Annotated in this window: 226 protein-coding genes and 3 tRNA genes (1 of these 229 running past the window's edge); 104 read left to right on the forward strand and 125 right to left on the reverse strand. The window is 62.3% G+C overall.

Annotation, left to right across the window (positions count from 1 at the left end; genetic code table 11):
* On the reverse strand, positions 1-135 hold a 135-nt coding region (locus tag V8J82_RS18145), incomplete at its 3' end, for a transposase (protein WP_339977918.1).
* A gap of 657 nt (positions 136-792) precedes the next feature.
* On the opposite strand from V8J82_RS18145, the gene V8J82_RS18150 reads away from it, so the two are divergent.
* Positions 793-1,041 carry a thermonuclease family protein gene (locus V8J82_RS18150; RefSeq protein WP_339977355.1) on the forward strand — a complete coding sequence of 83 codons (249 nt, stop codon included), beginning with the start codon at positions 793-795 and terminating at the stop codon, positions 1,039-1,041.
* A 182-nt stretch (positions 1,042-1,223) separates the two neighbouring features.
* Here V8J82_RS18150 and V8J82_RS18155 read toward each other — a convergent pair whose 3' ends face one another.
* Together V8J82_RS18155 and V8J82_RS18160 are read right to left on the reverse strand one after the other, a co-directional pair.
* Positions 1,224-1,901, reverse strand: a complete 678-nt coding sequence (locus tag V8J82_RS18155) for a hypothetical protein (protein WP_339977357.1) — start codon at positions 1,899-1,901, stop codon at positions 1,224-1,226.
* Positions 1,861-2,853, reverse strand: a complete 993-nt coding sequence (locus V8J82_RS18160) for a caspase family protein (RefSeq protein ID WP_339977359.1) — start codon at positions 2,851-2,853, stop codon at positions 1,861-1,863. Before V8J82_RS18160 ends, V8J82_RS18155 begins: the two co-directional genes overlap by 41 nt.
* 1,088 nt (positions 2,854-3,941) lie before the next feature.
* Here V8J82_RS18160 and V8J82_RS18165 point away from each other — a divergent pair.
* Positions 3,942-4,127, forward strand: coding sequence for a hypothetical protein (locus V8J82_RS18165; RefSeq protein WP_339977361.1), 186 nt, complete (start codon positions 3,942-3,944; stop codon positions 4,125-4,127).
* 129 nt (positions 4,128-4,256) lie between these two features.
* Here the strand turns inward: V8J82_RS18165 and V8J82_RS18170 are convergent.
* A tRNA-Thr gene (locus tag V8J82_RS18170) sits at positions 4,257-4,332 on the reverse strand.
* Between the two features lie 55 nt (positions 4,333-4,387).
* Here V8J82_RS18170 and V8J82_RS18175 point away from each other — a divergent pair.
* Positions 4,388-5,368: a hypothetical protein gene (locus tag V8J82_RS18175; protein ID WP_339977362.1), complete on the forward strand. Its 981-nt coding sequence runs from the start codon at positions 4,388-4,390 to the stop codon at positions 5,366-5,368.
* A gap of 73 nt (positions 5,369-5,441) precedes the next feature.
* On the opposite strand, the gene V8J82_RS18180 is transcribed toward V8J82_RS18175, so the two are convergent.
* Positions 5,442-5,705 carry a DUF2312 domain-containing protein gene (locus V8J82_RS18180; RefSeq protein ID WP_339977364.1) on the reverse strand — a complete coding sequence of 88 codons (264 nt, stop codon included), beginning with the start codon at positions 5,703-5,705 and terminating at the stop codon, positions 5,442-5,444.
* 158 nt (positions 5,706-5,863) lie between these two features.
* Here V8J82_RS18180 and V8J82_RS18185 point away from each other — a divergent pair, with 158 nt between their 5' ends.
* Both V8J82_RS18185 and ggt read left to right on the forward strand, forming a co-directional pair.
* The gene (locus V8J82_RS18185; protein ID WP_339977366.1) at positions 5,864-6,079 is read left to right on the forward strand and encodes a hypothetical protein; all 216 of its coding nucleotides are present in this window, start codon (positions 5,864-5,866) and stop codon (positions 6,077-6,079) included.
* A gap of 76 nt (positions 6,080-6,155) precedes the next feature.
* Positions 6,156-7,946, forward strand: a complete 1,791-nt coding sequence (gene ggt / locus V8J82_RS18190; protein WP_339977368.1) for a gamma-glutamyltransferase — start codon at positions 6,156-6,158, stop codon at positions 7,944-7,946.
* A gap of 318 nt (positions 7,947-8,264) precedes the next feature.
* On the opposite strand, the gene V8J82_RS18195 is transcribed toward ggt, so the two are convergent.
* Both V8J82_RS18195 and V8J82_RS18200 read right to left on the reverse strand, forming a co-directional pair.
* Positions 8,265-8,789 carry an ester cyclase gene (locus tag V8J82_RS18195; RefSeq protein ID WP_339977370.1) on the reverse strand — a complete coding sequence of 175 codons (525 nt, stop codon included), beginning with the start codon at positions 8,787-8,789 and terminating at the stop codon, positions 8,265-8,267.
* 217 nt (positions 8,790-9,006) lie between these two features.
* A complete protein-coding gene (locus tag V8J82_RS18200; RefSeq protein ID WP_339977372.1) occupies positions 9,007-10,056 on the reverse strand; it encodes an ABC transporter ATP-binding protein in 1,050 nt (349 codons plus the stop codon).
* 96 nt (positions 10,057-10,152) lie between these two features.
* On the opposite strand from V8J82_RS18200, the gene V8J82_RS18205 reads away from it, so the two are divergent.
* From V8J82_RS18205 to V8J82_RS18220, 4 genes are all read left to right on the forward strand, one after another.
* Positions 10,153-11,160 (forward strand): ester cyclase, encoded by a 1,008-nt coding sequence (locus tag V8J82_RS18205; RefSeq protein ID WP_339977374.1) that lies wholly within the window; start codon positions 10,153-10,155, stop codon positions 11,158-11,160.
* A gap of 76 nt (positions 11,161-11,236) precedes the next feature.
* Positions 11,237-11,671, forward strand: coding sequence for a protein tyrosine phosphatase family protein (locus V8J82_RS18210; RefSeq protein ID WP_339977376.1), 435 nt, complete (start codon positions 11,237-11,239; stop codon positions 11,669-11,671).
* On the forward strand, positions 11,668-12,549 hold the full coding sequence (locus V8J82_RS18215) for a DMT family transporter (protein ID WP_339977378.1): 882 nt from the start codon (positions 11,668-11,670) through the stop codon (positions 12,547-12,549). Before V8J82_RS18210 ends, V8J82_RS18215 begins: the two co-directional genes overlap by 4 nt.
* Before the next feature lie 5 nt (positions 12,550-12,554).
* On the forward strand, positions 12,555-13,478 hold the full coding sequence (locus V8J82_RS18220) for a lysophospholipid acyltransferase family protein (protein ID WP_339977380.1): 924 nt from the start codon (positions 12,555-12,557) through the stop codon (positions 13,476-13,478).
* Between the two features lie 5 nt (positions 13,479-13,483).
* On the opposite strand, the gene V8J82_RS18225 is transcribed toward V8J82_RS18220, so the two are convergent.
* Both V8J82_RS18225 and V8J82_RS18230 read right to left on the reverse strand, forming a co-directional pair.
* Positions 13,484-14,260 (reverse strand): DUF1223 domain-containing protein, encoded by a 777-nt coding sequence (locus V8J82_RS18225; RefSeq protein WP_339977382.1) that lies wholly within the window; start codon positions 14,258-14,260, stop codon positions 13,484-13,486.
* Positions 14,261-14,309: 49 nt separating this feature from the next.
* Entirely contained in the window at positions 14,310-14,759 is a 450-nt protein-coding gene (locus tag V8J82_RS18230) for a methyltransferase family protein (RefSeq protein WP_339977384.1), read from the reverse strand.
* A 77-nt stretch (positions 14,760-14,836) separates the two neighbouring features.
* Between V8J82_RS18230 and V8J82_RS18235 the strand changes: the two genes are divergently transcribed.
* The gene (locus V8J82_RS18235) at positions 14,837-15,448 is read left to right on the forward strand and encodes a tyrosine-protein phosphatase (RefSeq protein ID WP_339977386.1); all 612 of its coding nucleotides are present in this window, start codon (positions 14,837-14,839) and stop codon (positions 15,446-15,448) included.
* A 41-nt stretch (positions 15,449-15,489) separates the two neighbouring features.
* Here the strand turns inward: V8J82_RS18235 and acnA are convergent, their stop codons facing one another.
* The gene (gene acnA, locus V8J82_RS18240) at positions 15,490-18,189 is read right to left on the reverse strand and encodes an aconitate hydratase AcnA (protein ID WP_339977388.1); all 2,700 of its coding nucleotides are present in this window, start codon (positions 18,187-18,189) and stop codon (positions 15,490-15,492) included.
* 239 nt (positions 18,190-18,428) lie between these two features.
* Between acnA and ccmA the strand changes: the two genes are divergently transcribed.
* From ccmA to V8J82_RS18265, 5 genes are read left to right on the forward strand one after another with little or no spacing between them, the layout of a single operon-like run.
* Positions 18,429-19,067, forward strand: coding sequence for a heme ABC exporter ATP-binding protein CcmA (gene ccmA / locus V8J82_RS18245; RefSeq protein ID WP_339977920.1), 639 nt, complete (start codon positions 18,429-18,431; stop codon positions 19,065-19,067).
* Positions 19,064-19,720: a heme exporter protein CcmB gene (gene ccmB / locus V8J82_RS18250; protein ID WP_339977390.1), complete on the forward strand. Its 657-nt coding sequence runs from the start codon at positions 19,064-19,066 to the stop codon at positions 19,718-19,720. The genes ccmA and ccmB overlap by 4 nt, the downstream gene beginning before the upstream one ends.
* A gap of 57 nt (positions 19,721-19,777) precedes the next feature.
* A complete protein-coding gene (locus V8J82_RS18255) occupies positions 19,778-20,509 on the forward strand; it encodes a heme ABC transporter permease (RefSeq protein ID WP_339977392.1) in 732 nt (243 codons plus the stop codon).
* The gene (gene ccmD, locus V8J82_RS18260) at positions 20,509-20,670 is read left to right on the forward strand and encodes a heme exporter protein CcmD (RefSeq protein ID WP_439650085.1); all 162 of its coding nucleotides are present in this window, start codon (positions 20,509-20,511) and stop codon (positions 20,668-20,670) included. The genes V8J82_RS18255 and ccmD overlap by 1 nt, the downstream gene beginning before the upstream one ends.
* A complete protein-coding gene (locus V8J82_RS18265) occupies positions 20,667-21,266 on the forward strand; it encodes a DsbE family thiol:disulfide interchange protein (protein ID WP_339977394.1) in 600 nt (199 codons plus the stop codon). Before ccmD ends, V8J82_RS18265 begins: the two co-directional genes overlap by 4 nt.
* Before the next feature lie 663 nt (positions 21,267-21,929).
* Here the strand turns inward: V8J82_RS18265 and V8J82_RS18270 are convergent.
* The 3 genes from V8J82_RS18270 to V8J82_RS18280 form a co-directional block, all read right to left on the reverse strand.
* On the reverse strand, positions 21,930-22,427 hold the full coding sequence (locus V8J82_RS18270) for a MarR family winged helix-turn-helix transcriptional regulator (RefSeq protein ID WP_339977396.1): 498 nt from the start codon (positions 22,425-22,427) through the stop codon (positions 21,930-21,932).
* 85 nt (positions 22,428-22,512) lie between these two features.
* Positions 22,513-22,791 carry a succinate dehydrogenase assembly factor 2 gene (locus V8J82_RS18275; protein ID WP_339977397.1) on the reverse strand — a complete coding sequence of 93 codons (279 nt, stop codon included), beginning with the start codon at positions 22,789-22,791 and terminating at the stop codon, positions 22,513-22,515.
* The gene (locus V8J82_RS18280) at positions 22,788-23,186 is read right to left on the reverse strand and encodes a helix-turn-helix domain-containing protein (RefSeq protein WP_339977399.1); all 399 of its coding nucleotides are present in this window, start codon (positions 23,184-23,186) and stop codon (positions 22,788-22,790) included. Before V8J82_RS18280 ends, V8J82_RS18275 begins: the two co-directional genes overlap by 4 nt.
* 111 nt (positions 23,187-23,297) lie before the next feature.
* Between V8J82_RS18280 and V8J82_RS18285 the strand changes: the two genes are divergently transcribed.
* Positions 23,298-24,500: a pyridoxal phosphate-dependent aminotransferase gene (locus V8J82_RS18285; protein WP_339977400.1), complete on the forward strand. Its 1,203-nt coding sequence runs from the start codon at positions 23,298-23,300 to the stop codon at positions 24,498-24,500.
* 174 nt (positions 24,501-24,674) lie between these two features.
* Positions 24,675-25,445 (forward strand): carbohydrate ABC transporter permease, encoded by a 771-nt coding sequence (locus V8J82_RS18290; RefSeq protein ID WP_339977401.1) that lies wholly within the window; start codon positions 24,675-24,677, stop codon positions 25,443-25,445.
* Here the strand turns inward: V8J82_RS18290 and V8J82_RS18295 are convergent.
* Positions 25,442-26,335: a LysR family transcriptional regulator gene (locus tag V8J82_RS18295; protein WP_339977402.1), complete on the reverse strand. Its 894-nt coding sequence runs from the start codon at positions 26,333-26,335 to the stop codon at positions 25,442-25,444. The genes V8J82_RS18290 and V8J82_RS18295 overlap by 4 nt on opposite strands.
* A 90-nt stretch (positions 26,336-26,425) precedes the next feature.
* Here V8J82_RS18295 and V8J82_RS18300 point away from each other — a divergent pair, with 90 nt between their 5' ends.
* Together V8J82_RS18300 and V8J82_RS18305 are read left to right on the forward strand one after the other, a co-directional pair.
* The gene (locus V8J82_RS18300) at positions 26,426-27,058 is read left to right on the forward strand and encodes a class I SAM-dependent DNA methyltransferase (protein WP_339977403.1); all 633 of its coding nucleotides are present in this window, start codon (positions 26,426-26,428) and stop codon (positions 27,056-27,058) included.
* Between the two features lie 54 nt (positions 27,059-27,112).
* Positions 27,113-27,520 (forward strand): hypothetical protein, encoded by a 408-nt coding sequence (locus V8J82_RS18305; RefSeq protein ID WP_339977404.1) that lies wholly within the window; start codon positions 27,113-27,115, stop codon positions 27,518-27,520.
* A 30-nt stretch (positions 27,521-27,550) separates the two neighbouring features.
* Here the strand turns inward: V8J82_RS18305 and V8J82_RS18310 are convergent, their stop codons facing one another.
* Positions 27,551-28,870 (reverse strand): hypothetical protein, encoded by a 1,320-nt coding sequence (locus V8J82_RS18310; protein WP_339977405.1) that lies wholly within the window; start codon positions 28,868-28,870, stop codon positions 27,551-27,553.
* Positions 28,871-28,939: 69 nt separating this feature from the next.
* Entirely contained in the window at positions 28,940-29,350 is a 411-nt protein-coding gene (locus tag V8J82_RS18315) for a DUF6314 family protein (RefSeq protein ID WP_339977406.1), read from the reverse strand.
* 133 nt (positions 29,351-29,483) lie between these two features.
* Here V8J82_RS18315 and purB point away from each other — a divergent pair, with 133 nt between their 5' ends.
* The 5 genes from purB (at position 29,484) to V8J82_RS18340 (ending at position 35,578) form a co-directional block, all read left to right on the forward strand.
* On the forward strand, positions 29,484-30,791 hold the full coding sequence (purB, locus tag V8J82_RS18320) for an adenylosuccinate lyase (RefSeq protein ID WP_339977407.1): 1,308 nt from the start codon (positions 29,484-29,486) through the stop codon (positions 30,789-30,791).
* Between the two features lie 114 nt (positions 30,792-30,905).
* Positions 30,906-31,997, forward strand: coding sequence for a FliG C-terminal domain-containing protein (locus V8J82_RS18325; RefSeq protein ID WP_339977408.1), 1,092 nt, complete (start codon positions 30,906-30,908; stop codon positions 31,995-31,997).
* A 65-nt stretch (positions 31,998-32,062) separates the two neighbouring features.
* Positions 32,063-33,088 (forward strand): ligase-associated DNA damage response exonuclease, encoded by a 1,026-nt coding sequence (locus tag V8J82_RS18330; protein ID WP_339977409.1) that lies wholly within the window; start codon positions 32,063-32,065, stop codon positions 33,086-33,088.
* Positions 33,081-33,983 carry an alpha/beta hydrolase fold domain-containing protein gene (locus tag V8J82_RS18335; protein ID WP_339977410.1) on the forward strand — a complete coding sequence of 301 codons (903 nt, stop codon included), beginning with the start codon at positions 33,081-33,083 and terminating at the stop codon, positions 33,981-33,983. Before V8J82_RS18330 ends, V8J82_RS18335 begins: the two co-directional genes overlap by 8 nt.
* Positions 33,980-35,578 (forward strand): ATP-dependent DNA ligase, encoded by a 1,599-nt coding sequence (locus V8J82_RS18340; protein ID WP_339977411.1) that lies wholly within the window; start codon positions 33,980-33,982, stop codon positions 35,576-35,578. Before V8J82_RS18335 ends, V8J82_RS18340 begins: the two co-directional genes overlap by 4 nt.
* Before the next feature lie 219 nt (positions 35,579-35,797).
* Here V8J82_RS18340 and V8J82_RS18345 read toward each other — a convergent pair whose 3' ends face one another.
* From V8J82_RS18345 to V8J82_RS18355, 3 genes are all read right to left on the reverse strand, one after another.
* Positions 35,798-36,577, reverse strand: coding sequence for a gamma-glutamyl-gamma-aminobutyrate hydrolase family protein (locus V8J82_RS18345; protein ID WP_339977412.1), 780 nt, complete (start codon positions 36,575-36,577; stop codon positions 35,798-35,800).
* A 275-nt stretch (positions 36,578-36,852) separates the two neighbouring features.
* On the reverse strand, positions 36,853-37,239 hold the full coding sequence (locus V8J82_RS18350) for a RidA family protein (protein WP_339977413.1): 387 nt from the start codon (positions 37,237-37,239) through the stop codon (positions 36,853-36,855).
* Positions 37,236-37,655, reverse strand: coding sequence for a GlcG/HbpS family heme-binding protein (locus V8J82_RS18355; RefSeq protein WP_339977414.1), 420 nt, complete (start codon positions 37,653-37,655; stop codon positions 37,236-37,238). The genes V8J82_RS18350 and V8J82_RS18355 overlap by 4 nt, the downstream gene beginning before the upstream one ends.
* A gap of 111 nt (positions 37,656-37,766) precedes the next feature.
* Between V8J82_RS18355 and V8J82_RS18360 the strand changes: the two genes are divergently transcribed.
* The 8 genes from V8J82_RS18360 (at position 37,767) to V8J82_RS18395 (ending at position 45,213) form a co-directional block, all read left to right on the forward strand.
* Entirely contained in the window at positions 37,767-38,342 is a 576-nt protein-coding gene (locus V8J82_RS18360; RefSeq protein WP_339977415.1) for a cytochrome b/b6 domain-containing protein, read from the forward strand.
* A 90-nt stretch (positions 38,343-38,432) separates the two neighbouring features.
* Positions 38,433-39,557, forward strand: a complete 1,125-nt coding sequence (locus V8J82_RS18365; protein WP_339977416.1) for a TFIIB-type zinc finger domain-containing protein — start codon at positions 38,433-38,435, stop codon at positions 39,555-39,557.
* Positions 39,558-39,750: 193 nt separating this feature from the next.
* Positions 39,751-40,677 (forward strand): carbohydrate kinase family protein, encoded by a 927-nt coding sequence (locus tag V8J82_RS18370; RefSeq protein ID WP_339977417.1) that lies wholly within the window; start codon positions 39,751-39,753, stop codon positions 40,675-40,677.
* Positions 40,674-41,126: a D-aminoacyl-tRNA deacylase gene (gene dtd / locus V8J82_RS18375; protein WP_339977418.1), complete on the forward strand. Its 453-nt coding sequence runs from the start codon at positions 40,674-40,676 to the stop codon at positions 41,124-41,126. Before V8J82_RS18370 ends, dtd begins: the two co-directional genes overlap by 4 nt.
* A gap of 101 nt (positions 41,127-41,227) precedes the next feature.
* Positions 41,228-42,655 (forward strand): circularly permuted type 2 ATP-grasp protein, encoded by a 1,428-nt coding sequence (locus V8J82_RS18380; protein WP_339977419.1) that lies wholly within the window; start codon positions 41,228-41,230, stop codon positions 42,653-42,655.
* 5 nt (positions 42,656-42,660) lie between these two features.
* Positions 42,661-43,602 (forward strand): alpha-E domain-containing protein, encoded by a 942-nt coding sequence (locus tag V8J82_RS18385; protein WP_339977420.1) that lies wholly within the window; start codon positions 42,661-42,663, stop codon positions 43,600-43,602.
* Positions 43,603-43,611: 9 nt separating this feature from the next.
* Positions 43,612-44,415 (forward strand): transglutaminase family protein, encoded by an 804-nt coding sequence (locus tag V8J82_RS18390; protein WP_339977421.1) that lies wholly within the window; start codon positions 43,612-43,614, stop codon positions 44,413-44,415.
* A gap of 57 nt (positions 44,416-44,472) precedes the next feature.
* Positions 44,473-45,213, forward strand: coding sequence for a proteasome-type protease (locus tag V8J82_RS18395; protein ID WP_339977422.1), 741 nt, complete (start codon positions 44,473-44,475; stop codon positions 45,211-45,213).
* A 132-nt stretch (positions 45,214-45,345) separates the two neighbouring features.
* Here the strand turns inward: V8J82_RS18395 and V8J82_RS18400 are convergent, their stop codons facing one another.
* Entirely contained in the window at positions 45,346-46,497 is a 1,152-nt protein-coding gene (locus V8J82_RS18400) for an FAD-dependent monooxygenase (RefSeq protein ID WP_339977423.1), read from the reverse strand.
* A 69-nt stretch (positions 46,498-46,566) separates the two neighbouring features.
* Entirely contained in the window at positions 46,567-47,022 is a 456-nt protein-coding gene (dksA, locus tag V8J82_RS18405; protein WP_339977424.1) for an RNA polymerase-binding protein DksA, read from the reverse strand.
* A gap of 137 nt (positions 47,023-47,159) precedes the next feature.
* Between dksA and V8J82_RS18410 the strand changes: the two genes are divergently transcribed.
* The 5 genes from V8J82_RS18410 to V8J82_RS18430 all read left to right on the forward strand — a co-directional run bounded on the left by V8J82_RS18410 (position 47,160) and on the right by V8J82_RS18430 (position 51,366).
* Positions 47,160-47,999: an AAA family ATPase gene (locus V8J82_RS18410; protein ID WP_339977425.1), complete on the forward strand. Its 840-nt coding sequence runs from the start codon at positions 47,160-47,162 to the stop codon at positions 47,997-47,999.
* 104 nt (positions 48,000-48,103) lie between these two features.
* Positions 48,104-48,559: a GNAT family N-acetyltransferase gene (locus V8J82_RS18415; protein WP_339977426.1), complete on the forward strand. Its 456-nt coding sequence runs from the start codon at positions 48,104-48,106 to the stop codon at positions 48,557-48,559.
* A gap of 1 nt (position 48,560) precedes the next feature.
* Positions 48,561-49,925 carry a DUF2927 domain-containing protein gene (locus V8J82_RS18420; RefSeq protein ID WP_339977427.1) on the forward strand — a complete coding sequence of 455 codons (1,365 nt, stop codon included), beginning with the start codon at positions 48,561-48,563 and terminating at the stop codon, positions 49,923-49,925.
* 13 nt (positions 49,926-49,938) lie between these two features.
* Entirely contained in the window at positions 49,939-50,103 is a 165-nt protein-coding gene (locus tag V8J82_RS18425) for a hypothetical protein (RefSeq protein WP_339977428.1), read from the forward strand.
* A 78-nt stretch (positions 50,104-50,181) separates the two neighbouring features.
* Positions 50,182-51,366: a vWA domain-containing protein gene (locus tag V8J82_RS18430; protein ID WP_339977429.1), complete on the forward strand. Its 1,185-nt coding sequence runs from the start codon at positions 50,182-50,184 to the stop codon at positions 51,364-51,366.
* 6 nt (positions 51,367-51,372) lie between these two features.
* Here V8J82_RS18430 and V8J82_RS18435 read toward each other — a convergent pair whose 3' ends face one another.
* Positions 51,373-52,143, reverse strand: coding sequence for a VPLPA-CTERM sorting domain-containing protein (locus tag V8J82_RS18435; protein WP_339977430.1), 771 nt, complete (start codon positions 52,141-52,143; stop codon positions 51,373-51,375).
* Positions 52,144-52,443: 300 nt separating this feature from the next.
* Here V8J82_RS18435 and V8J82_RS18440 point away from each other — a divergent pair, with 300 nt between their 5' ends.
* A complete protein-coding gene (locus V8J82_RS18440; protein WP_339977431.1) occupies positions 52,444-53,133 on the forward strand; it encodes a M48 family metallopeptidase in 690 nt (229 codons plus the stop codon).
* On the opposite strand, the gene V8J82_RS18445 is transcribed toward V8J82_RS18440, so the two are convergent.
* The 8 genes from V8J82_RS18445 to V8J82_RS18480 form a co-directional block, all read right to left on the reverse strand.
* A complete protein-coding gene (locus tag V8J82_RS18445; RefSeq protein WP_339977432.1) occupies positions 53,130-53,663 on the reverse strand; it encodes an RSP_2648 family PIN domain-containing protein in 534 nt (177 codons plus the stop codon). The genes V8J82_RS18440 and V8J82_RS18445 overlap by 4 nt on opposite strands.
* A complete protein-coding gene (locus V8J82_RS18450; RefSeq protein ID WP_339977433.1) occupies positions 53,660-54,856 on the reverse strand; it encodes an RSP_2647 family RNA methyltransferase in 1,197 nt (398 codons plus the stop codon). The genes V8J82_RS18445 and V8J82_RS18450 overlap by 4 nt, the downstream gene beginning before the upstream one ends.
* A 45-nt stretch (positions 54,857-54,901) precedes the next feature.
* Positions 54,902-55,666, reverse strand: coding sequence for an HpcH/HpaI aldolase family protein (locus V8J82_RS18455; RefSeq protein WP_339977434.1), 765 nt, complete (start codon positions 55,664-55,666; stop codon positions 54,902-54,904).
* Positions 55,667-55,732: 66 nt separating this feature from the next.
* On the reverse strand, positions 55,733-56,866 hold the full coding sequence (locus V8J82_RS18460; RefSeq protein WP_339977435.1) for a FliM/FliN family flagellar motor switch protein: 1,134 nt from the start codon (positions 56,864-56,866) through the stop codon (positions 55,733-55,735).
* Positions 56,867-56,931: 65 nt separating this feature from the next.
* On the reverse strand, positions 56,932-59,613 hold the full coding sequence (locus tag V8J82_RS18465; protein WP_339977436.1) for an ATP-binding protein: 2,682 nt from the start codon (positions 59,611-59,613) through the stop codon (positions 56,932-56,934).
* Positions 59,613-59,894, reverse strand: a complete 282-nt coding sequence (locus V8J82_RS18470) for a hypothetical protein (RefSeq protein ID WP_339977437.1) — start codon at positions 59,892-59,894, stop codon at positions 59,613-59,615. The genes V8J82_RS18465 and V8J82_RS18470 overlap by 1 nt, the downstream gene beginning before the upstream one ends.
* A gap of 6 nt (positions 59,895-59,900) precedes the next feature.
* Positions 59,901-60,308, reverse strand: coding sequence for a response regulator transcription factor (locus V8J82_RS18475; protein WP_339977438.1), 408 nt, complete (start codon positions 60,306-60,308; stop codon positions 59,901-59,903).
* Between the two features lie 126 nt (positions 60,309-60,434).
* The gene (locus V8J82_RS18480) at positions 60,435-61,721 is read right to left on the reverse strand and encodes a helix-turn-helix domain-containing protein (protein ID WP_339977439.1); all 1,287 of its coding nucleotides are present in this window, start codon (positions 61,719-61,721) and stop codon (positions 60,435-60,437) included.
* A gap of 183 nt (positions 61,722-61,904) precedes the next feature.
* On the opposite strand from V8J82_RS18480, the gene V8J82_RS18485 reads away from it, so the two are divergent.
* Positions 61,905-62,375 carry a hypothetical protein gene (locus tag V8J82_RS18485; protein ID WP_339977440.1) on the forward strand — a complete coding sequence of 157 codons (471 nt, stop codon included), beginning with the start codon at positions 61,905-61,907 and terminating at the stop codon, positions 62,373-62,375.
* 86 nt (positions 62,376-62,461) lie between these two features.
* Here the strand turns inward: V8J82_RS18485 and V8J82_RS18490 are convergent, their stop codons facing one another.
* From V8J82_RS18490 to aptA, 15 genes are all read right to left on the reverse strand, one after another.
* A complete protein-coding gene (locus V8J82_RS18490; RefSeq protein WP_339977441.1) occupies positions 62,462-63,124 on the reverse strand; it encodes a hypothetical protein in 663 nt (220 codons plus the stop codon).
* A 276-nt stretch (positions 63,125-63,400) separates the two neighbouring features.
* A complete protein-coding gene (locus tag V8J82_RS18495; protein WP_339977442.1) occupies positions 63,401-64,396 on the reverse strand; it encodes an ABC transporter substrate-binding protein in 996 nt (331 codons plus the stop codon).
* Positions 64,397-64,471: 75 nt separating this feature from the next.
* Positions 64,472-65,392 (reverse strand): ABC transporter permease, encoded by a 921-nt coding sequence (locus V8J82_RS18500; protein ID WP_339977443.1) that lies wholly within the window; start codon positions 65,390-65,392, stop codon positions 64,472-64,474.
* A 103-nt stretch (positions 65,393-65,495) separates the two neighbouring features.
* Positions 65,496-66,398 carry an ABC transporter permease gene (locus V8J82_RS18505; RefSeq protein WP_339977924.1) on the reverse strand — a complete coding sequence of 301 codons (903 nt, stop codon included), beginning with the start codon at positions 66,396-66,398 and terminating at the stop codon, positions 65,496-65,498.
* Positions 66,399-66,445: 47 nt separating this feature from the next.
* Positions 66,446-66,922, reverse strand: a complete 477-nt coding sequence (locus V8J82_RS18510) for a GNAT family N-acetyltransferase (protein ID WP_339977444.1) — start codon at positions 66,920-66,922, stop codon at positions 66,446-66,448.
* A 75-nt stretch (positions 66,923-66,997) separates the two neighbouring features.
* Entirely contained in the window at positions 66,998-67,777 is a 780-nt protein-coding gene (locus V8J82_RS18515) for an ABC transporter ATP-binding protein (RefSeq protein WP_339977445.1), read from the reverse strand.
* Position 67,778: 1 nt separating this feature from the next.
* Positions 67,779-68,261, reverse strand: a complete 483-nt coding sequence (locus V8J82_RS18520) for a hypothetical protein (RefSeq protein WP_339977446.1) — start codon at positions 68,259-68,261, stop codon at positions 67,779-67,781.
* A gap of 87 nt (positions 68,262-68,348) precedes the next feature.
* The gene (locus tag V8J82_RS18525) at positions 68,349-68,831 is read right to left on the reverse strand and encodes a DUF4760 domain-containing protein (protein WP_339977447.1); all 483 of its coding nucleotides are present in this window, start codon (positions 68,829-68,831) and stop codon (positions 68,349-68,351) included.
* Between the two features lie 249 nt (positions 68,832-69,080).
* Positions 69,081-69,494 (reverse strand): hypothetical protein, encoded by a 414-nt coding sequence (locus V8J82_RS18530; protein ID WP_339977448.1) that lies wholly within the window; start codon positions 69,492-69,494, stop codon positions 69,081-69,083.
* A gap of 65 nt (positions 69,495-69,559) precedes the next feature.
* On the reverse strand, positions 69,560-71,023 hold the full coding sequence (hydA, locus tag V8J82_RS18535) for a dihydropyrimidinase (RefSeq protein ID WP_339977449.1): 1,464 nt from the start codon (positions 71,021-71,023) through the stop codon (positions 69,560-69,562).
* A gap of 232 nt (positions 71,024-71,255) precedes the next feature.
* Entirely contained in the window at positions 71,256-71,510 is a 255-nt protein-coding gene (locus V8J82_RS18540; RefSeq protein ID WP_339977450.1) for a hypothetical protein, read from the reverse strand.
* A 175-nt stretch (positions 71,511-71,685) separates the two neighbouring features.
* Positions 71,686-72,936, reverse strand: coding sequence for a Zn-dependent hydrolase (locus V8J82_RS18545; protein WP_339977451.1), 1,251 nt, complete (start codon positions 72,934-72,936; stop codon positions 71,686-71,688).
* Between the two features lie 9 nt (positions 72,937-72,945).
* Complete coding sequence (locus tag V8J82_RS18550) at positions 72,946-73,227, reverse strand: cupin domain-containing protein (protein WP_439650086.1); 282 nt, start codon at positions 73,225-73,227, stop codon at positions 72,946-72,948.
* On the reverse strand, positions 73,227-73,613 hold the full coding sequence (locus V8J82_RS18555; protein ID WP_339977452.1) for an ACT domain-containing protein: 387 nt from the start codon (positions 73,611-73,613) through the stop codon (positions 73,227-73,229). Before V8J82_RS18555 ends, V8J82_RS18550 begins: the two co-directional genes overlap by 1 nt.
* Positions 73,614-74,945 (reverse strand): omega-aminotransferase AptA, encoded by a 1,332-nt coding sequence (aptA, locus tag V8J82_RS18560; protein WP_339977928.1) that lies wholly within the window; start codon positions 74,943-74,945, stop codon positions 73,614-73,616.
* A gap of 225 nt (positions 74,946-75,170) precedes the next feature.
* On the opposite strand from aptA, the gene V8J82_RS18565 reads away from it, so the two are divergent.
* Entirely contained in the window at positions 75,171-75,803 is a 633-nt protein-coding gene (locus tag V8J82_RS18565; RefSeq protein ID WP_339977453.1) for a TetR family transcriptional regulator C-terminal domain-containing protein, read from the forward strand.
* 110 nt (positions 75,804-75,913) lie between these two features.
* Here V8J82_RS18565 and V8J82_RS18570 read toward each other — a convergent pair whose 3' ends face one another.
* The 3 genes from V8J82_RS18570 to V8J82_RS18580 form a co-directional block, all read right to left on the reverse strand.
* Positions 75,914-77,326, reverse strand: coding sequence for a hypothetical protein (locus V8J82_RS18570; protein WP_339977454.1), 1,413 nt, complete (start codon positions 77,324-77,326; stop codon positions 75,914-75,916).
* Between the two features lie 320 nt (positions 77,327-77,646).
* Positions 77,647-78,948, reverse strand: a complete 1,302-nt coding sequence (gene preA, locus V8J82_RS18575) for an NAD-dependent dihydropyrimidine dehydrogenase subunit PreA (RefSeq protein WP_339977455.1) — start codon at positions 78,946-78,948, stop codon at positions 77,647-77,649.
* A gap of 162 nt (positions 78,949-79,110) precedes the next feature.
* The gene (locus tag V8J82_RS18580; RefSeq protein WP_339977456.1) at positions 79,111-80,445 is read right to left on the reverse strand and encodes an NAD(P)-dependent oxidoreductase; all 1,335 of its coding nucleotides are present in this window, start codon (positions 80,443-80,445) and stop codon (positions 79,111-79,113) included.
* A gap of 267 nt (positions 80,446-80,712) precedes the next feature.
* On the opposite strand from V8J82_RS18580, the gene accB reads away from it, so the two are divergent.
* From accB to aat, 3 genes are all read left to right on the forward strand, one after another.
* Positions 80,713-81,213, forward strand: coding sequence for an acetyl-CoA carboxylase biotin carboxyl carrier protein (gene accB / locus V8J82_RS18585; RefSeq protein WP_339977457.1), 501 nt, complete (start codon positions 80,713-80,715; stop codon positions 81,211-81,213).
* Between the two features lie 15 nt (positions 81,214-81,228).
* A complete protein-coding gene (gene accC, locus V8J82_RS18590; RefSeq protein WP_339977458.1) occupies positions 81,229-82,575 on the forward strand; it encodes an acetyl-CoA carboxylase biotin carboxylase subunit in 1,347 nt (448 codons plus the stop codon).
* 133 nt (positions 82,576-82,708) lie between these two features.
* Positions 82,709-83,347: a leucyl/phenylalanyl-tRNA--protein transferase gene (gene aat, locus V8J82_RS18595; RefSeq protein WP_339977459.1), complete on the forward strand. Its 639-nt coding sequence runs from the start codon at positions 82,709-82,711 to the stop codon at positions 83,345-83,347.
* 32 nt (positions 83,348-83,379) lie between these two features.
* On the opposite strand, the gene V8J82_RS18600 is transcribed toward aat, so the two are convergent.
* The 3 genes from V8J82_RS18600 to V8J82_RS18610 are packed head-to-tail and all read right to left on the reverse strand — an operon-like array spanning position 83,380 to position 84,838.
* Complete coding sequence (locus V8J82_RS18600; RefSeq protein WP_339977460.1) at positions 83,380-83,970, reverse strand: DUF2155 domain-containing protein; 591 nt, start codon at positions 83,968-83,970, stop codon at positions 83,380-83,382.
* Entirely contained in the window at positions 83,967-84,419 is a 453-nt protein-coding gene (gene mlaD, locus V8J82_RS18605; RefSeq protein WP_339977461.1) for an outer membrane lipid asymmetry maintenance protein MlaD, read from the reverse strand. Before mlaD ends, V8J82_RS18600 begins: the two co-directional genes overlap by 4 nt.
* A gap of 41 nt (positions 84,420-84,460) precedes the next feature.
* Complete coding sequence (locus tag V8J82_RS18610) at positions 84,461-84,838, reverse strand: NADH:ubiquinone oxidoreductase subunit NDUFA12 (RefSeq protein WP_339977462.1); 378 nt, start codon at positions 84,836-84,838, stop codon at positions 84,461-84,463.
* A gap of 239 nt (positions 84,839-85,077) precedes the next feature.
* On the opposite strand from V8J82_RS18610, the gene V8J82_RS18615 reads away from it, so the two are divergent.
* Positions 85,078-86,370, forward strand: coding sequence for an O-acetylhomoserine aminocarboxypropyltransferase/cysteine synthase family protein (locus V8J82_RS18615; RefSeq protein ID WP_339977463.1), 1,293 nt, complete (start codon positions 85,078-85,080; stop codon positions 86,368-86,370).
* Positions 86,371-86,556: 186 nt separating this feature from the next.
* Positions 86,557-89,724: a hypothetical protein gene (locus V8J82_RS18620; RefSeq protein WP_339977464.1), complete on the forward strand. Its 3,168-nt coding sequence runs from the start codon at positions 86,557-86,559 to the stop codon at positions 89,722-89,724.
* A 252-nt stretch (positions 89,725-89,976) separates the two neighbouring features.
* On the opposite strand, the gene mgtE is transcribed toward V8J82_RS18620, so the two are convergent.
* Positions 89,977-91,377, reverse strand: a complete 1,401-nt coding sequence (mgtE, locus tag V8J82_RS18625; protein WP_339977465.1) for a magnesium transporter — start codon at positions 91,375-91,377, stop codon at positions 89,977-89,979.
* An 87-nt stretch (positions 91,378-91,464) separates the two neighbouring features.
* On the opposite strand from mgtE, the gene guaD reads away from it, so the two are divergent.
* Positions 91,465-92,751: a guanine deaminase gene (guaD, locus tag V8J82_RS18630; protein ID WP_339977467.1), complete on the forward strand. Its 1,287-nt coding sequence runs from the start codon at positions 91,465-91,467 to the stop codon at positions 92,749-92,751.
* Here the strand turns inward: guaD and V8J82_RS18635 are convergent.
* The 3 genes from V8J82_RS18635 to folP form a co-directional block, all read right to left on the reverse strand.
* Positions 92,738-93,127: a PaaI family thioesterase gene (locus V8J82_RS18635; protein ID WP_339977469.1), complete on the reverse strand. Its 390-nt coding sequence runs from the start codon at positions 93,125-93,127 to the stop codon at positions 92,738-92,740. The two genes, guaD and V8J82_RS18635, sit on opposite strands and share 14 nt — an antisense overlap.
* Positions 93,128-93,192: 65 nt before the next feature.
* A complete protein-coding gene (glmM, locus tag V8J82_RS18640; protein ID WP_339977471.1) occupies positions 93,193-94,536 on the reverse strand; it encodes a phosphoglucosamine mutase in 1,344 nt (447 codons plus the stop codon).
* Between the two features lie 57 nt (positions 94,537-94,593).
* Positions 94,594-95,610, reverse strand: a complete 1,017-nt coding sequence (folP, locus tag V8J82_RS18645; RefSeq protein WP_339977473.1) for a dihydropteroate synthase — start codon at positions 95,608-95,610, stop codon at positions 94,594-94,596.
* A 109-nt stretch (positions 95,611-95,719) separates the two neighbouring features.
* Between folP and V8J82_RS18650 the strand changes: the two genes are divergently transcribed.
* On the forward strand, positions 95,720-96,163 hold the full coding sequence (locus V8J82_RS18650; protein ID WP_339977475.1) for a GNAT family N-acetyltransferase: 444 nt from the start codon (positions 95,720-95,722) through the stop codon (positions 96,161-96,163).
* Here V8J82_RS18650 and V8J82_RS18655 read toward each other — a convergent pair.
* From V8J82_RS18655 to V8J82_RS18680, 6 genes are all read right to left on the reverse strand, one after another.
* A complete protein-coding gene (locus V8J82_RS18655; protein ID WP_339977478.1) occupies positions 96,156-97,076 on the reverse strand; it encodes a dihydroneopterin aldolase in 921 nt (306 codons plus the stop codon). The two genes, V8J82_RS18650 and V8J82_RS18655, sit on opposite strands and share 8 nt — an antisense overlap.
* Before the next feature lie 66 nt (positions 97,077-97,142).
* Positions 97,143-97,844 carry a cell wall hydrolase gene (locus tag V8J82_RS18660; RefSeq protein ID WP_339977480.1) on the reverse strand — a complete coding sequence of 234 codons (702 nt, stop codon included), beginning with the start codon at positions 97,842-97,844 and terminating at the stop codon, positions 97,143-97,145.
* 163 nt (positions 97,845-98,007) lie between these two features.
* Positions 98,008-100,572 carry a putative PEP-binding protein gene (locus V8J82_RS18665; RefSeq protein WP_439650087.1) on the reverse strand — a complete coding sequence of 855 codons (2,565 nt, stop codon included), beginning with the start codon at positions 100,570-100,572 and terminating at the stop codon, positions 98,008-98,010.
* Positions 100,573-100,695: 123 nt separating this feature from the next.
* Positions 100,696-102,915 carry a glycine--tRNA ligase subunit beta gene (glyS, locus tag V8J82_RS18670; RefSeq protein ID WP_339977484.1) on the reverse strand — a complete coding sequence of 740 codons (2,220 nt, stop codon included), beginning with the start codon at positions 102,913-102,915 and terminating at the stop codon, positions 100,696-100,698.
* Between the two features lie 13 nt (positions 102,916-102,928).
* Positions 102,929-103,393: a DUF6446 family protein gene (locus tag V8J82_RS18675; RefSeq protein WP_339977486.1), complete on the reverse strand. Its 465-nt coding sequence runs from the start codon at positions 103,391-103,393 to the stop codon at positions 102,929-102,931.
* Positions 103,390-104,313: a glycine--tRNA ligase subunit alpha gene (locus V8J82_RS18680; RefSeq protein WP_339977488.1), complete on the reverse strand. Its 924-nt coding sequence runs from the start codon at positions 104,311-104,313 to the stop codon at positions 103,390-103,392. Before V8J82_RS18680 ends, V8J82_RS18675 begins: the two co-directional genes overlap by 4 nt.
* Positions 104,314-104,552: 239 nt before the next feature.
* On the opposite strand from V8J82_RS18680, the gene V8J82_RS18685 reads away from it, so the two are divergent.
* From V8J82_RS18685 to V8J82_RS18745, 13 genes are all read left to right on the forward strand, one after another.
* The gene (locus V8J82_RS18685) at positions 104,553-106,355 is read left to right on the forward strand and encodes a trypsin-like peptidase domain-containing protein (protein ID WP_339977490.1); all 1,803 of its coding nucleotides are present in this window, start codon (positions 104,553-104,555) and stop codon (positions 106,353-106,355) included.
* A 149-nt stretch (positions 106,356-106,504) separates the two neighbouring features.
* Positions 106,505-107,491 carry a cobaltochelatase subunit CobS gene (gene cobS, locus V8J82_RS18690; protein WP_339977492.1) on the forward strand — a complete coding sequence of 329 codons (987 nt, stop codon included), beginning with the start codon at positions 106,505-106,507 and terminating at the stop codon, positions 107,489-107,491.
* Positions 107,492-107,514: 23 nt separating this feature from the next.
* Positions 107,515-108,159, forward strand: coding sequence for a hypothetical protein (locus tag V8J82_RS18695; RefSeq protein ID WP_339977494.1), 645 nt, complete (start codon positions 107,515-107,517; stop codon positions 108,157-108,159).
* Between the two features lie 94 nt (positions 108,160-108,253).
* Positions 108,254-108,643 (forward strand): hypothetical protein, encoded by a 390-nt coding sequence (locus V8J82_RS18700; protein WP_339977496.1) that lies wholly within the window; start codon positions 108,254-108,256, stop codon positions 108,641-108,643.
* Between the two features lie 70 nt (positions 108,644-108,713).
* Complete coding sequence (locus V8J82_RS18705; protein WP_339977498.1) at positions 108,714-109,148, forward strand: hypothetical protein; 435 nt, start codon at positions 108,714-108,716, stop codon at positions 109,146-109,148.
* Positions 109,149-109,268: 120 nt separating this feature from the next.
* A complete protein-coding gene (locus V8J82_RS18710) occupies positions 109,269-109,451 on the forward strand; it encodes a hypothetical protein (protein WP_339977500.1) in 183 nt (60 codons plus the stop codon).
* Between the two features lie 58 nt (positions 109,452-109,509).
* On the forward strand, positions 109,510-110,457 hold the full coding sequence (locus tag V8J82_RS18715; RefSeq protein WP_339977502.1) for a threonine/serine dehydratase: 948 nt from the start codon (positions 109,510-109,512) through the stop codon (positions 110,455-110,457).
* A gap of 90 nt (positions 110,458-110,547) precedes the next feature.
* Positions 110,548-111,141 (forward strand): hypothetical protein, encoded by a 594-nt coding sequence (locus V8J82_RS18720; protein ID WP_339977504.1) that lies wholly within the window; start codon positions 110,548-110,550, stop codon positions 111,139-111,141.
* A gap of 118 nt (positions 111,142-111,259) precedes the next feature.
* Positions 111,260-111,673: a hypothetical protein gene (locus V8J82_RS18725; RefSeq protein WP_339977506.1), complete on the forward strand. Its 414-nt coding sequence runs from the start codon at positions 111,260-111,262 to the stop codon at positions 111,671-111,673.
* Between the two features lie 89 nt (positions 111,674-111,762).
* Positions 111,763-113,643 carry a cobaltochelatase subunit CobT gene (cobT, locus tag V8J82_RS18730; protein ID WP_339977508.1) on the forward strand — a complete coding sequence of 627 codons (1,881 nt, stop codon included), beginning with the start codon at positions 111,763-111,765 and terminating at the stop codon, positions 113,641-113,643.
* Positions 113,644-113,955: 312 nt separating this feature from the next.
* Positions 113,956-115,083, forward strand: a complete 1,128-nt coding sequence (locus V8J82_RS18735) for an endonuclease/exonuclease/phosphatase family protein (RefSeq protein ID WP_339977510.1) — start codon at positions 113,956-113,958, stop codon at positions 115,081-115,083.
* Positions 115,084-115,159: 76 nt separating this feature from the next.
* Positions 115,160-116,956 carry an aminopeptidase P family protein gene (locus tag V8J82_RS18740; protein WP_339977512.1) on the forward strand — a complete coding sequence of 599 codons (1,797 nt, stop codon included), beginning with the start codon at positions 115,160-115,162 and terminating at the stop codon, positions 116,954-116,956.
* A gap of 98 nt (positions 116,957-117,054) precedes the next feature.
* Entirely contained in the window at positions 117,055-117,396 is a 342-nt protein-coding gene (locus V8J82_RS18745) for a DUF427 domain-containing protein (RefSeq protein ID WP_339977514.1), read from the forward strand.
* A 3-nt stretch (positions 117,397-117,399) separates the two neighbouring features.
* Here the strand turns inward: V8J82_RS18745 and V8J82_RS18750 are convergent, their stop codons facing one another.
* From V8J82_RS18750 to V8J82_RS18830, 17 genes are all read right to left on the reverse strand, one after another.
* Positions 117,400-118,470, reverse strand: a complete 1,071-nt coding sequence (locus V8J82_RS18750) for a hypothetical protein (RefSeq protein ID WP_339977516.1) — start codon at positions 118,468-118,470, stop codon at positions 117,400-117,402.
* A gap of 60 nt (positions 118,471-118,530) precedes the next feature.
* Positions 118,531-120,168, reverse strand: coding sequence for a chloride channel protein (locus tag V8J82_RS18755; protein ID WP_339977930.1), 1,638 nt, complete (start codon positions 120,166-120,168; stop codon positions 118,531-118,533).
* Positions 120,169-120,372: 204 nt separating this feature from the next.
* Positions 120,373-122,025 carry a DNA repair protein RecN gene (gene recN / locus V8J82_RS18760; RefSeq protein WP_339977518.1) on the reverse strand — a complete coding sequence of 551 codons (1,653 nt, stop codon included), beginning with the start codon at positions 122,023-122,025 and terminating at the stop codon, positions 120,373-120,375.
* 44 nt (positions 122,026-122,069) lie between these two features.
* Entirely contained in the window at positions 122,070-122,957 is an 888-nt protein-coding gene (locus V8J82_RS18765) for an outer membrane protein assembly factor BamD (RefSeq protein WP_339977520.1), read from the reverse strand.
* Positions 122,958-123,094: 137 nt separating this feature from the next.
* Positions 123,095-124,012 carry a UDP-3-O-acyl-N-acetylglucosamine deacetylase gene (gene lpxC / locus V8J82_RS18770; RefSeq protein ID WP_339977522.1) on the reverse strand — a complete coding sequence of 306 codons (918 nt, stop codon included), beginning with the start codon at positions 124,010-124,012 and terminating at the stop codon, positions 123,095-123,097.
* Between the two features lie 295 nt (positions 124,013-124,307).
* The gene (gene ftsZ / locus V8J82_RS18775) at positions 124,308-125,915 is read right to left on the reverse strand and encodes a cell division protein FtsZ (protein ID WP_339977524.1); all 1,608 of its coding nucleotides are present in this window, start codon (positions 125,913-125,915) and stop codon (positions 124,308-124,310) included.
* 193 nt (positions 125,916-126,108) lie between these two features.
* The gene (gene ftsA / locus V8J82_RS18780; RefSeq protein WP_339977526.1) at positions 126,109-127,437 is read right to left on the reverse strand and encodes a cell division protein FtsA; all 1,329 of its coding nucleotides are present in this window, start codon (positions 127,435-127,437) and stop codon (positions 126,109-126,111) included.
* On the reverse strand, positions 127,434-128,336 hold the full coding sequence (locus tag V8J82_RS18785; RefSeq protein WP_339977529.1) for a cell division protein FtsQ/DivIB: 903 nt from the start codon (positions 128,334-128,336) through the stop codon (positions 127,434-127,436). The genes ftsA and V8J82_RS18785 overlap by 4 nt, the downstream gene beginning before the upstream one ends.
* On the reverse strand, positions 128,324-129,247 hold the full coding sequence (locus tag V8J82_RS18790) for a D-alanine--D-alanine ligase (protein WP_339977531.1): 924 nt from the start codon (positions 129,245-129,247) through the stop codon (positions 128,324-128,326). Before V8J82_RS18790 ends, V8J82_RS18785 begins: the two co-directional genes overlap by 13 nt.
* 77 nt (positions 129,248-129,324) lie before the next feature.
* Entirely contained in the window at positions 129,325-130,254 is a 930-nt protein-coding gene (murB, locus tag V8J82_RS18795) for a UDP-N-acetylmuramate dehydrogenase (protein ID WP_339977533.1), read from the reverse strand.
* Positions 130,238-130,405 carry a hypothetical protein gene (locus tag V8J82_RS18800; protein ID WP_339977535.1) on the reverse strand — a complete coding sequence of 56 codons (168 nt, stop codon included), beginning with the start codon at positions 130,403-130,405 and terminating at the stop codon, positions 130,238-130,240. The genes murB and V8J82_RS18800 overlap by 17 nt, the downstream gene beginning before the upstream one ends.
* Positions 130,406-130,407: 2 nt before the next feature.
* Complete coding sequence (locus V8J82_RS18805; RefSeq protein ID WP_339977537.1) at positions 130,408-130,677, reverse strand: hypothetical protein; 270 nt, start codon at positions 130,675-130,677, stop codon at positions 130,408-130,410.
* Positions 130,677-130,946: a DUF2484 family protein gene (locus V8J82_RS18810; RefSeq protein WP_339977539.1), complete on the reverse strand. Its 270-nt coding sequence runs from the start codon at positions 130,944-130,946 to the stop codon at positions 130,677-130,679. Before V8J82_RS18810 ends, V8J82_RS18805 begins: the two co-directional genes overlap by 1 nt.
* A complete protein-coding gene (locus tag V8J82_RS18815) occupies positions 130,943-131,185 on the reverse strand; it encodes a DUF2484 family protein (RefSeq protein ID WP_339977541.1) in 243 nt (80 codons plus the stop codon). Before V8J82_RS18815 ends, V8J82_RS18810 begins: the two co-directional genes overlap by 4 nt.
* Complete coding sequence (gene murC / locus V8J82_RS18820) at positions 131,182-132,609, reverse strand: UDP-N-acetylmuramate--L-alanine ligase (RefSeq protein WP_339977543.1); 1,428 nt, start codon at positions 132,607-132,609, stop codon at positions 131,182-131,184. The genes V8J82_RS18815 and murC overlap by 4 nt, the downstream gene beginning before the upstream one ends.
* A 1-nt stretch (position 132,610) precedes the next feature.
* On the reverse strand, positions 132,611-133,720 hold the full coding sequence (locus V8J82_RS18825; RefSeq protein ID WP_339977545.1) for a UDP-N-acetylglucosamine--N-acetylmuramyl-(pentapeptide) pyrophosphoryl-undecaprenol N-acetylglucosamine transferase: 1,110 nt from the start codon (positions 133,718-133,720) through the stop codon (positions 132,611-132,613).
* A gap of 1 nt (position 133,721) precedes the next feature.
* Positions 133,722-134,888, reverse strand: coding sequence for a peptidoglycan glycosyltransferase FtsW (locus V8J82_RS18830; protein WP_339977547.1), 1,167 nt, complete (start codon positions 134,886-134,888; stop codon positions 133,722-133,724).
* Positions 134,889-135,129: 241 nt separating this feature from the next.
* On the opposite strand from V8J82_RS18830, the gene V8J82_RS18835 reads away from it, so the two are divergent.
* Positions 135,130-136,329, forward strand: a complete 1,200-nt coding sequence (locus V8J82_RS18835; protein WP_339977549.1) for an MFS transporter — start codon at positions 135,130-135,132, stop codon at positions 136,327-136,329.
* A 134-nt stretch (positions 136,330-136,463) separates the two neighbouring features.
* Here the strand turns inward: V8J82_RS18835 and V8J82_RS18840 are convergent, their stop codons facing one another.
* The 11 genes from V8J82_RS18840 to V8J82_RS18890 form a co-directional block, all read right to left on the reverse strand.
* Positions 136,464-136,874, reverse strand: a complete 411-nt coding sequence (locus tag V8J82_RS18840; protein WP_339977551.1) for a VOC family protein — start codon at positions 136,872-136,874, stop codon at positions 136,464-136,466.
* 324 nt (positions 136,875-137,198) lie between these two features.
* Positions 137,199-138,596 carry a UDP-N-acetylmuramoyl-L-alanine--D-glutamate ligase gene (gene murD / locus V8J82_RS18845; RefSeq protein WP_339977932.1) on the reverse strand — a complete coding sequence of 466 codons (1,398 nt, stop codon included), beginning with the start codon at positions 138,594-138,596 and terminating at the stop codon, positions 137,199-137,201.
* A gap of 154 nt (positions 138,597-138,750) precedes the next feature.
* Entirely contained in the window at positions 138,751-139,836 is a 1,086-nt protein-coding gene (gene mraY / locus V8J82_RS18850; RefSeq protein ID WP_339977553.1) for a phospho-N-acetylmuramoyl-pentapeptide-transferase, read from the reverse strand.
* Between the two features lie 18 nt (positions 139,837-139,854).
* Positions 139,855-141,258 (reverse strand): UDP-N-acetylmuramoyl-tripeptide--D-alanyl-D-alanine ligase, encoded by a 1,404-nt coding sequence (locus V8J82_RS18855; RefSeq protein ID WP_339977555.1) that lies wholly within the window; start codon positions 141,256-141,258, stop codon positions 139,855-139,857.
* 73 nt (positions 141,259-141,331) lie between these two features.
* Entirely contained in the window at positions 141,332-142,807 is a 1,476-nt protein-coding gene (locus V8J82_RS18860) for a UDP-N-acetylmuramoyl-L-alanyl-D-glutamate--2,6-diaminopimelate ligase (RefSeq protein WP_339977557.1), read from the reverse strand.
* A 27-nt stretch (positions 142,808-142,834) separates the two neighbouring features.
* Entirely contained in the window at positions 142,835-144,616 is a 1,782-nt protein-coding gene (locus tag V8J82_RS18865; RefSeq protein ID WP_339977934.1) for a peptidoglycan D,D-transpeptidase FtsI family protein, read from the reverse strand.
* Between the two features lie 2 nt (positions 144,617-144,618).
* The gene (gene ftsL / locus V8J82_RS18870) at positions 144,619-144,978 is read right to left on the reverse strand and encodes a cell division protein FtsL (RefSeq protein WP_339977559.1); all 360 of its coding nucleotides are present in this window, start codon (positions 144,976-144,978) and stop codon (positions 144,619-144,621) included.
* Positions 144,979-144,981: 3 nt separating this feature from the next.
* Entirely contained in the window at positions 144,982-145,953 is a 972-nt protein-coding gene (gene rsmH / locus V8J82_RS18875) for a 16S rRNA (cytosine(1402)-N(4))-methyltransferase RsmH (RefSeq protein WP_339977561.1), read from the reverse strand.
* Entirely contained in the window at positions 145,950-146,426 is a 477-nt protein-coding gene (locus V8J82_RS18880; protein WP_339977563.1) for a cell division/cell wall cluster transcriptional repressor MraZ, read from the reverse strand. Before V8J82_RS18880 ends, rsmH begins: the two co-directional genes overlap by 4 nt.
* 671 nt (positions 146,427-147,097) lie before the next feature.
* Positions 147,098-148,192: an Mrp/NBP35 family ATP-binding protein gene (locus V8J82_RS18885; protein WP_339977565.1), complete on the reverse strand. Its 1,095-nt coding sequence runs from the start codon at positions 148,190-148,192 to the stop codon at positions 147,098-147,100.
* A gap of 33 nt (positions 148,193-148,225) precedes the next feature.
* Positions 148,226-149,446 (reverse strand): MFS transporter, encoded by a 1,221-nt coding sequence (locus tag V8J82_RS18890; protein ID WP_339977567.1) that lies wholly within the window; start codon positions 149,444-149,446, stop codon positions 148,226-148,228.
* Positions 149,447-149,649: 203 nt separating this feature from the next.
* On the opposite strand from V8J82_RS18890, the gene V8J82_RS18895 reads away from it, so the two are divergent.
* Positions 149,650-149,871, forward strand: coding sequence for a DUF1127 domain-containing protein (locus V8J82_RS18895; RefSeq protein ID WP_339977569.1), 222 nt, complete (start codon positions 149,650-149,652; stop codon positions 149,869-149,871).
* 311 nt (positions 149,872-150,182) lie between these two features.
* Here the strand turns inward: V8J82_RS18895 and V8J82_RS18900 are convergent, their stop codons facing one another.
* Complete coding sequence (locus tag V8J82_RS18900) at positions 150,183-150,635, reverse strand: Lrp/AsnC family transcriptional regulator (protein ID WP_339977571.1); 453 nt, start codon at positions 150,633-150,635, stop codon at positions 150,183-150,185.
* Between the two features lie 72 nt (positions 150,636-150,707).
* Between V8J82_RS18900 and V8J82_RS18905 the strand changes: the two genes are divergently transcribed.
* On the forward strand, positions 150,708-151,322 hold the full coding sequence (locus V8J82_RS18905) for a LysE family translocator (protein WP_339977573.1): 615 nt from the start codon (positions 150,708-150,710) through the stop codon (positions 151,320-151,322).
* Here V8J82_RS18905 and V8J82_RS18910 read toward each other — a convergent pair.
* From V8J82_RS18910 to V8J82_RS18920, 3 genes are all read right to left on the reverse strand, one after another.
* Complete coding sequence (locus V8J82_RS18910) at positions 151,319-151,900, reverse strand: hypothetical protein (RefSeq protein ID WP_339977575.1); 582 nt, start codon at positions 151,898-151,900, stop codon at positions 151,319-151,321. The genes V8J82_RS18905 and V8J82_RS18910 overlap by 4 nt on opposite strands.
* A 91-nt stretch (positions 151,901-151,991) precedes the next feature.
* A complete protein-coding gene (locus V8J82_RS18915; RefSeq protein WP_339977577.1) occupies positions 151,992-152,549 on the reverse strand; it encodes a hypothetical protein in 558 nt (185 codons plus the stop codon).
* A gap of 174 nt (positions 152,550-152,723) precedes the next feature.
* A complete protein-coding gene (locus V8J82_RS18920) occupies positions 152,724-155,180 on the reverse strand; it encodes an ATP-dependent helicase (protein WP_339977579.1) in 2,457 nt (818 codons plus the stop codon).
* A gap of 199 nt (positions 155,181-155,379) precedes the next feature.
* Here V8J82_RS18920 and V8J82_RS18925 point away from each other — a divergent pair, with 199 nt between their 5' ends.
* Positions 155,380-156,522 (forward strand): alpha-hydroxy acid oxidase, encoded by a 1,143-nt coding sequence (locus V8J82_RS18925; protein WP_339977581.1) that lies wholly within the window; start codon positions 155,380-155,382, stop codon positions 156,520-156,522.
* Here V8J82_RS18925 and V8J82_RS18930 read toward each other — a convergent pair.
* Positions 156,519-156,920 carry a hypothetical protein gene (locus tag V8J82_RS18930; RefSeq protein ID WP_339977583.1) on the reverse strand — a complete coding sequence of 134 codons (402 nt, stop codon included), beginning with the start codon at positions 156,918-156,920 and terminating at the stop codon, positions 156,519-156,521. The genes V8J82_RS18925 and V8J82_RS18930 overlap by 4 nt on opposite strands.
* A 166-nt stretch (positions 156,921-157,086) precedes the next feature.
* Here V8J82_RS18930 and V8J82_RS18935 point away from each other — a divergent pair, with 166 nt between their 5' ends.
* The 9 genes from V8J82_RS18935 (at position 157,087) to V8J82_RS18975 (ending at position 167,171) form a co-directional block, all read left to right on the forward strand.
* The gene (locus tag V8J82_RS18935) at positions 157,087-160,527 is read left to right on the forward strand and encodes a pyruvate carboxylase (protein WP_339977585.1); all 3,441 of its coding nucleotides are present in this window, start codon (positions 157,087-157,089) and stop codon (positions 160,525-160,527) included.
* 28 nt (positions 160,528-160,555) lie between these two features.
* Entirely contained in the window at positions 160,556-161,545 is a 990-nt protein-coding gene (locus V8J82_RS18940; protein WP_339977587.1) for a hypothetical protein, read from the forward strand.
* A complete protein-coding gene (locus V8J82_RS18945) occupies positions 161,542-162,195 on the forward strand; it encodes a DUF2314 domain-containing protein (RefSeq protein ID WP_339977589.1) in 654 nt (217 codons plus the stop codon). Before V8J82_RS18940 ends, V8J82_RS18945 begins: the two co-directional genes overlap by 4 nt.
* A 126-nt stretch (positions 162,196-162,321) precedes the next feature.
* Positions 162,322-163,140 (forward strand): metallophosphoesterase, encoded by an 819-nt coding sequence (locus V8J82_RS18950; protein WP_339977591.1) that lies wholly within the window; start codon positions 162,322-162,324, stop codon positions 163,138-163,140.
* Positions 163,141-163,238: 98 nt separating this feature from the next.
* Positions 163,239-163,313: transfer RNA gene (locus V8J82_RS18955), tRNA-Gly, on the forward strand.
* A gap of 173 nt (positions 163,314-163,486) precedes the next feature.
* Positions 163,487-165,061 (forward strand): ABC-F family ATP-binding cassette domain-containing protein, encoded by a 1,575-nt coding sequence (locus V8J82_RS18960; protein ID WP_339977593.1) that lies wholly within the window; start codon positions 163,487-163,489, stop codon positions 165,059-165,061.
* Between the two features lie 247 nt (positions 165,062-165,308).
* Positions 165,309-165,896 carry an imidazoleglycerol-phosphate dehydratase HisB gene (gene hisB / locus V8J82_RS18965; protein ID WP_339977595.1) on the forward strand — a complete coding sequence of 196 codons (588 nt, stop codon included), beginning with the start codon at positions 165,309-165,311 and terminating at the stop codon, positions 165,894-165,896.
* A 67-nt stretch (positions 165,897-165,963) separates the two neighbouring features.
* On the forward strand, positions 165,964-166,605 hold the full coding sequence (gene hisH, locus V8J82_RS18970; protein ID WP_339977597.1) for an imidazole glycerol phosphate synthase subunit HisH: 642 nt from the start codon (positions 165,964-165,966) through the stop codon (positions 166,603-166,605).
* A gap of 137 nt (positions 166,606-166,742) precedes the next feature.
* Positions 166,743-167,171: a hypothetical protein gene (locus tag V8J82_RS18975; protein ID WP_339977599.1), complete on the forward strand. Its 429-nt coding sequence runs from the start codon at positions 166,743-166,745 to the stop codon at positions 167,169-167,171.
* Between the two features lie 53 nt (positions 167,172-167,224).
* Here V8J82_RS18975 and V8J82_RS18980 read toward each other — a convergent pair whose 3' ends face one another.
* Positions 167,225-167,620, reverse strand: coding sequence for a DUF2147 domain-containing protein (locus tag V8J82_RS18980; RefSeq protein ID WP_339977601.1), 396 nt, complete (start codon positions 167,618-167,620; stop codon positions 167,225-167,227).
* Positions 167,621-167,765: 145 nt separating this feature from the next.
* On the opposite strand from V8J82_RS18980, the gene hisA reads away from it, so the two are divergent.
* Together hisA and V8J82_RS18990 are read left to right on the forward strand one after the other, a co-directional pair.
* Positions 167,766-168,482 carry a 1-(5-phosphoribosyl)-5-[(5-phosphoribosylamino)methylideneamino]imidazole-4-carboxamide isomerase gene (gene hisA / locus V8J82_RS18985; RefSeq protein ID WP_339977603.1) on the forward strand — a complete coding sequence of 239 codons (717 nt, stop codon included), beginning with the start codon at positions 167,766-167,768 and terminating at the stop codon, positions 168,480-168,482.
* Positions 168,479-168,850 carry a hypothetical protein gene (locus V8J82_RS18990; RefSeq protein WP_339977605.1) on the forward strand — a complete coding sequence of 124 codons (372 nt, stop codon included), beginning with the start codon at positions 168,479-168,481 and terminating at the stop codon, positions 168,848-168,850. The genes hisA and V8J82_RS18990 overlap by 4 nt, the downstream gene beginning before the upstream one ends.
* Before the next feature lie 70 nt (positions 168,851-168,920).
* On the opposite strand, the gene V8J82_RS18995 is transcribed toward V8J82_RS18990, so the two are convergent.
* Entirely contained in the window at positions 168,921-169,367 is a 447-nt protein-coding gene (locus V8J82_RS18995; protein ID WP_339977607.1) for a DUF302 domain-containing protein, read from the reverse strand.
* Positions 169,368-169,475: 108 nt separating this feature from the next.
* On the opposite strand from V8J82_RS18995, the gene hisF reads away from it, so the two are divergent.
* Genes hisF through ybiA form a run of 4 tightly spaced genes read left to right on the forward strand, consistent with a single transcriptional unit; the run spans position 169,476 to position 171,396 of the window.
* On the forward strand, positions 169,476-170,237 hold the full coding sequence (hisF, locus tag V8J82_RS19000) for an imidazole glycerol phosphate synthase subunit HisF (RefSeq protein WP_339977609.1): 762 nt from the start codon (positions 169,476-169,478) through the stop codon (positions 170,235-170,237).
* Positions 170,234-170,653, forward strand: coding sequence for a hypothetical protein (locus tag V8J82_RS19005; RefSeq protein ID WP_339977611.1), 420 nt, complete (start codon positions 170,234-170,236; stop codon positions 170,651-170,653). Before hisF ends, V8J82_RS19005 begins: the two co-directional genes overlap by 4 nt.
* Entirely contained in the window at positions 170,643-170,951 is a 309-nt protein-coding gene (locus V8J82_RS19010; protein ID WP_339977613.1) for a phosphoribosyl-ATP diphosphatase, read from the forward strand. The genes V8J82_RS19005 and V8J82_RS19010 overlap by 11 nt, the downstream gene beginning before the upstream one ends.
* The gene (gene ybiA, locus V8J82_RS19015; protein ID WP_339977615.1) at positions 170,944-171,396 is read left to right on the forward strand and encodes a riboflavin biosynthesis intermediates N-glycosidase; all 453 of its coding nucleotides are present in this window, start codon (positions 170,944-170,946) and stop codon (positions 171,394-171,396) included. Before V8J82_RS19010 ends, ybiA begins: the two co-directional genes overlap by 8 nt.
* Here ybiA and V8J82_RS19020 read toward each other — a convergent pair.
* The 5 genes from V8J82_RS19020 to rlmB form a co-directional block, all read right to left on the reverse strand.
* Entirely contained in the window at positions 171,338-172,261 is a 924-nt protein-coding gene (locus V8J82_RS19020) for a hypothetical protein (protein ID WP_339977617.1), read from the reverse strand. The genes ybiA and V8J82_RS19020 overlap by 59 nt on opposite strands.
* The gene (locus tag V8J82_RS19025) at positions 172,258-172,728 is read right to left on the reverse strand and encodes a CoA-binding protein (RefSeq protein WP_339977619.1); all 471 of its coding nucleotides are present in this window, start codon (positions 172,726-172,728) and stop codon (positions 172,258-172,260) included. Before V8J82_RS19025 ends, V8J82_RS19020 begins: the two co-directional genes overlap by 4 nt.
* Positions 172,729-172,883: 155 nt before the next feature.
* Entirely contained in the window at positions 172,884-173,348 is a 465-nt protein-coding gene (locus V8J82_RS19030; RefSeq protein ID WP_339977621.1) for a YHS domain-containing (seleno)protein, read from the reverse strand.
* 97 nt (positions 173,349-173,445) lie between these two features.
* On the reverse strand, positions 173,446-173,751 hold the full coding sequence (locus tag V8J82_RS19035; protein WP_339977623.1) for a hypothetical protein: 306 nt from the start codon (positions 173,749-173,751) through the stop codon (positions 173,446-173,448).
* 5 nt (positions 173,752-173,756) lie between these two features.
* The gene (rlmB, locus tag V8J82_RS19040; protein ID WP_339977625.1) at positions 173,757-174,542 is read right to left on the reverse strand and encodes a 23S rRNA (guanosine(2251)-2'-O)-methyltransferase RlmB; all 786 of its coding nucleotides are present in this window, start codon (positions 174,540-174,542) and stop codon (positions 173,757-173,759) included.
* A gap of 77 nt (positions 174,543-174,619) precedes the next feature.
* Between rlmB and V8J82_RS19045 the strand changes: the two genes are divergently transcribed.
* Entirely contained in the window at positions 174,620-174,967 is a 348-nt protein-coding gene (locus V8J82_RS19045; protein WP_339977627.1) for a VOC family protein, read from the forward strand.
* 79 nt (positions 174,968-175,046) lie between these two features.
* Positions 175,047-175,130 (forward strand) — tRNA-Tyr (locus V8J82_RS19050).
* 196 nt (positions 175,131-175,326) lie between these two features.
* On the opposite strand, the gene V8J82_RS19055 is transcribed toward V8J82_RS19050, so the two are convergent.
* Both V8J82_RS19055 and V8J82_RS19060 read right to left on the reverse strand, forming a co-directional pair.
* Positions 175,327-176,379, reverse strand: a complete 1,053-nt coding sequence (locus V8J82_RS19055; protein WP_339977629.1) for a leishmanolysin-related zinc metalloendopeptidase — start codon at positions 176,377-176,379, stop codon at positions 175,327-175,329.
* A 213-nt stretch (positions 176,380-176,592) separates the two neighbouring features.
* Entirely contained in the window at positions 176,593-177,195 is a 603-nt protein-coding gene (locus V8J82_RS19060; protein WP_339977631.1) for a TetR/AcrR family transcriptional regulator, read from the reverse strand.
* A 78-nt stretch (positions 177,196-177,273) separates the two neighbouring features.
* Here V8J82_RS19060 and V8J82_RS19065 point away from each other — a divergent pair, with 78 nt between their 5' ends.
* From V8J82_RS19065 to V8J82_RS19080, 4 genes are all read left to right on the forward strand, one after another.
* Positions 177,274-178,752, forward strand: coding sequence for a flavin monoamine oxidase family protein (locus V8J82_RS19065; protein WP_339977633.1), 1,479 nt, complete (start codon positions 177,274-177,276; stop codon positions 178,750-178,752).
* Between the two features lie 118 nt (positions 178,753-178,870).
* Complete coding sequence (locus tag V8J82_RS19070) at positions 178,871-179,674, forward strand: alpha/beta fold hydrolase (protein WP_339977635.1); 804 nt, start codon at positions 178,871-178,873, stop codon at positions 179,672-179,674.
* A gap of 272 nt (positions 179,675-179,946) precedes the next feature.
* Entirely contained in the window at positions 179,947-180,564 is a 618-nt protein-coding gene (locus V8J82_RS19075; protein ID WP_339977637.1) for a histidine phosphatase family protein, read from the forward strand.
* Entirely contained in the window at positions 180,561-180,944 is a 384-nt protein-coding gene (locus tag V8J82_RS19080) for a VOC family protein (protein ID WP_339977639.1), read from the forward strand. Before V8J82_RS19075 ends, V8J82_RS19080 begins: the two co-directional genes overlap by 4 nt.
* On the opposite strand, the gene V8J82_RS19085 is transcribed toward V8J82_RS19080, so the two are convergent.
* From V8J82_RS19085 to V8J82_RS19100, 4 genes are read right to left on the reverse strand one after another with little or no spacing between them, the layout of a single operon-like run.
* Positions 180,941-182,305: an amidase family protein gene (locus tag V8J82_RS19085; protein ID WP_339977641.1), complete on the reverse strand. Its 1,365-nt coding sequence runs from the start codon at positions 182,303-182,305 to the stop codon at positions 180,941-180,943. The two genes, V8J82_RS19080 and V8J82_RS19085, sit on opposite strands and share 4 nt — an antisense overlap.
* Positions 182,306-182,344: 39 nt before the next feature.
* Positions 182,345-183,274 (reverse strand): helix-turn-helix domain-containing protein, encoded by a 930-nt coding sequence (locus tag V8J82_RS19090; RefSeq protein WP_339977643.1) that lies wholly within the window; start codon positions 183,272-183,274, stop codon positions 182,345-182,347.
* On the reverse strand, positions 183,261-183,953 hold the full coding sequence (locus V8J82_RS19095; RefSeq protein WP_339977645.1) for a CatB-related O-acetyltransferase: 693 nt from the start codon (positions 183,951-183,953) through the stop codon (positions 183,261-183,263). The genes V8J82_RS19090 and V8J82_RS19095 overlap by 14 nt, the downstream gene beginning before the upstream one ends.
* Positions 183,943-184,464, reverse strand: a complete 522-nt coding sequence (locus tag V8J82_RS19100; protein ID WP_339977647.1) for a hypothetical protein — start codon at positions 184,462-184,464, stop codon at positions 183,943-183,945. Before V8J82_RS19100 ends, V8J82_RS19095 begins: the two co-directional genes overlap by 11 nt.
* A 221-nt stretch (positions 184,465-184,685) precedes the next feature.
* Between V8J82_RS19100 and V8J82_RS19105 the strand changes: the two genes are divergently transcribed.
* The 3 genes from V8J82_RS19105 to V8J82_RS19115 all read left to right on the forward strand — a co-directional run bounded on the left by V8J82_RS19105 (position 184,686) and on the right by V8J82_RS19115 (position 187,307).
* Positions 184,686-185,141, forward strand: coding sequence for an RbsD/FucU family protein (locus tag V8J82_RS19105; RefSeq protein WP_339977649.1), 456 nt, complete (start codon positions 184,686-184,688; stop codon positions 185,139-185,141).
* On the forward strand, positions 185,138-186,070 hold the full coding sequence (gene rbsK, locus V8J82_RS19110) for a ribokinase (protein ID WP_339977651.1): 933 nt from the start codon (positions 185,138-185,140) through the stop codon (positions 186,068-186,070). The genes V8J82_RS19105 and rbsK overlap by 4 nt, the downstream gene beginning before the upstream one ends.
* Before the next feature lie 232 nt (positions 186,071-186,302).
* The gene (locus V8J82_RS19115) at positions 186,303-187,307 is read left to right on the forward strand and encodes a GT-B fold glycosyltransferase domain-containing protein (RefSeq protein ID WP_339977653.1); all 1,005 of its coding nucleotides are present in this window, start codon (positions 186,303-186,305) and stop codon (positions 187,305-187,307) included.
* Between the two features lie 109 nt (positions 187,308-187,416).
* Here V8J82_RS19115 and clpX read toward each other — a convergent pair whose 3' ends face one another.
* Positions 187,417-188,682: an ATP-dependent Clp protease ATP-binding subunit ClpX gene (clpX, locus tag V8J82_RS19120; RefSeq protein WP_339977656.1), complete on the reverse strand. Its 1,266-nt coding sequence runs from the start codon at positions 188,680-188,682 to the stop codon at positions 187,417-187,419.
* A 148-nt stretch (positions 188,683-188,830) separates the two neighbouring features.
* Entirely contained in the window at positions 188,831-189,451 is a 621-nt protein-coding gene (locus tag V8J82_RS19125) for an ATP-dependent Clp protease proteolytic subunit (RefSeq protein WP_339977658.1), read from the reverse strand.
* 137 nt (positions 189,452-189,588) lie between these two features.
* Between V8J82_RS19125 and V8J82_RS19130 the strand changes: the two genes are divergently transcribed.
* Positions 189,589-190,779, forward strand: coding sequence for an FAD-binding domain-containing protein (locus tag V8J82_RS19130; protein WP_339977660.1), 1,191 nt, complete (start codon positions 189,589-189,591; stop codon positions 190,777-190,779).
* Between the two features lie 458 nt (positions 190,780-191,237).
* Here the strand turns inward: V8J82_RS19130 and V8J82_RS19135 are convergent, their stop codons facing one another.
* Genes V8J82_RS19135 through V8J82_RS19145 form a run of 3 tightly spaced genes read right to left on the reverse strand, consistent with a single transcriptional unit; the run spans position 191,238 to position 194,397 of the window.
* Complete coding sequence (locus V8J82_RS19135; protein WP_339977662.1) at positions 191,238-192,248, reverse strand: phosphotransferase family protein; 1,011 nt, start codon at positions 192,246-192,248, stop codon at positions 191,238-191,240.
* Positions 192,245-193,480 (reverse strand): acyl-CoA dehydrogenase family protein, encoded by a 1,236-nt coding sequence (locus V8J82_RS19140; RefSeq protein ID WP_339977664.1) that lies wholly within the window; start codon positions 193,478-193,480, stop codon positions 192,245-192,247. Before V8J82_RS19140 ends, V8J82_RS19135 begins: the two co-directional genes overlap by 4 nt.
* Positions 193,480-194,397: an NAD(P)H-dependent flavin oxidoreductase gene (locus V8J82_RS19145; protein ID WP_339977666.1), complete on the reverse strand. Its 918-nt coding sequence runs from the start codon at positions 194,395-194,397 to the stop codon at positions 193,480-193,482. The genes V8J82_RS19140 and V8J82_RS19145 overlap by 1 nt, the downstream gene beginning before the upstream one ends.
* Positions 194,398-194,582: 185 nt before the next feature.
* Here V8J82_RS19145 and V8J82_RS19150 point away from each other — a divergent pair, with 185 nt between their 5' ends.
* Both V8J82_RS19150 and V8J82_RS19155 read left to right on the forward strand, forming a co-directional pair.
* Complete coding sequence (locus V8J82_RS19150; protein WP_339977668.1) at positions 194,583-195,797, forward strand: acyl-CoA dehydrogenase; 1,215 nt, start codon at positions 194,583-194,585, stop codon at positions 195,795-195,797.
* 78 nt (positions 195,798-195,875) lie between these two features.
* Positions 195,876-196,262, forward strand: a complete 387-nt coding sequence (locus tag V8J82_RS19155) for a SpoIIAA family protein (RefSeq protein ID WP_339977670.1) — start codon at positions 195,876-195,878, stop codon at positions 196,260-196,262.
* Here V8J82_RS19155 and V8J82_RS19160 read toward each other — a convergent pair.
* Positions 196,259-196,612, reverse strand: coding sequence for a hypothetical protein (locus V8J82_RS19160; RefSeq protein ID WP_339977672.1), 354 nt, complete (start codon positions 196,610-196,612; stop codon positions 196,259-196,261). The two genes, V8J82_RS19155 and V8J82_RS19160, sit on opposite strands and share 4 nt — an antisense overlap.
* Before the next feature lie 145 nt (positions 196,613-196,757).
* On the opposite strand from V8J82_RS19160, the gene xth reads away from it, so the two are divergent.
* A complete protein-coding gene (gene xth / locus V8J82_RS19165) occupies positions 196,758-197,540 on the forward strand; it encodes an exodeoxyribonuclease III (RefSeq protein ID WP_339977674.1) in 783 nt (260 codons plus the stop codon).
* 60 nt (positions 197,541-197,600) lie between these two features.
* Here xth and V8J82_RS19170 read toward each other — a convergent pair whose 3' ends face one another.
* Positions 197,601-198,482 (reverse strand): MBL fold metallo-hydrolase, encoded by an 882-nt coding sequence (locus tag V8J82_RS19170; protein ID WP_339977936.1) that lies wholly within the window; start codon positions 198,480-198,482, stop codon positions 197,601-197,603.
* Between the two features lie 189 nt (positions 198,483-198,671).
* Here V8J82_RS19170 and V8J82_RS19175 point away from each other — a divergent pair, with 189 nt between their 5' ends.
* Both V8J82_RS19175 and V8J82_RS19180 read left to right on the forward strand, forming a co-directional pair.
* Positions 198,672-200,261, forward strand: a complete 1,590-nt coding sequence (locus V8J82_RS19175) for an ABC transporter substrate-binding protein (protein ID WP_339977676.1) — start codon at positions 198,672-198,674, stop codon at positions 200,259-200,261.
* Between the two features lie 197 nt (positions 200,262-200,458).
* Positions 200,459-200,893 carry a universal stress protein gene (locus V8J82_RS19180; RefSeq protein ID WP_339977678.1) on the forward strand — a complete coding sequence of 145 codons (435 nt, stop codon included), beginning with the start codon at positions 200,459-200,461 and terminating at the stop codon, positions 200,891-200,893.
* Positions 200,894-200,896: 3 nt separating this feature from the next.
* Here V8J82_RS19180 and V8J82_RS19185 read toward each other — a convergent pair whose 3' ends face one another.
* Positions 200,897-201,220, reverse strand: coding sequence for an NIPSNAP family protein (locus V8J82_RS19185; RefSeq protein ID WP_339977680.1), 324 nt, complete (start codon positions 201,218-201,220; stop codon positions 200,897-200,899).
* Positions 201,221-201,292: 72 nt separating this feature from the next.
* On the opposite strand from V8J82_RS19185, the gene V8J82_RS19190 reads away from it, so the two are divergent.
* Positions 201,293-201,967, forward strand: coding sequence for an ArsR/SmtB family transcription factor (locus V8J82_RS19190; RefSeq protein ID WP_339977682.1), 675 nt, complete (start codon positions 201,293-201,295; stop codon positions 201,965-201,967).
* A gap of 150 nt (positions 201,968-202,117) precedes the next feature.
* Entirely contained in the window at positions 202,118-203,671 is a 1,554-nt protein-coding gene (locus tag V8J82_RS19195) for an ABC transporter substrate-binding protein (RefSeq protein WP_339977684.1), read from the forward strand.
* A 230-nt stretch (positions 203,672-203,901) separates the two neighbouring features.
* Here V8J82_RS19195 and V8J82_RS19200 read toward each other — a convergent pair whose 3' ends face one another.
* The gene (locus V8J82_RS19200; RefSeq protein ID WP_339977686.1) at positions 203,902-204,381 is read right to left on the reverse strand and encodes a hypothetical protein; all 480 of its coding nucleotides are present in this window, start codon (positions 204,379-204,381) and stop codon (positions 203,902-203,904) included.
* Between the two features lie 196 nt (positions 204,382-204,577).
* Here V8J82_RS19200 and V8J82_RS19205 point away from each other — a divergent pair, with 196 nt between their 5' ends.
* From V8J82_RS19205 to V8J82_RS19215, 3 genes are all read left to right on the forward strand, one after another.
* A complete protein-coding gene (locus V8J82_RS19205; protein ID WP_339977688.1) occupies positions 204,578-205,594 on the forward strand; it encodes an ABC transporter permease in 1,017 nt (338 codons plus the stop codon).
* Positions 205,595-205,656: 62 nt separating this feature from the next.
* Positions 205,657-206,550: an ABC transporter permease gene (locus tag V8J82_RS19210; RefSeq protein WP_339977939.1), complete on the forward strand. Its 894-nt coding sequence runs from the start codon at positions 205,657-205,659 to the stop codon at positions 206,548-206,550.
* A 46-nt stretch (positions 206,551-206,596) separates the two neighbouring features.
* Entirely contained in the window at positions 206,597-208,300 is a 1,704-nt protein-coding gene (locus V8J82_RS19215; RefSeq protein ID WP_339977690.1) for an ABC transporter ATP-binding protein, read from the forward strand.
* 310 nt (positions 208,301-208,610) lie between these two features.
* Here the strand turns inward: V8J82_RS19215 and V8J82_RS19220 are convergent, their stop codons facing one another.
* The 8 genes from V8J82_RS19220 to V8J82_RS19255 form a co-directional block, all read right to left on the reverse strand.
* Positions 208,611-211,733: an alpha-mannosidase gene (locus V8J82_RS19220; protein WP_339977692.1), complete on the reverse strand. Its 3,123-nt coding sequence runs from the start codon at positions 211,731-211,733 to the stop codon at positions 208,611-208,613.
* A 2-nt stretch (positions 211,734-211,735) separates the two neighbouring features.
* The gene (locus V8J82_RS19225) at positions 211,736-213,454 is read right to left on the reverse strand and encodes an ABC transporter ATP-binding protein (protein ID WP_339977694.1); all 1,719 of its coding nucleotides are present in this window, start codon (positions 213,452-213,454) and stop codon (positions 211,736-211,738) included.
* A gap of 191 nt (positions 213,455-213,645) precedes the next feature.
* Positions 213,646-214,602, reverse strand: a complete 957-nt coding sequence (locus tag V8J82_RS19230; protein ID WP_339977696.1) for an ABC transporter permease — start codon at positions 214,600-214,602, stop codon at positions 213,646-213,648.
* 4 nt (positions 214,603-214,606) lie between these two features.
* Positions 214,607-215,614, reverse strand: coding sequence for an ABC transporter permease (locus tag V8J82_RS19235; RefSeq protein WP_339977698.1), 1,008 nt, complete (start codon positions 215,612-215,614; stop codon positions 214,607-214,609).
* 25 nt (positions 215,615-215,639) lie between these two features.
* A complete protein-coding gene (locus V8J82_RS19240; RefSeq protein WP_339977700.1) occupies positions 215,640-216,074 on the reverse strand; it encodes a hypothetical protein in 435 nt (144 codons plus the stop codon).
* 96 nt (positions 216,075-216,170) lie between these two features.
* Complete coding sequence (locus V8J82_RS19245) at positions 216,171-217,910, reverse strand: ABC transporter substrate-binding protein (RefSeq protein ID WP_339977702.1); 1,740 nt, start codon at positions 217,908-217,910, stop codon at positions 216,171-216,173.
* Between the two features lie 66 nt (positions 217,911-217,976).
* A complete protein-coding gene (locus V8J82_RS19250) occupies positions 217,977-218,654 on the reverse strand; it encodes an MBL fold metallo-hydrolase (RefSeq protein ID WP_339977704.1) in 678 nt (225 codons plus the stop codon).
* Positions 218,655-218,732: 78 nt separating this feature from the next.
* Positions 218,733-219,566, reverse strand: a complete 834-nt coding sequence (locus V8J82_RS19255; protein WP_339977706.1) for a phytanoyl-CoA dioxygenase family protein — start codon at positions 219,564-219,566, stop codon at positions 218,733-218,735.
* A 140-nt stretch (positions 219,567-219,706) separates the two neighbouring features.
* Between V8J82_RS19255 and V8J82_RS19260 the strand changes: the two genes are divergently transcribed.
* The gene (locus tag V8J82_RS19260) at positions 219,707-220,543 is read left to right on the forward strand and encodes a helix-turn-helix domain-containing protein (RefSeq protein WP_339977708.1); all 837 of its coding nucleotides are present in this window, start codon (positions 219,707-219,709) and stop codon (positions 220,541-220,543) included.
* Positions 220,544-220,600: 57 nt separating this feature from the next.
* Entirely contained in the window at positions 220,601-221,176 is a 576-nt protein-coding gene (locus V8J82_RS19265; RefSeq protein ID WP_339977710.1) for a peroxidase-related enzyme, read from the forward strand.
* Between the two features lie 6 nt (positions 221,177-221,182).
* Here V8J82_RS19265 and V8J82_RS19270 read toward each other — a convergent pair whose 3' ends face one another.
* Positions 221,183-222,565 carry a tetratricopeptide repeat protein gene (locus V8J82_RS19270; protein WP_339977713.1) on the reverse strand — a complete coding sequence of 461 codons (1,383 nt, stop codon included), beginning with the start codon at positions 222,563-222,565 and terminating at the stop codon, positions 221,183-221,185.
* A gap of 324 nt (positions 222,566-222,889) precedes the next feature.
* On the opposite strand from V8J82_RS19270, the gene V8J82_RS19275 reads away from it, so the two are divergent.
* The 3 genes in view from V8J82_RS19275 to V8J82_RS19285 are tightly spaced (each overlapping or abutting the next) and all read left to right on the forward strand, a layout consistent with a single transcriptional unit that may run on beyond the window.
* On the forward strand, positions 222,890-223,300 hold the full coding sequence (locus V8J82_RS19275; RefSeq protein WP_339977715.1) for a GtrA family protein: 411 nt from the start codon (positions 222,890-222,892) through the stop codon (positions 223,298-223,300).
* Positions 223,297-224,604 (forward strand): FAD-binding oxidoreductase, encoded by a 1,308-nt coding sequence (locus tag V8J82_RS19280; protein WP_339977717.1) that lies wholly within the window; start codon positions 223,297-223,299, stop codon positions 224,602-224,604. The genes V8J82_RS19275 and V8J82_RS19280 overlap by 4 nt, the downstream gene beginning before the upstream one ends.
* Positions 224,601-224,660 carry the 5' portion of an SDR family oxidoreductase gene (locus tag V8J82_RS19285; protein WP_339977719.1) on the forward strand. 675 nt of this gene lie beyond the right edge of the window, so only the first 60 of its 735 coding nucleotides appear in the window; its start codon is at positions 224,601-224,603; its stop codon lies off the right edge, out of view. Before V8J82_RS19280 ends, V8J82_RS19285 begins: the two co-directional genes overlap by 4 nt.

The raw sequence follows: 224,660 nt of genomic DNA on the forward strand, positions 1-224,660 counted from the left end.
TAACCCATTGCGATTGACGAAGATAATCCCGCTCAAGACACGCAGATCATCGACGCGGGGCTTGCCGTGGGCTTTCGGGAAGAAGGGCTCAAGTCGCGCCATCTGCGCATCCGTAAGCCAGAAAAGATCAGACATGTTCACCGCTCAGTTTTTCAGCTGTGAATCACGCCAATAAGTGAAAATCAATGGGTCCTGACCCTAGTGGCCCGACAAAACTACAGGAAAGGCAAAAGGGGGACTGGGTGTCACGTCCAGCTTCTCGAATACCTCCAAGCGACAGAGGCCTGGGCAACCCTTAAGCCCAGCCCCCTTGCGCTCTGCATCGTACTAAAGCGGCGATTCAACGGATCGAACAATGGAAACATCATTCTGAGCCATCGGGACGCGGCCAAGGGGCTCAACGTCCACCGCAACACAGTCGGCGCATGGTTCTGCGAACTTGAAAAGCGGGGGTTCATTTCAATGACCCAAGGCCCGCATCTTGGCCCTTCCGGTATCGGCCAATCCGCACTCTGGGCGCTACAAGAAATTCCTACTGTTGACCGCAGACCTGCGACACGAGGTTTCATGTCTTGGCCAAAAAACGCGAAGCCCAGCACAAAGACTTTGCCGCCCGGTCACAAAGGTTTTGACACTTCCGAGCATTGCGGAGGCTACAAAGCCGCCCCCGTCCTGAAAATTGTGACGCAAACCTGAAATTTCTTAATGCTTTCGATGCACAATAAACGGGACATATATACATGTAGCCATAGGCACATGCCTTTCGTCCAACGTCTTTCGGAGTAAGCGTCAATGAGAGCATTTTTCGGCTTCTGGTTTGCCGTTGCGTTGGCCAGCACTGCTCAGGCCGTCACGGCACAGGTGCATATACGAGATGGCGATACAATCGTGGTTGAGCGAACGCCCGTGCGGTTGAACGGGGTGGACGCGCCAGAACTCGGAACCGCTGCGGGTCGCGATGCCCGGCGATGGATGGTGAATTATCTGTCAGACCGGTCAGTCAGGCGCGACCTCAACGGAGAAAGAACACGCGACCGATGAGTCGGAGTCTGTTACGCAGATGGGGTCGATATTGGTGCCGCTCTCATTGCGGCTAGTCACGCACTTGATTGCCCCCACTTTTCCGGTGGTCGATATGCGCATGTGGAAACCCCTAGCGCTCGTTCGCGTTTAAGAAGGGCGGCTTACTGCTGGACCATCATTTTCGACAGAGGGATATCTGGTCATCGACACCCTTCCACAAGCTCTTCGGTCGAAGCTCTCCTGATTTCTGCGTCACCGATTGAGCCCCGAATGGACCCTTCGGCAAGGTCTGTAAACCCTTCATAACCGAAGGCAGGAAGCTCTTCATTGACCGGCACCATGACGAGTCTATGAAAATCGCTAAAGTAGACGATTATGCTTTGGTCACTCGCCATACCGGCAAAGAAATCTCGGTTCCGAAATTCCACGTCGAAGAACAAACTGTTCTCCTGCACCTCGCCGCTTCCAAGCACTAAGCCACCATCGCCGAATTCAAATAAGATGTCACGGTAGGGATGGTATTGACCACCAGAGAAGGAAGGCACATCGATTTCCCTGGGTACGAAAACCTGAACATACGAAGCCTGTTCAAGGTCTATCGCGCAATAGAAGGTCATAATGTTTCGCAGATCGGTTAGGACCGGTTGCCCGCTAACTGACTGGTTGATGACCAAGGCGTACCTCCGGAAGGGCATAAATCCCGGCGGGTCTCCCCGTCCATCTGTCGCAAACTGCAACCACTCTGGGGTAATTCCAATCGAGACCTCGTGAGTTTGTGCAGGCGCCACATCTACCAAACAGAATATGCAAAGTACTGAAAATATTGTCTTTTTCACGTTATTCCAATCCTTCAAGGCGAAGCCTAGCTGCATCTGCATGCCGCCCATTGGGGAAAATAATCAAGTACCTTCGCAAAGCCTGTGCGGTGAAACCAGATTGGACCACGAACTCCCACAACTGGCTCTCTTGTTCTGAAACGTCTTCCAAAGGCTCTCGCTCACCAAACGCTCCTAACGGGATGAACGAAAATGGGTGCATGAGCGAGGAAGCGTCCCAGGGAAGCTGATAACCGTCTGTCTCACGATAAACATCGCGCCGGACGCCCTGCATCATCACTTCTATTGGCATGCCTTGAAATGGGATACGAGCGGCGAGAGACTGTGAAAACGGGCTATTTGCACCGGAACCATCGAGAGCAGCTCTTCCTGGTGCCGCAGAAAAGACGATATAGTTGTCTGGGCCAGCAACAACCTCTGATAGACCATCGCTCAAAACAACACCGTCAAATGGCGATGTGCGACAAGCATCGAAAATGAAGATATAGCTGTCTGCTTCAATAACGTTGAAAGAATCAACTAAATTATTGATATTAAATGTATTTTCCCAGAGAGCCGTTTCTAACCTAGAAAGGTAGTCTTCTGCACCACCGCTTTGCAAAAGGGGCATAGAAAAATCGACTGGCAACAAGAAGTTCTCGCCTCTGTGCTGCACGCCATGACCTGCAAAAAAGAAGAGTAGTGCTTCAATTTCCGTCGATTGGCTTTCTTCGAAAACCCCGCGAAGAAAGGAAAGCAGTCGGTCTGTCGCCTCAAGCGATGTTGGATCGAGAACAATTTCTACCGTGAAGGCTGCTTCCTCCAGCGACCTAGCAACCGCTGTGACGTCGTTGATGGGGTTATGCAGTGGTTCGATAGCAAGGTAGTTTGATGCTCCAACAAGAATTGCATATCTCCCTCCGGCATTTGCGTCTGCGGCTGACAAGACAAACAGAAAGGAGAGGACTACCAAACGACTTGGAAGCAGTTTCAGCGTTCGTAGCATTGCATTCATTGGTTCACTTCCTCGCAGTAACCATCGAACTCAAGCCCGTTCTCCATTGAAGCTCGCCTGATTTGCTCCAAAGCCAATAAGCAGTCGGCCCTAGTCTCTAGAGGCATTTCGGGGCCGGTCTGCAGGCGAAGCACGGTTTGGCAGGTCGCGTCCCAACTAGCGCAATCAGGTGTCTGCAAGTGTGCGATAATTTCCCAAGCATTCGCCGATGGCGTCGAAGGCAAAACGCTTGCTAAAGCAATCAGAGGCCATTTTTGCATAGCGACCGCGACTTGATACCAGACATATGCAACAGTCATAGGGCAATCGTTCTTCGAGGGTCCACGCCAATCTTGCTGTTTAGCGGTCCTAGAGAGCGCGGGTCCAAAATGACGCACCACGAATTTGCAAACGCGAAAGAACGGTTGCTACACAATCGCTGGGTTTGGTCGATTTTTCACAATGCAACCGGCACAAATGAGTCCATGCGGTCCTGCCGCTAGCCAACAAACTTCGGGTTGCCAATCGTGGGTCCACTACGGAGGGGGGCTTCAATAGAGCCTGCAACTGATTGCTGCCGCTCATCACTTAAGATGCGAATTGAACCGAAGATGAGCAGGTTTTCCAAGCGATTTCGCAAAAAAAAGGAACGGAGCAATGGGCGGATACGGATCGGGTCGAACAGGACACAAGTGAAAGGCGGAGCATTGCCGCTCCCTGGACGCATATCGAATGAAGCGTGAGGGTTGTTTGCGCCCTTGTAGAATGGGGTCTTGGGTCTGGAAGCAAGACGGCGAGGAAGTGGCTCGGATCGGATACGAAACAGGCGATGGAGAACTCACTCTCCGATACCGCATTAGGTCTTGGCACTCGGATTGGGAAGACGTGCGCGAACCAGCCCATTGATACACCTACCCGCGCGTCTCGGTGGGTATCGAACCTACTTCAAGTGTCCCGGGGTTGTGAGTGGCAGGGTCTGCGGACGAAGGGTGGCGAAACTATTTTTGGCAGGGCGCTACTTTCTATGCAGGCACTGCAACAGCATTGCCTATTCAACCCAATCAATGCCGTGTCATGACCGCGCACTTCACCGCGCAAACAAACTTCGTATGAGCCTTGGCGGAGAGCCTGGCACAGCGAATTACATCGCACCAAAGCCCAAAGGAATGTGGCAGCGTACCTATGCCGCGCGTGTGGAAGAGATACTGCGATTGGAAGAGGAAGCCGATGCTCTGTTTTTCAAGCGGTTTTTAGGGCTACTCCGCGAAGAAGAACTCCGCGCCCTGCTAAACTAGAGCCATCTAGAGGCATTTTCGGTCGGAAGACTCAAAGCCTAGCGACAGCATGAGGGTGGGTATTAGGGTGGATGAAGCTCAGGCGCTTCGATAATTTTCTTTTTGTTTCAGATATTTAATTGAAAAAAATGGTGCCCCCACACGGACTCGAACCGCGGACCTACTGATTACAAATCAGTTGCTCTACCAGCTGAGCTATAGGGGCGCGGGCGCGGGGCGCCCTCGGCGGGGGATATAGCCTCCTGTCCGGGACATTGGCAATGTCGAAAAAGCACCTTCTTGTCGACAATCGGTTGGCGGGTTTGCACGCGGCCCGGCGCGGCGATATGGTCATGGGCGGCAATCAAACTGGTAGGCCCTTCATAATGCAGGTTGTTTTTCACTTGGGCGCCCCCTGCACGGATCAGGACCAGCTGATCCTGTCGCTGCTGAAAAACCGTGCGCGCCTGGCAAAAGACAATATCGCTGTCCCGCCGCCGGCCCGCTATCGATCCGTGATCCGTGACACGATGCGTGTGCTGAAGGGCGCTGAGGCCAATAGCGATGTCCAAGACAGCATGCTGGAGGCGATCATCGGCGACGCCCCCACCGATCGCCTGATCCTCTCCGACCCGCGTTTTGTTTGTATCAACCGACTGGTGATACAGGGCGCGTATCTCTGGCCGATGATCCGGCGCACCACCACGCAGCTGCGCAACCTCTTTCCCGAGGATCAGGCCGAATTCTTTATTGGAATGCGCGATCCCGCGACGCTCGTCCCTGCCCTCTTCCAAAGCTCTCGCTTCACGGATTTCGAGGAATTCACCGAAAACATGCAGGTTCCGGCTGTCAAATGGTCCGAGATGATCGGACGCCTGCGCAAGGCCCAACCCGACTGCCCGATCACGGTCTGGTGCAACGAAGATACCCCGCTTTTGTGGGGAGAGATCATGCGCGCCATGGCCGGTCTATCGGCCGATGCGTCACTCGATGGTGTCGATGACCTTGTGGGAACGATTATGGAGCCCAACGGGTTTCAGCGCATGGCCAAGTGGTTTGCCGAGAACCCGCAAACGACCGAGACGCAACGGCGTCGGGTCGTGGCGGCGTTTCTGGAACGTTATGCCCGTCCCGAAGACCTGGAAGAAACACTGAACCTGCCTGGCTGGTCCGAGGATCTGATCGAGTCGCTCTCGGACGCCTATGATCAGGACATGGCTGCACTGTCCCAGATCCCGGGCGTAAGGCTGCTGACACCGTAGCTCCGCCCTTCAACACCATAAATATAGTGGCACCGGACTGAACCGGGTCAACCACATGGGTCGGCGATCGCTGTCAGTGCATGCCGAGCGCTTCCTTGTACATCTCCAGCACCGCCTCCTCCTCGGCGATATCGTCCGGCTCGCGCTTGCGCAGCGCGATGACCTTGCGCATCACCTTGGTGTCGTAGCCACGCGATTTCGCTTCGGCCATGACCTCTTTCTGCTGATCGGCAAGGTCTTTTTTCTCAATTTCCAACCGCTCAAAGCGTTCGATGAATTGGCGGAGCTCATCGGCGGTGACGCGGTAGCTGTCGGGGCGGTCGGCAATGTCGTCCATGGGGGATCAGACCTCTTATGTCGGATGAATATCGCAATGTTGCGATGTCGATATCCGGGCCAAGCGCCGGTCGCAAGACCTCGATGCCCCGTTGCGCTTGCAGGGCGACGCGCTACAGTCGCGCCCGTGCAAAACCGGGCAGCAAAGGGATCGCACCGATGGATTGGCTTGTCATTGCCGGAACCGCCCTAACGGTCGTTGGCCTTGGTTTACTGGGCTATTGCATCTTTTCCGCGGTGCAGGTGAAACGCTCGGATCTGGATGACGAGACGATGCGCGCCAATCTGCAAAAGATCGTGGCGGTGAATATGGGCGCGCTGTTTTTGTCGGTGCTGGGCCTGATGATCGTGGTTGTGGGCGTGATGTTGGGGTGAGTGGCCTGAGGGCGCTTTACTTTGGGTCAGCTTAGGTCATTCTGCCGCTATCGACACATTCAGCCGGAGATCCCCCATGACACGCACGCTCGTTCCGTTGCTTTTGTGCAGCCTCGCCCTGCCCCCCGCCGCCTTCGCCCAACAAGCCGCCGACGCCGTGTCGCCCGAAGCCTCCTCTGCCGCGGGAACATCCGGGTTTTCGGACCGCGCGCAAGCGGCCCTGGCCGCGCGCGATGCGGGTGATCCGATTGAGGCGCAGGATTGGATGGTCGCCGCCGCAAACCCGCTGGCGGTCGAGGCTGGCGCCGATGTTCTGGCCGAAGGTGGCACGGCCGCCGATGCGATGGTTGCGGTACAAGCCGTGTTGGGCCTGGTCGAGCCGCAAAGCTCCGGCCTGGGCGGCGGCGCGTTTCTGGTCTGGTACGACGCGGAAAGCGGCGAATTGACCACGCTGGATGGCCGCGAAACCGCACCGCTTGAAGTGACGCCGACGCTGTTCCAGGATGAAACCGGTGAACCGCTGGCCTTTTTCGATGCCGTTGTCGGCGGCCTGTCCGTCGGCACCCCCGGCACGCCCGCCTTGATGGAAGAGGCCCATCGCCGTTGGGGCCAGGCCAATTGGGCCAGCCTGCTCGACCCCGCCATTTCGCTTGCTGATGACGGCTTCGCCGTGTCGGCCCGGATGGCAAGCTCGATCGCCGGAGACGCCGAGCGCCTGTCGACCTTCCAGGCCACGGCCGACTACTTCCTACCTGGCGGCGAACCCTTGGCCGAAGGGACATTGTTGCAAAACAGCGCCTATGCCGACACCCTGCGCGCGATGCAGGCCCAGGGTGCCGATGCGATCTATGAAGGGCCAATCGCCGAGGGGATCGTGGCCACCGTCCGCGGTGCAGAAGGCAATCCGGGGCTCTTGAGCCTGCGCGATCTGGAGGTCTATGAAGTGATCGAGCGGCCCGCCGTTTGTGCCGATTATCTCGTCTACGATGTCTGCGGCATGGGCCCGCCATCCTCTGGCGCGCTGACCGTGGGCCAGATCCTGGGGATCGCGGGCAACCACGATATCAGCGACCCGGCCAATCCCGACACCTGGCGCGTGATCGGGGACGCCTCGCGCCTCGCCTTCGCCGATCGCGGTCGCTACATGGCCGACAGTGACTACGTGCCAATGCCGACCGAGGGGCTGGTGGATGCCGATTATCTGGCGGACCGGGCCACGTTGCTCGATACCGATGCCGCCCTAGAAGAGGTCGCCCCCGGCACCCCAACATGGGACCACGCGCAGCTTTGGGCCGACGATCAAAGTATCGAATTCCCCTCGACCTCCCATATCTCGATCGTGGACGGCTACGGCAATGTGCTGAGCATGACGACCACGATCGAAAACGGGTTCGGCTCACGATTAATGGCCCCGGGCGGGTTCCTGTTGAACAACGAACTCACAGATTTCAGCTTTCGCACCCATGACGATGGCGTACCGATTGCAAATCGGATCGAGCCGGGTAAACGGCCACGCTCGTCGATGTCACCCACCATCGTGATGCAAGACGGAGAGCCCGTCCTCGCCATCGGCTCGCCTGGCGGCAGCCGGATCATCGGCTATGTCGCGCAAACCATCATCGCGCATCTGGATTGGGGCATGGATATCCAAGATGCCATCTCAATGCCGCACGCTGTGAACCGGTTCGGGACCTATGACCTGGAAGAGGGCACCGATGCGGAGAACCTGGCCGAGGCGTTGACCGAGATGGGGTTCGAGGTCAATCTACGCGACCTGAATTCCGGGCTACACGCAATCGCCATCACACCCGATGGGCTCTTGGGCGGCGCAGATCCGCGCCGTGAGGGCATTGCGCTCGGGCAATAGCCCGATCGCCCCGCGCCTCCGCCTCGGACGACGCGCTGCGCGCGTCTTTGCCTCGCCGGACCCGGCGCCCTCGGCCCTGACGGGCCTCGGGCGCTGGCACTCTGACCAAACGCTTAATGCGCTTGTAATGGGTCAGGATAGATCAATACCAACACCGGATAATCTAGAAGACAATCAATTAGCGCACTTCCAATGGCCGAAAATACCCCGGGGGAGTCCGAAGGACGGGGGCGGCGCCCCGCGCGCCAGCGCCACCGAGTGTAGGCCGCCATGCGGCCAAATGAGATAAAAAGAACGCGCCGGAGGCGCACCTTTGGATCACGGCGCGGGTGCGGATTTCGCACCGGTATCGTAGGCTTCCCACCCCTCTCCGCCGAAGACGTCAACGCCCAGTTGCGCCAGAACATCAGGGAAATCCACCATCACATAATTGTCGACGATCTTGCCATCGACCACCTTCCAAAAATCCATATAGCGGATATTCACACGCTTGCCGGTCGGTGCAACGCCCATGAACGGACCCGAATGCGTCGCCTCTTGCCGTCCGAAGGCCGCCGCCCATTCCCCCATATAAAGCCGCGCCTCATCCACGCAGACCTTGTCGGAAAAGGCCGCCTGGAACGGCTTTTGCCAATTCTCCTGAAAGGCCCTCAGCCCCTCTTTCGTCCCGCAGCCGCGATTGCCCATCCAGCGGAAGCCTTCGGCAAAAAACTCACCGATATCGGCGATACGATGATCGTTGAGGCCATCCACCATCCCTTCGATCACCGTGCGTGTGGCCTCGGTTTTCGACAGATCCGTATCGCGTGTCAGAATGGCCTGTTCAGGGCGGCTGCCTTTCATCTCCATGTCCTCTTAACTGGTTCGACACAGCAGCTTTGGCTGCGCCGGAGGGTTGCGAAAGTGTGTGTGCATGTACCGCACATGCATGAAAGACACATGTGGCACAGAACAAAATCGAAGGTCAGCTATCGCATGGTAAAGGTGTGCGGACAGGTTCACTTCGCCTGTCACCAACAAGGCGCGACAGGCACAAGATCTGCTGGCCGTCGCCTACCGCTCAGCTGATCCGCTGCCCCGTCGTCGCGTCAAACAGATGCGTGATATCATCGGGCAGCGCGATGCCCACGGGCGCCCCGATCTCGGCCCGGTAATCCTTGGCGGCCTTCACCGCGACAAGCGCGCCACCGGCCCGTACCGTCACCATCGTCGCATCACCCAAAAGCTCCATCGAATAGACCGGGGCGTTGATCGCGCCCTGCCCCGCCTCGGCCACCTGCGCGTCTTCGGCGCGGAAGCCCAGCGTCACCTTGCCCGAGGCGCCCGACAGACCCGTTACCTCGACGTTTTCCCCCCGGAACGTGCCGTCGGTCAGATCACCCTCCATCAGGTTCATCGCAGGGGAGCCGATGAAGCCCGCCACAAAGGTATTGGCCGGATTGTCGTAAATATCCGTCGGCGTGCCGACCTGCTGCACGACGCCCGCTTTCATCACCACAACGCGGTCGGCCAGCGTCATCGCCTCGATCTGGTCATGGGTCACGTAGATCGTCGTCACCTTCAGCTCGTGGCTGAGGTTCTTGATCTGCGCGCGCGTGCTGACCCGCAGTTTCGCATCCAGGTTGGACAAGGGCTCATCCATCAAAAACACCTGCGGCTCGCGTACGATGGCCCGCGCCAGGGCCACCCGTTGCCGCTGCCCGCCCGACAGCGCGGCGGGCTTGCGATCCAGAAACTGGGTCAGCTCCACCATCTCCGCGGCCCGCCGAACACGGTCTTTGTGCTCGCTCTCCGGCACTTTGCGGACCTTGAGGGGGAAGCGGATATTCTCCCACACCGACATGTTCGGGTAGAGGCCGTAGCTCTGGAACACCATCGCCACGTCGCGGTCCTTGGGATCAAGCTGCGTGACCTCACGGTCGCCGATCCAGATCTCCCCGCCCGACGGATCCTCCAGCCCGGCAATCATCCGCATTGTCGTGGTTTTGCCGCAGCCCGACGGCCCCAAAAGCACCAGGAATTCTTCGTCGGCAATGTCGAGGTGAAAGTCATCTACACCAACGAAATTACCCCAGCTTTTGGTGACGTGATTTAACCGGATCTGCGCCATGGTTCGAACCCCTCCGTGCCGTTCCTGCCATCTAGACAGCCGGGTTCCAAAGGCGCAAGTGTTTTGCATAGGATTGCAAAAACAAGGGGCAAGGCTGTGCAGGACTTGGGCATCGAAAAGCGTCGGGTTTGGGATCATCTGACGGATCTGGCTGCCGGCGGCGATGTGGCGGCTGCCTTCGCCCCAGACGCCCTGGCGCAGATCGCACATCCCTATGGTCGATGCGCTGGCCCCGCCGAAATAGCGCCGCTTTACACAGATATCCGCGCCGCCCTGCCCGATGCCAATTGGCGTGCCGAGATCTTCATCGCGGGCGAAAATCACTCCGATCCGCGCGTGCAAGTGACGCGATACAGCCCACTGGTCGCCTCGCTCGGCCATTGGCAGGGCACCTTCGCCGCGCCGCTCTGGGGTATTCCGCCCACCTTCGGCGCGGTGCATCTGCGCGTTTGCGAGGTCCATCACCTGAACGCAGCCGGCCAGATCGCCCAATCCTGGATCCTGCCGGACATCTTGGATCTGGCGCACCAGGCAGGGGTGTTTCCGCTGCCCCCGATGCTGGGCGCGCCTGGGCTGTGGCCAGGTCCATCGGGTGGCGGCGTTCGGCTGGACATCACGGATGCCGAGCGCGGCCGCGACAGCCTCAACCGCGTCTTGGACATGCACCACGCGTTGCACGCCTTTGACGGGGTGCGGATCGAGTCGATGCCGATGCACCATTGGGCGCCAGGGTTTATGTATTATGCCGCCGCGGGGATCGGGACGAGCCGTGGGTTGGATGGGTTTCGCGCCCACCATCAGATCCCCTTCCTGCGCGCCTTCCCGGATCGCCGCGGCGCAGGCCATTTTGTGCGCATCGGCGACGGCGACTTTGCCCTGACCGGGGGCCGCGTCACCGCCAGCCATCTGGGCGAATATCTTGGCATGGCCCCGACCGGGCGGCAGGTTGCCATCGATGTGATGGATTTCTACCGCTTTGACGCAAACGGTCTGATCGCGGAAAACTGGCTGCCTTTTGATATCGTTGGGCTCGCAAACCAGATGGGCGTCGATCTGCTGGCCCGCATCGCCCATTTGGCGGGGGCTCCGCGCCGCGCATTATAGCAGTGCACATGCCCTTCCCCTCGCCGCCTCTTTGGGGCAGGTTGCGCGTGACACACGACCATCCGGAGCCCACCCCATGGACCTACGCCCCATCATTGATGGTTATTCCGTCACGCCGCAAATCGAACCCTCCGACGTCAAAGCGCTGGCGGAAATGGGGGTGAAAACGCTGATCTGCAACCGCCCCGACATCGAAAACCCGCCCGCCTTCCAAGCCGCACAGATCCAGGCCGAGGCCGAGGCATTGGGCATCGCTTTTGTGTTCAACCCGTTCCAGGGCCATACGATGACCCAAGACCATGTCGACGAACAGGCCGATGCAATTGCTGCATCGGACGGACCCGTCGTGGCCTATTGCGCATCGGGCAACCGGTCGACCGTCGTCTGGGCCTTCGGTGCCGCGGGTCAGGTGCCGATCGATGAGATCATCGCGACGGCCAATTCCTACGGCTACCAATTCGACGCCCTCCGCCCGGCGCTTGAAGCCGCCGCTGCCCGCGCCACAGGGTGAGCCGCCTCTCCCCGACGGCCCAGGGCATCGTGCTGATGATCAGCGCGATCTTTCTGTTTTCCACGATGGATGCGCTGGCCAAGGCGTTAATGGACCGGTTCGAGGTGCTGCAAGTCGTCTGGGCGCGCTATGCCGGGCAAATGCTGGTCGTGGCGATCCTTCTGACGCCGCGCTTACCGCAATTGATCCGCACGCAGCATCTGGGGTTACAATTGCTGCGCTCGGCCTTTCTGTTTGCCGCCACCTGGTGCTTTTTCACCTCGCTGTCCTTCATGGAAATCGCAAGCGCCACCGCGGTGATGAACATCCACCCGGTGCTGCTGACGCTTGGGGCGGCCCTGATCCTGCGCGAGGCGTTGGGGCCGCGGCGGATCATCGGCATCGCGCTGGCCCTAACCGGCGCCTTGATCGTGATCCGCCCCGGCGCGGATATCTTCAGCGCCTCGGCGCTGCTGCCGCTGATCGCAGGGGCCTGCTATGCGTCCTATGCGCTGACCACGCGGTTTTTGGGCCGGGATGAGCCGATCCTGACCTCATTTCTCTATACAGCCCTGATCGGCACTTTTGCGGCCTCGACCCTGACGGTGCCCGTCTGGCAGGCGCCCGGCGCCTGGGATTGGGCCATATTCGCGGCGTTGGGATGTGTGGCCGCAGCGGGGCAATTCTGCTTGATCCGCGCCCTGACCGTGGCCGAGGCCGGTGCAGTTGCGCCTTTCGGTTATACCGGCGTGATCTTTTCCACGCTGTGGGGTCTGATCGCCTTTTCCGAGGTGCCGGACCGCTGGACCTTGCTGGGTGCGCTTGTGATCATCGGGGCCGGTGTCTATGTCTGGCATCGCGAAACGCGCAGCCGCGCGGTCCACCCCGCCCGGAGCTGACCTGGATGAAACCGCCAACCCGCCGGAAATCTGACTGGCTACTCGATCGCCTCTGGCGTGGGGTCCTCTGGTGCGCGATGCGTCTGCCCTATCGCGTGCGCCTGGCGGTGATGGGATGGCTGTTTCGCGCGATTGTTGGGCCCGCAACGGGCCGCAAGGCACAGGCCCTGACCAACCTCAAAATGATCTTTCCCGATATGCCGGACGCCGAGCGCAAACGCATTGCCAGCGCGGTGTTGGACAATGTCGGGCGGATGGTGATCGAGAGCTACACAAACGACACGCTTATGGAGCGTGCTGAAGCCTGGGAACCCTCGGGCGCCGGATGGCCCGCTGTCCAAGCCGCCCAGGCCGAGGGCCGCCCGATCCTGTTCATCACCGGTCATTTCGGCAATTCCCAAGCCGCCCGCGCGCTTCTGATGCGGCGCGGCTACCGGATCGGGGCGCTGTATCGCCCACTCAGCAACGATTTCCTCAATGACCACTACGTCGCCACGCTTGCGGATATGGGCGGCGCCTTTGCGCGGGACCGACGCGGCCTGGCAGGTTTCATGAAACACCTGCGCTCGGGCGCCCAAGGGGCGATCCTGATCGACCAATATGTCTATGACGGGCAGATCATCGACTTTATGGGCCACCCCGCCCCCACATCGGTCGCGGCGGCGGAAATGGCGTTGAAATACAACGCATTGGCTGTCCCGGTCTATTCCACACGGCTGGATAACGGGCTCGATTTTCGGATCGAGTTCGAAGACCCGATCCCCCATACCGATGCGCTCAGCATGACAAAAGCGTTTAACGACAGCCTGTCAAAACGCGTCTTCGACGCACCCGAGCAATGGTTCTGGGTGCACAATCGCTGGAAACCCGAACGCGCGGAAGAGGCCGCGGCGATGGCCGCGCGCCTGGCCGAAGGGCCCGGACGCTAAGCGGATTATTCCAGCCGCTCAGCCCCCAGAATGGCGCCATAATCCCGACTTTGCACGATCACCACATGGGGCGCTTCGGCGGCGGGCATCACCTGGGCTTGCCACGGCGCATCGCCGCCCCATTCGGCGACTACCTGCCATGACGTGACGATATTGTAATACATCGTCGTCAGGCCCGCATTCTCCCCCCGCGTGATGTCAACCTCTTCGGCTGGCGAATAGGCCACGAGCTGTACCACCATCTGTGGTGCGGTCCCGTCCCCCCGCCAGAGCGCCGTTACCCGCCAACCGCCGCCCTGGGGCTCGGCGCTGACCTCAACCGGATCCGGCTGGGCCGTATGCGCGGCGATCAGATCGGCCACCTCCATCGGACGGTAGCCCACGACATGGTCCACCCCGCCCACCACCATTTGAGGCGTGTAAACCACGCTCGACCCCGCCGCATGGCCATATCCATGCTGACGCGCGGTGAAAGCGGGCTGAGCAAAGGTATCGGACCAGCCGATATAATCCCAATAATCCACATGCAGAGCCAAGGGGATGACATCGCTGCGCTCAGACAACTGACCCAGCAGTTCATCGGCCGGTGGGCAGGCCGCACATCCTTGCGAGGTAAACAGCTCGATAACCACGGGTTGATCCGCCGCAGCCGAAGATGCGGTGACTGCCGCTCCGAAGGCGGCACAGAGAGCAAAGCGATGCAGCATAAAGCGTAAGTCCGTCAGTCGAGGTTCGGGGATCGTCTGGGTTGAGAGGTAATTCAATCCACGAACGCTGGCCAATCAAGCCTTTGCGAGACGATGTGACAATGCCATTTTGCAAAACAAACCATCACACCCACCGACCTGTGGCCGATAAGTATGCGTCGGCCTCCGCTCCGAAGGCCTGGATCAAGGCCCGTTCCTCGGGTTTGGCAAAGCGCTCTGTCAGAACCCAGACCAGGGCGGGCAGCGTGACAATCGCAGACACCGCGCCAAGCCATATGACTTGGGCCGCCAAAATACCGATAAATGCCAGATAGATCGGATTGCGGCTGATCCGATAGGGTCCTTCGACAATCAGCGTGCCCGGAACGTGATGCGGCTCGATCGTGGTGCGCTTGCGCCAAAACCACCAGGCCGACCAACCGATCAGCGCAATGGCGGCGCACGCCAGAACGATGCCCGCCAGACGCAGGGCGCTGCTCTCGACCGAGGCCAAGGGCAAAAATCGCGCCAACAGCCAGGCAAGCGCCATGAATGCCAACAGCCATAAGGGCGGTAGATCCGGAAACCCCTTCATGGGACAAGCATGGGCGCGCGCCGCGGGACAGGCAAGCCCTGCTGGACGCCTTTGCCCCCCCGTGTTACCGCCGCCCTATGGATGCCCGGCCCAGCACAGCGCCCCTTCCCTTCACGCCGCGGCAACGCCTGCGGTTCTATTGGTTGCGCGATCACGGGTTCTTGCGCGCGATCTGGCGCAATTTCTACCGGTTGGATGACGAGGTCTGGCGTCACAATCACCCCTCGCCCGCCCGGCTGGCCAAATTGAAGGCCATGGGGGCGGCGTCGGTCCTGTCCCTGCGCGGCGAAGGTGCGCCGGTCAGTGTGTTAGAGGCCGGCGCCTGCCACGCGCTGAATCTGCCGTTTCGCGGTATCGGGTTGAGCGCCCTAACCTTGCCGGAGCCTCAGGCGTTGCTTGAACTGCTTGACGCGTTGCGCACCATGCCCAAGCCGGTTGTGGTGCATTGCAAATCCGGGTCCGACCGAACCGGCCTGGCCGCGACGCTCTATCTGCATGTGATCAAGGGCGTGCCGCTGGATCAAGCGCGGCGGCAACTGGCCTTGCGCTACATTCACAACAGATGGGGTGGCGCCGGGATCGTCCATGCCTTGCTTGACGCCTATGCCGCCGCCCATGCGGATACCGGGATCGAGTTTGAGGATTGGGTGCAGACGGCCTACGACCCCGCCGCCTTGTCCAAAAAATAAACGAGGCCCCGAAGGGCCCCGCGAAGTGCATGGTGTTGGGCTTATTCCGCCGCGACCGGCGCTTTGGCCAGGTTGCGCAGCACGTAATGCAGCACGCCGCCGTTTTCGATATATTCGATCTCAACGCCCGTATCGATCCGGCATTTCAGCGTGATCTCTTTCACCGACCCATCGCCCATGGTGATTGTCGCGGGCACCTCGGCCAACGGTGTCACATTGTCCAGCCCGTGAATCGACACCGTCTCATCCCCTTGCAATCCAAGGCTTTTTCGGGTGTTGCCAGCTGTAAACTCGAACGGGATCACCCCCATGCCGACAAGGTTCGACCGATGGATCCGCTCAAACGATTCCGCGATTACTGCCTTCACGCCCAGCAGATTGGTGCCCTTGGCCGCCCAGTCGCGGCTGGAGCCCGCGCCATATTGCTCACCCCCAAACACAACCAGCGGCGTGCCTTCGGCCTGATAGGCCATCGCGGCATCGTAGATCGACATCTGCGATCCATCCGGGCCCTTGGTATAGCCCCCCTCAACCCCATCCAGCATCTCGTTCTTGATGCGGATATTGGCGAAAGTGCCGCGCATCATGACCTCGTGGTTTCCGCGCCGGGACCCGTAGGAGTTGAATTCCCGCACCGGTACTTGCCGTTCGACCAGATACTGACCCGCGGGCGTGGTTTCCTTGAACGACCCGGCGGGGGAGATGTGGTCGGTGGTGATCATGTCGCCCAAAATCGCCAGCACTTTCGCGCCTTCGATATTCTCGATGGCCTTGGTCTCCATAGTCATGTCTTGGAAATAGGGCGGGTTCTGGATGTAGGTCGAGGTTGCGGGCCAATCGTAGGTTTCCTGCTGTGGCACCTCCACGCCCTGCCATTTCTCGTCCCCGGTAAAGACCTCGGCATATTTCTCCTGGAAGGCCTCACGGGTAACGGTCTGTTCGACCAATTCCGCGATTTCCTGCTGCGAGGGCCAGATATCCTTCAGGTAGACATCTTTGCCGTCGGGCGTCTGCGCGATGGGATCGGAGGCCAGGTTGATATCCATCGTGCCCGCCAGCGCATAGGCCACGACCAGCGGCGGTGAGGCGAGGTAGTTCGCGCGCACATCCGGGCTGATCCGCCCTTCGAAGTTGCGGTTGCCCGACAGGACCGAGGTGGCCACCAGATCGCCTTCGGCAATCGCCTCGCTCAATTCTTTCTGGATCGGGCCGGAATTGCCGATGCAGGTCGTGCAGCCGTAGCCCACCAGGTTGAAGCCAATCGCATCGAGGTCTTTCTGCAGATCCGCGGCCTCAAGGTAGGCAGAAACCACCTGCGATCCCGGCGCGAGCGATGTCTTCACCCACGGCTTGCGGTTCAGGCCCAACTCGTGCGCCTTACGCGCCACCAGACCCGCGCCGATCATCACATAAGGGTTCGATGTGTTGGTGCATGACGTGATCGAGGCGATCACAACATCCCCCGAAGACAGGGTGTAATCCTCGCCCGCAACGGCAACTTCCTTGTCCATCGGGCGCTTGAACGTTTCGGCCATTTCACGTGTGAAGGCCTCTTTTGCGTCGGTCAGTGCGACATAATCCTGCGGACGCTTGGGGCCCGAAATCGCCGGAACGATGGTGCCCATATCCAGGTGCAGCGTGTCGGTATAGATCGGCGCGTAATCGTCGCCCCGCCAGAACCCGTTTTCCTTCGCGTAAGCTTCGACCAACGCGATCCGGTCCTCATCGCGGCCCGTCGTGCGCAGGTAGCGCAGGGTCTCACCGTCAATCGGGAAGAAGCCGCAGGTCGCGCCATATTCCGGCGCCATATTGGCGATGGTCGCCCGGTCGGCCAGCGGCAGCGTGTCGAGGCCCGCGCCGTAGAATTCGACGAATTTGCCGACAACGCCGCGCGCACGCAGCATCTCGACCACTTTCAGCACCAGATCGGTGCCGGTGGTGCCTTCGACCATCTGACCCGTCAGTTCAAAGCCCACAACCTCGGGGATCAGCATGGAGATGGGCTGGCCCAGCATCGCGGCCTCGGCTTCGATCCCGCCAACGCCCCAGCCCAGAACGGCGGCGCCATTGACCATGGTGGTGTGGCTGTCGGTGCCAACGAGTGTATCGGGATAAGCGACCTCGGCGCCGGTTTGGTCCGTGTCGGTCCAAACGGTCTGCGCCAGATATTCCAGGTTCACCTGGTGGCAGATGCCGGTGCCGGGTGGCACCACGCGGAAATTGTTGAACGCGGTCTGGCCCCATTTCAGGAAGGTATAGCGCTCCATATTGCGCTCATATTCGCGGTCCACATTCATCTGGAAGGCGCGCGGATTGCCAAACTCGTCGATCATGACCGAGTGGTCGATCACAAGATCCACGGGGTTCAGCGGGTTGATTTTCTGCGGATCCCCGCCCAGCGCCTTGATCCCGTCACGCATGGCGGCCAGGTCCACAACCGCGGGAACACCGGTGAAATCCTGCATAAGAACGCGGGCGGGGCGATAGGCGATCTCACGCGGGTTCTTGCCGCCCTGTTCGGCCCATGCGCTGAACGCCTTGATGTCATCGGTGCTGACGGTCTTGCCGTCTTCGAACCGCAGCATGTTTTCCAGCACCACCTTCAACGCCGCGGGCAATTTGGAGAAATCGCCGAGCCCCGCCTCTTCGGCGGCGGCAATCGAGTAATACGCGACCGACTGGCCGCCCACGGTCAGGGTCTTGCGGGTTTTCGAGGAATCGTGGCCAACGGTAATGGGCATATTGTGTGCCTCCTATCCGGTTTGAAAGCTGCGAATGACGTTATTGATATTCCACTTGGCACCCAATCTGCCTCGTTTCAAGCGCGCAAAAGGTCTCTGCGGCACTTTTTGTATGCCATCGTATACTTTCAGGTAATCAGGCCGGGTGAATGCCGATTTTGGCGACATTGACGGCGCGGGAACGCGTTTCCGAGCAACCACTCTTCCCCCCCTTGGCCAAACCAGCTACCGCTTGCGCCATGATGCTGGAGGTCACCAACCTGTCCTGTGCGCGCGGTGCGGCGCAAGTCCTGGCGGGCGTGTCGTTTACCGTCGGGGCCGGTGAGGCGTTGATCCTGCGCGGGCCAAATGGTGCGGGCAAGACAACGCTGCTCCGCACGCTGGCGGGCCTGACACCGCCCTTGTCCGGCGCGATCACCTTGGGCGACGGCGCCATCGCCTATGCGGGCCATGCCGACGGGCTGAAATCGCAACTGACCGCACGCGAGAACCTGGCCTTCTGGGCGGGGATTTTCGGCATGTCCGATCTGGAGGCCGCGATCACCGCCTTTGACCTCACACCGCTGGTCGACCGGCGCGCGGGCGATCTGTCGGCAGGGCAAAAACGGCGCTTGTCCTTGGCGCGGTTGCTGGTAACCGGACGCCCGATTTGGTGCCTGGATGAACCCACCGTGTCGCTTGATACCGAGAACACCGCGCGCTTTGCCGCCGCCGTGGCGGCGCATCTGGAGACAGGCGGCGCAGCGATCATTGCGACCCATATCGATCTTGGTCTGCCCCAGGCGCACACATTCGATATTGCGCCTTTCATGGCCAAAGGCGCTGCGCCCGACGATCCGTTTGCCGGGGCCGATCCGTTTGCGGAGCCTATCGCATGATCGGCCTGTTCCTACGCGACCTGGCCTTGGCAATTCGCGCGGGCGGCGGATTTGGACTGTCCTTGGCCTTCTTCCTTGTCTTCACGGCGCTTGTGCCCCTTGGCATCGGGCCGGATACCGGTCGGCTGAGCGACATCGCCGCGGGAATTCTCTGGCTTGGTGCGCTCCTGGCCTGCCTGTTGTCGCTTGACCGGATCTTTCAACTGGATTGGGAGGACGGAACGCTGGACCTCTTGGCGACCTCCCCCCTCCCCCTCGAAGGCCTCGCGGCCACCAAGGCGCTGGCCCATTGGGTCACCACCGGCCTGCCCTTGGTGGCCCTCGCCCCCGTGCTGGGCCTGGTCCTGAACCTGCCAGGCGCGGCGTTTCCCTGGTTGGTGGGCTCGCTGCTGGTCGGGACACCGGCGCTATCGGCCATCGGCACATTTGGCGCGGCCTTGACCGTGGGGATCAAACGCGGCGGTCTGTTGCTGAGCCTGCTGGTCCTTCCGCTCTATGTGCCGACGCTGATCCTGGGCGCGCTCAGCGCCACGCGCGGCGCACAGGGATTGGACGCGGCCACGCCGCTGATGCTGACGGCAGGCATCACCTTGGGCAGCATCGCGCTTTTGCCATTTGCCGCCGCTGCGGCGCTCCGCGTCAATCTGCGCTAGTCACGCGCCAGAACGCCCCATTGTGGCCAGCGCGATCCGCCCATATCTTCCGCCGCGATGAGCTCGATTTGGGAATATGCGAACCCGCGCCGTTTCATGGCGACGTCCGCGGCGATCTTGCCGTGGGTAACCGCCATTGCGGCCATCTGTATGGTGACAGGGCTGGTCTGGGGGTTCTTTTTCACCCCCGATGATTTCCGCATGGGCTCGACCGTCAAGATCTTCTATGTCCACGTGCCCTCCGCCATCATGGCGGTGAATGCCTGGATCATGATGCTGGTCGCCTCGCTGATCTGGGTGATCCGGCGCCATCACGTCTCTGCCCTGGCCGCGAAGGCCGCGGCGCCGGTCGGCATGGTCTTCACGATGATCGCCCTGTTCACCGGCGCGGTTTGGGGGCAACCGATGTGGGGGACGTGGTGGGAATGGGATCCGCGGCTGACCGCGTTCCTGATCCTGTTCCTGTTCTATCTGGGCTATATCGCCCTGTGGGAGGCGATCGAGAACCCCGATCAAGCGGCCGATCTGACCTCGGTTCTGTGCCTTGTCGGATCGGTTTTCGCCGTGATCTCGCGTTACGCGTTGAACTTCTGGAATCAGGGTCTGCATCAGGGCGCGTCTCTGTCGTTGGACGCTGAGCAAAACGTGGCCGATGTGTTCTGGTATCCGGCCCTGATGGCCCTGGCGGGCTTTGGGTTTCTTTTTCTGGCGCTGGTCCTCTACCGCACGCGGACGGAAATCCGCGCCCGGCGGATCAAAGCGCTTGTCGCACAGGAGCGGTTTGCCTGATGCCCGATCTGGGACAATATGTTGTTGAGGTCCTGTCGGCCTATGGTGTCGCGCTGCTGCTCTTGGCGGCCCTGGTGATCGCCTCGGTCTGGCGGGCGCGCCGCGTGGCGCAGCAATTGACCGAGGTCGAGGCGCGCCGATCCGGGAAAGGTACGCCATGAAGGTGAATTGGATCATGGTCCTGCCGCTTGTTCTGACGGCGGGGTTTTTCTCGATCGCGGGATGGCAATTGGCCAACAACAGCGATGCGCTCGGCGCGGGCGTCGATACCGCGGCGATCCGTTCCGCTCAGCAGGGGCAGCCTGCCCCGGATCTGGCTTTGGACCCGCTGGACGGCACAGAGCTTTTGACCCGCGACGCCCTGGTTGGCGAAGATCTGGCTATCGTCAATTTCTTCGCCTCTTGGTGTCCGCCTTGCCGGGCCGAGCACCCGACCCTGACCGCCTTGGCCGAGGCGGGCATCCCGCTGTACGGCGTCAATTATCGGGATCGTGATCCCCAGGCGCTGGCCTTCCTGGAGGAGCTCGGCAATCCCTATGATCTGATCGGCACCGACCCCACGGCACGCAACGGGATCGATTGGGGTGTGGTTGCGATGCCCGAAACATTCTTTGTGAATGCGGAAGGCATCATCGTCCTGCACTTTCGCGGCCCGGTGATCCGACGCTCGCTGGAAAATCAGATCCGTCCCGCCCTGGAGGCAGCCGGTTACACACTGCCCGATTTGTCAGAACAACCCGAGACCGCTGGTTACTGATGGGGATCGGCTGACCCGGAGACAGCATAGCTCCGCCAGAAGGTCCGGTCCGTGGCGCGCATCGCCTTTGACGCGCCTGCACGCTTGCCGTTATGACGGTCATTTAGAATTGAAATTGTCATCGCCGTGAGATGCCCTGACGACGCGGTCACAGGCGGAGTAGCCGCGCCAAGCCTTGCCTTGTCCGGTCCGGTCTGCCGCCCGTACGCCAGGCGATGATCAACCGGCCTTCACCCAACATCGCGCATCCGATGCGGCGCGAGACGATTGTTTTGTGGGGCGGCCCGGCGAATACGCGCACTTGCCATATCAAGAATTTACCTGTTGGTCGGGCAGATCGTGTCAAAACGATCACTAACATCCCAGGGTTGCAGCTGGGACCAATGCCAACACATGGAGCCCCGCGGAAGGCGCGCGCCAAAGCCTCTCCAGACCCGTTCAAGCGTGCCCAGCTTGGGCAATGGCATTGCCGTATGACATATTGAAAGGACACAGATTGCGCCGGACGCGTAGGCAGGAACTTGGTCGCGGAGACTAGAAAACGCCCGCTTGCGTTGTCCGCGCAAGCGAGCGTCTTGTCAGGTGCCTCTCTCCGCGACACCGTCGCCTCTGGCCGCCCCCAATGCCCTGGCCCCGATGGGCATAGCGGCGCCCAGACTGCTCTTAGTAGATGTAGCGGATCTGATCGGACCAGTAGCGTTCAATGCGCTTGAGCGAGTGGTTCATCCGATCGACGCCGTCACAATCCAGCACACCCTGTTTTTCCAAACCGGCCGCATGGCGATTGAACAGCTCTTCAACGGTATCGCGGACATGGCGGCCCTTATCCGTTAGGCGAACCCGAACCGACCGGCGATCAATCTCACAGCGTTGGTGGTGCATATAGCCCATCTCAACCAGCTTCTTGAGGTTATAGCTGACATTCGAGCCCTGATAATATCCGCGCGACTTCAACTCGCCTGCGGTCACCTCATTGTCGCCAATGTTGAACAGCAACAGCGCCTGGACCGCGTTGATGTCCAAGATGCCCAGACGTTCAAATTCGTCTTTGATCACGTCCAGGAGGAGACGATGCAAACGCTCCACCATGGCGAGGGAATCTAAGTAGCTTACCAGGAACCCGGTCTGAGCCGGGTTGGTAAGGGGCGTATGCAAACTCATAATTTCGGCTCCGCAAACTCTGCTTTGATCAGAGATTCGCTGAAAAACGGAAAAATTCCGTTAAACCCACCGAAAGCCTATAAAATCAGGCGCCTCGCCCCAGGGTCGGCTGCATATCCTCGGCGATTTGAGTCAACATTGGGCGTAAGTCTTCCGGTGTGTCTTGCTGGCCCGACACCCATTGAAACAGGTCATGATCCGCCTCGGCCAAGACCGTCTCGAACGCATCCAGCGTGTCGGGATCGGCGCCTTCCAAGAACCGGTCCGCCCAACCGCCCAAGATCAAATCCATCTCTTTGATCCCACGATGCCAGGCCCGCATCCGCAGCCGCTTGATCCGAATCTCACGTGTCTCGGGGCTCATGCGCTCAACGCGATCCGCAATCGCTTTTCCAAACGCGCCATGCGCTCCGTCAATTCCGCATGATCCAATCGGATCTGCCGCAAATCGGTCAGGATCACGCGCAGATCATCGTCCATGATCGAAGCCTCTTCTGGGCTTTCCACGCCCTCGCCCTGGCCCGACAGCAGCCACATCATCGACACGCCCAATATACCCGCCAGCTTGCCCAGCTTGTTGGCCCGCGGCTCGGATTGGTCATTCTCCCACCCACGCACAGTCTTGACCTTCACACCCAAGCGCTTGGCCAATTCCGCCTGACCCAGCCCTGCCGCCTCGCGCGCGCCAGTGACCCGATCGCCGAATGTGGTGGTGTCTGCGTCAAACCAAGTGGTGCTAAGCAGCGACGCTTCGCCCATGTGATGGCCCCCTCTGATAGGTTGAATGCGTGCGGTGTGCACCTTATGGGTTCTTTACCACGAAATAGATAGCGCGATTTCTGCAACGACCCGCCAAAAGGACGCGACACGATGCCTTTCCTTTCCGACACGCTCGCCCGAGTAAAGCCCTCGCCCACCATTGCCGTCTCGAACCTGGCGGCGGAGTTGAAGCGACAAGGGAAGGACGTGATCGGCCTGGGCGCGGGGGAGCCCGATTTCGACACGCCCGACAATATCAAAGAGGCCGCCAAAGCCGCCATGGATGCGGGCAAAACGAAATATACCGGCGTCGATGGTATCCCGGAATTGAAAGAGGCGATCTGCGCCAAATTCAAGCGCGACAATGGTCTGGATTACGCGCCCGCCCAGGTCTCGGTCGGGACCGGCGGCAAGCAGATCCTCTACAACGCGCTGATGGCGACGCTGAATGCGGGTGATGAGGTGATCATCCCCGCGCCCTATTGGGTGTCTTACCCCGATATGGTTCTGCTGGCGGGCGGTGAGCCGGTCTTTGTCGAAGGCCCCAGCCAGACCGGCTACAAGATCACACCTGAACAGTTGGAAGAGGCAATCACGCCCAAGACCAAGTGGTTCATCTTCAACTCGCCGTCGAACCCGACCGGCGCGGGCTACACCGCCGAGGAACTGAAGGGCCTGACGGACGTGTTGATGAAGCATCCGCATGTCTGGGTGATGACCGACGATATGTACGAGCATCTGGTCTATGACGATTATGAATTCGCAACGCCCGCTCAGGTTGAACCGGGCCTCTATGACCGGACGCTGACCTGCAACGGCGTCTCCAAGGCCTATGCCATGACCGGCTGGCGGATCGGCTATGCGGCGGGCCCGGAAGAGCTGATCAAGGCCATGCGCAAGGTGCAGTCGCAAAGCACCTCCAACCCCTGCTCCATCTCGCAATGGGCGGCGGTTGAGGCGCTGAACGGGACGCAGGATTTCCTCGCGCCCAACAACGAGATTTTCGTGCGCCGCCGCGATCTGGTGGTGAAGATGCTCAACGAGGCCGAGGGCATTACCTGCCCGACCCCCGAAGGCGCGTTCTACGTCTATCCCTCGATCCATGGCTGCATCGGCAAGACATCCCCCGGCGGCGCGAAACTGGACACCGATGAGGCCTTCGCAACGGCCCTGCTGGAGGAGAAAGGCGTGGCCGTTGTGTTTGGCGGTGCCTTCGGCCTATCGCCCGCCTTTCGGGTCAGCTACGCGACATCGGACGAAAACCTGACCGAGGCCTGCACACGGATCCAGGATTTCTGCGCGTCATTGAGCTGATCCCTCAGCATGGCCTCGGTCAGCGGGGCCATGCGACGCCTGCAAATCGACATGAACCTCGCGGCACGAATATCTGATTTTAAGAAAATATTCATCTTCTGGAGGTGATCGCACCTGCGATCCGCCCTGCCGCCATGTCTTGTGGCTTTCCAAACAGCGCGTTAGGCCGTGATCATGCCCAAGGCGCGCCTTTTCGACCATGTGATCCTGACCCTCGGCTGCGTCTTCATGCTGGGTCCGCTTGCCCTGTTGCTGTGGCGCGCGGGTGTTCCGCAAGGCGTTGCAGGCGCCGCTTTGATCGATGCCGCCTCGCAGCCGAACACGCCCAGCCTGTCCCATATGCTCGGCACGTCTTTCATTATCGCGCTTGGCGTTGCGTCGGTGAAAACCCTGGTCTCGGTGCTGGCGGCCTATGCGCTGGTCTTCTTTCGCCTGCCCTTTGCATCGATGATCTTCGCCGCAGTGCTGTTGCCGTTATTTCTACCGATCGAAAGCCGCATCTTGCCCACATTTCTTGTGGTGGATGCGCTGGGGCTGTTGAACACCTATACCGGGCTGATCCTGCCTGTCACAGCGACGGGCCTGGGCACATTGATCCTGCGTGCACAATTGTTGCAAATCCCACTCGAAGTGGTGGAGGCCGCGCGGCTGGACGGCGCGGGTCCGGGCCGCGTACTGATCGATTTCATCCTTCCCCTCAGCGTGCCGATCCTGGCGGCGCTATTCGCGTTTTTCTTCGTGCTGGGCTGGAACCAATATCTATGGCCGCTGATTGCCAGCCCATCGGTGCCGGACCGAGCCAGCGTGGTGAGCGGGATCGCATTGCTGCAAATCGGCTCGCCTGCCTCTCTGGCGTTGGCGACCGTCGCGATGTTGCCCCCGTTGATGGTCTTTGCAATCGCGCAGCGGTGGATCGTCAAAGGCCTGGCGCCGATGCGCAGCTAGGGCGCCAATTCCGTCCGCAGAATGTCCCAGACCAACCTGATCCGCCGTGAGGTCCGGACATCGCGATGAGTGACCAGCCACATATCCACCGGCAAGGTGGGTTCATCTTCCAGGATGCGCCGCAGACCCCGCCGATCCTCTGCCATATCTTCGGACATCAGGCCGACGCCAAGCCCCGCCTCGACCATGGCCCAAGCGGCACAGATCGCGCCGGAATAGAACTGGATCGTGCCGGCAGAGATCTGAAGACCGCGCCGCGCCAGCTCATCGGCCATGGCCTGGGGCGCGGCAAAGCCGATCATCGGCAAATCCTTGGCCTCGGCCAAGCGGCGCGGACAGCCATGTTTCGCGATAAACGCGTCAGAGGCGTAGAACCGCGCCACTCCGCTGCGGATCTGGCGACCGATCAATTCGGGTTCGGTCGGCTCGACATGGCGGATCGCGATATCCGCCTCGCGCCGCAGCAGGTCCGAGATGTCGTTGGTCACGATCAGCTCGATCTCGATCTCCGGCGCCTTGTCCCGGATCTTGCGCAGGATGTCGGGCATGATGTGGATCGCCATCATATCCGAGACGCTGATGGCCACACGCCCCGCCACGCTATCGTTTTGCCCCGCCGCCACGACAGAGATGCGCGCCGCGGCGCTGCCCATCTCTTGCACCGCTTCAAGAATAGCCGCGCCCGACGGTGTCAGGACAAGGCCCCGCCCGGCCCGTTCAAACAGCGACACACCCAACCCCTGTTCCAGCGCCGAGACCTGGCGCCCCACCGTCGGCTGCGTGGTGCCCAAGGCGCGCGCGGCGCCCGATAGGCTGCCCTCCTCGACCGTCGCCAGAAAGGCGCGCACCTGGTTCCAATCAAAATCTATCTCAGACCAATTCATTGCCATGCGTGAATGCATATCAGATATAAAAATCCATGCAATTTTGTTTGGCGCACATCGGAGATAGACAGATCCTGGATATGAAAGGATAGGATCATGCACGCGATGACAGATGAGGCCCGGTTCTGGGACAAAACCGCCCGCAAATACGCCCAAAGCGCGATCCGCGACCCCGCCGCCTATGAAGCGACGCTGGACCGGGTGCGGAGCTATCTGCGCAGCGATCAAAACGTGCTTGAAATCGGCTGCGGCACTGCATCGACCGCGCTTCTGCTGGCGCCACATGTGGCGCATATCACGGCCAGCGACGTCTCACCCGAGATGATCGAGATTGGACGCGAAAAGATCTGGGATCAGTCAGTCCGAAACGTCACACCCGTGGCGGGTCAAATCGGGGCGCCGGGGTTGGACGGTCGCTATGATGTCATCCTTGCCTTCAATCTGCTCCATCTGCTCACGGATCTGGACACGACCCTGGCGCAGGTCCATGCGCAATTGCACCCGGGCGGATTGTTCATCAGCAAATCGCCGTGCCTGGGCGACAAGAAGCGGTGGCTGAAGCCGGTCATCACACTGATGCAATGGTTGGGCAAAGCCCCCTATGTGACGTTCTTCAGCCGCGCCACCCTGCGCGCGCAGATCGAAGCGGCGGGCTTTGAGATCATCGAGACGGCGGATTTGCCGCCCACCATGCCGTCGCATTTCATCGTCGCGCGCCGCCCTGCTTGACGCAGAGGGCGATAGCCGAAATGCTCGCTGAGCGAACAGAATGGCGGCGCAGGCATGACGGATCTTCCCGAGTTTTACTTTCGCATCCGCGACAATGGCGCCGCGATGTTTCGCGTCTCGACCGAGAACCGGCAAAAGCGGATCGAGATGCACGAGATCGCCGTCATCAATATCCGCAATGGCAATATCCGACCCCATGGCAACCATGTTCTGAGCCGCAACGAACAAGACGCCATCGACACCTGGGTCGCGGAGCGGCGCGTGACCTTGGCCGCGCGTGATATCGACGACATTCACCGCAGCGTGGAGCATCTGAACAAGACCGCCCATTGGGCGCAAAGCCGCGCATCGGACGCCGATCTTGAGGCGGTCACCGACCGGTTATTGATGGCGATGCACGATCTCCGCAGCGTGTTGGTGCGCAAGAAAGCAGATCGGATCGGGCGCGCTTCAAAAGATTAACTTCTGCGCGCAACCGATTGAAATGTAAGTCTATCCCGGAATCGTCAGCCGATACGCACTCTGTCCCGATTGGGGGCGGATCATCTCCCGGCAATTGCCGGGGCCGTCGGTGGCCATCCAGACATGGCCGGTATCGGTGGTGAAGGCCCCACTTTCACCCGGATTCAGCGCCCCCAAATCGATGGGCGTGCCGTCAGCATCGAACCACAGCAAGGCGCGAAAGCCATCGGTCGCGTTGGTAAAGGTCAGCGTCACGACCTCACCGGTATCGCGTGAGGCGGCGCGCAGTTGATTTTCGCAGGACAGGAACCCCGGCTCCGGATTGTCTGGCGTGATGGGGCGCGACCCGCTTTCGGGGGTCAGATCACCTATATTGGCGCAATCGGCCAGAAAGGGGGCCAATATGTTCGGGCCATTGCCGGTCAGGGTAAGGCCGACATCGCTCCCGACCCGCTGCACCTGCACCAGGGGGTCGGTGGCCAAAGCCAGCCAGGCCGGATCGGACACTTCCAGCACCATTTCGATCCCCGACACGCCAAACTCCGCTTGGCTGCCCACTACAACGCCCGGTATTTCGACCACTTGCCCAGTTCCCGAGGTTACCCGCAGGGTCGCATTTTGATCATCAGACAGGCCCTGAATATCGGCACTCATTTGCAGGGTCACCAGCGGTCCTTGCGCGCCTATGACACATCTGCCAAACGCCAAGACATCATCGGTTTCGGGCACGCCGTAGACCACGTTGAGAACAGTGGCAAAGGGATCGCCTTCGGCAATGTCGGTGATACGCTGCCAATCATGGCCCGAAATCCCGGGGCCAACATCGGCCACCAGCGCCGGTGTTTCGCCTTGCGGCGCGTCCGTCAGGAAACCCGCGCAGGTGTCGATGAAATCCTGCACCACGCCTTGATTGGGCCGCAGATCCACAAGCGTCGGCGGTATGCCAAAGGGCTCTCTCAGACCAATTGACAGATCCGGCGCGCTGGCCAGCTGCGACATCAGGATCGCGCCCAGTTCAAAGCGCATCTCCACGCCGCCAAAGCCCTCTTCCGACACCAAAACATCGCCGCTTTCCACGGCGGACCCAATCTCGGTTTCCCACCGGACGGGCACCGGATCACGGTTCTGAAACGGGCCGGTGATGACCGAGAACAGCCCGTCCACAAACATCACATCGCCCCCGCCATAGGCACAGGACAGACCGATCACAACGTCATCTGATTGAGGCGTTCCAAAGCCAACAGCCGCGCTGCGCGTCTGCGGATCGACGGTCAGCGTCCATTGTCGATCTTGTTGCGCGGAGGCCGCGATGGGAAGGGCAAGGCAAAGGGGCAGGCATAAACGCAGCATGGCAATCAATCCGTCTCAAACAATGGGGCTGACGTTAGGGCAGATTGCGCGGCTTGGATATGATTTGTTTCAACCGTTTGGGGTGAAAATACTGGTGATCATACTGTCTTTGCGGGGGCCGGTCACGCACCAGCGCTGCTGCCAAGTGGGCCAGGCGGACAGGTCGTAACTGACATCGTAGGTGTCGGGATCGCAGAGATGGCGATCTTGCAGCCGTCCAGGTCCCAAACTGTGAAACGGGCGCCTATCCTCGAACAAGACAACCAGATCCTCGCCGTCCTGCCGCCACAGGTAGCGGCGTGTGGCCTGCATGGGCGGGGCCGCGCCATAGGTCAGGATCCCGCGTTCCTCCTGCACCAGCCCGTGCGCATCGGGCCGCCAAACGCAGCGGCCTTGAAATCGCCCCTGGATGCCGCCATAGGCATCCTCAATCCGTCGGTTCAATTCCCACGAACCTTCCAGGTCCGGCAAGCTGATCATGCGGCGAAACCGCCTGAACGGGCGATGCCGGGCGATATCCTCTGGAAAACCATCAAAAGAGCCACGCGCCTCACCTTGCCCCCCCTGCCTGCGCCGCTTATCAGACAGCCATCCGCGCAAGAAAGGCAAGCCCATGATCCCCCGCTATTCCCGCCCCGAGATGGTCGCCATCTGGGAACCCGCCACCAAGTTCCGCATCTGGTATGAGATCGAGGCCCATGCCTGCGACGCCCAGGCCGATCTGGGGGTGATCCCGCGCGAGAATGCGGAGGCCGTGTGGAAGGCAAAGGACGTCGAATTCGACGTCGCCCGCATCGATGAGATCGAGGCCGTCACCAAGCACGATGTCATCGCCTTTCTGACGCATCTGGCCGAACATGTGGGCAGTGATGAGGCGCGATTTGTGCATCAGGGCATGACTTCTTCGGATGTGCTGGACACCACGTTCAACATCCAACTGGTGCGCGCCGCCGATATCCTGCTGGCGGATATGGATAAGCTGCTCGCCGCGCTGAAATCCCGTGCGATGGAGCACAAGATGACGATCCGCATCGGGCGGTCCCATGGCATCCATGCCGAGCCGGTGACGATGGGCCTGACCTTCGCGCGGTTCTATGCAGAGATGGAGCGCAACCGGAACCGGCTGGAAAAGGCGCGCTTCGAAATTGCAACAGGCGCGATCTCCGGCGCCGTGGGCACGTTTGCCAATATCGACCCGGCGGTGGAGGCCCATGTTTGCGAGAAACTGGGATTGCGTCCTGAGCCGATCAGCACCCAGGTGATCCCCCGTGATCGCCACGCAATGTTCTTTGCCACTCTTGGGGTCGTCGCAAGCTCGGTCGAGAACATCGCCACGGAAATCCGCCACATGCAGCGCACCGAGGTGCTGGAGGCGGAAGAGTTCTTCTCCAAGGGGCAAAAGGGCTCCAGCGCGATGCCGCATAAGCGCAACCCGGTTTTGACCGAGAACCTGACCGGTCTGGCGCGGATCGTGCGGATGGCGGTGGTGCCGGCGATGGAAAACGTGGCGCTCTGGCATGAGCGCGATATCTCGCATTCCAGTGTGGAACGGATGATCGGCCCTGATGCCACCGTGACGCTGGACTTCGCCCTGGCGCGCCTGACGGGCGTCATTGAAAAGCTGGTCATCTACCCCGATAACATGATCGCAAACATGAACAAATTCCGCGGCTTGGTGCATTCGCAGCGGGTTTTGCTGGCCCTGACCCAGGCCGGTGTCAGCCGAGAAGACGCCTACCGACTGGTGCAGCGCAACGCGATGAAGGTCTGGGAAGACGGCAAGGATTTCCGCGAGGAATTGCTAGCCGATGCGGAGGTGAAAGCCGCGCTCAGCGAGGCGGAGATCAACGAGAAGTTCGACCTTGGTTATCACACCAAACATGTCGAGACGATTTTCGCACGGGTGTTTGACGCAACCTGATCACAAACTCGAAAAAGAGCGGACCCAAAACGGCATCTGAGCCGTCAGGATCCAGCATTTGTTAACCCTCGGGCCCTATGGTCGCGACTGGGAAGCATTGCGTAGGGACTGAACATGGGTTTGCAGCCGGATTTCCAAGGCGCCGCGTCGATGGACGGATCGTCTATGACGATTGATGCTGAGGTTGGGACAGGTGCCGGTGCGGTCGACATCACGCCGCGCCGCCTGCGTCCGCAGCAAAAGGCCGCGGTGATCGTGCGCCTGCTGCTGGGGCGTGGCGTCTCTCCGGGTGTGGGCAAGCTCGACAGTCACCATCAGCGCAAGTTGGCCCATGCGATCGGGCAGATGCGCAATATCGACCGCGCGACCCTGATGGAGGTTGTGCGTGAATTTACCGCCGAAATCGACAACCTGGCGCTGAGCTTCCCTGAGGGCCTGGAACAGGCGCTGGCCTTGCTCGAACCGCATATCTCGAACGATTCAGTCGAGGCCTTGCGCTCGGAACTGACCGATAGCAGTGATCCCTGGGCGCTGGTGTCGCGTCAGCCGGAAGAGCGGTTGCGCCCGTTATTCGACACCGAAAGCGCCGAAGTCTGTGCCGTGCTGCTCTCCAAACTCAACGTCTCCACCGCAGCGAAACTGCTGTCCGACCTGCCCGAAGACCGGGCCGAGGTGCTGGCCCACACGGTCGCGCTGACCGAAACGATTACACCGGATCTTGTGCATCGGATCGGGGTGCACCTGTCCAACATTGTCTCCAACGTTCCCTCCAACGCGTTCAAGAAACCCGCCGCCGACCGGGTCGGCGCGATCCTCAACAGCTTTGGCAAGGATGCGCGCGAAAAGGTTCTGGAAGGCCTGGTCAGCCGCGACTCGGTCTTTGCCAGCGGCGTGAAACGCGCCATTTTCGCCTTTGGTCATATCCCGCAGCGGGTGCAACCGGGCGATGTGGGCCTGATCACACGCGACGTGCCGCAAGACGTGCTGATCCCCGCCCTCGCCGCCGGTATGGAGGCAGAGCCGCTTGCCGTCGAATTCCTGCTGGAAAACATGTCCAAACGCCTGGCAGAACAATTGCGCGATGAGGCCGAAAGCGGCGGCACTCCGACCGAAGAGGATGGGGCCGCCGCCATGGCCGCCGTTGTCGCTGCGATCCGCACACTCGAAGAACGTGGTGAGTTGAAGCTGATCGCACCGGATGATTGAGATGATTGATACGGGGACAGAGCGCAGGCCTCGCCCCAGGGGCCAAGCCCCTCTATATTCCGCTTATGGTTCTGGAATTTACCGAAGCGGGCATCTATTGCCCGGCAGCTGATGCCTATATCGACCCTTGGCGCCCGGTTCCACGGGCGCTGATCACCCATGGCCATGCCGATCATGCACGGCCCGGCCACGGCGCCTATCTGGCGACCGACGCGGCCGCACCCGTCATGCGCCATCGGCTGGGCGATATCCGCATCGAGACCACGCCCTATGGCAAAACCCACCAAATCGGCGATGCGGCGGTCAGTTTCCACCCGGCAGGCCATGTGCCGGGCTCGGCACAGATCCGGGTCGAGGTGGGCGGTGAGGTCTGGGTCGCGTCCGGTGATTACAAAACGATCGATGACGGCCTGTCGGAACCGTTTGAGCCGATCAAATGCCACACCTTCATCACCGAAAGCACCTTCGGGTTGCCGATCTATGATTGGCCGGACCAAGCCGATCTTGCCCGCGACCTGAATGCCTGGTGGACGACCTGTATCGCCGAGGGGAAACGCGCCGTCTTGGGGGTCTATGCCCTGGGCAAGGCGCAGCGCATCCTGCGCCTGCTTGATCCCGGCATCGGTCCGATCCTGACCCACGGCGCGGTTGAGGCCACAAATGATGTGCTGCGCGGTCAGGGGCTTACCCTGCCCGATACACTCCGCGTCGCCGATGGGATTGACGCAAAAAGCCACCCGAATGCGATTGTCCTGGCGCCGCCATCGGCCCTGGGTTCGGCCTGGATGAAACGCTTCGGCGCGGTCTCAACGGGTTTCGCCTCGGGATGGATGCGTTTGCGCGGCGTGCGGCGGCGGCGCGCGGCGGATCGCGGCTTTGTCGTCAGCGACCATGCCGATTGGAAAGGCCTGAATACCGCAATCGCGGAAACAGGGGCCGAGCGGGTCTTCGTCACCCACGGCTATACCACCCATTTCTCGCAATGGCTGTCCGAACAGGGCTACGATGCGGGTATCGTGGAAACGGAATTCGGCGGCGAAGACCTGGATGAGGCAGATCCCACCCCCGTCGAGAGTGTTGGCGATGAGTGAGACGGCCATCGTCACCCCCCCTCTTACCCTGCGCGACCGTATGGTGATCGGCACCGTGCGCGCACTCGGCAAACCCGCCCTTGCCCTGATCGGAGATGCGCGGGTGATCCGCGGTCTGACCAACCCGCCCGCGAAATGGCTGAAGTTTTGCCCCGCCGGCAGCAAGGTCACCGAAGACGAGGATGGTAGCCTCAGAGTGGCTCCGCCCGGTATCGGCCCGGATGCCCCTTGGCTGATCTACCTGCATGGTGGCGGATTTCTTGCGGGGAGCCCTTATACGCATCTGGGCCTTGCGGGCCATCTGGCCGGTTTCGCGGGTATGAACGCCTATATCCCCGCCTATGGACTTGCGCCTGAACGGCCCTTTCCGGCGGGGCGCGATGATCTTTACGCCAAGTACAAGACCCATGTGGACCGCTACGGCCCGCCCGCGGCGCTCTGCGGTGACAGCGCCGGTGGAAATCTGACATTGCTGGTGGCGCAACACGCCCGCGATAGCGGATGGCCCCTGCCCGGCGCGCTTGGCCTTTTGTCGCCGGTGGCGGATCTGTCCGAGGACATCGCCGAACGGATGCAGGGTGCGACGGATGAGATGCTGTTCCCGCAACATCGCCTCTACCAGATCCGCGATACCTATCTGCAGGGCCACGATCCGCGCGATCCGGGTGCCTCCCCGCTGCTCGGCGATGTGACCGGTCTGCCGCCCACTCTGATCCAGGCCTCCGCCGTGGAGGCTGCTGCCCCGGACGCCAAGGCGCTGGGGGAAAAGATGGACAACGCACAGGTGCAATTGTGGGATGGCCTGCCCCATGTCTGGCAGATTTTCGTAGGCCGTGCCCCTGTCGCCGACGCGGCCCTGCGCGCCATGGCCGCGTTTCTGGCGGATCCGTCATGAAGGATTTCGCCGACCTGTTCACCGCCCTGGATCAGACCACGAAGACCAGCGTGAAGACCGCCGCGCTCGCCGCCTATTTCACGACCGCCTCCGAACAGGACAAGATCTGGACCATCGCGCTGCTGTCCGGGCGGCGCCCGCGCCGGGCGATCACCACCACAAAGCTGCGCGAATGGGCGGCGGAGCATGCGGGCATTCCCCTTTGGCTGTTCGAGGCCTGCTATCCGGTCGTCGGCGATCTGTCGGAAACCATCGCGCTGGTTTTGCCGGAACCCAAGACGCGGATCGAACGGACCCTCAGCGAATGGATCGCCGCGTTGCGTGGCCTGGACAACGCGGAAGAGGCCGACCGCAAAGCCGCAATCCTGACCGCCTGGGATGGCTTGCCGCCCATCGAACGTTTCGTGTTCAACAAATTGCTGACCGGCGGTTGGCGTATGGGGGTCAGTCAAAAACTGATGACGCGGGCGCTGGCCAAGGCCACCGGAATTGATGAGGCGGAGTTGACCCACCGTCTGATGGGGGATTGGTCGCCCGACACGGTGTCATGGGATAGCCTGATCGAAGCGCCCGATCCGACCGCCGACCTCAGCCGCCCCTATCCGTTCTACCTGGCCTATCAATTGGACCAATTGCCCGAGGATCTGGGTGATGTGGCCGATTGGCTGGCCGAACGCAAATGGGACGGTATCCGCGGCCAATTGATCCTGCGCGGCGGGGCGCGATATCTGTGGTCGCGCGGCGAAGATCTGATGACAGACCGGTTTCCCGAATTGGCGATGCTGACCGATTTCCTGCCCCAAGGCACCGTGATCGACGGCGAAGTCCTCGCCTATGACAAAGCGGCTGAAACGCCGATGTCTTTTGCCAAGCTACAGCCGCGTATCGGGCGCAAGACGGTTCCTAAAAAGCTGTTGGCCGAGGCGCCCTGCATTCTGATGGGGTATGATCTGTTGGAATGGAATGGGGCGGATCTGCGCCAGACACCCCTGGCCGATCGTCGCGCGATCCTGGCCGAAGCCATCGATGCCACCCCACCCGAGGCGCCCATCCGCCTGTCGCCCCGCGTCGAGGCCGACACTTGGGAGGGTCTCGCCGAGGCACGCGCCATCAGTCGAGAGATCGGTGCCGAGGGCCTGATGCTCAAACGCCTCTCGGCGCCGTATCTGTCGGGCCGCAAGAAGGGCGATTGGTGGAAATGGAAGGTCGATCCACTGACCATCGACGCGGTGATGATCTACGCGCAGGCCGGCTCAGGTCGGCGGGCCACGCTCTACACAGATTTCACCTTTGCGGTCTGGAACGGCAATGAACTGGTGCCGTTCACAAAGGCCTATTCCGGCCTGACCGATGCCGAGTTTCGGGAGATCACCGCCTGGGTGCGCAAAAACACAACCGACCGGTTCGGTCCGGTGCGTGCAGTGACGCCGCACCATGTGTTTGAGATCGCCTTCGAAGGTATTCAGGCCAGCCCGCGCCATAAATCCGGGGTCGCCTTGCGATTTCCGCGCATGGCGCGCTGGCGCAAGGACAAGCCTTTGACCGAGGCGAACAGCCTTGATGACTTGAAAGACATGCTGGCCACCTACGGCTGAGACCTGTTCATGGATCAAGACGGTGAGCGGCCAATCATCATGGCCGTTTGCTTGTCGCGCTTGTCCGTTTGAAACGCCGTTCGAGCGCCGGGATGATCAAGCGTGTCGGGCCGCTTCGGATCAGGCGGAGCTGGACATGCCCGCGTCACAGCCACGGGAAACGCAATGCCCGAGGCCATGCGTTGAGTGGTTAAAACTCAGCCACGATCAAAAGGGATCTCAAGCGACTTCGCCGATCGGGATCGGGCGTTTGCCCGCCGCCCAAGCCGAGGCGGCCTCACCAAATGCCGCAAAGAGCGGCCGCGAGACCGGATCTTCCGCGGCACGGTATTCAGGGTGCCATTGGACCGACATCGTGAAACCGGGCGCATCGGCAACATAAATCGCCTCGGGTGTGCCGTCAGGCGCGTGGCCATCGATCACCACCCGTGGCCCTGCGGCCTTGATGCCTTGGCCATGCAGCGTGTTGGTCAACACTTCTGTCCCGCCCATCAAGCGGTGGAATGGGCCGCCTTCATTGAAGGTCACCGTGTGGCGCAGCGCAAATTTTTCGTCGATCGTACCATCCGGCGGCATACGGTGATTCATGCGCCCGGGCAGATCGCGAATCTCGGGAAACAACGTGCCGCCCATGGCCACGTTCACCTCTTGAAACCCACGGCAGACGCCAAAAATCGGTTGCCCACGATCTACACAGGCACGGATCAGCGGAAGCGTCAGCGCGTCACGATCCCGATCGATATCGCCATGGGCGTCGGTATAATCTTCGCCATATTCCTCGGGGTGCACATTCGGCCGTCCCCCGGTGAAAAGAAAGCCTGCACAGACCTCCAGCAAATCATTCACCGAAACATAGCGCGGATCTGAGGGCACAATCATCGGGACTGCGCCGCAGACCTCGGCCACCGCCTCGGAGTTCATAATCCCACCTGCATGAGTCTCGTACTCATTGTTAACCAGGTGGTAATTGCCAATAATGCCAATAACGGGACGTGCCATGCTTCTATCCTATCCGCTAAAACCTTATCTAAAGGTGAAGATCCAATAGGAAAAGTCATCGCTACGCGCAGGTCGCTCCGCATTCATGCACATGCCCAATAATTGGGCAAGACAAAGGACGACAGCGCGTCAAATCCCAGCTTTGTTGCGAATCCCAACGCTCAATCGGCGCGCACGGCAATGCCGGGGGCCGATGGCGACGTCCTGGCGGGCGGGCAAATGCCCAATCCGTCGGCCCAAGGCGATCCGCGACGCGGCGGTAAGGTCTCTAGATATCAGCCCTTTTGGGGCAAGCGCGCTGTGACCTCAATCTCGATTTTCATCCGGGGATCTTGCAGGCCAACCACCATCATCGTGGCCGCCGGTCGCGCCGCACCGAACCAAGCGCAGGTCACCGGCCAGCATTCGGGCCACTCCGCAGCATCCGGCAGCAGATAGCTCACCCGCACCACATCCGACATTGCCGCACCGGCCTCGGCCAACGCGGTCTCGATGTTGCGGAAGGTTTGCTCTGCCTGGGCTGCGATATCCTCTGCGATTTCCATGGTGGCGTAGTCAAATCCGGTTGTCCCCGACACGAAGACCCAGCCATCCTGCACCACCGCGCGGCTATAGCCGATATCTGCCTCAAACGAGGACCCGGAAGAGATCAGCCGCCTCATGCCTGGGCCGCAAACCCAGCCGCTTCGACACCTGCAACCGCAGCCACGGCGTCATTGTCCGAGGTATCGCCCGTCACACCCACCGCGCCGACAACCGCGCCATCCGCCATCACCAGCACCCCGCCGGGCACCGGGATCACCTTGCCGCCATAGGCCCCGTTCACCGCCGCCATGAAGTAGGCCTGCGTTTCGGCCCGTGCCATCTGGGCCGAGCCCGGCATGCCTAGCATCACCGCGCCATAAGCCTTGCCGCGTGCAATTTCGAACCGGCCCGGCGCAGCGCCGTCCTCACGTTCGAAGGCCAGCACATGGCCGCCAGCATCCAGCACCACAACCGACAGAGGCTTCAACTCCAGTTCCCGCCCCTTGCTTAAGGCTGTGGCGATCATCGTGCGGGCATTGTCGTGGGTGATCATGGCGCGGCTCCGTCCGTTTGCGTCGAGGTCACGGATCCATCCCGTGTTTTTGATCAAAGCGCAACAGGCCCACGCTTTGTCAGCGCGGGTCGAGCCGCTAGTATCGGCGTGATGGCCCCCGTGACACATTTCACCAAACCACACTTGCCCAGGCGGCTGCCCACATGGCGGAGCCGATTGAAATGGTTGCATTGGGGCATTGTACCGTTCTTCATCTGGTTCATGGTCGCCGACCCGGAGGTCTTGCGGCGCATGGGACCGGGTTGGTTTCAATTGCACTCGATTAACGGGCTTATCTTCGTGACGCTGGCGCTGATATGGACCGGCAGCCATCTGCGCCGCGGCCTTGCCTCCCGCCCGGGGCCGAAACTGCCGCCCTGGGCGCGGCGATTTCATCCGATCCTCCATAAGACCCTGATCTGGGGACTGTTTCTGGTGGCATTGACCGGGTTCGGGCTTGGCCTGACCTCTGCCGTTCTGTTGCGTGCCGGAGGTATTCTGCCCATCGCCCCCCCACTCAACCTGCCAGACGCCCATGCCATCGTCAGTTGGGTCCATATCTACCAATTCTACGCCTTGGCGCTGATCGTGCTGGTCCATGGCACGTTCCACCTGTGGCGGCACCTGGCTTTGCGCGACAATGCGTTGCGCATCATGGCCCCCAAGGCCCTACATCGCTTTCTCTAGCCACGGAGCGGTGGAATTCCCCGCTTGATCCCATCGGCCACACGCGGGATGACTGGACCCAACAGCCATCACATATGACACGTATCGCCCATGTCCGACACATTCGATGACCGCCCCGAGGCCGCCCGACCCGAGGATGAACATCGCTTCCCCTGTTCGAATTGCGGCTCGGACATGCGCTACGCACCACGCGACGGCAAAATGGTCTGCGACCATTGCGGCAACGAAGAACCGATCGATGTGGCCGAAGGGCCCTGGGGCGGCGGGCAGCAACTGGTCGAAAACGATTTCGAGGCGGCCTTGCGGGGCCAATTGCCCGCGATGGAGATGGAGGAGACGCGTGTCTCGGCCTGCCCCTCTTGCGGCGCGCAGGTCGAGTTCGACGCCAACGCCCATGCCCAGGAATGCCCGTTCTGCGCCACGCCCGTCGTCACCGATACCGGCACACATCGTCATATCAAACCCAAGGGTCTGATCCCATTTCAATTGACCGAGCGCGAGGCGCACAAGGCGATGGAAGGCTGGTTGGGCCGCCTGTGGTTCGCGCCCAACGGGCTGAAGGAATACGCCCGCCAGGGGCGCAGCTTGGACGGGATCTATGTGCCCTATTGGACCTATGATGCCGACACCGCCACCGCCTATCGCGGCCAGCGCGGCGACGCCTATTATGTGACGGTGAAGGGCCCGGACGGCAAATCCAAACGCGAGCGTCGCATCCGCTGGACCAATGTCTCGGGTCGTGTCGCGCGGTTCTTCGACGATATTCTGATCCTCGCCTCAAAAAGCCTGCCCAAGCGCTACACCGATGCGCTGGCCCCCTGGGATCTGGGCGCCTTGGCCGAATACAAGCCCGAATTTCTGTCGGGTTTCCGAGCCGAGGGTTATACGGTTGAACTGGACGAAGGCATGGATGAGGCCCGCCAGATCATCGATGCCCAAATCCGCCGCGACATCCGGCGGGATATCGGCGGGGATGCGCAAAAGATCGGCCGTGTGGACACACATGTTTCCGACGTCACGTTTAAACATATCCTGCTGCCGGTCTGGATCGCGGCCTATAAGTACAAGGGCAAATCCTTCCGCTTTGTCGTCAATGCGCAAACCGGCAAGGTTCAGGGCGAACGGCCCTGGAGCATCGGCAAGATTGCCCTGGCGGTGATCGCGGCGATCATCATCGGTGCCGCGGCATTCTATGTGTTTGAAGTGATGGGGTAGGACCAGATTGGCACGCCGGGTGATCCTCATCGCATTTGGCTTGGCCCTGGTGAGCATCTTTTCCGCCGCATTGATCTCGGGTCTTGAGACATTGGCCTATGTGCGGGCCAATCGCGGGCCTTAATTGCAATTGCGTTGTGGACCACTGCTTATGTGATCGCTAGCAATGCCGGGACATGAACGGAGATGCCCGATGATCCTATGTGCCGGTGAAGCCCTGATCGATATGTTGCCGCGCCAGACCGAAGGGGGTGAGGCCGCCTTTGCCCCCTATCCCGGCGGGTCGGTTCTGAACACCGCGGTGGCGTTGTCGCGCCTGGGCATACCGACGGAATTCTTCACTGGCCTCTCGAACGACCTGTTCGGCGAGCGGTTGACCGGCGTAATGGTCGCCAATGGCGTGAGCCACAACCTCTGCCCGCGCTCGGATCGTCCGACGACATTGGCCTTCGTGACCTTGAGCGACGGCCAGGCCTCCTACGCGTTCTACGACGAAAATACCGCCGGGCGAATGCTAAGCGTCGATGAATTGCCCAAGATCCCCGACGCGACACAGGCCTGTTTTTTCGGCGGGATCAGCCTGGCGGTGGAACCCTGCGCCAATGCCTTCGCAACGCTGGCGGCCCAAGCGTCCGAACGGGGCGTGGTCATGCTCGACCCGAACATTCGGCCCGGCTTCATCGCCGATGAGGCCCGCTTCCGCGCCCGGCTGGAGGGGATGCTGGCCCGAACCCATATCGTGAAGGTCTCCGACGAGGATTTGCGCTGGTTGATGGGCGATGATGCCATTCCGACCCTGGCCGAACGCCTGATGGCCAAGGGCCCGGCGCTGGTTCTGGTAACGCAAGGCGCGTCTGGCGTGACCGCATTTCACCCAAACGGCGAATTGCATGTGGTGGCGCACAAGGTGGCGGTGGTCGACACGGTCGGCGCGGGCGACACGTTCAATGCGGGTTTCCTGGCGGGCCTGTCCAAAGCCGGTGCGCTGGATGAGACCCTGATCGCCAAAGGTCTGTCGGAGGCAACGCTGCGCGAGGCGATGGAGCTGGGCGTGAAGGCCGCCGCCGTCACCGTCAGCCGCGCGGGCGCCAACCCGCCACGTCTGGACGAGCTTGTATGAGGGCGCTGATCCAGCGGGTCAGTCAGGCAGAGGTCACCGTTGACGGCGAACGGATCGGCCAATGCGGCGCGGGCCTGCTGATCCTGGTCTGCGCCATGCAGGGCGATACCGAGGCAGAGGCCGCACGTCTGGTGGCCAAAATCACCAAGTTGCGGATCTTCAAGGATGCGGCGGGCAAGATGAACCACTCGCTTCTGGATGTGGGCGGCAGCGCTCTGGTTGTCAGCCAATTCACCCTGGCCGCCGATACGTCCCGCGGCAACCGGCCGGGCTTTTCCAGCGCCGCCGCCCCCGCCGAGGGTGAGGCGCTGTATCTGCACGTCGCCTCGCTTCTGCGTGGCCAGGGCATCGCCACCGAAACCGGCAGGTTTGGCGCCGACATGGCGGTGGCTCTGGTCAATGATGGCCCGGTGACCATCTGGCTCGATACCCAATCGTCCAACGCCTAAAAAAGCGGCAGATCGCGTCTAGCGCCTTGTTTTCGCGCGCGTCCCATGGGGCCCTTTCGCTTCGTGTGCCATTTGTTAGGGTAGAGTTAGGGAGGACGTGCATGGCGGATACCACGGGGTGTTTCGACGAAATGACCGGTAAAGGCTCTGAGGCGCGCGCGCCTTACGCCGATTACAACGGTTGGTTCGACGGGGAAGATCTACGCGAATTGCGCAAAAAGTCCGCCGAGGCAGAGTCGTTTTTTCGACGAACAGGCATCACCTTCAATGTCTATGGCCAAGCCGAGGCCGACGAACGCCTGATCCCCTTCGATATCGTGCCGCGCATCATCTCAGCCCGCGAATGGGCACGTTTAACGAAGGGCATCGAACAGCGGGTGCGCGCGATCAATGCGTTTCTCTATGACATCTATCACCGGCAAGAGATCCTGCGCGCGGGCCGTATCCCGCGTGAACTGATCGACCGGAACGAGGCGTTCTTGCCGCAAATGATGGGCGTCGCCCCCCCTGGCGGCGTCTACACCCACATCGTCGGGACCGATCTGGTGCGCACCGGAGAAGACGAGTTCTTTGTGCTGGAGGACAACGCTCGCACCCCCAGCGGCGTCAGCTATATGCTCGAAAATCGCGAGACGATGCTGCAGATGTTCCCCGAATTGTTCAGCCGGATCAAAGTGAAGCCAGTGCAGAACTATCCCGCGGAGCTGCGCCGTTCGCTGGCCGCCTGCGCGCCCTCGGCCTGCACCGCAGATCCCACCGTCGCCGTGCTGACGCCGGGCATCCACAACTCCGCCTATTTCGAACATGCCTTTCTGGCCGATCAAATGGGCGTGGAACTGGTCGAAGGCCACGATCTGCGCGTCACAAATGGCCGGATCGCCATGCGCACGACCGAAGGCTACAAGCCCATCGATGTGCTCTATCGCCGGGTCGATGACGATTTCCTCGACCCGCTGAACTTCAATCCCGACAGCATGTTGGGCGTGCCGGGGATTATGGATATCTACCGCGCCGGGGGCATCACCATCGCCAATGCGCCGGGCACGGGCATTTCCGATGACAAGGCGATCTACAGCTATATGCCGGACATCGTCGAATTCTACACCGGCGAGAAGGCGATCCTGAAAAACGTTCCGACCTGGCGCTGTTCCGAGCCCGACAGCCTGGCCTACGTGCTGGATCATCTGGCCGAGCTGGTTGTCAAAGAGGTGCACGGCTCCGGCGGCTACGGCATGTTGGTAGGCCCCGCCGCCTCGAAAAAAGAGATTGCGGCCTTCCGCACCAAACTTGAGGCGAAACCGTCCAATTACATCGCACAGCCCACCCTGTCGCTCAGCACCTGCCCGATCCTGACCGCCAAGGGCCTGGCCCCGCGCCATGTGGATCTGCGGCCCTTCGTGTTGATGTCCTCCGACAAAATCACGCTCACGCCGGGTGGCCTGACCCGCGTGGCGCTGAAGGCGGGCAGCCTGGTGGTGAACTCGTCGCAAGGCGGCGGCACCAAGGACACTTGGGTGTTGGAGGAGTAACGACAATGCTGGGCAAAACCGCAGGCGGGCTGTTTTGGCTGTTCCGCTACCTCGAACGCTCGGAAAACACCGCGCGGCTGATTGAAACCGGATTTCGCATTGCATTGACGCGGCCTTCGGGCGCCGATGACGAATGGCAATCGGTTCTGCAAACCGCCGCCGTCGATCGGGCCTATGCCGCCCGGCATGGCGATGTCGAACAGGGCAAGGCGATTGACTTTCTGCTGCGCGACAAAACCAATCCCTCCTCGGTGCTGACCGCGATTTCTGAGGCGCGGCAGAATGCGCGCCTGACCCGCACGGCCATCACCCGCGAAGTCTGGGAGGCGATCAACGACGCCTATATGTCCCTGACCGAGACGCTGGCCCGCCCCGTTGCGGCCCGTCATCTGCCCGAGGTGCTGGCCACGATCCGTCAGCATTCCGCCTTGGTGCGCGGCGCGATGCACGGCACGATGTTACGCACCGATATCTTCGATTTCTGTCGCCTGGGCACGTTCCTGGAACGGGCCGACAACACGGCGCGCATCCTGGATGTGAAGTATTACGTTTTGCTGCCCTCGGCGGTGCAGATCGGATCGAATATGGACAATGTGCAATGGGAAACCATCCTGCGCTCCGTCGCCTCCCTACGCTCCTACCGCTGGCTCAACCAAGGTGAGGTGACACCGAAAAGTATCGCCGATTTTCTGATCTTCGACGGGCGGATGCCGCGATCCTTGCGCTTCACCACCAAGAAGATTTCGGCAAATCTGAGCTACCTGGAAGACAACTATGGCCAGCGCCACGACTGCCACGACCGGATGGACGTGATCACGGCTCGTTTGAGAAATATGGATATCGACCAGGTCTTCGACGAAGGCCTCCACGAATTTCTGACCGAGTTCATTACGGATCTCGCGCATTTGGGCGGCCAGATCGAACAGGATTACCGGTTCTTGGGCTAAGGGGGCACGATGAAACTGCAGATCTCGCACACGACGCGATACCGGTTCGAGGCGCCCGCGATCTACGGGCTGCAACAATTGCGCCTGACCCCGCAAACCGGCGCCGGACAATCGGTGGCACATTGGGACATGCAGGTCGAGGGCGGCACGGTCGAGACCGCGTTTCTGGACCATCACAAAAACCGCGTCACCCTGGTCTCGTTCAAAGCGGGTGCAACCGAGGTCCGTGTGACTTGTACGGGTCAGGTCGAGACCGAAGATCGCGCGGGCATCATCGGCAAGACCGGAGACACGGCGCCGCTTTGGTTCTTTGAGCGCAGCACGGATCTGACCAAAGCCGGATCGCGCGTGCGCAGCCTTGTCAAAGGTCTGAAAGATGAAGAACCCGAAGACATCGCACGGCTTCACGCCCTATCGTCACGGATCCTGGCGGCAGTGCCTTACGAGATTGGCGCAACCGAAGCCGACACGACCGCCGAGGATGCCATCGACCATGGCGCGGGCGTCTGTCAGGACCATGCCCATATCTTCCTCGCCGCGGTCCGGTATCTGGGCTACCCGGCACGCTATGTCTCGGGCTATCTGATGATGGATGACCGGCATCACCAGGATGCCTCCCATGCCTGGGCCGAAGTGCATATCAACGGCATGGGCTGGGTCGGCTTTGATGTCTCCAACCGGATCTCGCCCGATGATCGCTATGTACGGGTCGCCACGGGGTTGGACTACACCGAGGCCGCGCCGATTGCCGGTCTACATTACGGTGCGTCCGGCGAAGAGATGCAGGTCGACATCGAAGTGCAGCAACAGTAGGACAAGGTTAACCGAGCGGCGCTAGTTTAGAATGATCGACGGTTCTGGGGAGCAGACATGACCTATTGTGTGGGGATGCGGCTGGAGCGCGGCCTGGTGTTCATGTCGGACACACGGACCAATGCGGGCGTCGATAATATCAGCGTTTTCAAGAAGATGTTTCATTGGGAGGTGCCCGGGGAACGCGTCATCACGATGATGACGGCGGGTAATCTGGCGACGACGCAATCGGTGGTCAGCCTGATGAACGAACGCAGCCTGCCCGCGGATGAGCGTGGGATTCCCTCGATCATGGAAGCGCCCTCGATGTTTCAGATTGCCAAACATGTGGGCGAGACCCTGCGGGAGGTGATTGCCGACCATGAAGGGCAGAAGGGCCTGATCGCCGACAGCGCCTTTGGCGCGACCATCATCCTTGGCGGTCAGGTGCGTGGCGGACCGCCGCGCCTGTTCCTCATCTATCCCGAGGGCAATTTCGTCGAAGCCTGTGATGACACACCGTTTTTCCAGATCGGTGAAACGAAGTACGGCAAACCCATCCTCGTGCGCGCCTACGACCCGTCGATGCGGTTCGAAGAGGCGGTGAAGCTGTTGATGCTGAGCTTCGATTCGACATTGAAAGCGAATCTCAGCGTCGGCCTGCCCCTCGACATGCATCTCTACGAGACGGATTCGCTGAAGCTTGGGCAATGCCGCCGGATCGAGCCAGAGGATTCGTTCTTCGCCGAGATCTCGTCAGGCTGGGGGGAAAAGCTGCGCGAAGCCTTTGCCGCGCTGCCGGATTACACGCTGGACTGACGCTGCGCTCCGGGATTGCGCTCGCTGGCGCGGGTACCGGGGGCAAATCTTCTCACGAAAACTTGGGTGCGTCGCGGCGCGGTCATTGCGACAAGACGGCCCGCTGGATCAAGCACCGGCGCCAGTCGCTGCTCAGGCTATTCGGGTCACATCATGGTCGTAGAGCCAATTGAAGCGATTGGTCACGATATGGGGCGCGAATCTTCCGGCAAGACGCAACGCGCCATGGGCCGCAAACCGGTACGGGCCCGGGCTGAGATGGTAGTTCTTCGCGTTGTCATTGGCCGCCTCCACCGCGCGGGCGACTCGGGGGCGACGAAGCGCCTGGTAACGACTGAGCGCCTGGGGGATCTCGTCGGCATCGGCAAGACAGGCGGCCAGCGCCCAGGCATCTTCCAGCGCCATATTGGCCCCCTGCGCCAGGAACGGCAGCGTCGGATGGGCCGCGTCGCCCAACAGCGCCAATGGCCCGCGATGCCAATTCGATGCGACAGGATGGCGGAACAATCCCCACAGATTCGGCGCAGCGACGTGGTCGAGCAGGTCTCGGATCTCGGGGCAGAAATCCGCAAAGGCTTGACGCAGATGACGCGGTTCATCCCGATGCGACCACCCCTCGGCGGCCCAGGCATCCCGTTCTTCAACGGCGACGATATTGACCAACGCACCACCCCGCAGCGGATACCGCACCAAATGACGCCCCGGCCCCATGAACACATGGGCTTCGGGTGCCAGACCATCCCACGGAACGGTCGCGCGCCAGGCCACTTGGCCGGTAAAAAACGGCCGCGACTTTGGATTGAGCTGCGACCGCGCGGCCGAGGTCAACCCATCGGCCGCGATGCTCAAACCATGCGTCTCTTCGCTGCCATCGGCCAGGGTCAGGTGCACATGATCGCCGTCGATCTCGACCGCATCCACCTGCACGCCCAGTCGCAGCGTCACACCGGCCTCAAGGGCCGCATCGCGCAGTGCGTCAATCAGATCGGCCCGATGCACGAAATGAAACGGGCGCGTCAGCGGCATGGCAAACACCTCGGCCCCGCGGCGAAAATCGCGCAACCGCACCGCCTGCCCGCGCAGCGCCGTCAATCGGGGCACAACACCCAGCGCATCGAGCACGACCCAGCCATTCGGTGAGATCTGCAGACCCGCGCCCACTTCGGTGATCTCAGGCGCCTGTTCCAACACCGTGACCGAGGCGCCCCGCTTGGCACAGGCCAATGCCGCCGCCAAACCGCCGATCCCAGCGCCGAGAATCGTCACCTGTTGACCAATCAGCATCTCAGGCCCCTTTCGGACATGACAAAGGGCACCCAATCGGATGCCCTTCCTGATACGAAACCCAAAGGCTCAATCGTCGCGATGCACCTTTTCGCGCCGCTCGTGGCGTTCCTGCGCCTCCAGGCTCATCGTGGCGATCGGGCGCGCATCCAGACGTTTCAGCGAAATCGGCTCGCCCGTCACTTCACAATAGCCATATTCGCCCTCTTCGATCCGGCGCAGGGCGCTGTCGATCTTGGCGATCAGCTTGCGCTGACGGTCCCGGGTGCGCAACTCCAGCGCGCGGTCTGTTTCTTCGGATGCGCGGTCGGCAACATCGGGAATGTTGCGAGTGCCATCTTGCAACGTCGACACGGTCGACCGGCTTTCTTCCAGCAGGTCCTCTTTCCAGCCCAGTAGCTTACGGCGGAAATACTCAACCTGACGGTCATTCATAAAAGGCTCGTCCTCCGCGGGACGATAATCCTCCGGCAGAAAATTCTCAGCTTTCATACTGCTCCCCTCAATGGGGCTGGTGTCGTCCATGGTCGCTCGCCTTTGCCAGTCCATGCAGCCCCTCGCGGTCCGATTACACGCGGCGGGGCGGGTTGTCACCTAGATACTGTGTGAGGTAGCCAAATTGCAAACGCAACGACAGGCCGCATCGCGGAAAGGGTTAACGCATGAAATTCGACGGCACCGCCGATTATGTCGCAACCGAGGATCTGACCGTGGCGGTCAATGCCGCCGTTACGCTGGAGCGTCCGCTTCTGGTGAAGGGTGAGCCCGGCACCGGCAAGACGGAACTGGCCCGACAGGTGGCAGATGCGCTCGGCCTGCCGATCATCGAATGGCATGTGAAATCGACAACGCGGGCGCAGCAGGGGCTTTATGAATACGACGCCGTCAGCCGTCTGCGCGACAGCCAATTGGGCGAGGAACGCGTGCACGATGTGGCCAATTACATTCGCAAGGGAAAGCTCTGGCAAGCCTTTGAGAATGAGGGAAAATGCGTTCTTCTGATCGATGAGGTCGACAAGGCGGATATCGAGTTTCCCAACGATCTTCTACAGGAACTCGACCGGATGGAATTCTTTGTCTACGAGACGGGACAGACCGTGAAAGCCCCGCATCGGCCCATCGTGATCATCACCTCCAACAACGAAAAGGAACTGCCTGACGCGTTCCTGCGGCGCTGCTTTTTTCACTACATCCGGTTTCCCGACATGGAGGTGATGAAACGCATCGTCGAGGTTCACCATCCCGGCATCAAATCCGCGCTTTTGACCACCGCATTAACGCAATTTTATGAGATTCGGGATCAACAAGGTCTGAAGAAAAAGCCGTCGACATCGGAGGTGCTGGATTGGTTGAAACTGCTGTTGGCGGAGGATCTGCAACCCGAAGACCTGCGGCGTGATGGCGCCTCGGCCCTACCCAAGTTGCACGGGGCTTTGCTGAAAAATGAACAGGATGTGGCGCTGTTTGAACGGCTGGCCTTCATGGCGCGAAGGCAACGGTAGCCGCGCAAATCGCGAACGGCCCTAGGATCACGCCCGATTCCCGCCATAATCGCCGAGCATTGTGCACGCATAAGAAATAATCAAATGGCCGGGGCAGGTCCTTCGTGACGAACACTTTCGAAATTCGCCCTCTGGGGCGGCTGGATCGTGCCGGTTGGGGCGCGCTTTGGCGGGACTATCTGGCATTTTACGGCGCAGAGCGTCCACAAACGCTCTATGACACGACATTTGCGCGTTTTATTGACCCGGATCGGACCGATATGTGCGCCTGGATGGCTTGGGACGGAGACAACGCATTGGGATTGGTTCACACGATTGCTCATGCCCATGGCTGGCAAGACGCACCGGTGACCTATCTGCAAGATCTCTTCACGGCAAAGCCTGCCCGGGGCCGCGGCGTGGCGCGTGCGCTGATTGAAACCGTCTATGCCGATGCGGATGCCTCCGGGCGTCCCAGCGTCTATTGGCTGACCCAGACGGGCAACATAACAGCCCGGGCATTATATGATCGCATCGGCCAACCCACTGACTTCATGAAATATTCCCGGGGTTCGTTCTGACATGATTCTGCGTTTCCTCCCCGGCCTGGCGCTGACAATTGCCTTTGCGGCCTGCACGCCCACCAACGGAGATGTGGCCGAGCGATCGGAAAACATCCCCACCGCCTTGCCGGTGATGAATACGTTTGGCGCCCACAACACGCCGCGCCCGTCGCGCAGCAACACCGCCATCGCGGCCGACTTCCTGGATCTGACCTTTCAGATGGAATCGGGCCGTGTGATCGACCGGATGAGCCGCTTTGAAGGCCCGATCACGGTTGCGGTGACCCCCGGCGCGCCCGCACATCTTATCGCGGATCTCGATGGGCTGATCGCTCGGCTGCGGTCCGAGGCGGGCATCGACATCTCCCGCGTCAGTGGGGGCGCGGGCGGGTCGGCCTCGATCATCGTGGAAACCTTGCCGCGGGCGCGCATGCAGCGGGTTGTGCCGCAAGCCGCCTGTTTCGTCGTGCCCCGCGTGGCATCCTGGTCCGAGTTCCGGCGCAGTCGCGCGGGCCGAACGCTGGACTGGACAACGCTGAACAGCCGCGAACACGTGGCGGTGTTCATCCCCTCCGACGTGGCGCCACAAGAGGTCCGCGATTGCCTGCACGAAGAGATCGCGCAGGCGCTTGGTCCCTTGAACGACCTCTACCGCCTGCCGGACTCGGTGTTCAACGACGACAATTTCCACGCCGTGCTGACCGGCTTCGATATGCTGATCCTGCGCACCTATTATGACGATGCGCTGCAATCGGGCATGACGCGGGCCGAAGTCGCCAGCCGCCTGCCCGCCATCCTGGCACGCCTGAACCCGCGGGGGGGGCGTGGATCCGAGTTGTCGCGCTCGCACACGCCACGCGAATGGATCGCCGCCATCGAAACGGCCCTCGGGCCGGGCACAACCGATATCGAACGCATCGCCGCGGCGAACCAGGCCGTGCAATTCGCACAACGCAGCGGCTGGTCGGATTCGCGCCTCGCCTTCAGCTACTTCGCCCTGGGCCGGCTGACCCTGAGCCGTGAAGTCGAAACCTCGATCGCCGCCTTCCAATCGGCCTCGGCCATTTTTGACCGCGTGGCGCCGGGCGGCATTCAATCGGCCCATATCGATATGCAACTGGCCGCCTTTGCACTGGCCGCGGGCCGCAGCGAGGAATCCCTGCGCCTGACCGCGCGTGCCATGCCCATCGCGACCCAGGCGCAAAACGCCTCGCTGCTCTCGACACTCCTGATGATCCGCGCCGAAGCGATGGACAATCTGGGCCGCGCATCCGAGGCGCGCGCGGTGCGTCTCGACAGTCTGGCATGGGGCCGGTATGGCTTCGGCAGCGACCGCGTCGGCACCCGGTTGAGCGAGGTCGCCGCGCTTTCGCCCAGACGTTAAGACGAGGCAACAGATGCTGAACTTCATTGGCGCCGCCATCGCAGCGGTCCTCGGGGCTGGTTTAGCCTGGCGTCGCGGCGGCAACCGGTTGGACATGGCCCAATATGCCGCGGTCTTCGCGCTCATCGGCTTCGTGCTCGGCACGATCTTGATGTTCATTATCCCTGCCCCGACCTAGATCGGCCTCAGGCTATCGGCAGATGATCTGCCCGGAAAACCGGTTTCCAGTGGCCCGATTGCGCGATACCGTCGGCCCATGTTTCTGCCGTTTTTCCAAACCCTGCGCGCGGCCCGAATTCCGGTAAGCCTGCGCGAATATCTGGCCTTCCTCGAAGGTGTCTCCGTCGGTTTGGTGACCTATGATATCGACGGCTTCTACTACCTCGCCCGCGCGGCGATGGTGAAAGATGAACGCCACCTCGACCGGTTCGACCAAGCCTTCGCCCATAGCTTCGGCGGGTTGGAGGCGATTTCCGCAGACGATGTGCTAGAGGCCACGGAAATTCCGCGTGAATGGCTGGAAAAGCTGGCGGAAAAGCATCTCAGCGAAGAGGAGCGCTCCGAAATCGAAGCCCTGGGTGGTTTCGACAAGCTGATGGACACCCTGCGGGAGCGCTTGAAGGAACAGCAGGGCCGTCACCAGGGGGGCAACAAATGGATCGGTACGGCGGGCACATCGCCCTTCGGCGCTTATGGCTACAATCCCGAAGGCGTGCGGATCGGCCAGCACGAAAGCCGCCATCAACGCGCGGTGAAAGTCTGGGACAAGCGTGATTTCAAGAACTTAGACGGCGACGTTGAACTCGGCACACGCAACATCAAAGTGGCATTGAAACGTCTGCGCCAATGGGCCCGCGACGGCGCAGCCGAGGAACTCGACCTCGATGGCACAATCCGCGCCACGGCCGAACAAGGCTGGCTCGATGTCAAAACCCGGCCCGAGCGTCGGAACGCGGCGAAAGTCATTCTGTTTCTCGATGTCGGCGGCTCAATGGATGACCACGTGAAAGTCGTTGAAGAGCTGTTCAGCGCGGCGAAAGCCGAATTCAAGCATCTGGAATACTATTACTTTCACAATTGCCTGTATGAATCTGTCTGGCGAGACAACCGCCGCCGCTGGACGGAGCAGATCCCAACCTTCGAGATCATGAACACCTATGGGTCTGACTATAAATGTATCTTTGTCGGCGATGCGGCGATGTCACCCTACGAGGTCGCCTTCCCCGGCGGCGCCAATGAGCATTGGAATGAAGAAGCCGGGCAGGTGTGGCTGCAACGCGCCCGCAGCCAATGGCCCAACCATATGTGGATCAACCCGACGCCAGAGCGCCATTGGCGATACACGCAATCGACCCAGATGATCCAGGAGATTTTCGAAGGGCGTATGGTGCCGATGACCTTGGAGGGCATCGACCGTGGCATGCGAGAGCTGGGAAAGTAACTGAGATCAGATCTCGGCTTGGGCGCGGCGCGCGATACGCCGCGCGACGCCGAATGCGCCCAAACCACCGGCCAGCAGCAAGAAACCCGCCGGCAAGGGCACAGCCGTCGGCTGCAGGTTCGTGCTTGTGATGGCAGTACCAACATCATCGCCACCAGCGGGGGTATCGCTGAGTGTCAGCGTGGCGGCTGCGGGTGACGAACTGCTGCCCCGGCCAAATCCGGCAAGCAATGGTGCAAAACCTGCCCGTCTCTGCGCGGCCGCAACGGTCAGCGGTTGGGATCCGGCGACGACATCGGCCAGCTCAAGCGGCGCCTCAGCCGTTGGAAGTGGCCGAATATCGTCATTGAGATCACGCGACTCCACCGGCGTCGAAACGCGTGCCATAAACATTCGATCGAAATAGACATGCTGGACCGGCGAAATCGACGGGACCGGCGATGAATTCACCAGACCGACCGCACGGGCCGTCACGGCCTTGAACGCACCGAGCGACGACGCGAAGATCGATTTGTTGTCCACACTCAATTCAGACGTGACCGGGCGCTCCCGCGAAAAGACACGCTCTTCAGGGGTCAGCTCAATTGGCCGGAACAACGTTTCCAAAGAGGTCGGCGGTGTCGCCAATGCGCGCGCGACCAGTGTCCGCTGCACCTCGGATGGCGCGGCATCGACCAGGCCCCCTGCATGGGATGGTGAGACCGGCGTCGCCTGTGCGACTGCCGTCATCAGCGCCAGTCCGCTCACCGCGGCGAAAATGTTCTCTACAATGCGCATGTCGATAAAACTTTGTTAAAAGCAGTGCTGTTGCCCAGTAAAATCACGTCAGATGCAGGCAAATCAATGGCGGGTTTTCGCCACTCTTCCCCGCAAAATAGTCAGAAATCATTTAACTTATTGATATTTATGTGATTTTTCCATCACGAGACCTGTTCACTTATTGGAAACAATCCGTATTTTTGCGTATTTTTTGCCAAAGGACCGTCATATTTGCACCACAGATTGGTTAACGCCGCCTGAGTCGCATCTCCTGGGGCGCCGCTTGCCTCGAACCGTACGCCCCCCCATATCCAGGTCATGATCGCTCTGACCCCCATTTTGCTGGCCGTCGCATACGGGCTGCTGATGTATCTGTTCTCGGCTTGGCGCACGAAACGCGACCTCGATCAGCGCTCGACCGAACTGGCCGATGGACGCCTGCGCGCGTTGACCGACCGGTTCGCGGATGTGCTCGGTGTCGACCGCATTCGCGTGCATCTTTACGAGGTGGAGGCCGTCAACGGATTGGCCGCGCCGGATGGGCGCATTTTCATCACGCGGGGCTTTTACAACCGGTATCGGCAGGGCGACGTCACGGCCGAGGAATTGGGCAGTGTGATCGCGCACGAGCTGGGCCATGTGGCCCTGGGCCATACCCGGCGGCGCTTGATCGACTTTTCCGGCCAAAACGCCGTCCGGGTTGTGCTGGCCGGTGTGCTCGGGCGGCTTATTCCCGGGATTGGGCCGTTTATCGCCAACATGGTCGCCTCGCTTTTGGCGGCCCGGCTCAGCCGTCAGGATGAATACGAGGCGGATGCCTATGCTTCGGCCCTGATGATGTCAGCCGGGCTTGGCGTCGCTCCGCAAAAGACGATGTTTCAGAAGCTGGAAAATCTGGCGGGCCTGAAGGGTGGTGGACCTCCGGTTTGGTTGATGAGCCACCCCAAAACCGCGGATCGTATCGCCGCGATCGAAGCGCGCGAGGCGCGATGGGCCGATCACACCTAACCCAGCGCCTTGCCCAGCCGCGGCAGCCGCGCCCGCTTCAGCAACGCCCGTCGCGGCAGGTCGATCCCGAGCGTGGCCGCGCGGGTTTGCACATTCTGCACCACAGATTCCAAACGATCCGGCGCGTCCAGCCACCATTCCATGAGCTGCGCATCGGGATGCATCACCCGCACCCCCTGCCCCGACACTTCGCGCCGTGGAAAATCCTTGAGATTCAGTGTGACAATGCATTCCGCGTTACTGCTAACGGCACTGGCCAATACGTGGATATCGGCCGGATCGGGCAACCAAAGTGCCGCTTCATCGCCGGGTGGCATCAGGGCCTTGGGAAAGCGCCGGTTCGCCTCCGCAGCTTCATGGTCCGCCAAGGCGCCATCGGTTGGCCCGCCATTGCGCTCTGCCGCGCGGCGCCATTCCTCAAGCAGGCGCGCGGACCAAATTGGCTGGTACAGACCCTCGTGCGCACAGCCCAACAACACCTCGCGCAGCACCGTGGGATAGAGCACACAAGCGTCGAGCACCGCCTTCATAGCTGAAACGCCAGCGCCTTCAGATAGCCGGTCTCGCTCAGGCTGGGATGGACCGGATGATCAGGCCCCGCAAACCCGGTATAGATCAACCGCGGCTGCCGTCCGGCCCGGCCGATCCCGCGCAGGCACGCGGCGCGAAACTTTGTCAGATCCGCCGCATGCGAACAGGAACACAGCATCAGAACACCGTTTTCCGCCACCAGGCCCGCAGCCTTCAGCGCCACTCTCTCATAGGCCCGCAAACCCTTTTCCAATGCGGGTTTGGAGGGCGCAAAAGCGGGCGGATCGGCGACGACCAGGTCAAAGCGGGCCTCTTCGGCGGCCAGCGCATCCATCACGTCGAACGCATCGCCCGCACGCGTTGACAACCGCGCCTCGGCGCCCATGGCGGCGGCACCATCGACCGCAAGCGCCAACGCCGCGGCAGAGGCATCGACGGCCACGGTTTCGGCCGCGCCAGCCGCCAAAGCCGCCAGACCAAAGCCGCCGACATGGGAGAATACATCCAACACGCGCGCGCCCGACGCCAGCGATGCGGCAAAGGCATGGTTGGGCCGTTGGTCGAAGAACAGGCCGGTCTTCTGACCCGCCATCACGTCGGCCATATAGGTCGCGCCGTTCATCGGCACCGGGATCGGCGCATCGGGCGCTGTGCCGCGCAACACGACCATCTCTTCTGGCAGGTCTTCCGCCGCGCGGGCGCGCGACGTGCCGTTTTTGATCAAGGTGGTGCAACCCGTCACATCGGCCAGGATGCGTTCGAGATCGGCCAGACGCGCCTCCAGCCAAATCGCATTGGGCTGGATCACGCAGATATCGCCGAAGCGATCCACGATCAGGCCGGGCAAACCGTCCCCCTCGGCATGGATCAGGCGGTAGAACGGCGCCTCATAGATCCGGGCCCGCAGCAACGCCGCGCGGGCGATCTTGGCGTGCAACCAGTCTTGGTCGATCTGCGCATCGGGATTGCGGTCCAACAGGCGCAGGCCGATCCGCGCGCCTGTCGTCGCCACACCCAGACCCAGTGGCTCACGCTGCGCATCCTCAAGCACCGCCAAAGCCCCTGCGGGCACGGCCCGGGCGCGGCGATCCAGCACTAGGTCATCGGCCCATGCCCAAGGGTGGCCGTGGCGTATCCGGCGGGCATCGGCCTTGGGTTTCAGGCGCAATCTCGGCAAATCGGTCTGTGTCATGGGCCGCGTCTAGCGGGTTCCGCGACCAAGGCAAAGGCCATGACGTCAGTTGATTTCGCGGATACCGGCCACGGCGGCACGGGCCCCTTGCATCATCCAGGCATGCTCGGATGCGATGAAAAACGCGCCAAAGCCGTGGGGACGGAGCGCGGCGGCGCTTTCGGCATTCGGCACAAAGGTCATGTAGGCTTTGCCATGGGCCTGCGCCGCGGCGCCGACATTGGCCATGGCGGCCTTAAGCTCCGCATTGTTCTGATCGCGATGGCCATAGGCGACGGACAAATCGGCGGGGCCGAGGAACAGCGCATCGATCCCGTCCGTCGCGGCGATGGCCCCCGCGACCTCCACCGCTTCGGGATCTTCGATCTGCGCAATCACCAGGGTCTCGTCGCGGCTCTGGTCCAGAACATCGCCCATGCCGCGGGTTCCAAACCCGGCCCAGCGGGTCGATCCCGCATAGCCGCGCCCCCCATGCCCAAAGCGCGACGCGCGCGCGATCCGCGCGGCACTTTCGGCGTCCATCACATGGGGCACGACAATCCCGCAAGCCCCCAGATCCAGCGCTGCGCCGATATTCTCGGCGCTGCCCGATGACACCCGCACCAGAACCGGAAAATCCGCCGCCCGCGCGACGGACAGGCAGGCATTCAAGGCCCCTTTGTCGAACGGCGCATGTTCGGCATCCAGACAGACAAAATCGAGCCCGGCGCGGATCAGCACCTCAAGCACCTCAAACGCGGGCGTTTTCATGAAGGTCCCGGCCAGAGGCGCATTGCTCAGCACTTTGGCGCGGAAATCAGAGATCGACATGGGCGGAGGCTCCTGCATTGAACTGGCCGCGACCCTGCCGGGCGCAACCGCCAAATGCAACGCCTGCTAACCCATCGGCGCGTTGGGATCGAAATTCGCCAGCGGCAGATCCGGCAGACCGCCCTGCGCCGACATATCGGGTAGGCCCGCCCCGGCAGGCTCGGCCATCAGCGCTTTAGGATCACCGGCGCTCACATCCCCGCCCATCGCCCCGTTCGGATCAGCGCTGGAGGGCAGCATCGGCGCGGCGCCCGTCGACTGCGCGATCGCGGTCGGTGCGGCGCCCTGGCCCGCCCCAGGCGCCATACGCAGGGCCCGACGACCGCGCAACTGGCCCAGGCTGCCCCGTGCCAAGATCCGGTCGTCGGAATCTTCCAGCGTCACCATACCCAGATCCTCGGGATCGAAAGGCAGGACATGGCCGATATCCAGATCCTGGACCTCGCCCAGCGGCACAACCATGCGTGTCAAAACCGCATCCAAGGCCATGGGCGCCCCGCCCAAGGCCTTCAGAACCTTGTCGGGCCAATCCTGGGGCCGCGCCCTGGGCTTCGGTTTGTCCCGCTCACGGGCCCGCGCCGCCGCTTGCCGCGCCAGAACCGGATCGACCGGCAAAATCAGCCCGATCGATCCCGTGCGGCTTTCGCCCACGCTCACCTCGGCCTTCAGACAATGATAGCCCCGCGCCGGAAACAGCAGGTTCAACTGGCGCAGATCACCGATCTTGCTGCCATAGGTCATCCGCAGAGGCCAATCGCGCCCCGGCGCCTCCCCGGCCTCCTTGGCGAATGCCGCCAGGATCAGACCCAGAAAATCGCGGCACAGCGCCTCGTCAATGGCCGTCACGCGCCGCGGTGGCAGCGTGATATCTTCGACTTTGCCGGTGGTCTGCACCTCGATCAGCGCATCCAGCAACGTATGCTCCAACATCACCATGCCGCGTCGGCCACCATCATCCTCCAGCGCGGCAATCAGGCCATGTTCAGGCAATTCCGCCTCAACCTCACTCAGATCGATGTCTCGCTTGACCGCGACATCGCCCACTTTGGGCGTAAATCCTTCGAACGGCATCGCCGCGCGGCGAATCGTGCGCGCCATCGCTGTCTGCAAATGCGGCGACGGGTCGGGCCGACCGGGCCCACGGCCTTCATGGGCCGCGATGATGCGGGCCAAGACGGGGCGCTGAGCAGGTTCGGACATTACGGGACGGCCTTCTGGCTAATGAGAACAAAACGGGTATCCCACAAAGTCGGTTAAGAAAGTCCTTAGGCCGCACGCAAAGCTTGCGCTGGCAGCCGCACCCGAAACCGTGTTCCCGACGGGCCGGGCAAATAGCTCAACTGTCCGCCTAAACGTGCCATCACCTCGCGGCTGATCGCCAGGCCCAGACCCGCCCCCGACGCATCGCGCGCCGTATCCAAACGGGCGAATTTCTCGAAGATCAGCGATTCCTGTCGCGCCGGAATGCCCCGGCCGTTATCGGCGAAATCCACCTCGACCCCCTGCCCCGTCGATATGACCGAAATCTCAAGTTCGGGCGCGGCGGCATCGCAGTATTTCTGCGCGTTCGAGATCAGGTTGATGAAGACCTGCGCCAACCGGTCCGCATCGGTCCACAGCGCCACATTTTCATCGGCCAGGTTGCGGCGGATCGTGATCGCCGCCTCTGCCTCGGCCCCGGCCGCATAGATCGCCCGGTCCAACACATCCGAGAGGCTGACCCCGGCCATATTCAGCGTCACCCGGCCATTCTCCAGCACGCTCAGATCCAGCAGATCATCCAGTAGCCGCGTCAGACGCTGGCTTTCGTCATGGATGATGCGGCTGAACCGGGCGCGCGCGGCGTCATCTACCGGGTCCGATTGCATCAAAATCTCCGAGAATGACCGGATCGAGGTCATCGGCGTGCGCAATTCATGGCTGATCTGGCTTAGGAAATCGTCCTTCTGCACCGACAATTCGGTCAGTTTCGAATTCGCCTCCCGCAGGCGGCGGGCGGTTTCGGCCAGCTCTTCGGATTTCGCCTCAAGCTGGTTGGAATATTCCATGATCTGCGCGGCCTCATCGGCCACGGCCAGCAGATCGCGCACCCCGACACTGGCCGCTCCGGTGATCTGGACAACCATCGCATGGGCGGTTGCCGCGCCCACATACCCCGCCAATTCGCGCTCCAGATGGGCCAGGAAATCCGGTGTCGGTTCCGGCAGATCGCCGTCACGGCCCTGGGCGCGGGCCGCCACCTGAAACAACCGCCCCGCCCGACCGGTGCCCAGGATCCGCTGCGCCATGATCAACAGATCATCCGCCGTGCCCGCCGCCCCGCGCCAGCCCATCACAGCACGCGAATGGTCGAAGACATTCACAAATTGCGCGCCCTGCAAACGCTCCAGCGGGCTGGGGAAACTGAACAGAGAGCCCAGGATGAACAGGACCGTATTGAGCCCCAGGCTCAGCACCATCGCCGTCAGCAGCGGATCGGTCGCCGACAGGCCCAGCGGCGTATCGGGGCTGAGCCACGTGATCCCGAACGGCCCCTCCGAGAACACTGCCGGATTGATCCCGCCGGTCTCCGCCACATTCGGCAAGAGCAACAGCCAGGCCCAGATCAGGAACCCCGCCCCGATGCCCAAAGCGGCGCCCACCCGCGTGGCGCCGCGCCACAGAATGCCGCCCACCAGGGCGGGCAGGACCTGCGCCACCCCCAGAAACGAGATCAGCCCGATCGAGGCCAGCGCATCCGCCCCGCCAGACTGGCGATAGTAGAGCAGGCCCAGACACAGGATGCCCGCAATCGACAGGCGCCGCGCCATCAACGCCACGCGCCGCATATCGCCGGTCATCGGATCGTCATGGCGGGTCGCGCGTAGCCATAGCGGCATGATGATATGGTTCGACACCATCGTGCTCAGCGCCAGGGCCGCGATGATCACCATCGAGGTCGCCGCTGAAAACCCGCCCAAGAACACCAACAGCGCCAACCCGTCCTGCCCCTGGGACAGCGGCACGGTCAGCACGTAGAGATCCGGGTTCGATCCCGTGCCCGGCAGGCTCAGCCCCATCACCGCGATGGGCACGACGAACAGCGAAATGAGCAAAAGATACAGCGGAAACGCCCAGCCCGCCGTGGCCAGATGCCGCTCGTCGGAGTTTTCCACCACCAGCACCTGGAACATCCGCGGCAGGCACAGGATCGCCGCCCCCGCCAGCGCCGTCAGACCCAGCCACCGCGCGCCGTTCAGCGGCACCTGCGCCACCTCCGACGCTTCGATCCGCGCCACCATATCCGCCGGGCCGTCCGCCACGCCCCAGACCACATAGATCCCCACCGCCAGGATCGCCGCCAGCTTGACCACCGCCTCAAAGGCGATGGCCGAGACCAGGCCGGGATGACGCTCGTTCAAATCCAGGGACCGCGTGCCGAAGACAATGGTGAACAAGGCCAATCCGGCTGCGATCCAGATCGCGGTGCTTTCGGTGTCGGGGGCGCCCAAGGCACCGGGCCGCGCGAAGACCGAAAAGGACAAGGCCACCGATTGCAATTGCAGCGCGATATAGGGCGTCGTGCCGATCACCGCCAAGACCGTCACCAACACCGCCAGGCCACCCGATTTGCCGTAGCGGCTTGAGATCATGTCGGCGATCGAGGTCGTCCGTTGCGCCCGCCCGATCCGCACCATTTTGCGCAGCAACCAGAACCAGCCGATAAAAATCAGCGTCGGGCCCAGATAGATCGTCAGAAACTCCAAGCCCGACCGCGCCGCCGATCCCACTGCGCCGTAAAACGTCCAGGCCGTGGCGTAGATCGACAAAGACAGCGTGTAGGTGATCGGCGAGTTCAACCAGCGCGCCTCACCCTCGCGCGCACTTTTTTCGGCCAGAAACGCCACGGCAAACAGAAACAGAACATAGATAACGCAGACCGCAACAAGCCCGTCGAAGCTGAGCATCAGCTCTGATCCTCTGATGCCGCCGGGCCGTTGTCTGCGCTATCCTGGCCGCCGACCCGCCGCAAGGCGCGGCTGACCAGCGCCGTCAGGATGATCAGGCCGATCCACACCGCGAAATAATAGACCAGACCGCCCGCCAGGATGGGCGGCTCTGCCTCATCGCCGCGGATGAAGATCGGACCGAAAAGCAGGATCACCCCCAGAACCGGCAGCAAACGCGCCGCATCTTCCAACCGGTTGCGCCGATACGTGCGGCGTTCCAGAAACAGACGCCGAGCCATCGCCCCCTACGCCTCGCGTTGCGGGACAGTCGCCTCTGGCACCAGCCGCGCCACCACGTCCACCAGATCTGTGTTGGAAAACGGCTTGGTCAGGAACGCATCGGCCCCACTGGCCAGCGCCTCGTCGCGGTCTTTTGCCTGGCCCTTGGCGGTCAGCATCAGCACGGGAATATCCTTGGTCTCGGCCCGGCTGCGCAGATCGCGCAGAATATCCAACCCCGAGCGTCCGGGCAGCATGACGTCCAGGACCAGCATATCGGGCGACAAACGCAGAACCTCCTCCACTGCGTTGTCGCCCTTACCATGCCCGCGCACATCCCATCCGGCGCGGTTGAGTATGAAACTCAACGCTTCCAGGATGTTCGCCTCGTCTTCAACGATCAAGATGCGCTTGATCGGGCGTGGTGCGTTCATGCCAGTCCTCCCCCCGGGATCTGATCCCCGAGCCTGGTGAGAATACTTTGCAATATGCATAAGGATTAGGCAATGGTTTGATGTAGAACGCCTATTGCCCTCAGGTCAAGCAATCTGCGCGCGCCATTAGCCGCGCGTGATATGCGGGGTTGCCCGGCATTCGGGGCAATCGGGCCCGACATCCAGCGCTGGCTCGGCGCCCGCCTCGGCCCCCTGCACCAGCATCGTCGCCCGCATCGGCGGGGCCACGGTCAAGGGCGATCCCTCCTCCAAGACCAATTGCGCGACCGACCAACTCCGCAGCCGGGCGCGGCCAGTCACCTCCAACAGGCTGACATCCGGCTGGCCGGGCCGCGCAAAGGCGCGGTAGAGCGGCCAGCGTGGGCAGGCCACACCATAGCGCGGCAGCGTAAAGCCCGGGCTGCGGCGCCGGAACAGCAGCCCGCCGCTGGCATCGGCGATGGCCAGACCAAAGGGGGCCATACCCGCTGGCAAGGGGATCTGCGCCAACCGGCGCAGCACCAGCGCGACATCGCCGCCGCCAAACCCCAGCAGTGCCAGCGGGTCATAATTGGCGGCCTCTGCGGCCTCCGCAAAGGCGGCCAGCGGCAACCGTGCGGCATCGTTGGCATAGGCCGTCAGCCAGGCGCGGGCCAATTCTCGCGCCGCGTCGGTTTCCAGCCCGCCCGCAGCATCGATCACCCCCTCGATCGCGGCAGCGCCCTCGACCTCGATGGCCGGAAAATGATGATCGACGACGTCGAAAAACGCCTCCACCGCCTCGACCGCCAGCGCACTGGCCTCGCCAGAACGGCGGTCGGGCAATTCGAACTGGCCCAGCAAACCGGTGGCCTGGGCCGACAGACGCTCGGCCTCCTCATGCAGGTTGCGGTGGAACCGCGCCAGCCAGGCCGGGTCCAGATCCGCCTCACGCGCCAGGATATCGGCGGTGGACCGGATCGCCGCGACCGAGGACAACACGCCATGCATCGCCTCCGACAGATCGGTGTCATGGGCCAGCCGGTCCCGCAGCGCATCGATTTGTCCCTCCAGCCGGGCACAGCGTTGCTGTTGCGCCGCGATCAAGGACGTCCAGCCGGGGAACCGCGCGGCCAGCTCATCGATCCGCTCCATTTCGGGCGGCTGCGGCGCGGTTGATTGCGCCGCCGCGCGCACCAGATCGCCCAGCCCCGCCTCGACCCCTTCGGTCAGAACCGCGGGTTCCACCTCCAACGCGCGGGCCAGCGACAGCAACAGCGCGCCGCCGATCTTGCGGTGATTGTGCTCGATCAGGTTGAGGTAGGAGGGGGAGATCCCGACAATCTTCGCCAGCGCGCCTTGCGCCATCTGCCGGGCCAGCCGCCGTTCGCGAATGCGGCTGCCGGTCAGATCCACCCGAGTTTTTTCCGCCATGACGCCCCCCTGGATTTACAGAGTTTTCCATGGGCGCCAATGTCTTGCAAGCCCGCGCCCAGACGAGATTGTCGGATTTTAGGCATCTTGTGTTAGGGAATTAACACTTCGGGAATATATCATAGCGCATGCTACGTCCGGTTTTGGGGGCCAGACTTTTCTTGCGTTGTGAGGAGCGTGAAGATGGACCTTTCAATCCAACCTCCCGTCCGGCCGCCCATGGCCGATCCGGCAAATTCGCCCGCGGCGCAGGTGCCACGCGCCGCGATCAGCACCGAGCCGGAAACGGCGCGCCCGGTCGAGGCGCCCGAAACCCCTACCCTACCCGCGCCCATCAAGGGGCTTGGCATCGCGCCGCTGGAAACCAGCCGTGTCGGTGACAATGACGATGTGCCGCGCCCGCCGGAACCGCCGCTTGAAGACCAGCTTTCGCCCGCCGATCCGCGACGATTGGCGCAAGAGGCACGGGACGAAATCGAAGCCGACTTGATGCCCGATCAGACGATATCCGACCGGGATATGGATGCGCGCTCCTCACCCAGCGACACAAAACCTGGCTCGGAGGCTGCCCCAACACAGATGGCTGAGTTATCGCGTGCCCTGGAAACGCTCGAAAAAGGCCCGGCGAACCCCACGGTGGATTTGCGCCGTTAAACCCCGGCCTCAACCGAACGCAGCAAGGCCGGCGCCTTCGCAACCGTCACAAGAAAACGCCCGGAGACCAGCTCCGGGCGTTTTCTCTATTGCCGTTGGTCCAGCACGGGCGCCGCGCTGTCGCCCGCCGGCAGCGCCGCTTGCGCCCCCGCATAGCCGGTCGCAGCCTCCGCCGCGCTGACCGCCCCCTCACCCGGCGCAATGCGCGCGGCTTGCTCCGTCGCTGCCGCGCTCGCCTTGGCCAGCAGGTCGATCACCCTGTTTTGCTGGGTGGTCTCGCGCAGCGCTTCTGCCTGTGCCCGGGCCTCGGCTTCCGCCGCGTCGATGTCAGGCACAATTTCGGCCTCTTCGATCTCCGGGCCCCGTGCCGCGGCCAGACTCGACTCAAGCACACGCCCGTCCTGTCGCGCCGCCGCAGCGGCCGCAGCAGGCACATTCGGTTGCCCCGTCTCAGATGTGGCGCCCGCAGAGGCATTTGCCGTGTTTGCGCCCGAGCCGGACCCGTTTGAGGCCGATGCCCCCGACGGGCCGGACGCCGCCCCGGATGACGTGTCTGACGCGCCATTTCCGGAACCGCCCGTATTGGACGACCCGGCATTCGACGATCCGTTTCCGGAATTCGCACCCGATGAAGATGACGACGCCTCAGCGGGCGGCGGTCCTTTCTGCTCGGATTGCCCCGGATCGTTTGCCGGTTGTTGCGATGTGTTTTGGCCATACCCTGAAGGCAGGCCGCCGATATCCAGCATTGTGATTGCTCCAAATCAGAATGCCCCACCCGCGCGTCAGATGCCGCGAAAAGTGTTAACAGAGCGTCAAATCATACGGCGAAGCGCGGCGCATTCAGGGGGCTTGCCACAAAATCGCCAGACCCGGGCAGAGCACCCGCCGCAATCGTGAAGCAGCCTCACCTAATCCACCCCTCCCCGGGCCGCAACCCGGCGCGAAAAAGCCACGCGACGATCCCGCCACGTGGCTTGTCCCGTGGAACGGAGGGCGCTTACGCACCCCGCTCTGATGCTCTGCTACTCACCCAATGCCAGGTCGGTCACGGCATGGGTAAACGCACCCTCCGGCGCTTCCGAGATCACCGGGTCCGAGCCCCCGGCCAACAAGGTGTCGACCGTGCGTTGATAGGCGGCCTCGTCCAGGCGGCCATCCCCCCCTTCGACCAGCAGCGCAATTTCTCCCATCATCCGCAACTGATGCTCTTCGGTCTGGGCACCGGTCTCATCGTAATCCAGCACGATCATCGCCGCTTCATCGGGGTTCTCCGCCGCCCAGGCCCAGCCGCGCATCGACGCACGCACGAAGCGGGCCATCTTGTCCACGAAGTCCGGATCTTCCAGGTTCTCTTCCAGCGCCCAGATGCCGTCTTCCAGCGTCGCCACGCCCTGTTCCTCATAGCGGAACGTCACCAGCTCTTCCGGCGTCACACCCGCATCGATCACCTGCCAATACTCGTTATAGGTCATCGTCGACATGCAATCGGCCTGGCGCTGCAGCAGCGGATCCACATTGAACCCGGCCTGCAGAAGCGTGACACCATCCTCGCCGCCTTCCACGCCGATCCCCAGCTGGCTCATCCAGGACAGGAACGGATATTCATTGCCGAAGAACCAATGGGCCACCGTGTGACCGGCCAGATCGGCGGGCTCGGTGATGCCGGTATCGGCCCAGCAGGTCAGCATCAGGCCGGAGCGGACGAAGGGCTGCGCGATGTTCACCACCGGCAGGCCGCGTTCCCGCGCCGCCAGCGCCGAGGGCATCCAGTTCAGCATCACATCGGCGCCACCGCCCGCAAGCACCTGGGGCGGTGCGATGTCGGGGCCGCCGGGCAGGATGTTCACCGCCAGGCCTTCCTCATCGTAATAGCCGTTCTCAAGAGCCACGTAATAGCCGGCGAACTGGGCCTGCGTGACCCATTGCAATTGCAGGTTCACCTCGTCCGCATGGCCATCGGCCATCGCCATCCCGCCCGATGCCAGCAGCGCCGCACCCATCATGGTAAGCTGTTTCATTCGTTAACCCTCTCTGTCTTCCACATTTTTAATCTCGCAACGCCATGTTATCGCAGCGTTTGCGTCGTGTGGCGCCTAGCGCCGCTGTGAGGGATGCCAGAACGTCAATCGCCGCTCCAACATCGCCATCAATCCATAAAAGCCCGACCCCGCCAGGGCGGCGACCGTGATCTCGGCCCACACCATATCCATCGCCAGACGCCCCACCTCAATCTTGATGCGAAAGCCCATGCCGACCGTGGGAGAGCCAAAGAATTCAGCAACAATTGCCCCGATCAGCGCAAGGGTTGTGCAGATCTTCAACCCGTTGAACAGGAATGGCAATGCCGTGGGCAGCCGCAGCTTGATCAGGCTCTGCCAAGGGCTGGCCGCGTAAGTGTGCATCAGATCGCGCTGCATCGGATCGCTGGCCTTCAACCCCTGCACCGCATTGACCAGCATCGGAAAGAACACCATCGCCACGACCACCGCGATCTTCGATCCCGGCCCAAATCCGAACCACATCACGAAAATCGGCGCCGTGCCCACAATCGGCAGCGCCGCGATGAAATCGCCGACGGGCAGCAAACCGCGCTGCAAAAACGCCGACCGGTCGATGGCCAGGGCCACCAAGACGGCGATGCCGCAGCCCAACACATACCCCACCAAGGCGCCGCGCAGGATCGTCTGTACGAAATCCGCCCAAAGGATCTCGGTATTGGCCGCAAACGCAGCCCCGATGGCCGAGGGCGCGGGCAGGATGATCGGTGACACCTCGTAAAGTCGCACCGCCATTTCCCACAGGCCCAGAAGCGTCAGACCGAAGATCACTGGCACCGCGACGCGCGCCCAGGGCGCACCGGATCGGGACAGGACCGCATTGACACCCCAGGCCAAAAGCCAAACCGCGATCAACAGCGCCAAACGCTGATCGACGATCCAGGCCGCCGCCGTCAGCCCCGCCGCGATGAACGGCAAGCGATAGGAGGTGCTTTCCGCCGCTATGCGCATGGCCATACTCCCACCGCTGGCGCACCGCCCCAAGGCAATGCGCCCGGCCCCGCCACGGGCCCACATCCGTGCACGGACGTGGCCAGGGCCTTGCAAATCTCTGGCCCGCTCATCGATCCAACCCCATGCGCCGCAAGGTAACCCGCTCGATCAAGCCCAGCAGCGCCACCAGGCTCGCCGCACAGATCGCCGCCATAAACAAAGCCGACCAGATCTGGATCGTCTGGCCATAATAGCTGCCGGTCAGCAGCCGCGCGCCCAGGCCGAACCGCGCGCCGGTGGGCAGCTCCGCCACGATGGTGCCGACCAAAGCCGCCGCAATGGCCACTTTCAGCGAAGCGAACAGGAACGGGATGGAGGCGGGCAGACGCAATTTCACCAACACCTCGCGGGCCGAGGCCGAATAGGTCCGCATCAGATCCAGATCCATCGCCGAGGGCGAGCGCAACCCCTTCGCCATCCCGACGACCACGGGAAAGAAGGACAGATAGGCCGAGATCAGCGATTTCGGCACCAGACCCGACAGACCCAATGAGTTCAGCACCACAATCACCATCGGCGCGATGGCGAGGATCGGGATCGTTTGGCTGGCAATCGCCCAGGGCATCACGCTCAGATCCATCGCCCGATTATGCACGATCCCGATGGCCAGCAGCAGCCCCGCAAAACCACCGATGGCAAAGCCCAGCAAGGTCGGCGCCAGGGTCTGCCATGCATGGAAAAACAGGCTGCGTGGGTTGGCACGCAATTCACCGCGGCGCTCGCGGAACATCGGCTCGCCGGCGGTGGTGTTCCACAACTCGACGGCCACTTGATGCGGCGCCGGCAGACGCGGGCGCTCCTGCGCCATCGTGTCGGCAAAGACCTCCCCCGCCGACATCTCAAGGCCGCGCCGCTCCATCACATCCAGCGTCGCCGCGCGGTTCATCCCATAGGCCGCGGCGTACCAGATCCCCACGATCACGCCGACCACCAGCAAAACCGGCAAAACCGCCCCGCTGATCCGCCGCATCGCCAGACAAAAGGCGCAGGGCGGCTGTGCTTGGTCCAATGCGGCGCTCATGCGGCCTCCCACCGGAACAGGATATCCGGCAGCCCCTCTTCATTGTCGCCATCGCTGCGGCGGATCTCAGTGAAGCCTTCGCGGCGATAAAAGGCCTGCGCGGGGCGATTGGCCACAAAGGTCCACAGATCCAACCGATCCCGCCCCGCCTTGGCCAGGTCGAGGAACCGCTTGCCCAGCCCCCGACCGCGCGCCGAACGGGCCAGATACAAGGCGGTGATCAGGGCCGCGTCGCGGTCCAGCGCCATAAACCCCTCGGGCGGGTCGCCCGCCACGTAAAGATCCCGCTTGGCAAAGACCTCGTCGCGGTAATGCGCGCGCACGCTTTGGGGCGAATGGATGCGCGGCATCCAATCCCGGCTGTCGATCCAGTCGTTCAGGATATCCGCGCAGGCATCGGTGTCGGCAGACACGGCCCGTCTGATCGGCACCTCGGTCATTGCGCCTCCGCACAGAAGTTCGGTGTTCCGCATGGCGCCGTTCGCAAACTGTGTAGGTACAGAATAACGACAGATTCACGACAGGTTGCATGCACGCCCGAACCGCTCTCATTCGTCATAGGCATGCCCTTCTCTCAAACCCTCGCGCACCCGATGCGCCAGCGCCAGAAATTCCGGCGTATCGCGAATATCAAGCGGGCGTTCGCGCGGCAGATCACTTTCGATGACATCAGTGATCCGCCCCGGTCGCGGCGACATCACGACGATCTTCGTGCTCAGGTAAACCGCCTCGGGGATCGAATGCGTGACGAAGCCGATTGTCTTCTCCGTCCGCGCCCACAGCTTCAACAATTCCTCGTTCAACCGGTCCCGCACAATTTCATCAAGCGCGCCGAAGGGCTCGTCCATCAGAAGGATATCCGCATCGAAAGCCAACGCCCGCGCGATGGAGGCGCGCTGCTGCATGCCGCCGCTCAACTGCCAGGGATACTTCTTGCCGAACCCTTCCAAATCAACCAGTTGCAAGACGTTGTTCACGCGCTTGTCCTGCTCTGCGGCAGCGAACCCCATGATCTCCAACGGCAGCTTTATGTTCTTTTCGATCGTCCGCCATGGATAGAGGCCGGCTGCCTGGAACACATAGCCGTAAGCCCGCGCACGGCGCGCCTCGTCCGGGGTCATACCGTTCACGTTCACACGACCGCCCGTCGGCTGTTCCAGCGCCGCGATCACCCGCAGAAACGTGGTCTTCCCACAGCCTGACGGCCCGATGAACGAGACGAAATCACCTCGATTTATCTGCAGGCTGACGTCCGACAGCGCCTGCACGGGGCCGTCATTCGTCTGAAACGTGAGATCGAGGGATTGAGCGGAGATTACTGCGGTCATTTCAACGCCTTTGCACCCGTCGTTCCAGCCCGTATTGCATCAGTCCGATCACAACTGACGGCCCCACTGCAACCAACAAAAAGATCTGCACATGCTGCAGGCTCAGCGGCACGCCGTAGGGCCCGACAAGGGTCAGTGCAACCGCAGCCGGAATAGCCCAGATCAGGGGAAACGCGATCCAACCGCCCCGCAAACCAGCCCCCATGATCCATCGTCCGACCAGGTAAACCAACAAGGCCCCAGCCGCGAACACGCCAAAGAGGATCGGCACCGGCTCGACTATCTCGGTCACAAGACCATCTGGCGCATAAAGCCGCCCGCGCCCCTGAAGGGTCTGCGTCATCACCGCAGAAATCAGAACCGCGATCAGCAGGCAGCAGAGAAGGTAGATCAGTGCGGATAGCACCATCCGAATACCCAGCCCCGCCCTGTGTGGCGAAGCCTGGATGTCCCGAAACGCGGCGCTCAGATCGCTGTCACTCATCCACGCCCCCTCCATGGATCGATTGGCGCGCACAAAGCGCCTTGGCGGCGGTTCGACGGCCCGACCGTCACGGGTGGAATTACACATTCAGGCACGGTCCATCCCCCGGATATGCTCCACCATCACCTCGGTATTCTTGTGCAGGAACGGGTACTTTTCGCGTTCGGCCTTCACAAAAGGCTCCAAACGCTCCCAATCCTTCAGCAGGACGTTGCCCCAGTAGGAATTGATCATCTCTGCCTTCACACCGCCATGGACATGCGCAAGCGACACGAGGCCGTAGCGATGCAGCACGGCCTTGAACGCCGCACGCGTCTCATCGCTCATATTCTCCGTCGCCTGCTCAGATTTCAGACCGATTACGCGCCGTTCCTCCCGAAAGGCCTCGTCCCCGAAGACCGAGTAGAGAAACACCGCACTTTCCCGCGCTAGCCGGGCTTCGTCAGCGTTAACCGAGCGGCGCTGCAGCAGGATCTGCACGGCGATACCGATGATCGCAAACGCCGCGAGGGTTGTGGCGTAAGGTTCGACGGCTTCGATGGAGGGGAGGCGTGACCAGATGTCCATCATGCGCTGCCCCCTAAAGGCAAGTACACCACACCCTTTCTCGGCAAATGGGTTGCCCCCATCTCACGGCAGGAACTCTGCGACCCAGTGAACGAGACGACGCTAGGCTTTTCGATTGCCGAGCGCGCGTCAAACCTCCGGCGAAAGGTGCAATCATCTGTCCGGAACGCAATGTCGAAGACTTGTGCAGAGATAACGATGGAATGACGGTCGATTGCCGATACCGAATTCACAGGTTTGGCCGTTGACGCTTCAATCTCCAACGCTGGCTCCCGGCGCTGTGAAGACGCTGCCGTCGGGCGTAAAGCGACGCTCGATCCAGTGATAACATAGGCCGCAAACCGCCCCCGAAACACTCAATGACAGGATAACTGGCCCGGTTTGTCCGAAGTTCGACTCGCAGACCGGCATAGTCCAGCAAACCGGCGATGCGCCGATCAATAACAGCCCAAGCGCCGCAAGCGCGCAGACCGCACCGGCAATTGCAAATGCCAAATGCCCGCGAAACCGCAAGCGATACATCGCAGCGCGCAGCGCGACAAATGGCAATGGCGCAGAGGATGCCATGACAAGCGAAACGAAGAGGACAATCCAAGCGAAGTTCATCAGAAAAGAGGTCAGAGGTCCGTAAGTGCCCAGCATCGGGGCGACACCAATAAGGCTCATAAGCACGCTTCCGATCAAAACGCTCAAAGCGAAAGTCAAAAATACACGGCTTAGGATAGACATGGCTAAACCCCCGATGGAATGTTCAGCGGATCCCGTTCGATCTTGCGCGGGGTATTCAGCGCCTTCCACTTTGACAGGGCCTGGGACGGGCTCGCCGCAGGGGGGCGTTTGACGAAACGGCCTCGGCCCGGTTGCGGTTGGCTGTTTTGCCCGGCGGCCCAGACCACATCGCCGCGTGAGAGCGTGTATCGGGGCGAGGCGCTGACCTCCATTCCCTCGAACACATTGTAATCCAGGATACTCTTGGCCGTCGCCGTCGTGATCGTGCGGCCCAATTTCGGGTCCCAAACCACCACATCGGCGTCGCCGCCCACATTGATCCCACCCTTCATCGGGTAGATGTTCAGGATCTTCGCAATATTGCTGGAGGTCACCGCCACAAATTCCTCAGGCGTCAGGCGGCCCGTTTCGACCCCCTTGGTCCAGAGCATGGCCATCCGCTCTTCAAGGCCCCCGGTCCCGTTCGGGATCATCGCGAAATTGTCGACGCCCATGCGTTTCTGTTCATCGGTAAACGCCGCATGGTCCGTCGCCACAACCTGCAGCGAGCCCGCCGCCAGCCCGTTCCACAGCCCATCCTGATGGTCTTTCGACCGGAAGGGCGGGCTCATCACCCGGCGCGCGGCATATTGCCAATCCTTGTCGAAATACTCCGTCTCATCCAGCGTCAGGTGCTGGATCAGCGGCTCGCCATAAACGCGCATGCCCTTCTGGCGGGCCCGGCGGATCGCCTCGTGGGCCTGTTCGCAGGAGACGTGCACGATATAGAGTGGCGTTCCGGCGGCATCGGCGATCATGATGGCGCGGTTCGCGGCCTCCCCTTCGACCTCGGGCGGACGGGAATAGGCATGGCCTTCGGGCCCGAAAATCCCCTCCTCCAGATACTTCTGCTGAAGCTCCGCCACGATGTCACCGTTCTCGGCATGGACCAGCGGCAGAGCGCCCAACTCGGCGCATCGCTTGAAGGAGGCGAACATCTCGTCATCCTCGATCATCAGCGCGCCCTTATAGGCCATGAAGTGCTTGAACGTGTTGATGCCGCGCTCTTGAACAACGGCCTGCATCTCGTTGAAAATGCTTTCATTCCAGCCGGTGATCGCCATGTGATACGAGATGTCGACGCAGATCTGATCCTTCGATTTGCGGTCCCACTCGTCGATCGCGTTCAGGAGCGAACCATCCTCACCCGGCAGGCAGAAATCGACCAGCATCGTGGTCCCGCCCGCCGCCGCGGCGAAGGTGCCCGTCTCAAAGGTTTCCGCCGCCGTGGTGCCCATGAAAGGCATTTCCAGATGCGTGTGCGGGTCTATGCCGCCGGGGATCACATAGGCGTCGGAGGCATCAATCACCTCGTCGCCAGACAGGTTTTCGCCGATCTGGGCGATTTTCTCGCCCTCGATCAGCACATCCGCCGTCCATTGGCGGTCGGCGGTCACGATTGTGCCGCCCTTGATCACCTTGCTCATGCTTTCCCCCTGTCGTTAGTTCAATACCATTAGAGCCCTGTTTCGCGCCTGCATTTGGGCGATCTTAGCCACGTAAGCGGCTCCAACGCCAAAGATCGTGGCCCAAGCAATGGGACGACGAGCCCGTTGATCTTTGCAAGTCTGCGCGGCCAATCCCAACACCACGGGCGGCGCCAAACATAGAAAGCTGATGCCCAAGATGGTGAACAAGAGTGACACTGGGCGTTGCTCCTTATCCCTGGGCGGTGACACAAATCATGCGCTGATCCCGGGTCAGAAGCGGGATGTAGGTGCTTTCGACCGGGCCGCGATGCAGGTACCAATAGCAGCCATCGGCCTCGAGCCGCGCGGTCGACGGATCCTGGCCCGGCGCGATCAGCGACAGAACTTCGGGCGACAATTCTTCCACCTGGCCCTGAGGCGTGGGTGTCACGCAGCCCGCCAAGGCCACAACCGAGCCCGCCGCGAGCCAAATCTTGATGTTCATCGTAGATACTCCTCAGCGTCCACGAAAGTGTGGACCGTGCCGTGCAATGCCATAGGGTGCGCCCTTGGCCAAACCGACTCCGACCCGTTTCCGTGCGAATCCCGCTCATGTGGCACGTCTGCGCCACAATCCTCGACATAGTCGCGTGCCGAGGGCGACGTAACGGGCGCTGCACTCACTCCACAATCTCCGCCGTTTCGATAACCGCGTGGAACAAAACATCGGCGCCTGCGGCCGCCCATTCGGGGCTGATCTCTTCGGCTTCATTGTGGCTCAGCCCGTCCACGCAGGGGCACATCACCATCGCCGTCGGCGCCACATCATTGATCCAGCACGCGTCGTGCCCGGCGCCCGAGACGATATCCATATGGCTATAGCCCAGCCGCTCCGCCGCATCGCGGATCGCCGTCACGCAGCCCTCGTCAAAGGCGGGCGGATCGAATTGGCCAACGATATGGGCGTCGAACGTCACACCGATATCAGCGCAAAGCTGCGGCGCGCGGGCCATCAACTCGTCGACCATCGCGTTGAGTTTATCCAGAATATGTGTGCGCATATCGATGGTGAAGACGACCTTGCCGGGGATGATGTTCCGGCTGTTGGGGTAGACGTCGATATGGCCAATCGCCCCCACGGCATTGGGCTGGTTCTTCATCGCGATCTCGTGGACCAGCTCGGTCACCAGCGCCAGACCACGCCCGGCATTCTTGCGCATATGCATGGGCGTGGAGCCGGTATGGCTTTCCTTGCCATTAATCGTGCATTCGATCCAACGCAGGCCCTGGCCGTGGGTGACGACGCCCACTTGCTTGCCTTCAGCCTCAAGGATCGGGCCCTGTTCGATATGAAGCTCGAAGAACGCATGCATCTTGCGGTCGCCGACTTTTTCCTCGCCTTTCCAACCGATGCGCTCCAATTCGTCGCCGAAGCGTTTGCCCGCCGCATCTTCGCGATCATAGGCCCAGTCGAGCGTGTGTTTTCCCGCAAAGACGCCCGAGGCGAGCATCGCCGGGGCAAACCGCGTGCCTTCCTCGTTTGTCCAGTTCGTCACCACAATCGGGTGTTTGGTCTTGATGCCCAGATCGTTCATCGACCGGATCACTTCCAGCCCGCCGAGCACGCCCAACACGCCATCATATTTGCCGCCCGTGGGCTGCGTATCCAGGTGCGAGCCCACATAGACCGGTAGCGCGCCGGGGTCGGTGCCCTCGCGACGGGCGAACATATTGCCGATTTCATCAACGCCCATCGACATGCCGGCCGCCTCGCACCAGCTTTGGAACAAGTGGCGGCCTTCGCTGTCTTCATCGGTCAGGGTCTGGCGGTTGTTGCCGCCCGCGATGCCCGGGCCGATCTTGGCCATCTCCATCAGCGAGTCCCACAGGCGCTCGCCATTGATCTTCATATTTTCGCCGGGGGCAGGCATTGGGTCGTCCTATTTCAATTCGGTCTCGATAAAGCTCATCGGCGCGTCGCCACCATTGATCACATTGTGCTGGACGCCCTTATCGCGCCGATACACCGTGCCTGCTGGGATGGTGACCGTGCGGCTCTCGCCGCCAGGTTCGTCCAGGCGCATTTGGCATTCGGTCAGCGCGGTAATCACGTAATCCATGCCATGAACATGCCAGCCTGTTTCATCGCCAGGATCGAAATCGAACCGTGTTACGCGCACGCGCTCATCGTCGATCAGCATCTCTGCCCGTGCTTCTGCCACTAGGCGGCCTCCTCTTCAGCTCGGGCCTTGAGCAAGGCCAATGCCTCGTCAGCCCGATCTTCCGGCACGAAGATGTGGTCGTGCTGCGTTGCCGCGATCACGTTACACGCAATCCCGGCTTCGGCCAGTGCGGCGGAAACCGCCGCCGTCAGGCCAACACCTTCCAGAGACGAGAAGACCTTAAGCGTGATCTGCGCCATGGCCCTTTCGTCGTCTTGCGCCGGGACAAGCACCGAAACACCCTCTGCTTCGCGAAAAACAGCAAGCGCGCTTGGCAACAGCCTGGGCAGGTCAGTCTCCGCGACTGACCGAAATACCCACCGCCCCGGTACGCGGCACGGGTTCATGCCCGCAATCATGGAAGAGGTATCGGACACCGGCAGCATTCACTGCAGCCCCTTCAGCACATCAGCCAATGTCCCGAACAGCGTGTCGATCTGCGCCTTTTCGATGATCAGCGGCGGCGACATGGCGATGATATCGCCGGTCGTGCGGATCAGCACGTTTTTGTCGTAACAATCCAAGAAAGCCTGGAAGGCCCGCTTCGTGGGCTCACCGGCAATCGGCTCCAACTCCACCGCGCCGATCAGGCCCATGTTCCGGATGTCGATGACGTGCGGCAAGCCTTTGAGCGAATGCAGCCCTTCCTCCCAATAGGGGGCAAGCTCTGCGGCGCGTTCGAACAGGCCGTCTTCCTTGTAGGTTTCCAGCGTCGCGATCCCAGCGGCAGAGGCGATGGGATTGCCGGAATAGGTGTAGCCGTGGAACAGCTCGATCAGATGGTCGGGGCCCTGCATGAACGCATCATGGATCGCGCCGGTGGCCAGAACGGCCCCCATTGGAATCACGCCGTTTGTGAGCCCCTTCGCGCATGTGATCATGTCGGGCATCACGTCGAAATGCGCCGCGCCAAAACTGCTGCCGAGGCGTCCAAAGCCGGTGATCACCTCATCGAAGATCAGAATGATGCCGTGTTTCGTGCAGATCTCGCGCAGTTTCTCCAGATAGCCTTTGGGTGGCATCAGCACACCGGTGGAGCCCGCCATCGGTTCGACGATACAGGCCGCGATGGTCTCGGCGCCGTGCAACGCCACGATCCGCTCCAACTCGTCTGCGAGATGCGCGCCGTATTCGGGCTGGCCGCGCGTATAGGCATTGTGCTCAGGCAGATGCGTGTGCGGCAGATGGTCGACGCCAGTCAGAAGCGATCCAAACACCTTGCGGTTGTTCACGATCCCGCCGACCGAAATCCCGCCGAAATTCACCCCGTGATAGCCGCGCTCTCGCCCAATCAGCCGGGTCCGGGACCCCTGCCCGATGGCGCGCTGATAGGCGATTGCGATCTTCAGAGCGGTCTCAACCGATTCAGACCCGGAATTGGTATAGAACACATGCTCAAACGGGTCAGGCGCCATGTCGCGCAGGCGATTGGCGAGTTCGAACGCTTTGGGATGGCCCATCTGGAAGGCGGGTGCATAATCCATCTCGGCAACCTGCTTCTGGATCGCCTCCACAATCCGCGGCTGGTTGTGGCCCGCATTGCAGCACCACAGACCCGCTGTGCCGTCCAGCACCTCGCGCCCATCGGCGGTTTTGTAATGCATTTTGTCGGCGCCCACGAACATGCGCGGGCTTTGCTTGAATTGCCGATTGGCCGTGAACGGCATCCAAAAGGCGCTCAGGTCATTCGGGACCGGGTTGCTACGATCGAGTGCCATGGTTGTTCCCCCCAACGCCCGGATCAGGCGCATTCGAAAATGGCGCATCTGCGTGGCATTTTGTTTTTGACCATCTGGTCAAGAGCACGCTAACAAATGCCCGATATCAGTCAACTTAAACGATAGCGGATTTCGGCGGCATTTTGGCTTATTCTTTCAAAAGAGCTGGGTCAGGGCTCAAATGACATTAAATGCTCAGCGCTTAGGCAATGTCGGAATGCGCCGATGACAGCGCAGAAACCGCGCACCCGGATCCAGGAAAAGAACCGCGCCCGCGTTCTGGACGCCGCGTTGGAAGTGTTTTCGCAACATGGGTTCCGCGGCGCGACCCTGGATCAGATCGCGTCCGAGGCGGGCCTGTCGAAGCCCAATCTGCTGTACTATTTCGCCTCCAAAGAGGATATCCATGTCACCCTACTGGGGGGGCTTGTCGATACGTGGCTGGCGCCGCTTCGCGCGCTCAACCCCTTGGGTGATCCGCATGACGAATTGCTGGCTTACATGCGCCGCAAACTGCAAATGAGCCGCGACTTTCCCCGTGAATCCAGGCTATTCGCACAGGAAATCGTGCAAGGCGCGCCCCGGATTGGCGATGGGCTGTCAACCGATCTCAAAGATCTTGTAGATGAAAAAGCGACCGTGATCGCACAGTGGATGGCCGAGGGCAAATTGGCGCAATCCGACCCCCATCATCTGATCTTCTCGATCTGGTCGCTCACCCAGCATTACGCCGATTTCGAGGTGCAAGTCCGCGCGGTGCTGGGTGACAATCGCGATCCTTGGGCCGAAGCCGAGACCTATTTGACGGTTCATTTTCAACGGGTTTTAGGGGTGACCGACCCAATGCATGGTCAATGAGGCCCGCCTGACATCGCGTTGATCGCGCCAAGATAGCTCATGCGGCAGCGGGCCTACTGCCGAGCGCCAAAGAAGTGGCGGCCAGGCGCCTGCCCGACCACCGATCTGTGTCAGAGCCATAGACCCTGTTCGACATCGGTCGCCACGACGCCAAGGCCGACATTTTTCAGCGTTCCAGTCGTGTTGACATCAACCAAGAACGCCGTGTCCTGAACAACACCGGTCGACTCGCCCTCACCAAGAATGATGAGCATCTTCTGTGTGTCGATTGCCTTCAGGTCGCCCGTGGCCACATGATACCCATAAGACACCGCGGTGCCCGGCGCGTATTTCTCGCCTTCGACACTATATTTCTTAGTCACCTGTTCAAAAAACGATGTCGCGTTGCTCGTTGTGCTGGCCTGGCTCGTGGTTCTCTCGTTGGATTCTTTCAAACCCGCCGTGGAACCGCCGAAGCCGAACGTCCCGGAGATCTCGACCGCGTTCTTGTTGGCAACCTCGAATTTCTTCTCGGTCTTATACTCTACCCCTGCCCGGGCGGTCCATTCCGCCGAGGATCCGCCCTTGTTGGCCACAAACGTTTCCGACAATCCCTGGATCGGGGCGTATTTTACGTTTTTCGGTGACCCCAGAACCTCTGCTTTCGGGCCGGGATCGATGAGAAACGCCGCCACTGTGCTCGAAATAGTGCCGTCGCCATCTAGATCTCTGTTTGGCTCCGGAATAAGATTTCTGACCTCGTAGCCAAAAGCATCCTTCTGGTTTGCAGGTGCCTGACGAATGGTGTTGATCAGATTTTGCATCCCTTCAACCTTTTGAACTGAGGAGGGATCAAAGAAAACCTGACCATCTGCGCTCAGGTTTGTGTATCCTTGAGCGCCGTTCCAAGCGTCGAGCTGTGCCTTGATCGCTTCGACACTGACACCTTGCGGCGAAAAGACTTCCTCTGCGAAAAACTGCGCGTCGGCCTCAAAGGGGGCCGCATTGGCCTGCCCTTCGCCGAATGCGGTTTGCACGGTGTCGGCTTCGGATGCGGTCGCCAATTGATCAAGAAACGCAGCCGAGGCGTCACCCTCGATGCGGGCCTCAACCTCGGCCCCGAAATCGCCTTGCGATGCATCTTCCAATGCCTCGTAGAAGGCCGCTTCCGCCAGTTCTTCGACAAGAGTTTCCAGCAGCCTTTCACCGGTCAGTGCACTGTCCAAAACGATCTTACCGTCGATGGTCGCCACACCGTTCAGTTTGACGCCATCGCTTGTGCGCAGATCGTCAACCGACATCACCTCCACATCTTCACCGAGCAGGGTTTGGGCGTCAGATACCGACTCCATATCTGAGTCGAGAACAGTCTCGATGCGATCTGAGGCATCGTAAAAGACCTGCCTTTGTTCAGCCGTCAGGTTTGCAGCGTCAATGCCGCGGGCCGCAAGTGCGTCCTCGAACACCGAAAATACGCCAGAAGACATTGTGGTATTGAATTCAAACTCGTCGTCTTGGGTCAGTGCGAAATTGTCAAAAGCCAAGATATTGCTCCTGTGCAAAGTGATCGCCCCGATAACGGAATGTCATCGAGTGATATCGATAACTATCGACCGAAACCCGTCGGACAACCGGGCGCTCTGCGACTGGCAACCTCTTGCGAATAATAGGCTTTTTCTGGGAAACAATTTGCGAAGACATTGAGCCAATCTGGCTAAGCCTTTGATTTCCTTACATCCGCCGATAGCGGAACATTGCTGACGCGGATCGGAAACCCTTGGGGCCTAAGCGCAATGCCGCCCGAAGGCTGTGATCCCTTCGGGCGGCTTGACCGAGTTTCGGCGCAGAATTGCGTCAGATCGCGCTATTCGGCGGCCTTGACTGCGCCGGGATTGTTGGGGTGGGTGGTCCAATTGGCATAATCGCCGGAGACGACCTGACCCGTCCGCTCATCCATTGCGCCCGCGGCCAGTTCCTCCATCGTGATGCAGCCCTCGACCGGGCACACATTCACACACAGATTACACGCCACGCATTCGGCATCGATCACCTCAAACACGCGATCCTCCGACATCGAAATCGCCTGATGCGAGGTATCCTCGCAAGCCGCATAGCAGCGCCCGCATTTGATGCAGGCGTCCTGATCGATCCGCGCTTTGGTGACGTGGTTGAGGTTCAGATATTGCCAGTCGGTGACATTCGGCACCGCGCGCCCGACCAAATCGGCAAGACCGATGCCCTGCTCGTCCAGATATTGCGACAGGCCGCTTTTCATTTCTTCGACGATCTTGAACCCGTAGGTCATCGCCGCCGTGCAGACCTGCACGTTGCCCGCGCCCAGAGCCATGAACTCCGCCGCATCGCGCCAGGTCGTTATGCCGCCGATCCCGCTGATCGGCAGACCGGCAGTTTCCGCGTCGCGCGCGATCTCGGCCACCATGTTCAGCGCAATCGGCTTCACCGCTGGTCCGCAAAACCCGCCATGGGAACCCTTCCCGTCAATCGAGGGCTCGGGGCTGAACGTGTCGAGATTGACGGAGGTGATCGAATTGATCGTGTTGATCAGGCTGACGGCATCGGCGCCCCCGGCCTTCGCCGCACGGGCGGGATAGCGCACATCGGTGATGTTCGGCGTCAGCTTCACGATCACAGGCATCCGCGTGTTCTGTTTACACCAGCGCGTGACCATCTCGATGTATTCCGGCACCTGCCCCACCGCGGCGCCCATGCCGCGCTCGCTCATCCCGTGGGGGCAGCCGAAATTCAACTCGATGGCATCGGCGCCCGTCTCCTCCACCCGCGGCAGGATCGCCTTCCAGGCCTGTTCCTCGCACGGCACCATCAGCGAGACGATCATCGCGCGATCCGGCCAATCCCGCTTGACCTGCTTGATCTCGCGCAGATTGGTCTGCAACGGGCGGTCGGTGATCAACTCGATATTGTTGAGCCCCAACAGCCGCCGATCCGCGCCGTAAATCGCGCCATAGCGCGGGCCGTTCACATTCACCACATGGGGATCCTGGCCAAGTGTCTTCCAAACGACGCCGCCCCACCCTGCCTTGAAGGCGCGCACGACATTATATTCCTTGTCCGTCGGCGGCGCCGAGGCGAGCCAGAACGGGTTTGGCGATTTCACGCCCAGAAAGTTGCTAGATAGGTCAGCCATGTCGGCTCCTCCTGTCTCTCGGGCGGCTAAGGCGCCCCCCTCAGATCCTTACGGATCACCAATTTCAATCCCGACCATACCGCATCCACGGCGGCAACTTGGCCCTTATCGCCAAGCTTCTTTGCCAACAGAGCGCTGGGATAGCCTACCATCAGCCTACCATCAGCCTGCCAAAACCGAATGGATATCCTCCGCCGCATCGCGGCCCTCGGCCACGGCCGTCACGGTCAGATCTTCACCGCCGCTGGCGCAATCGCCTCCAGCCCAGACCCCGTCGACCGAGGTTCGGCCGGCGCCGGTCACTGCGATTTTGCCACCGTCCAGCGCCAGAGCCTCCGGCGCACCGTCTAAGGTTTGGCCAATCGCCTTAAGCACCTGATCTGCGGGAATATCGAAGGTTTCGCCCGTACCGACCAGCGACTTACCCTCGGCCCGCGTATATTCACAGCGCAACGCCACCGCAGCGCCATTGCCCAGCACCTCAACCGGCATCGCATTGAACACGAACCGCACCCCCTTGGAGGCGGCAAGATCCTGTTCATAACGGCTAGCGGGCATCGCGTCGCGCCCGCGGCGATAGGCAAGCGTCACACTCTCCGCACCCAACAATTTCGATTGAACGGCAGCATCAATGGCGGTCATCCCGCCGCCGATCACCACCACATTGCGCCCGACGGCGAGGGTCTGAAGGTTGTCCGCCTGCCGCAGGTCGGCGATGAAATCCACCGCATCCGCCACGCCCTCGCGTGTTTCGCCAGTGGCGCGCAGTGCGTTCACACCCGATAGACCCATACCAAGGAAAACGGCATCATACTCGGCCTGCAACCGCGACAGATCCAATTCGCGGCCCAAAGCTTGACCGGCATGGAAGGTTATACCGCCGATTTTCAGCAGCCAATCCACCTCGGCCCCGGCAAATCCATCTGTCGCCTTATAATAGGCGATGCCATATTCGTTGAGGCCGCCGCCTTTGGGCCGGGCATCGAACAGATCGACATCGTGGCCCTTCATCGCCAGCCGATGCGCACAGGCAAGGCCAGCGGGCCCCGCCCCTACGACGGCCACGCGCTTGCCGGTCTCAGCGGCGCGCGCATAGGGATGCACACCCTTCGCCATCAGGGTGTCAGTGGCAAAGCGCTGCAAGCGCCCGATCTCCACCGGTTTGCCCTCGGCCACTTCGCGCACGCAGGCCTGTTCGCACAACGTCTCGGTTGGGCAAACGCGTGCGCACATCCCGCCCAAAATATTCTGATCAAAAATCGTCTCGGCGGCGGCTTCGGGCGTGCCTGTCGCGATCTGACGAATAAAAAGCGGGATATCGATGGCAGTCGGACAGGCGGTGATGCACGGCGCGTCATGGCAGAAATAGCACCGATCTGCGGCCACCAAGGCTTCGTGCCCATCCAAGGGCCCGTGCAAATCGTCGAAGTTTTCGGCCAGGGCTTCGGCATCCAAGCGCGCAGGCGCGATACCGGGTGTAAAGGGGCTGTTCGTCATGGGCATAGGCTCTCGTGATCGAATGGCGACTATGGGAATAGGCTGGCACGGGTTCAAAAATTTATCAAATGGTAAAATTTCTGATCGCCGGATCGGATGGATTTTTTCACGACTTGCTGCGATTTTAGGCAGATCAAACCTGCCATCTGCATCCAAAACTCCCATATGGGCCGGTATTGCGCGGGTTTTCCCCGCGGCAAGGCTGCGCTATAGCGCGCAGGGACGAGACCCGAAGACGGGCGCATGACGCGGTTGGCGAGGAGCGATATGACCAAAAAAACCCATGATCAGGATGTGGCCTTCATTGAGGCCTTGGCTGAGCTCCTGCGGAAAAATGACCTGACCGAGCTGCATGTGAAACGCGAATACGGCGAAGCCGACTGGCTGAATGTTCGCGTCGCCCGTCAGCAACCTGGCGCCCCGGTGGTTATGCAGGCCGCGCCCTCCGCCCCTGCCCCTGTCGCGCCATCCGCCGCCCCTGCAGCCGCATCGCCCGCCGAGACCGCTGCGGCAGCGGACGATCCCGCCCAAGCGCCGGGCGCGGTGACCTCGCCCATGGTGGGCACGGTCTATCTGCAACCCGAACCATCCGCCCCCGCCTTCGTGAGTGTCGGCGACAAGGTCACCGAAGGGCAAACGCTGCTGATCGTCGAAGCCATGAAGACGATGAACCAGATCCCCGCCCCCCGGTCCGGGACCGTCAAACGCATTCTCGTCGAAGACAAGGCGCCCGTCGAATATGGCGCGCCGTTGATGATCATCGAATAAGCCGGAGGCCGGCCCATGTTCCGCAAAATCCTGATCGCCAACCGTGGCGAGATCGCCCTGCGCGTGATCCGCGCCTGCCGCGAAATGGGCATCGAATCCGTCGCGGTGCATTCCACTGCCGATGCCGATGCCATGCATGTGCGCATGGCCGATGAGGCGATCTGCATCGGACCGCCGCCCAGCCCCGAAAGCTATCTGAGCATGGCCGCGATCCTGTCGGCCTGCGAGATCACCGGGGCCGAGGCGATCCATCCGGGCTATGGCTTCCTCAGCGAAAACGCCAATTTCGTGCAGGCCGTCGAAGACCATGGGATCAAGTTCATCGGCCCTTCCGCCGAACACATCCGCATGATGGGCGACAAGATCACCGCCAAGGAAACCGCCAAGCGCCTGGGTGTGCCTTGTGTGCCCGGCTCCGATGGCGGGGTGCCGGATCTGGCAGCCGCCCGCGCGATCGGCGAGGAATTTGGATATCCTGTCATTGTCAAAGCCACCGCAGGCGGTGGTGGGCGCGGCATGAAGCTGGCGAAATCCGCTGCGGACATCGACACCGCCTTTGGCGCGGCGCGCTCTGAGGCGAAAGCCGCCTTCGGCAATGACGAGGTCTATATCGAGAAATATCTCGGTGCGCCGCGCCATATCGAGGTGCAGGTCTTCGGCGATGGCAAGGGCACCGGCGTGCATCTGGGGGAGCGCGATTGTTCCCTGCAACGGCGCCACCAAAAGGTGTTCGAAGAGGCGCCCGGCCCCTCGATCAGCCCCGAGACCCGCGCGGAGATCGGTGTGATCTGTGCCAATGCCGTGGCGGAACTGGGTTATGAAGGCGCGGGCACAGTCGAATTCCTGTATGAAAATGGCGAGTTCTATTTCATCGAGATGAATACCCGCCTCCAGGTCGAACATCCGGTGACCGAGGCCATCATGGGCGTGGATCTGGTGCGCGAGCAGATCCGGGTGGCCGCTGGGCTGCCCATGTCCTTCACCCAGGACGACATCGCGGTGAACGGTCACGCCATCGAGGTACGGATCAATGCCGAGAAGCTGCCGAATTTCGCGCCCTGCCCCGGCACGATCACGCAATATCATGCCCCTGGCGGCCTGGGCGTGCGGATGGATAGCGCGCTCTACGACGGCTACCGGATCCCGCCTTATTACGACAGCCTAATCGCCAAGCTCATCGTCCATGGTCGCGACCGGCCAGAGGCGCTTGCCCGGCTGAACCGCGCCCTGGGCGAATTGATCGTGGATGGCATCGACACGACGGTGCCGCTGTTCCACGAGCTTTTGCAGGCCGACAACGTGCAAACCGGCGATTACACCATTCATTGGCTGGAACACTGGCTGGCGGAAAACCTGGACTAGGCCCAGGGACCCGGATTTTTCTGACGCTGAACGCGGGTGCAATCTGCGGCGGGGATGAGCACCGCGCATCTTGATTCAAGTCGGTGCAATAAAAGTCATGGGTTTTTCACCGGTCACCCCCTACGTATAGGGGATGGCCCATTACATGTACCCTGACGAACGGCCGTCCCTTAGCCCAGAGATGATGGTCAGAGCTTACGCCGCTGGCATTTTCCCGATGTCCGAGGGCGCCGACGATCCGTCAGTCTTCTGGGTCGATCCCCAACGGCGCGGCGTGTTTCCACTGGATGGTTTTCACCTGTCACGCTCCCTGCGGCGCCGGGTGCGCAAGGGCGCGTATGATGTGCGGATTGATCATGACTTTGTCGGCGTGATCGACGGCTGCGCAGATCGCCAACCAACCTGGATCAATGGCGAATTAACAGCCTGTTACATGGCGCTGCATGCGCAAGGCGCGGCGCATTCCGTTGAAATCTGGGATGCGGACGGCCTGGCCGGGGGCGTCTTCGGGGTCACGCTCGGCGCGGCATTCTTCGGCGAAAGCATGTTCTCACGCCGACCCGACGCGTCAAAACTGGCCCTGGCCCATCTGGTCCATCGCCTGAAAGTCGGCGGGTTCACGTTATTCGACACGCAATTTGTCACCGATCACCTGCAAAGCCTGGGGGCCATCGAGGTGGCGCGCGCCGATTACCGCACCGAATTGAGCCATGCATTGATGCTGCCAGCAAATTTCATGGCCTTGCCGGAAAACGCGCCTCTGACGCTGTGATGGCACAGGCACGGCCAGGGGCGCGGTTTAGCCTAGGCTACGCAATTCAGCACCCAGACGTCGTAGCGCGCATGCTCCAACGCGCTGAGCGCCGGGCTTGAGGCGATCATCCAACCATCAAACAGGGTTTCGCCATTCAGGTTGAGCACCTCGACCAGCGCGAAGGCGTCCCCGTCGGGATCGGCAGATGGGAATCGGCATTCCTGAACCCGGATTGCGATGCGCCCGAAGACCACCGTTTGCCCCAGATCCAATTCGATATCCGTGGGCTGACCCAACATCTTATCGAGCGCCCGCAGCGCCACACCGCGTCCGGCCTGGGTGGGAGGACGGCTGACCGATGTGACCGGTCCGGTCACGCCGGGAAAGGTCTGAAACGTGCCTGCGGGCCCGCCGCCCAAATTCAACTGGATATCGCTGTCAGCGGTGCCATCCCCGACAATCAGACCGCCATCCTCCGACAGGCTTGGGACCGGCTCTTCGCCCTCGGGCAGAGGCGCGCCCTCGCCCAGTGTAAAGCCGTCAAATGGTTGTTCTTCCCCGAAATTATCGAATTGCTGCGCGGCCAAAGGTGCCAACCAGAGCAAAGCGGCCAACCCGATGATCAGCGGTGTAGTCTTCATTGGGTTTCTCCGCCGACAAAGCGCAGCAGCAGCGTGATCAGGCTGACCGAGGATTGGGTGTCCAGGATCTGGCCGCCATCCTCCAGGTTGAAAGGTGAACCACCGGGAATGATCTCGACGAAATAGCCACCAAGCAGGCCTTCGGAGGCCACGGCCACCGCGCTGTCATCGGGGATCTCAAATTGGTCAGACACGGTAAAGGTGGTTTCCGCCAGGAAGGTCTGCGGATTCAGATCCAACGCCGTGACAGACCCGACCTGAACGCCCGCAAGGCGCACCTCGGTGCCCACGCCGATCCCCTCGACCGACCGGAAATCGGCGCGCAGATCAAACGTGTCGCCCTGCGGGGCCGCCCCGCCGCCCGATGCATAGAGGAAAAAGCCAATGGCGGCCGCAAGAACGGCGCCGCCCGTGGCGATTTCAGCGAAAGAATAGTCAGTCTCAGCCATATCGTTGGCATAGCGCCCGATGCGCGCCGCGCCAAGGGGCGTTATTCGGGGCTCCACGCCTCGTAGTCATCCCGCTTAATCGGCTCGGCGCGGCGGATGGATCCCGCCGGTGCATAGGCCTTGGCCGTACCGGTCAGGTTCGGCAGATGTGGCTTTTCCCAGGTTTTGTGGGGTACCGGCGTTTCGGTCGGGGGCTCGTCCCAGGTGCGGTGCAACCAACCATGCCATTCGGGATCGACGCGGCTTGCCTCAGCCTCACCGTTGTAAATCACCCAGCGTTTGCTGTCGTCGGCGTTGCGATAGAACACGTTGCCCTGCGCATCCTCGCCCACCTTCTCACCATTGCGGGCGGTGAAAAGCTGGGTGCCGATCGTCTGGCCGTTCCACCAGGTGACGAGGCGAAGAAGAAAGCTGGCCATGACTGCGGATCCTGCGCGTTTGGTCGTTGCAGCGCTACATGCCCTGCCGTGCGGCGCGCGTCCAGTGCCACGGCGTCGCGGCACGCAGCAAATCTCTCCGATACGCCCATCGCAACCCAAACGCGCGTTCTGCCCCTGCGGCGTTCCGGCGGACACGCGGCCTTGCTTCGGGCCAGGCGATTGCGGCCTGGGGTCAGGCTGTTCTAGAACGCCAGATAACCACAGGGGAGTGAGACACCATGACCGACGGACCCAGCTACGGTTTCGACACGCTGCAAATCCACGCGGGCGCACGGCCCGATCCGGCCACCGGCGCACGGCAGACGCCCATCTATCAAACCACAGCCTACGTGTTCCGCGATGCCGAACACGCCGCCGCGCTGTTTAACCTGCAAGAGGTCGGCTACATCTATTCCCGCCTGACCAATCCCACCGTCGCGGTCCTGCAAGAGCGAATCGCCACGCTTGAAGGCGGCGCAGGCGCGGTCTGCTGCTCGTCGGGGCACGCCGCCCAGATCATGGCGCTATTCCCCCTAATGCAGCCGGGCAAGAACATCGTCGCCTCCACACGACTTTACGGCGGCACGGTCACGCAGTTCAGCCAGACGATCAAACGCTTCGGCTGGTCGGCGAAGTTTGTCGATTTCGATGATCTGGACGCGGTGAAAGCCGCCATCGACGATGACACCCGTGCGGTTTTCGGCGAAGCGATTGCCAATCCGGGCGGCTACATCATGGATGTGCGCGCCGTTGCCGATGTGGCCGATGCGGCTGGCATCCCGCTGATCATCGACAACACCTCCGCCACGCCCTATCTGCACCGCCCCATCGAACACGGTGCAACGCTGGTGGTGCATTCCACGACCAAGTTCCTCACCGGCAACGGCACCGTCACGGGCGGCTGCGTTGTGGATTCGGGCAAGTTCGACTGGTCGGCAAATGACAAATTCCCGTCGCTCAGCCAACCCGAGCCCGCCTATCACGGCCTGAAGTTCCATGAGACCTTCGGCCCGCTGGCCTTCACCTTCCACGGCATCGCCATCGGGCTGCGCGATCTGGGTATGACGATGAACCCGCAAGCCGCGCATTACACGCTGATGGGCATTGAGACGCTCAGCCTGCGGATGCAGCGGCATGTGGAAAACGCGGTCGAGGTGGCGACATGGCTGGAAAACGATCCGCGCGTCGATTTCGTGACCTATGCGGGCTTGGAAAGCTCCCCCTATTTCGGTCGTGTGGCGCAGGTCTGCCCAAAGGGCGCCGGCGCGCTGTTCACTTTCGCGGTGAAGGGTGGCTACGACGCCTGCATGAAACTGGTCGATTCGCTTGAGATCTTCAGCCACGTGGCCAATCTCGGCGATACGCGGTCGTTGATCATCCATTCGGCCTCGACCACGCACCGACAATTGACCCCCGAACAGCAAGAGGCCGCGGGCGCCGCGCCCAATGTCGTGCGGGTGTCCATCGGCACCGAGGATGCGCAGGATTTGATCGCCGATCTGGATCGCGCGCTGTCTGCGGCCACCGCCTGATCAAAGACGGGGGGTGGATCATCGCGCCCCCCCTTTTGCGAGCTACACAAAAGATTTAGACTGTTTTCTGCCGATCCTTGGTTTGACCTGCCGGGAAGTGTTTTCCCCGCGGGCATTCCACTGTAAGAGGGTCACTGTGGCGATTGCGCCACGCAGATTGACGATTGTTTGAGGTTTGACTTGACGGTGAATATCGCACTTCTTCTGTCGTCCGACAGCATCGCCCTGGCGCATCGCCAGACCGCGGGCCATTGGGCGATAGTGGGCGAAACGGCGCTGGATGTGCCAGACCTGGACACCGCATTGTCGGGCCTGCGCGCGCTGGCCGTGGAGCGTGAGGGCGACGATTTCAGCACTCTGCTGGTGCTGCCCGATGACCAGATCCTCTACACCTCGCTGACCGCACCCACGGGTGATGACGAGCTGACGACATTTCGGATTGAAGAGGGTCTGGATGGCCTGACGCCTTATGCGATCACCGAATTGGAATATGATTGGCGCGAGGTTGAACAAGACCGCGTGAAGATCGCCGTCGTGGCGCGCGAAACCCTCGAAGAGGCGCGTGGATTTGCGTCGAATTACGGGTTCACCGCCGTCGGGTTCCTGGCGATGCCACCAACCGAGCGGTTTCCAGGCATGCCGGTTTTTGGCGCCGATGACGCCGATACGCTGCCGATCTCTGACGAGGTGTTGGCCTTCGGCATGGACACCTACGGGATGCCTGAGCCTGAGCCGGAACCAGAGCCCGAACCTGAAGCCGCGCCCGAGCCTGACCCCGAACCGACCGCGGCGCCGGAGGCCGATGCGACACCGGAACACGACGACGCCTCGGAAACCGGGCCAGAGCGTTCGCAGGCAGAGGCGCCTGAACCGGTCGCAATCACCGAGCCGGACGCCGTCGCAGAGCCTCAACCCGACCCCATCATAGATCCGATCCCGGATCCAACGCCTGATCCAGAGCCACAGCGCGATCCGGCGGATGAGGGCACGGAGACCAACCCAGCCTTGGCCGAAGCGCTGGCCCTGGCTGCCGCGGCGCCAATCGAGCCTGAGCCTGACTTGGCCGCGCCTGATTTTGCGGCGGACCCACCGGCATTGGCGGATCCGAGCCTGACCGCGCCCGTGGCGCCGTTGCAAGAAGCATCTCCGGCGGTTGAGGACGATTTGCCTGAATTGCCCCCCGCGCCGTCGCCCGCCTCGGCCGAGGCGAAAAAGCGGGCGCGCGCGCTTCGCGGCGATATGCCCGGCCCGGTGGACGCAGCCGAAACTGGCCCAGACCGGGCGTCGCTGACCGCGCGACGCGACGCTGTCGCGCCCTCCGATCCGGGCGCTTCCACGCCACGCTTCAGCCGGGAGGTCGAGCGCCCCGCCGCCGCGGGGCCGATCCCCGGCACCGATGACGCACCGACGCTAACAGCGGAGTCCGGCGCCGCGCCGCCGCCCAAGCTCGCGGAGCAATTGCAACGCGTGCGGGCGGCCAGCAAAACACGCCCGAAAGGGGCTGAAGGTGTCACGCCGCCCGCGACCCGCCCCCGGGTCGAAATTCCGCAGCGCGATGCCGATGGCGTGACGGGCGCAACCGCGGATCGCCGCCCTTCGCCCTTCGACGAGCCGCCCGCCGACGCCTCAAACGGACGCGGCGGATTGGCGGGCCTGCTGGCGGGCCGCCGCAAGGCGCGCGAGGATGCGGCACAGCCCAAGCCTGCCGCCGCGCGCGCTGCGCAGACCGCTCCGGCCACAGGCGCGCGCAGCAATCGCCCGGCACTGTTCAGCCGCGATACCGGAGGGGCCGCACCCGCTGTCGCTGGCACCCCGACAGCACCGGAAGATGAGACATTTTCCTCGGGTCTGTTGGCCCGTAAATCGGTGTCCTCTTCTGGACCGTCATTCCGAACGGGTTTGATTTTGACCGTGATTCTGCTTGTCTTGCTGGTCCTGGTGGCGATCTGGTCGGCTCTGTTCCTGCCCGACAGCCCGGTGGCGCGGCTCTTTGGCCTGGGCAACGATCGGCCCGCGGTGACCGAGGCACCGGGTCTTTCCCCCAATGCACCGGACGTGAGTTCTGCCGCGCCGCGGTTCGGCTTTGGCGATGCCACGGATCCTGTGGCAGAGCCGTCCCTGGAGGATGAGGCTGCCGCCGATGGCATCGACCTGGTCGATGAGGGCCTGTTGGTGATCGAAGACGATGCCGCTGCGGAACCGCGCGATGTCGCCTCCGCTCTGCCGCTGGAAGCGCCCCCGGCAGAGGCGGCCGCCCCCCAAGCGGTCGCCAACTTGCCCGATATCGATGCCGATCTGGATCTGCCGCCCCTGCCGCCACTCCCACAAGATGCGCTGCCCTCCGTGGAAGAGGCCGAAGCGCTTTATGCCGAAGACGGGATCTGGACGCGGACGCCGAACCGCCCCGATCTTAGGCCCTTCGATCTGCTCGACCGCGTCTACACAGCCTCGATTGACCCCGACATCCAATCGCTGGATGCGGTGGCGTTGCCTGATCCCGAGGTCAATCCGGGCGAATTGCTCAGGCGGTTTCCGCCGCCACCCGCCTTCGGGTCAGACTTTGCGCTGACCGATAACGGCCTTGTCGCTGCCACCCCGGAGGGGGTTTTGACGCCCGAAGGGGCGTTTGTCGTTGCCGGGCCTCCCCCTGTTTCGGCAGTGCAGCGCCCGCGCGAGACGGTGACAGAGGCCCCCGTGATCGACACCGATGCGGCCATCCTAGGCACGTTCCGCCCCACGGCGCGGCCCCAGGACTTATCCGAGATCCGGGAGCGTCAGGTGCTCAATGGCTTTACCAGCGATGAGCTTGGAGAGCGCCGTCCTGAGGCGCGACCGCAATCCCCGCAAGAGGCCGCCGCCCGCGCCTCGCTTTTCGCGGGCAATACCGACGCCGCCGTTGAGGCAGCCCTGGCCGCGGATCCCGATGCGGATGCGGACGAGCCTGCGCCAGCAGCCGTGACCGGCGGGACCGCCTTGGCGGTGGCCAGCTCGCAATTGCCCCGCACGCGACCGGGCAATATCGCGCAGATCGTGGCCTCGGCCGATCGCACACCCCTTGAGGCGCCCACCGCCGTGGCTGTCGCCGCCGTGGCGCCCGGCCCCAGCATTCCGTCCAATGCCGATGTGAGCCGTGCCGCGACCGAACGCAACGCGATCCGATTGCGCAATGTGAACCTGTTGGGCGTGGCGGGCAGCCCGGCCGATCGCCGGGCGCTGGTGCGGCTGGCCTCGGGTCGGATTGTGCGGGTCAGCGTGGGGGACCGCCTGGATGGCGGACGAGTTGCGGCGATTGGCGAGACAACCCTGCAATATCTGCGCAACGGTCGAACGGTGACCTTGGAAATCCCCGGCTGACGGTCAATCGACCAAACCTCCATGTGTGATCACGTCTCGACGTAGTCCCGCCTGAGCGGGAATTGCACGCGCGCTTAGTCTGGGCGTCGCGGGCCGTCGCCTTCGGAGCTGGCGGCGCGCAGGCGTTGCACCCGGCAGACAAGGGTTTGCGCCGGTATTTATGGTTGGATTTGAGTTTTTCGACCAAGATGAAAGGGCAACGTCAGCTCTGATAGCCGAACCGGCCGCCTGGCTGGAAGGTGATGCCAGCCTTTAAAGCAGCAGAAGTACAGCGAGACCCAGAAAGGCGAAGAAGCCCACCACATCGGTAACCGTCGTCACAAATGCGCCCGAGGCCAAAGCCGGGTCGATCCGCAGGCGGTCGAGCACGACCGGTACGATGATCCCGGCAAGCCCCGCCACGAGCAGATTGATGACCATCGCCGCGGCGATCACCACGCCAAGCATCGGCGAGCCGAACCACACCATACCGACAGCCGCCATCACCACCGCGAACACCGCCCCGTTGATCAAGCCCACCCCAGCCTCGCGACTGACCACGCGCATCAGGTTCGAGCGCGTCAAATCCTTGGTCGCGATGGCGCGCACAGCCACGGTGAGCGCCTGGGTGCCCGCATTGCCACCCATCGAGGCGACGATTGGCATCAGGACGGCCAGGGCCACGATTTGCGCAATCGCCTCTTCAAATTGGGCGATCACAAGGGAGGCGAGGATCGAGGTGATGAGGTTCACAAAAAGCCAAGGAAAGCGCTGCTTGGTGGTGCCCCATACGCTGTCAGACAGGCTCGATTCCTCACCCACACCGGCGAGGCGCAGCAGATCCTCCTCGGCCTCCATATCCAAAACGATCATCGCGTCGTCGATGGTGATCACCCCCACCAGCCGGCCATCGTCATCCACGACGGGCGCGGAGATCAGATGATATTGGTTGAACGCATAGGCGACCTCTTCCTCGGGCTGATTGGCCGGGATCGGGCGAAAACTGTCTTCGGTGATGTCATGTAGCTTGGTGCCGCGGACCGAGGCCAGAAGCCGCCCCAGCATCACATATCCCGTCGGCTTCATGCGCGGATCGGTGAGAATGACGTGGTAGAATTCCTCGGGCAGTTCACCTGCGCGGGCGCGGATATGATCAATGGTCTCGCCAACGGACCAATGTTCGGGCACCGCGACGATCTCGCGCTGCATCAAACGGCCGGCGGTCTCCTCGGGATAGCTAAGCGCGACCTCAACTGCGGCGCGGTCCGCGGGGTTCAGCGCGTCGAGGATTTGTACCTGCTGGTCTTCTTCCAGGTCCTCGACAAGATCGACCACATCGTCAGAATCTAGCTCGCGCACCGCCTCGGCGATCACCTCATCGGGCAGGATCGCAAGCACCTCTTCGCGCAGACCTTCTTCCAGCTCGGTCAGAACCTCACCGTCGACGACATGGGCCCGCAGGGTCAGCCAAGCGCCGCGTTCCGCCGGTGAGACCTGTTCAAGAAGGTCGGCGATGTCGGCTGGATGCAGCGGCGCCATCAGCGCATCGATGGCGTTCAAATCGTCGGAGACCACAGCCGCTCGCAATTGCGCACGCAGGCTGTCATCCAATGCATAGGCGTCGCGTGCATCCTCGAGGTTGTCGTCGAGATCCTGTTGCGGTTCTGCCGCCATGCCGCCCCCGTTCATATGCTGCAATCCGGGCCTAACATAGCGGGTGCGGAAGGGCTATCGTGGCTGCGGCAAAATTTGGGGGCGCCGATGGGCGATCGTGTGATTCTGGGGCAGGTATTGGCGCTTGAGGGCGATCCAGCGCGGCTGGGTGTGGACAGCGCGCGCCATTGGACCCATGGCGGCGTATTGGTGCGCGACGGGATCATCGCCGGTATCGGCGATGGGTCTCAGATACGGGCGCAGGCACCCGGCATACAGGCCACAGATCACGGCGCGGGGCTAATCCTACCCGGCTTTATCGACGCCCATGTGCACTACCCGCAGACCGGCATGATCGCCTCTTGGGGTAAACGGCTGATCGATTGGCTGAACACCTACACGTTTCCCGAAGAGGCCCGCTTTGGCGATGCTGCCTATGCCGCTGATATCGCGGAGCTCTACCTTGATCTGGCACTGTCCCATGGCACAACCAGCATGGCGAGTTACGCCACGGTCCACCCATCTTCGGTCGATGCCTTTTTTACCGCCGCGCAGGCCCGCGGGATGCGGGCATTGGCGGGCAAGATCTGCATGGATCGCAATGCCCCTGACACTCTGCGCGACACGGCCCAAAGCGCCTATGATGACAGCCAGGCGCTGATCGGACGCTGGCACAATGTGGATCGGCTGAACTATGTGATCACGCCGCGCTTTTCACCAACCTCGACCGAGGCGCAGCTTGAGGCGTTGGGCGCCCTGTGGGCAGAGCATCCGAGCTGCCTGATGCAGACCCATCTGAGTGAACAGCCGGACGAGATCGCCTGGGTGAAAGACTTGTTCCCCGATGCCCGCGATTACCTAGACACCTACGAGAGGCACGGATTACTCGGCGCCAACGGGCTCTACGGCCATGCAATCCATCTGGAGCCACGCGAGATCGACCGCTTGGCCGAGATTGGTGCGGCAGTCGTCCATTGCCCGACCTCCAATACCTTCATCGGATCGGGCCTGTTCGATATGGATTTATCGGACCGGATGCGGGTCGGCTTGGCCACCGATACCGGCGGCGGATCGAGTTTTTCGATGCTGCATACGATGGCGGCAGCCTACGAAATCGCACAACTGCGCGGTCGGGCCCTGCATCCGGCGGAACTGGTCTGGCGCGCCACGGGCGGCTCGGCTGAGGCATTGGGTCTGGACCACAAGATCGGTCGCCTGGCACCGGGGATCGAAGCGGATTTGGTTGTGCTGGATTTGGCTTCAACCCCCGCCATCGCACAACGCGCCAACCGTGCGAATGACATATGGGAGGCATTGTTTCCCACGATCATGATAGGAGACGACCGCGCCATCGCCCAAACCTACATCGCCGGAATGCCCGTCAAACCCGCATGATCGTGCCCTGGGCAACGCAAACCAGCGTCCCGTCGCAATCCAGCCTGGCCTGCACGGTGGCCTGCCGTTTCGTCATGCCCAAAGTCTCACCACGGGCGATCAAGCGCGTCCCACGCACGGCGCGGATATAGTTGATCTTGAATTCGGATGTGACGGCATCCGACCCCATCGCCAATCCACCCGCAAAGGCCAGGGCAATATCCGCCATAGCGGCCAATACACCCCCATGGGCGATGCCATGTTGCTGACGGTGCTTTGCCGCCAGATCCAGAGCAAACGACGCGCCGTTTTCCGAAACCTCCAGGATTTCGGCCCCCAAAAGCTGGCTGAAGGGTTGCGCATCAAGGATCTGTTTGGCGAAATCGTAGCGTGTCATGGCGCTATGCTGCGGGGCTTAAGGCGAATTGCCAAGCCATCGCGCGCAATGTGCCGTAACGTCGTTCAGGCCGCCGCCTCCACCGCGCCGACGATATCGTCGACCACGGCGGCCATCAGCGCCTCATCCTCGGCCTCGGCCATGACACGGATCAACGGCTCTGTCCCCGATTTGCGGATCAATAGGCGCCCGGCGCCTTCCAGCCGCGCCTCACCGGCGCGGATCGCCGCCTGCACGCCATCGGTTTCCAGCGGTGTAGCACCGACTGAATAACGCACGTTTTTCAGCAATTGTGGTACCGTTTCGAACCGGCGCGCAAGCACGCTGGCGGGCTCGCCGGATCCGACCATCGCCGCCAGAAATTGCAGACCGGCCATCAAACCATCGCCCGTTGTCGCATAATCCGTCATGACGATATGGCCCGATTGCTCGCCGCCAAGGTTCAGACCTTTCGAGCGCATCGCCTCCACCACATAACGGTCGCCCACCGCGGTGCGGTGAAGCGCGATCCCTTGCCCCTTCAGATGCCGTTCAAGCCCCAGATTGGACATCACCGTGGCCGCCAACATGCCACCGCGCAAGCGACCTTCACGGGCCCAGCGTTCTGCGAACAACGCCATGATCTGGTCGCCATCGGCCACCTGCCCGGCCTCATCGATCAGGATCACCCGGTCAGCGTCACCATCCAGGCAGATGCCGACATCCGCCCCGGTTTCCCGGATCAGCGCAGCGGCAGCCTCGGGCTTGGTAGAGCCACAGCCATCGTTGATATTGTGGCCGTTTGGCGCAACGCCCATCGGGATGACCTCGGCGCCCAATTCCCAAAGCACCTCAGGCGCGGTGCGATAAGCCGCGCCATTGGCGCAATCGCAGACCACCTTTAATCCATCCAGGCGAATACCCGGCGGCAGGGTGGATTTCACCCGCTCATTGTAGCGGAACCGCCCGTCATAGACATGCTTGGCGCGTCCGATCTCATTGGCGGGCGCCGGGGGGATATCGGTGACCATCATCGCCTCGATCTCAGCCTCGGCCTCATCGCTAAGCTTGAAGCCATCGGGGCCAAACAGCTTGATGCCATTATCCTCCGCCGGGTTGTGGCTGGCCGATATCATGATCCCCAGATCGGCCCGCAACGACGGCGTCAGCATCCCCACCGCGGGCGTCGGCACCGGGCTCAGCAACAGAACGTTCATCCCCGTGGAGGTCAGCCCCGCCGTCAGCGCATTTTCCAGCATATAGCCCGACAGGCGTGTGTCCTTGCCGATCACCACCCGGTTGCCCGCGCTGCCATCACGGCGGAAGTATCGCCCGGCTGCGGCGCCAAGGCGCAACGCCATATCGGCAGTCATCGGATGGCTATTGGCGCGTCCGCGCACCCCATCGGTGCCAAAAAGGGTTCGGGCCATGGCTGCTTGTCCTCAATCCTACCGGCTGTCTCCTCTTGGTCGGGAGACGGGCCTTACCTACACACTGACCGCGTGGGCGGCCTGCCACAGACGGATCGCCTGCGCATGGGCCCTTATATCATGGGCCCGCAAAATTTGAACGCCCTGCGACAGAGCCCACAAGCCAACCGCCGCCGAGCCGGGCCCACGTTGCGCCGCATTGGGCTCCTGCCCGATCTTGCCGATGAAGCCCTTGCGCGACACGCCCAGCAGGATGACACATCCCAACCCGTGGAACAGCGAGATCCGCCGGATCAGCGCCAGGTTCTGCGCCTGGGTCTTGCCGAAACCGATACCGGGATCGACGATGATCTGGTTTCGGGGGATCCCTGCGGCCTCAGCCTGGGCGACGGCGGCGGCGAGCCCGTCATAGACATCGAGCAAGATGTCGGCATAGGCGCGCTCGGCCTGGCCCTGCATCGTTTCGGGGGTGCCGATGGAATGCATCACGATCAGCGGCGCACCCGCTTGCGCCGTCACATCAGCAAGGGCCGGATCAAACCTCAGACCCGAGACATCGTTGATCATGTTGTCCCCAGCGGCCAGTCCGGCCTGAGCAACCACAGCTTTGCGGGTGTCGAGGCTTAGGGGCAGATCAAGTGCCGCGCGCAATCCCGCGATCACCGGAGCGATACGGTCGGCCTCTTCCGAGGAAGGGACCTCAACCGCACCGGGCCGGGTGGATTCACCACCGATATCCAACAGATCGGCCCCGTCAGCCGCCAGGGATTTCCCATGTGCAACAGCCGCTTCGGCCCGATGATACTGCCCCCCATCCGAAAAACTGTCTGGCGTGACATTCACAATGCCCATCAAACGCGGCTGGTCGAAGGCAATGCCCGCAATCGCAGCGCGCGCCGTGCTCAGGGTCGCAAGATGAACCGGGTCGCAGGCGCTGATCGGTAGGATTTCAGGCGGCGCATCGCGCGATAAACACTCGACGCGGTCAAACCAGCCCGGGCCGCCAGCCAATGGCAGCGCCTCGGGCGGACGGGCGGGATCTAAGCTGGGGATCGGACGAACATACTTGGCCATGGGCTCGGCTATCGTGCCGGGCCACAAAGGACAAGTCAGGCGAAAATTTCGTCAAAGTCAGATACATTCACCTCTCGTACACCAACGCGTGATCTGCGACGGTAGAAAAATGAACGATTCGTTTCAGTTTCGCACGACACGCCTGTCAGGCCGCCCCCCTCGCCCCATGGCGTTGGGCATCTATGAACGTCTGTTTGGCAGCAAGGCAGAGGGAGATCTGGATCGGGACATCCAAGATTGGGGGCGGCATCGCATCGCGCCGTGGACACTGGTCCATGCGGGACACGAGGTCGGCGTCGGCGGCTTTCGGATTGGGTTCGGCGATGATGGTCTAGAGGTGCTGTTCCACTTCGTGCCCGAAGTCTGGGGCCAGGGGCTGGCCGGCGAATTCCTGACGTCAGCGCTGGATCACGCACGGCAAACGTTGCGCGAGGATCGTTTCTTTGGGCGCGTTGCGGATGTGGCAGGCGCCTCCCATCGGGTGATGCAAAAGGCCGGGTTCCACGATACCGGCCCCGACGAATCCGGTGGCCGGTTGATGCGGCTTAAGTAAGCGGCGGCATCGCATCAAAGGCACAGATCTGCGCAGCCGGAAGGCTTTTATCTCCCAACGATATCAGCATTTTGGCATCAAATTCCCGAGCCAGCCAAGCCGCCAAAGCGCCCGGCGCAGTTACCTCGGGGCCTGGTCCATCCACCGCGTCCAGTACCAGCTTTGACGGGGCCCAAACGCTGATTTGGCCCGCCCGCATGGCGAATTCCAGCTCCGTCCGGCTATCTACCACAACACAGCGCGGGTCACGGGCGGCCAAGACCCAGGCGCCCTGCTCGATCGCGAGCAGATCGATCCGCCGCTGCGGCATCGGGTGGTCCACCATGGGGCGCGGCAGATCGGGCGCGTCGACACATAAGATCACAGGCGCATCGGCCCCGTCCAAATGGTCGAGCAGAGCCGTCAGATCGGGCCGCGCCATCGCCGCATTGGACAAAAACACCACCAGCGGATGGGGCGCCGCATCGGCCATCAGACGTAGATGGCCCTGGCCCTTCGGCGCCTCGCGCACGATTTCGACGCCCAAGGTGAAAGGCCCCCGGTCGAGCTTTCCAATTCGCACGAAAACGCGCGCGGCAAGCGGATGGGCCAGCACCCCATCGGCAATCCGGGCGGCCAGAGTCTCAAGGAGGTTCACGCGTTCGGCGGCCAGGGCGACATCAATCGCCTCGACAATCGTGTCATAGCTCAGGATGCCATCGACATCGTCGGTGGCGCTCTCGGCGCGCGTCGCCACCTCGACCACCACATCGAAGCGGATCGATTGGGTCACGCCCCGTTCCGCTTGAAACGCGCCGATTTCGACCTCGCGAATATGGTCGGTCATCGAAATACGGTCGCGCGGCGGGCCACCGGCAGTGGCCTTGGCGCGTTCAGACGGGTGCCCAAAGGCCTGTGAAATCTCGTCGCTCATGCTGCCCGTCTATCACGGGCGCTGACGTGTGCTACGTCCAGCTTGTCGCGGCCATAGGGCCAGCAGCTAGTAGCTTTGGCGATAAAACCGGTGAATGCCGAATTCGGCCGTACGGGGATAGAGACGCGCCCAATTCGGGTTCACCCAATCGGCGTGGTAGTGGGTGGCGCCCAAGGTCAGATCCCGGTTGCCGCCCTCCATCATGATCCGCGCGATATGGCCCAGACGATACCATGCCGCGCGATCATTGATCTCTTCGCTGGCACTATCGCAGGTATAGGTGAATTGGCAGGCATATTGCCGTCCCGTACCCTGATTCACCACGCTACAGATCGAATTGGGATAGTTCGGGTGATCGACACGGTTCAAAATCACCTCAGCCACGGCGTATTGGCCTTCGACAGGCTCGCCGCGGGCTTCGAAATACAGCGCTTCCGTCAGGCAATACCATTGGGCGTCACCGTCCGACGGCCCCATTGCGGTCAACGCCGCATGATCCATGACACGACTGTCATCGCCGCGTGCCTCATCATTGTAAGGAGAGGCAATACGGCGCAAGCGTCGCTCTGTCAGGCCCGACAAAGACTGTGCCTCGACGCCCATCAGCTGATCCAAAATGCCTGACAACCCTTCAGCTGCCGCCGAGGTCGAGCGTGTCACCTCCAACGCGCTCATGTTCTGAGCGTTTGCAGGCATCGTCGTGACACCCACATACGCAATCAAGCCTAACAGACCTGCGCCAAGCGCAGATGTGGTTGAGGTCTTCATCACTGTCACCCTTCCAGGGAGTTTTCGGCCGACCCATTCTGCCCGCGGATCGTGCACTTTTGTCCTTGGACGTTGTGTTAACGCGAATCAGTATTTACGCAAAATTCGCCCCGAATCTTGCGGAATGCCGTTAACCAACCGCTAGGGATTGAGGTTATCAACCTTAAAGCTTTGCTTGAGCATCTTCAGGCAAAGCATTGTCTTTGATAGACAATTGCGCTGCAGCCAATTTCGCGACCGGCACCCGAAACGGCGAGCATGAGACATAATCGAATCCCGCCTTGCGGCAAAACGCTATGGAATCGGGGCGCCCGCCATGCTCCCCGCAGAGCGCGAGGGTGACATCGGGGTTGGTGCCCCGTCCCCGGGCCGCCCCCAAAAGCAACAGCTCGCCCACGCCATCTTCGTCCAGTTGGTGGAACGGGTCTTCGGCGAACACTCCTTGCGAGACATAAGCCGACATGAAGCGTCCCGCATCATCGCGACTCAGCCCGTAGGTCATCTGCGTCAAATCATTGGTGCCGAAAGACAGGAAAGCCGAGTTTTCGGCGATTTCCGCCGCACGCAGCGCAGCGCGCGGTGTTTCGACCATCACCCCCAACCGAAATGCAAAATCCACACCTGATTTTGCGCGGACCTCAGCGGCGACTGCATCGACACGGGCCTTGACCAACTCGACCTCGCGCGCGGCGGAGACCAGCGGGATCATGATCTCCGGGGTGATCGGAGCCCCCTTTCGGCTCGCCTTCGCCGTCGCTTCGAAAATCGCGCGAGCCTGCATCTCGTAGATCTCCGGGATCGTCACGCCCAGCCGCACCCCACGCAGACCCAGCATGGGGTTGAACTCTTGCAAATTCTCGATGCGCGAAGACACCCGGCTGACAGGCAGATCCAACGCCTCGGCAAGAGCGCGGATGCCGTCTCGCTCGGTCGGCAGAAATTCATGCAACGGCGGGTCGAGCAGACGGATCGTCACCGGCTGCCCCTGCATCAGTTTGAAAAGCTTGATGAAATCGTTGCGCTGCATGGGCAGAAGACGGTCCAGCGCCGCCTGACGATCACCGGGATTCTCGGCAAAGATCATCTCGCGCATCACAACCATGCGCGTGGCGTCGAAGAACATATGTTCGGTGCGGACCAGCCCAATGCCATCGACGCCAAAGCGCTGCGCCATGGCTGCATCTTCGGGTGTGTCGGCATTGGCGCGGATACCGATGTCACGTGCCGCATCGGCCCAATCCATCAGGGTCGCAAAGGCGCCACCCAAGGCAGGCTCCACCATCTCAGCCCGGCCTGCCAACACATCGCCCGAGGTGCCATCCAGCGTGATCTCATCACCCTCATGAAACATTTTGCGCCCCGGTACGGTCAGCGTCTTTTTCTTGGCGTCCAATTGCAACCGCGTCGCCCCCGCCACACAGGGCAGACCAAGGCCGCGCGCGATCACCGCCGCATGGGAGGTCGCGCCGCCCCGCTCGGTCAGGATCGCTTGGGCCGCATGCATCCCGCGGATATCTTCGGGCGAGGTTTCGCGGCGCACCAGGATACAGGGCTCACCCTGGGCGGCCATCGCCTGGGCCGCCTCGGCGCTGAATACGATCTTGCCGGTCGCCGCGCCCGGCGCCGCGGCAATACCGCTGGTCAAGACGTCGCGTTCGGCATGGGCCTTCACCTGACGGTGCAGCAGCCCGTTCAACGTATAGGGCGGAATCCGGATCATCGCCTCTTCACGTGGGATCACTCCGTCTTCGGCCAGGGCCACCGCAATCGCAACTTCGCCCCGCGCCGATCGGGGGGCGCGGACCGCGTCGAGGATCATCAATTCGCCATCCATCAGCGTGAATTCGATCTGCATTTCTTCGCGCAGACGCTGGCGCATGATCGCCGCGGCCTCTTTCAGCGCGTGCACTTGATCGGGTGCGCTGTCCTCCAGGGACGGTCCGCGCGGGTCCGTCACGATGAACTGAGCGGCCCCTTCGGTCAGCGCCTGGCGCCCCTGCCCGCGCGGCAGATAGCGCCCGTTCACCTGCGGCTCGCCGGTTTCGGGCGAAGTGAATTGCACCACACCGGCGCCCGACACACCTTGGCCCGGACCGAGGGCCATTTTTTGCACCACAAGGCCAAGCCCTGCCTCGGCCGGCGCGCCTTGGGCCTGCCGCAGAAGGCGCGCGGTCGTGCCCTCCCAGGCGCGGGCCATGGCACGCAGCACTTCCGCCAATTGAACCTTGGGATCTTGCGGAAACGGCTCGTCCATCTCGTCTTCATAGCGCGCTTTGGCGATGCGCGGCGTGATCGGATCCTCGAATGCATCGGCATCCAAACGGTGCACCTCGACCGCATAAGTCCGAATGAACGAGGTATAGAGCGCGCTGGCCACATCGGGGCCGTGGGTTTCGGTGATCCGGTCGGAGGCCGCATCGGACATGCCGATATTCAGAATCGTACCCGGCCCACCCCAATCGGGCATTTCCGAAGACGACCGAACCGACAGCAGCGCGCCATCGCCAAACACCCCGACCAGCGCCCGCAAATCGGGCATCCGCCCATCGGCAATCGCGCGCACGGTTTCGAAGCTCAGCGCCGCGGTGGGCGGCACGGGCAGATCCAGGCGCAGGATACGTTGCAGGCATTTCGCACGGTTGCCGTGCCGATGTTTGCGAATATCGGCGGTGGGCGTAATCTCGGTAAAGTCGGGTGTGGTGAGCACGGGCTCGCCTCCGGTTAACATGTGTACAAAATACAACCGGAAGTCGTTCTGTCCAGCATTGCAGATGCAAAGGTTGTTAATAATTACAAACTATTGCCGCATCTGCACAGAAACGTGATCGCTGCGACGCAGCGTGGGCGGAAACTAACCCTCTATCCGGCCAAAATCCGCCACGGCGCCAATCGTGTCGGTGATCTGATACAGCAGATTGAGGCGGTTGCGCCGGATGATATCGTTATCGGCATTCACCTGAACCGACTCGAAAAAGGCATCGATAGGCGCGCGCAGCTTGGCCATTTCGGCCATCGCCGCGGCAAAATCCTCGCGTTGCAGTGCGGGTTTGATCGCCGTTTTCGCGGTGTCGAGCGCCGCGAAAAGCGCGCGTTCCTCATCCGTCTCGGCGAATTTCACATCCGCCCCATATCGATATTCGACACCGTCCTTTTCCTCCGCCTGCGCCAGGATATTCGCGGCGCGCTTGTAGCCCTGGATCAGGTTCTCGCCATCAGCTGTGTCGAGAAACGCCTGCAGCGCCCGCGCCCGAGCGACGACGAAGGTCAGATCGTCAGTCGGAGGTTTGCTGAGCGCTGCATCGATGACATCGTGACGTACATCATCCGCGCGCAGGTGGACCTTGAGCCGGTCATGGAAAAACCCGATCAAATCGTCGCTGATGGACGGATCATGTCCTGTCAGTCGTTCGAGCCAAGCGGGTGTCTCACCGGCAATCGCATCAAGGATAGCGCGGACCTGGACACCCATCGGTCCATCGGTCGCAATAGCCGTGAAGATCCCGTCAAACAGATCCAGCTCGTCATCCGTCTCAGGTGTGATTTGATGGCGAAGGATCTCAGCATCAAACAGGCGATCTAGCTGAAGGCGGAGATTTCCGTCTGTCACAATCCGAATAACGCCCAAAGCCGCCCGCCTCAGAGCGAAGGGGTCCTTCGACCCGGTTGGCTTCTCATCGATGGCCCAGAACCCGGTGAGCAGGTCGATCTTATCGGCCAGAGCGACTGCGACTGAAAGTGGCTCGGTTGGGACATCGTCCCCCGGCCCAAGCGGCGCATAGTGGTCGCGGGCGACGTTGGCGATGGGCTCAGGGTAACCGGCCTCCAAAGCGTAGTAGCGGCCCATGACCCCTTGAAGCTCCGGGAATTCATAGACCATCTCGGAACTTAGATCCGCTTTGGCGATCCGGGCGGCCGCCTCGGCCTCATCGGCATTGGCGCCGACCAGCGGCGCGATCTCGCGCGCCAAGGCCGCGATGCGTTCGATCCGCTCGGATTGGCTGCCCAAGCGACGCTCGAACGTCACATTGGCCAAGCTCTCGCGCCACGCATCCATCCCAGCCTTCGCAACGCGCAAATCATTGTCCCAAAAGAACTTCGCATCCGCCAACCGTGCCGACAGCACCTTGGCGTTGCCCGCAATGATCGTGGCGCCCTGATCGGCGGTGTCGCGGTTGGCGACGGTGACGAAGCGTTCGATCCGGCCCGTCGCGAGATTCCGCACAGAGAAGAATTTCTGATGTTCCTTCATCGAGGTTTGTAGCACCTCGGGCGGCAGGCCCAGGAAATCTTCGCCAATCTCACCCATCAGCACGACAGGCCATTCCACCAGGCCCGCGACTTCGGCCAACAAGCCCTTATCGTCCACGACCTCCAGCCCGTTGGCGAAGGCAAGATTGGTGGCATCGTTCCAGATCGTTTCGGCGCGATCCTGGGCGGATAAAACAACATACGCCTTGCGCAATTTGGCGGCGTAATCATCGAAACTCGATACTGCGATCTCGCCCGGCGCCATGAAGCGGTGGCCTTGCGTGACATTGCCCGCCGCAATGCCGTCCACGTCGAACGGCACCACCTCGGCGCCATCTTCGCGGGTCAGAACGCAGAGGATCGATTGCAACGGGCGCACCCACCGCAACGACCCGCTGCCCCAGCGCATCGACTTTGGCCAAGGGAAGGTCCGGATGACCTTCGGCACGACGTCGGCGATGATTTCGGAGGCACCGCGGCCTTCGGTCGTCACCTTCGCATAGTAAAACGTGCCCTTCTTGTCCTCGCGCTCTTCCAACGCATCGCGCGCGACGCCCGCGCCCCGCAAGAAGCCCTCGACCGCCTTATCGGGCGCGCCGACCTTGGGCCCGCGCCGCTCTTCGGTGGTGGTGGGCGAGGCCTCCGACAGACCTTCGAGCGTCAGGGTCAGACGGCGGGGCGTCGCAAAAGCACCGGCGCTGGTATAGGTCAGGCCAGCCTCGACCAGCCCCCCCGTCACCAGCCGCTTTAGATCATCGGCGGCTTTGGCTTGCATCCGGGCGGGGATCTCTTCGGAGAAGAGTTCAAGCAGAAGGTCAGGCATTGCGATGGAGCCTCTATTCCAGCGTGTCGTTCAATTGATGCCAGACATAGACCTGGCCGTTGGGATACAGCGCCAGCACCCGGTCAATGCCGGGCGCGATGTCGCGGCGGCCCAGAAAGGCCTCCGCCTCGCCGGCCTCCAACGCCTCGCCAATGGCGCGCGCGTCGTAGCAGTCGAACCAACCGACCGTGGTCAGGGGCGTGGCGCCTTCATAGGCGAACCCGCCTGCGCGCAACGTATCAGCGGCGGCTTGATCCAACGCGAAACAGGCGCGGAACCGCAGCGGTGAGGAATTGGCGTCGAGCCCTTCAAAGCCTTGCGGTGTCACGACAAGATCACTTCCGTCCGCCAGTTCCAGCGGCAATTCATCCAAGTCGACCGTGAACAGATAGGCACGCGTCTGGGTCCACCAGACGCCAAGCCCGAACAGGATCGTCGCGACCACAATCGCGATAACGGTGAGGCGGCCCGAGGTCATGCCAGTTCAGCCGCCTCGGTCTGGACGAAGGCATCGGCGCACATCTTGGTCAGGGCGCGCACTCTGCCGATATAAGCCTGCCGTTCCGTCACGGAGATCACACCCCGCGCATCGAGCAGGTTGAAGACATGACTCGCCTTGATCGCCTGGTCATAAGCGGGATGGGCCATGATGATGCGCCTGCCGGTTTTCGGATCGTCATAGGGTTCGGCCAGGATGCGAGCACATTCGGCCTCGGCATCCTTGAAATGACGCAGGAGCGTCTCGGTATCGGCGACGTCAAAATTCCAACGGGCATATTCCTGCTCGGTTTGCAGGAACACATCGCCATAGGTCAGGGCAATGGGTGCGTCGGGGTCGTTGAACGGCATGTCCATCACGTGGTCGATTTCCAGCACATACATCGCCAGACGTTCGAGCCCGTAGGTCAACTCACCCGAGACGGGGTGACAATCATGCCCGCCAACCTGCTGAAAATAGGTGTATTGCGAGACTTCCATCCCGTCGCACCAGATCTCCCAGCCCAGACCCCAGGCACCGAGCGTGGGCGATTCCCAATCGTCTTCGACAAAGCGGATATCGTGGATATCGGTGTCGATCCCGATGGCGCGCAGAGACCCCAAATAGAGGTCCTGCAAATCGGGCGGGCTGGGTTTGATCAGCACCTGATACTGATAATAATGCTGCAACCGGTTCGGGTTTTCGCCGTAGCGCCCATCGGTCGGGCGACGCGACGGCTGCACATAGGCCGCAGCCCATGGCTTTTGCCCCAGCGACCGCAGTGTCGTGGCAGGGTGGAACGTGCCCGCGCCGACCTCCATGTCATAGGGCTGCATGATCGCGCAGCCATGGCTGGCCCAGTAGGTCTGAAGCCGCAGGATGATCTCCTGAAACGAACGGGGTTTTGTCAGCTCGGCCATGGCGATGACGCTTTCATGGGTTGCGGGTTGCGCGCCTGACTAGACGGGGGCGCAGCAGGCGTCAACAAAGCGCGGGGCCGAGGTTGGCGCAGATACGTCACGCCCCGGCGAAAAGTGATTGAAATCGGGGTGCAATCGCCGCAAAGCGCCGATATCGTCGCCCGCAATCCGCCGCGCGCCCGGACGTGTTCGCCGCCGCGGCGCGTAAAGCACATCTATAACAAGGTTTTTTGACACTCATGCTGACGCATTTTTTTCGAGGCCTTCTGGCGCTGACCATTGCCATGGCGCTTGCGGTCATGACGCTGGGGCCCGCGCAGGCGCAAGACCGCGTGTGGGTTCAGATCGAAGCGCATCCAGACCTCGCCACCGCCGAGACCCGCGTACGGGCCTATGCGCAATTGGTTGACAATGTGAACGGGTTTCAGGCCGTCACCGGGCTATACGCCGTGGCACTTGGCCCATATGAGCCTGCTTTGGGCCAGCAGATCCTGCTGGATCTGCGCGGTCAGGGTCTGATCCCGCGCGACTCGTTCCTGGAAAACGGTGATCTTTACGCCACGCAATTCTTCCCGGTCGGCACCAATACGCTGCAAAGCGGGGTTGTGGTTGGCACCGGGGACGTTGCCGAAGCAGACGCAACCCAGCCGACGCCTGTCTCGACGGAAACCGAAGCTGAGCCCGAGCCGGCCCCTGCCCCCGTCGCGCTGCCCGAGGAAACCCGGCAAGAGGCGCTGGCATCGGAACGCCTGTTGACCCGCGAACAACGCGACGAACTGCAGATCGCGATGCAATGGTTCGGCTTTTACAACAGCCTGATCGATGGTGATTTCGGTCCCGGCACCCGCAACGCCATGGAGGCCTGGCAGATCGACCGCGGCGTGGTCGAGATCACCGGCATCCTGACGACCCGCCAGCGCGCGCAATTGCTTGAAGAATACTATGGCGAACTTAACGCGCTCGGCATGGCACCTTATCGCGATGAGCGTGCGGGGATCGAGATTGATCTGCCGCTCGCGATGGTGGAATTCGACGCCTACAACTTCCCCTTCGCGCAGTTTGCCGAGACCAACGATAGCGGCGTGCGGGTGATGCTGATCAGCCAGCCAGGCGATCGGACGACGCTGTTTGGCCTTTATGAGATCATGCAGACGCTCGACATTGTCCCGCTGGACGGTGAACGCGCGCGCCAGGGCGACAGCTTTCTGCTGACCGGCCAAAGCGCCACCCTCCGCAGCCATACCGAGGCGCGTCTGGTCGGCGGAGCCGTCAAAGGCTTCACCCTGATCTGGGAGCCGGAGGTCGACGATCAAATCGCGCGGGTTTTGCCGATGATGCAATCGAGCTTCAGTGCGTTTGCGGGCACGCTTGATCCGGCTTCGGTCCCCGAAGGTCTGGATGAAAGCATCGATATGGTGTCGGGCCTGACGGTGCGCAGCCCCGATCTGGTCCGCACAGGCTTTTTCGTCGACAGCCAGGGCAGCGTTCTGACCACGACCGAAGTCGTCGCAGGGCAATGTGACCGGATCCTGGTGGATGAGGCCTATCCCGCCACGATCACCTTCCGCGATGATGCATTGGGCGTCGCCGTTCTGAGCCCGCAACAGGCCCTTGCGCCGATCAGCTTTGCCCGGTTCGCCGCGCAGCCAGGGCGCCTGCGTTCGGATGTGGCGGTGGCTGGCTATCCGTTCGGCGGCGCGTTGTCTTCGGCCTCGACCTCGTTCGGCACGCTGGAGGACCTGCAGGGCATGAACGGGGAAGAGGTGATGCAGCGCCTGGCCGTGAACACCGCCGATAGCGAAGCGGGCGGCCCCGTCTTGGACGCGCGCGGCAATGTCATCGGTGTGGTCCTGCCGGGCCAAGTCTCGGGCCGCAGCCTGCCCTCGGACGTGACGATGGCGCTGCGCGGCGACCAATTGCTGCCGGTTTTGGAAGCCGCTGGCGTGACGTTGAACATCGCCGATGCATCGACCGCGATGAACCGCGAAGTGCTGAGCCGCGCCGCCGCCGACATCACCGTCCGCGTCAGCTGCTGGAACTAACCCGCACGCGATGGCATCATCTCAGGCCGGACCAAGCGCCCGGCCTTTTTTGTGGCGCGCTTATCAAATGCGCCACCACGCCTTCCCCTTGCAGCCCCCCGCGATATGTTGCACCAGAACGCGACGCAGATTTCACGGGCGAGGATACGATGGCCGACGGTAGTTTGAACATGGACGCAAAGCCCACCGAAGACATCTCGGTGCGCGAGGTCTTCGGCATCGACACCGACATGAAGGTCAAGGGTTTCGCGGATCGCACCGACCGTGTGCCCGAGATCGACTCGACCTACAAATTCGACCCCGACACGACGATGGCGATCCTGGCAGGCTTCGGCCACAACCGCCGCGTCATGGTCCAAGGCTACCATGGCACCGGTAAATCGACCCATATCGAACAGGTCGGCGCGCGGCTGAACTGGCCCACCGTTCGCGTGAACCTCGACAGCCACATTTCGCGGATCGACCTGATCGGCAAAGACGCGATCAAACTGCGCGACGGCAAGCAGGTGACCGAATTCCACGAAGGCATTCTGCCCTGGGCGTTGCGCAATCCCGTCGCCATCGTGTTCGACGAATATGATGCGGGCCGCGCCGATGTGATGTTTGTGATCCAGCGCGTGTTGGAGCATGACGGGAAGCTGACCTTGATGGATCAGAACGAGATCATCACACCGAACCCGCATTTCCGCCTGTTCGCCACGGCCAACACGGTGGGTCTGGGCGACACGACCGGCCTTTATCACGGCGTGCAGCAGATCAACCAAGCCCAGATGGACCGCTGGAGCCTGGTGGCGACGCTGAACTATCTCAGCCACGATGCCGAGGTGAATATCGTGTTGGCCAAATGCCCGCATTACAACACCGAGGGCGGGCGCAAGACCATGAACCAGATGGTCACCGTCGGCGATCTGACCCGCACCGCCTTTATGAACGGCGAGCTGTCCACGGTCATGTCGCCGCGCACGATCATCAACTGGGCGCAAAACGCCGAGATCTTCCGCGATGTGGGCTATGCGTTCCGCGTATCGTTCCTGAACAAATGTGACGAACTGGAGCGTCAGACCGTCGCCGAGTTCTATCAGCGCTGCTTTGACGAAGAATTGCCGGAAAGCGCGGCGAGCATGAGCATCGGGTGACGCGGTTCTTTCGGATTGCATTGATGGCTTGGATCGGTCTAGCGACTGGAGGCCAAGCCCAAAACAACTCCGACGATGAGTTCGGCCTGAACGACTTATTGCATCAGATTGCTTTCGAAGGCGCGTCCTGCGTCATGTTGGCGGGCTCAGTTGATACGCGTATTGGACCAACAAGCATCGACAGCCTGGCGGTGGAGACAGGCGTGGCACACGCGTTAATCACCGAATGGGCGCGGGAGCGCGCGCGTGAACACGATATCGCGTCAGATGTCTTACAGCGCGCTGGTACGCCCCATGCGGATCCGCCTGAACCATTTCTCATGATCCTGCAACATGCTCAAATCAACTGCCAAAACCTCGACAGATATAGGAATATTCTGCAACTTGAACTTGACCAAAACGTCCTGCCGAGATCTGACACATGCGCGTTGGAGCGGCTAGAACGGGCGGATGCACTCGAACGATTGACCCGGTTGAGATTCCTCATCGCCGAGGCAGATGATGCGATTGCACTAGGCGACTATGGCGCCGAATTGGTGCAGCTGGCCAACGCAATCGCCCGGCGCAATGATATCACCTTAGATGATTTGACAGGGATATCATCGTCACGCGAGGCGACGGAACGAGCCGTCCGCTTGATGCCCGAGGCGCTGCGACCATCTGATTAACAAATGGTTGCCGCTTTGTTCACGAGATGTGAACAATTTTTGCGTATTCATTCCGTCCATGGGTTTGCGGAAACATATCCCTCTCGTCGCCGCGATGGCGGCTTTACTCACGGCGCCGACCGCTAAAGCAGATATGCCGGATGATCCGTTGACCTTCTTCGCCAATTGCGCCGGGCGTCTTTCGGCGGAATTGTCGTTTCGCTGGCTGTTTTCGGATCCCAGTGCCGACCAGGTCGAGGCCATGCGTCAGACGACACTCGATATCGTCGCGGCGCTTACCCCGCCCGGCGAGGCGCGCACGGTTTTGAACCGCCGCATCGAAGCCCATGCCGCCCATAGCGCGCTGCTGACCCGTGCGCATTTCACAGGCGATGCCTGGGCCAGCGACCATGCAGCACGCAGTCTGATGCGCTGCGCGCGCTATGTCCTGGATCCCGGTGATCTGGCCTGGGTCGACGCGCCGCTACGCGCCCGGCTGCGTTGATAACACGCGGGGCGAAGTCGCGCTCTTTTCCCCTGGCTTGGCCACACGTTTTTGCCGACACTTCGCTTCCATGTTGCGATCTCAGCTCCTCCTGGCGATGGCCTTTGCCATGACCGCCTGCCAATCGGTGCACCGACCGGGAGAAACCGTGACGCTCAGCACGGGCGAGACCTGCCAGGTCTTGGATCAAGGCCCGGACGGGACCCGCCTGACATGCCCCGGATCGGGCGAGATCATCCTTGCCCATCGCGAACCCATCCTGCGTGTCACCGACATCCCAGGCGTACCTCATATTCCACCCGTTCCCCAAAGCGGCGCGGAGGCGGCCTGCCGTGCCGGCCAATATGCACAAGGCCGGGTGCAGGGGGCCGCGGAAGCCGCCGCGCTGGATGCGGTGGGTCTGCCGGGCAATCTGCTGGGCATCTGGCGCCGCAGCCAAGATATTGCCCGCCGGGTCGAGGGGCGCCCCGCCCCCGCCACACCGGACCCCTGCCGGACCAATTGACACTCGGATCAACGGGCAAAACGTGCCGACAATATCAGCGGTTTGCGCAAAAAAGCGCCGACTTAAAAGTATTCAGGAGGTGTTAACGATTATTAAGAGAATCCTCGCTAGGCTCACCGCATGTCATCGCTTGGACTCATCTTGTTATCAGGAATTGTCGCGGGGTTTGCCGCCGCCGCGATCGCGGTTACGGCTGGTGCAGGTCTATGGTGGGCCCTACTCGCCTATATCGTCGGCGGTGACATTGGTCTGATCGCAACCGCCTTGCTTGTCGGTCGTCAGCGGGATCTCAGCGACGCCTAATCATTACTAACGCACACTGTGGATTGACCCTTTGCGGGGTGGAGTTCATCTTGCGCGCATGACGACCATTCCGCACGACACCATCGCCCACGCCGCCGATCTGATCGCGCCGTATATCCGCGTCACGCCTATGCTGGAGGTACCGGGTGCTGATCTCGGGCTACCTGGCGCAGTCCACTTCAAATTGGAACACACCCAGGTCACAGGCTCGTTCAAAGTGCGCGGCGCCTTTTACAACATGCTAACCCGCGACGTGCCAAAGGTCGGCATTGTCGCTGCGTCGGGCGGAAATCATGGGGCGGCAGTCGCTTATGCGGCCACCACGCTTAACCACAAAAGCCGAATCTACGTGCCACGCGTCATCGCCAAAGAGGAAAAACTGCGCCGGATGCGGGGCTTTGGCGGTGACGTGGTGCTGACCGACGGGTCGGTCGCGGAGTGTATGGTCGAATACGCCGCCTATGCCGAAGAGACCGGCGCGCTCAGCGTACACCCCTATGACACTGTGCCGACCCTGACGGGCCAAGGCACCGTCGCGCGCGAGATTGAGGCCACGATTGGCAGGCTCGACACGATTTTGGTCTCCACGGGCGGCGGTGGGCTGATCGGTGGCGTGGCGGCGTGGTTTCAGGATCGCGTCAAGGTTGTCTCGGTCGAAACGGAAAACACTAATACGCTTGAACGCTCCCTGCGCGAGGGGCCCGATATCGATGTTCAAGCCAGCGGGATCGCCGCCGGGTCGCTTGGCGGGCCGCGCCTGGGTGAGGTGTCCTATAAAGTGATCAAAGACTACGTGGATCAGGCCATCCTGGTGCCCGATGACGCGGTCTTTGATGCCGCCAAAACCTTGTGGGGGGCCACACGCCTGGTCGGCGAACCCGGAAGCGCGGTGGCGCTCGCCGCCCTCACAAGCGGTGCCTACACACCCGCCAAGGGCGAACGGGTCTGCGTGTTGCTTTGCGGCGGGAATGCCGAGCCGGATTGGTTCATGGCGCCCAATACCTGACATATGCGCGGGGCAGGAATCGTGGATATGTATCGCAGTCTGTTCGCTCTTCTCAGCTGTTTGGCCACCTCCCCTGTCTTCGCGGAGCCCATGACGCCAGCCGAGGCCACAACTCTGCCGCGGGTGATCGACACGCTCTGCCTCGACCTGATCGAAGACAGCCTCGATTGCGAGCAGATCTTTCTATTGGCCTCCGAAAGCGATCCGGACGTCGCCGATCTTGTTGTTCTTGGGCACCGCGAAGCACGGCCCCCATCCGCGCTGCTGCTGGTGGCGCGTGGGATTACCTTCAACGGGCGCATGTGGGACGATGCGCCGTCACTGGAGCAGAGCGAGGATGGGCATTTGTTGGTGCAGTCCCAGCAATTCGGGGCGGGCCGCTACCCTTGGTTCGAGACGCTGACGCTCGCCGAGCATGAGGGGCATGTGCGTATCATTGAATACGGGTTCTCAAACTATGGACGGCTGGACCAATCGGGAATGAGCTGTGGGGTCGATCTGATCACCGGCGCCTATAGCGCAAATGCCTTTGGCTTTGACGAACCGACGCAAACAGATATCACGCTGTTGGACGAACACGGGCACATCGCGCCCAATCCGGTTCTCGCCGAAGACTGGGACGTCGCCGTCGGCCAAATGCCTAGCCCTTGTGCACGCGCGCTCACATTGATCACCGCAAACTGAAACACAGTGCAACAGACCTAACGTTATGCGCCGAGCCGCTTTGTGGCGGCCTCGGTGAATGGTACCTTTGTGTTGAGGTCGGACGCCAAAGATCCGACCCAAATCGAAGGGTATTATCATGCGTCACTACCGGCTTTGGGCCGCGGCGATTGCCGTGGCCGTCACAGCCCCGTCTGTCGGGGCGTCTCCCTTGAATTGGCCCGAAGAAAGCGCAGGCGAGACCGAGATCGCGGCCCATTGTGCCGCGGTTCTGTCGGCCTATGGGCATGCCTATGAATTCGCGGCCACCCTGACGGGCAACGCGGCCCCAGGCGTCGGCGATCTGCCCGAAACTCTGGTGCAACTGGCGGGTGGCGCCACACGCCTACCCGATATTGCGGCAGCGGCTGCAGGGTTCCACGACCACGCAGAAAGCGTGGCGCGGACCAATTTCTATCCACGTCTTGTGGGCGACGGGACCCCCTACCTGGCCGATGATGGTCGGGAATTGGTGTTGGCGGTGCGCACCTGTTCAGAGCGCTTCAGCCTCTGACCGGCGCCACGGGCCGGGAGGCGGGGCAAAACCGCGTGTGAGTGGTGCTTGGCCTTGCCCTCCTGCTCGCGTCGGTCCATCTGTAGGCCATGAACAAGAACAGCCCGACTGACAATCCCGCCGATCCGTTCAAAAAGGCGCTGGCCGAGGCCACGCGCGTGATGGCGGACGATCCCGATCTGGCCGTCACCTATACGGTCGACCCGCCCGGCCTGTCGGGTGACAGCGTGCGCTTGCCGCAGGTCAGCCGCCGCATGACCCGGGAGGAGGTTCTGCTGGCCCGCGGCACCGCCGATGCGCTGGCCTTGCGCCACAAATACCATGATCAGGGCACGGCCGCCCGTTATGCGCCCCAAGGGGCGATGGCGCGTGATCTGATGGAGGCGATGGAAAGCGCCCGGTGCGAGGCGATGGGCGCCCGCGACATGCCGGGCACGGCGGGCAATATCGACGCGAAGATCGGCCACGAGGCGCGGCGCAAGGGCTATGGCGAGGTGCGCGATGCCGCAGATGCCCCCCTGGCCACCGCCGCCGGTTATCTAATCCGTCACCTGGCCACGGGCCGCGATCTGCCGCCGGAGGCGGGCAATGTCATGGATCTGTGGCGCGGCTTCATTGAGGATCGCTGCGACGGCACGCTGGAAGACCTGCAAGAGGTGCTGAGCGACCAGACGGCCTTCGCCAAATTCGCGCGGCAGTTGATCGACGATTTGGGGTATGGCGACCAGTTGGGCGATGACCCGGACGATATCGAAGATGACAGCGACGAGGACGCCGACGACGATCAACAAGAGGACGAACCGGACTCCACCGGCGAGGATGACAGTGAGGAGGAGGATGCCGAAGCCTCCCCCGAACGCTCGCAGGAGGACCAGCAGGATTCCAGCCAGGCCCAGGTCGATATGGATGATCAGGGTGAGATGGACGAAACCGAAGAGCAGGAACTGCCCGACGGGGAATCGCCGTTGGAGCCGCAACCCCCTGCCCCGCATTCCGATGCCGACCCCGACTACGTGGTTTATGCCACCGAATATGACGAGGAAATCGCCGCCGAGGATCTGGCCGAGGCGCAGGAATTGGAACGCTTGCGCGCCTATCTGGATCAGCAGCTTGAACCCCTGAAAGGCGCCGTGTCGCGGCTGGCCAACAAGTTGCAACGCCGCTTGCAGGCGCAGCAGAACCGGTCTTGGGAATTTGACAAGGAAGAAGGCATCTTGGATGCCGGGCGCCTGGCGCGTGTGGTGGCGAACCCGACCACGCCGCTGAGCTTCAAGATCGAGCATGACACCGAATTCCGCGACACCTGCGTGACGCTGTTGCTGGACAATTCCGGCTCGATGCGCGGGCGTCCGATCTCGATCGCGGCGATTTGCGCCGATGTTCTGGCTCGGACGCTGGAACGTTGCGGCGTGAAGGTCGAGATCCTGGGCTTCACCACGCGGGCCTGGAAAGGGGGCCGCGCGCGAGAGGAATGGCTGGGCGCGGGCCGTCCGCAGCAACCGGGCCGCCTGAACGACCTGCGCCATATCATCTATAAAAGCGCCGACGCGCCCTGGCGTCGGGTGCGCGACAATCTCGGCCTGATGATGAAAGAGGGTCTGCTGAAGGAAAACATCGACGGTGAGGCGCTGGAATGGGCCCATCGCCGGATGGCGGGTCGACCCGAGGCGCGCAAGATCCTGATGGTGATCTCCGACGGGGCGCCCGTGGACGATTCCACCCTCAGCGTGAACCCCGCGAATTACCTAGAAAAACACCTGCGCGACGTGATCGCCATGGTGGAAAAACGCCGCGCGGTCGAATTGCTGGCCATTGGTATCGGCCACGATGTGACACGCTATTATGAGCGCGCGGTGACGATCACCGATGCGGAGCAATTGGCGGGGGCGATCACGGAACAGCTCGCCAGCCTGTTCGATACTGACCCAAGGGCGCGGGCTCGTGTGATGGGGATCAAACGCGCCGGATAGGGCTTGCGCCGCCTTCGGCGTCGCCGGGGGCAATTTTCCAAAGGAAAATTGCGGGATGTGTCACCCTTGTTTCCCCTGATCGAATGGGTGGCGCTTTTGCATGGGTCGACGCCTCCGGCGGGAGTTTTTTGGCCAAGATGAAGGGATGACCGGTTCGAGATCACCATATGCGATCTCGCGTACATTTAAGTGCGCTTGCTTCGGATGACGCGGTCAATTGCACGGGGTGCCGCGATCTGGGCGGGACCGTCACGCACGGCACCTACGGCTATGCTATGGTGATGCCAGTCGCATTCTTCGAAAGCCTGTCCCATGACCAAATTTCGCCTGTGTTCATTTAATATCGAAAACCTGTTCACGCGGTTTGATTTCTCGGCTTTTTCCGACCCGCGCGCCGCAGCTTATCTGTCGCCGATCGTGCAGTTCTACGGCAATTTCGGCGATGGCGACCTGACCAAATTCGAGGAATTCAAACGCTTCGTTCAGACCGCCGCGATCAGCCAGGATGACGACAAACGCCAACACACGGCGCTGGCCATCGCGGAGGCCGACGCGCATGTCTACTGCCTGCAGGAGGTCGATGGCTTCGACGCGCTGGTCCGTTTCATTGAGGCCTATGTGAAGAAGACGATGGGGGAGCGTTTTCACAATCGCGTCTTACATGAGGGCAACGATATGCGTGGGATCGATGTGGCCGCGATCTCGGTCCGGAACGTCCCGTTCTACAGCCGCAGCCACGCCTGGCTGACCGGGTCGGTGATCGACGATACCGAAAGCGGCCAGGCGCTGTTGGATCAGTTTCCACTGGCCAAGGCACGCGCGCGGCAATTGCGGTCGCAGCGGGTCTTTCGTCGCGATTGCCTGGAACTTGAGGTGATTGTGGGGGAGAACAAGGTGAGCCTTTTCAACTGCCATTTCAAATCCATGGGGGGACGCGACCCCGAGCGGTCGCTGGCCACGCGACAGACTGAGGCCATCCTGGTGCGCGAGTTGATCACCCGTAAATTCGCCGATCCCGCGGCTGCGCTCTGGGCGATTTGCGGCGATCTGAACGATGCGCTGGAGTTCCGCTTTGTCAGCTCGGTTGAAAATGACGATGGCAGCTTCACAGAAAGCCCCCGCGGCACGCCGCCCAGTGGCGAAGACGGCTCGGCCTTGGAGGTGTTCTTGAGCGACGGGTTTGCGGTGAACCTGCTGGACACCCTCCCCGAGGACGAGCGCTATACCCATTACTTCGCCGGCGGCCGCAGCAAGACGCAGCTGGATTACATCCTCGCCTCACCCGCTTTGGCCGGCCGGGTCCGCGGCGCGCCTGAGGTGATCCGGGCAGGTATGCCGCACCGCGTTCCAAACCTTGCGACACCGCGCTATCCCCGGATCGGGTGGGATCGTCCGAAGGCCAGCGATCATTGTCCGGTGGTGGTGGAGTTCGATATTTAGCGCCGCATCCTCTTTGCGATGGCGCCCGGCGACAGGGTCGGTATCCTGCTGCCTGCACGCATCCCAGGAGGTCACCATGTTCCAAAACTACACGCCCACGACCCGCCCTGAAGACGGCCCGCCGCGCCTGGCCGCGTTGCGCGATCACCTGACAGAACAGGGTCTTGACGGGTTTCTGGTGCCCCGCGCCGATGCCCATCAGGGCGAATACGTCACCCCACGGGATGAGCGGTTGTCGTGGCTGACCAGTTTCACCGGCTCGGCGGGTTTTGCCGCTGTGCTGCCCGACGTGGCGGGTGTGTTCGTCGATGGGCGCTACCGGGTACAGGTCAAAGCCCAGGTGGCCGAGGATTACACCCCGGTCGATTGGCCGGAGGTGAAGCTGGCCGATTGGCTGATCGAGGCGATGCCGGGCGGCGGTGTGGTGGGCTTCGATCCGTGGCTTCATACGCCTGCGGAAATCGCGAAGTTAGAGACCGCGCTGACGCCCCATCAGATCAGCCTGCGCCCGGTTGCCAATGCGGTGGATGCGATTTGGGAGGACCGCCCCGACCGCCCCGACGCGCCCGCCAAACCCTATCCCGAGGCCCGCGCGGGCCGCAGCAGCGCCGAGAAACGCGCCGATATCGCCGAGGCTCTGCACAGGGATGGCGCCCAGGCGGCGGTCCTGACCCTGCCAGATTCGATCAATTGGTTGCTGAATATTCGCGGCGGCGACCTGAACCATCTGCCGGTCATGCAGGCCTTTGCGATTGTGGATGCGGGCGGCGCGGTACAGGTCTTTACCGATACCGAAAAGCTTGCCGGAGTGGCGCTGGACGGCGACGTGACACTGGCCGATTGGACGGAATTCGGCGCCGCCTTGGCAGGTCTGAAAGGCCCTGTTCGTGTCGATCCCAACACCGCGCCCCAAGCCGTATTTCACGCCCTGGAAGAGGCGGGCATCGAGATCCAGAAAGCGCCAGATCCCTGCCTGATCCCAAAAGCGCGCAAGACCGAGGCCGAGATTGCCGGAACGTCCGAGGCGCATCTGCGCGATGGCGCCGCCGTCACGCGGCTTCTGCATTGGTTCGATATGGAGGCGCCGAAGGGTCATCTGACCGAAATCGACGTCGCCAAACAGCTGGAAACGTTCCGGATGCAGACCGGCGCGCTGAAGGACATCTCATTCGATACGATCGCGGGGGCCGGGCCGAACGGTGCGATCGTGCATTACCGCGTGACCGAGGACACCAACGCGCCGGTTATCCCGGGGCAGCTGTTTCTGATCGATAGTGGTGCACAATACGAGGATGGCACGACCGACATCACCCGCACCCTTCCCGTGGGCGATATCGGCGCAGAGGAACCCACCTGTTTCACCCTTGTCCTCAAAGGCATGATCGCCATCCATCGAGCGCGCTTTCCAAAAGGCGTGGCGGGGGCGCATCTGGATGCGCTGGCGCGCGCGCCGCTTTGGGCCACGGGGCGCGATTATGACCACGGGACAGGCCATGGCGTGGGCGTCTACCTGTCGGTGCATGAGGGCCCGCAGCGCTTGGCGCGCAGTGGCACGGTGCCTCTGGAACCCGGCATGATCCTGTCCAACGAGCCCGGCTATTACCGCGAGGGTGCCTTTGGCATTCGCATCGAAAATCTCATCCATGTGGTTGAGGCGCCGGAAGGGGCCGATGCCCATCGTGAGATGCTGGCCTTCGAAACATTGACCTTCGCGCCCATAGATCGGCGGCTTATCGATACCGGGATGCTCGGCCCCGAGGAACGCGCCTGGTTGAACGCCTATCACGCCGAGGTTGCCGCAAAGCTGACGCCGCGTTTGCAGGATCATCCCGACACAGCCGAGTGGCTCCGTGCCGCTTGCGCGCCGGTCTGACCAGCGCAATTGACACACAGATGTCACACCATCTGTGCAAACCCAACAGGACGCGGTAGGAAGACCGCTCAGACGTCATACGGCACGGGGGGAGACCAATGGCTGACCACATCAAAATCCGCAACGCATCCGGCACATGGACGGTGCGCGCTGGCGGCGCCGTTTTGGCCGAAAGCACCAAGGCGTTGGAAGTGAACGAGGGCAGCTACGGCCCCGTCATCTATTTCCCTCGCGACGATATCGGCATGGCGTTCCTGGAAAAGACCGATAGCACCACACGGTGCCCGCATAAGGGCACAGCGAGCTATTACACGGTCAGTGGGCCCGATGGCGACGTTGTGGATGCCGCGTGGAGCTACGAGGATCCGATCAACGGGATGGAGCAGATCAAGGATCACGTCGCCTTCTATACCGACCGCGTCGCAGTTGAGAAACTTTAGGATCTAGCGGCTGAGCAGCACGCCAAGTCGCCCGCCATCCAGCACACTGGTGAAATTCTGATAGGCCGCATTGGTGGCCGCGCCGTCCTCGCCCCAATCGGACCGGATGGTGATGGTGATCGTGTTGATATCGGCGGTGACCTCAGGTGCGGCGGGCGCCGCAACATCACCCAGGATCGGCCATGCGTCGCGCAGACGCGCGGCGATTGCTTCGGCATCCAAACCGGCGCGCAGCAACAGCACCATGGCGGCGGCCTCGGTCTCTCGATTGGCGAAATCGACCAGCGCCAGGCCGTCCAGCGGCCCCGCCTCGGCACCGGTGACGGGCAATGCGCCGCCATTGCGCAACCACATCCGCACACTGACAACGCCACCTAGATTGGTCGCCCGGCGTAGGCCGCCCACCAGAGCAGCGGCATCGGGGCGGGTCATCAGGTTCGGCCCGCTCGGCGCCTGGATCAGATCCAGCGCCTGCCAGCCCGTGGCCCAAACAGCGCGCCCATCCTGAGGAAACGCCATGCGCAGCGACAAACCTTGATCGCCCCCGAACGGATTGGCGGGCTGCACCGCCTGCGGGTCGGCAGCATAATCCGTTGTGCCACGCCACATAACCGTGCCCTGACCCCGTGGCTCTTCGTCAAACCCGGCCACGAACAGTGCCCCACGCAACCGCATTTCGCTGTCGGGGATGACATCCATGGCCCCCATCCGCACCGGGCCTTGGGCGACCTCCCAGGTCTCGATCCAATCGCGCGCGGTCAACCCAACGGCGCGGCGCACACCGTCATCGCCAAGTTCCGCGATCACCGCCTGCTGGAGCGGCGGGGCCGAGCGCAAAGCGGCAAACCGGTTCGGTGTGTTTGGATTGCGGCCTGCCTGGGCGCCGCGCACGGCAATCCAGCGCACCGCATCGCCATTGCCATAGCCCGCAATGATCGACCCCTCGCCCCCTTCCAGCGCGGCAATGGGCACGCCGCTCAACACCCGTTCAATCAGGCCCGCCGCGCCTTGGGCGTGGGCCCCTCCGGCCAAAAACGATAGCGTCAATGCCAGTTTCAGAATCTGTCTCAACATAGCGTAATCATGCCCATCCGGACAAAGATCGCCAAAGGAAATCTGAGGCGTGAGGCCGGTTTAGCTATGCTCTTCCGCGGCGGTTGCGGCCAAGGCGCGGTTATAGGCCTTCAGCGCATCGACATGGAACAATGCACCCTCCAAGGCCGGTGGCCCGCCCGATGGCGACAATTGTACCACCGGTACAAAATCGAGCCCCGTGCGTTCGAAGATCGGCAGCGCGCTTTCCAGCGTTGCATTGCGATCGGTAAAGATCCCCTGCTCGATCAGGGTCAGCAAACGCTGTTCGGGGGCGGCGGCCTCGTGGGTCATCGGGCGCATCACGCGGCCCACGCGGAACATGCTCAGCAGATAGGCCTGCGGCCCGGCGGCCAGGTGGATGTTGCGCCGCTCCAGCTGGGTCAGGAAGAACGACCGGTCCACCAATTTGGAGGAGATCGCCGTCGACATCGACACTGCCACCATCACCGCCAGACCGGTCTGCCAGTCGCCCGTCAGTTCAAACACGATCAATGTGGTGGAGATCGGCGCGCCCAGAACCGCGGCCGCCACCGCACCCATCCCAGCCAACGCGTAAAGCGTCTCGGATCCTGATACGTCAGGGAAGATGCTGGTTGCGACAAGACCAAAAGCCAAGCCGGTGATCGCGCCGATCATCAGCGAGGGCGAAAACACTCCGCCCCCCATCCGGCCCGCAATCGTGACGGCGGCGGCAATGGCTTTGAGGATGGCGAAAACCACAGCCTCCCATAGCAGCAACTCACCGGTCAGCGCGGCCGAAGTCGTCTCGTACCCGACGCCGATGATATGCGGAAAGTAGATCGCCATCCCGCCCAACATCAAACCGGCAAAGGCGGGTCGCGCCCATCGCGGGATGCTGAACCGGCGCTGCAACACGTTGCCCAGATCCTCCGCAAAGAAGGTGCCGCGCATGAATAGGACCGCCACCAAACCGCTCAGCAGCCCCAGGATCAGAAAGGCGGGCAGTTCGACATAGAATTGCAGCATCCCGTCGGAGCCCAGCATGAACTCCGTCACATCGCCGAATTCCAGCCGGTTGATCACGGTTCCGGCGGCGGAGGCGATGACGATCGGCGCAAAGGCATGGACCGCGAAATGGCGCAGTACCACCTCCAGCGCAAAGATTGCCCCCGCAATCGGTGCATTGAAGCTGGCGCTGACCGCCGCCGCGACAGCACAGCCCAACAGGTCGCGCCCGGTGATCCCGTCGGCCTTGATCCAATCGCTCACCCGGCTGGAGATCACAGCGGCCAAGTGCACAACCGGCCCCTCCCGCCCGGATGAGCCGCCCGAGCCAAGCGTGATCAACGACGCCGCCGCCGAAGCCAGGCCCGCGCGCTGTTCCACACGCCCCTCGGCCAAGGCGGCGCCTTCGATCACATCGGCCACGGACCTCACGCGCCCGTCAGGCGTAAACTTATGTAAGATCAACCCCACCACCAGCCCGCCGCAGACCGGGATGATCAAGATCACCCACCAGGGCAGGCTTTCGGCAAAGCTGTGCAGCATCCGGACATCTTCGACGCCGTAAAGCGTTTCCTGTAGCAGGGAAATGCCTCTGCGAAAGAACAACGCCGCGAACCCCGCCGCGATCCCGATGAACAAAGCGATCAGCCAAAACTGAAATTGGCTCGGCCCCTTTTCCAGCAGCAAAAGCCAGGTCCCGCGCAGGCCCATCCGGGCCCGGTGGGCCTGATCCTGGAAAAAACCGCGCTGGGGCTGGGCCAAGGGGCGGATCGCTTTTCTGCGCGGTCGGGTCGTTGGACACCTGGCGGCGGGGGCCGCGCCGCCCCATTCGCGCTCGGTCATGGTCTGATATTGTGGTAGACAAGCGGCAACGCTTTGAAAAGCCTGCACGCTATCAAATAAGCGTTTCCCGCTTCAAGCGCCGCTCAAGAGGGCCCGCGCGGCGTCGCGCGCGGCATCCGTGATCGTGTCACCGGACACCATCCGCGCCACCTCGTCGATGCGGTCATCGTCCGAAAGTGGCACGACTCGGCTGAACGTGGTGCCTTTCTCGACCGATTTGGCGACGCGCCAATGATGCGCCCCCAACGCGGCCACTTGCGGGGAATGGGTCACGACCAGCACCTGCCCACCATCGGCTAGCGATGCCAGGCGCCGCCCCACCGCATCCGCCGTGGCACCGCCAACGCCGCGGTCAATCTCATCAAAGATCATCGTCAACCCGCTCGCATCGGCGGTCAGGCACACTTTCAAGGCCAACAGGAACCGACTCAACTCACCGCCCGAGGCGATGCGGTTCAACGGCCCCGCAGGCGCACCGAGATTGGTGGCAACCGTGAAGGTGACCGCGTCGATCCCGTCAGGCCCCGGCATCGCCTCTTCAAATCGGGTCTCGAAGACGGCGCGCTCCATCTTGAGCGGTGCAAGCTCCGCCGCCATGGCTTTGTCGAGCCGTTTGGCCGCCTTTTTGCGTTTTTCGGACAAGGCTTCCGCGGCACTGCGATAGGCCTCATCGGCGGCATTCAACGTCGCACGCAGATCCGAAATCTCTGCCTCGCCGCCATCAAGCGCCGCCAAACGTGTGCTGAGCGTCTCGGACAGACCCGCCAAATCATCGGCCAGAATGTTGTGTTTCCGCGCCAGGCCCCGCAGGGCAAACAGGCGCTCTTCAACCATCTCAAGCTCGGCGGGGTTGAATTCCAGGCGTTCGGCGAAACTGGCAACGCCCGCCTGCGCTTCGCCGAGTTCAACCAAGGCCCGCTCCAATGCGGCCAGCGGCAGTTCCAACCGCCCCTCTGCCTGATCCACCACACCGTCGAGCCAGCGCTGCGCATCGCCAAGTGCGCCTTCCGCGCCGTTCAGCCCCAGCGCCGCGATGGCTTGGGCCACGTCTTCGCGCATCTTCTCGGCGCCCTGCATCAGGCGGCGCTTGGCGTCCAGCTCAGCCTCTTCGCCCGGTTCAGGCGACAGCTTGTCCAGTTCGGCCACCGCATGCCGTAGGAAGTCTTCCTCATCCTTCATCTCAGCCAAACGCTGCTCAGCCGCGCGAAGCGCCTTGTCGCAGTCCGCGCGCTTACGCCAGGCCTTCGCAACCTTGGCGCGCGCCTCACCCAGCCCGCCGAACTCGTCCAACATGGCGCGGTGGTTTTTCGGGTCGAGCAACCCGCGATCATCTTGTTGGCCGTGCAACTCCACTAAGACATCCGACAAAGCGCGCAGGATCTCACCTGAGGCGCGGCGATCGTTGACCCAGGCGGTCTTGCGCCCCTCAGGTGTATTAATGCGGCGCAGGATCAACTCATCGCTGTCGGACCATCCCGCCTCCACCAACACCGCGCGAGCCGGGTGGCCCTCGGGTAGATCGAACTCAGCCACCACCTCGCCCTGGGCGGCACCGGATCGCACCAGATCGGCCCTACCCCGCCAGCCCAACACAAATCCCAGCGAATCCAGAAGGATCGATTTGCCCGCGCCCGTTTCACCGGTCAGCACATTCAGGCCCGGTTGGAACGATAATTCCAACCGGTCGATGATCAGCATGTCGCGGATATCGAGATGGCGCAGCATAGATGCGGTGTTCGCTTAACCCTGCCGGGCCGTCAAGGCCGGTGTTACAGCCAGTCGCCACGCACCGTTTGTTGCCAGACCTCGCGCAACCAATTCTCGCCCCGCGCCTCAAGCGACAGGCCCTGGCCGGTCAACTGCCGGAACGCATCGTCGTAGAAGGGTGAGCTTTGGAAGTTATAACCCAAGATCGCGCCCGCGGTTTGCGCCTCATCGGTCAGGCCAAGGGCCAGGTAGGCTTCAACCAGACGCAGCAGAGCCTCTGGCGTGTGGGTCGTAGTCTGGAATTCTTCGACAACAACACGGAACCGGTTAATGGCGGAGGTATAATGCTGCCTCCGCAGGTAATACCGACCCACTTCCATCTCTTTGCTGGCCAGATGGTCAAAGGCCAGGTCAAAGCGCAGGATCGCATCCTGGGTATATTCGCTGTCGGGATAGCGTTCGATCACCACGCGCAAGGCCTGTAGCGCCTGGAAGGTCACGCCTTGGTCGCGGCCCACCTGATCGATCTGGTCGTAGTAGCTCAGCGCCAGCAGATATTGCGCATAGGCGGCATCTTCGTTGCCGGGGTAGAAATCCAGATAGCGCTGCGCCGCGACCCGCGCAGATTCGTAATCATCGTCTTCGTGATAGGCGAAGGCCGCCATGATCAGGCCGCGCTCGGCCCAGGCGGAATAGGGATGCAGACGCTCGATCTCGATAAACAATTCCGCGGCGCGGTCGGCCCTGCCGCGTTCAAGCTGCGCCTCGGCCTGGCGGTAGATCGCCTCGGCCTCAAGCTGTTCGACCGGCACCGTATTGCCGCGGCTGGCCAGGAAACCACCGCCCCCGCCGCCCCCGAACAGACCCCCACCGCCGCCGCCTCCGCAACCGGCCAACACCAAGGTCAATGCCAACGCGGCACCGGAGATCTTAAAACGCGATGTGGTCATTCGAAATGGCCTCAAACCCAATACACACGCCCAAGCGGGGCCGCTCTCGCATGGGTCTAGCACATTCCTTTTGCGGGCAAAATCCCCGATACGCCCCGCGATGCAGGTGGTTAACCCAATCGTGTTGTCGGGGTGTTTCAGGCGACGTGGGCCAGATCTGCGGACTTCACGCCGACGCCCGGCAAGCGCGCGGCCTGGGCATCGGTGCAATCCACGCGACGCAGCGCGCCGGGGGTATCAAAGGCAGCGCGCAGCAATTGGTTGGTCAACATGTGACCCGCCCGCATACCGGTGTAACGCCCCAAGATCGGAGCACCGGCCAAGGCCAGATCGCCCAAAGCGTCCAGCATTTTATGGCGCACCGCTTCGTCGGCATGGCGGAAACCGCCGGGGCTGAGCACGTCAGAGCCGTCAACCACAACCGCGTTGTCATAGGTTCCGCCCAGGGCCAGGCCGGCCTCGTGCATCATCTCCACATCGGCGCGGCGACAGAAGGTGCGGCTGTCACACAATTCGCGCACGAACCGGCCATTGGCCAGATTGGCGACACGCCGCTGATGGCCGATCGCGGCGTCCTCGAAGTCGATGGTGAAATCCATCTCAAGTCCATCGGCGGGGCTTAGCATCGCAAAGGCATTGCCGTCCTCGACGCGGACCTCTTTCAAGACTTCCAATGCCTGGATCATCGCCGCCTGGCGTTGGATCCCGGCCTTCAGAAGGCCCCGGACAAACGGCGCTGCCGACCCGTCCAGGATCGGCAATTCCGGGCCATCGACCTGCACCAGCGCGTTATGGATTCCACACCCCGCCAGCGCCGCCATGATATGTTCGATGGTCGACACTTCGAAGCCGTGATCGCCGACCAGCTTGGTGCACAGCCGACTGTGAGGGACAAGATCGTGACGCGCGGCCACCGGCGCCACATTCTCCAGATCGCGACGCTGAAATCGGATCCCGCTATGGGCGGGTTGCGGAAGGACGCTCATCCGGACCAGCCGCCCGGTGTGAAGCCCAACGCCCGTAAACGTCGCTTCTGATTTAATCGTTGCCTGCATCACTCTGCCCGCTCTTAACTGTCCCACTTGCGCCGCGCCGACCCTCATTTCGGGGCCGATTATTCGGTGCCACGGTCCAATTTCACCCGTCATTTGGCGAAACCACATTCCGCGTAATATTGGGGGTAACCGGACCGAGCGAAAGACACAATTCAACCTTTATGACGCGCTGCAACAATGGCTCACGGCCTCGGCAAAATCTTGCCGAATCGCGACACAGCTAGGCTTAAATCGCTGACTTAAAAGCAAAAAAGACCAGCGCAAGGCTGGCCTTTTTGCATTGATCGTGAGTCGGTTAATTCGCCTGACGTCGCAAAAACGCCGGGATTTCGATCCGTTCCTGATCTGGATCGACCGCCGTTTCCTCCACCGGATGCCGCGGTGCGGCATGGCCCATCGGCGGCTGACGACGTTCAACAGGCGCGGCCTCCTCGGCACTGCCCGTCATCCGGTTGATCAGCGAGTTGATCCCGAAGCCCCGTTTCTGACCATGGGCATCCGCCGGTTGTTCCTGCGGCAGGTCACGCTGGATAGCGGCCCGCAAGCGCGCCAAGGCCTCGGGCGTCGGCGAACCCGGCGCTTTCGGTTTCGGTGCAACATATTCACCCTGGGGCTCGGTCGAGGCGACAACTTGCGGGCGCTGTGGGGGAACCGGTGCATGATGCACCGGCGCGGGTTCTGGTGCCGGGGCAGGCGCGACCGCAGCAGGCTGATAGGCGGGCGGCGGCACGTCGTCGACCTCGTCGATCAGCGGCTCAGGGGCGGCGGCCTCTTCGGCATGGAAGCCTTCGAAGAGCGACGGCTCTTCGGCCGCACTCTCGGTTGGTTGCTCCATCTCGGCGACAGGCGCCATGTCGGCCTCGTGCGCGACGGCACCCGAAACGGCCGCAGCGGCGGCGTGGATCTCACGCGATGGCATTGGCACAGTCTGCTCGACCGCATCGATCCCCGTGGCGACAACGCTGACCCGCATCTGGCCTTCCATGTTCGTATCGAGCGTCGAGCCGACGATGATGTTTGCATCCGGGTCCACTTCCTCGCGGATCCGGTTGGCCGCTTCGTCCAGCTCGAACAGGGTCAGATCGTAGCCGCCGGTCACGTTGATCAGCACGCCACGGGCGCCCTTCAGGCTGATTTCATCCAAAAGCGGGTTGGCAATCGCCTTCTCGGCGGCTTGCAGCGCGCGGCTTTCGCCATCGGCCTCGCCCGTTCCCATCATGGCTTTGCCCATCTCGTTCATCACCGCGCGGACGTCGGCGAAGTCGAGGTTGATCAGGCCGGGCCGCACCATCAGATCGGTCACACCCTTTACGCCCTGATACAGGACGTCATCGGCCATGGCGAAGGCTTCGGTGAACGTGGTTTTCTCATTCGCCAAGCGGAACAGGTTCTGGTTCGGGATGATGATCAGCGTGTCCACGACCTTTTGCAGGGCGTCGATGCCCTCATCGGCCTGGCGCATCCGCTTGCTGCCCTCGAACTGGAAGGGTTTGGTCACAACACCAACGGTCAGAACACCCAACTCGCGGGCGGCTTGTGCGATGATCGGCGCGGCGCCTGTTCCAGTGCCACCGCCCATCCCGGCGGTGATGAAGCACATATGCGCACCGGCCAGGTGATCCACGATATCTTCGATTGATTCTTCGGCGGCGCTGGCCCCCACGGCGGGCCGCGCGCCTGCGCCAAGCCCTTCGGTCACCCGGGCGCCCATCTGGATAATGGCCGAGGCGCGCGATTGCGCCAGCGCCTGAGCGTCGGTGTTGGCCACCACGAATTCGCAGCCATCCAGCTGCTGATCGATCATATTATTAACGGCATTGCCGCCTGCCCCGCCCACACCGAACACGGTGATGCGGGGTTTCAGCTCCGGCTGGGCCTCGGGCATAGTGAGATTCAGAGTCATCGATACTGTCCGCCTGTTCCTTGTCCTGGTGTCCAGTCTTTGCGCCGGATCGCCGTTTCTGCCTCGTTTATTGCCGAAAAGCCTACCGGTTTCCAAACGCGGCGTCACGTGGAAAATCCGCACAATGCGCGAAATATGGCCAGTTTGGGCCAAGTTTTTCGGTGATCTAGCGGTCACACCCCAGATAAAGGGGTCACCAATTGTCGCGGAACCATTTCACTGCGCGCCGGATCGAGCGTGCAGGCAGCCGGTCGGCGGGCAAATCGAAGTCCCACCATTCGTCCTGGGGGCTAGCCGCAAACAGCGCCAGGCCAACACAGGCCGAGAATTGCGCGCCATAAGCGGTCTGCGGCAGGCCCGCGACGCGCATGGGTCGCCCGAGACGCACCTGGTTGCCCAGAATGCGGCTCGCCAACCCGTCCAGCCCGGGGATCTGCGACCCGCCGCCTGTCAGCACAATCCGCTGCGAGGGTAGATGCTCGAACCCCGCCGCATCCAGACGCGCGCGCACCTCTTCCAGGATCTCTTCGACACGCGGGCGCATCACACCGATCAACTCGGCCCGGCTGACGGTGCGCCGGTCATGGTGCCAATCGCCAGTATCGGCCTCCAACTCGATGATCTCCCGGTCGTCGAGCCCCGTGGCCATCAGACCGCCGAACTTGGTCTTGATCCGCTCGGCCTTGTCCATCGGGATCTGCAGACCCTGACTGATATCTCGGGTGATATGAGCGCCGCCCATCCGCACCGTATCGGCAAAGATCATGTGCTTCTTCATGAAGATCGACAGCGACGTGGCGCCTGCCCCCATATCAATGCACGCCGCGCCCAGCTCTTGCTCATCCTCCACCAGCGACGACATCGCGGCCACATAGGGTGCGCTGGCCAATCCGGCAAGTTCCAGGTCGCAGCGTTTCACGCAATGCAGCAGCGTTTCAATCGCGCCGCCCTCGACGGTCAGCAGATGCATATCGACCGACAAGCGATTGCCCACATGGCCGCGCGGATCGCTGAGGCCCGTGCGGTGATCGAGCGAGAAATTCACCGGCTGCGCATGCAGCACTTCGCGCCCCATTCCGATATCGGGCATGTCGCAAACCGACAGGACCCGGCCGATATCGTGATCTTCCACGGCGCCGGTCTGGATCTCGACCTCACCGGTCAGGCCGTAGCTGCGCGGGCGCGCCCCGCTGAGCGACACGATCACATGGTCGACCCGGGCATTGGCCATCTTCTGAGCGGCCTGCACCGCGGTACGAATGGCGCGCTCGGTTTCGTGCACCGTGTCGATCTCGCCGAACTTCACCCCGCGCGACCGTGTCGTGGCCGCCCCGATTACCCGGAACGACGATTGCCCGGCCATCGCGCCAATCCCGTCATCGGCCAGATCGGGGTTTTCGATCCGCAGGACCAGGCAGCCCACCTTGAAGGTGCCGATATCCAGCACCGCGATCACACCCCGGCGCATGGCCTCTTGCCGCTTGGCGCGCATCGCGCGCTGGGTTTGGTATAGCATCGTCATCCGGCGTTCCCCTCCGCCCCGTTCAATGGTGCCCCGCTGCGCAGGCGCCACAGATCTTCCAAAGCCGTTTCCGTCAGGCGCACTGTCAGGCGCGCCGGATTGCGCGCATCCACGATGGTGACATCGCGCGCCAAAATCTCGCCCACATCATGCATCGCCAACACCCGGTCGAGCGCCCCGCGCGCACCGGTTTCCGGCAGCAGGATCCGCGTGCCATCCGTCAGAACCAGATCCCAGCGCCGTTCGCCCATCCGCACCAGGCCATGGACGCGCCCACCCAAAGGGGCGGCGGCGGCAAACAGCTCCAATGCCTCGGGCACCTGCCCATTGGCCCCCTGCCCCGCGATCATCGGCAAGGGTCCGTTCAGTTCCCGCGTGCCGTATCCGGCGATGAAATGCCCCTCGCGGTCCAGGATGCTCAGCCCCTCATGGGTGGTCCACAGCGTCGCGGGCACGCGTTCATCAATCTGCACCGCCAGATAGCCGCCCGATTGAATCCGCAGATCGGCGCTGCGCACGGGGGGCAAGGCCTCAACCCGGCCGCGCAATCGCTCCAGATCCAGATCGAACGACGAGATCGGCAGATCGAGCGCCAGCGCGGCCCGCACCTCTTCGGTGACCTGTGGGCTGGCCCCATCGATCCCCAGCACATTAACGCGGAATTCCGGGCGATCCTCGATCTCGCGCCGCACTTCCGAGGCCGCCGTGACGATCGCCTCAACCCGGCTCGCATCGCTCAGATACCAGGCCACGCCTCCGGCCACCGCCGCGATGGGCAGGCCGTAAGCCAGCGCTTTGCGAAAGATCGGCGTCAGCCAGAGCCGCGTCGCCCGGTAGCTGAGCCGCGACGGGGCGGGATCGGACAAAACAGGTCCGCGACGAGCCACTATCTGTCGCATGACGCATCCTCCACAAGCCAACGGCAGAGCTGACCGAACGACATGCCACAGGCCTCGGCCTGTTCCGGTGTCAGAGAGGTCGGCGTCATGCCCGGCTGGGTATTGGTTTCCAGAACGATCAGCCCGTCCAGACCGCGCGTGTCGTCCCAGCGGAAATCGGTACGGCTGACGCCCCGGCATCCCAATGCCGCATGGGCGCGCGTTGCCATGTCCATACAAGCCTCGAAAACCGGTTGCGGGATCTGCGCGGGCACCTCGTGGCGCGATCCGCCCGGCTTGTATTTCGCGTCGTAATCGTACCAGCCCTCGGTCAGGATCTCGGTCACCGTCAGCGCACCCCGGTCGCCCAGCACCGAGCAGGTCAGTTCCCGCCCCGGCACAAAAGTCTCAACCAGCACCTCTTCTGGCATGTCATCGGACAAGACAGGCGGGCCATTGGCGGCCTCGTGCACCAGGTAAACACCGACCGAAGAGCCCTCGTTATTGGGCTTCACCACATAGGGCGGCGCCATGACATGCTCGGACCGGGCGCGGTCGCGTTCCGTGATCAGGCTTTCGGCGACTGGCAGGCCGATGCTGCGGAACACCGTCTTGGCGCGGGTCTTGTCCATCGCCAGGGCCGAGGCCAGCACGCCGGAATGCGTATAGGGCACGCGGAGCCATTCCAGCAGGCCCTGCACGCAGCCATCCTCGCCCCACCGACCATGGAGCGCGTTGAACACCGCGTCGGGCTTTATGTCGGACAAACGCACAGACAGGTCGGGGCCCGCATCGACCTCGATCACGTCAAATCCCTCACCGCGCAACGCCTTGGCGCACTCTTCACCAGTGCTCAGCGACACCTCGCGCTCAGCCGAGGGGCCACCCATCAAAACGACAACACGGGATGGAAGGCTGCTCAACCCTGCCACCAATCTGTCCTCAAACTGTCCTGCAGATACGTGCCTGCCGGATCGGTTTCCCCCGCTGTTTATGCGGAGCCTTGCTTTTATGATGTGCCCGCAGGTTCCCCCACGCGCATAATTTCCCATTCTAAATCTATACCTTGGGTTTCGTACACCCTTTTTCTGACCTCTTCGCCCAAACCTTCCAATTCTGCGGCGGTTGCGCCACCGGTATTGACCAGAAAATTGGAATGCATGGGCGACATTTGCGCCCCGCCCCGCGTCGCACCGCGCATTCCGGCCTGATCGATGACCTTCCAGGCCTTCAGGTCGTGGGTGTCATCGGCGCGGCCCGTCGATGAAAACCCCGCCGGATTGCGGAACGTGCTGCCCGCGGTCAGGTCTTTCGTAGGTTGCGTCGCGTCGCGTTTGGCCAATTGATCTTCCATCTTCGCAGCCAGGGCCACCGGATCCCCCGCCCCGCCCCTCAGCGTGACCGAGGTGACGATTGCGCCCTCGGGCAGATCGGTTTGACGATAGGCAAAGGTGATGTCATCCGCGCCAAGCATCACCGGCGTGCCGTCGCGCAGCACAAGCTCCGCCGCGACGACATGATCGGCCACATAGCTGCCATAGCAGCCCGCATTCATCCGCAACGCCCCGCCAAGCGATCCGGGGATGGTGCGCAGAAAGGTCAGGTCAATGCCCGCCTCCGCCGCCGCTTTCGCCACCCGCGCATCCAAAGCCGCCGCACCTGCGGTGACCCTGTCACCGTCCACCGCGATATCCATGAACGGTCGACCCAGCTTGATCACCACACCGCGAATGCCGCCATCGCGCACGATCAGGTTCGATCCGACGCCCATGGGAAAGACCGGAATGGCCGGATCCAGGGCGGTCAGGAACTCCGCCAGATCCTGCGCATCGGCAGGTTGAAACAGCCACTCCGCCGGTCCACCCACACGCAGCCAGGTCAGATCCGACAAGGCCCGGCCCGCCATCAGGCGCCCGCGCGATTCAGGAAGCTCGGCCATTGCGTTCCTCACTCAAAACAGGGCGCAGATATGCCGCAGGGGTCCCCAGCCCAAGGCCCAGCAAGCCCGGCATCGCCATCAGAAAAATCGCAAAGGCAGTGCCGATCCCCGACCGGCCATCCGCCACCCCGCGATCAACAGGCATCAGCACCATCACGGGCGCGCCACTTGCGACCGCACGATCAATCCAATCGCGCCGGCCAACAACACAGCGGCGGCGAAGGGCATAATCGCAATGCCCGACCACAGCATCAAACCGGCACTGGCCGTGATTGCAATGACACCGGCACCTAAGATGAGCGCTGCAAGGCACACCAGGCCTAGCGTCCACACCGCCCAAACCGGTGCAAACCTCGCTGTCGCATACCCCGCCGCCAGCCCGGCCATAAGTGCAAAGCCGATGATCAGCGTCAGGCTGTCCATCAGGGCGCCTTGTCCTCCGGCGGCGCGGCGACGAAGCGGCGCAACCCTTGGCTTGCGCGGATCAGGGGCCAACGCAGGACCGAGGCACCGGCAACCAGAAAGATCAGTCCCACCAACGGGCCGGTCTGCATCGTCACCCAGCCCAGCAGCGGGATACCCGTCGCGATCAAGGTCCAGGCTGCGGGCCAGTGGTAGCGTTGCGGGGTCAAGCCCGCCAGACAGGCCAGCACCGCCCAAATGCAGCACATGATCAGAGATATCGGGATCATTCGACCCTCCCCGCAAGGCGGTTCCAGAAATAGCGCAGCGGGTTGCGATACATCGAGGCGATGGCAAACAGCGCAATCGCAACCCAAATCCAGCCATGGCTCAGGCCGACAAACACGGCCAAGGGCAGCGCCAGGATCAGCAAGGCAACACCCGGCACATATTGAAACCGCATCGGCAACATCGCCGTGATGGCCGAGGCAAGCACCCACAGACAGGCCAGTGTCAGGGCCAGGCTCATCCCCCCACAACTTTCTTGTCGAGGTCTTTCAGGCGGTCGATCAGGCCATTGGCCCAGGCGCTGATCGTGCCAGCGCCCAGGCAGACGACCATGTCACCAGGCCGGGCCTGTTCGCGCACCAGACGTTCCAGATCGTCCTCGTCCAGGATCGCGCGGGCATGGCGATGGCCATGGCGGATCATGCCCGCCACCAGATCATCGCGGCTGGCGCCTTCAATCGGGTCTTCCCCGGCGGCATAGACTTCGGCAATAGCAACCACGTCGGCCTCGTTGAAACAGGCGCAAAAATCGTCGAACAGCGCGTTGAGCCGCGAGTAACGATGCGGCTGATGAACCGCGATCACGCGCCCTTCTGTCGATTGACGGGCCGCTTTCAGAACCGCGGCGATTTCAACAGGGTGATGGCCGTAATCGTCGATAATCGTGATCCCACCAATATCGCCCACTTTGGTAAACCGACGGTTAACGCCCTTAAAGCTCGCTAACGCTTCGCGAATTTCGTCGGCTTTCATGCCCAAATGGCGGGCCACGGCCACCGCGGCCAAAGCATTCGAGATGTTGTGATCGCCCGGCATCGGCAGGCGGCAATGCTCGATCACCACGTCATCGCCCTGCAGCGCGATATCGAAATGCGCCACACCGCCCTGATAGGTCAGGTTCATCGCGCGCACATCGGCCTGGGCGTTGAAGCCGAAGGTCACCACGCGGCGATCGGTGATGCGCCCGACCAAAGCCTGCACTTCGGGATGATCGGTGCAACAGACCGCCAGCCCGTAGAACGGGATGTTCGAGACGAAATCGTGAAAGCCCTGGCGCAGGTTCTCGATCGTGCCCCAATGCTCCATATGCTCGGGGTCGATATTGGTGACGATGGCGATGGTCGCGGGCAAGCGGTTGAAGGTGCCGTCGCTCTCGTCGGCCTCCACCACCATCCAATCGCCCTGCCCCACACGGGCATTCGAGCCGTAGGCATGGATGATCCCGCCGTTGATCACCGTCGGATCAACGCCGCCATGGTCCAGAAGCGTCGCCACCATCGTCGTCGTCGTCGTCTTGCCGTGGGTCCCGCCCACCGCGATGTTCGAACGCAGGCGCATCAGCTCGGCCAGCATCTCGGCCCGGCGCACCACCGGCAGGCCACGTGCCCGCGCAGCATCCAATTCGGCGTTGCCCGGCTTGATCGCGCTGGAGATGACCACAACCTCGGCCTCACCCAGATTGTCCGCCGCCTGACCGATGGAGATTCGTGCGCCCAGATCCTTCAGCCGCTCGGTGATCTTCGAGGGGCGCAGATCGCTGCCCTGCACGTCGTAGCCGTGATTCAGCAACACTTCGGCAATGCCCGACATGCCGATCCCGCCGATCCCCACGAAGTGGATCGGTCCGAGTTGAGTTGGAAGTTTCGTGACGGCGGCTGCGTTCATGTTACCCCTCCTGTGCCCCGGGCTTTTGGGCAAGATTCTCGACGAGCGCAACCAGCCGTTGCGTCGCGTCAGGTACGGCAACCGACAAAGCCGCATTGGCCATCATCGTGGCGGCTTGGGGCTGCGACAGAATGGTTTGGATCGTCTCAGACAGACTTTCGGGCGTCAGACGGCTTTCGGGCATCAGAACCGCCGCCCCCGCATCGACGGGCGCGCGCGCATTGGCGCTTTGCTCGTCGCGCACGGCAATGGCCAGCGGCACATAGATCGCCGGACGCCCGACAATGCTGATATCGGCCACTGACGAGGCGCCCGAGCGGCAAATGATCAACTGCGCTTCGGCCAGACGGTTGGGCATATCGTTGAGGAAGGTCTCGATCTCGGCGCGGATGCCCATCTCATCATAGGCGGCGCGCACGCGGTCCACGTCTTCCTCGCGGGCCTGTTGGCTGATCCGCAAATGCTGCCGCGTCTCTTCCGGCAACAGCGCCACCGCCGCGGGCACCATATCCGACAGGATGCGCGCTCCCTGGGACCCGCCAAAGACCAGCAAGCTCATCGGCCAATCGCCCGGCGGCGTGTAGGGCGCGCCGCTGCGCTCCACGATGCCAGCGCGGACGGGATTGCCGGTATGGACGGCATCGACGCCCTCGGGCACCTCGGTCGGCCAGGTACCGCAGGCCACATGGGCCACGCGTTTTGCAAAGAGCGCATTGACCCGGCCCAGCACCCCGTTTTGTTCATGGAGCATCCGGGGGCGCCCGGTGATCACCGCTGCCGACAGGGCCGGGATCGTCGGATAACCGCCGAACCCCACCACCACATCGGGCTTTTCGCGCCACATCCGCAGCGAGGCCGTCACCACACCGCCAAAAATCCGAAACGGCACCACCAGCTTGGCCAAGATCCCGCCCCGCGTGAACGTAGCGCTCGACACTTGCCGGATTTCAACCGCGTGGGAATAGCCGCCCGTATACCGCGCACCGCGCGCATCGGTGCTGAGCGTCACGCGCCAGCCCTTGCGCAGCAGCGCATCCGACAGCGCCTGGGCGGGGAACATATGCCCGCCCGTGCCTCCGGCGGCGATGATGATATGGGGTTGGCCCGTCACCCTATCGCGTCCGCATCAGCAGATGATCGGCAATCGCGCCCTGGGGTCGGGTCCGTGTAAAGACCAACAACATGCCCACCAGGATCCCCGTCGCAATCAGGGACGATCCGCCATAGCTGACAAAGGGCAGCGTCATGCCCTTGGCGGGCAGCAAGCGCACCGCCACACCCATATTGATGAAGGCCTGTAGCGCCAGCAGGCTGACCAGCCCGGTGCCCGCCAGCCGCGCGAACGGGTCCCGCTCTTTCATCAGACGGTAATAGCTGCGCAGCGCAATCGTCATGTACAGCGCAATGATCAGGCCCACCAGGACCATACCATATTCCTCCGCCGCCACCGCGATGATGAAATCGGTATGCGCATCCGGCAAGGTCCATTTGACCGAGCCTTCGCCCAGCCCGGTGCCGAACAGTCCGCCTTCGCGGATCGCGTCGGTGGCAAAGCCCAGCTGTGAATTCGGCGCGACCTCGGTGCTCAGGAACCCGTCAATCCGGCGCGCGAAATGCTCGGAGGCATAATAGGCGAACACACCGCCCGCGATCACAAGCCCCGCAAATCCCATCAGGATCAGCATCGGCGCGCCCGCCACGAAGTAGATCACCGACCAGGCAAAGATGATCAGCGCCGCCTGTCCGAAATCGGGCTGCATTGCCAGAAACGCCACCAAGACCAGGGTCACGAACAAGGACACGCTTTTGCCCGGCGGGCCCGCCACCTCTTGGCTGGCGGCCATCATCCAGGCGGTGAAGACCACGAAGACCGGTTTCAGGAATTCCGAGGGCTGGAGCGACGCAAAGCCCAGCGAATACCACCGTGTCGCGCCCTGCCCGTAATCGGTGCCGAACATCGGCAGCAAAGCCACCGCCGCAACGGCCGCGAAAAAGCCCAGCACGCCCCAGCGGCGTACCGCGATTGGGTTCATCATCGACACCAGAACCATGACGCTCAGCGCGAGGCCCCCAAAGGCTGCCTGCCGGATCACATAATGGAAAGGTTCATGGCCGTTGCGGTCCGCCAGGGGCGGCGAGGCCGCAAAGCCCAAAAGGATACCAATCGCAAAGAGCGCAAAGATGCACCCCAACGTCACGCGGTCCACCGACCGCCACCACCGCGGAATCACCGCGTCGCCCGTATGGACGACAACTGTCCCGTGCGCCATTTCCGTCATGGAGCGCCTGCCTTGCTTGGACCCCGTTGACCGGGGCAAATACTGCTTATGTCCAGGTTTTCCTGGATCTATCCTGCCACAGTACCGCGATTTGCCGCCCCTGGCCAGAAAGAACTGCGCAGTTCTTGGCAACGGGCACACCCCATATGGGACGGCCCGGATCGGCGCCGCGCCTGGATATTTCACGGCACTAGGGATCCAGACGGTTGTTGCGCCTTGGATTTCCCATCACGGTGGCGCCATGTATCCCAGCGCCCTCAAGAATCCCGAAATCCGAAAGCTGCTCCTCGCGCAGCTGCCGGCTGACTTTTCCGATTGGCTCGATTTCGTGGCCATCGGCACCCTGTTGGCCTTCGTCTGGGACGCGCCCAGCATCGCCTATGCCCTTCTGGCGGTGGGCATGGGCGCCCCCTATCTGATTGTCGGGCCGGTTGCGGGCGCGCTTGTGGATCGCGTTCAGATCAAGACCGTTCTGATTTTCAGCAATTTGGGACGCGCCGCGGTGACCGGCGCCTTCTTCTTTGCGGGCGACTGGCCCGTCTTGATCCTCCTGGTCGCCTTGCGCAGTTCGGTCGACAGTTTCTTCACACCGGCCAAGCAAGCGGCCCTGCAAGCCCTGACCGATGAGGGCACTCGCGCATCGGCCAACGGGTTGAGCCACGGCATCAACCAGGCCTCCAAGATCGTGGCGCCGGGCTTGGGCGGAACATTCCTCATCTGGTTTGCGCCCATGGCAATCTTCCTCGTGAATGCGGTGATTTCGGCATCCGCCGCGCTCCTTGCGATGCGGCTTGCCCGGATCGAGCGGCTGAGGGAGACAACTGTAGACGAACCGGGCGGCCTGTTTGCCGGGATCGGCGGTGGGCTGGCCCTGGTTCGCTCGAATCTGGTCATACGGCGGGTCATCCTGATCATGGCGGCCACGTTTTTCGCCTTGTTCATCTACGACACCTTTATCGCGCCGCTGACGCAGCAACTGGGGTTCGAACAGCAGCATCTGGGATATGCATTGGCGGCAGTGGGGGCTGGCGGTGTCGTCGGCGCGGTGGTCTTTTCCATCTTGCCCGATTTGAAGCATCCGCAGCTTTGGATCGCCGGTGGGACCGCCTTGTCCGGCGTATTGGCCGTGGCGCTCGGCGTATTCGACCTGGTCGGGGCAGAGATGACGCTCGCCCTTCTCCTGGCGATTTTCGCAATCCTGGGCGTCACATTTGCCATGGCGGTGGTGCCTGTGCGGGTCATCCTGCAGGATACCGTGCCCGAGACGCGCATGGGCTCTGTCACGGCGCTCAGCGAGGCGGCGAATACCATCGCGTTGCTCTCGGCGCCGTTCGCCGGGGCCCTGCTTGTCAGCTTGATATCGGTCGGCGCGCCTTTTGTCGTTGGCGGTGGCGTCCTGCTTCTTGTGACCCTGATGGCCCTCCGGCTGAAGCTGGACTGACGTCTGTCTCAATCGTTGGATAACAAGGGGGCTACCTGCCCGGATCCCGCTGGTGGCCCAACCGGACGCGCCTCGTCGGTAAGCGGTTCAGACACCGCCATTCGCGGCAGACCGCGCGCCATCGGATCGGAAAGTCATCCTATCGGTTGCCACAACTCGATTTTGCGCTCGTCGGGGTCCATGATCCAGGCAAAGCGCCCGTATTCATGGCTTTCGGCGGGCTGCACCTCGTCAACCCCCTCGTCCTTGCAGCGCGTGAGAACGGCATCGAGATCATCGACCATCAGATTGATCATGAAGGGCAGATCCGAGGGTTTGAAGTAATCTGCTTTGGCGTCGAACGGCGCAAAGATCGTCATCGCCCCTTTGCCGCAGGTCTCGGCGCTGGTCTCATGGCTGAACATGAAGCCACCGAAATCCGTCGCCTCCAGGCCCAGCACCCGCACATACCAATCCTTCGTCGCACCCGGATCCGCGCAGGCGAAAAACACGCCGCCAACCCCAATCACCTTGCCCATCGCGCCGCCCTCCAAGCTGAACGGCACAACCTTAACACGAATAGGCCCCGCCGTCAGATCGGGGGCCAGGCGACCGGATCACACGTCGTGATTGACCCTACCGGTCCGTCAACCATCCAGCCTACGCATCCAAGGCGCCGAACTGCAAAGCGCAGCCGGGATCGTCCATTACCCATCGATGTAGTCGCGGATCTATCGACGGGGTTGGCCACGGGCGAACCCGCAGCGCTCGGATCCCCAGTAAGACCATGTCCACGGATCGGGCCGGAAGGGTCCTGCAAAACGACCGGTGGCATGTGTCCAGCCGCCGCAGACAGGGGCGCGTGCGCAGAGTTTCGGCCCGCGGGCCGCTCATCTCAGCTTGTCCACTTGCGCGATGAAATCCGCCCCCCGCGTCTCGAAGCTGTCATATTGATCGAAGCTTGCCGCCGCCGGGGCCAGCAACACCGTCTCTCCCGGCTCGGCCTCCGCCGCCGCGCGCGCTACGGCGGTCGCCATATCGCCGCAGACCTCGGATTGCAGATCACCCAGCTTCATCGCAAAGGCTTCTGCCTCCCGCCCGATCACATAGGCCTTCACGACCGTCCCCGCCGCCTCCCACAACCCGTCCAGGCCGCCTTCCTTCTCCAACCCGCCACAGATCCAGCGGATCCGTTTGAACGCGCCCAACGCCTTGGCCGCCGCATCGACATTCGTGGCCTTGCTGTCATTCACGAAGGCCACACCGCCGATCTCCGCCACCCGTTGCGAGCGATGGGGCAGCCCCTCGAACGTGCCAAACGCCGCCTCGATCACCCGCGGCGCCAGGCCCAAGGCCCGGCACACGCCATAGGCGCAGGCCGCGTTCTGATGATTATGGGCGCCTGGCAAGCCCGGCACATCCCGCAGATCGATCGAGGCCACCTGCCGCCCCTTGCGCATCTCGCTCAACCAGCCCTTGCGCGTCGAAAGCTCCCAACCCGGCGCATCGCCGACCTTGCCCGCGCGCACCCGGATCACCCGATTGTCCGCCGCACCTTCGGCCAATTGCCCGGCCAGATAGGCGCCCTCGGGCTCATCCACACCGATCACCGCGCGCTCGGGCCCACCTTCCGCAAACAGCCGCCGCTTCGCCGCGAAATATCCCCCCATCCCGCCATGGCGGTTCAGATGATCGGGCGACAGATTGGTGAAGACGGCGATATCCGGCGTCAGCGCGCGCGCCAGGTCGGTCTGATAAGAGCTCAACTCCAACACCACCACCTCGCCATCCACAGGCGGCTCGATATCCAATACGCCCCGCCCGATATTGCCGGCCAGCTGAACCGGAACCCCGGCCTCCTCCAGAATATGCGCGATCAGGGCCGAGGTCGTGGATTTCCCATTCGATCCCGTCACCGCCACCACCCGCGGCGGCGTGTCATGCAAGGCCCAATCGCCCTGCCCCAACGACCGAAAGAACAAGCCCACATCGTTATCGACCGGCACACCCGCCGCATAGGCCGCCGCCAACACCCGATGCGGCGCCGGATACAAATGTGCGATCCCGGGCGAGGTCACGACACAGGCCAGCCGCGCCATGACATCCCCGCGCAGCGGATCTTCCACGACAAACCCGGCCTCCACCGCGCGGCTGCGCGCCGCCTCGCCATCATCCCAGCAGATCACATCCGCGCCGCCCTCGCGCAGGGCGAGCGCCGCCGCCAGACCGGACCGCCCCAGACCCAGAACCAGCACCGATTGCCCCTCAAATCCGACCACCGGGATCATCGCGCCCACCCCTTCTTCCATTGGCCCAAAATACCCACAGCCACGGCTCCAACAAGCCGACCCTCCCCATGGCGCCCCACCCAGGGCCACCGGGCGCCCATCATACCAAACGAATGACGCCGCAGGCGTCGCAATTGGATCAGACTCCGGACACTCACCGCAATTTCAGCGTGGCCAACCCAATCAGCGCCAAGATCAACGAGATGATCCAGAACCGGATCACGACCTGCGGCTCTGCCCAGCCCTTCTTCTCGTAATGGTGATGGATCGGCGCCATCAGGAACACCCGCTTGCCGGTGGCTTTGAAGTAAGCGACCTGCACAATCACGCTGACGGCCTCGGCCACAAACACACCGCCCACAATCGCCAGGACGATCTCGTGCTTGGTGGCTACGGCGATCGCGCCCAGGGCACCGCCCAGGGCCAGGGATCCGGTATCGCCCATGAACACCGCCGCAGGCGGCGCGTTGTACCACAGGAATCCAAGCCCCCCGCCGATCAGCCCGGCGGTGAAGATCAACAATTCCCCGGTGCCCGGCACGTAATGCACGTCCAGATATTCGGTGAAGTCCACCCGCCCGACCGCATACGCGATGACACCCAACGTTCCGGCGGCGATCATCACCGGCATGATCGCCAGCCCGTCCAACCCATCCGTCAGGTTCACCGCGTTGGCCGAGCCCACGATCACGATCATGGCGAAGGGAATAAAGACCCAGCCCATATTCAGAAGCACATCCTTGAACACCGGAAACGCCAATTGCCCCGCCAATTCGACAGGATGCAGATAGGTCGCGAGCATCCCCGCTGCGAAGGCGATCACAAAGCCCACCGCCAGGCGCACACGGCCGGACACGCCCGCCGTGGAATTGCGGCTGACCTTGGCCCAATCATCGGCGAAGCCCACCAACCCGAAGGCCACGGTCACGCCGAGAACCATCCAGACATAGGGGTTGTCGAGCCGCGCCCATAGTAGCGTTGACAGGGTCAGCGCGGCCAAGATCAGCAAGCCGCCCATGGTCGGAGTACCCGCCTTGTTTTCGATATGATGGGCCGGGCCGTCTTCGCGGATTGGCTGTCCGTTCTTGTACTTTTTGCGCAGTGCATTGATCAGGGGACGCCCAAACACGAATCCGAAAACCAGCGCGGTAAAGAACGCCCCCCCGGCGCGGAAGGTTATGTATCGGAACAGATTGAAAAAATCTCCGCCATCCGACAGAGCACTTAGCCAAAACAACATATAGCGGTCACCTCGCCCTCAATCCTCAACGCCTTGCCCCAGTTTCCGCAAGGCGTCAACCACCACGGAGACCCGGCTACCCTTGGAGCCTTTGACAAGCACGACATCGCCCGGACGCAGTTCGCGCGGCAGTGCGCGGGCCATCGCAGGCGCGGTTTCAGTGTGGCGCCCGCGTTTCGCAGCGGGCAACGCGTTATAGAGATTCTCCATCAGCGGGCCGCTCGTATGGACGATATCAACGGCCTCCATCGACGCAAGATCGGCGATTTCGGCATGGATCGCCTCAGCCTCGGCGCCCAATTCCAGCATGTCGCCCAAGACCGCAATCCGGCGCCCGCCCCGGATCGGCGTGGCGGCGGCCAGCACCTCCAGGCCCGCCGCCAAAGAGGTCGGGTTGGCATTAAAGGCATCATCGATCAGTTCGATGGTCAGATCGTCGGTCCGGCTCAGCGATATGCTCTGGCGCACCCCGCGGCCCTTCACCGGCGTCCAGTGGGACATCATGATCGCCGCCTGGGTCGGGTCCGCACCCGCCGCCGCAACCGCACAGAGAACTGCAACCGCATTGATCGCATAATGGCGCCCGGCCACTGACAGCTTGGCCAGCCGACCCCCTTCCTCGGTGGCGATCCGCATCACCGTGGCATCATCGCTCAGGATCACATCCGCAAGCCGTAAATCCGCGCCCTCCGCCTCACCGAAGGTTACGATTTCGGCGGCATGGGCGCGCGCGGCCTCAAGCAAGATCGGTGCGGTATCGACATCCAACGGCACAATCGCGATGCCGCCTCGCTCAAGCCCTTCAAATATCGATGCTTTTTCGCGCGCAATCCCCTCAAGCGAACCGAAGGCCTCGAAATGGGCGGGCGCGATTGTGGTGATCAGCGCCACATGGGGCCGGGCCATGCGCGTCAGCGGCGCGATCTCCCCGGGGGCCGACATGCCGATCTCGATCACGGCAAAATCCGTATCCGACGGCATCCGCGCCAGGGTCAGGGGCACACCCCAATGATTGTTGTAGGAATCCACCGCCACGTGAATGCGCCCCTGACGATCCAGCGCGGCGCGCAGCATATCCTTGGCCGTGGTTTTCCCAACCGATCCGGTGATGGCGATCACCTTGGCCGCGCACCGCGCGCGGGCCGCCGCGCCCAAGCGCCCAAGAGCGGGCAGCACATCATCGACCAGCAGACAGGCGGCGGGATCAACGCCGTCAGGCACGCGGGACACCATCGCCGCAGCCGCGCCTTTCTCAAGCGCCTGGGCCACGAAATCGTGCCCGTCGCGCATATCCGCGAGCGCCACGAACAGATCACCGGGCTGGAGACTGCGTGTGTCGATGGATACCCCATCGGCCACCCAATCCGAGCCCACTTTGCCGCCCGTCGCAGCGGCCGCATCGGCAGAGGTCCAGAGGCTCATGGGATCGGACCTACTATCAATATGTCTGATAGTCGAAATGGATCATCAATTTTTCTGATAGTCGCAGATCGGATCATATCGCGCCCTCCAACGCCGCCACCGCGACCGAGGCCTGTTCGACATCGTCGAATGGATAAACAACATCGCCGACTTGCTGGCCGGTCTCGTGCCCCTTGCCCGCGATCAACAGCGCGTCGCCCGGCTCCAGCATATCGACGCCGCGCAGGATCGCCTCGGCCCGGTCGCCGACTTCGGTCGCTTCGGGGCAGCCCGACATCACCGCCAGGCGGATCGTCGCGGGATCTTCCGAGCGTGGATTGTCATCGGTAACGATGGCGATATCGGCGTTCTCGGCGGCGGCTTTGCCCATCATCGGGCGCTTACCCGCGTCCCGGTCTCCGCCCGCGCCAAAGACCACAATCAAGCGGCCCATCACATGGGGCCGCAGTGCCTTGAGCGCGACCTCAAGACTGTCGGGCGTGTGCGAGTAATCCACATAGATCGGCGCGCCGTGGTTGCGGGTGGCGGCCAATTGCATCCGCCCGCGCACGCCGCGCATCTGCGGCAAAACCTCGAACACGCGGCCCGGATCCTCGCCCGCGGCGATGACCAGACCCGCCGCAGTCAGCACATTCATCGCCTGAAACGCACCGATCAGATCCAGCCGCACCTGATGGCCCGCCCCCTGCCAGCGAAACAGCACATCCTGACCCGTCTCATCGATGCGCCGTCCGGTGATCTTGAGCGCGGCATCGGCATATTGCGCCACGCCGATCACCTCGACCCCGCGATCGGCGCAGATCTCTGCCACCCGGACGCCGTAATCGTCATCGAGGTTCACCACCGCCACGCCATCATCGGGCAGAAGCTCGGTGAACAGGCGCAGCTTGGCGGCAAAATACGCCTCCATCGTACCGTGATAATCCAGATGATCCTGGGTCAGGTTGGTAAACGCCGCAGCCGCAAGGCGCACGCCATGCATACGGCTTTGATCGAGCCCGTGGCTGGACGCCTCCATCGCGGCATGGGTCACATTGGCCTCTGCCATCTCAGCCAACACGTGGTGCAGCGTCACCGCTTCGGGTGTGGTGTGCAGGTTTGGCGCGGCAAAGGCGCCCTCGACACCGGTGGTGCCGATATTGACGGCCTCGCGGCCCAACGCCTCCCAAATCTGGCGGGTGAAGCTGGCGACCGAGGTTTTGCCGTTGGTGCCCGTCACCGCCACCATCGTCTCGGGCTGCGCGCCGAAAAACAGCGCTGCGGTGCGGGCCAGGGTTTCGGCGACATTCTCGACCACCACAAGCGCGGCGTCGGATTCGGCCAGCTCTTCGGCAGCGATCTCGGCTCCCTTGCGATCGGTCAGCACCGCGGCGGCGCCCATGCGCAGGGCATATTGAATGAATTCGCCGCCATGGACCCGCGTGCCGGGCAAGGCCGCAAAGAGCGTGCCGGGCATGACCTTGCGGCTGTCCAGCGCCAGATCGGTGATCAGCAGATCGCGGCCCGTTTGCGGGGTCAGGCCCAGGTCTGACAATCGTCTCTCGCCCATGGCCATCTCCCCTTATCGCGGTGCGCGTTACTCTGACGCGCTGGATAGCGGCAAATAGGCGGTGGATTCAACGTCTGGACGCAAACCGAGCAATGGCGCGGCGCGGCGGATGATCTCGGCGGCGACGGGCACGGCGGTCCAACCGGCAGTGCGGCGCGGTTCAGGGCCGCTAAGCTCTGCCGCCTCCTGCAAGGTCACGACCAGCACATATTGCGGATCATCCATCGGGAAGGCGCCCGCAAACGTGTTGAGGTTGCGATCCTCGTAATATCCGCCCTCGGGCCGCGGCAAATCGGCAGTGCCGGTCTTGCCGCCGACCTGATAGCCCTCGACCTCGCCGAAACTGGCAGTGCCTTCGGTCACCACAAGGCGCAGCATGTCGCGTATCGCGCGGCTGGTCGCTTCGGAGATGATCCGCTCGCCATTTTGCGGCACATCGCGGCGCAGAAGGGTCGGCGTGATCTCTGTTCCGCCATTGACCATGGTGGAATAGGCGGCGGCCAGATGCAGCGGCGAGGTCGACACGCCGTGGCCATAGCTGATCGTCATCGTCGCCAACTCCCCCCAACGTGGCGGCAAAAGCGGGCGGCCCGAGGGTGCTTCGACCATTTCGATGGAGGTGGGCTGCAACAGGTTCAATTGATCCAGGAAATCACGCTGCCGATCCGCGCCGATCACCCGAGCGATCCGGGCCGTACCGATATTGGAGGAATGCACCAAGACGTCCGAGACGCTTTGTTCATCGCCGTAGCTGCGGAAATCGCGGATCGAGAACCCGGCCATCCGCAACGGTCCGGTCGTGTCGATCATGTCGTGGATGTTGAACAGACCCATCTCCAGCGCTTGGGCGATGGTGAAGGTCTTGAAGACGGACCCCAATTCGTAGACGCCCTGCACCGCGCGATTGAACAGCGGGCTGTCGGCCTGATCACCTTCGGTCAGCGGACGGGGCCGCGCATTGGGGTCAAAATCCGGCAGGCTCGCCATCGAGACCACCTCGCCGGTATGCACATCCATCAGCACCGCAGAGGCGCCGGGCGCATTGAGCAGCGCCATGCCGCCGGCCAACACCTCTTCGATGGCCGCCTGAATCGACAGATCCAGCGACAGCATCAGCGGTTCGACCCGTGCGGGGTCGCGCAATTCGGCATCGAAGCGCGCCTCGATCCCCGCCACGCCGATCACCTCGGCGGCATTCACGGCCTCTTCCCCGAACCCCGCGCCGCCCAACACATGAGAGGCGATGGAGCCGTTGGGATAAAGCCGCATCTCGCGCGGACCGAACAGCAGGCCCGGCTCGCCGATATCATGCACAAGCTGTTCCTGTTCGGGCGAGATGTAGCGGCGCAGCCAGATGAAGCGGCTGTCCCCTGAGAAGCGACGATAGAGATCATCGGCATCCATTTCGGGGAAGATCGCGGCCAGGCCATCGGCGGCCTGGCGGGGATAGATGATGTCTTGCGGATGGGCATAGAGCGCGTTGGTGGCGAAATTCGTCGCCAGCACGCGGCCCTGGCGGTCGGTGATATCGGCGCGCGTGTTCAGAATCGTCGGACCCTGGGCCATGATGCGCGGCTCGCGCGGTTCGGATGTGGCCAATGCCGCCATCCGGGCGCCAACCGTGCCGAAGGCGACGACAAAGGCCATCGCGACCAGCAACAGGCGGCTTTCGGCCCGCACGCGCAGGCGGTCGCGCTGTGCCTCATGGCGCAGGCGCAGGTTCTCGCGTTCGATATTGTCCGGGTTCTCGCCCCGCGCACGCGCATCCAAGACACGCGTCAGCGGGCGCAGCGGGGTGCGGCGCACCATGGTCATTGCACCACCTCCGGGCTGCTGCCGCCGCCGGTCGAGGCATTGTCGAGCAGCAATTCCTCGATCACCTGTACAGGCCGCGGATAGGGGATCTGCGCCACTTCGCCGAATTGATCGGGGCGCAGGGGCAGAAGGCCCAAACGTTCGAAATTAAACTGCGCCAATTCGCGCAGACGGTCGGGGCGGTTCAAATAGGCCCATTCGGCGCGCAGCACCGACAGACGCTCATGTTCAGCGCCGATCGCGCGTTCCAGCCGTTCCACATCGCGCATCGCCATCTGGGTCTGGATCGTCTGATGATAGGCCCAGTAGCCCAGGCCAATCACGGCAAGCGCGGCAAGGATGGTCGTGAACCGCATCTGTCAAACTCCCTCGATACGCGGCAGGCCAAGCTGCTGGAACGAAATACTTTCGGCGGGCGCGTCGGTGCGTGTGGCGATCCGCAGACGCGCCGAGCGGGCGCGGGTATTGCGCGCGATCTCATCGGCGTCGGGCGCGATGGCTTTGCGGGGTGTCTGCGTGAACCCCGGAACCTTGGACGCCGCTTCAGGCGCGTGGCGGGAGCCGCCGCCACCGGTGCTGGAGCGTTCGGCCATGAACCGCTTCACGATGCGATCCTCCAGCGAATGGAAGGTCACCACGGCGAGCTTCCCGCCGGGCTTCAGCGCGCGTTCGGCGGCCATCAAACCTTGAGCCAATTGGCCAAATTCGTCATTCACCGCGATGCGGATCGCCTGGAAGGAGCGCGTGGCGGGGTGGCTTTGACCCGGCTTCTTGCGCGGCAGGCATTTCTCAATGATCGCAGCCAGTTGCAGCGTGGAGTTAATGCGATTTTCCGCACGCTCGGCGACGATGGCTTTGGCGATCCGGCGTGCGGCGCGCTCTTCCCCGTAATGATAAAGGATATCGGCCAACAGCGCCTCAGACGCATCATTGACCAGGTCTTCGGCGCTGAGCCCCGCCTGCCCCATCCGCATATCCAGCGGGCCGTCGCGCAGGAAGGAAAAGCCACGCTCGGCCAGGTCGAGCTGCATCGATGACACGCCCAGATCCAGCGTCACGCCATCCAGGGGCTCACCCGCCAATTCGTCCAGATCGCCAAACGTGCCCGCGACAAGCCGAAGCCGAGCCCCGTAGGACCCGGCCCAATCTGCCGCCATGTCAAAGGCCAAAGGATCGCGATCGACGCCAATCACCTGATCCGCGCCTCCGTCAAGCAAGCCACGGGCGTATCCACCAGCGCCGAAGGTTCCGTCCAGCCATACGCCAGAAATCGGCGCCACGTGGCTGAGGATGGCGTCCAACAGGACGGGAATATGGGGGCTGTGTGTCATTGTGCATCGTCGCCTGCCTGATCTGCGATCTTTTGCTTTTTGTTCGCCAATGAGATGGGGTTGAAGTTCTGGTTGTCGCCGCCGAAGCGCTGCAGACGGTCTTCGATCCGACCGCGCACGGCAGCATCGTCTTCGGGCCGCAGGATGTGGAACCGGGTGCCGCGGCCCTTGAACACCGCCTCGCCATCCAGTTGCAGCTTGTCGCGGGCCTCGACCGGCAGAACGAAGCGGCCGGTATCGTCCACCTGCACTTCTTCGCAATAGCCGTAATAGAGGTCTTCGAGCAGTTCGCGCTCTTCCTCGCCCTCATCCATGCCTTCGATCTTGGCGACGACCGCGTCGAACGCGTCGCCGGACAAGCATTCGACATGGGCGTGGCGGGGATTTCCGAAGGCGATATGCAGGCGCGGCGCCTCGCCGGGGGCGCAGCCACGGTCACTGGCCTGGAGCGCACGGCGAAAGCGGGCCGGCAACGCGACCCGTCCTTTTCCGTCCACCTTCACGGTGGCTCTGCCTGTGAACCGCGTTTCCAACGCCGGTAGCCTCTTGTCCGCGGGACGGCACGCCGCCCTCTAGTTTTCGCCGCATTGCGGCCATATTTATTGTCCCGGAAATGGAAACGGCGGTTGAGGAAGCTGCCACTCCTCAACCGCCGCCCTCGTCCCATTTCTGGGGTGTCCAGCTGCGCAAACTACCTGGGGGGGATGTCTGCTCGTTCGCGCGCCGGATCTCTTTGCATCGGCGTATGAGATGCCTGTATGAACCTGCCTTTTTTTATTTTGGTTCAGGTCTTTGCGACCCGTTTTGTTGTCTCGTCGCCGATGGATAAGTTTGTCTCATGGGTGAGCTTCCCAATCAACACCTTTTTCCCCCACTTTCCTCCAATCTGCTGATTTCCGCCCCATCGACACATAGAATCCAAGGACGCCCGCCTGCGAGAGTCAGCTCTTATGGTGCCGTATGGGAAACCATGCCCAAGATGTTGGGGTACGCCGCGTGGGGGAGAAAAGTGGGGAACAGTGGCGATTTTTTCCAGAAAATCGTCTTCACGCGCCGGTGATCACGATTTGTTCTAGGTTAACGAATTCGAATCACCCCGTCAACGGCCCCGAACGGCCGTTGAAATCGCGACGGCTTGGGGCCGTCAGACGATGCCGTTGTCGATGAAGCGGCGCGCCAGGGCGCCATAGGCCTGGGCCATGGTACCCTCACCTGCCGCAATCGGCGTGCCATTGTCACCGGCCAGGCGCGTCTCAAGATCAATCGGCAAGGCGCCCAAGAACGGCGCGCCGAGCTTTTCCGCCTCGGCCCGGACACCACCTTCGCCGAAGATATGGCTTTCATGACCGCATTTCGGGCAATGGAAGCTGGCCATATTCTCGATCAGGCCCAGCACCGGGGTCTTCAGCGTCTCGAACATGTTGAGCGCCTTGCGTGCATCCAAAAGCGCCACGTCCTGCGGGGTGGAGACCACAATCGCCCCCGAGACATCGGCGCGCTGGCAGAGCGTCATCGCCACGTCGCCGGTGCCGGGCGGTAGATCGACCAGCAGCACGTCCAGCTCGCCCCATTCCACCTGGGTGAGCATCTGCTGCAACGCGCCCATCAGCATCGGACCGCGCCAAACCACCGCCTTTTCGGCGGGCAGCATGAAACCGATCGACATCAGTGTGACACCATGGCCGTGGAGTGGCAGGATACGTTTGCCGTCTGGCGAGGCCGGGCGTTTGTTCACGCCCATCATGCGCGGCACGCTTGGGCCGTAGATATCGGCATCGAGCAGGCCGACCTGCTTGCCCTGCCGCGCCAAGGCAACGGCCAGATTGGTCGAGACGGTGGATTTGCCCACACCGCCCTTGCCCGAGCCGATGCCGATGATGCGCTTCACGCCGACCGGGTTCATGGGCCCATCTTGCGGCTTCATATGGCCCCCGACGCTGAGCGAGGGCGGCGGCCCCTTGGGCGCCGCGGCGGGCGCCGGTTTTGCGGCGGGGCCATGGGCGGTCAGGGCCGCCTGCACATCGTCCACGCCATCCAGCGTGCCCACGGCGGCCTTCGCAGCCTCGACCACCGCGCCCAGGGTGCGGGCGATGTCGGGGCTGGGCGCCTCGATAATGAAGCTGACCTTCGGCCCTTGGATCTGCAGCGCCCGGATCATGTCGCGGCTGACCAGATCGCCGCCATCGGGCAAAGGCACGGCGCTGAGCGCTTGAAGAACGGTGTCGCGGGTCTGGGTCATGGGCTGTCGGGTCCGGTTGCGGGTCGTTTGCGGTTAGTTAGGCGCTTTGGCCGTGCTCCGCATCCGAAATGCGACCAGGGCGAGCATCGTCAAGCCCGCCAGCCCCGCGCAGACCAGCGCGGCCCCGATCCCGAGGATCTGCGCCAGCCCGCCAATCGCGAAGGCGCCGAGCGAAACGGACCCCAGACCCACCACGATCCAAAGGCTCATCACGCGGCCGCGATAGCCATCGGGCAAATCCGTTTGGATCGCGGCCTGCAAGCTGATGCCAACCCAGGTGGAGGCGGCACCGGCCAGCGCCGCGCTACTCATCGCCATCGGCCAGGTGGGGCCGACGCCCATCAGCACCACGGCGCTTTGGCCCACAATCGCCAGGGCCCAGACGGAGACCGAGATCGACGCCCCGGCATGGCCGACACCGAGGGTCTTGAACACCGCCGCCACCAGCGCCCCTCCCCCCGCGGCGGCGGTCAGCAGACCCAGACCCGCCGCACCCCGGCCATAGCCGCCATCGGCCAGAACCGGCAGCAATTCCAATGCGCCGCGCACGATCACCGACAGCGCCAAAGTGATCAGCAGGGCGTTGCGGATCAGCGGGCGAGCCGCGGCGAAGCGCAAGCCTTCCAGCAGATCTGAGAAGAAGGGGCGCGCCGGACGCGGTGGCAGAGCGCGCGGGGTCAGCACCGGCAGGATCGACAACATCGGCAGATAGCACGCCGCCGCGATCCAAAGGGCCACACCGCCCCCTGCAGTCGCGATAATCCAGCCCGCGATAACCGGCGCAACCAGGCGGGCAAGGTTGAAATTCAGCGCGGTGACCGACACGACATGCTGCACCATTTCAGGCGCCACCAGGCGCGGCGCCAAGGACATGCGCACCGGGTGATGGGCGGCTGAGATCACGCCGATTCCCAACGCGGCGATGGCCAGCCCGACCGCACCCACCTGCCCCGCCGACAGCGCCAGCACCGCGAGCCAGGCCGCCATTGAGCCGTTTGTCACCAAGGCGGCATGTTTGATGTTCACCCGGTCGACCAAAACCCCGAAGAACGGGCCCGTCAGCAGCGATGGCACCAGACTGAGCCCAGCCACCAGACCCACGACGCTGGCTTGCCCGGTCCGTTCCCAGGCCAGCCAGCCCAACGTGACACGCTGGATCCAGATCGCCTGGACCGCACAGAATATGCCGATGAAAAACAACCGAAATTGTCGGTCGGAAAAGGCCCCGCCAGCGATTTGAACGGCCCTAACCACGCGACGCTAACCCTAGGGAAAGTAACGTTTTTGTGCTATGCATTTGCTGCATAGCAGCATTTCTCCATCGGTTATTGTGCATACGCAGCATGGGCCTATGTTAGCGTGTAACAGGGCAGAGGAAGACGCTTCTGACCCACCATACGACCTGGCAGGGAAAACAAAAGAGACCCGCCAAACGCACGCTGAATGAGGATGAGATCATGGCCTATGTATCAGGCAACCGCACCCACACCACGTCTTTGGGCGGCCGTTTCGCTGAAATCCGCGACGCCGCTGTGGAAGGCTTCAACAATTGGCGCATGTACCGCCGCACGCTGAACGAGCTGCGCGAGCTGTCGCCCCGCGAAATGGCAGATCTGGGCATCAACCCCTCGATGATCCGCCGCATCGCGCTGGAAGCGGCCTACGGCGCCAACGTCTAACCACCGAATTCCAGGCGTCCGCTCCTCCCTTGGACGTCTGGTTGTCGGGCCCTATCCCGCTCCTCCCTTGGGATAGGCCCACCCAATACCGGCCCTTCGGGCCAGACAATCGGCCCAAAAGGCCGTAGACAGATCGGCCCCACCTCCTCCCGGGGTCGTGACGACCGGCAAAGCACCGCTCCTCCCAAAGGTGCAATGCCAATATCGGTCTCTCCTCCTCCTCCCATTTTGGAGGGATCGACAATCCTAAACGGCGATGGTCCGCCTCCTCCCTTGGACCGTCGCCGTTTTTTTATGCCCTGTGAGATGCCTCAGGCCCGTGTATCCTTGGGCGACCCCATCACCACATAGGTTGTGATCGTTGCCACCTGCGGCAGAGCGCCCAGGATATCGGTATGGACGCGCTTATACGTGGTCAGATCCGGCACCTCGACCCGCAGCAGATATTCGACTGTGCCGGTGATGTTGTGGCATTCCCGCACCGCCTCGGCGCGCGATACTGCGGCCTCAAACGCCTCTTGCGCGGCTTTCGTGTGCTGCGCCAGCCCGACGGTGACATAGGCGACAAACCCGATGCCCAGCTTCGCCGGATCGAGCACTGCGCGGTAGCCGCGGATCACCCCCGCCTTTTCCAAGGCTTGCACCCGCCGCAGCGTGGCGGAGGGCGACAGCGCCACACGCTCGGCCAGATCGAGATTCGAGATCCGTCCGTCGCGCGCCAGTTCACGCAATATCTGTTGGTCTTTCTCGTCAATCACGCTCATACATTGCATAATCTATGCGATTTCCGCGCAATTCGCAATTTCATTGCCCCGAACCGCGCCTAATGTTGCGCCATGACCTACGATCTGATCTCCGGCCTGGTGCTGTTTGCCTTCGTCTCCTCGATCACACCGGGGCCCAACAACATTATGCTGATGGCCTCGGGCGCGAATTTCGGGCTGGGGCGAACCGCGCCGCATATGCTGGGCGTGTCGCTTGGCCATGCTGGCATGACGCTGATCTTGGGGCTTGGCCTGGTACAATTGTTCCACACCCTGCCCTGGCTGCGGCTGGCGCTGACGGCGATCTCGGTGGTCTATCTGCTGTGGCTGGCCTGGAAGGTGGCCAATGCCGCCCCGCCCGCCGACGCGCCCGACGATGCGCGGCCCCTAACATTCTTGCAGGCGGCGGGGTTTCAATGGGTGAACCCCAAGGCGATCTATATGTCGATCTACGCCCAGACGAATTTCGCGCCCGACGACGGGAGCTGGCTGGGCGCCGTGGCCGTCGCGGTGATCTTCGGGCTGGTGAACCTGCCATCGGTGGCAAGCTGGGCCTGGGGCGGCGTGCAATTGCGCCGCTGGCTGGACACTCCGGGCGCCCTGCGGGCCTTCAACCTGACCATGGCGCTGCTGCTGATCCTGTCGCTTTACCCGATCATCGCCACGCTGTTCGCCCCAGCCCCCTAGCCGGGATTCATCGACACGCCGCTGGCAAAGCTGGGGATCAGCGCGACGGGATCAAACCCCTCTTGCTGGACGCCGCCATAAAAGGCGTGCTGACGCAATTGGCCGGGCGTGATCGGATCTTCGGAATAGTAAAAACAGGAATCCGGCGTGGAATTGTCGCGGATCAGCACCAGCAATTCCTCAAGCGCTTCAGGCGTGATCTCCTCCAGCCCGCTCAGATCGAAGGGGAACCGGTTGCCATCGGCTTCACGCGCCGCGATCAGACCTTGGGTGTCGTAATCGACGCAAAGCCCATTGTCGCGCCAATCGACACGAAACTCGATGACTTGCATCGGGCCGTCCGCTGAGGCGTTGGCCGAATGCAGGATCGCGTGATCGTCATTCAATTCGGTATAAAGCTCAGCCCAGGCGCAGGACAGGCGATCTGACGGATAGTAGCAAAAGGCCGAGTCGCTCATATGCGCCTCAAGCGCCTCGCGGGTGAGGAAGGTGGCGGGATCCGCCAGGGTCTGCGCCCAAGCTGGGCCTGTCACAACAATCGCCACGGCGCACGCCGCACCAAATCTGCCAAGGGGCATTCCGGTCTCCGTCAAAGGAATAAACAAATCTTTTGCGCAACCTAGGCATTTGTATTGCCCGGGTCGAGGCCACTGCGCGGCGGATTGCCGACTAAAACGGAATGGTCAGTTGAACGCTGCGCTGGCTGAGCGGCACCAGCGTGATCGGATCGGCGCCGTCCAATTGAACGGAATCGGCGAAGGTGATCTGCAACAGCCCGCCAGGCCGGGCGGGATCGCGCGCGAAGCGAAAGCAGGTTTTGGGGGCCGTGGAGGCCGCGATCTGGGCGATGATCTGGTTTGTGGTCGCGGGCGCCTGCGGGACCAGGCCCGCGCCATCGAAGGGGAAGATCGGCGGCGGACCGACCGACGATCCGGTGACACCCAGATCGCCGTCGCGAATGCACATCGCATCGTTGATCCAGGTCGCGCGCTGGCGCAGCACCACCAATTGCCCGGGCCCCAGAACCACGCCGATATTCAACTCGATCAACGGGCCGTCCAGCACCGGATAGACCTCGGCCCAGGCGCAGGATCCATCCGCCCCCTGCGCGTAGCAAAACGCGTTGAGCGACAGGACCTGCTCCACCTCGGCTTGCGACAGGAAATCCTGTGCCGCGGCCTTCAGCGGCAGGCACAGCGCGACAAGGGCGATCAGAAAACGTGTCATGGGGTGGAGAGTAACGCGGGTGATGTGGAACCGTCCAGCACAGCGCGATGCGGGCTTTCCATAAGAAAGGCTCATTTCCGCCTGCCCCCGGATCCGCGAAATCAGCGCCGCCGCCGCTGGCACAAACGCGGCGCCAAACGCCATCCGATATCGCGCTGGGACGCGCGCGGCGTTCTAGAACGGCACGTCGCCATCGGGACCCGCGGCCACAAGAAAGCGCCCGACCACATGTTTTGAGCCCGCCTTGTCGAATTCGATGCCGAGCTTGTCGCCCTCGACACTCATCACTTCGCCATAGCCGAATTTCTGGTGGAACACGCGATCGCCCAAGGCAAAGGCGCTGACGGCCTCGGCGTCGATGGTCATGGTCTTGGCCTCCGACGGTTGGCGCAGGGAGCGGTTGCCCTGGTTCGCCTGAAGCCGCCGCCAGCCGGGGGAATTGTAGACATCGGCCTTGGCCGCGGCCTGGTGCAGGTTGCTGCCCATCCGGGTCTGTTCCACGGGGCTGGCCGACGCGCTCATCCCGCCTTGGTGGCCGTAGAGACCGGGAGGCGTCAGCACCTCCACATGGGCTTCGGGCAATTCGTCGATGAAGCGAGAGGGCATTTGCGATTGCCACTGCCCATAAACGCGGCGGTTGCCCGCGAAGGAAATTGTGCAGACCTGTTCGGCGCGGGTGATGCCGACATAGGCCAGGCGGCGTTCCTCTTCGAGACCCTGGAGGCCGGATTCGTCCATGCTGCGTTGGCTGGGGAACAGGCCATCTTCCCAACCCGGCAGGAACACAGCGGGGAATTCGAGCCCCTTGGCCGCGTGCAGCGTCATCAGGGTAACCTTGGGTTCCTGATCATCGGCCTCATTGTCCATGATCAGGCTGACATGTTCGAGGAAGCCTTGTAGATTCTCGAAGCTTTCCAGGGCCTTGATCAGTTCCTTGAGGTTTTCAAGCCGCCCAGGTGCCTCAGGCGTTTTGTCGTTCTGCCAATGGGCGGTGTAGCCGGATTCGTCGAGGATGATCTCGGCCAGTTCCACGTGGCTGACGCCTGCGGGGGCGGTTTCCTCTTCGATCAGATCGTCAGTGGGGCCGACTTGGCGCAGCGGCCCGGTGATCATCTGGCGCCAGCGCGCCAGGCCCTCAACCAAGACGCGCAGTTCCTTGCCGCCCTTGCCGCCGATGGCCTGGGTTTCCACGCAAAGCCGTGCGCCCTCCAGCAGGCTGACGCCGTTCTGGCGGGCCATGCGCTGGATGGTTTGCTGAGCCTTGTCGCCGAGGCCGCGTTTGGGGGTGTTCACGATCCGCTCGAAGGCGAGATCATCATCGGGGCTGACGACGACGCGGAAATAGGCCATCGCATCGCGGATCTCCATCCGCTCGTAAAAGCGCGGGCCGCCGATGACGCGATAAGGCAGACCGATGGTCAGGAACCGATCCTCGAAGGCGCGCATCTGGTGGGAGGCGCGCACCAGGATGGCGATCTGGTTGGGCCCGATCGGATCCATACCGCGAGTGCCCTGGCCCATCGCCTCAATCTCTTCGCCAACCCAGCGGGCCTCTTCATCGCCGTCCCAATGGCCGATCAGGCGGACCTTTTCGCCGTCCTCGCCATCGGTCCAAAGGGTCTTACCCAGTCGACCCTTATTGCCCGCAATGACACCCGAAGCGGCGGCGAGGATATGGCCGGTGGAGCGGTAATTCTGTTCCAGCCGCACCACATGGGCGCCGGGAAAATCCTTTTCAAACCGCAGGATATTGCCCACTTCGGCGCCGCGCCAGCCGTAGATCGACTGATCGTCATCGCCCACGCAACAGATATTCTTGTGGCCCGCCGCCAGCAGCCGCAGCCAGAGATATTGGGCGACATTGGTATCCTGGTACTCGTCCACCAGGATGTAGCGGAACCAGCGCTGATATTGCTGCAGCAGGTCGTCGTTTTCCTGGAAGATCGCGATCACATGCAGCAGCAGATCGCCGAAATCGCAGGCATTCAACTCGCGCAGGCGGGTTTGATATTGGGCGTAGAGCTCGACCCCGCGGTGATTGAAGGCGCCGTGATCGGCGGCGGGCACCTTATCGGGCGTCAGGGCGCGGTTTTTCCAGCCATCAATGATCGAGCTGAGCGCCCGGGCGGGCCAGCGCTTTTCATCGATTTCCGCCGCGATGATCAATTGTTTGAGCAGGCGGTTCTGGTCGTCGGTGTCGAGGATGGTGAAGTTCGACTTCAGATCCACCAATTCGGCATGACGGCGCAGGAGCTTGACGCAAATGGCATGGAAGGTGCCGAGCCAGGGCATGCCTTCGGCCGGTTGGCCCAAAAGCTGGCCGACGCGGTTTTTCATCTCGCGCGCGGCTTTGTTCGTAAAGGTGACGGCGAGGATATCATTGGGCCGCGCCGCGCCGGTGGTCAGCAGATGCGCGATGCGTGCGGTCAGCGCACGGGTCTTGCCGGTGCCCGCGCCCGCCAGCATCAGGACCGGTCCTTCGATCTGTTCGACCGCCGCTTTCTGGGCCGGGTTGAGGCCGTCCATATAAGCCGCACCCGCCGCAGGCCCGCCGCGCGCGGCAATGGCGCGGGCCGCCAGGGAAGAGGTTGCCGCTGCTTCGAACGCGTCTGAATCATCAAAACTGCTCATGCCCCTAGGATAGAGCGCATGGCCGCAAAGGGGAAGGTTTGTTCTTAGATTGTTCTCTCGGTGCCATTGGCTAGGGCCGAGGGGGCGCTGCCCCCGCCCGTGCCGGGCTCCCCCGGAGTTTTTCGACCAAGATGAAGGGGCGGGCGCAATTTGTCTCGAATTGTATTGAATTGAGGGGCTTTGAGCGTATTCAGGCGGGATGGATTTGCATGCGCGATATCCCGCTTTGAGCGATTTGAAGGCCCGGGCGCGGCGGCGCATTCCGCATTTCGTGTGGGAGTATCTGGATTCGGCGACCGGCGCGGAAGCCACGGCGCGGCGCAATCGGGCGGCGTTGGATCGGGTTCTGCTGTGCCCGGCGGCGTTGCGGGGTGAGGTGGCGCCGGATGTGTCGTGCCGGTTTCTGGAGCGCGATTATCCGGTGCCGTTCGGGATTGCGCCGGTGGGCATGTCGGGCCTGATCTGGCCCGAGGCGGAGGTGATCCTGGCACGGCATGGGGCGAAAGCAGGCATTCCCTATTGTCTCTCGACCGTGGCGACGATGGTGCCCGAGGCCATCGGCCCGAAGATGGGCGATCAGGGTTGGTTCCAGATGTATCCGCCGAAGTCAGCCGACATCCGGGACGATATGCTGGCGCGGGCAAAGGCGGCGGGGTTTCACACGCTGGTCCTGACCGTCGACGTGCCCGCAGCTTCACGCCGGGAACGGCAGACCCGTGGCGGGTTGGTGCAGCCCCCGCGCCTGACCCCGCGGCTATTGGCGCAGGTCGCGTGCTGCCCGGCCTGGGCGCTGGGGATCCAGGCGACGGGGATGCCGCGGATGCGGTTGATGGACAGCTATGCCGAAGACCTGAAAGTAGGCCCCCTGCCCTCGACAGCCCATATGGGGTATCTGCTGCGCGCCGCGCCGGATTGGGATTATGTGTCCGCGTTGCGGGACCGGTGGGACGGTGCGTTTGTTGTGAAAGGTGTGACGGAGCCGGAGGTGGCCGCGCGCGCAGAGGCGCTCGGGGTGGACGCGATTTGGGTCTCAAACCATGCGGGCCGCCAATTCGATGGCGCGCCGGGGGCCATTGATACCTTGTCGACGGTGCGGGCGGCGACGACGCTGCCGCTGATCTTCGACAGCGGCATCGAAGGCGGATTGGACATTTTGCGGGCGCTGGCACTGGGGGCGGATTTTGTGATGATGGGCCGCGCCTGGCATTATGCGCTGGGGGCGTTGGGGCGGGATGGCCCTGCCCATTGGCATGATGTGCTGGTCAAAGATATGGAAAGCAATATGGCCCAAATCGGCGCGCGGCACCTGGCCGACCTGCCGGGGCGGTTGGTGGACAGCTAGTCGCTAAGCAACGCCAGCGTGCGCGCTCGCATCTGTCGGGAATGACGCGCGATTGCGGTGCGCAAGGCGGTATTCACGTGAACGACGCGAAACACGACATCCGCGCGTGAGGCCGTGACCTCAAGCTCCCATTGATGCGTGTCTTCGATACCATCGCGATCAATCACCACGACCATCGGCTCCAGATCATTGAGGACGGCGCCTGTCACGGCCTGAACGATGCTGTCGCGCGATGACGCTGTATTGTCGAGACCGACCTCAATGTAATGCGTGTCGGTGATACAGTCGGCACGAATGCGCCCGGTGTCATGGACCAATTCGATATCGGTTCGGATTTCGCTCTCGCCGCCAAACATGGCGGAACACAGTGCAACGGAGTAGAAAAGCTCATTAAACATTAAGAAAGATTAACGACCGGGAGAACAAAACGCGACTGGTCGTTTTAGACAGGGTTAATGCTTGTATGCCTGTCGGCAGCCCCTGGCCGCCTCGGCGCCTGTATACACCTTGCCCTTACGTCCCGTGGCGACTATCCCATGCTGCAACTGCGAAGGGACTGTTGCCATGGCTGAATTCCAAAAGATCCTGATTGCCAACCGCGGCGAAATTGCAATCCGCGTGATGCGAGCCGCCAATGAGCTGGGCAAACGCACGGTCGCCGTTTATGCGGAAGAGGACAAACTGAGCCTGCACCGCTTCAAAGCAGATGAGGCCTATAAGATCGGCGAGGGCCTGGGGCCGGTTGCCGCTTACCTCAGCATCGAAGAGATCATTCGGGTCGCAAAAGCCTGCGGTGCCGACGCGATCCATCCTGGCTATGGTCTGTTGTCCGAAAATCCCGATTTCGTTGATGCCTGCGCGGCCAATGGCATCACCTTCATCGGCCCCAAGGCCGAAACCATGCGCGCCCTGGGCGACAAGGCCAGCGCGCGGCGTGTGGCGATTGAAGCGGGTGTGCCCGTGATCCCCGCGACGGACGTTTTGGGCGATGACATGGCACAGATCGCCAAAGAGGCTGAGGAGGTCGGCTATCCCCTGATGCTGAAAGCCTCCTGGGGGGGCGGCGGGCGCGGGATGCGCCCGATCAGCGGCCCAGACGAGCTTGAGGAAAAGATCCGCGAAGGCCGCCGCGAAGCCGAAGCCGCCTTTGGCAATGGCGAGGGCTATCTGGAAAAGATGATCACGCGCGCCCGCCACGTGGAGGTGCAGATCCTGGGCGACAGCCATGGCAATATCTACCACCTCTATGAACGCGATTGCTCGGTCCAGCGGCGCAACCAGAAGGTCGTCGAGCGCGCGCCCGCCCCCTACCTGACCGATATGCAACGCGACGAAATCTGCCTGCTCGGCAAGAAGATCTGCGAGCATGTGAATTACGAATGCGCGGGCACGGTCGAGTTCCTGATGGATATGGAGACCGGCAAATTCTACTTCATCGAGGTCAATCCCCGGGTTCAGGTCGAACACACCGTCACCGAAGAGGTGACCGGGATTGACATTGTGCGCGCCCAGATCCTGATTGCCGAGGGCAAGATGCTGGCTGCCGCCACGGGCGTGGCCAGCCAGTATGACGTCAAGCTCGACGGCCACGCGATCCAGTGCCGGGTCACGACCGAAGATCCGACCAACAATTTCATCCCCGATTACGGACGCATCACCACCTATCGCTCCGCCACAGGGATGGGCGTGCGGCTTGACGGCGGGACGGCCTATTCGGGCGCCGTGATCACGCGCTATTATGACAGTCTGCTTGAGAAGGTGACGGCCTGGGCCCCCACGCCCGAAGCCGCCATTGCGCGGATGGACCGCGCCTTGCGCGAATTCCGCATCCGCGGCGTCAGCACCAATATCGCCTTTGTCGAGAACCTGCTGAAGCACCCGACCTTCCTGAACTACCAATACCATACGAAATTCATCGACGAGACGGCGGAGTTGTTCGATTTCCGTCCGCGCCGCGACCGGGCCACCAAGATCCTGCGCTATGTCGCCGATATCACCGTGAACGGGCATCCCGAAACTGAAGGGCGCCCGATGCCGCATGCCGATATCAAACCGCCCCGCGCGCCCAAGGTGTCGGTCGATGCGCCGCCGCCCGGCACCCGCAACCTGTTGGACGATAAAGGCCCCGACGCCGTGGCCGCCTGGATGAAGGCGCAAAAGCAGCTTCTGATCACCGACACCACGATGCGCGACGGGCACCAGTCGCTTCTGGCCACTCGGATGCGGTCGCTCGACATGATCAAGATTGCGCCGGCCTACGCCCAGAACCTCAGCGGGTTGTTCAGTGTCGAATGCTGGGGCGGCGCCACGTTCGATGTCGCCTACCGTTTCTTGCAGGAATGCCCCTGGCAGCGCCTGCGCGACATTCGCGCGGCGATGCCGAACATCATGACCCAGATGCTGCTGCGCGCCTCCAATGGCGTCGGCTATACGAATTATCCCGATAATGTCGTGCAGGGCTTCGTCAAACAGGCCGCGGCGTCGGGCGTCGATGTGTTCCGCGTGTTCGACAGCCTCAACTGGGTCGAAAACATGCGCGTGGCGATGGATGCGGTGGGAGAGACCGGCAAGATTGTTGAAGGCACGATTTGCTATACCGGGAACATCCTCGACCCCGAACGCGCGAAATACGACGTGAAATATTACGTCGATATGGCCAAGGAGCTTCAGGCTGCGGGCGCCCATGTTCTGGGCCTGAAGGATATGGCGGGTCTGTTGCGCCCCGCCGCCGCCGAAGTGCTGATCCCTGCCCTGAAAGACGCCGTGGATCTGCCGATCCACTTCCACACCCACGACACAGCCGGCAGCGCATGCGGGACGATCCTGACCGCGTCCGAAGGCGGCGTGGATGCGGTCGATTGCGCCATGGACGCGCTCAGCGGCAATACCTCGCAAGCGACGCTTGGCACCATCGTGGAAAGCCTGCGCTTCACCGAGCGTGATACCGGTCTGGATATCGGCACGATCCGGCAGATCAGCGATTATTGGGAGGCCGTGCGGGCCCACTACGCCGCGTTTGAATCCGGAATGCAGGCCCCTGCGTCTGAGGTCTACCTGCACGAGATGCCCGGCGGGCAATTCACTAACCTCAAGGCCCAGGCACGGTCGATGGGGCTGGAAGAACGCTGGCACGAAGTGGCCCAGATGTATGCCGACGTGAACCAGATGTTCGGCGATATCGTGAAGGTCACACCGTCCTCAAAGGTGGTGGGCGACATGGCGCTGATGATGGTTTCCCAAGGGCTCACCCGCACCGATGTCGAGGACCCGAAGACCGAGGTGTCGTTCCCAGACAGCGTCATCGACATGATGCGCGGCAATCTGGGTCAGCCGCCCAACGGGTTCCCGAAGGCTTTGGTCAAGAAGGTACTGAAGGGCGAGAAACCCAATCTGGAACGCCCCGGCAAGCATCTTGAGCCTGTCGATCTGGATGCCACCCGCGCCGATCTAGCGGCCGAACTGGATATGGAGATCGATGACGAGGATCTGAACGGCTATCTGATGTATCCCAAGGTCTTCACCGATTACGCCACCCGCCACAAGGAATATGGCCCGGTTCGGACCCTGCCGACCAAGACCTTCTTCTACGGTATGGAACCGGGCGAAGAGATCGAGGCCGAGATCGATCCCGGCGTCACGTTGGTGATCCGCCTGCAAGCCTTGGGCGAGACCAATGACGAGGGCGAGGTGCGGGTCTTCTTCGAGTTGAACGGCCAGCCGCGCACGATCCGCGTGCCCAACCGGCTGATCGCCGCGACCTCGCAGAAACGGCCCAAGGCCGAGGCCGGAAACACCAACCATATCGGGGCGCCAATGCCGGGCGTCGTCGCCAGCGTCGGCGTGCAGGCGGGCCAGAAGATCAAGGCGGGCACGTTGCTGCTGACCATCGAGGCGATGAAGATGGAAACCGGGCTCCATGCCGAGCGGGACGCGGTGGTGAAAGCCGTCCACGTCACGCCCGGCGGTCAGATCGACGCCAAGGATCTGCTGGTGGAATTGGAATAAAGCGCGAGAGAACACGGTCGCCAACACTATGACATGGTTTTCCGATCTGACTGGCATCGCAATTGAGACGCCACAATCGGTCAGAGATCTTCTGTCGGTCGAAGGGACCACCCTGGTCTCGACCGCGACCGCAAGACGCGCGGAAATCGGGACGCTGACGACACCTTCGTTGGCCGAGCTGCGAGCTGAGACGCTGCCCGAGAATGGGCCAGCGACGCTCACCGAATGTGTCGCCGATATTCAGTTTCTGCACCGCGACCCAAACCATGCGGGGGCGCTGTTTCAGGTCGCATCGCAGTTCAATCTGCTCGAAATGATTGCCCCCTCTGTCAGGCCCGAAGACGGCGTGACGCGCTACGCGGATGATCCCACGCAAGGACCAGCCTGCGCCGTGGCGTGCGGGGCAGGCACGATCTACCGCACTTATTTCCACCCCGTGCGCGGCGGTCTCGGGCAAAGCGCCGACAGGCAAATCGACTGCCTGGCCGATATCGGCGCGGCCCTGAACAATGACCAGAACGGCTATTGGGTCATGCAAAACGGCTATGCGCTGTCGACCGCGGGCGGTCTGGCGGCCCTGAACAACGTCTTGGCCCCTATGTCTGATGTGCAGTTGGACGCCCTGCGCGCCAAGCTGCGGGTCGGGATCCAGGAGGGCACGGAAGTGACGCTAGCCGGAGCTGGTCACTGCGTGACGCAGGTCTATTGCAGCGCGCTGCCCGTCGCCTATAGCCCCCACGGGCACGACCACTGGCAAGCTTTCGCGAAACTGGTCTTGGAAGCCGCCTATGAGGCCACCATGCTATCCGCCGTCAAGAACGCGCAGCACACGGGAAACAACAGGGTGTTCCTGACGATGCTGGGCGGTGGCGCGTTTGGAAACAAAAACGCATGGATCGTCGATGCGATGTTGCGCGCGTTGCGCATGGTCCGCTCGGTTGATCTGGATATCTCAATCGTCAGCTACGGCCAGTCGAGCCCCGCCGCGCGCGAGGTTATCGACAGGTTCAACGGATGAAATCACCTCAGACCCTCCACCGGTCTTGGCGCGCCGCCCTTCCGCGGGATTTTGCCGAGGGGGACATGCGGGGTTTCGTGACGTATTCCGCGCTGCATAATCTGGACTTCAAACAAACACGTGAAAGCGCACCCATGCTCCGCATTCTTCCGCTGCTGCTGATCCTGACCGCCGCCCCTGCCCTGGCCGAAAAACCCGACCCCGTGCAGCCCACAGCGCCGGATGGCCTGGAATTCTTCGATGCCAGCGACATGACGATGAACGCCGCAATTGCCGAGGCACAGGCGACGCTGCCGTTGTTCTTCGATCAGGTGATGGATGGAAACGGAATGTCCCAGGCGGGTGCAATCAAGGTCAGTTTCCAAACCTTCCCCGAAAATGTCGGAAACGAAATCATCTGGGTTGGGCAATTCCGCCGCCTGCCCGATGGCACCTTTGAGGGCGTCTTGAACAATCAGCCCTACAATCTCGGCACTTGGCAACAAGGTGATCTGGTCAGCTTCCCCGCCAGCGCGATCCAGGATTGGAGCCTGTCGACACCCCAAGGCAGCCTAGGCAATTACACCACCCGCGTGATCGCGGCGCAGCCTGGCAATGAATACATCCTGCAAAGCCTCGCACCCAATCCGGTGCCCGAGGATTGGCGCTAGGGCGCGCGTCTTTCATCTTGGCAAAAAACTCCCGCCGGAGGCACACCCGACACATGCCCCAGGCGCCAGCGCTGGAAAATACAGCGCGCCCTTGCCCCACAACGCGGCCTGCGCCAACGTCCCTCCATGGACGTGCCGCATAAAGCCCTGATCTTCACCGATATGCACATTACCCGCGCGGGGGAGACGATCATCGGGCTCGACCCCCTGGCGCGCTTCGAAGAGGCGCTGGCCCATGCCCTGGCCCGCCATCCCGATGCCGCGCAGATCTTGCTGCTGGGCGACTTGACCCATACCGGCGCGCCCGAGGAATATGCCCGCCTGACCTCTGCGCTGCGCGACTGCCCCCTGCCCGTTGCGGCGACGATGGGCAACCACGACCTGCCAAAGCCCTTTGCCGCCGCGTTCCGCAACGATGTGGACGAGCATGGCTTTGCCCAGGCCGCGCTGGATCTGGGCCCGCTGCGGATCTTGCTGCTGGATACGTTCGACTATGACGGCAAGGCCAAGCTGGGTCATGACGGTTGGCTATGCGATCTGCGGCTGGCGTGGTTGGAGGCGGAATTGGCCCGCGCAGCCACGGAGGCGCGCGATGTCGTCGTAGCCTGCCATCACCCGCCCTGCCCGACCGGCTTTTGGGCTATGGATGCGATCGGGCTTGCCAATGGCGATGCCCTCCTGCGCCGCCTGCGCAGCTCCCCCCAAGTCAAACACCTGATCTGCGGCCATATTCACCGCACCATCATGGCCAGCGCCGATGGCCTACCCGTCAGCATCCTGAAAAGCACCTGTCACCAAATGCCGATGATGTTGGGCGGTGGGACGTCGGCGGATTCGGTCGATGAGCCCGGCGCCTACGGCATCCTGCTGTCCTTGAACGGCGCGATCGTGCTGCATAGCGAGGATTTCGCGCTCAGCACCGGCGACATCTCGCGCTACGCCTAGCCCGCCAGAGCGGCCCGACAAAAACATCCGCGAAAAGGCAAGATTTCCCCCTTGCGCCCTCCGCAAAGTGTTTATAGATACCGCTGCACATCAAGAGAGCGGGTGTAGCTCAGGGGTAGAGCATTACCTTGCCAAGGTAAGGGTCGGGCGTTCGAATCGCCTCACCCGCTCCAGATGTCCTCCTTCCAACGGACAGGATATCATCGCAAATCCACGCGCATTTGACCCGTTGCATTGCGCCCTCTCGGCGCCTATCTGAGCTTCGATATCAGTCGAAGGATCAGCATCATGGATCGCCATCTCGCCGCCCAGACCCATACGGTTTCCCTGCGAGACGGACATCCCCATGCCTGCATCCATCACCCTATCAAACCTCTCCCTCTCCTCCCCTGACACGTCACCGCTGTTCACCGATCTGAACGTGGTCTTCGGACCTGAGCGCGTCGGGATCGTCGGGCGCAACGGCATCGGCAAAAGCACGCTTTTGCGGATGATCGCCGGTGAAATTGCGCCAACGTCCGGCCAAATCAACGTCTCAGGTCACGTCGCCCTACTGCGCCAAGAGGTGTCGCGCAGTCCCGACGACACCATTGCCGACCTGTTTGGTGTCACCGCGGCCCTTGCCTGTCTGGACCGGGCCGAGGCCGGACGTGCCAGCCTCGACGATATTGCCAATGCCGATTGGACACTGCCCGCGCGGATCGACGCCGCTCTGGCGCAATGTGACCTGCCGGTGCCCCCTAACGCGCCGCTGGCCGCTCTGTCGGGCGGGCAACGGACGCGCGCGGCCCTAGCGGCCCTGATCTTCACTGAGCCGGATATCCTGTTGCTCGACGAGCCGACCAACAACCTGGATCAGGCCGGGCGCGCGGCGGTATTTAACGTGCTACGCAATTGGTCCTCGGGCGCGCTGGTCGTCAGCCATGACCGCGCCCTGTTGGACGAGATGGATGCCATTGTCGAACTGACTTCACTTGGCGCCACCCGCTATGGCGGCAATTACACCGCCTATCGCGCACAAAAACAGGTCGAATTGCAGGCCGCCGAGCACGCGCTCGCCACCGCTCAGAAGAGCCAGGCCGAGGCTGCCCGGCGCGCCCAACAGGCCGCTGAGCGCAAGGCCCGTAAGGATGCCGCCGGGCGCCGGTCCCGTGCCAGAGGTGATCAGCCCAAGATGCTGCTGGACGCCGCAAAGGCTCGAGCGGAGGCCTCGGGCGCTGCGGGCATTCGCCTGCGTGAGGCGCGGCAGCAGGCCACCGATCACGCCCTGACCGAGGTGCGCGCGCAGGTCGAGATCATTCAGCCGGTGCGTATGGAGATCCCGCCCAGCCATCTGCCACAGGGCAAGCAGGTTCTGCGGCTCGATCGCGTGACCGGCGGCTATGGGAACATGCCCGTGATCTGCGATCTCTCACTGCAGGTCACGGGACCGGAGCGGATCCTGCTGACCGGCGCCAATGGCAGCGGCAAGACCACGCTGTTGCGGCTGCTCACAGGCCAGCTTGCACCCCAAACGGGGCAGGTCACACTTTCGGTGCCGTGGGCCTTGCTTGACCAGTATCTGCGCCTTTTGGATCCCAAAGGCAGCCTGCTTGGCACCTTCCAGCGCCTGAACCCGACCGCTGACACGCATCAGGCGCATGCGGCGCTGGCACGGTTCGGCTTTCGCGCCGATCAGGCCCAGATCCTGGGCGGTGATCTGAGCGGCGGCGAGCGCCTGCGGGCGGGTCTTGCCTGCACACTGGGTGCGACGCCGACACCGCAATTGCTGATCCTCGACGAGCCGACCAACCACCTCGACCTCGACGGGATCGCCGCGCTTGAAACGGCCCTGAAGGCCTATGACGGCGCGCTTCTGGTGGTCAGCCACGACGCCGCGTTTCGGCGCAACCTGCACTGGGACCGACAGATCGAGCTCTGACATCGGGCTACGCAACGCAGCCATGGGCCGAAACTTGCCCGGCCGGGCCAATGCCTTGCAGAGCCCGTTGTCCGCGTGACCGATTCTGGCAGAGCGTGCCTTTGCCCCGTCCCGCAGATGACCTATTGGCAAAGTCGTAGGGCACGCATCTATCGCAACGGCAACAGCGCCGCGCAAACCGCCCTGCGCGGCCTTCCCCCGCCCTGCCGCGCCGCCTATAAGCGCGCCGGAGAACAGGAGATTTCCGATGCGACAGGCGCAGATCACCCGCAAGACCGCCGAGACAGACATCTCGGTCGAGATCACGCTCGACGGGACGGGCCGCTACGACAATGAAACCGGTGTGGGGTTCTTCGACCACATGCTGGATCAATTGTCGCGCCATGCGTTGATCGATATGGTGGTGCGTTGCGATGGCGATCTGCATATCGACGATCACCACTCCGTCGAGGATGTCGGCATCGCGCTGGGGCAAGCGCTGACCCAAGCGATGGGCGATAAGCGCGGCATCCGGCGCTATGGCGAGTGTCACCTGCCGATGGATGACGCACTGGTGCGCGCTGCGCTGGACCTGTCCGGGCGGCCCTACCTGGTCTGGGATGTGGACTTTCCCACCGCAAAGATCGGCACGTTCGACACAGAATTGGTGCGCGAATTCTTCCAGGCGCTGGCCACCCATGGTGGCATCACCCTGCATGTGAGCGCATTGGCGGGGATCAACAGCCACCACATCGCGGAGGCGGCGTTCAAGGCCGTTGCGCGCGCCTTGCGCGACGCGCTTGACGTCGACCCGCGCAAGGCCGATGCCATCCCCTCGACCAAGGGCAGCTTGTAGGTGCCGGATCCCTTTGGGGTCAGCGGATCAATTTGCGTAGCTTTCGGGCTTTCGAAAGGGCCATTCTATGACCATCGCTCTGATCGATTACGATGCGGGCAATCTGCACTCCGCCGAGAAAGCGTTCCAGCGCATGGCGGCGGAAACCGACGCGGGGACGCTGGTCGTCACTGCAGATCCGGATGTCGTGGCGCGCGCCGACCGCATTGTCCTGCCGGGGGACGGTGCCTTTCCGGCCTGTCGCCGCGGATTGCAGGCCATCGACGGGCTGGAGGAGGCGATTTTGGACGCGGTCGAAACTCGCGGCCGCCCGTTTTTCGGCATCTGTGTCGGGATGCAGATGATGGCGCGCATCGGGTTGGAATATGAAGAGGTTCCGGGCTTTGGCTGGATCGATGGCCAGGTGGAGCGGATCGAACCCAATGATAAGGCTTTGAAAATCCCGCATATGGGATGGAACGACCTGATCGTGGAGGGCGCGGATCACCCCGTGCTTGACGGGATCGCGACGGGCGATCACGCCTATTTCGTACATTCCTATGCCATGCAGGTCGCAACACCCGCGCAACGCCTCGCCCATGTCGATTATGGCGGCGATGTCACCGCAATTGTGGGGCGCGACACGATGATCGGCACACAATTCCACCCGGAAAAAAGCCAGAGCGCCGGCCTGCGTCTGATCGCGAATTTTCTGCAATGGGCGCCCTAGATTTCAGATGCAAAGCGCGGGCCCCGGGCGCGTGACCTGCGACATCTGTACCTGAAAACGAGATTTCCGGGGTGACACAGCCGACCATCCGGTTAGGCTTCACGAATACGTGATCCCTCCCAAGAAAAGGTTTTCCAATGCTTCGTTTTTTCTTTGTTTCTCTGGTGCTTATCGGCCTGGCCGCCTGTACGCCTACAACAACCACACAAGTTGCCGCGAACGGGTATTCCGGCGCCAGCTGTTTCAGTGGCGATTATGTCTTTGATCTGGACGTGAACGTGCCCACCCAATACGGCGGCGTTCAATCGCTGGCGCAATATGCCAATGGCCCCAATGGGTTAGAGTTCACCTGCGACCTGGTTGCAGACATCTATCCAGTGCGCAACACCGACTATCCGATCTACCGCGGTGAGGTATACGGTGGCGGCGCTGGATTATGCGCGGTGGCCCAGACCACACATGGTGGCGAGTTGATCTCGTGCGCTTCCCAGTCGCAAGTTGCGCGCAGCGTGTCCACAGGCGCAGAGATCCGCCTGAGCCGCTGGCAGCCATTGCAACGCAGCTAAATTATGCCCTTCAACCCCAAGGGGTGCGGGGCTCTAAGGCCCCGCATCCTTAGTTATTGCACCCGAACCCAGGTTTGCCGTGCGCAGATCAACCCGCCCGCCACGCAGCCACGCAAAGTGATCTGGTCGCCGTTCAAGTTCATCCGACCGATATAGATGCGGTCGTTTGAGGGGCGCCACACCGAGCCCTCATATTCGCCGCCACCCTGGGGCGCCATATCGATCACGATCTGGCGGCCAATATTTGGGCTCTGATAGGGTGTGCCGCCGTTTTCATACGTGCGGATGATGGTACCGCAGACCGCTGAGCCACAGGCGCTCAGCTGCACATGTGCGAAGCTGCCCTCATCAGGTTCCGTCTGCCACACCCCGTGGGACGGGTCGGCCATCGCCGCGCCTGTCATTGCCAGAACCGCAAGCGCCGCAGCGCGAAGTGTCGTTTTGATCATAATATCCTCCCAAGTCTCCTCTGGGCCGGACCGTGGCGGGTTTGGCCGTGCGCTGGCAAGCATGACGTGGCGGCGCACGGCCCTTGCACGTTCTACTTATGTGCGGGAAAAGCAGCCCCAACGTCGCAAAATCGCAGGCCAAGCCATGATCCTTTACCCCGCCATCGACCTGAAAGACGGCCAGGCCGTGCGCCTGCTGCGCGGCGACATGGACAAGGCCACTGTGTTCAGCGACAGCCCAGCCGATCAGGCGCGCGTGTTTCAGGATGCGGGCTGTGCCTGGCTGCATCTGGTCGATCTGAACGGCGCCTTTGCCGGAGAGCCGGTGAATGCCGCCGCCGTTGAGGCCATCCTGGAGGCCGTTGACGTGCCCACCCAATTGGGCGGCGGCATCCGCGATATGGACACGATTGAGATGTGGCTCGACAAGGGCATCGCGCGGGTGATCCTGGGCACCGTGGCGGTGGAAGACCCGGAATTGGTGCGCAAAGCGGCGCGGACCTTCCCCGGCAAAGTCGCCGTGGGCATCGACGCGCGCAAAGGCCAGGTGGCCACCAAGGGCTGGGCCGAGGAGACCGACATCATGGTCACCGATCTGGCGCAGGCCTTCGAAGATGCGGGTGTGGCGGCGATCATCTACACCGATATCGACCGCGACGGCGCCATGGGCGGCCCGAATGTGCAGGCAACGGCCGATCTGGCACGCGCAACATCGATCCCTGTCATCGCGTCGGGCGGTGTGTCCTCACTGGCGGATCTGGAAGCGTTGAAAGACACCGGCGTGATCGCCGGCGCGATCTCGGGCCGGGCCCTCTATGACGGGGCGCTGGATCTGAGCGAGGCCCTGAAGGCGCTTGCATGAGCGATCTGCTGATCGGCTTTGTGGTGATCATGCTGCCGGTCTATTTGTGCTGTGGGCTCGCGATTTTCTGGGGCGCCCAAAGCGCCAGCGCGCGGCTTTCGCGCATCCTGCGCCTCAGCGGGATCGCCTGGGCCATTTGGCTAACGGCGGCCTTCCTGTCCCTCAATGGACTGGATGCGGCCTGTGACGGCGATGTGCTCTATGGCTGGCGCAATTGCACGCCAATCGCCGATGACCTCGCCAATACGATCAGCAGTGTCGCCCTGCTGAGCTTTTTCGGCGGGATCCTCTACGGCGTGTTGCTGTTGATTGCCGCCACCATAACCGAAATCGTTGTCCGGCGGCGGCAAAACCAGGGGTCATCGTGAGAAACCCCCATGCGGGACGGTGGGAGGGGCGACGTGCGGCACGCACAAGCGTCTCCCCGTCCCAGACCCGTCACTCGCCCGCCGCTGCCGCGGTCAGGTTATCCAGCGCGCCATTCATCCGCTCGATATAGGGCGCGTCATCTTCGATCTCCAAATCATCGAACATCGAGTCCGGCGTTTCCCAGGTGATCACCGACCCGTCGCCATCGCCATAGACCAGCACGCGCAGGGGCAGAACCAATCCGGCGCGGATATCGTCCTGGATCGCGGGCGTGCCCAGCATCGGGTTGCCAAAGACCAGCAATTCGGCATCCACAAGCTCCAACTCGACACTTGCCGCGCCCGCACCGTGGTTCACCCGGGCAAACACCGTGGCACCGGCGCCTTCCACCGCGGCGACCAGACGGTCCATCGTCGTGGCCACGTCATCGGCGCTGCGCCGTTCCTGAAAATCATCGGCCAATACGGGCGTCGCTGCCATCACCAAGGCTCCTATCGCGGTCATCAAACGGGTCATCTTCGTCTCTCCAAATTTGGGCATTTGCCGATTTGGGATGAACCAGACCTCGGCTGAAACGGCCAATCACTCTTTCGCGCGCGGCGATTTCGGCCTAAACCCGCCATCATGTTGAAAACGCGTATCATCCCCTGTCTCGACGTGGCCGAGGGCCGCACCGTCAAAGGTGTCAATTTCGTAGACCTGATCGATGCGGGCGACCCCGTCGAACAGGCCCGCGCCTATGATGCTGCGGGCGCGGATGAGCTGTGTTTTCTCGACATCAAAGCCACCCACGAAAACCGTGGCACGATGTATGATCTGGCCACCCGCACGGCCGAGCAATGCTTTATGCCGTTGACCATTGGCGGCGGCGTACGGACCACAGATGATGTACGCAATCTGCTGCTCGCGGGCGCCGACAAGGTCAGCTTCAATTCCGCCGCCGTGGCCGACCCGACCTGCGTGGCGCGGGCCGCCGACAAGTTCGGGTCGCAATGCATTGTCGTGGCCATCGATGCGAAAACCGTGGCACCCGGCAAGTGGGAGATCTTTACCCATGGCGGGCGCCGACCCACTGGCGTGGATGCGGTGGACTTCGCGAAAACAGTGGTCGAGATGGGCGCCGGTGAGATCCTGCTGACCTCAATGGATCGCGATGGCACAAAAGCGGGGTTCAACCTGCCCCTGACCCGCGCGGTCAGTGACGCCGTGCCGGTGCCGGTCATCGCCTCGGGCGGGGTGGGCACGCTGGATCACCTGGTCGAGGGCGTGACGGAGGGCGGCGCCAGCGCGGTCCTGGCCGCCTCGATCTTCCATTTCGGAACCTATACAATCGGCGAGGCCAAGGCCCATATGGCGGCGGCGGGCATTCCGATGAGGATGGTATGAGCCTCGGCGAGATCATCGTTGAAGAGCGCGAAGACACGTCGACCCGCTGCGCCTGCTGCGGCGGAACGACACTCCGCCTGACCGGTGACCTGAAGGATCAAAACGGCTGGCTGGCGTTTTATTCCGTGCGCTACAGCGCCGCCCATCCCGAACGCTTGCCCCGCTTCGTGCTCGGTTACGGCGATTGGTCGTCGGAGGCTCCGCCAGGGCAAAGGTGGGTGTTCGGCGCCGATTGGAGCAAGGACCATAACGGCTTCCGGCTCGCGGATCTGAGTTCGGGGCCGAGCCAGGGCGACGCGACACATTTGGATCGGTCTGATATCCTGGACACCCGCTTCGCCGAGGATGCATTTGCGATGCTGGACGCCATTTTGATGCATGACACCCGTTTGAAGGATCTGCAGCATGAGCATTGAAACGCTGGCCGCCACCATCGCGGCGCGCAAAGGGGCCGACCCAGACAGTTCGTGGACCGCGAAGTTGCTGTCCAAGGGCCCTGAAAAATGCGCCGAGAAGTTCGGCGAAGAAGCCGTGGAAGCGATCATCGAGGCGGTCAAAGGCGACAAGGCCGCCTTGACTGCCGAAGCCGCCGATGCGCTGTATCATTTGCTTGTCATGTGTGCCGCCCGCGATGTGAGCCTCGCCGATATCGAAGCGGAATTGACCAGGCGCAGCGCGCAATCGGGTCTTGCGGAAAAGGCCAGCCGTGGCTGAGCCCGATACGATCTATTTCTACGCGCAGACCGATGCCTATTCGGAATTCTCCAACTTCGCGCCCTATGGGGTTGAGATGGACGGCGTCTATTGGTCGACGGTTGAGCATTATTTCCAGGCCCAGAAATTCGGCGATCCCGATTATGCGGAGCAGATTCGCCGCGCCGCGAAGCCGAAGGATGCCAAGGCGCTTGGCATGACGCGGGCCCTGCCCCTCCGCCCCGATTGGGAGGAGGTCAAGGACGGTGTGATGTATGACGCCGTGTCGAAGAAATTCCGAACCCATGCCGGGCCGCGGGATCTGCTGCTGGGCACCGGCGAGGCGCGGATCGTTGAAAACGCGCCGATGGATGCCTATTGGGGCTGCGGACCCGACGGCCAGGGGCTCAATCGCCTGGGCGAGATCCTGATGCGTGTCCGGGCGGAGTTGCGCGACGCGCTCTGAGGGCAGAGATCATCGCCCAAAGCCACGCACCGGCGCCGAGTGCGACGGACGGCATAGCGACCAAAACATTGATCTCGGCAACAAAGGCCGCGTCTTTGACCCAGTTCTGTATCGGGATCGCAATTGCGGGCAGGACAAACGCAGCAAGATACCGGCGCGGCGGCACGCGGCCCCAACGGATCGGACCATGGCCGCCAAGCCGGGCGAGACCCCAGAGGCTGACACCGATCAAGAGAGGCACGGTCAGAGCAACAACGCCCGAGGGCAAGCCCCAGGCAATCAGCCAGACAAGCGCCGCAAGGCCGCTCAGAGCGAAGCGGATCGCGTTCGGCATCGTGCCATCCGGCAGGTGATCAAGTGTCAGATGACCGAACACCAGCATCATTGCGGCAAGGCAGATTTGCGACATGAAACCCATCCCCTGCCCGGTCAGGTCCACCTCCAATGCGGTCCAGCCATAGGCGCCCCACAGCCCCGCGAAACCGCCGAGCAGCGCGAAGGTAAGAAGGCTGGGCCAAACCGACTGCGCGAGCAGCGCCATGCGCAGAATGGCGACGCCAACCGCCACGCTCAACAGCATGTGCCAGGCCAAAGGTGTCCAGATCAGCGAAAACGGCACCGCCTCATAGGCCTCACCGACGATCACACCCTCAATCAGCCAGCCAAAAATCCCACCCGCCAGCACGATGACGATCCAGCCGCGCACGCCGAGAGGCTCGGTCCAGGCCATGCAGAACAGGGCGGCGAGCCCGTAGACCGCCAGCAATCCCGGAACGCGCCACATGGCCACGGGCCAGAACATCAATTCCGATATCGGCACGACGATCAGACCAAGCGCGACGGCCAGAACCGTGGCGCGGATCATAGCTTTGAGCTGATCACGCCGGTATTGAACCCACCCATCCGCAATTCGCCAAACAGACGCTGATATTCGATCTTGGGGCAGCGATTCTGGATCACGATCAACCCCGCTGCCTCGGCCTTTGCCGCTGCCTCGGCATGGGTCACGCCGATCTGCATCCAGATCACCTTGGGACGGGTCGACATGGCCAGGGCGGCATCGACCACCTCGGGCACGGCATCGGGCCGGCGAAAGATGTCGATGATATCGGCCTGCCCCACCTGCGCCAGATCGGCGACCACCGTTTCGCCGAATAGCTCTTTACCGGTATGCACCGGATTGACCGGGATCACGCGGTAACCGCGCAGCTTCAGATAGCGCGCGACATAATGGCTGGGTCGAACCGGATTGGGCGAGACGCCCACGCAAGCGAAGCTTCTGAAACTGCGCAGAACATGGCGCAGCAAGTCATCTGACGGGGTTTGCGTCATAAGAGCCGCCGCACAAAAAACGCGCCCGCATCTTGGAGCGCGGGCGCGAGTGCGGAACGAGGGACAGTGATGGGGCGCGGTGTTCCGAACCGCGTCTCCTGGATCATAGATGGGGTCCCCTCTGCGATTTGCCTAGGGGACCGACAAAATCGTGATCACCCCACCAGGCCGGGCCAATTCTCATCGCCGAGTGTGATGGCTTCGGGCAATTCGCGCAACCACCGGCGGCGAATGCGGATGGAATAGTTCAGGAACAAGCGCCCATCGACAACCGACCACGCCTCGGGCACCGTCGAGGCGACCGTGCCCCGCGCCGCAGCATAGGCGCAATATCCACCATAGGCCGGCGCATAGGCACTTGGATTGGCCTCAAACGCAGCACGATTTTCAGCGCTGGCAAACTGCCAGGTCGCGCCGGACCAATCCAAGGTATGATCGGCGCTGCCGATGACGGGATCCGCATCCTCCGCCAGGTCAAAATAGGCGACGGGATCGGCGCCACCGATGGCGAGCCCGTCTGATTGAAAGATCTCTGGCTCGGATGCGCTGGCGCGTGTCGCCAGAAAAGCGACGGGGGCGGCGGCGGCCATCAGGCCCAGGGTGGTGCGGCGTGTCAGCATAGGTGTTTTCCTGTTGAAGCGTGTCGTGTGGCGCTGATATGGCGACGTGCCGCCGCCTAGACCACCCGTCCTGACGCAGCCGTGAGAACCCGTTATCTCAGTCCAGAATATCCTCAATCACGTCAAAGGCTTCTTCCGCGATCCGGTACCACATCGGCTTGCGCCGCTTGCGCTTTTTGCCCTTTTTCGGACGGTGGGGCAGATCGTGGCCATGGGGCGCGCGATGCGGCTCGCTACGCTTGACGCTTTCGCGCCGTTTCTCGGGCGGTTTCAGCCACTTCATCTCATGGATCGGGGCGCCGCAGGCCCCGCAGGCCAGTTCATGGCCACCGCGCGCGGTGAACTGCAGCGTCTGGCGCCGTCCGCAATAGGAACAGGTGGCAATCTTGGTGTTGTGTGGCATCTTTTTTAGGCCCTTTCTCCAAGGGCATATAGGGCCACCGCGGCGGCATTTGAGACGTTGAGTGACCCAAAATCGCGCGCGAAGGGAATTTTCGCCAATTGGTCGCACAGCCCGCGCGTCCGCTCGCGCAGGCCGGGGCCTTCGGCGCCCATGACAAGGGCGATATGCGCCTCCGCATGGGTATCGGCGATCTGATCGATTGTCTGGGTGCCCTCCTCGGCCAAACCCACCATCCAAAACCCGTCTGCCTTCAACGCCTCCATCGCGTCGCCCAGATTTCCGACGCGGATATAAGGCATGCGCTCCAGCGCGCCCGAAGCGGTCTTGGCCAAGGCGCCGGTCTCCGGTGCGGAATGTCGGGCGGGCGCGATGACGGCCCGGGCGCCGAACACTTCAGCCGAACGCAGGATGGCGCCGACATTATGCGGGTCCGAGACCCGGTCGAGCAACACAACCACCGAACGCACCGCCCCATCGCCGCGGGCCAGCGCGCGCCAATCGCCCCAATCGAGCGGTTTGACCTCCACCGCCGCGCCCTGATGCACCGAACCCGGATCAAGCGGCACCGGAAACTTGCGCGGATCGGCGATGTCAGGGGTCAGACCGCGGGCGGCAATGGCCTCAGCCAGCTTATCCTGGGCATTTTTTGTGACCACAAGGCGCAGCACCTCGCGCGCGGGATTGCTGAGCGCATCACGCACCGCATGCAGACCAAACAGCCACAACGTTTCCGCCGCTGCCGCCCGGCGCCCACGCTCTTTTTCGATCACCCAGGTCGGTTTTTTTGCCATATCAGCCTCCGCGCGCGACCTTGCGCGAGGGACCGGCGGAGTGCAACCTGCAGCCGCACGCCGCCTTAGGGGATCCCATGAAACTCGCCGCCCTCAAAATCCCCGTCACAGATGCTGAACGTGCGATCGCGTTTTACCGCGTACTCTTCGACAGCGACCCCGTCTTTGAAGCTGAGGAATTCGGCTGGGTGCAATTCATGCTCTCCGACCTGCCTGTGGCGCTTTACGTGCCCGGCAAAGGCGGCGGGCATGGCGTGCCAGGCCATGATCTGGACTTTCATCTGGGCGCCGAGGCCCTGCCTGAGATCCTTGCCCGGATCGTGCCGCAGGCCCCCGATGCCGCGCTGCACAACAATGCCGATGGCAGCCAATCGCTGGAGCTGACCGACCCCGATGGAAATGCACTGAAAATCATGGCGGTTTGAGCCGGTTTGAGGCTTGACCCCCCCCGCGCGCATCGATAATTCCCCTCCAACGTTGCGCAGAAATCATGTGCAGCGGGATGGGCGACAGGCCGCAAGGTGTGGCAGGGGACTGTAACTCCCTCGCGGAGACGCACGCCTGGTTCGATTCCAGGGTCGCCCACCATTATCCCGTAAAATCCAATAGAATCAATGGCGTAGCGTCCCGCACCATCGCTATTCGGCCCTATTGTTTTCAATGGGTTAGCAGCAGAGTGTCCCGCAATTCTGCATGCGTTGATTCTTTGCGTCGCTGAAGCGTTGGCGCCAATAAGATAGCGTGCCGCCACGGGAAAACGCGGCAGCACGTGGAATGTGGGATGCTACGCGAACAAGAAATCGTCCACCTGCGGCATCGCGGCGCCCGGATTGCCGAGCGTGAAGACCGTGTCATAGCCCATATCCTCCAACGAGGCGACGGACAGACCGGACATCGTCGCGCCATCGTCGAGAAAGCCGGTCATCAGCTCATCGGTGAACACCTCTTCGTCCCAATGGCCGCCCGCTGTGCCCGGCCCGCCGTCAGTTTCAAGGGGCACATCGAAAATGCCGGACGTGTCCTGGCCCTGGCTGTCCAACTCGGCAATGTAGGCGGCCAGCGCGTTGTCGCCGGTGAAGGCAAGCGTGTCCTGCGCGATTGATCCTGACGTCAGGCCAAAGAAATCCCACAACGTGCCAAAGCCAAGCGTGTGCATCATCTCGTGCACGACGACATTGGTGAAGCCATCCGATTGGTTCAGCCCTTCGGCATCGGCCTCGTCAAAGGACATCACGCCTTTGCTGGGCAAAAACGCATCCGATGAGGTCTGCCCCCGTAGCTCAGTCGGGCCCGCCTGCCCCAATACGCCGCCCTGGCCATCCAGATCCAGAAGCTCGGCGGTGATCACAATATCATCAATCACGCTGCCATCGGCAGCGGTCAGATCCTGCACGTCGCCCACGATCAGAGAAGACAGGTAGTCCGAGGCTGTGATGAAAGCGCTTTGCAATCCTGCCGTCCACTCGCCCAGGAATTCGACAGTGATGTTGAAGTTGCTCTCAACGCCATTGGAGCCGAGGCCGGACGTGTAGCTCTCCAAGAGCTGAAAGGTGGGCTCCGGCGCCGGAATGCTGGGTTCGAACGGGGGCCCGGATGTCGGGTCGGCAGTGGGTGTGCTGTCGGGGTCAGCGTCGGGGATCGGCGTGGGACCGGGGAGGGGCGCGGCCTCTGGGATCGGGGTCGGTTGGGGGTCCGGATCAGGCTCGGGCCAATAGCGGTCCAGCCAATCGTCCCACTCCGTAGCCATGTCGTTCCAATTCCACGACGCGCCATCCAAGCGTTCTTGGATCGTGTCCCAAAATGCCTCTATATCCGTGTTGTCAGTTGGATTGAACATGATCGTCTCTCCTTGTGAACCTGCGAGGTTGCGGACCGCGCAGTGGCCGAAGCCCCGCTTCCCGACCCACCATGGCACCCAGATGACAGCCGTTCCGCAACTTGAGAAAAGGGGGCCGGACAGGCCCCCGATTTGCGTGCGACGTCCCGCCGAATTTGAGCGAGCCCTCGCCCGATTTCACCTCGAAACACCGGTGGGCGCGGGGCACATAGGTTACGCGGCCGAGACGTCCGCGCAGAGCTCCAGATCGAATTGTTGGCGCACGAGGCCCTTAGCCTGTTCGGCGTCCAAAGCGACATCGCCCAAAGCCACAACACCCGCCAGCCCATCGATCAACGCGCCGATCCGCCAGGCGGCAGCTTCGACATTCGGGCAAGACCCGCGCCCTGCCGCAACACGTCTTTCGATGATGCTGGCAATGACGCTGTGCCAGGCACCATAGGCCGTGGTGACCACTGCGGCCAGGTCCGGATCGCGCCGCGCGGCGTCAATCGCGTCGAGCCACAGGCCCCAATGCCGAAAGGCCGGATCTTTGGCCATCCAGTCTGTGAAACAGGCGACAAGTTCGTAGGCCTCTGTCGTGGCCAGAAGACCGTCGATCTCTTCGATCTCGGCCATGACAAAGGTGCGCACGGCCTCGGCCCGCAATTGGCCCCAGGACGGAAAATAATGGTGCAGTAGGCCGGGGCTGACATCCATTCTCCGCGTCACATCCCGTGTGGCGGCCTCGGACAGACCTTTGTCCAGAATGACCTCATAGGCGGCATGGATGATTTGGCGCCGCCGCTCCGCACCCGACATTCTGGTCAAATTCACTCCCCTGCCCTTGACAAAATATAGCTTGTTGAGCACTTGCTCAATTGTGCAGTTGCTCAACTCCAAGAAGAGGTGAAAATGAGCGCCCATGTCAATGTCATCGTGGTCGGCGGTGGTGCCGCTGGTCTGGCCGCCGCCGCCGAGGTCGAGCGGCACGGTCTGACCTGTCAGCTGCTGGAAGCACAGGCGCGGCTCGGCGGGCGCATTCACAGCGCGCCTGTCGCGGATGACGTTCCGTTCGACCGCGGGGCTCAGATGATCAACGGTGATATGACCGAGGTGCTGGCGCTTGCCCGCACCGCCGGACTGCATTGCGCCCCGATCCCAGCCACCGGGCGCGCGCTCTGCGTGATCGATGGCGAGGTCATGGATCGCGATGCGCTGATCTCGGAGCAGGAAATGGAGGAGCTGTTGCACAACCAGGTGCGGCGCTGGGACAGCCCATCGCAGATCCTACGCTCGCTCTGGCGGATCTATCACTGGTGGACCAGCCCATGGGACAGCTTCGGTGAAGCCAAGCGCGGCGTCCAACATGTCGTCCGCCGCCAAACCGCCCCAAAAGGCAGCCTCGCCGCCATGATCGAACGCCTGCTGCTGGATGAGGAGGATGCCGCGCTCGTGACCTCCATCCTCACCGAGCATTACGGGGCCGACCCGGCAACACTGGACGCCAAGGCATTCCATGCGGGGCTGGATCGCTACGCCTCGGAACGTGACGATCTGGAGTTCCACTTCCCCGCGGGAATGGGGGCGATCGTCGACGCGTTGGCCGCACAACTGGCCCACCACCCGACGCTTGAGACCGCCGTGACATCCATTCGCGCCGAGCGGTCCGGTTTGCGGGTGATCACCGATGGTCGCACCTGGCATGCGGATCGCGTGATTGTTGCAGCGCCGCCGCCTGTGGCGCGTCAAATCGAGTGGGACATCGAGAACGCTGAGATGCTGATCCCTCTTTTGGACGCGTTTCAAGGGGGCGATTTGATCAAGACAGCACTGGTCTATGACACGGCTTTTTGGCGGCTGAACGGGTGGAGCGGCGATGTCAGCTTCGACGATCCATCGGGCCTGGCGGTGGCCGATACCAGCTTTGACGATGGCAGTCTGCCGCGGCTCACCGCGTTTCTCGGTGGCCCCACTGCGCGCGCCCGCGCCGCCCTGCCCCACGAGACCCGCCAAAGCCGCCTCTTGGCGGATCTGGCCCGTGCCTTCGGGGATCAGGCCCGACATCCTTGCGCCATCCACGAGGCCAATTGGGTCGATGACCCCTGGTCTGCGGGTGGCTACAATGCCAGCGTACGGCTTGGCGGCATTCCCGACGCAGCCGCGAAGCTGGCGCAATGGCATGGCCCGGTCCGATTTGCCGGAGCAGAGCTGGACACCACTTTCGCGGGCTATGTCGAAGGGGCGATCCGCAATGGGCGCACCGTGGCGATGGGCGTCGCCCAAGAGCTCAAGCAAGGCAGCCAATCCGATGAACGCCTACCGCAGCCAGCCGATATTCGCCGAGTGTCGCATCCCGAACCGCATCTGTTGCAAAAGGAGGCTTCCGGATGACCCGAAAAGAGCGCACACGGATGGCGATCATAATCGCGATTGCGGTCGCAATCTTCGTGGCCATTACAAACGATTAGACCAACGGGTTTGATCGGGCAAACCTACGGACGGGTTGAGCATGTTGAACGGAACCTGGATCGGCCCCAAAGACGCGCCGATGGTCCTTCTGCTTCATGGCGGCGGGATGGATGCCAGATCGATGGCGCCCCTGGCAGATCGCTTGCCCCACTATCGCTGTTTCCTGCCTGATCTGCCTGGCCATCAGGCAAGCCGCCACGTGCCGTTCCAGGGGCTGCCCGCAGCCGCAGATGCGGTGGTGGCCACCGCCCGTGCGAAAACCGACGCGCCGGTCCATCTGTTCGGCCTGTCGCTCGGCGGGTTTGTGACATTGCATATTCTGGCGCGGCATCCCGAATTCGCGGCGTCGGCCATCGTTTCGGGGATTCATCCCGGCACGATGCCCTTCAAAGGCCTGACGGGTTTGATGCTGCGAACGATCTACCCGATGATGCATCTGCGACGTCTGCGGGAGGCCTCGGCCAGGGCGGCGGGGATCGACGATGTGTCGCTGATGAACAACCTGGATGGCGGCCCGTTGGCCGACGCCAAAACGATCCGCGATGTGGGTCTGGCGGCGCTTGGCTTTGATCTGGCGGATTTGGCGACGACAATCTCAACCCGCACTTTGGTTCTGGCGGGCGATGAGGAGGTCTCGGCCGTCCGGCGCGGGCTCGGCAAGTTCGGCGCCGCGCTGACCCAATCGCAATCCGCCAGCATTCCCGGCGGCGGCCATGGCTGGTGCCTGAGCGATCCGGATCTGGCGGCTGAGGTGATCGTCGCCTGGATAAGCGGCACCGATCTGCCCGCGCAACTTGCGCCACTCGGCTCAAACCCGCCGGACGCGCAGGCCATTGTTCAATAGAGCACAAACGGGAACGCAACCGGTCCAAACGCCTGAGACGAGGCGCGACGCGCAAACCCTATCGGAGCCCAGACATATGAAACGCCCCCGATCTGCCCTGCGCGCCGCTTTTTTCCCGCAACCCGAGCCTGCAGGATCCGACAATGCTGAACTTTCAGACCGGCACGGGCTGTGGCTTGTTCTACCGCGCCGATCCAGTCTGGATGAACCCTCTGCTGGATTGGATCGAAGATGCGTGATCCGCTTTCTTGACACAGGACAGGACAGATAGAATGACCCAAATCGCACGCTACCTGACGCACCCCCAAGTTGCCATCGACCCACATGTGCCGGTTCCGGACTGGGGCCTGTCAGAGATTGGCCGGGCCCGGATCGAGCGATTGGCCGCGGCCAAACCCTGGGCTGAAACTACAAAGATCGTGTCCAGCGCCGAGCGCAAAGCGGTGGAAACGGCCGAGATCCTGCAAGCCGCTTGGGGTGGCACATTGCAGATCCGGGACGCGCAGCACGAGAATGACCGCAGCGCGACCGGGTTCCTGCCGCCCGACAAGTTCGAGGCCGCTGCGGACGCCTTTTTCGCAACCCCGACACGCAGCTTTCGCGGCTGGGAAACGGCAGAGGCCGCTCAAAAGCGCATCACAACCGAGGTGGCGGCCTGCCTGTCAGATCACAGCCAGGGCGATATCCTGTTTGTGGGCCATGGCGCGGTTGGCACGCTGCTTTATTGCGCGTTGAGCGGACAGGCGATTGACCGGCGATATGATCAGCCGGGCGGCGGCGGGAATGTCATCGCCTTCACCCTGCCCCAGCGACAGGTCCAGCACCATTGGCGCCCGCTTGAGAGCTGGCTCACTAAGCCGGATCTCGCAATTGGAGGGCGCCCCGCATGATTGGCTACGTAACTTTGGGGACCAATGATCTGGACCGGTCAGCGCGGTTTTTCGATGCGTTTTTGGCGGAGTTCGGTGCGACGCGCGCCTATACGCTGGACCGCATGATCGCGTGGAGCGTCGCACCGGACAAACCGCTTTTGGTGGCAACCTTGCCCAGCGATGGCGCGCCTGCCAATCCCGGCAACGGGACCATGGTGGCCTTGATCTGTGAAAGTACCGAGCACGTGACCCGCGCGCATCAAAGGGCGCTTGCGCTTGGCGGCGAAGATGCGGGCGCGCCCGCCGCCTTCGGACCCGAGTTTTTCGGCGGATATGTCCGCGACCCCGATGGCAACAAGCTGTGCCTGTTTGTAATGCAAGCACCCGCCCCAACCTAAGAAGCTGCGAACAGATCCTGCAATCCAGCGGCGATGGCAATCAGATCCCCATCGCTGCCGGGTTTGCCCACAAGTTGAGCGCCGACCGGGATCCCGTTGCTGTCACGCCCGATGGGCAAGGTCACAACCGGCCAACCCAGCGCCGTGATCGGTAGGGCAAACCGCGTCAGCGCATCGAAATAGCCCAGAGGCCCGGCTCCGGTCTCGAACATTGTGTCGTAGGTCCGTACTCCGTTCTGATCTCGCGCCGGCTTGATGTGACGAAAGGCGCAGACCCCACTGACCGGCAAAACCAACGCATCGACATGCGCCCAGGATTGCTGCGCCGCCGCGCGCAGGTCAGCCAAATGGTCCAAATTCCGCTGATATTGCCCCGCATCGCGGCGATAACCGTCGTTCACATGGGCCACGAAACCCGGGGACATCTGGGCACCGCGTCGATCGCGGCGCATGAACCACCGAATGATCCAAGGGACCAGCGCGCCGGTTTCATGGCCGATGATCTCACCGCCCAGCCGGTAGACATCTGGCGTAAAGAGCATATCCATCGACGTGTCCTCTACGGCAATGTCGCTGGCTGTGATCCGCTGCCGAAAGGTGTGCCACAGACCCAAAGTCTGATCATCGCAAGGGGCCTGACCCGCAGGTGACCAGAGGGCGAGGCGCGGCTCCGTCTTTCTATCGGGTACGGGCGTACCCTCCAGCGCAGACCACAGAAACGCCAAATCCTCCACCCGACGCGCGGTCAGACCGGCGCGCGCGAAATGCGCCAAGCGGGCATCTCCGCGCAGAAGGCCGTCATTGCCCCAACCGCCTTCGCCGGGAACAAACGACGTGACCCCGCACCACGCGGCAGGCAGGCGCAATGACCCGGACAGATCGGCGCCGACATCCACCAGGCTCATCCCGCTGGCCACGGCGGCAGCGCCCCCACCGGTGCTACCGCCACATGTAAAGGCCGGATCGTGAGGGTTACGTGTCGGCCCGCGCCGCGTGTTGGAGGTTTGGAAATCCATCGCATTGGGGGGCAAAGCGGTCTTGCCCGTGACAACGGCGCCCAAATCCTCAAGCCGCGCCACGAGGCTGGCGCTCTTGCGATCAGGCTTGGGGGGGATCCGCTCGGCCCCGAAGCCGCGTGGCCACCCGGCGGCGGCGATCTGGTCTTTCACCGTGATTGGTAAGCCGTTGAGCGGCCCGTTCGCCGTTTTGGGACAGATCTCGCGTCGGGCTTCAAAGGCATTCAACCGCGGTTCTTCGGCGTCGCGTTGGGCAGTCAGTGCATCATATAAGTGCCGCCGCGCCTTGGGGGCCGCAATGTCATCTGCCAATTGGCGCAGCGGCGTGTCGAGAAACTGGTGCATAATCGTCTCCGGAATTGGGTGGACGATGTCTGCTATCCCTCATCCCGCCTGCGGCGCTTTCCCGAGCGTGCTTTTCTCAACCGGCACATGGATCAACGCGCTGAGCGCATCCGGCGCTGCATCAACCCGCGGTGTCAGATAGGTCTCGAACATCCAGGCGCTGCGAAACGTGACATCCAGCTGATCGAACCCGGCTCGAACCGATCTATTCCACGACAAATGCAGCGTCGTAAGCGGGCCGTAATGCGGAAAGACGGCATAAAGACCCGCAGAGATCTCGGTCCAGCCCTCTGGCCAGATCAACGCGCGGCGCTGCGGAAACAACGCCCCAAAGAACGCCTCGGCTTCGGGATCGTGAAATGCGGCTGGCCCGCGCGGATAGCCCGTGGCCAGGGGCAGAACGGGATCAGGCACCTCTTGCGCCAATTCGGCAAAGGCCCGCGCTGTCGCCTGCAAATCAGGGAAAAACCGCCCACCCGACATGCCCCGAGATCGGCGCCAGCACAGCCATTGCGACGGCATCTGGACCAGGTCGGCACCAATGGCCAGGCTCCGCGAGGTGATGGGCCGCAAATAGGGCCGCGGCATCAGGCCTTGTCTGTGCACAGGCAGACCCTGCTGCCGAAAGGTCTGCGGCGCCAGGCCGAAATGGGCGGTAAAGGCCCGGGTCAGCGCGGCATGGGTCTGAAATCCGCAATCAAGCGCGATATCGATGACCCGCGCCTGGCTGGAGGCCAGCGCAATCGCCGCCTTCTCCAACCGCCGACTGCGGATATAGCCCGCCACCGTCTCACCGGTGGCCGCCGCGAATTGTCGCTGGAAATGATGCTGGGCCATGCCAGCCTCGCGCGCCAGATGCGCGGTTGTCCAAACCCGCGTCAGATCTGCCTCGATCAAGCTGCAAACATCCGCAATCCGACCCGGCGCGCGGATCGGTTTGGGCGGATCGGTGGGGTCAGGCTGGCGCATCTTTATCCATCGCGTCCTTTATGGAAGCCAGGGTGGCGAAATCCCCTGCCTCAATGGCCGGGATCGCTTGCGCGATCCTATCGGCGGGCCAATCCCACCACGCCAAATCCAGCAATTGCGCAATCTCCGCATCGCAATAGCGCATTCGCACCACCTGTGCCGGATCGCCGAGAACGACGGCATAATCGGGCACCCGCCCCCGCACCACAGAGCGCGCGCCAACGATCACGCCATTGCCCAGTTCAGCGCCCGGCATCAGCATCGCTTCGCGACCCAGCCAGCAATCATGGCCAATTGTCGTATCGCGCGCATGCGGCAGACTTGGAAGATAGCTTCCGAACCGCGCCGGATCGAACACCGCGAAGGGATAGGTCGATGCACCTGCCATCGGATGATTTGCCGTGGCGGTGACAAACTGGACCCCCTCGGCAATCTGACAAAACTTTCCGATGATCAGACGCTCTGGCGCGCCGGGAAACAGGTAGGGCGCCAGCGTCTCGGCATAATTGGCGGGCCGCGTCCGATTATTGGCATAGCTCCAATCGCCGACCTCGATATTGGGATGATCGATCACCTGCTTCAGGAACACGGTGGCCGAATCGACGCCGCCGCCCGGCAGAACAAGTGGGTGGCGCAGTGCCGGATCGGGCAAAGACGGGCTGGGGCTGTCAAACTGCATCGCTGACCTCCGCGGCGGATGCGGTGACCCGGTAGAGCGACGCGTTTAATCGGACAAAGGCCTGCGCATCCCGCGGACGCACCCAATCAAAGCCGATCCTCCGCCAATCCGGATCGTCTGGATCCAGCCCCAGCGCGCGGAGGAAATGCAATTCCACCACCACGAACTGAGTTTTGTACGGCAGCAGAACCCCACCATTGGCAGCGCGATGCGCGGCGGCCTCTACGTAGTGCGCAAACCAATGGTTCCAGAACGCGCTCATCTTTGGGGTGAAGAATTGCTCTGGCTGGGCCACACCCGCGCCCACCCGCAAACTGGCGTAGGACGTGCCCGCAATATCATGCGCGGCGACATCCAGCGCGCGACGGCGCTTTGTAACGCCATCCAGCTTTTCCAGCGCAGCCGGGTCACCCGCCCGGGCGGCCTTCAGCAGATGTGAGGCACGGATGCCCGCCTCGCGCAGCAGACGGTCTTGCGTCATGGATGACGGCGTTGGGGTCGATTTGGTCACGGCACAACACTCCTTTGGCACCGGGCGCTCGAAAAATGGTGCGGAGATATGTGTGAATATCAGTCAAATCTTGCGGGTGGCGTCGCCTTGTTCGAGCTTTGGCTGCCCGAACAACCATGGGGGTGACCTATCGTGGCGCTCGCGCCCGGGCAAGCCCAGAATGGGCCAATGCCCATGGACCGCATCCACCCACTCTGTGTAGGGTTCCGGCTAGCGGAGGTATGACGATGCTCAAAGGGCTGGACCCAAGACTAAACGCCGATGTTCTCTATTGTCTGCGCGCCATGGGCCACGGCGATACATTGGCCATTGTCGACACGAATTTCCCGGCCGAAAGCGTCGCGCGTCAGACGGTGCATGGGGCGCTTTTGCGGATGGAGAACCTGACCACCGCCCAGGTATTGGAGATCGTGTTAACGCTCTATCCGTTGGACCCGATGGGCGATGGGGCCGCGGCGCGGATGGCGCCTGTGGATGACCCTGATCATCTGCCCCCCGCCCAGGCGGAATTGCAGCCGGTCATCGACGCCGCCGAGGGCACGGGATTTCCAATGGCCGCGGTGGAGCGGTTCGCGTTTTATGACCGTGCCCGAGCCTGTTTTGCGATCATCCAATCGGGCGATGCGCGGCCCTATGGCAATGTGATCCTGCGCAAAGGGATCGTCACTGCCCCATGACCCATGACGTGATTGTTCTAGGCGTGTTTGTTGCCGATACGACCTACCGGGCGGCGCGGCAGCCCGTGATGGGTGAAACCATCCTGGGCGACGGCTTCGCACTGGGCCCCGGCGGCAAAGGATCAAACCAGGCGGTCGCCGCGGCCAAAGCAGGCGCCAATGTCGGCTTTCTCTCGAAACTCGGCAAAGATACGTTTGCCGATATGGCTCTGGCCACCTGGGCGGCGGCAGGTGTGACCCCCTTGGTGACCCACCATCCCGAAAGCTACACGGGCGCTGCGTGCATCTTTGTTGATTCTGCAACGGGCAACAACGCGATCATCATCGCGCCCGGCGTAGCGGCCACGATCGGGCAAGCCGATATCGACGCCCACGTCGCCGACATCTCCCGCGCTAAGGTGTTCATGACACAATTGGAACAACCGATGGAGGCCGCAGCCCACGCGCTTCACCTGGCGCGCGCAGGCGGCGCCATCACAATCCTGAACCCGGCACCCGCCGCCGATGTGTCAAACGCCATGCTGAGCCTCTGCGACTACGTGACCCCCAATGAGACAGAGGCCGAGACGTTGACCGGCATATCGGTAGAAACGCCACAGGACGCCGCCCGCGCGGCAGAGGCGTTGATGGCCCGCGGATCGCGCGCCGTCATCGTCACGCTGGGTGGCCAGGGCTGCTTGTTCCATGACGGATCAGAGCCCATGCATGTGCCTGCGATGTCGGCGGGGCCTTTGGTTGAAACGACGGGCGCCGGGGATGCGTTCAATGGCGGCTTTGCAGCTGCTTTGGCCAGAGGACGCGATCCGATGGACGCCATCCGATTTGGAACGGCCACCGCCGCCCTGTCGGTCACTCGTCCGGGCGCCGCGGCGTCGATGCCCGATCGAGACGAGATCACAGCGCTTTTGTCGTCCAGATCTGATATCTAGCGATTGCCGTTTTCCCAATCGGATACGTGCTGCCGCGGCGCATCAGGTCGCGGAAGCACGGTCTTTGGATGCGACGGTCTAAATCGGGATTCTCTATCCGAGACAAATACTTGTCGATCATATCTCAAGCGTCTTGTGAAGATTCATGAACGCGCGGATTGACGGCGCAAATGACGTGCGCGTTTCGGGGTCGCAGCCTATACTGCGCCAACGGCAACCAGAGCAGCGAACAATGGCGCGCGAACCGAACGCACAGATTCCATTTAACGTGATGATCGTTGGACAGAAAGGTCGGCTGCAATATGAGGCGGCCTTGTTCGTCGCCTCATTCCACGCGGCCAACCCTGACTTTCCCGGGCGCCTCTGCGTTGCCGAACCGCAGCCCGGCCCATGCTGGTCCGACGATCCTCGGATGTCCGATCCCGCCGTGCGGCAATTGCTGATCGATCACGGCGCAGAGATCCTGCCGTTCGAAAACACCCATTTCGGCGAAAGCTATCCGAACGGCAACAAAATCGAAGCCCTGGCCGCTTTGCCGGAAGGCGCGCCCTTTGTGTTCTTCGACACAGACACGCTGATCTTGGACGATCTGACAAATGTGCCCTTCGATTTCGCGCGACCCGGCGCATCCCTGCGGGTCGAGGGCACCTGGCCCCAGATCGAACTCTACGGTCCCGGCTATGCCGATATCTGGGGCGCACTCTACCGAAAGTTCGATCTCGATTTCGAAACTACGCTCGACCACACACAACCCGATGAGTATTGGCGGCGCTACCTGTACTTCAATGCTGGCGTCTTCTACGGCGCCTGCCCGGTCGCGTTTGGGGCCTGCTTCACCGACTACGCCGTCGCCATTCGCGACACACCGCCAGCCGAATTGGCCTGCCAAAGCTTTGATCCGTGGCTCGATCAAATCGCCCTGCCCCTGGTCATCCACGCCTTGGGGGGCGGGCGCGACGCGCTCGAACCCGGATGGCTCGATGGCAAAACCTCCTGCCACTACCGATTTTTGCCCCTTCTCTATGCCCGCGAAGACACACGGGTGATTCAAACGCTGGAGAGGGTTACAGCGCCAAACAAGATCAAGAAAGTGCTCAAAGCCTACGAGCCGATGCGTCGGGTGATCTTTCAGGGAAAAGGCGCAAAGGCCCGCGCTTTATTTGATCAATCCGATCTGCCCCGCAAAGAACAGCAGATCCGAAACAGATTAAAGCGCGAGAAGCTTTGGTTCCGCTAGCAGGATGTCCAAGTTCACACCGGATACCTGACTGGCTCACGGCAAAGCCGCCGCCACGCACGGCGTCCCGGCCGGAAAGGCCGGGGCTATTTGATAAGAACCGCTGTCTTTAGCCGGCCGAGGCAGGCTCTTCCTTTGGGCGCTCGGAGTGGATCATCAGCGGCTGTGCCTCAGAGCTGACCGCCTCTTCATTCACCACCACCTCTTCAACGCTTTCCGCGCCCGGCAGATCGAACATCGTATCCAGCAAGATATCTTCCATGATCGACCGTAGCCCGCGTGCGCCGGTCTTCCGCTGGATGGCGCGTTTGGCAATTGCCGCCAGCGCATCGTCGGTGAAGGTCAACTGCACGTCCTCCAGCTCGAACAGGCGCTGATATTGCTTCACCAGAGCGTTTTTCGGCCCCGTCAAAATCGTCACCAACGCGTCCTCGTCGAGATCTTCCAGGGTCGCAATTACCGGCAGGCGCCCGACGAATTCCGGGATCAGCCCGAATTTCAACAGATCCTCAGGCTCCAGGTCCTTGAAATATTCACCGACGGTTTTCTCGTCCGGGTCTCGCACATCGGCGCCGAACCCCATGGCCGAGCCCTTGCCGCGCTGCGCGATGATCTTGTCGAGCCCCGCGAAGGCACCGCCGCAAATGAAGAGGATATTTGTGGTGTCGACCTGCAGGAATTCCTGCTGCGGATGCTTGCGCCCGCCTTGGGGCGGCACGGAGGCCACAGTGCCTTCCATAATCTTCAGAAGCGCCTGCTGCACCCCTTCCCCCGACACATCGCGTGTGATCGACGGATTGTCGGACTTTCGTGTGATCTTATCGACCTCATCGATATACACGATGCCGCGTTGCGCACGGTCGACATTGTACTCGGATGCCTGAAGCAGCTTGAGGATGATGTTCTCGACATCTTCGCCCACATAACCCGCCTCGGTCAGGGTTGTCGCGTCAGCCATCGTGAAGGGCACGTCCAGGATCCGCGCCAAGGTCTGCGCCAGAAGCGTCTTGCCGCAACCGGTCGGGCCAATCAGCAAGATGTTGGACTTGGCCAGTTCAATCTCGGATTTTCCAGAATGGTTGAGCCGCTTGTAGTGATTGTGCACGGCGACCGACAGGACGCGTTTCGCATGCGCCTGACCGATCACGTAATCATCGAGCACGTCACAGATCTCTTGCGGCGTCGGCACGCCATCATCGCTTTTCAGACCGGCTGTCTTGGTCTCCTCGCGGATGATATCCATACACAATTCAACGCATTCATCGCAGATGAAGACCGTGGGGCCCGCGATCAGCTTGCGGACTTCGTGCTGGCTTTTGCCACAGAACGAACAATAGAGCGTGTTCTTGGAATCGCCGCCGGAATTACTTGCCATATCCTTCACCTCTCAGGAGCCGTAGGCGGCGGGAAGGCCACCGCGCCTGTGTCTGACCCCGAATTCGAGCAGCCTAGAACAGCGCTGCTCAAGCCACAATCGCAAATTCCCAGGCAAGCGCCCGGCCCCTGGATCGGGACCGATGCGATCATTCCTCGGAACTGCGGCTCTCCACGATTTCGTCAATATGTCCCCAATCTTTGGCCTCTTCGGGCGACATGAAGTTATCCCGTTCAAGGGCAGCGTGGATGTCTTCTGCACTCTGACCGGTGTGTTTTTCGTAAATACCGATCAGTTTATCTTTAATTTTTTGCGTCTCGGCGGCATGGATCATGATATCCGTCGCCTGACCCTGAAATCCGCCCGACGGCTGGTGCACCATGATGCGGCTGTTGGGCAAGCTGAAGCGCATGTCTTTGGCGCCGCCCACCGACAGGATCGACCCCATCGAGGCCGCCTGCCCCACGACCAAGGTCGATACGGCGGGTTTGATATATTGCATCGTGTCATAGATCGACAAGCCGCTGCTCACAACGCCACCGGGCGAGTTGATATACATGCTGATCTCTTTGGACGGATTGTCCGCCTCAAGATGCAGCAGTTGCGCGACGATCAAGTGGCTCATCCCATCATGGATCGGACCGTTCACAAAAATGATCCGCTCCTTCAGCAGGCGCGAGAAAATGTCGTAGGCGCGTTCTCCGCGGCTGGTCTGTTCGACGACCATCGGGACGAGGTTGTTCGTGAAATAATCTGTCGGGTCTTGCATCGCGCCTGCCTCTCGATTTCAGCGGTTCGACATGAGTCTTATGTCTGCCCCATGGGGCCTGCAAGGGCACCATTGTTCGAATAGCCCGTGTGACGGGAACGCTTGACCGATCCGCGTCGCAGAATAGCTGGCGCGCCATGACCAAATTGTTCCCACCAACCCGCACCGCAGGCCTGGAACGGCTGACCCATTTCGTCCCGAAATCTGCGCGCGATTATGCCACGCGCCGCAACTACGACTTACCGCAAAAAGGCCATCCGCATGTGTCGCAGCTATCGCCCTATTTGCGCCATCGCCTGATCACGGAAACTGAGGTTTTACAGGCAGTTCTGGGGCGTTATTCACTCTCTTCAGCTGAGAAATTCGTACAGGAAGTGTGCTGGCGCACCTACTGGAAGGGCTGGCTTGAGATGCGCCCTGCCATTTGGGCCGACTACCGGCGGGACCTGGATCGATTGGACAGGTCCCACGCGATAGAATCTGCAGAGTTGGGACAAACCGAAATCGACGCGTTCAACGATTGGGCACACGAATTGGTCAACACCGGTTATCTGCACAACCATGCACGCATGTGGTTTGCATCGATCTGGATTTTCACCCTGGGGTTGCCGTGGCAGGCTGGCGCGGATTTTTTCATGCGCCATCTGCTGGATGGTGACCCAGCGTCAAACACGCTGAGCTGGCGCTGGGTTGCGGGCTTGCAGACAAAGGGCAAGCACTATCTGGCACGATCATCGAACATCTCGAAGTTCACCGAAGGGCGGCATAACCCGGAATGGCGGTTGAACACCCAAGCAGAGCCGTTGACCGGTCCTGATCACCCTGATCGGCGCCCGATACGCGAATTGCGACGCGCCGATCCGAACTTGAAGACCGTTGTGCTGTTGCATGATGATGACCTCTCGCCAGGATATCTATCCGAGCACGGCGTAACCGAAAGTGCAGGTGTTGCGGGCCTATGCACCTGCAGCGGTCGCTCTCCAAACGAGATGGCTGCCCATGTGACCCAATTCACACGCGCCGCGCTAGAAGATGCCATGTCACGCGCCAGCCGAGGTTTTGGACCTGTCGGCCCAATCATCTCCGAACGTGACAAGATCATTGCCTGGGCAGCGGCGCATTCCGCGGAACAGGTCATCACCCCTTATGCCCCTGTCGGCCCCGCCGCGAGCGCGTTGCGAAATCTACGCAAGGATCTGACCCATCATGGCATCGAGCTCGTCGAGGTAATGAGACCTTGGGACAAAGCCGCATGGCCCCATGCAACCCATGGCTTCTTTCGCTTCAAATCCGTGATACCGGATTTGATCGCTTCGTTAACGGAATAACCAATTTTATCGAATTTATATCATCCAGGTGCAGAATTCTTGCGAGATTGGCTGCTCGGGGATTGGATTCTTTTGGTCGAGTATGAACGCGCACTGATCTTTGGCTGTGGATAAGTTGTCCGGGCAGGTTGTGGGTAATGCAGTGTATAAGCTGTGGAGAAGATACGCGCCTTCGCGGAAAATGCTGCGTCGCCAGACAGGGAAAGTATGGTTTCCGTGGACACTCTCAGTGATCCACACTGACGCTCTGAGAGGCGGGCCTTGAAGCTTATCAGGTAGGGGTGGCCGCGCCTTTGGTGACCCGGTGCAACCGCTCATCATGTGCATGCCCGTCCCTTGGGCGCTTGATCAAACACGTTTAGGGGCGGGCTTCGATCTCACACAGATCTGCGTCCAAGGGCTTGATCCAATGGCGCCAGACACGGCGACAATAGCCGTGCGACGACCAAGATGTGCGCCTAACCCAAAGCCTCCAGGCCCGCTTTCGCGTAGCGCGGAACGAAAGCGCCGAGCGTCAGGCCGCGCTCCGGGTCGGATGCATTGCCGTCCAGCGCGCGTTTCTTCACGCCTTGCAGGATCGCCGCCATCCGAAAAAAGCAAAACGCCACGAAAAATCCAAAATTATCAATGTGATCGATCTGCATGCGCTCACAATAGGAGGCGATGAACTCTTCATCCGACGGTAGGCCCTGGGCCGTACGGTCCACGCCGCCAAGCCCGCGTCCCTGCGCGCCGGGCGGCATCTGCCATTGCATGATCACCGCGGCGAGATCTGCAAATGGATGCCCCAAGGTCGACAATTCCCAATCCAGCACAGCCGCGATTTCCGCTGTGTCCGGCGCAAACATCAAATTGTCGATCCGATAATCCCCATGCACAAGGGTCACCCGACCATCATCGGGCGGGCAAGCGGCATCCAACGCGGCCATGAGCCGGTCCATCGACGGGATCTCTCCGATTTCACTGGCGCGATATTGCTGGGACCAGCGGTCGATTTGACGCCGAAAATAATTCCCGCGCGGGCCGTAATCCTGCAGACCGAAAAGCTCCAGATCAACTTGATGTATCGCCGCAAGAACGCGCCCCATCTCATTGATAAAGATGTTTCTTTCTAGTTTTGATATCTCTTGTAGTCGTGGATCGTCGAATACGCGACCATCCATGTACTCCATGACATAGAAGACCGATCCGATCACCTCGCTCCGCTCACACAGCGCCAGCACTCGTGGAACGGGGACATCGGATGCCGCCAGTGCGCGTTGCACGCGAAATTCGCGCTCAACCGCATGGGCGGATTTCAGCAACACCCCCGCTGGCTTGCGTCGAAGAACGACCTTGGCGCCAGACGCCTCGATCAGATAGGTCGGATTGGACTGCCCGACGGCAAACTTTTCCGCGATTATCGGCCCATCAAAGCCCAGTTCAGCCGACAACCAGCCCGATAGTTGATCCAAATCGAGATCACTCATGGCGCATCGTTGGAATGTTTGCGCAATTCGGCACGGGCGACCTGTCGGCGATGCACCGCATCGGGGCCATCGGCCAAGCGCAAGGTGCGAAGATCGCAATACAGGCGCGCGAGCGGTGTATCCTGGCTGAGACCGGTTGCGCCGTGCATTTGCATGGCCTCGTCCACGACCTTCAAGGCCATCAGCGGCGCCTGCACCTTGACCTTTGAGATCCAGGGCTGCGCGGCCCGCACACCGGCATGATCCATCATCCAGGCGGCTTTCAGACATAGCAAGCGCGTCATCTCGATCTCGATCCGGGCATTGGCGATGACATCGTGATTTGCGCCCAGATCGACCAGCCGCTTGCCGAAGGCCGAGCGTGACAGCCCCCGCTTGACCATCAATTCCAGCGCATATTCGGCGCGCCCGATGGCTCGCATACAATGGTGGATCCGTCCGGGGCCCAGGCGACCTTGCGCCACTTCGAACCCGCGTCCCTCGCCCAGGACGACCGCATCTTGCGGCACCCGCACATCGGTGAACCGGATATGCATATGGCCATGGGGCGCATCGTCGTGGCCAAACACCTCCATGGGGCGCAGCTTTTCGATCCCTTCGGCATTGGACGGCACCAAAAGCATCGTATGGCGTGCGTGCTTTGGCCCGTCCGCATCCGTGCACGCCATCACGATATACAAGCCACAGCGGGGATCCCCCGCCCCGGTTGCCCAATATTTCTCGCCGTTTAGGACCCAGTCTTCACCCTGTCGTTCGCATTTTAACGAAATCTGCGTCGCGTCGGAGGAGGCCACTTGCGGCTCGGTCATCAGATAGGCCGACCGCGTGCGGCCCGCCATCAGATCGGGCAACCACCGCTCCCGTTGATCCGGCGTTCCGTAGCGCTCAAGCACCTCCATGTTGCCGGTATCGGGCGCGTTGCAGTTGAAGATCTCGGGCGCGATGGACACCGCCCCCATTTCCTCGGCCAGATAGGCATATTCGACCGTCGACAGCCCGTAGCCCTGGTCGCTATCGGTCAGCCAGAAATTCCAAAGACCCGCCGCTTTGGCCTTTTCCTTCAGCCCATCGAGGATCTCGATCTGACGGTCTGTCATCGCAAACCGATCGCCGGACGGATGCTTGCCGACCTCGGCATGGTATTCCGCATCCAGCGGCGCGATTTCGTCGCGCACCATGCGGCGGACGGCATCCACCAATGGCCGCGCGCGGTCTGAGACACCTAGATCCATCACATCCTCCCAATCGCCGCTTTGGCGGCGTCATATTCGCGCTCGAGCCGATCCACCAAAGCCGAGACCGGCGCGACCTCTTGCACGGCACCGATGCCTTGCCCGGCGCCCCACACCTGGCTCCAGGCTTTCGGCTTGGCCGTGCCGCCCGCGAAGCTCATTGAACTGACCTCCGCTGTGTCCAGCGCATCGGGATCCATCCCGGCACGCTTGATCGACGGCTTTAAGTAATTCCCGGAAACGCCTGTAAACAAAGAAGATGTCACGATATCTTCCGCACCGCCATCGACAATCATCTTTTTATACTCCGGCACGGCATTGGCCTCTTCAGTGGCGATGAAGGGCGAGCCGATATAGGCCAAATCCGCGCCCATGGCCTGTGCCGCCAAAACCGCGCCGCCGGTGGCAATCGCACCGCTCAGCAACAATGGCCCGTCAAACCAGGCGCGGATTTCCTGCACCAAGGCAAAGGGCGATTGCGGGCCCGCATGGCCCCCGGCCCCGGCAGCCACCGCGATCAACCCATCGGCGCCTTTGGCAATCGCCTTCCGCGCAAAGGTATCGTTGATCACATCATGCAGCGCGATGCCGCCACAGCTATGGGCCGCCTCGTTCACCTCAGGCCGCGCGCCCAGGGACGTGATCCAGATCGGCACCTTCCATTTCGCGCAAATCTCAAGATCCCGCTCCAGCCGCGCATTCGAGCGGTGCACGATCTGGTTGACTCCGAAGGGAGCCGCCGGACGGTCGGGATTGGCCTGGTTCCAGGCATCCAACGCCTCGGTGATCCGGCGCAACCAGGCCTCCAATTGCACCGGCTCCCCGTCGGCTTCACGGGCATTCAGGGCGGGAAAGCTGCCGACGATCCCCGCGCAGCATTGCGCAATGACAAGGTCGGGGCCGGATACGATAAACATCGGCGATCCGACGACCGGTATCCGTAAGCCCCTCAGAATAGGGGGCAATTGGCGTGCTGCCTGCATATCCACGATGCTCCTCCGCCGCGACGCTACCGCGCGTGTCCGGCTGCGGCAAGAGAACACCCTTGCCAACCCCCTCGGGCGGCATCACTCTTCCACCCACACCAAGAGGAGGACCCCCAATGCCCGACGGTCAGACCCGCCATAGCGGCCCGTCCCTTGCCCCATTTGTGTGGGACGATCCGTTTCACCTGTCGGCGCAGCTGACCGAAGACGAACGCATGATCGCCGACAGCGCCCGCGCCTTTGCGCAGGAAAAGCTGCTCCCGCGTGTCACCGACGCCTATCTCGACGAGACGATTGTTCCAGAGATCTTCGCGGAAATGGGTGACATGGGCCTTCTCGGTGTGACGATCCCCGAAAGCTATGGCGGTTTGGGCGCGGATTACGTCAGCTACGGCCTGGTCGCGCGCGAGGTTGAGCGGGTCGATAGCGGCTATCGCTCGATGATGTCGGTGCAATCCAGCCTCGTCATGTATCCGATCCACGCCTATGGCTCCGAAGACCAGCGCCAAAAATATCTGCCGGGGCTCGCCGCGGGCACCCTGATCGGCTGTTTTGGCCTGACCGAGCCCGATGCGGGCTCCGACCCCGCGGGCATGAAGACCACCGCAAAGAAAACCGCCGATGGCTATGTGCTGAACGGCGCCAAGATGTGGATCTCCAACAGCCCCATCGCCGATGTTTTTCTGGTCTGGGCGAAATCCGAGGCGCATGGCGGCAAGATCCGTGGTTTTGTGTTGGACAAGGGCATGGCCGGCCTCTCAGCCCCCAAGATCGGTGGCAAACTCAGCCTGCGCGCCAGCGTCACGGGCGAGATTGTGATGGACAATGTGGCCGTCCCCGAGGACGCGATCTTGCCCGGTGTCGAAGGTCTGAAAGGCCCCTTCGGCTGCCTCAATCGCGCACGTTATGGAATCGGTTGGGGCGTCATGGGGGCCGCTGAAGATTGCTGGCACCGGGCGCGCAGCTACGGCATGGATCGCGTCCAATTCGGCCGCCCCCTGGCGCAAACACAATTGTTCCAGAAAAAGCTCGCCGATATGCAGACGGAGATTGCACTGGGCCTACAGGGCGCCTTGCGCGCAGGCCGCATGATGGATGAGGGCAGCTGTGCGCCCGAAATCATCTCACTGATCAAGCGCAACAATGCGGGCAAGGCCTTGGATATCGCACGTATGGCCCGCGATATGCATGGCGGCAACGGCATCATGGCCGAATACCACGTGATGCGGCATGCCCAGAACCTGGAAACCGTCAACACCTATGAGGGCACGCATGACGTTCACGCCTTGATCCTGGGCCGCGCGCAGACCGGATTGCAGGCGTTTTTCTAGGCGTGACTTGACCCCGATCAAAGTGCGGCGACCGCCCATGTGACACTCTGGTGGCCTCAATCTCAATGGGAGGGAACGATGTCAGAGGCACATTTCCACGTCGAAAAGACGGGGGCGAATTCTCTGCGGGCCACCATTTCGGGCGCGATGGATGCCATCACGATGGAGGCGGCGTTGACCACGCTCTCAAGCGAAATGGCGGGCATGGCCCATGGCGATATGCTGATGATCGATCAGGGCGCGTCATGGCCGACCATCGGCGCCATCGGCGTCGAGTTGCGCCATTGGCCGCAGATGATGGCGATGCTGCATCAGCTCGACCGGACTGCCTTCGTCACCCACAATCCAATGTTCCGGGCGGCTGCGACGATGGAATCCGCCTTTTTGCCGGGGTTCGAGATCCGCTGTTTCAACGATGAAGCCAGCGCCCAGGCATGGCTGACCGAGGCGCGCGACGCCGCTTAGGCGCGCGGCTTGGGCGGGTTCGGCACCGGCGGCGTTGGAACGGGGGGCGTCGGTGTCTCGGCCTTTGGCTCTGTTGAGGTATCCGCGCGATCGGGCTCAGCGCCGTTCGCTGTATCGGCGCGCTCCGGTGTCTCTTCGGGGGCGGGCAGCGCCAGCGCCTCATCGGCGAATTGCTCCGGCGTCTCCGGCAGGATATGCCCGGTCGCCGGGTCAAGCGTCACCCGCGGTTTGTGTACCAGCCCATCGATCATTCCGTTCAGCTCAGAGACCAGACGCGCAAACCGGTCGCGGTCGGTTTCGATTGTCACTCCCGGAGCCTTCTTGGTCCCGCCGAACAGGAACTTGAACATGGGCCTCTCCAACATTGCCTGAACCTTGCCGCCCTGTTTAAGCGATGCGGCAGCGCAGCAAAAGGGTGCCGGACTCGCTTCGGCGTCGGACCGCTTGGCAAGTCCGCGCCAATTGGGCAGAACGGGGGCAACCAAGGGGGGCGCGATGCGGATTGCGACATTCAACATCAACGGTGTGAAAGCGCGGCTAGGCGCATTGGGCGATTGGCTGGACGAGGCCAAGCCCGACGTGGCGTTGCTGCAGGAAATCAAATCGGTGGACGAGGCCTTCCCACGCGAGATGTTCGAGGACCGCGGCTACAATGTGGAAACCCACGGCCAGAAAGGCTTCAACGGGGTCGCGATCCTGTCAAAACTGCCCATAGAGGATGTGCGTCGCGGCCTCCCAGGCGATGATAGCGACGACCAGGCGCGATGGATCGAGGCGACCGTCATGGGCGATGCCCAGGCTGTGCGGCTCTGCGGCCTCTATCTGCCCAACGGCAATCCGGCACCCGGCCCGAAATACGACTACAAGCTGGGCTGGATGGCGCGCCTCCACATCCATGCCGAAACGTTGCTCGACAGCGAAATGCCGGTGGTGATGGCGGGTGACTACAACATCATTCCCCAGGACGAGGACGCCGCCCGCCCCGAGGCCTGGCGCGAGGATGCCCTGGCCCGCCCCGACAGCCGCGCCGCCTTCCGGCGCCTGCTCGCCTTGGGGTTCACCGAAGCTTTCCGCGCCCGCAATCAGGCGCCCGGCATGTATTCTTTCTGGGATTATCAGGCTGGGGCCTGGGACAAGAATGACGGCATCCGCATCGACCACCATCTGCTCAGCGCCGAGGCCGCCGATCTGTTGCGCGATTGCTGGATCGAGAAAGAGGTGCGCGGGCGTGAAAAACCCTCCGACCACGTCCCCGTCTGGATCGACCTCGCCGCTTAAGCACAGCCTCGCGGGACGGTGGGAGGGGCGATGCCGCAGGCAAGCGTCTCCCCGGCCCGCCTACAACCCGTTCAACGGCACTTTCAACACCGGTCGCCCCGCATCGTCTTTCGGAATATCGCCCGCGCGCATGTTGACCTGCAGCGAGGGGATGATCAGCTTTGGCATCGCCAGGGTCGCATCCCGCGCTTCACGCAATGCAATAAACTCCTCACGGCTGGTCCCATCGGTCAGGTGAATGTTGCGCGCGCGTTCTTCGGCCACACTGGTTTCCCAGGCGATTGCGCGGCCCCCCGGTCCGTAATCATGGCAAATGAACAGCCGCATCTCATCGGGCAGGCTCAGCACCTTCTGAATGGAATCGTAAAGCTTGCCCGCATCTCCGCCCGGAAAATCGCAGCGCGCCGATCCGCCATCTGGCATGAACAATGTATCGCCCACAAACGCCGCATTGCCCATGACATGGACCATGCAGGCAGGGGTATGGCCAGGCGTCGCCATCGCAAACGCCGTCATTCCGCCGATCTTATAGGTGTCGCCATCGGCAAACAGCGCATCGAACTGGCTGCCATCGCGCTGGAATTCCGTGCCTTCATTGAAGACCTTGCCGAACACCTCCTGCACCTCGGTGATCTTTTCCCCGATCCCGATCTGGCCGCCCAACTTGTCCTGCAGATACGGCGCCGCAGACAGGTGATCGGCATGGACATGGGTTTCGATCAGCCAGGCCACCTTCAGCCCATTGTCCTGCACGAAGGCGATGATCTCATCGGCGCTGTCATAGCTGATCCGCCCGGCCGCATAATCGATGTCCAAAACCGTATCGATCACCGCGCAAGCGGCACTGCCCGGGTCCTGGACCACGTAGGAAATCGTATTGGTGGCGTCATCGAAAAAGCCGGTGACCTTCGGCACCACGTTCACATCGACCGGATAGTGCATTTCCAAATCCTCCCATTGCTCCCAAGAACGATAGCGCAGGCAGGACATGCGTGAATACCCGGCAGATCGCGCCAAATCCGGCCGCAGCCCCACCCTGCCCGCTGGACAATCCGCCGCCTGCCCCAATAGGTTATCCACGCGGCCACGACCGCCCCCCAAGGACACGGGGACAATACAGGGAGCTATTCTATGACCAACCGTATCACCGCGCTTGGCGCGGCCTTGCTTGTGACCACGTCACTGACGGCCACCAGCTTGAATGCCGAGACGCTGCGTTGGGCGCGCGCCGCCGAGGCGCTGACGCTCGATCCGCATTCGCAAAACGAAGGGCCGACCACGACCCTGATGCATCAGATTTACGAGCCACTCATCCTGCGCAACATGGCCGGTGAGATGGAGCCTGCGCTCGCCACCTCCTGGGCGCCCTCCGAAGACAATCCGAATGTCTGGGTCTTCGAGCTGCGAGAAGGCGTCAGCTACCATGGCGGCGAAAGCTTCGAGGCCGCCGATGTGGTCTTCAGCCTCAACCGGGCAATGCAGGAAACCTCGAACTTCAAAGAGCTGCTGTCCGGCGTGGTCGAAATCCGCGCGACCGGCGACTACACCGTCGAGATCGAAACCGACGGCCCCAACCCGCTGCTGCCCAACAACCTGACCAATATCATGATGATGGATGAGGGCTGGAGCACCGAAAACGGCGCCGAAACCGTGCAGGATTATGCCGGGGGCGAAGACAGCTTTGCCGCGCGCAACGTCAACGGCACCGGTCCCTTCGTGCTGGAAAGCCGCGAAGCGGACGTGCAGACGGTCCTGTCCGCCAATCCAGATTATTGGGGCATCGGGGAATTCCCGCTGGCCGTGACCGAGATCGTCTTCACGCCGATCCAGAACCCCGCCACCCGTCTGGCCGCCTTCCTGGGCGGTGAGGTCGACTTCATCCAGGACGTGCCGGTGCAGGATCTGGGTCGCGTGGAAGAAGCCGATGGGATCGGTCTGGCCACGGCACCGCAAAACCGGGTGATCTTCTTCGGCATGAATGTCGGGGCCGACGATCTGGACCGCGACAATGTCGATGGCGAAAACCCGTTCGCGAACCCGCTTGTCCGCGAGGCCATGAATATCGCCATCAACCGCGAAGCCATCCAGCAGATCGTGATGCGCGGCCAATCGGCCCCCGCCGGCGTGATCTCGCCCCCGCCGGTCAACGGCTGGACCGAGGATCTGGACGGCTACCCGGAATACGACATCGAGGCCGCCCGCGCACTAATGGCCGAAGCGGGCTATGAAGATGGGTTCTCGATCCAACTCGATTGCCCGAATGACCGCTACATCAACGATGAGGCGATCTGTCAGGCCGCCGTCGGCATGTTCGCGCAATTGGGCATCACGGTGAACCTGTCCGCCCTGCCCCGCGCCCAGCATTTCCCGCTGATCGCAAATCTGGAAACGGATTTCTATCTGCTGGGCTGGGGCGTTCCGACCTATGACGCGGAATATATCTTCAACTTCCTCTACCATTCCCGCAACGAGGGCCGTGGGTCCTGGAACGGCACGCAATACTCCAACCCCGAAATGGACGAGATGATCGTCAGCCTGTCCTCGGAGACCGATCTGGATGTGCGCGACGGCACCATCGCCGATCTGTTTGCCATGGCCGAGGACGAGCTGATCTATCTTCCGGTCCATAACCAGGTGTTGAACTGGGGTGTCTCCGATACCTGGAGCACGCTTGTGGATGCCGATGACCAGGTGAAGTTCAAATATTTTGAACTGAACTGATCCACGTCACATTGAATGCAACGGGCCCGGGCGGATGCGCGGGCCCGTTATCTGTCTGGCAGTGCCAGACGCCGACATTGGGCAAAAAACCCGTCCCATCGCAGCGTTATTGATCCCGATCAAAGTCAGGCCGCGCCTCCTCGGCCATGGTTACACGCGCAACCACTTGCGCGGTTCGACCTGAAAGGAGTGACCCCATGTTCAAAACCATCGTCGTCGCCATCGATGGCTCTGCCCCGTCCCAACATGCGTTGGACACGGCCAGCAAACTCGCCGTTACCTTCGATGCGGATCTTCACTTGGTTCACTCTCCGCAAATCGAAACCACGATGATCGCCGTGGGATACAGCGTGATGGATGTGCCCATCACCCCCGAACGGATCGCCGAGGCCGGTGCATCGGTCATGGATGCCGCCTTGGCCAGCGCCAAGGATGCGGGTTGCACCAAGGTAAATTCCACCATCGGGTCCGGCGACGCCACCGATGACATCTTGGATGCGGCAAAGCTGAACGATGCCGATCTGATCGTGATGGGCCGCCGGGGTCTGGGATCCATCGCCAGTGTCCTGATGGGCAGCGTCAGTCAAAAGGTCGCCCATGGGGCCAGCTGCTCGGTCCTGACCGTCAACTAATGGTCAGCGCGCTGGCCCGTGGGGCGCCGAGGCCAGCTTGAGAAACGTACGATCTTCGCGCAGCAAGAACCGCTCACGCTGCGCGAAGGCGTAGTTTTCCTGCCCCAGAGGATCCTCAGCCAGCCGCGCGCGATAACGTTGATATTCCGCAAGGCTGTCAATATTGTAGATCCCGTAGGCCAAGGTGCTCGACCCTTCGTGGGGCGCATAATAGCCGACAAGATCCGCGCCGCAGCGTGGGATCGCCTGGCCCCAATTGCGGGCATAGGTTTCGAATTCAGCGTGCTTTGTCGGATCGATCTGATACCGAATGATACAAGTCAGCATGGAACCTCCTTAGGATAGATACGGTCGATGTAGCCTCTTGCTTCGTCCAGATGCTTCGGCCAACATCGAAGCATGAAAGAAGGTCCTGACATTGCCCGCATCGCCGCGCTGATCGGGGAGCCCGCCCGCGCCAATATGCTGACCGCGTTGATGAGCGGCCGCGCCCTGACGGCGACGGAATTGGCGGCTGAGGCCGGTGTGACGGCGCAGACCGCCTCCACCCATCTGGCGCAGATGGTCGAGGCGGGGCTGATCAACCCGCGCAAATCCGGGCGCCACAAATACATGTCCCTCGCCCGGCCCGAGGTCGCCCAAGCCTTGGAAGCCTTGATGGGCGTTGCGGCGGCCACCGGGCATCTGCGCACGCGAACCGGGCCCAAGGATACCGCCCTGCGCCGGGCGCGGGTGTGCTACAACCACCTGGCCGGTGAGGTCGGAACCGCCCTTTATGACAGATGGCTTGCGGATGACCTGCTGCGCGAAGTCGGCGACGCGGTTGGCCTGACGCCAAAGGGCGAGGCCGCCTTTTCGGATTGGGGCGTGGATCTTGCCCCGCTGCGCAATGCCCGCGCCCCGCTCTGCCGTCCCTGCCTGGATTGGAGCGAGCGGCGCACCCACCTGGCTGGCAGCCTTGGCCGCGCGATCCTGGCGCATATGGACCAGCTCGGCTGGGCCAAACGCGACAGCACAAGCCGCGCGGTTCATATCACCGCGCGGGGCGAGGCGGGCCTGGCACGCTGGCTTTAGCCGCGCGCTGATGCACAGCCGCCCTGCGATCGCTCACAGTTTCGTGATCACACGCCCCCTCGCCCTATATGCGCCAATGGGCCACGCTCGGCTCTGCGGGATTACGACCGGTGCCGCATGCAAAAAAAGACATCTCGGGGGAGAGACCATATGCACCGCCTTTTTACCGCCAGCGTGCTTGCGCTGGCCACTGCGCTTCCGACCCAGGCTGAAACATTCCGATGGGCCGCCACAACCGATCCGCAAACGATGGACCCCCATGCGGTCTCATCCGCGCCGGTTCTGGGATTTCTGAACAACGTCTATGAAGGCCTGGTGCGTCGCGGGCGCGACATGTCGATCGAACCCGCCCTGGCCGAAAGCTGGGAGCCGATCGGTGAAGGCGAGGGCTGGCGGTTCGTCCTGCGCCAGGGCGTGAGCTTTCACGATGGCGCGGACTTCACCGCCGAAGACGTCGTATTCAGCTATGAGCGCGCCGCCTCCGAGGAAAGCGATGTGGCCAGCTGGTTTGCCCCGGTCACCGAGGTGGTGGCGGTTGATGACTACACCGTCGATGTCATGACCTCCTCCCCGCAGCCGATTTTTCCCGATTCCATCGCCAATTGGATGATGATGGATAGCGGCTGGGCCGAAGCCAATGGCGCCGAACGCCCGGCCCGCGACGCCGAGAATTACGCCACCGGCAACGTGAACGGCACCGGCGCCTTCATGCTGCAAAGCCGTCAACCCGATCTTGAAACCGTGCTTGTGCCCTTCGACGGTTGGTGGGGTGAGGTCGAACACAACATCACCGAGGCGATCTTCACACCGATCCAAAACTCAGCCACCGCCGTTGCCGCCCTGCTGGCGGGCGATATCGATGTGATCGATCCGGTGCCTGTCCAAGACGCGGCGCGGGTGAACGCGACCGATGGCGTGTATGTGCTGGACGGGATCGAGGCGCGGGTGATCATGCTGGGCTTTGCCCATGATCACGAGAGCCTGCAAAATGGCGGCGACAACATCTTCGCCGATCCCCGTATCCGGCAGGCAGTGGGCCATGCGATCAACGTGCCCGCGATCCTGCAGGCGATCATGGGCGGCGCGGCGGAACCTGCGAGCCAATTGGTCAGCCCCGCAATGCGCGGCTATTCCGAGGCGGCCTCCGACCGTCCGGCCTATGATCAGGACCTGGCCCGCAGCCTGATCGCCGAGGCGGGCGCGGACGGAGCCAATTTTACGCTCTCCTGCCCGAATGATCGCTATCTGAACGACGAATCCGTCTGCCAGGCGATTGTCGGCATGCTGGCGCAGGTGGGCCTGAACGCGACACTCGACGCGATGCCGGTGTCGAATTACTGGCCGGAATTGCGGGCCGACAATTTCGACATGTATCTGTTGGGCTGGTCGCCCGGCACGTTCGATGCCGAACATCCGATCCGCTTCCTGGTCCACACCTCCGGTGAGCGGCTGGGCACGTGGAATTTCGGCGGCTATTCGAACCCGCGGATCGATGAATTGCTGCCGGCGATCCAGTCGGAAATCGACGACGCGGCGCGCCAGGAGATGCTGGATGAAGCGGCGATGATCATCCAGGACGATGCGGTCTACACACCGCTCTACGTGCAGCCGCTGCTCTGGGGCGTGCGCGATGGGATCGAATTGACCCAGCGGGCCGACAACTTCTTCATCCTGCGCTGGGTGACGGTCGGCGTGAGCGAGTGACACCGGGATGGCGCCCGCAAGAGCGGTCGCCCGGTGCTTGGAGGACCCGTCCTCCAAACCTCCTGATGAGAGGGGGCCACAGCCCCCTCTCACACTCTCCCCGGCCCCCTCTCACACTCTCCCCGGGCGCACCCCTGGGTGCGCGCCGATTGCCTACTGACCCTGTATCGACATTGTGCCGAAGTCAGAAATCACACCGGCATGGCGCATATGAGTGTCAATCAGCGTCTTTAGATCATCGTGACGCCCACCACCTGCAGCAAGATCAGCGTGGCAGCCATCAAGAACATCCAAAACACACTGCCATGTAACTCTCTTGCCCGCGCAACTCCGGGGTGCGACCAAACATGCTGCAACAAGCGAAGACCCAGCACGAGCATCGTGATGATCTGAAAGATAAGGCCCAACGAAAGTGCGATAGATATCATATCTTCGTTCGTGTCGCTGATCGAATAAGTCGCCATTGCGACAATGATCGCAAGCCCGGCAACTAGAAATGGCTGGAAAATCTGAGCGAACAGAACCTCGTGCACCGGCCCATCCAAATCATCCAATGACCTAAATCGGCCGAGCTGAACAAATGCGAACAACGAAACCGACACGGCAAATGCTGCGATATGGTAATCTCCGACAATGATCGATGCTCCGATCACAGCGCCAATCATGCCAGACGATGTCGCTGTCACGCTAAGTTGTTTTTGGATTTCCATAACTATCCCTCACCACTTTCGCTTGATGCTGAAACAGTGAGAGGAGACAACAGGCTGGGCAAGCCTGCGTTTCCACCGAACCGGTTCGGGCTGCGCTGCGCCTATGATGATAAGTTTCGCACGCCTCCCCCATCGAAGCCCAAACGCTTCATTTCCACGACTTGACGCCGATCGACCATAGGACCTAAACCAGCCCATGCTCAGCTTCATTCTCCGCCGTGTGTTCCAATCGCTTTTGGTCTTGCTCATCGTTGGGCTTGTCGCCTTTGCGATGTTTCGCTTTGTCGGTGACCCGGTCGACACGATGTTGGGCCAGGAACGCACCCTGGAAGACATCGACCGGTTGCGCGAAACCCTGGGGCTGAACAAGCCGTTCTTCATTCAATACTGGGATTTCCTGATGCGCGCTTTGCAAGGCGACCTGGGCATTTCCTACCGCCAGGACAGGCCGGTCGCGGAGATCATCGTCGAGCGTTTGCCCGCCACGCTGGAACTTGCGATCGTCTCAGGCGGTCTTGCCCTGGGCCTGGGCATCATCCTGGGGATCTACACCGCCATCCGCCGCGACGGGATCTCGGCCAACCTGATCATGAGCGTCAGCCTGATCGGTGTCTCGCTGCCCACATTCCTGATCGGGATTTTGTTGATCTATGGGTTTGGCGTCGGGATCGATATCCGCATCCCCTTCACCGATACCACTTTCAATACAGGCGGCATGCCCACCTTCGGGCGCGGCGACACGGTCGATCTGGGCGGCTGGACCACGGGCTTTGCCACCTGGGACGGGATCCAATCCATCATCCTGCCCGCCATCACACTCGGGCTCTACCAGATGACCCTGATCATGCGCCTGGTGCGGGCCGAAATGCTGGAGGTGCTGCGCGCCGATTACATCCGCTTTGCCCGCGCCCGCGGCCTCGGCAATCGAACGATCCATTTCCGCCACGCCCTGAAGAACACAATGGTGCCCGTGATCACGGTCACCGGCCTGCAATTGGGCTCGATCATCGCCTTCGCGATCATCACCGAGACGGTGTTCCAATGGCCCGGGGTCGGGCTGCTGTTCATCAATGCGATCCAATTCGTCGATATCCCCGTCATGGCCGCCTATCTGATGCTGATCTCGGTGATGTTCGTGGCCATCAATCTGATCGTCGATTTGCTCTATGCGGCAATTGATCCGCGCCTGCGGGTAGACGGGAAAAGCACATGACCGACACGCCAAATACCCGCACAGAGCTGCCCGAAGACGCGCCGGGGCGCTTTGCCCGCGCCATGGACAGCGACCTGGCCTACGCGTTCTTCCGATCACCCGTGGCGCTGATCTCGGCCAGTGTGACCCTGATCCTGATCTTCGCGGCGATGTTCGCGCCGCTGATCGCGCCGCATGATCCGTTTAACCCAGCGACGCTGAACCTTCTGAACGGCCTGACCGCGCCCGGCGTACCCTCGGCCTTCACCGGCGACACGTTCCTGCTGGGCACCGATGACCAGGGACGGGATGTGTTCTCCACCATCCTCTTCGGCCTCAGGATCTCACTATTCGTGGGCTTCGCCGCGGTCACCTTCGCCCTAGTTCTGGGGGTGACCCTGGGCTTGATCGCGGGCTATGTCGGCGGTTGGGTCGAGACGATCATCATGCGCATCGCCGATATCCAGCTCACCTTCCCCTCGATCCTGGTCGCGATGCTGATCTTCGGCATCGCCAAAGGCATCACACCCATCGAATATCGCGATCAGGTGGCAATCGCCGTGCTGATCCTGGCCATCGGGCTGAGCGATTGGGTGCAATTCGCGCGCGTGGTACGCGGCGCGACGCTGGTGGAAAAGAACAAGGAATACGTGCAAGCGGCGCGCCTGATCGGGCGGCCCTCATTCGTGATCATGGCCCGCCACATCCTGCCAAATGTGCTCTCGCCGGTGCTGGTCATTGCCACGATTTCCCTCGCGCTGGCCATTATCGCCGAGGCCACGCTGTCGTTCCTGGGCGTCGGGGCCCCGCCGACCGAGCCCTCCCTCGGCACGCTGATCCGCATCGGGCAAACGTTCCTCTTCTCCGGCAATTGGTGGATCCTGGTTTTCCCCGCCGCCACGCTGCTGGCACTGGCGCTCAGCGTGAATCTGCTGGGTGACTGGCTGCGCGACGCCCTGAACCCGAGGCTGCGGTGATGCTTGCATCCAGCGCGATGGCACAGCTTTCTCAGGAGACCCCCTGATGGCCCTTCTCGAAATCGAAAACCTCACCGTCGAATTTCCGACCCGCCGCAAATTGTTTACGGCTGTAAACTCGGCCAATCTGACGGTCGAACCGGGCCAGATCCACGGGCTTGTCGGCGAAAGCGGCGCGGGGAAATCCACCATCGGCGCCGCCGTCATGGGCCTTCTCGACCCGCCGGGGCGCATTGCAGGCGGCCTGATCCGGTTCCGCGGCGAAGAGATTTCGGGCCTCGACAAAGCGGCGATGGCGGCCCTGCGCGGCAAGAAGATCTCGATGATCTTCCAGGATCCGCTGACCTCCCTCAACCCGCTCTTCACCGTGCGCCAGCAACTGGTCGAGACGATCTCAGAACATCTCGATGTCACCGACGACGAGGCCAACCAACGCGCCCGCGACCTGATCGACCGTGTGGGCATCCCCGACCCCGAGGCGCGGCTGGACCAATACCCGCACCAATTCTCCGGCGGGATGCGGCAGCGCGTGGTCATCGCGCTGGCGCTTTGCTCCGAACCCGACGTGATCATCGCCGACGAACCCACAACCGCGCTTGATGTCTCGATCCAGGCGCAGATCCTGGAGCTGATCAAGGAACTCGCCCGCGAACGTCAGGTGGGCGTTATCCTGATCACCCATGATATGGGCGTGATTGCCGACACGACCGACAAGGTCACGGTGATGTATATGGGCGAGGTTGTCGAAAGCGGCCCGACCGGTCAGGTGCTGGGCCAGCCCAGCCATCCCTACACCAAGTCGCTGATCGCCGCCGTGCCCCGCCCGACCGTCAAGCTGCACCGCTTTCCGCTGATCGGATATGGCGGGCGCGTGACGGAATTCGCCATCGAAGACCTCAAGCGCAATTGGCCCAGTGTCGAGATCGACCGCTCAAAGCCCCTGGTCGAAGCCCAGGGGCTGACGAAGCGCTTCGTGCAACGGCGCGCGATCCTGCCGCGCAATCGCAAGATGTTCACCGCGGTCGACAGCGCCACGTTCCAGATCCGCGAAGGCGAAGTGTTCGGCCTGGTCGGCGAAAGCGGCTCGGGCAAATCGACCATCGCGCGGATGATTGCCGGGCTCTATCCGGTGGATGACGGCGCGGTGCGTTTCGATGACCAGGAGGTGGCCCCGCTATCGGGTGGCGTGCCCGATTGGTATCGCAAGCAGATCCAGATGATCTTCCAGGATCCCTATTCGTCCCTGAACCCTCGCATGCGCGTCGACGATATCGTCGCAGAACCCGCGCGCCACCATCGGCTCTACCCCGAGGCCACGATCCGCGAACGTGTCGCCGAATTGCTCGACCGCGTCGGGTTGGGCGCGGCCGCGGGGATGAAGTATCCACACGAGTTTTCCGGCGGCCAACGGCAGCGTATTTCCATCGCCCGCGCGCTGGCCACGCAGCCGCGGTTCCTGATCTGTGATGAGCCGACCAGCGCGCTCGACGTGTCGATCCAGGCGCAAATCCTCAACATCCTGAAGGATCTGCAGGAACATCTTGGCCTGACGATGCTGTTCATTTCCCATGACCTGCCCGTCGTGCGACAGATGTGCGACCGCGTCGGCGTGATGAAGAACGGTCAATTGGTCGAAGTTGCAGAGACCGAGGCGCTGTTTGCCAACCCGCAACACCCCTATACGCAAAGCCTGCTATCTCTTATGCCACGCCTCGACGGGCTCAGCGAAGAGGGCTTGGCGGTCGCCTAGCTGAGACATTACGAAAGGCCCCGCCAGGGCCGGGTGCGATCAGCGAGGTCATCGGGGAACCGACCCCGGATCGCAGCCTAACGGCGGAGCCACCGCGCCCCAACACCCGCCGCCCCGACACACACCCACACATAACGCCCCGATACACATCCTCCCGACCCAAAGTCACAGCAAAACGCCGTGATGGGCGCCCCTCTTCCATTGGCTCCAAATACCCAAAGATACCGCCCTCACCATCCAGACGAACCGGATGCCCCACCAAGACCCCGCCAAAAACCGCGGGTGGGTGGGTGGGGGGCTTTTGGCGGGGTCAGATCACCAGCCGCAACCGAAGCGTCACGATCTCATAGGGGCGCAGCGGCAGCTCTGCCCGCCCATCGACCAGATCCAGCCGCGTGCCGCCTTCCTCCAGCAGCCCGACAATGGCCACATCACGCACATGGTCCGAAAACGCGAGTTCGACGGAGCCGCGCGTGTTATGGGCCTCGAACAGACGCACGATGACACCGTCTCCGTCATCGGCGGGCTTCACCGTCTCGATCACCGCGCGGTTCGAGGCACACATCACCAGCGGCGCGGGCCACGCGGCCTCTCCAGATCCGGCGAAAACACGTGGCGGATAGTTCAGCGCATAGGCTTCCGCCCGCACCTCGACCCTTGTATTGCCCTCATGCGGTAGCAGCGCATAGGTGAAATGATGCGTGCCCTGATCGGCCTCGGCATCGGGCATCGTCGCCGATTTGATCAGGCTCAACCGCAGCACATCGCCGCGCACATCATAGCCATATTTGCAATCGTTCAGCAGCGCGACGCCGTAATCACCTTCGCTCAGATCCGCCCATTTCTGCGCGGGCACCTCAAATTGCGCGGCATCCCAACTGGTATTGCGGTGGGTTGGGCGGTCAATCTGGCCCCATTGAATATCGAAGGTCGCGCGGCTGGCGCGGATATCGACCGGAAAGGCCGCCTTGAGCAGCAGATGCGTCTCATGCCAATCGACCTCGGTCTCGAAATCCAGTCGCGCCGAGCTTCGCGTCAGAACCACCTTCTGCACCATCCGGCTGCGCCGAAACGCGCGCTCGATCTCCACCACCGCGCGCAGGGGGCCGGTTTCCACCACCTCGACCCGGGTCAGCCCGCCGACCAGCTCGCCGCGATCCTCGAAGAAGATATCGATGTCCCAGGCATCCCAGGAAATCGGCCGGTCCTCGAACAATTCCAGCCGGTTGCCCAGGTTTTCGGGCTTCAGCACATCACGCCTGGCACGCTTGTCATAAAGCCGGTCGATCATCCCGTGATCCCCGATCTCGACCCGGAGAAAGCGGTTTTCCATCACCGCGCAGCCGCCCTGCATCGTCGCCGTCACCGGATCCAGGACGCGTATCGGTTCGGCCCGCACCAAGGCCCGCGCGGCCAAGGGCGTATCGGCGGGCAATTCCACCAAAGTGCCGCGGTCGATCTGCTGGACCGGTAAGGCCAAATCGCCCTCCGCCACACCTGAGACGGCTTTGGGCAACGCCGCCAAGCGCGGCCCCGGCAAAGGTGAGCCGTCCAAGACCAGCCAATCCGCCGCCTCCGGCACCAGGGCCGCCGCCGCGCGATCCAGCACCCCCTGCGCCTCCGCCTCCAGCCAGGCGAAATCCTTACGCGCATCGTCAAACACCGCGCCAATCGACGTGCCGGTCAGAATATCGTGGAATTGCAGCATGCAGAGCCGCTGCCACAATGCCGTCAGATCCTCAGGCGCGTGCCCCTCGACCATGGCCAGCGCCATGGCCAATTCGGTGTCGTGCAGCAAAACCTCGGCCTTTCGGTTGGCGCGTTTGATCCAGCCCTGGCTGGTCAGAACACCCCTGTGCCCCTCCAGATAGAACTCGCCCTGCCAGACCGGCAATTGCGCCGCCTGCGCCTCCACCGCCTCAAAAAACGTCCGAACATTGGAAGAGCGCAGCCGCGGCGCGCCCGGCATCTCGGCCCAGACCTGCGCCTTGCGGATCAGCTCATCGGTCGGCCCGCCCCCGCCATCGCCATAGCCATAGCAGATCAACAGATCATGCACCCGATCCTTCACGGTGTTGCGCGTCCAGGTGCCCACAACCTCTTCGGCGCTGAGATCGGATTTGTAATTCGTCGGAAACGGCAAATGCTGCACTTGCCGAGGTGTGGTCAGGAATTGCGCCAAAACGCGGGAGCCGTCGATCCCCTCCCACCACGTGGTGGAGGCCGGCATCTGGTTGTACTGGTTCCAATTCACCTTGTTGGTCACAAACCACCGCAGCCCCGCCTGGGCCATCAATTGCGGCAGGCAACCCGGAAAGCCAAATGTGTCGGGCAGCCACAGAACCGGGGTTTCCGCGCCTTCGCCAAACGCATCGTCGCAATAGCGCCGTGCCAGGGCGATCTGGCGCACCAGGGCTTCGGGGCCTGGCATATTGGCGTCGGGTTCCACCCACATGCCGCCCAAAACCTCCCATCGTCCTTCCGCGATGCGGGTTTTGATCGCCTCGAAAATCTCGGGGAAATCCTCAGCCGTCCATTGGTAAAGCTGCGGCTGCGAATGCGAGAATTGGAACCCGCCATGCCGCTCCATCAGGCGCAGGACGTTGGAATAGGTCCGCGCATTCTTCTGCCGGATCTGCGCCACCGGCCACAGATAGGCAACATCCATATGCGCATGGCCCGCCGCATGCAGTTGGATGTCCAGCGATGGCCCCGCCTGCGCCAGCGCCGCGCCCAGCTTGGCATGGGCCTCGGGGATCGAGCGGCGAAAGGGCTCCTCCATCGGGTCGCGGGTATCGAGCGTCAGGAACGCCGCATCCAGCGCCGTCAGAACACCGTGCTTTTCGGGACGATTGTCGTTCAGCTCGGCGCACAGATCCAAGGCGACTTCGGCCAGTGTCAGAAAGCTTTGCAAATCGCGGTCGATATCAATGACCGCACATTCCTTCATCAAAAGCTGTGTGGCGTTGCTGGGATCGGGGGGCCATCCCGTCAGGCCCGTCCAGCCATGCAGCAACAGGTCATGGGGCAATCCATCGGCAAACCGGTCAGGCAGTTCGATTGTGTGATGATAGCGATCCGCCGAGGCCAGCGCCTGCCCGTCAATGTAAAGCAGCCCCTCAGGATGGGTGAAGATATCCCCTGCCACGCCAAGCGGCAGATGCAGGGCGGGAGTTTTCCAGCCCTTCGGAACGGTGAAGCGGGATCGCAGGACAAAATGTACATCCTGCCCGCCCCAATAGCGGTTCCACTCCAGCCGTTCGCCCGGCGCGTCGCAGGACTTTAGGCTCAGGTCCGGGGAGGCGCTGGCATCGGGCAGTTCCTCAAGGAAAAAGCGATCGATCGGCGCGCGGCGCAGCGCCACCTTCGGCGCGATCAGGCGCAATCGTTGATCGACCTTTTCGGCCGTCAGGCGCATCCGGTGGGAGGGCATGGCTATCCTTGCCTCAGCGAGAAACCAGGAATTTCGCCGCGATAGACCGTCTCGGGCGTGCCACCGATCTGCTCCAGCGCGTCTAAGGCGGCGCGCGCATCTCCGGCATCGCCCCAATCGCGGCCCAGATCCGGCCAGGGGATCGAGTCGATCAGCAGCCGCGTATAGGCGTGTTGCGGATCGCCGATCACCTCTTTGGGTGGCCCGGCCTCGACCACATGCCCCTTATAAAGCACCATGACGTAATCGCTGACGTGATAGGCCGTGGCGAGGTCATGGGTGATATAGATGATCGAGATGCCATGCTTGTCCTTCAGGTCATAGATGTTCTTCAGGATCGTCGCCCGCAGGCTGGCATCGACCATGCTGACGGGTTCGTCGGCGATCAGCAGTTTGGGCGACAGCATCAGCGCGCGCGCCACGATCAGGCGCTGCCGCTGCCCGCCCGATAATTGGTGCGGATAGCGGCCCAGAACCAGGTCGGGATCAAGGCCGACGGCGGTGCAGGCCTCGGCCATGGCAACTTGAACATCGCCCTCTAATCCAATGTTTTCATACGGAAATTTCAGCGCGTGATTGACCCGGTAGAAGGGATTGAAACAGGCATAGGGGTCTTGAAACACCGCCTGGACCTGTTTGCGAAACTCCAGCCGCGCCGCCGCCCCCATGGCGTTGATATCGGCGCCTTCGAACCGCACTGCGCCCGTCGTGGGCGGATTGAAGCCCAGCATCAGGCTGCCCATGGTGGATTTGCCCGAGCCGGATTGCCCCACAATCGAGATGATCTTCGGGCTTGCCGCATCCAGCGTGAAGCTCATCGGGTGCAGCGCCGTGACCGCCCCATAGACCTTGCTGACCGCGTCGAGTTCCAACAGCGGCAGAGCGGCCTCGGTGATGGTCGGCGGCGCGGCGCTGGCATCCAGGAAGCTTTCGCCGCCTACAAGCGGCACGGACGAGATCAGCTCCTGCGTATAAGGATGCTCGGGCGCCTCGATGATCTGCCGCACAGGGCCGAATTCCACCAACACGCCCTTCTTGAGCACGACGATATCGTCGACGGATTGCGCCATCAGCCCCATATCGTGGCCGATAAGGATGAGGCCCGCGCCGATCTTCGCCTGCATCTCGCGCAAGGTCTGCATCACATGGCGTTGCGTGATGACATCCAGCGCGCTTGTGGGTTCATCGGCGATGATCAGATCCGGTGTCAGGCAGGTTCCGATGGCGATACAGACCCGCTGTTTCATTCCGCCGCTCAGTTCATGGGGGTAGAGCCGCCCGACGATTCCCGGTTCAAGCCCCACGCCCTCCAGCGCCGTGTCAGATCGTGTTTGCAGATCCTCCACGGCACCTTCATGGGCGAGGATCGCATCCCAGATCTGGTTTTCGATCCGCATCACCGGGTTCAGCGAGTTCATCGCGCCTTGCGGGATGTAGCTGATCTTGCGCAGCCGGACGCGGCGCATCTGTTCTTCGTCAAGCGACAGGAGATCGGGCTGATCCAGCGAGTTGAGCAGGATCTTTCCATCGGCCACAAACCCCGGCGCGGCCAGCATCCGCATCGCCGCAAGGGCCGTCGTGGTCTTGCCCGAGCCGGATTCGCCGATGAACCCGATTCGCTGGCCCTTTTCGACAGAGAGCGTCACATCGGTCACCGCATGGACAACACCCTTGGAGGTCGGAAAGTCGATATGGACGTTTTTGATGTCGAGGACGCTCATGTCGCGGCTCCGGAAAGACGGGCGGCGCCCGACCCTGGGTGGGTGCATTGGCCGGGTCGGGCAACACACTTTATGGTGCCACTCCCCCTCAGGCTTGTCACAGAGCGGATCGGGCCAAAAGCGCCCTCCCGGGGAGGGTCGGGCGCTGCCCGGCTTGGTCAGCCGGGCGATTGATATACGATTGCTATACATCACAACCTCCTCAAACGGGGGTTGCTGACCTCATCCAGGCCCAGATTGACCAGCAGCAGACCAATGAACATCACCGCCAGCAGGATTGTCGGAAAGCCCCACCACCACCACATATTCTGGATCAGCGCGCCCGAATTGATCGCGTCGTAAATCACGCGGCCCAGGGTCGGGATGCGCTGCGGGCCCAGGCCCAACACCTCAAGCCCCACCGCCGTCACGATCGATGTCGTCACGTTCGCGATGAACGAACCAAACAGATACGGGACCAGGTTCGGCAACATCTCGCGGAACATGATGTGCCCCGTCGAGGCGCCCGACAGACGCGCCATCTGCACATAGCCCGACTCGCGCATCGACAGGACCTGCGCCCGGATCAGCCGCGTGGGCGATTGCCAGACAAAGGCCGCGATCAGCACCGCCATCAATGTCAGACTGATATCGCCGAAACTCGCCTGCACCACGACCAACACCAGCAACGGCGGAATGGTGATCATCACGTCAGAGCTCACGCGGATCACGTCATCGGTCCGTCCCCCGACATAACCGGCCGTAAACCCAAGGAAAATCCCGATGCTCATCCCAATGAGAGAGGCCAGAACACCCACATAAAGCGAATTCGGCGCGCCGACGATCAGCAGCGCCAGGATATCCTTGCCCGACACATCGGTGCCCAGCGGATGCGCCCAGGTCCCGACCTGCCCGCGCAGGTTCTCCACCCCGACGGGGCCCTGCCGCGGCATCCCGGCGCCGGTAAAGACCAGCTCGGTATCCCAGAACATCCGCCCCAGAATGCCCAGGGCCACGATCCCCAACAGCAACAGCGCGCCCCAGATCAGCTTGGGATTGTTCCAGGGATTGTCGAAGCGCTTCATGCGCTTGATCTGGCGCTTCGTCAGCCCGCCCATATCGGGGGCGGCGGTTTCGGGGGCTGCGGCGTTCGAGGTTTCGTCTGCCATGCCCCTACCCTCCATGCCGAATGCGTGGATCGATCAGCGGATAGATCAGATCGACCAGAAAGACCGAGACCGCCGTCATCAGGATGATCACGAAGCTGACGCCCTGGATCACCGGAAAATCCTGATCCAGGATCGCGTCATAGAGCAGCTTGCCCATGCCGGGATAGGCAAAGATACGCTCCACAAGAACCTGACCCGCGACCAGCATCCCGATCTTCAGGGCAAAGGCGGTGATCTGCGGCAGGATCGCGTTGCGGATCATGTATTTGTACAGGATGTATCGCTTGCGCAGGCCTTTGGCTTTGGCCAGCACGGTGTAATCCTCGCCCTGAACGGTGATCATCAGGCCGCGCATGCCCAGTGCCCAGAACCCGAAGGTCACCACGACAATCGACATCGCGGGCAGAAAGCCGTGATGCAACACGCTGGTGACGAAACCCCAGCTCCAGCCGGGCTCAACATTCAGCCCATAGGCACCGGTCAGGGGGAACCAGCCCAGTTGCGACGAGAAGAGATACATCAACAGAAGGCCCGACAGGATCGGCGGGATCGAGGTGAAGACCATCGCCGCCGGGATCACCGCTTTCCACAGGCGCGGCGTATGCTCCCACACCATCAGCGCGCCCAGAAGATTGCCGATGATGAAGGTGATGATCAGCGAAATCAGCATCAACCCGATGGTCCAGGGCAAGGCGGCGCCGATCATGCTGGCGACCGGGGTCGGGAAGCTGGCGGTTGAAATGCCGAAATCGAAGCTCAGCGTGTTGGTGACATAGAGCCAATATTGCACATACCACGGGTCGTTCAGGCCGAAGCTTTCGGTCAGTTGATCCAGGATCGCGCCGGAGTTTTCGACCGATCCGCCCCCCGCCGCCATCCGGCCCAGCATCACATCCACGGGGTTGATCGGCGACAGGCGCGGGATGATCCAGATCAGCGTCGCCGCGATGAACACTGTCAAAAACAGTGTGAAAAACCGGTTCGCCAGGTAGTTTAACGGAATACGTCCCATCATCATTCCTTCCCTCCCTACGCCATCAGACCGTTTCGACGTCCAATATCTGCGCGAGATACGCATCCGGCGCAGGTTGCCTGTTCATCATCGTCTCGCGCCAAAAACCCTGTTCGGCCGCGATGACCGCCAATTCCCAGACGCACCCAATCACGCCGCGCTCTGCAACCCGCGCCTCTTGGTCCGAGGCGTAGAGCCGCCGCTGGATGTGGTGGCACAGGACCGATCCCTGTTCCCACCAATGCGCCGCGACCGAGACACCTTCGACCCCGGGATGAACGATCGCGAAGCCGAGCGCCGATGGCGGCGCCTTTTCCGCGACCCCAGTGGCCAAGAAATGCTCCGCCTCGGCGATGAGATCGCTAGGCATATCCTGCGGTTCCACCGTCAAACCATAGAGCTTGATCTGGCGCTGCCCGACCTCGCGCAGGCCGTGAAACCTCAGATATCGCCGCTCCATCACGATCTCCGCCCAAAGGCACCGGACGGCCCGCTGCGCACGGGCCCGGAACTCGCGCGAATTCCGGCCGGAAAACGCGCGTTTTCCGTCACCGCCTCAATTGGCCCGTGTCAGGTTGTGGATGATCTGATGACCCGAATTCCAATGGAAAAACGGGTGGTTGTAGTAGTTCTCGGCGCTCGGCCACCCTTCCCAATAGGTTGTGTTAAACGGCATCAGCTTGAAGGCTTGCACCAGCGGAATGAACGGCATCTCGGCGTCGAGATATTGGTAGGCCTCGGCAACCATCCCCGGGATCTCTTCGGATCCAAGCGGCATCGTCGCCATCGCCGCGACGATCTCGGAATAGGCCTGGGCGCCTTCGCTGTCCCAGCGCGGTGTGTTGTTGAAGCCGGGGCTGCGTTCGCCCACGGGAACAACATCGGCCACCGTGTAGCGGCCCATCGACGCCCAGGGCTCATTCACCGATCCGCAGCTGAGCCAGGAATAGGACATCTCGAACGCCCCGAAGGGCAACACCTCCCCCCAGAAGACCGAGTTCTCAACGGGGACAGACCGCGCATCGATCCCCGCCCGCTGAAGCTGCTCCACGACCATATCGATGGTCCGCGTATATTCGGTGGAGGCCGAGTTCACATGGATCTCGACCGACAGCGTTTCTCCGTCCTTCTCGTAGTAATCGCCACTGCGCGTCCAACCTTCGGCTTCAATCAGAGCTTGGGCCGCCGCGACGTCCGCCGTTTCGGGCAAGCCATGGCCAGCCTCGACCACGGCGTCGATGAACGGGCTCATCGCGCCATATTGGGCAAACATGGTTTGCGAGGCCGTGGTCGCGCCCTCGGCGGCGATGTTCACGATCTGGCTGCGGTCGATGATCATCGCTACGGCGCGGCGCATATCGGCGCTGTCCCAGGGGGCGACGGTGGTGTTGATCTCCAATTGCCGCGCGCAGGGATCGGCCACCGCATAGGGATAGCTGTCATACCAGGCCATCGTCGCTTGGTTCTGGGCCTGGATGGCTTCGAAGGTGCCCACGCTTAGGTTCTGGGCGGCATCCAGATCATTGGCGGCGATCAACTGCGCCCGGCTTTCCTCACCGCCGGATTCCAGGAAGACGACGCGCTGGGGCTCTGGCATGTCCATGAAGCCGGTCTCAGCGCCCCACCAACTGTCGCGGAGATCCCAGATCGCCCGGTTCGACGCGCTGCTTTCATATTCATAAGGCCCGGTGCCAATCGGCGGGTAGAACGCGAAGGTCGCGGGATTTTCCGCCGCGCTCCAGACATGCTCGGGCATGATCAGGAACGAGCCGAAGATGCGGACCCCGAAATTGTCGACCACAAAGCGCGGATTGGCGGCGGTCAGGCTGAAGCGCACGGTCAAGTCATCGACCGCTTCGACCGAGGCAACCTGCCCGCGCAATGTCGCGACTTCGCGGGCCGTCAGCTCTTCGTTTTCGAGCGCCATGTTCACGGTGAAGACCACGTCATCGGCGTTGAACGCCTCCCCATCGGACCAGGTCACGCCCTCACGCAGCGTGATGGTGAATTCATCCTGGGCCTCGTTGCCCTCGAACCCGGTGGCCAGCCAGGGCTCAAGCTCCCCAGTATTGTAGTTCAGGATAAACAGCGGCTCCCACATGGCTTGATGGGCGCCATGCATCCGGCGGATACCCGTGCCGTCGGTCATCCAGTTGAAATTCTCGGGGTCGCGGATCGTGCGGTCCAGGTCAAAGATAACCGTATCCTCGCGCGCGACCTCTTGCGCCTGGGCGCCGCCGGTCAGCGCCAGCGCCATCGCCGCGGAGCCCAGCAGAAATTTCGTCACTTGTGTCATATCATCCTCCCTAGGACTTTGGTCTTCCCGCAGATGGCGCGGGGACTGCCCGATATTTCGGCGCAGCTATCTTACGTAATCCATCACCATCACCCGCGTCCGGTCGGGCAGATCGCCCCGCGCCAGATCGATGGTATGGGCACAGGCAAAATCGATGTTCTCTTCCTCAAAATAGCTCAGAAACCGCTCAATCCACATCGTGTTGCGCGGGCGGTAGGTCAGCGTTCGGAAATGCATCGGAATGATCAGTTTCGGCTTCATGCGGCGGATCATCCGCATCAGATCCGGCAATTCGATCGTCAGATAGCCGCCCGCCAGCGCCAACAGCACATCGGTGTCCTCGAAGAAATCTTGCTGCGCCTGGGTCAGAGGATTTCCGACATCTCCCATATGGGCGATCTTGATCCCGTCGAGTTCAAATCGATACATGCCGTTCTGGCCCGGCACGGCGTGTTCCGGGTGATGATCCCATTCCGCCGCCTCGATGGCTGTGACCCTCAACGCGTCGCCGCCCTGGCCGCCCCCCTGCGCCACTTTCAACGCGTTGATGATTTCGGGCCTGCCGGGGATCAGATCGGCGCGGCAATGGGCGTCGTCATCATCGGAGGAAATCACCACCACATCCGCGCTGTCGCGGATCGGCGCATAGCCGACACCTTCGGGTGTATAGGGATCGGTGATCACCGACAGGCCCGCCGCATCGGTTAGTTTGAAAGCCGCATGTCCGAACCAGGTGATCTTCATCGCGCGCCCCCCGCGGCGATGCGCACGTGTGAGGCAGACCAGTCTGCGCGACACTGAAATCGTCTCGTCGGCGTCACGTCAGTTATTCCCCACGACATGGGGGCTTTCAGTCGCCAGGATATCGTCATTGTCGGGCCGTGGATGGTGGCGCCAATGGCCCGACGGATCGCTGCCGCGCGCGATGATCGCCTCAACCCCTCGGGCCCAGTCGGGGTCGACGATCCGGCTTTCGGGGGTGCAATAGCGCAGGGTTAGACCGCAGCGCCTGCGGTTGGAGCGGTTCACGCCCGACCCATGGACGAGCATATCCGCATGAAGAGAAACATCTCCGGCTTTCAGGGTGTTGACGAAGGGCGTACCAAACCGCTCCGCCTCGGCGATACCTTTGTGAAAGACGCTGGCCGCGCCCATATCCGAGGTTTCGATCGCTCCGATATCATGGGTACCGGGGATGAACCTCATCGCGGCGTTATCGGCATCGGCATCGTCAATGGCGAGCCATACCGTGACCGTCCGTGCCGGGCTCAGCTGCCAGAAACTGGCATCCTGATGCCAGGGCACCGCGCGCGAGCCCTCGGGCTTTTTCGACAGGATCGCGCTAGCCCAACAAATGATGTCGGGGCCGATGATGTCCTGCACCAAATCGAGCAGGCGCGGGTCGGTGGCGATATCCCAGATCCCGGCCAATCGCGCTTGGTAGCAGTTGATTCCATAGGCGCCTCCCGGGCCGAGGTCTGCCATCAGACGGTCGAAATACGCCCGAATGGCCGCAATTTCAGTATCAGAAAACACGCGAAACGGCTGCACGAAGCCCTGCGCATTGTATTGCGCAATCTCATGCGGGCTAAGCCGCTGTGCCTGATCAACCCGGGCTGGACGAAAGCTCAGATCCAAGGACGTTGACGTCGTCATATGTGTCTCCCCTGCCCTGACTTTAGGTAAACACGCTTTGCTTTGGAGACCCGCGCTTGATAAAAAAATGCACTATCTTGATGTCATTTTTTGCACCCAGAGGCAGAAAGTAGAATTTTTCCATGCGCTTAGCCCAAAAGATGTTCAAGATTGATACCTATATTCCCGATAGCGACGCGTTTCACTTCGCGCGGATCGAGGTCTCGGACACACCGCCGCTTCTGGAGCACAGCCACGATTTTTATGAGCTGTTCCTGGTGGAGCAGGGCCAGGTGCACCATTGGATCAACGGCCTGGAAGAGTTGCTGGAACCCGGACAATTGACGTTCATACGCCCGCTCGACCGCCACGCGATGCAGGCGGCCCCCGGGATCACCGCGCGGATCCTGAATGTGATGTTCCGCCAATCGACCGCCGACCATTTGGTATCGCGGTATCACGCCGACATGGCGGGCAAGTTCTTTTGGTCACCGGCAGAGTTCCCGGCCTCGATCCGTTTGGCGGGCCCGCAGAAGGAACGCGCCGTCAACGCGATGCTGTCGCTGCAATCCAGCCATCGCGGCCTGGCCCGGATCGAGCATTTCCTGATGTCGATCATGACCCATGTGCTGGATGCCAGCGCCTCTGCCCAGGATCGCGCGCCCGCCTGGCTGATCCAAGCGGCACAAGCCGCCCAGGACCCCAGAGTGTTCCGCCGCGGGGCCGAGGGCCTGATCACCGCTGCCGGGCGGTCGCAGGCCCATGTCTGCCGCGAAACCCGCCGCCATCTGGGCCTGAGCCCGACGCAATATGTGAACCGGATCCGCATTCAGCACGCCGCGATGCTGCTGAGCGGGACCGCCCGGCCCGTCGCGACCATTGCCGAAGATTGCGGGATCGAAAACTTGAGTTATTTCCACAGGTTGTTTCGCGATCAATACGGCACGACCCCGCGCCGCTACCGAGCCCGCCACGCAAAGACCGAGCCGATCGTCTGAGTGTGGACATTTCCGGGCGCCGCCGCCACGCTGCCGCAAATCCTGCGGAGATCCACCATGCCCCAGCCCGATCACATCTCAATTTATGACCTGCCCGACCCGATCACACTTGATGAGGATATGCAGCGTTATCTTGAAATCTGTCAGGAAAAGCTGGGCTTGGTGCCGAACGTCCTGAAGACCTTTACGCTCAATCAGGACAAGTTGCGGGCCTTCGCCCAATATTACAACACGCTGATGCTGGCGCCGTCGGGCCTGTCGAAACTGGAACGCGAGATGATTGCCGTTGTCGTATCATCGGCAAACCGTTGTTTTTATTGTCTTGTGGCGCATGGGCAAGCGGTGCGGAACCTGTCAGGCGATCCGCAATTGGGTGAAATGCTGGTGATGAATTACCGCGTCGCACCGTTGGAGCCGCGCCAGCGGGCGATGTTGGATTTCGCGTGGAAATTGACCACCGCGCCTTGGGAGGTGGATGCGCCGGATCGCGCCGCGCTGACGGATGCGGGGTTGAGCGAGGCCGAAATCTTCGACCTGTCCGATGTGATCGGCTTTTTCAACATGTCCAACCGATTTGCCATCGCATCCGACATGATGCCGAATGCCAATTATCATGCGATGGATCGAGGCTAAGCCGCTCTATTCGCTGAGCGCGCGCGCCGCGGCACGGGTGCCCGGCCCTACGGCGCCGTCGATGGCCATCTGGTAGAGGCCGCGTTCTTGCAGGATAAGCTGCAAGGCCTCCGCGGTTTCGCGATCCCAGGGTGGCACCTGGCCGTTCACGCGCCCCCGCAGATCATCGATATCGATCTCGCCCGTTTCCATCAGACGCACATATTCCTGCGCGGCAAATTGCGGGTCGCGGTCGCGCCCGATGCCTTGCTCGAACAGAAAGGCCCGCTCCGCCTGAGCCGCGATATCGCCGGTCTCGGCCAGGAAGTTGGTCCAGCGAAAGCGCAGGAAATCATTGGGCTCAACGCCTGGCCCGCCGCGTGAATAAAGCTCGATAAGGCTTTGAACGGCATCGGTATTCCCCGCACGCGCAGCCCCCGCCAACAGGGGAACGGCGCGGCGTGCATCGGGGATGCCAAGCGCTTCATCCGCCTCGCCCGGCACACCTTCGCCGGTCAGATAGGTGTTGCCCAGATTGGCCTGCGCAAAGGGATAGCCCGCATCGGCGGCCACTTGCATCAGGCGCACCATCTCCGCCGGGTCGCGCGGCACGCCACGGCCCAAACGGTACATGAAGGCCAGGGTCGCCGTGCCCGCAACATCGCCCGCCTCTGCCGCCTGGCGATAGAATTCCACCGCTTGATCCGCATCTTCGCGGATCGGGCGAATGCCGAAATTGTGGTAATCGCCAATCCGTGTCAGGGCGGCCGCGACGCCATTTTCCGCCGCCGTTTCATAGAGTGGGATGGCACGACGATGGCGCCCGGCGGCCTGCGCCGCGGTTGCCAGATGATAGAACGGCACGCCCTCTTCGGGCAGCGCCTCTGCCGCATCGCGACAGGCAGGGAGCGCCTCCCGCAATGCGATGAACGCGGCCTGCTGCGCCGCTTCTGAGAGAGGCACTTCGGCGGAGGGCGCGCCGGCAATGGCCACACATTCGTCCAGAGCCGCTTGTGCCGCGGCGGCGGCTTCGGCCCTGGCCGCACTTTCCGCAGCCAATTGTTCAAACGCGTTTGACGCCGCGGACAGAGCCTCGGCCCGTTGGGCGCTGACCGTCGCCTCGATGGCATTCCGCAAAGAGGTCGCCGCCAAGGCCTCAAACGCGCCACGCGCCTCTGCCAGGGCCGCGGCCCGATCTGCGGCGGCCCGTGCCTCGGCCTCTTCCGTTGCCCGCGCGAGCGATGCCTGTGCCAGCGCCTCGAATTCGGCCCGTGCGGCCGCCACCGCATCCGCGCGCTCGGCCGGAGGCTCTGTCGCCGAGGCCTCAGCCAGATCTTGAAAGGCCGCCAATGCATCCTCAACCGCCGCGGCCCGTTCCGAGGCATTGGCATCTTCTTGCGCGGACAGCATGGTTGCAGTCCCATTTACCGCCAAACCAGCGATTAAACATATTGCACAAAACGGCCGAGCGGACACCATGGCGGGCAATTCCTCTTGAAAAATCAATCGATATGACGATAGCCAGCCCCTAGCATGCTGTCGATAGGGCAGCATCGCCGAAACGTTCTGCGATCTCGTATTGTCGCGCCAAAGACATGACAAGAGGATCAGTCCGCTGCCCCCGTTAACCCCGCCTTTCACATTCACGCCAGATGCCGGCCATGTGCGGGTCAAAGTGCTGTCGGATAGCAACCTTCGGCTGAAACGGCGCATCGCTTGGGGGAATGCGGGATCATGACACGCAGCACACTTGTTTTTCGCTACACCGCATTTGCTGTCATCGCGACTATTGTGAACCTGGCCTGCCAACGTCTGGTTTTGCTCGGCGGGGACACCACATTGTGGTTCCTGGCCGCCATGGGCGCGGGCACTTTGGCAGGATTGGTGGTGAAATACGTGCTCGACAAACGCTGGATCTTTTTCGACGACACAAGCGGCGCCGCCGCCCAAGGGCAGCAATTTGCGCTCTATTCCCTGATGGGTGTGGTGACGACTGTGGTGTTTTGGGTCACGGAAACGACATTCTGGATGATCTGGGGCACCGATTTGGCGCGCGAGATCGGCGCCGTGATCGGCCTGACCATTGGCTATGTCACGAAGTACCAGCTCGACCGCCGTTTTGTATTCAATAGGATCGCGTCATGAGCTTGCTGGGCGGATGGGGCCGGTTCCCCAGAGTGGATTGCAAGATCACCACGGCCCGGTCGGAGGCCGATGTGCGCGCCGCCATCACGGAAACGCCGCTGATCGCCCGCGGCAACGGGCGCGCCTATGGCGATGCGGCTCTGAATACGGGCGCGACGCTGGTGATGACCGGGATGGACCGGATGCTGTCCTTTGACGATGACACCGGCGTTTTAATCGCCGAGGCGGGCGTTCTTCTCGGCGATATCATCCATACCTTCCTGCCGCGCGGCTGGTTCCCGATGGTCACGCCAGGCACCAAATATGTCAGCCTTGGTGGCGCGATTGCCGCGGATATCCACGGCAAGAACCACCATATCGACGGATCTTTCCGGGCCTGCGTCGATTGGATTGACCTGATGGGCCCCGACGGCACGACACGACGCCTGACGACCGAGGACGAGATGTTCCAATGGAGCGTCGGCGGCATGGGCCTGACGGGCGTCATCTTGCGGGCTCAGATCCGGTTGCGGGCGGTCGAAACCGCCTGGATCGTGCAAGAGACCCGCGCCTTGACCTCGGTCGCCGATACGATTGCCGCGTTTGAGGATACCGAGGATGTCCCCTATTCGGTGGCTTGGATCGATTGCTCGGACGGGCCGCATCATGGCCACTCGCTTTTGCTGCTGGGGCGCCACGCGACCCAGGATGATCTGCCGCCGCATCGCGCACCGCTTGAGGTGCGGCACAAGACCAAGATCCCGGTTCCTTTCCCCGCCCCGCCCCTCATCTTTCGCGGCCTGTTTTTGCGCGCCTTGAACGGCATCTATTGGCGTCGCGGCGCCCGGAAAGCGGGCGAAAGCCTGGTCGATTGGGACAGCTATTTCTACCCGCTCGACGCCCTGCGCGGATGGAACATCCTCTATGGCCGGGGCGGATTCGTGCAATTTCAATGCGCGCTGCCCAACGACACAGCCGCGGCGGGCCTGAAAGAGCTGATGGATACGATTGCCGAGGCGCAGACCGGATCGGTCCTGTCGGTGCTGAAACGATTTGGGCCGCAATCCGGTCACGTTTCCTTCCCAATGCCGGGCTACACGCTGGCATTGGATTTCCCGGCCAATGATCGGACGCTGGCGCTGATGGACAAACTGGATCGGATCACGCTCGACCATGGCGGGCGGTTCTATCTGGCAAAGGATGCGCGCATGCCCGAGGCGGTCGCAAAATCGGATGAGAGATGGGACGCATTCGCAGCAATGCGCGCAAAACACGGCCTGGCGGAGCGGTTCCGTTCGGTCCAATCAGAAAGGCTGGGCCTATGAGCAATGCGGTTTTGATCCTGGGCGCGACATCCGGCATGGCCCGCGCCGTTGCACGC

Origin of the sequence: Gymnodinialimonas mytili (genome assembly GCF_037544085.1) — a bacterium.
Classification (GTDB): Bacteria; Pseudomonadota; Alphaproteobacteria; order Rhodobacterales; family Rhodobacteraceae; genus Gymnodinialimonas; species Gymnodinialimonas mytili.

Bases quoted from the DNA above. Each gene is read 5' to 3' on its own strand.
- V8J82_RS18290 (WP_339977401.1), top strand. From the start codon at position 24,675: ATGCCCAAGGCGCGCCTTTTCGACCATGTGATCCTGACCCTCGGCTGC.
- V8J82_RS18425 (WP_339977428.1), top strand. From the start codon at position 49,939: ATGCTGAACTTCATTGGCGCCGCCATCGCAGCGGTCCTCGGGGCTGGT.
- murD (WP_339977932.1), bottom strand. From the start codon at position 138,596: ATGATCCCGGTGGTCGGATTTGAGGGGCAATCGGTGCTGGTTCTGGGT.
- V8J82_RS19105 (WP_339977649.1), top strand. From the start codon at position 184,686: ATGACGATGCTCAAAGGGCTGGACCCAAGACTAAACGCCGATGTTCTC.
- V8J82_RS18315 (WP_339977406.1), bottom strand. From the start codon at position 29,350: ATGATCAGCTTGCCGGACCTGGAAGGTTCGTGGGAATTGAACCGACGG.
- V8J82_RS19125 (WP_339977658.1), bottom strand. From the start codon at position 189,451: ATGCAAGACCCGACAGATTATTTCACGAACAACCTCGTCCCGATGGTC.
- V8J82_RS18490 (WP_339977441.1), bottom strand. From the start codon at position 63,124: ATGCTGGATATCGGCGGCCTGCCTTCAGGGTATGGCCAAAACACATCG.
- V8J82_RS18975 (WP_339977599.1), top strand. From the start codon at position 166,743: ATGCTTCGTTTTTTCTTTGTTTCTCTGGTGCTTATCGGCCTGGCCGCC.
- V8J82_RS18180 (WP_339977364.1), bottom strand. From the start codon at position 5,705: ATGGACGACATTGCCGACCGCCCCGACAGCTACCGCGTCACCGCCGAT.
- V8J82_RS18540 (WP_339977450.1), bottom strand. From the start codon at position 71,510: ATGAACATCAAGATTTGGCTCGCGGCGGGCTCGGTTGTGGCCTTGGCG.
- V8J82_RS18745 (WP_339977514.1), top strand. From the start codon at position 117,055: ATGGCTGACCACATCAAAATCCGCAACGCATCCGGCACATGGACGGTG.
- V8J82_RS18435 (WP_339977430.1), bottom strand. From the start codon at position 52,143: ATGCGCATTGTAGAGAACATTTTCGCCGCGGTGAGCGGACTGGCGCTG.
- V8J82_RS19215 (WP_339977690.1), top strand. From the start codon at position 206,597: ATGGCCCTTCTCGAAATCGAAAACCTCACCGTCGAATTTCCGACCCGC.
- V8J82_RS18365 (WP_339977416.1), top strand. From the start codon at position 38,433: ATGTCCGACACATTCGATGACCGCCCCGAGGCCGCCCGACCCGAGGAT.
- V8J82_RS18370 (WP_339977417.1), top strand. From the start codon at position 39,751: ATGATCCTATGTGCCGGTGAAGCCCTGATCGATATGTTGCCGCGCCAG.
- V8J82_RS18805 (WP_339977537.1), bottom strand. From the start codon at position 130,677: ATGGACAGCCTGACGCTGATCATCGGCTTTGCACTTATGGCCGGGCTG.
- accB (WP_339977457.1), top strand. From the start codon at position 80,713: ATGACCAAAAAAACCCATGATCAGGATGTGGCCTTCATTGAGGCCTTG.
- V8J82_RS19260 (WP_339977708.1), top strand. From the start codon at position 219,707: ATGTTCAAGATTGATACCTATATTCCCGATAGCGACGCGTTTCACTTC.
- V8J82_RS18885 (WP_339977565.1), bottom strand. From the start codon at position 148,192: ATGACCCAGACCCGCGACACCGTTCTTCAAGCGCTCAGCGCCGTGCCT.
- V8J82_RS18720 (WP_339977504.1), top strand. From the start codon at position 110,548: ATGACGCCAGCCGAGGCCACAACTCTGCCGCGGGTGATCGACACGCTC.
- murB (WP_339977533.1), bottom strand. From the start codon at position 130,254: ATGGCCGAGCTTCCTGAATCGCGCGGGCGCCTGATGGCGGGCCGGGCC.
- V8J82_RS18945 (WP_339977589.1), top strand. From the start codon at position 161,542: ATGAAATCACCTCAGACCCTCCACCGGTCTTGGCGCGCCGCCCTTCCG.
- ftsZ (WP_339977524.1), bottom strand. From the start codon at position 125,915: ATGACTCTGAATCTCACTATGCCCGAGGCCCAGCCGGAGCTGAAACCC.
- V8J82_RS18515 (WP_339977445.1), bottom strand. From the start codon at position 67,777: ATGACCGCAGTAATCTCCGCTCAATCCCTCGATCTCACGTTTCAGACG.
- V8J82_RS18380 (WP_339977419.1), top strand. From the start codon at position 41,228: ATGGCGGATACCACGGGGTGTTTCGACGAAATGACCGGTAAAGGCTCT.
- V8J82_RS19270 (WP_339977713.1), bottom strand. From the start codon at position 222,565: ATGCTGTCCGCGCAAGAAGATGCCAATGCCTCGGAACGGGCCGCGGCG.
- V8J82_RS18655 (WP_339977478.1), bottom strand. From the start codon at position 97,076: ATGAGCGACGAGATTTCACAGGCCTTTGGGCACCCGTCTGAACGCGCC.
- V8J82_RS19155 (WP_339977670.1), top strand. From the start codon at position 195,876: ATGTCAGAGGCACATTTCCACGTCGAAAAGACGGGGGCGAATTCTCTG.
- V8J82_RS18465 (WP_339977436.1), bottom strand. From the start codon at position 59,613: ATGCTCAGCTTCGACGGGCTTGTTGCGGTCTGCGTTATCTATGTTCTG.
- ccmA (WP_339977920.1), top strand. From the start codon at position 18,429: ATGATGCTGGAGGTCACCAACCTGTCCTGTGCGCGCGGTGCGGCGCAA.
- V8J82_RS19130 (WP_339977660.1), top strand. From the start codon at position 189,589: ATGACCAAATTGTTCCCACCAACCCGCACCGCAGGCCTGGAACGGCTG.
- dtd (WP_339977418.1), top strand. From the start codon at position 40,674: ATGAGGGCGCTGATCCAGCGGGTCAGTCAGGCAGAGGTCACCGTTGAC.
- folP (WP_339977473.1), bottom strand. From the start codon at position 95,610: ATGGCCAAGTATGTTCGTCCGATCCCCAGCTTAGATCCCGCCCGTCCG.
- V8J82_RS18545 (WP_339977451.1), bottom strand. From the start codon at position 72,936: ATGCCTGCCCCCGGCGAAAATATGAAGATCAATGGCGAGCGCCTGTGG.
- V8J82_RS19205 (WP_339977688.1), top strand. From the start codon at position 204,578: ATGCTCAGCTTCATTCTCCGCCGTGTGTTCCAATCGCTTTTGGTCTTG.
- V8J82_RS18750 (WP_339977516.1), bottom strand. From the start codon at position 118,470: ATGTTGAGACAGATTCTGAAACTGGCATTGACGCTATCGTTTTTGGCC.
- V8J82_RS18275 (WP_339977397.1), bottom strand. From the start codon at position 22,791: ATGAGCCCCGAGACACGTGAGATTCGGATCAAGCGGCTGCGGATGCGG.
- V8J82_RS19025 (WP_339977619.1), bottom strand. From the start codon at position 172,728: ATGACGCAAACCCCGTCAGATGACTTGCTGCGCCATGTTCTGCGCAGT.
- V8J82_RS18450 (WP_339977433.1), bottom strand. From the start codon at position 54,856: ATGACACAGACCGATTTGCCGAGATTGCGCCTGAAACCCAAGGCCGAT.
- V8J82_RS18395 (WP_339977422.1), top strand. From the start codon at position 44,473: ATGACCTATTGTGTGGGGATGCGGCTGGAGCGCGGCCTGGTGTTCATG.
- V8J82_RS18665 (WP_439650087.1), bottom strand. From the start codon at position 100,572: ATGTTAACCGGAGGCGAGCCCGTGCTCACCACACCCGACTTTACCGAG.
- V8J82_RS18990 (WP_339977605.1), top strand. From the start codon at position 168,479: ATGAGCGATCTGCTGATCGGCTTTGTGGTGATCATGCTGCCGGTCTAT.
- V8J82_RS18995 (WP_339977607.1), bottom strand. From the start codon at position 169,367: ATGACCCGTTTGATGACCGCGATAGGAGCCTTGGTGATGGCAGCGACG.
- V8J82_RS18400 (WP_339977423.1), bottom strand. From the start codon at position 46,497: ATGCTGATTGGTCAACAGGTGACGATTCTCGGCGCTGGGATCGGCGGT.
- V8J82_RS18960 (WP_339977593.1), top strand. From the start codon at position 163,487: ATGCCTGCATCCATCACCCTATCAAACCTCTCCCTCTCCTCCCCTGAC.
- guaD (WP_339977467.1), top strand. From the start codon at position 91,465: ATGGGCGATCGTGTGATTCTGGGGCAGGTATTGGCGCTTGAGGGCGAT.
- V8J82_RS19020 (WP_339977617.1), bottom strand. From the start codon at position 172,261: ATGATCCGCGCCACGGTTCTGGCCGTCGCGCTTGGTCTGATCGTCGTG.
- V8J82_RS19055 (WP_339977629.1), bottom strand. From the start codon at position 176,379: ATGTTCAATCCAACTGACAACACGGATATAGAGGCATTTTGGGACACG.
- V8J82_RS18650 (WP_339977475.1), top strand. From the start codon at position 95,720: ATGAACGATTCGTTTCAGTTTCGCACGACACGCCTGTCAGGCCGCCCC.
- V8J82_RS19135 (WP_339977662.1), bottom strand. From the start codon at position 192,248: ATGAGTGATCTCGATTTGGATCAACTATCGGGCTGGTTGTCGGCTGAA.
- V8J82_RS19010 (WP_339977613.1), top strand. From the start codon at position 170,643: ATGAGCATTGAAACGCTGGCCGCCACCATCGCGGCGCGCAAAGGGGCC.
- V8J82_RS18565 (WP_339977453.1), top strand. From the start codon at position 75,171: ATGACAGCGCAGAAACCGCGCACCCGGATCCAGGAAAAGAACCGCGCC.
- V8J82_RS18915 (WP_339977577.1), bottom strand. From the start codon at position 152,549: ATGACACGTTTTCTGATCGCCCTTGTCGCGCTGTGCCTGCCGCTGAAG.
- V8J82_RS19195 (WP_339977684.1), top strand. From the start codon at position 202,118: ATGCACCGCCTTTTTACCGCCAGCGTGCTTGCGCTGGCCACTGCGCTT.
- V8J82_RS19080 (WP_339977639.1), top strand. From the start codon at position 180,561: ATGATTGGCTACGTAACTTTGGGGACCAATGATCTGGACCGGTCAGCG.
- mgtE (WP_339977465.1), bottom strand. From the start codon at position 91,377: ATGGCGGCAGAACCGCAACAGGATCTCGACGACAACCTCGAGGATGCA.
- dksA (WP_339977424.1), bottom strand. From the start codon at position 47,022: ATGGACGACACCAGCCCCATTGAGGGGAGCAGTATGAAAGCTGAGAAT.
- V8J82_RS19070 (WP_339977635.1), top strand. From the start codon at position 178,871: ATGTTGAACGGAACCTGGATCGGCCCCAAAGACGCGCCGATGGTCCTT.
- V8J82_RS19185 (WP_339977680.1), bottom strand. From the start codon at position 201,220: ATGCTGACTTGTATCATTCGGTATCAGATCGATCCGACAAAGCACGCT.
- V8J82_RS19160 (WP_339977672.1), bottom strand. From the start codon at position 196,612: ATGTTCAAGTTCCTGTTCGGCGGGACCAAGAAGGCTCCGGGAGTGACA.
- ftsA (WP_339977526.1), bottom strand. From the start codon at position 127,437: ATGACGATGCTATACCAAACCCAGCGCGCGATGCGCGCCAAGCGGCAA.
- V8J82_RS18505 (WP_339977924.1), bottom strand. From the start codon at position 66,398: ATGCGGCGGATCAGCGGGGCGGTTTTGCCGGTTTTGCTGGTGGTCGGC.
- V8J82_RS19245 (WP_339977702.1), bottom strand. From the start codon at position 217,910: ATGACACAAGTGACGAAATTTCTGCTGGGCTCCGCGGCGATGGCGCTG.
- V8J82_RS19170 (WP_339977936.1), bottom strand. From the start codon at position 198,482: ATGCACTATCCGGTCGATGTGAACGTGGTGCCGAAGGTCACCGGCTTT.
- V8J82_RS19140 (WP_339977664.1), bottom strand. From the start codon at position 193,480: ATGGATCTAGGTGTCTCAGACCGCGCGCGGCCATTGGTGGATGCCGTC.
- V8J82_RS19150 (WP_339977668.1), top strand. From the start codon at position 194,583: ATGCCCGACGGTCAGACCCGCCATAGCGGCCCGTCCCTTGCCCCATTT.
- V8J82_RS19065 (WP_339977633.1), top strand. From the start codon at position 177,274: ATGAGCGCCCATGTCAATGTCATCGTGGTCGGCGGTGGTGCCGCTGGT.
- V8J82_RS18485 (WP_339977440.1), top strand. From the start codon at position 61,905: ATGGACCTTTCAATCCAACCTCCCGTCCGGCCGCCCATGGCCGATCCG.
- V8J82_RS18480 (WP_339977439.1), bottom strand. From the start codon at position 61,721: ATGGCGGAAAAAACTCGGGTGGATCTGACCGGCAGCCGCATTCGCGAA.
- cobT (WP_339977508.1), top strand. From the start codon at position 111,763: ATGAACAAGAACAGCCCGACTGACAATCCCGCCGATCCGTTCAAAAAG.
- V8J82_RS18340 (WP_339977411.1), top strand. From the start codon at position 33,980: ATGAAGGATTTCGCCGACCTGTTCACCGCCCTGGATCAGACCACGAAG.
- ccmB (WP_339977390.1), top strand. From the start codon at position 19,064: ATGATCGGCCTGTTCCTACGCGACCTGGCCTTGGCAATTCGCGCGGGC.
- V8J82_RS18165 (WP_339977361.1), top strand. From the start codon at position 3,942: ATGAGCCTTGGCGGAGAGCCTGGCACAGCGAATTACATCGCACCAAAG.
- V8J82_RS18695 (WP_339977494.1), top strand. From the start codon at position 107,515: ATGGCTTGGATCGGTCTAGCGACTGGAGGCCAAGCCCAAAACAACTCC.
- cobS (WP_339977492.1), top strand. From the start codon at position 106,505: ATGGCCGACGGTAGTTTGAACATGGACGCAAAGCCCACCGAAGACATC.
- V8J82_RS19085 (WP_339977641.1), bottom strand. From the start codon at position 182,305: ATGCACCAGTTTCTCGACACGCCGCTGCGCCAATTGGCAGATGACATT.
- V8J82_RS18950 (WP_339977591.1), top strand. From the start codon at position 162,322: ATGGACGTGCCGCATAAAGCCCTGATCTTCACCGATATGCACATTACC.
- V8J82_RS18610 (WP_339977462.1), bottom strand. From the start codon at position 84,838: ATGGCCAGCTTTCTTCTTCGCCTCGTCACCTGGTGGAACGGCCAGACG.
- V8J82_RS18675 (WP_339977486.1), bottom strand. From the start codon at position 103,393: ATGACCTCGGGCCGCCTCACCGTTATCGCGATTGTGGTCGCGACGATC.
- xth (WP_339977674.1), top strand. From the start codon at position 196,758: ATGCGGATTGCGACATTCAACATCAACGGTGTGAAAGCGCGGCTAGGC.
- clpX (WP_339977656.1), bottom strand. From the start codon at position 188,682: ATGGCAAGTAATTCCGGCGGCGATTCCAAGAACACGCTCTATTGTTCG.
- V8J82_RS19075 (WP_339977637.1), top strand. From the start codon at position 179,947: ATGACCCAAATCGCACGCTACCTGACGCACCCCCAAGTTGCCATCGAC.
- rbsK (WP_339977651.1), top strand. From the start codon at position 185,138: ATGACCCATGACGTGATTGTTCTAGGCGTGTTTGTTGCCGATACGACC.
- purB (WP_339977407.1), top strand. From the start codon at position 29,484: ATGATCCCCCGCTATTCCCGCCCCGAGATGGTCGCCATCTGGGAACCC.
- V8J82_RS18810 (WP_339977539.1), bottom strand. From the start codon at position 130,946: ATGATCCCGATATCTCTGATCATGTGCTGCATTTGGGCGGTGCTGGCC.
- V8J82_RS18285 (WP_339977400.1), top strand. From the start codon at position 23,298: ATGCCTTTCCTTTCCGACACGCTCGCCCGAGTAAAGCCCTCGCCCACC.
- V8J82_RS19280 (WP_339977717.1), top strand. From the start codon at position 223,297: ATGAGCTTGCTGGGCGGATGGGGCCGGTTCCCCAGAGTGGATTGCAAG.
- V8J82_RS19235 (WP_339977698.1), bottom strand. From the start codon at position 215,614: ATGGGACGTATTCCGTTAAACTACCTGGCGAACCGGTTTTTCACACTG.
- V8J82_RS18520 (WP_339977446.1), bottom strand. From the start codon at position 68,261: ATGAGTGACAGCGATCTGAGCGCCGCGTTTCGGGACATCCAGGCTTCG.
- V8J82_RS18835 (WP_339977549.1), top strand. From the start codon at position 135,130: ATGTATCCCAGCGCCCTCAAGAATCCCGAAATCCGAAAGCTGCTCCTC.
- V8J82_RS18310 (WP_339977405.1), bottom strand. From the start codon at position 28,870: ATGCTGCGTTTATGCCTGCCCCTTTGCCTTGCCCTTCCCATCGCGGCC.
- V8J82_RS18525 (WP_339977447.1), bottom strand. From the start codon at position 68,831: ATGATGGACATCTGGTCACGCCTCCCCTCCATCGAAGCCGTCGAACCT.
- recN (WP_339977518.1), bottom strand. From the start codon at position 122,025: ATGCTGCGCCATCTCGATATCCGCGACATGCTGATCATCGACCGGTTG.
- V8J82_RS18330 (WP_339977409.1), top strand. From the start codon at position 32,063: ATGGTTCTGGAATTTACCGAAGCGGGCATCTATTGCCCGGCAGCTGAT.
- V8J82_RS18475 (WP_339977438.1), bottom strand. From the start codon at position 60,308: ATGAACGCACCACGCCCGATCAAGCGCATCTTGATCGTTGAAGACGAG.
- V8J82_RS19180 (WP_339977678.1), top strand. From the start codon at position 200,459: ATGTTCAAAACCATCGTCGTCGCCATCGATGGCTCTGCCCCGTCCCAA.
- V8J82_RS18360 (WP_339977415.1), top strand. From the start codon at position 37,767: ATGGCCCCCGTGACACATTTCACCAAACCACACTTGCCCAGGCGGCTG.
- V8J82_RS19045 (WP_339977627.1), top strand. From the start codon at position 174,620: ATGAAACTCGCCGCCCTCAAAATCCCCGTCACAGATGCTGAACGTGCG.
- aat (WP_339977459.1), top strand. From the start codon at position 82,709: ATGGCCCATTACATGTACCCTGACGAACGGCCGTCCCTTAGCCCAGAG.
- hisH (WP_339977597.1), top strand. From the start codon at position 165,964: ATGACCATCGCTCTGATCGATTACGATGCGGGCAATCTGCACTCCGCC.
- V8J82_RS18445 (WP_339977432.1), bottom strand. From the start codon at position 53,663: ATGAAGGCGGTGCTCGACGCTTGTGTGCTCTATCCCACGGTGCTGCGC.
- V8J82_RS19200 (WP_339977686.1), bottom strand. From the start codon at position 204,381: ATGGAAATCCAAAAACAACTTAGCGTGACAGCGACATCGTCTGGCATG.
- V8J82_RS18175 (WP_339977362.1), top strand. From the start codon at position 4,388: ATGTCGAAAAAGCACCTTCTTGTCGACAATCGGTTGGCGGGTTTGCAC.
- V8J82_RS18815 (WP_339977541.1), bottom strand. From the start codon at position 131,185: ATGAGCCTGGCCCTGACACTGGCCTGTCTGTGGGTGCTTGCCTCGGCC.
- V8J82_RS18430 (WP_339977429.1), top strand. From the start codon at position 50,182: ATGTTTCTGCCGTTTTTCCAAACCCTGCGCGCGGCCCGAATTCCGGTA.
- V8J82_RS18305 (WP_339977404.1), top strand. From the start codon at position 27,113: ATGACGGATCTTCCCGAGTTTTACTTTCGCATCCGCGACAATGGCGCC.
- V8J82_RS18905 (WP_339977573.1), top strand. From the start codon at position 150,708: ATGACCTACGATCTGATCTCCGGCCTGGTGCTGTTTGCCTTCGTCTCC.
- V8J82_RS19275 (WP_339977715.1), top strand. From the start codon at position 222,890: ATGACACGCAGCACACTTGTTTTTCGCTACACCGCATTTGCTGTCATC.
- V8J82_RS18385 (WP_339977420.1), top strand. From the start codon at position 42,661: ATGCTGGGCAAAACCGCAGGCGGGCTGTTTTGGCTGTTCCGCTACCTC.
- hydA (WP_339977449.1), bottom strand. From the start codon at position 71,023: ATGAGCAAGGTGATCAAGGGCGGCACAATCGTGACCGCCGACCGCCAA.
- V8J82_RS18345 (WP_339977412.1), bottom strand. From the start codon at position 36,577: ATGGCACGTCCCGTTATTGGCATTATTGGCAATTACCACCTGGTTAAC.
- V8J82_RS18855 (WP_339977555.1), bottom strand. From the start codon at position 141,258: ATGAGCCTCTGGACCTCTGCCGATGCGGCCGCTGCGACGGGCGGCAAA.
- hisF (WP_339977609.1), top strand. From the start codon at position 169,476: ATGTTGAAAACGCGTATCATCCCCTGTCTCGACGTGGCCGAGGGCCGC.
- V8J82_RS18420 (WP_339977427.1), top strand. From the start codon at position 48,561: ATGATTCTGCGTTTCCTCCCCGGCCTGGCGCTGACAATTGCCTTTGCG.
- V8J82_RS18235 (WP_339977386.1), top strand. From the start codon at position 14,837: ATGGATGCCCGGCCCAGCACAGCGCCCCTTCCCTTCACGCCGCGGCAA.
- acnA (WP_339977388.1), bottom strand. From the start codon at position 18,189: ATGCCCATTACCGTTGGCCACGATTCCTCGAAAACCCGCAAGACCCTG.
- V8J82_RS18705 (WP_339977498.1), top strand. From the start codon at position 108,714: ATGTTGCGATCTCAGCTCCTCCTGGCGATGGCCTTTGCCATGACCGCC.
- V8J82_RS18455 (WP_339977434.1), bottom strand. From the start codon at position 55,666: ATGTCGATCTCTGATTTCCGCGCCAAAGTGCTGAGCAATGCGCCTCTG.
- ftsL (WP_339977559.1), bottom strand. From the start codon at position 144,978: ATGCGGTTCACGACCATCCTTGCCGCGCTTGCCGTGATTGGCCTGGGC.
- V8J82_RS19035 (WP_339977623.1), bottom strand. From the start codon at position 173,751: ATGCCACACAACACCAAGATTGCCACCTGTTCCTATTGCGGACGGCGC.
- V8J82_RS18350 (WP_339977413.1), bottom strand. From the start codon at position 37,239: ATGAGGCGGCTGATCTCTTCCGGGTCCTCGTTTGAGGCAGATATCGGC.
- hisB (WP_339977595.1), top strand. From the start codon at position 165,309: ATGCGACAGGCGCAGATCACCCGCAAGACCGCCGAGACAGACATCTCG.
- V8J82_RS18230 (WP_339977384.1), bottom strand. From the start codon at position 14,759: ATGAAGGGGTTTCCGGATCTACCGCCCTTATGGCTGTTGGCATTCATG.
- ggt (WP_339977368.1), top strand. From the start codon at position 6,156: ATGACACGCACGCTCGTTCCGTTGCTTTTGTGCAGCCTCGCCCTGCCC.
- V8J82_RS18900 (WP_339977571.1), bottom strand. From the start codon at position 150,635: ATGAGCGTGATTGACGAGAAAGACCAACAGATATTGCGTGAACTGGCG.
- V8J82_RS18510 (WP_339977444.1), bottom strand. From the start codon at position 66,922: ATGCGGAACACCGAACTTCTGTGCGGAGGCGCAATGACCGAGGTGCCG.
- V8J82_RS18580 (WP_339977456.1), bottom strand. From the start codon at position 80,445: ATGACGAACAGCCCCTTTACACCCGGTATCGCGCCTGCGCGCTTGGAT.
- V8J82_RS18410 (WP_339977425.1), top strand. From the start codon at position 47,160: ATGAAATTCGACGGCACCGCCGATTATGTCGCAACCGAGGATCTGACC.
- V8J82_RS18440 (WP_339977431.1), top strand. From the start codon at position 52,444: ATGATCGCTCTGACCCCCATTTTGCTGGCCGTCGCATACGGGCTGCTG.
- V8J82_RS18160 (WP_339977359.1), bottom strand. From the start codon at position 2,853: ATGAATGCAATGCTACGAACGCTGAAACTGCTTCCAAGTCGTTTGGTA.
- V8J82_RS18830 (WP_339977547.1), bottom strand. From the start codon at position 134,888: ATGACGGAAATGGCGCACGGGACAGTTGTCGTCCATACGGGCGACGCG.
- V8J82_RS18700 (WP_339977496.1), top strand. From the start codon at position 108,254: ATGGCGGCTTTACTCACGGCGCCGACCGCTAAAGCAGATATGCCGGAT.
- V8J82_RS18615 (WP_339977463.1), top strand. From the start codon at position 85,078: ATGACCGACGGACCCAGCTACGGTTTCGACACGCTGCAAATCCACGCG.
- V8J82_RS18910 (WP_339977575.1), bottom strand. From the start codon at position 151,900: ATGCCCCTTGGCAGATTTGGTGCGGCGTGCGCCGTGGCGATTGTTGTG.
- V8J82_RS19005 (WP_339977611.1), top strand. From the start codon at position 170,234: ATGAGCCTCGGCGAGATCATCGTTGAAGAGCGCGAAGACACGTCGACC.
- V8J82_RS18755 (WP_339977930.1), bottom strand. From the start codon at position 120,168: ATGGGCCTGCGCGGGACCTGGCTTTTGCTGCTGGAAAAGGGGCCGAGC.
- V8J82_RS19225 (WP_339977694.1), bottom strand. From the start codon at position 213,454: ATGAGCGTCCTCGACATCAAAAACGTCCATATCGACTTTCCGACCTCC.
- V8J82_RS18155 (WP_339977357.1), bottom strand. From the start codon at position 1,901: ATGCAGATGCAGCTAGGCTTCGCCTTGAAGGATTGGAATAACGTGAAA.
- V8J82_RS18280 (WP_339977399.1), bottom strand. From the start codon at position 23,186: ATGGGCGAAGCGTCGCTGCTTAGCACCACTTGGTTTGACGCAGACACC.
- V8J82_RS18220 (WP_339977380.1), top strand. From the start codon at position 12,555: ATGAAACCGCCAACCCGCCGGAAATCTGACTGGCTACTCGATCGCCTC.
- V8J82_RS19190 (WP_339977682.1), top strand. From the start codon at position 201,293: ATGAAAGAAGGTCCTGACATTGCCCGCATCGCCGCGCTGATCGGGGAG.
- V8J82_RS18865 (WP_339977934.1), bottom strand. From the start codon at position 144,616: ATGGTGCGCCGCACCCCGCTGCGCCCGCTGACGCGTGTCTTGGATGCG.
- hisA (WP_339977603.1), top strand. From the start codon at position 167,766: ATGATCCTTTACCCCGCCATCGACCTGAAAGACGGCCAGGCCGTGCGC.
- V8J82_RS19030 (WP_339977621.1), bottom strand. From the start codon at position 173,348: ATGCTGACACGCCGCACCACCCTGGGCCTGATGGCCGCCGCCGCCCCC.
- V8J82_RS18325 (WP_339977408.1), top strand. From the start codon at position 30,906: ATGGGTTTGCAGCCGGATTTCCAAGGCGCCGCGTCGATGGACGGATCG.
- V8J82_RS18500 (WP_339977443.1), bottom strand. From the start codon at position 65,392: ATGGCCATGCGCATAGCGGCGGAAAGCACCTCCTATCGCTTGCCGTTC.
- V8J82_RS19220 (WP_339977692.1), bottom strand. From the start codon at position 211,733: ATGCCCTCCCACCGGATGCGCCTGACGGCCGAAAAGGTCGATCAACGA.
- V8J82_RS19115 (WP_339977653.1), top strand. From the start codon at position 186,303: ATGGCGCGCGAACCGAACGCACAGATTCCATTTAACGTGATGATCGTT.
- V8J82_RS18495 (WP_339977442.1), bottom strand. From the start codon at position 64,396: ATGAAACAGCTTACCATGATGGGTGCGGCGCTGCTGGCATCGGGCGGG.
- V8J82_RS18300 (WP_339977403.1), top strand. From the start codon at position 26,426: ATGCACGCGATGACAGATGAGGCCCGGTTCTGGGACAAAACCGCCCGC.
- lpxC (WP_339977522.1), bottom strand. From the start codon at position 124,012: ATGCAGGCAACGATTAAATCAGAAGCGACGTTTACGGGCGTTGGGCTT.
- V8J82_RS19175 (WP_339977676.1), top strand. From the start codon at position 198,672: ATGACCAACCGTATCACCGCGCTTGGCGCGGCCTTGCTTGTGACCACG.
- V8J82_RS18600 (WP_339977460.1), bottom strand. From the start codon at position 83,970: ATGAAGACTACACCGCTGATCATCGGGTTGGCCGCTTTGCTCTGGTTG.
- V8J82_RS18685 (WP_339977490.1), top strand. From the start codon at position 104,553: ATGCTGACGCATTTTTTTCGAGGCCTTCTGGCGCTGACCATTGCCATG.
- V8J82_RS18635 (WP_339977469.1), bottom strand. From the start codon at position 93,127: ATGACACGCTACGATTTCGCCAAACAGATCCTTGATGCGCAACCCTTC.
- V8J82_RS19210 (WP_339977939.1), top strand. From the start codon at position 205,657: ATGGACAGCGACCTGGCCTACGCGTTCTTCCGATCACCCGTGGCGCTG.
- mlaD (WP_339977461.1), bottom strand. From the start codon at position 84,419: ATGGCTGAGACTGACTATTCTTTCGCTGAAATCGCCACGGGCGGCGCC.
- glyS (WP_339977484.1), bottom strand. From the start codon at position 102,915: ATGCCTGACCTTCTGCTTGAACTCTTCTCCGAAGAGATCCCCGCCCGG.
- mraY (WP_339977553.1), bottom strand. From the start codon at position 139,836: ATGTTGTTTTGGCTAAGTGCTCTGTCGGATGGCGGAGATTTTTTCAAT.
- V8J82_RS19265 (WP_339977710.1), top strand. From the start codon at position 220,601: ATGCCCCAGCCCGATCACATCTCAATTTATGACCTGCCCGACCCGATC.
- V8J82_RS18735 (WP_339977510.1), top strand. From the start codon at position 113,956: ATGACCAAATTTCGCCTGTGTTCATTTAATATCGAAAACCTGTTCACG.
- V8J82_RS18255 (WP_339977392.1), top strand. From the start codon at position 19,778: ATGAGCTCGATTTGGGAATATGCGAACCCGCGCCGTTTCATGGCGACG.
- murC (WP_339977543.1), bottom strand. From the start codon at position 132,609: ATGAACGCAGCCGCCGTCACGAAACTTCCAACTCAACTCGGACCGATC.
- V8J82_RS18210 (WP_339977376.1), top strand. From the start codon at position 11,237: ATGGACCTACGCCCCATCATTGATGGTTATTCCGTCACGCCGCAAATC.
- V8J82_RS19255 (WP_339977706.1), bottom strand. From the start codon at position 219,566: ATGACGACGTCAACGTCCTTGGATCTGAGCTTTCGTCCAGCCCGGGTT.
- V8J82_RS18150 (WP_339977355.1), top strand. From the start codon at position 793: ATGAGAGCATTTTTCGGCTTCTGGTTTGCCGTTGCGTTGGCCAGCACT.
- rlmB (WP_339977625.1), bottom strand. From the start codon at position 174,542: ATGGCAAAAAAACCGACCTGGGTGATCGAAAAAGAGCGTGGGCGCCGG.
- V8J82_RS18930 (WP_339977583.1), bottom strand. From the start codon at position 156,920: ATGTTTAATGAGCTTTTCTACTCCGTTGCACTGTGTTCCGCCATGTTT.
- V8J82_RS18460 (WP_339977435.1), bottom strand. From the start codon at position 56,866: ATGTCCGAACCTGCTCAGCGCCCCGTCTTGGCCCGCATCATCGCGGCC.
- V8J82_RS19090 (WP_339977643.1), bottom strand. From the start codon at position 183,274: ATGCGCCAGCCTGACCCCACCGATCCGCCCAAACCGATCCGCGCGCCG.
- V8J82_RS18555 (WP_339977452.1), bottom strand. From the start codon at position 73,613: ATGCTGCCGGTGTCCGATACCTCTTCCATGATTGCGGGCATGAACCCG.
- V8J82_RS18715 (WP_339977502.1), top strand. From the start codon at position 109,510: ATGACGACCATTCCGCACGACACCATCGCCCACGCCGCCGATCTGATC.
- V8J82_RS18200 (WP_339977372.1), bottom strand. From the start codon at position 10,056: ATGGCGCAGATCCGGTTAAATCACGTCACCAAAAGCTGGGGTAATTTC.
- V8J82_RS18390 (WP_339977421.1), top strand. From the start codon at position 43,612: ATGAAACTGCAGATCTCGCACACGACGCGATACCGGTTCGAGGCGCCC.
- V8J82_RS19095 (WP_339977645.1), bottom strand. From the start codon at position 183,953: ATGCAGTTTGACAGCCCCAGCCCGTCTTTGCCCGATCCGGCACTGCGC.
- V8J82_RS18940 (WP_339977587.1), top strand. From the start codon at position 160,556: ATGACATGGTTTTCCGATCTGACTGGCATCGCAATTGAGACGCCACAA.
- V8J82_RS18660 (WP_339977480.1), bottom strand. From the start codon at position 97,844: ATGAAGACCTCAACCACATCTGCGCTTGGCGCAGGTCTGTTAGGCTTG.
- V8J82_RS18895 (WP_339977569.1), top strand. From the start codon at position 149,650: ATGGCCTATGTATCAGGCAACCGCACCCACACCACGTCTTTGGGCGGC.
- V8J82_RS19230 (WP_339977696.1), bottom strand. From the start codon at position 214,602: ATGGCAGACGAAACCTCGAACGCCGCAGCCCCCGAAACCGCCGCCCCC.
- glmM (WP_339977471.1), bottom strand. From the start codon at position 94,536: ATGGCCCGAACCCTTTTTGGCACCGATGGGGTGCGCGGACGCGCCAAT.
- aptA (WP_339977928.1), bottom strand. From the start codon at position 74,945: ATGGCACTCGATCGTAGCAACCCGGTCCCGAATGACCTGAGCGCCTTT.
- V8J82_RS18740 (WP_339977512.1), top strand. From the start codon at position 115,160: ATGTTCCAAAACTACACGCCCACGACCCGCCCTGAAGACGGCCCGCCG.
- V8J82_RS18935 (WP_339977585.1), top strand. From the start codon at position 157,087: ATGGCTGAATTCCAAAAGATCCTGATTGCCAACCGCGGCGAAATTGCA.
- V8J82_RS18725 (WP_339977506.1), top strand. From the start codon at position 111,260: ATGCGTCACTACCGGCTTTGGGCCGCGGCGATTGCCGTGGCCGTCACA.
- V8J82_RS18860 (WP_339977557.1), bottom strand. From the start codon at position 142,807: ATGGGCGAGAGACGATTGTCAGACCTGGGCCTGACCCCGCAAACGGGC.
- V8J82_RS19250 (WP_339977704.1), bottom strand. From the start codon at position 218,654: ATGAAGATCACCTGGTTCGGACATGCGGCTTTCAAACTAACCGATGCG.
- V8J82_RS19145 (WP_339977666.1), bottom strand. From the start codon at position 194,397: ATGTTTATCGTATCCGGCCCCGACCTTGTCATTGCGCAATGCTGCGCG.
- V8J82_RS18710 (WP_339977500.1), top strand. From the start codon at position 109,269: ATGTCATCGCTTGGACTCATCTTGTTATCAGGAATTGTCGCGGGGTTT.
- preA (WP_339977455.1), bottom strand. From the start codon at position 78,948: ATGGCTGACCTATCTAGCAACTTTCTGGGCGTGAAATCGCCAAACCCG.
- V8J82_RS18265 (WP_339977394.1), top strand. From the start codon at position 20,667: ATGAAGGTGAATTGGATCATGGTCCTGCCGCTTGTTCTGACGGCGGGG.
- V8J82_RS18185 (WP_339977366.1), top strand. From the start codon at position 5,864: ATGGATTGGCTTGTCATTGCCGGAACCGCCCTAACGGTCGTTGGCCTT.
- accC (WP_339977458.1), top strand. From the start codon at position 81,229: ATGTTCCGCAAAATCCTGATCGCCAACCGTGGCGAGATCGCCCTGCGC.
- V8J82_RS18530 (WP_339977448.1), bottom strand. From the start codon at position 69,494: ATGAGCCTTATTGGTGTCGCCCCGATGCTGGGCACTTACGGACCTCTG.
- V8J82_RS18295 (WP_339977402.1), bottom strand. From the start codon at position 26,335: ATGGCAATGAATTGGTCTGAGATAGATTTTGATTGGAACCAGGTGCGC.
- V8J82_RS18355 (WP_339977414.1), bottom strand. From the start codon at position 37,655: ATGATCACCCACGACAATGCCCGCACGATGATCGCCACAGCCTTAAGC.
- ccmD (WP_439650085.1), top strand. From the start codon at position 20,509: ATGCCCGATCTGGGACAATATGTTGTTGAGGTCCTGTCGGCCTATGGT.
- V8J82_RS18335 (WP_339977410.1), top strand. From the start codon at position 33,081: ATGAGTGAGACGGCCATCGTCACCCCCCCTCTTACCCTGCGCGACCGT.
- V8J82_RS18980 (WP_339977601.1), bottom strand. From the start codon at position 167,620: ATGATCAAAACGACACTTCGCGCTGCGGCGCTTGCGGTTCTGGCAATG.
- V8J82_RS18765 (WP_339977520.1), bottom strand. From the start codon at position 122,957: ATGACCACATCGCGTTTTAAGATCTCCGGTGCCGCGTTGGCATTGACC.
- rsmH (WP_339977561.1), bottom strand. From the start codon at position 145,953: ATGACACACAGCCCCCATATTCCCGTCCTGTTGGACGCCATCCTCAGC.
- V8J82_RS18470 (WP_339977437.1), bottom strand. From the start codon at position 59,894: ATGGCTCGGCGTCTGTTTCTGGAACGCCGCACGTATCGGCGCAACCGG.
- V8J82_RS18270 (WP_339977396.1), bottom strand. From the start codon at position 22,427: ATGAGTTTGCATACGCCCCTTACCAACCCGGCTCAGACCGGGTTCCTG.
- V8J82_RS18920 (WP_339977579.1), bottom strand. From the start codon at position 155,180: ATGAGCAGTTTTGATGATTCAGACGCGTTCGAAGCAGCGGCAACCTCT.
- V8J82_RS18785 (WP_339977529.1), bottom strand. From the start codon at position 128,336: ATGCGACAGATAGTGGCTCGTCGCGGACCTGTTTTGTCCGATCCCGCC.
- V8J82_RS18680 (WP_339977488.1), bottom strand. From the start codon at position 104,313: ATGGCCGAGCTGACAAAACCCCGTTCGTTTCAGGAGATCATCCTGCGG.
- V8J82_RS18925 (WP_339977581.1), top strand. From the start codon at position 155,380: ATGGATTTGCATGCGCGATATCCCGCTTTGAGCGATTTGAAGGCCCGG.
- V8J82_RS18195 (WP_339977370.1), bottom strand. From the start codon at position 8,789: ATGAAAGGCAGCCGCCCTGAACAGGCCATTCTGACACGCGATACGGAT.
- V8J82_RS19240 (WP_339977700.1), bottom strand. From the start codon at position 216,074: ATGGAGCGGCGATATCTGAGGTTTCACGGCCTGCGCGAGGTCGGGCAG.